This window comes from Streptomonospora sp. PA3 (genome assembly GCF_009728995.1).
In the GTDB taxonomy this organism is placed as follows: domain Bacteria; phylum Actinomycetota; class Actinomycetes; order Streptosporangiales; family Streptosporangiaceae; genus Streptomonospora.
On sequence record NZ_VTZW01000019.1, the window covers coordinates 57,672 to 288,357 of the forward strand.

Below are 230,686 nucleotides of genomic sequence, written 5' to 3' on the forward strand. Positions count from 1 at the left end.
GCCTGGGCGGCGCGGACCAGCCTGCTGTAGAGGCGGCCTTCGAGGGATCGCGGACGCAGCCCCTTGCGCAGCTCGTCCAGCCCGGTCTCGTCGGGTGTCTGGTCCGGTTTGGCCACCGCGTCGGCCAGGGCTTCGGCGAAGTCCCCGGCGACCGCGGGCAGGCGCTCGGTGCGGGCCAGTGAGACGTCGGTGGCGGCCAGGTGGATGTCGGAGACCCAGCGCAGCAGGGCGCGCAGGCGCGCGGCCGCCGGGGTGTCGCGGTAGCCGCGGGTCTGGCTGAGCAGGACGATGCGCCAGGCGTTGGCGACGGCGATCGAGGCCTCGTGCTGCACGTGGTCCAGCCGGGGGGTGCCGATCGCCCGCAGCAGCGCCGCCAGTTGCTTGAACGCCACGGCGACGGCGCGGTGTTCGGGGTGGCGGCCGCGCGCCAGGCCCTCGGTCATCGACACCAGCCAGCCGACGCCGGCGCCCATGGCCGCGATGAGCGCGTGCATCGGCACCGCCGCGGGCCCGCCGGAGGCGATGGTCGCGATGGCGCAGACCAGCACGAAGAACAGCGGGCCCGGCCGGTCCACGCGCAGCGCCTGGCACAGCCACGTCGCGACGGCGGCGACCGCGCCGATGGACACGGCGGCGGCCCAGGGGTTGACCGCGGCCAGCGAGCCGACGGACACGCAGGCCACGAACCCCAGACCGACGAGCGCGAGCGCGAAGGAGCGGTACCGGTAGGGGGTCTCCCGCTCGTAAAGGACCGTCATCGACCCCAAGGCGGCCAGGGTGGCCACCCGCGGGTCGAACAGCAGCGTGGCCAGCGCGAAGGAGGCGGACATGGCGACGGCGGCCTGCACGGCGATGCTCCACGCCCAGCCGCCGGAAGCCAGTCCGAACAGCGCGTTCAGGCTGATGCGCTGGCGCGGGCGCTCGGCCACTCGGGGGCGCACGCGGGCCGGGGGGTTCCAGATGGGTTCGCTCGGCGTCGGGTCCGCTGATCCACCGCCTGACGTCTCCCCCTGATCGTGCACGGACCCCATGGTAAATGGGCCGGGCGGCCGGGCGTCTCGACCGGTACGGCGGGTGGCGGAGTCGCCCCCGGCGCCTCCGCCCGCCGCGGCCGCACCGCTAAGCTCGGGCCATCGGCTCCGCACCGAGTCTCCCCGCCGTCCCCGCACCGGGCTCTGCCCGCTCCGCATCGAAAGAGGACACCAGCCGTGCAGCTGTACGCAGCCGCCAAGACGGTCATCGCGCCGACCACCCGAGGGATCTGGCCGCTGCAGGAGGAGGGCCTGCACCACATCCCCGCGGAGGGCCCGGTGATCCTTGCCTCGAACCACCTGTCCAACATCGACCCGCTGTTCATCGGCGTGGCGGTACCGCGGCAGGTCACCTTCATCGCCAAGCGGGAGCTGTTCGCCGAGGGCAACCTCGCCCAGCGCACCTTCACCCGGGCGCTGCGCGCCATCGGCCAGCTCTCCGTGGACCGGCGCCCCGGCCAGAGCTCCAAGGAGGCGATGGAGCAGAGCCTGAAGATCCTGGGCAACGGAGCGGCCTTCGGGATCTTCCCCGAGGGCACCCGCTCCCCCGACGGGCGCCTCTACCGCGGCCAGACCGGGATCGCCTGGCTCGCGCTGGCCTCGGGCGCGCCGGTGGTACCAGTGGCCCTGGCCGGAACCGACCGCATCCTGCCCCGCGGCCGCCGGGTCCCCGCGCTGCGCCGGATCGGCATCCGCGTGGGGCCGCCGGTCGACCTGGCGCCGTGGCTCGGCGAAGAGGGCAGGGCGCGGTCGCGCAGGGCGGCGACCGACGCCGTCATGGCCGCGATCCAGCGCCTGTCGGGCCAGGAGGCGGTGCCGCGCTTCGCGGCGTCGGTCAAGGCCGAGCCGGACTCCGGCAAGGCCTGAGGCGGCCGCGGCCGCCTGCCCGCTCACCTGCCTGTTTTCGCCGTTCAGCGGGCACGGCGCACGCCGCGGCGCTACGCTCGTCGATCAAGACCGGTCCCCTCGCCTCTGCCGGTTTGCCTCGCGGATCCGCCGCGCCGCGGACTCGCTGACACGGGCGTACGTCGGGAGGTGCAGGCCCGGTGCCATGTCTGAGCCGGTTGCGGGCCCCGGTGCTGCCCCGGGGCGGTTCCTTCCGGGTGCACGGGCTGTGCGCGCACGCGGATGCGGCGGTCTTCGCCGACGGCTCGCTGCTGTCCTGCGGCTATGATCACATCGAACTGAGCACCCTGCAGGGGCGCGTCGACGTCGACGTGACCGTGGAGGAGTGGGACCGCACCCCTCCCCCGTCCGGCGCGGCGGAGTGGGAGGAGACGGCCGCGGCGCTGGTGTACCTGCGCGGCTACGTGGCGATCGGCGGCGACGCCCGGGCCAGGAGCGCGGGGCTGCTGCGCCTGGCCGGCGGGGTCGGCCGCTACCGCGCCGAGGTGCGGGCGCGGATGCGGCACGAGGTGGCGCGCTGCTGCGACCGGCTCCTGCACCGCGACGCCGCCGGAGCGGAGTTCCGCCGGGCCGCGGAGGGGCTGCGCGGGCGCGAGGCGTTTCTGATCCTGCTGTGGCCGGCCGGCGAGGTGGCCTCCGGCCCGGCGTGAGCGAATCCACATCCCCGCCCGGCTTAGCGCGAGCGGGCGCGGTGTTGGCCCTGTGTGGGGCGCCGTACCCCCGCTGACCCGTGCGGACGCCGGTCCGCACAGCCCGAGCCGCGGTGCCCCGCACTGGACGCTGCTTGCCGGGCTTCCGAGTCGGTTTAGTAGGCTTTCTACTCGCAAGCAGCATTAGGTTAGCCTAACCTCGTACAGCGTGCCCGGGTTGCGCACCGCGACCCGAGCTGACGCGACCAATGGAGATGTGCCAATGACGCGACCACTGCGCGTGGGAATCGTGGGGTCCGGCCCCGCGGGTGTTTACGCGGCCGACCTGCTGACCAAGGACGAGACCCTGGCCGCGTGCGGCACACCGGTCAGCATCGACGTCCTCGACCGGCTCCCCACCCCCTACGGCCTGGTCCGCTACGGCGTGGCCCCCGACCACCCGCGCATCAAGCAGATCCAGCAGGCCCTGCACAAGGTCCTCGACAAGCCCGAGGTCCGGTTCCTGGGCAACGTGGACTACGGCCGCGACCTCAAGCTGGAGGATCTGCGCCGCCACTACGACGCCGTGGTGTTCGCCACCGGCTCCGACCGCGACCGCCCGCTGGACATCCCCGGCATCGACCTGCCCGGCTCGCACGGCGCCGCGGACTTCGTCGCCTGGTACGACAGCCACCCCGATGCCGACCCCGCCCGGCACGTCGAGGGCGGCGCCGCCGCGGTGATCGGCGCGGGCAACGTCGCCGTGGACGTCGCCCGCATCCTGGCAAAGGACGCCGCGGACCTCCTCGGCACCGACATCACCGACGACGTCCACCGGTCGCTGGCGGACAAGCGGGTCACCGACGTGCACGTCTTCGCCCGCCGCGGTATCGCCCAGGCCAAGTTCACCCCGATGGAGCTGCGTGAACTGGACAAGCAGCCCGGCGTCGAGGTGCTGGTCGACCCCGAGGACTTCGACCTGTGCGCGGCCAGCATGGCCGCCATCGAGGAGTCCAACCAGGTCAAGACGAACGTCAAGATCCTGCAGAACTGGGCGATCCGCGACCCGCGGGGCGAACCGCGCCGACTGCACCTGCACTTCCTGCACCGCCCCGCAGCGGTGCTGGGCGAGGATCGGGTGAGCGGGCTGCGCACCGAGCGCATGGAGCTGACCGGCGACGGCGGCGTCCGCGGCACCGGCGAGTACGTCGACCACGACGTGCAGGCGGTCTACCGTGCCGTGGGCTACCTCGGCTCCCCGGTGGCCGACCTGCCCTTCGACGCCGAGCGCGGCGTCGTCCCCAACGACGGCGGCCGGGTCCTCGACCTCGACGACAAACCCGTCCCCGGCGTCTACGCCACGGGATGGATCAAGCGCGGCCCGGTGGGCCTCATCGGCCACACCAAGGGCGACGCGCTGGAGACCGTCACCAACCTGGTGGCCGACCGCGCGGCGTTCGCGCCGGCGGCCGAGCCCGAGCCCGAGGCGTTCCTGCGCCTGCTTGAGGAGCGCGGCGTCGCCTACACCACCTGGGAGGGCTGGCAGCGCTTGGAGGCCCACGAGGAGTCGCTGGGCCTCGCCCGGGGCCGCAAGCGGATCAAGGTGCGCTCGCGCGCGGAGATGACCCGCATCGCCCGGGCCGGCGCTCCCGCCTGAGGACGGCGCCGGCACGGGGCGCAAGCCCGCTCCCGCACACGCGGTGTGATGCGGATTACCTCGCCCGACTCCGGCCCTCGCGGAACACATCGGCGCCGTTATGGGTTACAGTCGCCAGTGGCCGGTGTGGTAGCAAGTGTCCCCCGGGCCTCACCTATCGCCTTCGCGGAATACCGCGTGCGGCGCCCGCTCCGGCGGACGACCGTACGGACTTCGGAGCCGCGTTGTGCCATGCGCCGAGAGGCGACCGCCACACCGGCCACTCATCCTCTCTACCCGCCCCGCGTTCCTGCCTGGAAGGCGGGGCGGCGCTGTTTGGAAGGACGACCCCCGTGGAAGACGACCGGCGCCCCTGGGGACCGGGTGAACCCTCCCCCTCTCCCTTTCCGCCGCCCGGCCGGCACGGCGGTGACGAGGACGGCCCCGGCCCCGAGCCCGGCGCCTACGGCCCCGATGCGCCCGCCGGACCGCCGGCCTGGGCCGGTCCCGGCGACCGCGCATTCGGAGGCGCCCAGCCGCCCGGTGGGCAGCCGCCGCAGGCGCCCGCCGCCCCCGGGAGCGGCGGGCCGCAGCCGGCCCAGTGGCAGCCGGCCGCCCCGTCCTCTCCCTACTCCATCCCCAGCCCCTCCCCCGACTCCGCTGCGCAGCCGCCGCGGCCCCAGGGCCCCGACCCCCTCGCGCCGGCCGGCGGATCCGGCCACCCCGAGCCGCAGCCGGCGGCCGCCCCCACCGGGCCCGCGCCCGGCACGGGCTACTCGCCGGGCGCCGGCGACGGGCCGCCCCACGTCCCCGCCGGCGCCGAGGGTGTCCCCGGCCCCGGCGACCGGCCGCGCCGCTCGCGCAAGGGCCTGGTCATCGGCCTGATCAGCGGGCTGGTCGTGCTCGCCCTCGTCGGCGGCGGGGTGTCGTGGTACATCCTGACCCTCCCCCAGCCGGAGGACACCGCCGACGCCTACGCCAAGGCGTGGAACTCCCAGGACTACGCGGCCATGGGCGAGCTGGCCGCCGGCGGCGGCGCCGCCGCGGCCCTGAAGCGGCTGGACGAGAACCTGGGGATCGACACGGTCAGCGTCACCACCGGCCAGGTCGAGGAGGGCGACGACAGTGCCACCGTCCCCTTCGACGCCGCGTTCGGGCTCAGCAACGCGGGCGAGTGGAGCTACTCCGGCGAACTGCCGCTGGTGCAGGCCGACGGGGAGTGGAAGGTCGACTTCAGCCCCGCGGCGCTGCACCCCGACCTCGGTCCGGGCCAGACGCTCGTGCGCACCAACGAGTGGGGCGAGCGCGGGCACGTCCTCGCCGCCGACGGCACCCGGCTGGACGACGGCAGCGCCTCGGGGTCGGTGCAGATGATCGTCGGCGAAATCGGCACCGTCGCCGAGGAGGACCTGGCCGATCTCGGCCCGGCTTACGAGGTCGGCGACCCGGTGGGCGTCAGCGGCGTGCAGAAGACCTACCAGGACCGCCTGGCGGGCAAGGCCGCCACGGCCATCCGCGTCGCGAAGTCGGGAACCCCGCCCCAGGACGTGCCCGAGGACGCCCCGACCCTCGCGACCCTCGGCGGCTCCGACGGCAAGGACGTCACGCTCAGCCTCGACCCGCGCATCCAGGCCGCCGTCTCCCAGGCGATCGTCGACCAGTCCAAGCCGACCGCTATGGTGGCGCTGCGCCCCTCCACCGGCGAGGTGCTGGCCGCCGCCAACGTGCCCGGCGGCTTCAACCGCGCACTGGACGGCCAGTACCCGGCCGGCTCGATCTTCAAGATCATCTCCTACCACGCCCTGCTCAACTCGGGCATGGGGATGGACGCGCAGCTGAACTGCCCCAAGAAGGCGACGGTGGGCGGCCGCCCCTACAAGAACGCCGGCGATGCGGCCTACGGAGCGCAGACGGTCACCGAGGCCTTCGCCACCTCCTGCAACACCGCACTGGTGCAGGAGGTCGCCGACCGGCTCGACGGCGCCTCGCTGCTCAAGAGCGCCGAGCGCTTCGGCTTCAACACCGGGTTCGCCGGCGGCGTGCCGGTGTTCAAGCCCTCTCTTCCCCAGCCCGACAGCGTCAGCCTGCTCACCGCCTCCAGCATCGGGCAGGGCCAGGTGCTGACCTCTCCGCTGCACATGGCCACGCTGCCCGCAGCGGTGGCCGACGGCTCGTGGCGCGCGCCGCTGCTGGTGACCGAGCCCGCACCGGCCGACCGGCCCGAGCCGCGGCCCATCGACCACGCCCAGCACCTGCGCGACATGACCCGAGCGGTGGTCACCCAGGGCACGGCCAAGGACGTCGGCTTCACCGGCGAGGTGCACGGCAAGAGCGGCACCGCCGAGTACGGCACCGCCGAGGAGGGCGAGGAACTGCCGGCCCACGGCTGGTTCGTCGGCTACGAAGGCGACATCGCCTTCGCGGTCGTCGTCGAGGACGGCCAGAGCGGATCGGGCGCCGCCGCGCCGCTGGCCAAGGCGTTCCTCGACGCGCTGTGAGCACACGCCCGCCCGTGCGCCCGCCGGGCCCGGGCGGGCAGACGCCGCCTGCCGCGCCGCCGGCGTCCTGCCGCGGCGCGCGGCTCAGTGCCTCACCCGGCGCCGGCGCCCGCGCCGGGTTCCGCGGCGCCCGCCGGGGACGGCGGAGTGGCGGGTGCCGTGCCCTGCACCGGCGCGCTGAAGTAGAGCCCGGCGAGCATGGCGCACAGCACCAGGACCGCCACCCCCACCAGCAGCCACAGCACCCCCTTGCCGGGCCGGTCGTCGTCCGGGGACAGGGCGTCGCCGCCGAAGCTGCGCAGATGCCCGTCGAGGTCGGGGTCGTCCTTGGACAGTGCGTCCTCGATCTCGGCGAGGATCCGCCGCTCGTTCTCACGCAGTGACATCGCACCCTCCTCGCCGCTCGCGGTGTCGGCCGGTCCGCAGCCACGCGTCGTAGCCGCGCTCGCCTCTTGAGGGGTATCTAACCGCGCGGCCCCCGCCCAGTCATCCGGGCGCCGAATTCGTGGCCGAATACGAGTGGATGGGGGTGAATGAGCGGTTCTGTCCCCCGGCGGGACCGCGCCCATCACAGGTACAGGCCGGGCCGGCGCTCCTCGGGAAGCCCCCGGGCCGTGGCGGGCACGTCGACGGCGGTCAGCTCGCGCAGTTCCGCGGGTTCGGTGCGGCCGCTGCGGGCCAGGCGCGCCGCCTGGTTGGCCGCCGTCTGCTCGAAGACCGCCTCGGCCAGCAGGGCGTTGCCCGCCGCGGGAGTGCGGGGGGTGCGTGCCAGGCAGTCGGCCACCGCCTCCGCCGCGCCGCGCCCCAGGACGAAGCCGGCCTCCTCGGCGCGCTCGGCGACGATGGCGGCCAGCTCCTCGTCGGTGTAGTCGCGGAAATGGAGGCGCCGGGAGACGAGCGCAGCCAGGTCGGGATAGGCGTCCAGCAGGGCGCCGAGCTCCTCGCGCCCTCCGGCCAGCACGACGACCAGGTCGTGGCGGTGCTCGGCCATCCGGCGGGCCAGCGCCTCCACGGTCTCGGCCGCGGGCGCCGCGCCCGGCCGGTGGGCGCCCAGCCGGTGGGCCCCGGGCACGAACAGCACCCCGCCCAGCGCCGCCGCGACCGCCTCCTCGACGGGAGCGCCGCGCTCGACGGAGGGGGCGGTGAGGGTGTGCGGCTCGGCGCGCACCAGGTGGCCCGAGCTGAGCAGTCCGTGCCGGCCGTAGACGGCACCCAGCAGCGCGGCGACCGTGCTCTTGGCGGTGCCCGGGTTTCCGGTGAAGGCCATGTGCCCGGGAGCGGCCGCGGCATGCACGCCGGCGTCGCGGCGCGCCTCCTCGACGCGGGCGCGGGCCTGCAGGGAGCGCACCTCGCTCTTGACGTGCTCGTGGCCGACGAGCTGTGCCAGCTTGGCCATCGGGTCGCCTGGGGGCAGGGTGGCCACGCGCGCACCGGCTGTGACCGGGATGTCGGCGGGATGCAGTTCGCTCAGGCCGCCCGACCGGTCCTCGCCGGCCTCGGTGACGCGGCGGGCCTGCAGCGCGGTGGCGCGCTCCAGCAGGTTGCGCACCAGCCGCGCGTTGCCGAAGGCGCTGTCGCGCGGGGCGGTGCGCAGCACGTGGCGCACCCGGGCGGCGGTGCCGGCGCCCACCGCCAGTCCGGCGTCCTCGGCCATCACCGCGAAGATCTCGGCCAGCTCGTCGTCGGTGTAGTCGGGGAAGCGCAGGTGGCGCGGGAAGCGCGAGGCCACGCCGGGGTTGGAGGCCAGGAACCGGCTCATCTGCTCCTCGTAGCCGGCGACCACCACCACGAGGTCGTCGCGGTGGTCCTCCATCATCTTGAGCAGGGTGGCGACGGCCTCGTGCCCGAAGTCGTTGGCGGAGGCCGACTCGGTGAGAGTGTAGGCCTCGTCGATGAACAGCACCCCGCCGACCGCGGTGCGCACCACCTTCTCCACGCGCGGCGCGGTCTGCCCGATGTACTCGGCGACGAGGTCGGCGCGGCCGACTTCGACGAGGTGGCCCGAGGCCAGCAGGCCCAGTTCGGCGTAGATCGCGCCGAGCAGCCGGGCGACGGTGGTCTTGGCCGTGCCGGGGCTGCCCATGAACACCATGTGGCGGGCGGGCGCCGGCATCGGGGCCCCCGCGGCCTCGCGCAGCCGCTGGGCGCGCGCCTCGGCGGCGTAGAGGGCGATCTCGCGTTTGACGGTGGACAGCCCCACCAGGCGGTCCAGCTCGCGCATCGCCTCTCCGGCCGGCTCGGCGGCTTCGTCCGGGTCCCCGGCGCTGCGGGGCGCGGTCGCCGCGCCGCCGCCGGCGGCCCGCTCCGGGGCCGCTGCGGGGCGGGCGCCGGTCGCGCGGGGCAGGGCCGAGTCGGGGACGTCGCCGGGCAGCAGCGTCCGCAGCGTGTCGGCGCCGGCCTCCTCGCCCAGCGCCGCGACACGGCGGGCCTGCAGCGCGGCGGCCCGGTCGGCCAGCGCGCGGGCGGTGCGGGCGTTGCCGAAGGAGGGCCCGCGGGCGGTGCGGCGCAGCACGCGTTCGGCCTTTTCGCGCACGCCTTCGCCCAGAAGGTAGCCGGCGTCCGTCGCGGCTGCGTTGAAAAGGGCGCCGAGTTCGGCGCCGGTGTAGTCGCCGAACTCCAGCCGCTGCGGAAAACGGGCGGCCAGGCGCGGGTTGGCCGCCAGGAACCGCCCGATGTCGCTGTCGGGTCCGGCCAGCACGACCGCGAACTCCCCGTGGCGGTCGTCCATGTGCTTGAGCAGCGCGGTGATGGCGTCGTGGCCCAGGCCGCGGCCGGAGTCGGACTCGGTGAGGGTGTGCGCGTCGTCGACGAGCAGCACCCCGCCCAGGGCGCTGCGGACGACCTGCTCGACGCGCGCGGGCGTCTGGCTGAGGGACTCGCCGACCAGCTCGGCGCGGCCCACTTCGACCAGGTGCCCGGAGGAGAGCACGCCCAGCTGCGCGTAGAGGGAGCCGAGGATGCGGGCGACGGTGGATTTGGCGGTTCCCGCGTTTCCGGTGAAGACCAGGTGGCGGGCGGGCGGTGCGATGTCGACGCCGGCGGCGGCCCGCAGCCGCTCGGCGCGCGCCTCGGCGGCGCAGGCGCGGATCTCGCGTTTGACCTCCTCCAGCCCGATGAGCGCGTCAAGCTCGGCCAGCGCCCGCTCGGCGCCGTCCTTGGGGGCCGCGTCCCGACCGCCGGCCGGTTCGGCCCCGGCGGCGCCGGTCGGCGCGGCGGGCACGCCGATGGTCCGCCGCGGCGGGCGCCCGTAGCGGCGCAGGTCCTGCTGGAAGCCGACCACGGGCAGCGGAACGGCGGCGGAGGGCTTCTGCAGGAGGCTGTCCTCGCCGGAGCTGAGCGCGGCGGCGCAGCGGCTGCCCATGTCCAGCCAGGCGCGCACGGCGTCGATCTCGCCGGCGAGCACGGCCTGCCACAGCCAGGTGCGGGCCCGGCTGTTCCAGGCGGCCGTGTTGTGCTCGGCGCGCCGGTCGTCGAAGCGCACCGCCTGCTCGCCGTAGGCGTCGGCCCCCAGGACGACGCTGGCGATGGGCGGCAGGCTGGGCAGCCTCAGCCCCAGGCACATGTCGGTGACGACGTCCTCGGCGGAGGGCACGTCGTAGGCGGCGGCGCCGATGCGCTTGTGCGCGGCGGTGAACCCGGAGTAGGCCCACTGCAGGAAGTCGGGCGGCGGCGCGAACTCGGGTACGGCGGCGAGGACGTCGTCGGCGGCGGCCGCCATCCAGGCTTTGCGCAGGTCGCGGGGGCGCTCGGTGAGGTCGGCCGCGTGCGCTTCGGGGTCCTCGGCCCGCGCGCGGTGCATCCGCAGGATGGCCTCGCGGCGGTCCTCCCAGGGGGCGATGCCCTCGACGGCTTCGAGGAGCTCGCGGATGAGCTCCAGGGCCGTCTCGCGCTCCTCGCGGTCGGCGGCCGCCTCGAACAGGTCGTAGGAGGGCGGCAGGCGCAGGTTGTCGAAGATCCACTGGGTGGGGTCGGTGGCGGTGTTGGCGTGCGGCAGGTGCTCGGCGGTCAGGATCGCGGGCAGGCGCGCGTAGTAGCCGGCGTTGACCCGGAGTCCGCCGGAAAGCATGATGACCTGCTGCAGCGCCTCCTGGGCCATGCGGTCGCGCTTGCGGGTGCCCGAGGGGCGGAAGGGGCGCGCCCGGGGGTCCTCCATGAGCTTGGCGATGCGCCGGGTGAGCTCGTCGACGAGTCCGTCGGGCACCCGCCAGGGGCCGTAGGAGTAGACGTCCAGCACCGGTTCGTCGGTGAGGAGCAGCTCCAAGTGCTCGGGCAGGCGGATCGCCGTCAACCTGGCTCCTTCGTTCGGCCGCTGTGGCGGGGCTGTGCGCCGCGGGCGCGGAGGGAGGGCGCGGGGCGCGGGGCGCCGCCGCGGCGGCGGGCGTCCCGCTTTCCAGATTGCCGTCCTGCGGGGCCGGCCGGGGCGGCCGTGCCCTCGGCGACCGGTACCGGCCACGCCGCGCCGCCGGTGCGGCGGCGGGCCCCGCCGCCGCACCGCTTCACGCTACCGCCGGCGGCGCGGCGTGCGCCCCGCCCCGGCGTGCGCCTACCCCGGCGAGACCCGGGCGGCGGGGCCGGGGCCGCTCTCGGCGCGGTAGTCGTCCAGGGCGGTCACGTGGTAGCGGACGGGGCCCTGCGCCGGGTCGGTGTCGGTGAAGGAGGGCCGCTCGGCGCCGGCCCCGGTGACGGCGATGAGGTTGGCGGCGTCGGCCAGGTCGCAGGGATCGCCGCCCTGGCCGGGAACCCGGTAGACGGCGTAGAAGCGGGCCTCCTTCACGGCCTGCCAGTCCAGCCGCACCTTGCCGGGCGAGACCCGCCGGGCGTCGAGTTCGGCGACGGGCTCGGGCGGGCGGTTGCCGCGGGAGTCGGCGGCGGGAGGCAGGGCCGGGCGGCTGTAGTGCTGCTCCTCGACCGCGGCGATGGCCTTCTCGGCGCGCCCGGACAGGTCGGTGATCGAGAAGTACACGTCGCCGTCGACCTCGCTGTGCCGGGCGTTGAGGTCGAGCTGGCGGGTGAGCGCGTCGGCGCCGCGGAAGCCCTCTTCGCCGACCCGGTAGGCGGCCTGGCCGATGTAGAGGTCCACATCGGTCCCGGCGACCTGCTCGGACCACCACGGCACCAGTTCGGCGTAGTCGGCGATGCCGTAGCCGCGCGGCCAGTACAGCTGGGGCACGATGTAGTCGACGGTGCCCTTGCGGATCCAGGCGCGGGTGTCGGCGTACTGGGCGCTGTAGGACTCCAGGCCGCCGGTGTCGGAGCCGGCCGGGTGGCTGTCGGCGTTGCGCCAGATGCCGAAGGGGGAGATCCCGAACCGCACCCAGGGCTCGGTGTCCTGGATGCGCTCGTGGACGTCGGCGACCAGGGCGTTGACATTGTGGCGCCGCCAGTCCGCGCGGCTTTCGAAGCCGTCGCCGTGGCGCTTCCAGCTGCGGTCGTCGTCGAACTCCTGGCCCTCGGCGGGATAGGGGTAGAAGTAGTCGTCGAAGTGCACCCCGTCGACGTCGTAGCGCTCGACCACGTCGAGGACGACGTCGCCGACCCAGTCGCGCACGTCGGGATTGCCCGGGTCCAGCCAGCCCTGGTCGTCGTACTCGATCAGCCAGTCGGGGTGCTCGCGGGCCGGGTGGCCGGGGGCCAGGTTCTCCAGGTCGGGGTCCTTCCAGCCGACCCGGTAGGGGTTGAACCAGGCGTGCAGTTCCATGCCGCGGCGGTGGGCCTCCCGAACGGCGAAGGCGAGCGGGTCGTAGCCGGGGTCGCCGCCCTGCTCGCCGGTGAGGTAGCGCGCCCAGGGCTCCTTGTCGGAGCGGTAGACGGCGTCGGCGGTGGGGCGCACGTGCAGGAAGACGGCGTTGAGGCCGAGTCCGTCGGCGCGGTCGAGCAGGCGGAGCAGCTCCTGCTGCTGCTCCTGCTTGGAGAGACCGGGCTCGGAGGGCCAGTCGATGTTGCGGACGGTGGTGAACCAGGCTCCGCGCAGCTGGCGCTTGGGGTGGGCGGGATCGCCGGTGCAGTCTTCGGGCAGGGGCATTGTGGCCTGCGCTCCGGGCGAGGGGGCGCCCTGGTCGGGGCCGGAGGGGGACCACGGCACGCAGGCGCCCAGCAGCGGCACCGTCGCGGCCATGGCCGCCATGCCGAGCAGCAGCCGTCGCATTTGTCCTTTTACCTCCCGGTCAATCCTTTTTTAAGCATTCCGGACAAGAATAAGGGGCCGCATCAAGCGGTGGGTGCGGTTCGCGCGAACCCGGCCGCGCGCGCCGGAGGGCTCGGCGGCGCGGCGGAGCGGGTTACATGGGGCCGAGGGCGGGTAAAGGGCAGGTCACGGTCGGGAGCGGGGGTTTCGGGCTTTTAGGATGAGCGGTTGTGACCGCCGCCCTGGATGAGCAACCGTCCCTGACCGTACGCACGGTACCGCTGCAGAAGACCCCCGACCTGTTCGCGCACCTCCCGGCGGCCGCGCCGCTGGCCTGGATCCGGCGCGGCGAGGGCCTGGTCGGCTGGGGCGAGGCGGCGCGCGTGGAGCTCGCCCCCGAGTCCGCCCCGCAGGGCACCGGGCGCTTCACCGGCGCCGCCCGGGCGCTGGAACGGCTTGCGGCCCGCGCCCGCGTCAGCGACGCCGTGGGCGCGCCCGGCAGCGGGTTGGCGGCCTTCGGCGGGTTCGCCTTCGACCCGCGCTCCCCCGGTTCGGTGCTCATCGTGCCGCAGGTGGTCGTGGGCCACCGCGGCGGGCGCTCCTGGATCACCACGGCCGCCCCCTCCGGCGAGCGCCCCGCCGAGGCGCCGCCCTCCCCCGGGGCGCCCTCGCCCGTCGGCCCCCTGTCCTGGCACCCCGGGTCGCGCACCGCCGAGGAATGGAGCGCGGCGGTGGGCTCGGCCGTCGAGCGGATCCGCGGCGGCGAACTGGACAAGGTTGTGATGGCCCGCGACGTCGTCGCCGCCGCCCGAAGCGAGATCGACCCCCGGACCCTGCTCGCCCGGCTGGCCCGCGACTACCCCGACTGCTACACGTTCTGCGTGGACGGCATGGTCGGCGCGACCCCGGAGCTGCTGCTGCGCCGCGAGGGCGACGAGGTCGCCTCGCTGGTGCTGGCCGGCACCCGGCCCCGCGGCGCCACCCCCGCCGAGGACGCGCGCCTTGCGGCGGAGCTGCAGGAGTCGGCCAAGGACCAGGAGGAGCACCGCTACGCCATCGAGTCGCTGCGCGCCACACTGGCGCCCCTGTGCGCCTCGGTGCAGGCGCCCGGACAACCCCGCCTGCTGCGGTTGGCCAACGTGCAGCACCTAGCCTCGCCGACCCGGGCGCGCCTGCGCAGCGGCGTCTCGACGCTGGACGTGGTGGCGGCCATGCACCCCACCGCGGCCGTCGGCGGCACGCCCACGGACGCCGCAATGGAGCTCATCCGCGAACTGGAGGGCATGGACCGGGGCCGCTACGCCGGCCCGGTGGGCTGGATCGACGGCGCGGGCAACGGCGAATGGGGCATCGCGCTGCGCTGCGCCCAGTTGGAGGGCCGCCGTGCGCGGCTGTTCGCCGGCTGCGGCATCGTCTCCGGCTCCGACCCCGCCGCCGAGGTGGCCGAGTCGGAGTCCAAACTCCGGGTCATGCGCGAGGCGCTGGCCGACTGAGCCGGCTACGGGAGGCGCACCCATTGCCGCAACCCCGACGGCGGCCGCCCCGGGTGGTACCCGGTCGGTTCCTGGAAAGCGGCAACACCGCCGTTCTTAAACGCGACCTCAGTAGTCGACGGCCTCGAAGTCGGCGAAGTCGAAGCCCGGCGAGACGAAGCAGCTGACCAGCGCCTCCCGGTCGGTCACCGGGCGGGCGGCCTGCCAGGTGCCGGCGGGGACGAGGACCTGCAGGAGGTGGCCGTCCTCGATGTCGGGGCCCAGTGTCAGGCTCGCCTCCCGCGCCGGGCGCTCCGCGCTGCCGCCCAGCGACAGCGCGAGCGGCCCGCCGCGGTTGAAGACCCACATCTCGTCGGAGCGGACCCGGTGCCAGCGCGAGTGCTCGCCGGGGTTGAGCAGGAAGTGGATGCCGGTGGCCGTGGCGCGCGGGCCCGGGTAGTCCTCGGGGCGCACCTGCACCCCGGTGCTCCAGGTCTGGCGGAACCACCCGCCCTCTGGGTGGGGCAGCAGGTCCAGGCGCTCGGCGGTCGCGCCGCGCCGCTCGATGGAGACGTAGGCCCCCTGCGGGTCGCGGCGCAGGTAGCGCACGCCCGCCACCGCTTCGCGCGGCAGCGGCCCGTAGACGTGCGGGAAGAGGGCGTCGGCGGCCACGCCGGGCGGCGGGGCGGGGGCGGCGGCCTCCCACCGCACTTCGGCGTCCAGCCGCTCGGTGTCGATCTCGAGCACGACCTGGGGCTCGGCGGCCTCGGCGTAGACGGCGTTGGCCACGGCCAGCACCGTGGCGTCGTCGGGGGATGCGTGCACGAACCCCTCGGTCCGCAGCGACTCCGGCGCGATCGGCCCGTCGCCGTCGCGCCAGGTGCTCACCCCGGTCATGTGCAGCAGGTACCGCATAGTCGGCAAAGCTAGCAGCAGGGCGCCGCGGAGCCGCGTCCGGGTCGGCCGCACCGCCGGGGGGTGCGCGGGCTCAGTCCTCCAGGGCGGCGTCGACCGCCTGCTGCAGCGTGCGGCGCAGCGCCGCGGAGTCGGCGCGGCCGGTGCAGACCTCCACGACGCGCAGCCCCTCGCCCAGCAGCGCCTTGGGCAGGTCCGAGGCCCACTCCAAGCGGGTGTAGGGCAGGTCGGCCATCTGGGCCACGCGTTCCATCGAAACCCCGTGCGGGGTGCCGAACAGCCGCTCGAAGCCGGGGTGGCCCGCCTGCTCCAGGCCGGAGAAGATCCCGCCCCCGTCGTTGTTGACCACCACCGCTGCCAGGTCGGGGCGGGGTTCGCCGGGGCCCAGAACGAGCCCGTTCTGGTCGTGCAGCATGGCCAGGTCCCCCAGCAGCGCGTAGGCGCCGCCTCCGCCCGCCTGCTGGTGGGCCAGCGCCGCTCCCACGGCCGTTGAGACGGTGCCGTCGATGCCGCTGACCCCGCGGTTGCCGATGATCCGGCCGCCGCAGCGCGCACCCATCGCCGCGTCCAGGTCGCGGATGGGCATGCTGGAGCCGGCGAACAGCAGCGAGCCGTTGGGCGCATGGGCGGCGAGGTCGCGGGCCAGGCGCACCTCGCTCAGCGCCTCTTCGGCGTCGAGGACCTTGTCGATCGCGGCGCGCGCCAGCCGTTCGGCCGCCTGCCAGGAGGCGGCCCAGGCGGTGTCGGGGGCGCCCCCGCTCGGGGCCGCGACGGCCGGGACCACGTCGGTGGCGCTGCGCACCGGGTCGGCGAAGCAGCGCGGAGCGCCGACCACGACGTGCCTCTCGGCGCGCGCCAGGTAGGCGAGCAGTTGGCGGGAGAGGCCCGGACGGCCCACGCTGACCACCAGCTCGGGGTCGTGCTCCGCGGCGAACCGCGGCGACGCCAGCAGGTGGCGGTAGGCGGAGACGGCCTCGCCCCGGCGCGCGTTGGAGGTGGGCTCGGCCAGCAGCGGCCATCCGGTCTGGGCGGCCAGTGCCAGGTAGGGGATCGGGTCGTAGTCGCCGTCGCCGCAGACGACGACGCCGCGCTCGACCGCGGGCAGCTCCACGGGCACCGGCTCGCAGGGCCGGGTCTGCTGTGCGATCCAGGGTCGTCCCGACGCGCGCCCCTCCAGGGTTTCGGGCCACTCGGAATCGCTTTTCAGAGCGTGTGCGGCGCGGTCGGCCGATGCGGGGGCACCCGGGGCGGCCTCCACGTCGGGCACCAGGGGGTCGCGGAAGGCGAGGTTGAGGTGCACCGGGCCGGGCCGGTCGGCACCCGCGGCCGCCCAGGCCCGGCAGGCCAGCGACCGCCAGTAGGCCGCCATGCCCGGCACCGGCGCGGGCGCGCCGACCTCGGTGAACATCCGCACCGCCGAACCGAACAGGCCGATCTGGTCCACGGTCTGGTTGGCTCCGGTTCCGCGCAGCTCCGGGGGCCGGTCGGCGGTCAGCACCAGCAGCGGGACGCCGCTCTCGTCGGCTTCCAGCACGGCTGGATGGAAGTTGGCCGCCGCGGTGCCCGACGTGCACACCAGCGCGGCCGGGCTCCGCTGGGCGCGGGCCAGGCCGAGCGCGAGGAAGGCCGCCGACCGCTCGTCGATGCGGACGTGCAGCCGCACGTCCGGGTGGGCGGCCAGGGCCAGCGCAAGGGGGGTGGAGCGCGACCCCGGCGCGACGACGGCCTCGGCCAGCCCGCACCGGGCCAGTTCGTCGACGAGGACGCGCGCCAGAGCGGTAGACGGGTTCATGCGGTCTCTCTAGTTCGTCAGGATGTGTTCAAGTATCGGCGCGGCCCGCATGGCGGTGCCGCCGCCCCCGGCCCTGGCCGGCAGGGCGGGCCGGGGCCGACCGGTGCACCCGCCCGGCGCGGCCGGAGGCAGGAGGCGGTCCGCGCGGAGGACGCATTCGGGAACCCGGACACTCCCGTCGTGCAACGGATCGCGGCGCTGTGTTCGTCCCCGGGCGCTGGGGAGTCCCCCCGAAGTGTGACCGGAATCGCGGTGCGGATACGGCCGGAACCGGTGCAATCGCCCGGTGCGGACGCCCTCCCCCTTCCCCCGACGGTGCGGTGCGCCCTTACCGGGGACCTACCCGTTCTCACGCGGTCAACCGGGGATAGGGAAAAAGTCGGTCAATCCCCCGACGCCCGCGGGGCGGCGCCGCCGTCGTCCTCCGCCGGCCCGCGGGCGCGCCGCGCGGCCTCGGCGCGGCGCAGCCAGGGCGCCGCGTCGGTCTCGACGGCGGCGAGCCGGCGCTCGTCGACCTCGGGGCGGCGCACCGGCACGCGCCCCTGGTGCGGCAGCAGCGGATCGGCGGTGACGTCGGTCTCCAGCAGATGCATGGTCGCCAGCCCGCAGGCGTAGGGCAGCTCGGGCAGCGCCGCGGCCAGCGCGACGCCCGCGGCCAGCCCGACCGAGGTCTCCACGGCGCTGGAGACGACCACCGGCAGCCCGCACGCCTCGGCGACCCGCAGCGCGGCGCGCACCCCGCCCAGCGGTTGCACCTTGAGCACCACGATGTCGGCGGCGCCGGCGGCGCGCACGCGCAGCGGGTCCTCGGCGCGCCGGATGGACTCGTCGGCGGCCACGGGGACACCGCAGCGGCGGCGCACCTGCGCCAGCTCCTCCAGGGTGGCGCAGGGCTGCTCGGCGTACTCCAGGTCGAAGCGCGACAGCGCGGCCAGCATCCGCACCGCGGTATCGGGGTCCCACGCGCCGTTGGCGTCGATGCGCACCCGGCCGCGCGGGCCGATGGCGTCGCGCACGGCCTCGACGCGCGCGAGGTCGTCGGCGGGGCTCTGCCCGGTCTCGGCGACCTTCACCTTGGCTGTGGCGCACCCGCCCCCGGCCACGATGCGGGCCGCCTGATCGGGGCCGACCGCGGGGACGGTGACGTTGACGGGGACGCTGTCGCGCACGGGCGCGGGCCAGCCCTCTGCGGCGGCCTCGCGGCAGGCCGACCACCAGCGGGCGCACTCGCGCGGCGCATATTCGGGGAAGGGCGAGAACTCGCCCCACCCGGCGGGACCGCGCACCAGCAGCCCTTCGCGCACGGTCTGCCCGCGAAACCGCGTACGCATCGGAACGGCGAACGCGCGCGCCTCGCCGATGCCGCTGTGGCCCAATCCAGCCTCCCGCCGATCCCGCCGAAGATGTGCCGACTGTATTCTGCCGCGGGCGTGCAGGGCGCTCGGACACCCCGCACACCCGCTGCGGCCTCGCTCCGGCGCTCGCCGGTCCAGACGGCGCCGCCCCCGGTGGCCACCGCCCTGGGAGCGGCCTACAGCTTGCCGCCGAGCGGCGGTGCACCTACGCGTCAACGGCCCGCCACGGGTGGTGCGGCTCCACCTGGAAAGAACCGCGTGCGCTCGACGGCAAGCGAGCAGGTGACGCGAAGCGTCTCCGCTGGGGTGGTGGCGGGCTGACGGGCGGGCGGTTCACGCTTCGCGAGACACACCCATTGCCGCAGCCCCGATGGTCACCGCCCCAGGTGGGACCCGGTGGCGCCTCGAAAGCGGCGCCACCGCCGTTCTTCAACACGGCCTAAGGGCGGCGCGGGAAGCGGTCGAACTCCGGGCGGCGCTTCTCCTTGAACGCGTCGCGGCCCTCCTGGGCCTCGTCGCTCATGTAGTAGAGCATCGTGGCGTCGCCGGCGAACTGCTGCATCCCGGCCGCGCCGTCGCTGACCGCGTTGATCGCGCCCTTGACCATGCGCAGGGCTAGCGGGGACTTCTCCAGCATCTCCCGCGCCCAGGCGACGGTCTCCTCCTCCAGGCGCTCCAGCGGCACGACGGTGTTGACCAGCCCCATCTCCCGCGCTTCCTCGGCGGTGTACTGCCGGCACAGGTACCAGATCTCGCGCGCCTTCTTCAGGCCCACCGTCTGGGCGAGCAGCCAGGAGCCGTACCCGCCGTCGAAGGAGCCGACCTTGGGTCCGGTCTGGCCGAACCGGGCGTTGTCGGCGGCGATGGTCAGATCGCAGCAGACGTGCAGCACGTGGCCGCCCCCGATGGCCCACCCGGCGACCATGCAGATCACCGGCTTGGGCAGGCGGCGGATCTGCACCTGCAGGTCGAGCACGTTGAGGCGGCCGATCCCCTGGCGGGCGACCGCGTCGTCGCCCATGTAACCGTCGTCGCCGCGGATCTTCTGGTCGCCGCCGGAGCAGAACGCCTGGTCGCCGGCGCCGGTGAAGATGATCACGCCGACCTCGGAGTCGTCGCGCGCGGCGTTGAAGGCGTCCTGGAGCTCGAAGAGGGTCTGCGGCCGGAACGCGTTGTGGCGCTCGGGCCGATTGATCGTGATCTTGGCGATCCCCTCGGCGGTCTCGTAGATGATGTCGGCGTACTCGCCCGACCGCTGCCAATTCACGCCACTCACGACTGCCGTCATCTCCTTCGCTGCGTCATCCGGCTGGAGCCGGGTCCGGCCGACCGGCGCCGCCCGGCACATGGCCGCGGCCGCGCCCGGACCCGTCGCAGGCCAACCCTAATCCTTCCCGCGGGCGGCGGCGCACCCCGGCCGCCTCGTCGGCGCCCCCTTCCCGCGGGTCCGGCCCGGCCTGCGGAAGACCCGCCGCGCGGTGCGCCCGCAGGCGGCGCTAGCCTTGGCGGACGTGGCGAACCGACCGTTGCAGGCGGTGCTGGGGCTGGAGCCCGCCCACCTGACCGACCTGCTCTCCGACTCCCTCCAGGGCCGCGGCCCGGCGCTGCTCCCGCTCGACCCCGCCACCCCGCGGCCCCGGCTGGACGCCGTCCTGGAGGCGATGCGGCCCGCGTCCCTGCGGACCCCCGAAGGCGTCACGGCGCTGGAGGACTCCCGCGGCGCCGGCGAGGACACCGCGCTGACGATCGCCACCTCCGGCTCCACGGGCGCCCCCAAGGGCGTGGAGCTGCCCGCGCAGGCGCTGCTGGCCTCGGCCCGCGCCTCGCTGCGGCGGATCGGCGCCGGCCCCGGCGACCGGTGGCTGTGCGTGCTGCCCCACGCCCACATATCGGGGCTGCTGGTGCTGGTCCGCGCCCTGGTCGCCGGAACCGAGCCGCTCGTGCAGCCCTTCGACCCCGACTCGGCGCTGCGCATCGCCGCCCGCCACCGTCCGCACGTCTCGCTGGTGCCCACCCAGCTGCGCCGGCTGGTGGCCGCCGGCGCCGACCTGTCCCGCTTCGGCACCATCCTGGTGGGCGGGGCCGCCGCGCAGGAGGGGCTGCTGCGCACCGCCCGCGCCGCCGGCGGCCGGGTGGTCACCACCTACGGCATGAGCGAGACCTGCGGCGGCTGCGTCTATGACGGCCAGCCGCTGGAGGCCGTGCGGGTGCGTGTCGATCCCGGCGGCCGGATCCTGCTCGCCGGCCCTGTCCTCTTCGCCGGCTACCGCCTGGACCCCGGGGCCACGGCCGCCAGCCTGGTCGAGGACGGCGACGGCACCCGGTGGCTGCGCACCGGAGACCTGGGCCGGTTCGACGACGACGGGCGGCTGGTGGTGCGGGGCCGGCTGGACGACGTCATCAACACCGGCGGGCACAAGGTGGTCGCCGGGGAGGTCGCATCCCTGCTGATGCGGATGGACTCCGTGGCCGACGCCGCGGTGGTGGGCCGGCCCGACCCGGAGTGGGGCGAGCGCGTGACCGCGGTGGTGGTCCCCGCCGACCCGGCGGCCCCGCCCGGCCTGGAGGAGGTGCGGGCGTGGGTCGGCGCGCACCTGCCGCGCTACGCGGCGCCGCGCGAGGTGGAGGTCCGCTCGCGCCTGCCCCTGCTGGCCTCGGGCAAACCCGACCTCGCCGCCCTGCGCCGGGGCGGCCCGCAGCGCGATTGACGCGCCCGTGCGGGGGCAGGATGATCGGTGACCGCGATCTCTCGGTAACGGATCCGCCTCTGGGGGAACTTCGCACGCCGGACAGGCGTCTACCAAGGCACCGGATTCAACCCCTCGCGAAGGAGGTCGGCGGTGCGAATCGGCCGGCACCGACCCGGCGGAGGTCTCGGCTCCGCTCGCGGGAAGCGGCGCACCAGTTATCCCTACCCGTTCCTGGGCGCCGTCCACGCCGCATCGGGGTGTGAGCTAGGTCACGTCCCACGAGATCCAATCGAGACCGGGAACATTTGACTCTCTGACACGTTAGACATAGTGGCGTGCGAACACGGCGGGCTCCTTTACCGCCACGCGCCTGACGTCTTGGAAGGGAGGGAGGTGCCTTCATGTCGCGCACTGCCCTAGCCACTTCTCCCACGGTGGCGGAGACCGCAGACGGCAAGGATGTCGCGTCCGCGTCTCTGGACGAGCTGATCACCCGGGGGCGCTCCCAGGGACACCTGTCCCTTGCGGAGCTCCGCGCCGCGTTCACCGCGGCGGGGATCAGCCCGGCCGACGGCCGCTCCATCCTGCGCGAACTCGCCGACGCCGGCGTGCGGCTCGCCAACGGGGGCGGCGACGCCGCGGTGGAGTCCGTCGATGCAGACGCCGAGGACGAAGCGCTCGAGGAGGCGCTCGACACCGCACCCCGCGAGGCCGCCGAGGCCAAGGCCGAGGATACCGAAACCGTGAGCGCACCCGCTCACGAACCGGAGAGCCCCGAGGCCGACCTCGACGACCAGTCCCCGGCGATGGGCGACTCCGTCCACACCTACCTGAAGGCGATCGGCCGGCGCCAGCTCCTGACCGCCGAGGAGGAGGTCGACCTCGCCAAGCGCATCGAGGCCGGGCTCTACGCCGAGTACCGCCTGGGCACCATCGAGGACTCCCCCGGCCCCGAGGAGAACCTCAGCGAGGCCGACCGCGAGGACCTCACCGAGATCGCCGAGGACGGCCGCCGCGCCAAGCAGCACATGCTGGAGGCCAACCTCCGACTGGTCGTCTCGGTCGCCAAGAAGTACAGCGACCGCGGCATGTCCCTGCTGGACGTGGTGCAGGAGGGCAACCTGGGCCTGATCCGGGCGGTCGAGAAGTTCGACTACACCAAGGGCTTCAAGTTCTCCACCTACGCCATGTGGTGGATCCGCCAGGCCATACAGCGCGGTTTCGCCGACTCGGCGCGCACCATCCGGCTTCCCGTGCACGTCCTGGAGCTGCTCAGCAAGGTGAGCCGCCTGGAGCGGGACATGCACCAGAGCCTGGGCCGCGAGCCCACGCCCGAGGAACTGGCCAAGGAGCTGGACAAGTCGCCCTCGCAGATCGAGGAGCTGCTGCGGGTCACCCGCCAGCCCATCAGCCTCGACTCCACCATCGGCGAGGACGGCGAGACCCGCATCGGCGACCTCATCGAGGACATCGACGCCTCCGAGGCCTCCGAGGTGGTCGACCGCCAGCTGATGGCCGACCAGCTCCGCCGGGCGCTGGACGACCTGGAGCCGCGCGAGGCGACCATCATGTCCCTGCGGTTCGGGCTGATGGACGGGCGTCCGCGCACCCTGGACGAGATCGGCAAGCACCTCGGCCTGACCCGCGAGCGCATCCGCCAACTCGAGAAGCAGTCGCTGTCGAAGCTGCGCCACCCCAGCCGGGCCCAGCAGCTGCTCGACTTCGCGAGCTGACTCGGCCGCGGCCCCGTGCCGCGCCGACCGGTCCGCGCGACCCCGACCCCGTGCCCGCCGCCGAGCGGGCACGGGGTCTTTTCGCGCCCGCACCGGCCCGGCGCAGCGGGCGGCGACCGCGGCGGACGCCGGAAGGCGCCTCAGGGGCCCCTGAACCTCCCCCGAGATCTCCGGTCGAGGGCTGTCCGCCGGCAGGCGGTGGGCGAGAATGCGACCATGTCCGACGAAACGCCCCCCGCGCCCTCCCCCGCCCGCACCCCGGGGACCGCATCGCCCGGCTCCGACATCGCGGCCTCGCTGCGCGCCTCGCGCGAGCTGGGACCCGACTACGACGCCGCGATCGCCGACGCCATCGCCGAACGCCTCGACCGCGCGGTCGACGAGCGCGTCCGGTCGCGCCTGGCCGAGGCCGGCCTGGAGGCGAAGCGGCCCGGAGCGCCGGCGGCCCCGGAGAAGCCGGACCGCCAGGGCTGGACGCCGCGGATGACCATGGGCCTGCTGGCCATGTGCTTCGCGGTACCGATGACCGCGATATGCGGCAGCTTCATGGGCCCCGCCGGCATCGTCCTCGCGTGGGCGGGCATCCTGATCTGCTACGTCATCAGCATCGCCGGTACCCGGCGCTGACCCGCACCGGCCCCTCAGCCGCGCAGCGCGGCGCGGACGATGTCCAGCGCCTCGCCGCTGTCCAGGCCCAGCTTGGCGATCACGTCGGCATAGGTGCGGGCCGCCGCGACTGCCTCGGCGCGCTGGGCATCGCCGTCGGCGGCGATGTAGGTGCCCGAGCGGCCGCGCGTCTCGACGACGCCGGCCTGCTCCAGCTCGCGGTAGGCCCGCGCGACCGTGTTCACTGCGACGGAGAGGGTCTCGGCCAGCGCGCGCACGGTCGGCAGCTTGTAGCCCACCGGTAGCTCGCCCTTGGCGGCCTTGTTGGCCACCGCCGCCCGTATCTGCTCATACGGGGGAACCTTCGACGTCGGGTCGATCCGGATCGCGTCCGGCATCCTCGCCCCCCACTCCCTGTAACTGCGGTGCCACTGGCGTGCGCGCAACGCCTGCTCCGATACTCCCATTGCGGAGCAAGCGCCGCACGCCGTCAGACCGCGGCGGGACTGCGCGGCAGGCGCTCGATGCCGTGCAGGCGGTGGGTCTCGCGGGCCGTCAGGAGGCGCTCGGCGGTCTCGGTCGCCCACCGGACGTCAGGTGTGGCCAGCCGCTTGCGGCGGTAGATCCGGTCGGTGTAGCCGCGCGGGCCGATCAGCACCCGCTCGCGGGCGTACGCGGCGCGCATCGCCTCGGTCAGGGCCTCATCCAGCGCGACGCCGCAGTGGTGCAGCTCCTCGATGTCGGCGTCGGAGCGCTGCGCCTCGGCCAGCCGCCGCTCGGCCTCGGCCACCTCCTGGAGCAGCTGCGGAAGCCGCTCGGCCGCACGCTGGTCCTCGGCGTGGCGCTTGCGCGCGGAGTCGTCGACTTTGCGGTTTGCGAGGGCCATGTTCGCTCCCGATATGTGGTTGGGGTCCGCGGGGGATGGGTAGGGCGTGTCGGCGTCCCACTCTAGACGCGTGCAAGATCACCTCGCGAGTGTCGCGGCGCTTCGCAACGCCGCCTTTACGCAGTAATCCTAGGATCGGGGCGTGAGCCGAAACAATGCCGGTCTCAGCACCGACCGCATCATCACCGAAGCCCTGCGCATCATCGACGGCCAAGGGCTGCGCCGGTTGACCATGCGCCGCCTGGGCGACGCCCTGGAGGTGGAGGCCATGGCCATCTACCACCACTTCCCCCTGGGCAAGGAGCAGCTCTTCGACGCGATCGTGGCCTACATCAGCGACGTCTTCCGCCGTCCGGCCGGCGAGGACGAGCAGGAGGACCCGCCCGGCGAAGACGGCGAGGAGGCCGGGGACGCCGAGGAGGCCCCCGACCCGCGCCCCTGGGATGAGCGGCTGCGCACCTGGGCGCTGGACTACCGCCGAGCGCTGCTGGACCACGCCCAGGCGCTGCCGCTGTTCATCCACCGCCGCCCCGACACCGAGGCGGCCCTGCGCACCCGGGAGCTGCACTACGCCGCTTTCACCGAAGCCGGGCTCAGCGGCGCCGACGTCGTCCAGGCCGCCGCCGTCCTGGACTCCTACGTGACCGGCGCCGTCATCCACGAGGTGCGCGCCGACGGCCTCCCGGCCCAGCACCCGGCCGTTCCCGACGGGCGCTTCCCCCACGCGTCGGCGCTGCGCGGCGTCGAACTCGACCCCGAGCACCGGTTCACCCGCGGCCTGGATTCCCTGCTGGACTCACTGCGGCCCTAGATCATTGATGGGAATCGCCTTTGCCCGATACGGGTGCGGTGTCGGGCTTCCTGTCAGGAACCCCCAGGATGTTCAGGGCCCAAGCACCCCCGGGTTGCGGCAGTTGGCTGTGACGCGCGAAGCGCCCGTTGCCGCAACCCCGGTGGTGACGGCTTTCCGAGTGGTTTCGCGGAGGGTGCCTGGTCGCAGGGCCGCTACCGTGTGAGTCCCAGTTCCTGGGCGGCGATGGCGGCCTGCACGCGGCTGCGCAGGTCGAGCTTGGCCAGGATGCGGCTGACGTGGGTCTTGGCGGTGGTCTCGGTGATGCTCAGGCGCCGGGCGAGCTGGCGGTTGGACAGTCCCTCGCCCACGCAGGCCAGCACCTCGCGCTCGCGCGGCGTCAGATCGGCGAGTGCCGCGGCGGGCGGACGGGCGCGCCCGTCCGCCGCGGACGCCGACCCGGCCGCGCCGCCGCCCGAAGCGGCGAACTCCTGGATCAGCCGCCGCGTCACCGCAGGCGCGATCATGCCCTCGCCGCGCGCCACCACCCGCACCGACTCGATCAGGTCGCCGGCCTCGATGTTCTTCAACAGGAACCCGGCGGCGCCGGCGCGCAGTGCGCCGAACACGTACTCGTCGAGGTCGAAGGTCGTCAGGATCAGCACGTCGGAGCCGGTTCCGGCGAGTTCGCGAGTGGCGGTGACGCCGTCCTTGCGCGGCATCCGCACGTCCATCAGGACCACGTCGCAGCGGGTCCGGCGGGCCGCCGCCACGGCCTCCTCGCCGTCGGCGGCCTCGGCCGCCACCTCGATGTCGGGAGCGGAGTCCAAGATCATCACCAGGCCCGACCGCACCGCCCACTGGTCCTCGGCCACCACCACCCGGATCATCGCGCACCGCCCTCCTGCCCGCCGACGCCGCCGACGGCCTGTTCCGCCGCCTGGTCCACCGCGCCGCCGGCAACCCCCCGCTGCGCCTCCGGCTCGGACGCCTCGGATTCCGCGGGCGGCAGCGGGATCTCGGCCCGCACCCGCCACGTCCGCGCTCCGAGAGGGCCGGCGCTGAACCGGCCGCCGAGCAGCAGGACGCGTTCACGCATCCCGGTCAGCCCCGCGCCCGCGCCGTGGCCCTCCAGGACCGCCGCGCCCGGCGGCCCTGCGCCGTCCCGCTCCGCGGCCGCGGGGTTGGTCACCGTCAGCACCAGGTGGTCTCCGTCCACGCTGCCGGCGCGGAACTCGACGGCCACCTCCGCGCGCATCGGGTCGGCGTAGCGCAGGGCGTTGGTCAGCGACTCCTGCAGCACCCGGTAGGCGGCGGCGTCGGTGTGCGGCGGCAGCGGCCGCGCGGGCCCCGACCGGACGACCTCGACCGCCAGCCCGGCCTCGCGGGCGTCGGCGAAGAGCCGGTCGGCGTCGTCGAGCCGGGGCGTCACCGCTTCCAGCTGCGGGCTTTCGTCGGCGCCGCGCAGCACCCGGATCATGGCCCGCATGTCGGTGAGGCCGTGCAGACTGCTGTCGCGGATCACGGTCAGGATGCGGCGCGTCCGCTCGGGATCGGCCTCGCGCATCGACAGCGCCGCGGTCGACTGCACGGCGATGGCGCTGAGGTGGTTGGCGATCACGTCGTGCAGCTCGCGCGCCACCCGGCCGCGTTCCTCGGCCACGGCGTTGCGGCGGTCGAGTTCGGCCATCCGCTCGATCTGGCGGGCCCGCTCGCGCTCCAGCGCGGTCCGCCGGCGGTGCTCGCGCACACTCATCCCGCTGATCACCGGACTGGCGAAGACCAGCACGTAGAGTCCGACCCCCTGGACCACGCTCAGCGGCCCGCCGGGCAGGTATCCCCGCACCAGCGCGATCGCCAGGCCCGCGGTCACGGCCGCGCCGACCACGCAGACCACCGCCAGCACCGTGTTGGCCACCCGGGGCCGGCCCCACACGCAGGCCGCGTACAGTGCGTCGCCGTAGACGATGAGCACGGCCATCGAGGGCCCGATCGCCGCGTCGGCCGCGGCCACCAGCGTGGCCGCCCCCACGGTCGCGGCCGGGGCGGTGCGGCGGAAGACGACCACCGCGCAGACGGCCGCCAGCGTGGCCAGCAGCCACCGCGGGTCCACGCCGTCGCGCTCCACGACGGCGCCCACGGCCCACAGCACCAGACCGAGGGCCAGCAGCGACACCGACCACAGCAGGCTGCCCAGATAGGCGCGGCCGCCCAGTACGGGGCGGTCCAGCAGCTCGCGGCCCGGCAGTCGTGCTCTCACGGACTCCATCTCAGCACGTGCTGCCCGCCGATGCGTACATCCAAGGTCGTAGGGCGATCTCCTCGCCGCCGACGATGCCCGCCGCGCGCCCGCGTCCGATGCTGGGAGCGTCGAATCCGCGGCCGAGAAGGGGGCGCACGGTGATCGTCGGGCTGATCCTGGCGTGCGAGGTCATGTTCTGGGTGCTGCTGCTGGGCGGGCTGGCCGCCCGCTACCTGCTGCGCCGCACCCGGCTGAGCACCGCGCTGCTGGTGTCGGTGCCGGTGCTGGACGCGGTGCTGCTGGCGGTGATCGCCGTGCATCTGGCCTCGGGGGGCACGGCCGACGCCTCCCACGGGCTGGGCGCCCTGTACCTGGGGTTCACCGTCGCCTACGGGCACCCCATCATCAAGTGGACCGATGTGCGCTTCGCCCACCGCTTCGCCGGCGGCCCGCCGCCCGCCAAGCCGCCGAAGCGGGGCATGCCCGCGGTGCGGCGCGAGGCCGCCGCGTGGCTGCGGTGCGTGCTGGCCTGCGCGCTCGGCGCGGGCGTGCTCGGCGGGTTGATCGTGTTCGTGGGCGATCCGGCGCGCACCGCGGCCCTCGCGCAGTCGTTCTCCCCGCTGGGGACCATCCTGGTGGTGCACACGATCGCCTCGGTGTGGATCGTCGCCGAGGCGCTGCTCGGGCGCCGGGACACGGCCGGCGGCGAGGAGGGGGCAGGGGCCCGGCGCGACGCCGCCGCGAACGAAGGCTGAGCGCAGGCGCCGCGGCCCCCGGGCGTCGGGCGCCCGGGGGCCGCTGAACCGCGTGGGAGGCCGGCTGCCGGCCGGTCAGGCCGCCGTGGACTGGCGGCGCAGCTCGGCGCGCTGGGCTCGGTGCTTCTTGGCCTCGACCGGGTCGAGGACCGGCGCGGCGGCCAGCAGCTCGCGGGTGTAGTCGTGCTGGGGAGCCTCGTAGACGGTGTCGCTGTCGTTCAGCTCGACGACCTCGCCCTTGCGCATGACCGCCACCCGGTCGCTGACCTGGCGCACCACCGCCAGGTCGTGGGCGACGAAGATGTAGGTCAGGTCGAAGTCGTCCTGGAGCTCGTCCAGCAGCCGCAGGACCTGGTCCTGGGTCGAGACGTCCAGCGCCGAGACCGGTTCGTCGCAGATGACCAGCTTGGGCCGCAGGATCAGGGCCCGGGCGATCGCGATGCGCTGGCGCTGGCCGCCGGAGAAGGCGTGCGGGAACCGGTTGTAGTGGGAGGCCTCCAGCCCGACGCGCTCCAGCAGCTCCTGGACCTTGCGCTGGATCTCCTTGGTGTTGGACTCCCCCTGCACCCGCAGCCCCGCGCCGATGCTGTCGCCGATCGTCACGCGCGGGTTCAGCGACGAGTAGGGGTTCTGGAAGATCATCTGGATGTCGCGGCGCAGCGGGCGCAGCTTGTACTCGGGCAGCCGCGTGATGTCGCGGCCCTCGAAGACGATCTGGCCGGAGGTGGGCGTCAGCAGCCGGGTGATCATCCGCGACAGGGTGCTCTTGCCGGAGCCGGACTCGCCGACGATCCCCAGCGTCTCGCCCTGGTGCAGGTCGAAGGAGACGTCGTCGACGGCGTAGAAGTCGCTGGCGCGGCCCAGCAGGCCGCCGCGGACCTTGAAGCGCATCCGGGCGTTGCGCACCGACAGCAGCGGCTGCTCGGCGGACTCCGCGCTCTTCTCCGGCTTGGCGGTGGCGCCGGTGCGCTGCTGGGCGGATTCGTCCTCGACCGCGGCGGCCTGCCGGGCGGCCTTGGCCTTGAGCGCCTTCTTGGCCTGGGCGCTGAGCCCGCGGGGAGCGGACTGGGTACGCTCGGCCCGCACCTGGGCGCGCCGCTGCGCGCGGGAGACGTCCACCCGCGGCACGGCGGCCAGCAGCGACTTGGTGTAGGGGTGCTCCGGGGACGACAGGACCCGGCGGACGTCGCCGCGCTCCACGATGTCGCCGTTCTGCATCACCAGCACCTCGTCGACCGAGCCGGCCACCACCGCCAGGTCGTGGCTGACCAGGATCAGCGACATGCCCAGGTCGCTGCGCAGGTCGTCGAGCAGGTCGAGGATCTGGGCCTGGACCGTGACGTCCAGGGCGGTGGTGATCTCGTCGGCCAGCAGCACCGTGGGGTCGCACATCAGGCCCATGGCGATCAGCGCGCGCTGGCGCATGCCGCCGGAGAACTCGTGGGGGTAGGAGTTGATCCGCTTGGCGGCGTTGGGGATGCCCACCCGGTCCAGCGACTCGACGGCCCGCTTGCGGGCGTCGGCGGAGGAGGCTTCGGGCCGGTGCACCTTGTAGGCCTCGATGAGCTGGTTGCCGATGGTGTACTGCGGGTGCAGCGACGACATCGGGTCCTGGAAGACCATGGCGATGTCGTTGCCGCGCATGTTGCGGACCTGGCCGTCGGTGGCGGTGGCGAGGTTCTTGCCGACGACGGTGATGTCGCCGGTGACCTCGGCGTTGGTGCCGCGGTGCAGGCCCATCAGGGCCAGGGAGGTGGCGCTCTTGCCCGAGCCGGACTCCCCGACGATGCCCACGGCTCCGCCGGCGGGCACGTCGAAGGAGATCCCGTTCACAGCGGTGATCCGCCCCTCCAGGGTGGGGAACGTGATCCGCAGATCGCTGACGCTGACGACCGGGTCGGTCATGGCCGCCTCACCTTCGGTCCGGTTGGCCCCTGCGGGCGAGTTTGCAGAACTGGGCGCGGTACTCGACATGGTGGCATCCCCCTCAGGCGCCCACGCGCACGCGCGGGTCGACCCAGGCGTAGAGCACGTCGACGACCAGGTTGGCGATGACCACGAACACCGCGGTGAACATCGTGACGCCCAGGACCACCGGCAGGTCGCTGCCGCGGATCGCGTCGACGGCGAACTTGCCCAGCCCGGGCAGCGAGAACGTGCTCTCGGTCAGCACCGCGCCGCCCAGCATCAGCCCGAAGTCCAGGCCGAAGATGGTGATGATCGGGGTGAGTGCGGCGCGCAGGCCGTGCTTGGTGACCACGGTGCGCTCGGGCAGGCCCTTTGCGCGGGCGGTGCGGATGAAGTCCTCGCCCATGGTGTCGAGCATCCCGGCGCGCGTCAGGCGCGCGTACATCGCGGCGTAGAGGAACGCCAGCGTGACCCAGGGCAGCACCAGCCCGTGCGCCCAGGCCAGCGGGTTCTCGGTGAAGTCGGTGTAGCTGCCGCCCGGCGGGAAGATCGGCCAGTAGTAGCTCAGCAGGGCCAGGGAGACCAGGCCGGTGAAGAAGATCGGCAGCGAGACGCCGGCCAGCGCCGTCATCATGGCGGCGCGGTCCAGCAGCGACCCGCGGCGCAGCGCGGAGAGGACGCCGATCGACACACCCGCGACCAGCCAGATCACCGCCGCGCCGATCGCCAGGGAGCCGGTCACCGGCAATCTCTCCAGCAGCTGCGGCCACACCTCGGTGTTGGTCTTGAAGGAGTAGCCGAAGCACGGGGCGTCGCAGTGGATGATGTCGGTGCCGCTGTCGTACTCCTGGCCCATCACCAGCCCGGAGACGAACTCCCAGTACTGCACGGTGATCGGCTCGTCCAGATTCAGCCGCTCCTTGACCGCGGCGATCGCCTCGGGGCTGGGCGACTTGCCGATGTAGCGGGCCGCCAGCCCGTCGGAGTCGATGCCGGCCAGGCGCGGCACCAGGAAGAAGATCGCGAAGACGACCATGGTGACCACGAGCAGCAGGACGACGCCCGCGGCCAGGCGGCGGAAAATGTATCGGATCACAGCGGGCGGCCGAAGCCTTCACCTGCCTTGCTTCACGAGTGAGGTGTCCGGGTGGTGCGGCCGGCTTGTGGCCGGTCCGCACCGTCTCAGGCCGGGGCCGGCCCCCGCGCGCGGGGGCCGGCCGCGTGTGCCTGCCTACTGCTCCAGCCCGAGGGCGGAGTAGTCGTACATCTTGTATGCCTCGCTGAAGTAGACGTTGCTCAGCTCCTCGGGACGGTAGAGCAGCGCCTTCTGGTTCAGGTAGGGCAGGAAGGTCGCCGACTCCATGGCGAGCTGGTTGACCTCCGCGTAGATCTCCGCGCGGGCGGCGGGGTCCTCGGTCTGGACCGACTCGTCGAGGAGCTTGTTGACCTCCGGGTCGTCCAGCTCGGAGAGGTTGGAGTTGCCGGCCGGCTTGATGGAGTCGCCGTGCATGATCTGCGACAGGAAGCCGTAGCCGGAGGGCCAGTCGGCGCCCCAGCCGTAGGCGATGATGCCCAGCTCCTCGCGGTGGACGAACTCCGGCGAGCCCGCCTGCTCACTGGTGTAGGTGCCGGCCGGGTAGCCCTTGAGGTCGGTCTTGATGCCGTACTGCTGGAGGGCCTGCTGCAGCGCCTCGGCGGTCTTCTTCTCCTTGTCCCGGTCGGAGCGGTAGGAGATGTTGGTCGAGAAGCCGTCGGGCATGCCGCATTCCTTGAGCGCGGCCTCGACCTTCTTCTTGCTGCCCTTCTGGCCCTTGGTGCCGTAGGGGTCGATCGGCTTGTAGCCCTTGATGGAGGGCGGCAGCATGTTGGTGGCGATGTCGCCGGCGATGGTTCCGCCCCAGGCGCCCTGCATCGCGGTCTTGTCGGCGCCGTAGAGGACGGCCTCGCGGCAGGCCTTCTTGTCGAACGGCTCGACGTTGGGGTTGATCGCGAAGTACAGCAGGAAGCCGGTCTGAGGGTTGTCGGCGTTGGCCCGCAGGTCCTCGTTGCGCAGGATGTCCTGGCGGGCCGAGGCCTCGACGCCCAGGCCGGCGACGTCGACGTGCAGGTCGCCGTTGATCAGGCGCTTGTCCCGGTCGTTCTCCTCCTGCTTCCACTGCACCTGGATCTTGTCCGGGCGGTTGCGGGTCAGGGGGTCGGTCGAGGGGTCGTAGTGCTCGTTGCGGACCAGCGTGAGCGTCTGGCCGGGGGTCCACTCGCTCTCGAACTTGTAGGGACCGGTCGAGACGACGTTGGTCTGGTACTGCGTGCCGGTGTCGGCGTCGGCGGGGACCGGCGACGTCTGCGGCATGGCGGCCAGGTAGTCGAACTCGGCGAACGGCTTCTTCAGGTGGAACTTGATGGTCCGGTCGTCGGGGGTGGTGACGCCGGTGAAGTTGTCGAGGTTGTCGTCCTTGTAGGGACCCTTGTAGTCGCCGGCGTCCAGCAGCTGGAAGAAGTAGTTCGGGCCCTTGTTCAGGACCTCGGGGGCGAAGTTGCTGCGCGCGATGGCGTACTTGACGTCCTCGGAGGTGATCTTCGAGCCGTCCTGGAACTTCAGCCCCTTCTTGAGGGTGTAGGTCCAGGTCAGTCCGTCGTCACTGACCTCGCCGAGGTCGGTGGCCAGGTCGGGGATGGGCTCCTGGCCCTTGTCGCCGGGCTTCTGCGGGTAGGTCACCAGGGTGCGGGCGTACAGCCGCGTGAAGTCCCAGTTGGCGGCGTAGTAGGTGTTGCCCGGGTCGAGGGAGTCGAACTGGTCGGAGTGGGCGAGTTTGAGGGTGCCGCCCTGCTCCTTGGACTGGTCGACGATGCTGCTGATGGCGGAGTTGTCGACGGAGTAGTCGCCACCGCCCTCGCCGTTGCCGCCCCCGCCTCCGCAGGCGGACAGGAGCATCGCCACCGATGTGCCGGCGGCGGCGAGGCCCAGCCATTTCTTTCTCACTGGCGTTTGCCTTTCTCTACGCGAACCTTGGCGCGGGCACCGATCGGGTACTCGGGCGCCGGGGTGGATGGGTCCGGGGTGGGGTCAGGATTGGGTACGGGGGTCGAGCGCGTCGCGCAGACCGTCGCCGAAGAGGTTGAACGCCAGCACCGTGAGGAAGATCGCCAGACCGGGGGCCAGCATGAAGTTCGGTGCGGAGTCGTAGTAGTCGACCGCTTCGGAGAGCATGCCGCCCCACGTGGCCGTGGGCGGCTCGACGCCGACGCCGAGGAAGGACAGCGCGGCCTCGAAGAGGATGTTGGTGGGGATCAGCAGCGTGGAGTACACCAGGATCGGGGCCACCAGGTTGGGCAGCAGCTCCTTGCGGAGGATGTAGAAGTTGCTCGCCCCCAGGCTGCGCGAGGCTTCGACGAACTCCCGTTCGCGCAGGCTCAGCGTCTGGCCGCGGATGATGCGGCCGATGTAGGGCCAGTTGAAGAAGCCGATGATGAACACCAGGATCGCGATCCGCAGCGCGTTGTCCTGGAGGCCGAAGGCGGCGTCGGGCAGCACGCCCACCAGCGCCATGGCGAACAGCAGCAGCGGGAACGCCAGGAAGATGTCCATGAGGCGGCTGATCAGGGCGTCGACCCAGCCGCCGAAGTAGCCGGCGATGATGCCCATGAAGGTGCCGATGACCACCGAGACCAGGGTGGCCAGGAACCCGATGAGCATGGAGATGCGGGCGCCGTAGACGATCCGGCTGAAGATGTCGCGGCCGGTGACCGGCTCGACGCCGAAGAGGTGCTCGCCGCTCATGCCGCCCATGGGGCCCATCGGGGTGCCCAGGGCGGGGTCGATCATCTCGCGGTTCCACTGGTTGGGCGGGTGCCCCAGCAGGGAGACGATCAGCGGCGCGAACAGGGCGACCAGCGCCATCAGGACGACGAAGGCGCCGCCGGTCATCGCGACCTTGTCCTTGCGGAGCCGCATCCAGGCGATCTGGCCCAGGGAGCGGCCCCGGTCGCGCGTACCGCCGGTCTGGGCGACCGCCTCGGGTTGGGCCTCCTCGGCCGCCCCCGGTACGTCCAAAGGCGCGGTCATAGCACCACTACTCCCCCACTAGTCCCGCTCTGTGCGGCGGCACCGTCGTCTCCGTTCGAAAGGCGCCGGTGGATGCCCGGCGCTCCCGTGCGGCGGCGCGACCGGTGCGCGCGCACGCCTGGATACCGCGCTGCCACGCGGCGGGGGATTCCCCCTGGTCCGCGTGTGGCGGATGTGGCCGCCGAACCCGTAAACCGTGGACAGATGCACCGTTACCGCCGGTCCAACGCGGCACGGCGATTAATGTACGCCGCGATTAAGCACCGAACGTCCAATATCCGGTGATGTATCCCAATCGTGACGCGAGCACGACAGTTCCGTCACTTGCCGTGACCTGACCATACGCATGCACGGCAGAACCGAGTGTGCACCACATCGAGCACCGGCACCGGGGTGGCACGCCCAGGTCGGGGCCCTGCTACAGCCGGCAACCATAGTAAACGGAAAATAAGGACAAACAGCACGCCAACCGGGTAAATTCGTGCCGCTGGGCCTCAAGGTATGCGCCCGGAAGCGTCCCACCGGCGGCGAAAGCCGGTGGCGCGGGGAATTCCGTCCCCTCCGCGCCGCCGGAGGCCGTGGGAATCCTGGGGCGGAGGGGGCGGTCGCGGCGCGAGCTCGGCCCATGGGGCGTCGGTGCTGGATGCGGCGCCGCGCTCTGCCGGAGGATGCGGGAACGCGCGCGGTGGCACCCGGTGCCGCCGCAGGGGCGCGGACAGGACTCAGCCGCGGCGGACCCCGCGTCCCGCGCGCGCTCCGCCGCAGCGGCGCCGCCGCCTACTCGATCCCGTGCTTGCGCAGCAGGTCCTCGATCTCGCCGAAGTCGTCGTCGCCGCCTGCCTGCTGCTTCGCGCCGCGCCTGCTCTGGCCCTGGGCGCCGGCGGCACCGGCCGCGCCGCCGCTCGCGGAGTCGATGCCCGCCGCGGGGCGGCGGCCCTCCTCGGCGGAGGCGCGCTCACCGCCCTTGCGCACACCGACGCCGCGCGCCCGCATGACGCCCGAGACCACCCACAGCACCACGGCCAGGGCGGCTACGACGACGCCGCCCCACACGACGGGGTTGAAGGCCAGGGAGACGAAGAAGCCGACCAGGTCGGTGACGAGCCGCCAGAGGATCGTCATGAGCCCCAGCAGGCCGGCGGCCAGCGGCAGCAGCGACCACGCCACGCCGCGCAGCCCCGAGGCGGCGCCCCTGCGCCGCCAGACCACCCACGAGACGAGCAGCCCCACGACGGTGAGTGCGGCTCCCAGCATCGGACCTGCGATGGGCAACTGTTCCGGCATGCTTCCAGTCTTGCATCCGCGTCCAGCGCCCCACATCAGGCGAGTCCCCTAGGGATGTCCCGGCACCGCCCCGGGCCGGGCGCCGCGGCATCGGCTAAGCCGCGACGAGGCCCTCGATCCAGGCGAGGTCCACACCCTCCAGCGACTCCAGCACCCGCAGCCGGCCGCCGGGGGTGAAGGCGCCCCGGTCGCCGACGGCCACGGTCGCGCATCCGGCCGCCAGCGCCGAGGCCACGCCGACGGCCGAGTCCTCGAAGGCCGCGCACCGGGCGGGGTCGGCGCCCAGCAGCCTCGCGGCCTTGAGGTAGGGCGCGGGATCGGGCTTGGTCGCCTCCACCTCGTCGCCGGCGACCGAGACGTCGAAGCTGTCGACCCCGATCGCCCCGATCGCCGGCTCCACGAGCGAGCGCCGGGTCGAGGTCACCAGCGCGCAGGCCACGCTCGAGCCCGCCACGCGGGCCACCAGCTCCTTGGCCCCGGGGCGCGGCTCGGCGCCGCCGGCCAGCAGGCGGCCGAACTCCGCCTGCAGCCGGCCGGCGATTTCGTGCGCATCGGCGCGCACACCGGCCCGCTCGATCATGTAGCGGGCCACCGGCACGGCGGCGCACCCGATGTTGCGGCGGTGGTCCTCCTCGGTCCACTCGCCGCCCAGGGAGGCCGCCGCGGCCGACTCGGCCCGCCCCCACAGGTCCCCGCTGTCGATGAGGGTGCCGTCCATGTCGAAGAGGACGGCCTGCAGGGGCGAGCCGGTTGCGGTCATACGTTGAAGTATTTGGCCTCCGGGTGATGAACGACGATCGCGTCGGTGGCCTGCTCGGGAACGAGCTGGAACTCTTCGGACAACGTGACGCCGACGCGCTCGGGCTCCAGCAGCTTCATGATCTTGGCTCGGTCCTCCAGGTCCGGGCAGGCGCCGTAGCCCAGCGAGAAGCGGGCGCCGCGGTAGCCCAGCTTGAAGAACGCCTCCAGGTCGGCCGGGTCCTCGCCGGCGAAGCCCAGCTCCGCGCGGATCCGCGTGTGCCAGTACTCGGCCAGCGCCTCGGTCAACTGCACCGACAGGCCGTGCAGTTCGAGGTAGTCGCGGTAGGCGTTCTTCTCGAACAGCTCCTGGGTGGCGCGGCTGATGGCCGAGCCGACCGTGACGATCTGCAGCGGCAGCACGTCGGTCTCGCCCGACTCCTTGGGCCGGAAGAAGTCGGCCAGGCAGAGGTGCCGGTCGCGGCGCTGGCGCGGGAAGGTGAAGCGGGTCCGCTCGGCCCCGTCCTCGTCCAGCACCACCAGGTCGTCGCCCTCGCTGTAGCAGGGGAAGTAGCCGTAGACCACCGCGGCCTCCAGCAGGCCCTCGGTCTGGATGCGGTCCAGCCAGGCGCGCATGCGCGGCCGGCCCTCGGTCTCGACCAGCTCCTCGTAGCTGGGCCCGCCGCCCTTCTTGGAGCCCTTGAGGCCCCACTGGCCCATGAAGGTGGCCCGCTCGTCCAGGTAGGAGGTGTAGTCGGCCAGCGGGATGCCCTTGCTGATCCGGTCGCCCCAGAACGGCGGCGTGGGCACCGGGTTGTCGGTGGCCACGTCGCTGCGCGCCGGCATGTCCTCGGGCGCGGTGACCTGCAGCTTGGCGCCGCCCTTGACCTTGCGCTTGCGCAGCTCGGGCAGCTCGGCGCCCTCGACGCCGCGCTTGACGGCCATGAAGGCGTCCATCAGGCGCAGCCCCTCGAAGGCGTCGCGGGCGTAGCGCACCTGGCCGTCGAACACCTCGGAGAGGTCCTCCTCGACGAAGGACCGGGTGAGGGCCGCACCGCCCAGCAGCACCGGGTACTGCTCGGAGATCCCGCGGGAGTTCATCTCCTCCAGGTTCTCCTTCATGATCACGGTGGACTTCACGAGGAGGCCGGACATCCCGATGACGTCGGCCTTCTGCTCCTCGGCGGTCTCCAGGATGGCCGAGACCGGCTGCTTGATGCCGAGGTTGACGACGTCGTAGCCGTTGTTGGAGAGGATGATGTCGACGAGGTTCTTGCCGATGTCGTGCACGTCGCCCTTGACGGTGGCGAGCACGATGCGGCCCTTGCCGTCGTCGTCGCTCTTCTCCATGTGCGGTTCGAGGTAGGCCACGGCCGACTTCATCGTCTCGGCGGACTTCAGCACGAACGGCAGCTGCATCTCGCCCGAGCCGAACAGGTCGCCGACGACCTTCATCCCGGCCAGCAGCGTGTCGTTGACGATCTCCAGGGCCGGCTTCTCGGCCAGCGCCGCCTCGAGGTCGTCCTCCATGCCGTTCATCTCGCCGTCGATGATGCGGCGCTCCAGGCGCTCCCACAGCGGCAGCTTGGCCAGCTCGTCGGCGCGCGAGGCCTTCAGGGCCTGGGCGTCGACGCCTTCGAACAGGTCGAGGAACTTCGCCAGCGGGTCGTAGTCCTCGGTGCGCCGGTCGTAGATCATGTCCAGCGCGACCTGGCGCTGCTCCTCGGGGATCCGGTTCATCGGCAGGATCTTGGAGGCGTGCACGATGGCCGAGGTCAGCCCCGCCTCCATGCACTCGTGCAGGAACACCGAGTTCAGCACGATGCGCGCGGCCGGGTTGAGGCCGAAGGAGAGGTTGGACAGGCCCAGGGTGGTCTGCACGCCCGGGTGGCGCCGGTTGATCTCGCGGATGGCCTCGATGGTCTCCAGGCCGTCGCGGCGGGTCTCGTCCTGCCCGGTGCCGATGGGGAAGGTCAGCGCGTCGATGATGATGTCCTCAAGGCGCATCCCCCACTCGTTGGTGAGCTCCTCGATGAGGCGGTCGGCCACGCGCACCTTCCACTCGGCGGTGCGGGCCTGTCCGTCCTCGTCGATGGTCAGCCCGACCACCGCGGCGCCGTGCTCCTTGATGACCGGCATCAGGCGCTTGATCTTGGAGTCGGGGCCGTCGCCGTCCTCGTAGTTGACGGAGTTGATCACCGCGCGGCCGCCCAGCATCTCCAGTCCGGCCTCGATGACCGGGGGCTCGGTGGAGTCGAGCATGATCGGCAGCGTCGAGGCGGTCGCCAGGCGCGAGGCCAGCTCGCGCATGTCGGCGGTGCCGTCGCGGCCGACGTAGTCGACGTTGAGGTCGAGCATGTGGGCGCCGTCGGCGATCTGGTCGCGGGCGATCTCCACGCAGTCGTCGTAGCGGCCCTCGACCATCGCCTCGCGGAACTTCTTGGATCCGTTGGCGTTGGTGCGCTCGCCCACGGCCAGGTAGCTGGTGTCCTGGCGGAAGGGGACGCTCTGGTAGAGGGACGCCGCCGCGGCCTCGGTGACCGGCTTGCGGTTCTTCACGCCGCGGCCGCCGACGCGCTCGACGACGTGGCGCAGGTGCTCGGGCGTGGTGCCGCAGCAGCCGCCGGCGATGTTGAGGCCGAACTCGCCGGTGAAGGAGTCGTGGGCGTCGGCCAGCTCGCTGGGCTGCAGCGGGTAGACGGCGCCGTCCTTGCCCAGCTCGGGCAGCCCGGCGTTGGGCATGCAGGAGATGGGCACCCGCGAGTGCTGGGAGAGGTAGCGCAGGTGCTCGCTCATCTCGGCGGGGCCGGTGGCGCAGTTGATTCCGATGACGTCGATGCCCAGCGGCTCCAAGGAGGTCAGCGCGGCGCCGATCTCCGAGCCCAGCAGCATGGTTCCGGTGGTCTCGATGGTCACCTGGGCGATGATGGGCACGTCGGCGCCCTTCGCGCGCCGCGCCCGCTGGGCGGCGACCACTGCGGCCTTGGTCTGCAGCAGGTCCTGGCAGGTCTCGATGAGGATGGCGTCGGCTCCGCCCTCGATGAGACCGGTGTGGCACTGCTCGTAGTAGTCGCGGATGGTGGCGAAGTCGACGTGGCCGAGGGAGGGGAGCTTGGTCCCGGGCCCGGCCGAGCCCAGGACGTATCGGGGATGGTCGGGGGTGGAGTACTCGTCGGCGACCTCGCGGGCCAGGCGGGCGCCGGCCGCGGCGAGCTCGTAGGTGCGTTCGGGGATGTCGTATTCTCCGAGCGCGGCGTAGTTCGTGCCGAAGGTGTTGGTCTCGACGCAGTCGACGCCGACGTCGAAGAAGGCCGCATGCGTGGATCGGACCACGTCCGGCCGAGTCACATTGAGGATCTCGTTGCAGCCTTCGAGCCCGTTGAAGTCGTCGAGGTCGAGATCATGGGCCTGAAGCATCGTGCCCATCGCGCCGTCAGCGATGATGACACGTTGGGCGAGGGCATCACGGAAGGAGAGTCGAGAACTCATAATCTTCAACTGTAGTGTCGGCCGTCCGCTGCTGCCGGGTGCGGGGGTCCTCCCTTGGCATGCCCGCAGTAAAAGCGCAGGTCAGACGGTACGGTTTTAGCGCCGCAACACCGCGGGGCACGCTGCGGAATGAACGCGGGGCGCTGATCGGTTATGCCCTTCGGGCCCGTGGCCATAGGGTGGTCATGGTCCGACGCGCGAGTCGCGCGGCCGGGCGGCCGGTTGGCTGTCGCCGCCGCGGGGACTCGTGGTAGGGCTGGATTGCGCGTGGGGGTCATGCGCGATCATCCGACGACTGACCCGGATCGCGCACGCGGACCGGGAAACGTGAGGAGGCGGTCAGTGGCCGAGCTCGACAGCGCGCCCGAGCTCGTCGAGCCTGTCATGGTTGCCGCGTTCGAGGGCTGGAACGACGCCGGCGAGGCCGCGAGCGCGGTCATCGAGCACCTGGCCTCGGCCTGGGACGCCGACGAGCTGCTGGCTCTGCAGCCCGACGACTACTACGACTTCCAGGTCTCGCGCCCGCGCGCGACCATCGTCGACGGCGAGCACCGGGGTATCTCCTGGCCGACCACGCGAGTGTCGATCGCCCGCCCCCAGGGCGCGCGCAACGACGTGGTGCTGGTCAGCGGCCCCGAGCCCAACATGCGCTGGCGGGGGTTCGCCGGCGACCTGCTGTCCATCGCCCGCGAACTGGGCGTGCGCCGCATCGTGCTGGTGGGCGCACTGCTGGCCGACTCCCCCCACACCCGCCCGGTCCCGGTGACCGGCACCACCTCCCCCAGTGCGCTGCGCGGCTCGCTGCACCTGGACCCCACCTCCTACGAGGGCCCCACCGGCATCCTCGGCGTGCTGCACGACGTCTTCGACTCCGCCGGGCTGGAGGCCGTGTCGCTGTGGGCGGCCGTGCCGCACTACGTCGCCCAGCCGCCGTGCCCCAAGGGCACCCTGGCGCTGCTGCGCCGCGTCGAGGACGTGCTCGATCTCACCGTGCCCATGGGCGACCTCCCCGAAGAGGCGCGCGCCTGGGAGCGCGGCGTCGACGAACTGGCCTCCGAGGACGACGACATCGCCGGCTACGTCCGCAGCCTGGAGGAGGCCAAGGACGCCGCCGACCTCCCCGAGGCGACCGGCGAGGCCATCGCCCGCGAGTTCGAGCGCTACCTCAAGCGGCGGGGCCGCGGCTGAGGGGTTTTCGAACCCCGGCGCGGCTCGGGCCGCGCCGGCGGCCGGGCCCCGGCCGCTCCCGGCGAGCGTGCGGGAACGCGCTCAGGGCCCAATCCGCCGCCACTCGCCGGTGGCCAGCACCGCGGCCCACGCCGCGGCGATACGGGCCAGGCCGCGGCGGACCTCGTCGACGACCGCGGGCGCCAGCAGCTCCAGCGGGTCCTCGGCGGGTTCCAGCCGCACGGTGACCCGCAATCCGTCGAGGATCCGCTGGCCGCGCGCGATCGCCTCGGTGTCGGGCGCGCTTCCCGCGGCCCGCCGCAGCAGCGCCGCCATGGCGTCGCGCAGCGAGACCGCCTCCTCGAAGTCGGCCATGGTGATGGGGATGCTCCCCTCGGCCACCAGCCGGTGCCGGCGCAGGAAGGCGGCAAGGTCGGCGCGGTCGGCCAGGTCGTCGCCCGTCGCGACGAACGCCTGGATGAGTGCTGCTGCGGAGCTCTGGTCTGTGGGGGTGGTCATGGTCACCATCCCACCACGGGTCATCCGCCGCTTCCGCCCGCGAAGGCGGCCGCGTCCGCATGTGGCCGCGGCCGACCGCGCGGCGCGCCTCAAGCCGGGGCGGCGGCGCATCGACGCGATCGCGGCGCCCTCCGCGAAGGCGCGGGTGGGCCTTCGGCCGCCGGGCGGCGCCCGTCCGCCCCGCCGCCCGGCGGCCGGCGCCGCGGGCGTCAGCCGCCGCGGCGACTCACAGCCGCACGCCCAGCAGGGTGTCGGCGGTGTCGCGCATCAGCGCCGGCGCCGCGGGGTCGTCGCCGCCTCCGGCCAGGGCGGCCCCGGCCCAGTCGTCGAGGGCGGCCACCGCGGCGGCGGTGTCGAGGTCGTCGGCCAGGGCCGCGCGCACGCGCTCCAGGGCGGGCATCGCGTCGGGGCCGGTGAGCAGGTCGGCGGCCGCGCGCCAGCGCCCCAGCCGCCGGAGTCCCTCCTCCAGCACGTCCTCGCTCCACTGCCAGGCGGTGCGGTAGTGGTGGGGCAGCATGGCCAGCCGCACCGCCATCGGGTCCATACCCCGCTTGCGCAGCGTGGACGCGAACACCAGGTTGCCGCGCGACTTCGACATCTTCTCGCCGTCGAGCCCTACCATGCCCACGTGCATGTAGGTGCGCGCGTGGGGACCGCTGCCGGTGGCGCTGCGGGCCTCGGCGGCGCCCATCTCGTGGTGGGGGAAGACCAGGTCGTCGCCGCCGCCGTTGAGGTCGAAGCCCATGCCCAGCTCGTTGAGCGAGATGGCGCTGCACTCGACGTGCCAGCCGGGGCGGCCCCGCCCCATCCGGGTGTCCCAGGCGGGTTCGCCCGGCCGCTCGGCACGCCACAGCAGCCAGTCCAGCGGGTCCTTCTTGCCGGGGCGCTGGGGGTCGCCGCCGCGCTCGGGGAACAGCTCCAGCATCTGCTCCCGGCCCAGGCCGCTGACCTCGCCGAACTTGGCGGCTTCGGCGACGGAGAAGTAGATGTCGCCGTCGAGTTCGTAGGAGGCTCCGGCGGCGCGGACCCGGTCGACGAAGTCGGCGATCAGCTGCACCGACTCCACGACGCCCACATAGGCGCGGGGCGGCAGGATGCGCAGGGCGGCCATGTCCTCGCGGAAGACCTGGATCTCCTGCTCGGCCAGCTCGCGCCAGTCCTGGCCGTTGGCCTGCGCACGCTCCAGGAGGGGGTCGTCCACGTCGGTGACGTTCTGCACGTAGTCGACCCGGTGTCCGGCGTCGCGCAGCGCCCGCACCACCAGGTCGAAGGTCAGGTAGGTGAAGGCGTGTCCGAGGTGGGCGGCGTCGTAGGGCGTGATCCCGCAGACGTACATCCGGGCCGTGGGGCCGGGATCGAGGGGGCGGACGGCGCCCGAGACGGTGTCGTGGACGCGGAGCGGACCGCCGTTGCCGGGCAGGCGGACGAGGTCGGGAGCGGGCCATGAACGCATAGGACGAGGATATCGGCCCGTTTCGGGGCGGAAGGCCCGGACTCACCGAAGTGTCCGGGCCGCGCGCCCGACGCGCTCACACCCGTGCTCACACCCTGCGGTGTGCCGCGGCGATCAGGGCGATGCCGGCCGCCGCCGCCAGGGCGCACAACGCGGCCAGCTCCTCGTTGCCGGCGCGCCAGTGCAGCACGGCGGCGGGCAGGGCCACGATGTACAGCAGCCAGTAGGCGGCCCGCTCCGGCAGGCGGGACCGCCCCGGCCGCCGCCCGGCGGGGCCGGATGCGGCAGGGCTCCGGTCCGCGCCGCTGCGGGGGCGCCGGCTGTCGTCGCCCAACCGCGCGCGTCGCGATATCACGGCGGCATCGTCTTCCCTTCGCCCGTCGGACGGGCTCGCTCGGCAGCTCCTCCGGTGGGGAGGGCGTCGGCGGATCCGTGACGGTCCGGCCCACGGGCCGGTCGGCGCCAGCTCCGACACAGGTCGGACGCCCACCGCGGACGTCTGGTTTACCCGCGAGGCAAGCGCCGGTGCCCAGCTCAACCGCGGAGGGCGGCGCGGCCGGGCCGCCGGCGAACGGACCGGCGCGGTGCAGCGGCGGCGATGGGCGGCAACGCCGCTTCAGCGGACCAGGTACCAGGCCGCGGGGTCGCCCGGGCGGTCGGTGAAGGCATAGCGCAGGGTGTCGCGCCCGCAGGCGATGAGCGTGATGGAGGAGGTCGCCCACACCCGCCCGTCGCCGAGCTCGGAGCGGGCGATGAGCGAGGACGGGTCGTCGGTGCGCTCGCCGAAGCCCGCCGTGCGGGCGTCGCCGTGCGCCGCCTCGTCGAGCAGGGCGGGCCACCGGCCCCAGATCGCCGCCGCGGAGGCGGCTTCGGCGAGCTCATCGGCCGCCGGGTCGGGGCGGGTGCGCGCGAACGCCGGGCCGTGGCGGCGGGCGCGCGGCGCTTGCGCGTCGGAGCCGGAGTTGACCAGGACGGTGACGCCGGCCGCGAGGGGGTGTTCGCTCAGCCCGCTGCCGTCCCAGGAGTGCAGCACCGCCCGATCGGGATCGGCCACCAGCAGGTGGAAGGGGTCGTAGTGCCGCGCTCGGGCGGAGTCGAGATCGAGCTTTCCCCGCTCGGCCGCCGCCAACGGCAGCCGGCCCCGGCTGTATCGGGCGGTGCCGGGCGGCACGGTGGTGTCGGTCAGCGACGCGGTGCGTCCCGATCGCAGGCGGCCGCCGGCCTCGGCGGCACCGGCACCGGGTACGGCCGAGCCCGGCGGGAGGCCGTTGAGTACCGCGGCCACACACGGCGCGCCCGGCGCCCCCGCGCCGCCGCGGCCGGACCGGGTTCGGGGACCGGCGCGGCGCGCGGCCAGCCAGGTGCCGCCCTCGCGGACGTCGCGCCCGCCCAGCAGGTCGGGGCGGTCGGGCCAGTGCGCCGCCGGGGGCAGCCAGGCGCGGTCGAGCATCTCGTCGCGGACAGCGGCCAGCACCAGCGGCGTCGACGCCTCCGGATCGAAGCCGACGATCACCGTGCACATATCGCCTCCACTTCCGCGCGGCGCCCGCACCGGCCGCCCGGGGGATCCGCACACGTGACCAACGCGCCCGCACGGCGCCGTGTTCCGCCACCGGCCCGGCCCGGCGGTGGAACCCGCGGCACCGTCCGCGCATCGAAGCCGTCGTGCACCCACCGATGAGGCTCACGGCGATAACGCTCGACTGCCCCGATCCCGAGGCGCTGGCCGCCTTCTACCAGCAGGCCACCGGGCTCGAACCCGCCGACGGGTCCGGCCCCGACTTCGCCGCGATCACCGGCGGCGGCCTCTTCCTCGGCTTCCAGCGCGTCGAGGACTACCGGCCTCCGCGCTGGCCCGGCCAATCCGTCCCGCAGCAGATCCACCTCGACTTCGCGGTCGGCGACCTCGACGAAGCCGAGCGCCGGCTTCTGGGGCTCGGGGCGCGAAAGCCCGCGGCGCAGCCGGCCGAGCAGAGGTGGCGGGTCCTGACCGATCCGGCCGGCCACCCCTTCTGCCTGACTCGGGAGTGAGGGCGCACAGGGGCGCAGCACAGGGCGCACCTGTGCGAACCTCGGTGCATGGTGCGGACGCGTGTGGAGATCAGGGCCGTCGTCGTCGACTGCCGCTCGCCGGAGCGGTTGGCCGAGTTCTGGTCGCAGGTGCTCGACCGGCCGGTCGGTGCGCGAATCGGCCCCTACGTGCTGCTGGAGCACGGCGCGGGGCCGCAGGTGGTGTTCCAGCGGGTCGAGGCGGTCGGATCGGGCAAGAACCGCGTCCACCTGGACCTGTCCTGCCCCGATCCCGCCGCCGAGCAGCGGCGGATCGAGGCGCTGGGCGGTCGGCGCCTGCCCGAGTACGCCGACGGCGGCTTCCTGGTCATGGCCGACCCCGAAGGCAACGAGTTCTGCCTCCTGCCGGAAGGCCCCTTCGACATCGACGACCAGGGGCGGGCCGATTACCTGCCCGGCTGACGGCCGCCCGGCCGCTGAACCGGTGCCGCCCCGCCCGCGCCCCGACTGTGCGGCTTACACCGGCGGCCAGGGGACGGCCGGCCAGTCGGGGGGCGGGTAGGGATGGACCTTGTGGTGGCGCAGCAGCTCGACGCGCTGCAGCACCGCGTAGGCCTCCGGCTCGGTCAGGTGGCGCCGCAGCTCGGCGGCGACCGGGCTGTCCGGGTCGCGCAACCGCTCCTCCAGCACGCCCAGGCCTGCCAGCGCCTCGTCGGTCAGCGGCTCGCCCTGCCACTGCCACAGCACCGTGCGCAGCTTGTACTCCTCGGCGAAGGAGACGCCGTGGTCGCAGCCGTAGAGGTGGCCGGCGGGGGTGGGCAGCAGGTGCCCGACCTTGCGGTCGGAGTTGTTGATGACGGCGTCGAAGACGGCCATGCGGCGCAGCCCGAGGTGCCTGGTGTCGCGGGCGAGCTCGACGAGGTCGATCGTGGTGTCGCCGTCGATCCACAGCTGCACCATGCCTTCGCCGAAGGGGCCGTCGCGGTAGACCGTCGGCGGAACGATGTCCCACCCCAGGGCGTCGGAGACGGCGAAGGCCGACAGCTCGCGGCCGGCCAGGGTGCCGTCGGGGAAGTCCCACAGAGGGCGCTCGCCGGCGACGGGTTTGTAGACGCAGCCGGCCTCGGCGCCGCCCATGGAGACGGTGCAGTACAGGGTGGCGTTGGACGCCTCGGTCAGCCGCCCGACCGGCCGCAGCTCGCCCGTGCTGAGCAGCTCCAAGGCGTCGGTGGTCGACAGCCCTTCGAACGACGCGGTCATGGCCCCCGTCCTCGTAGCGGTCCCGCTTGCTCCGCAGCTCTCACACTCCGCCGGGCTTGTACCCGTTCTGGCGGGGGCAGATGTGCCCGGCCGGGTCGAGGGGCTGACCGCACAGGGGGCAGTTCGGCCGGCCCGCCGCCACCACCTTCATCGCCCGGCCCGCGAAGGCGCGCGCGGACGCCGCCGTCAGGTGCACCCGCAGTACGTCGCGGCCCTCCGGTGCGTCCTCGGCGAAGACCTCGACGTCCTCCTCGTCCTCGGCCTCGGTCTCCTCGATCTCCTGGGCCTCGATGATCACGCGCGCCGACTCGGCGTCCCAGGCCAGCGCGAGGGTGCCCACCCGGAAATCCTCCTCGATGGGCTGCTCCAGGGGTCCGTCGTCCTGCTCCGCCGCCTCGCCGGACTCCAGCGGCTCGCCGAAACGCTGCCGCACCTCCTCCAGCAGCTCCTCGATGCGCTCGGCCAGTGCGGACACCTGGGCCTTCTCCACCACGGCATTGGTGACCCGGCCGCCGCCGGTGGCCTGCAGGAAGAAGGTGCGGTCCCCCGGTTGCCCCACCGTTCCTGCGACGAAGCGGTCCGGAGGGTCGTATTCGAACACGGACATGCCATGAACCCTAGAGGATCGCGGTCGGGCTCGCGATCCGCCCGCCCGTCACCCGCCACCACCCCCAACGGAGGCGCCCCGCGCCACCCCCCTCACAGCCCGTCACCCGCCACCACCCCTACGTCCTGTTTAAGAAGCCGGACACCACAGCGGTTGCGGCAATGGGGCTGTGATGCGCGAATCCCACCCGTCACCCGCCACCGCCCCTAACGGAGGCGCTGCGCGCCACGTACTTGTTCTGGCCGGCTTGCCGCCGAGCGGCGGTGCACCCTTGTTTCGGAGGCCCGCCACCGGTGGTGCGGCTCCAGCTGGGAAGAACCGCGTGCGCTCGGCGGCCAGGAAACAGGTGACGCGCAGCGTCTCCGCTGGGGCGGCGGCGGGCTGACGGGCGGGCACGTGACGCGCAGCGTCTCCGCTGGGGCGGCGGCGGGCTGACGGGCGGGCCGCGCTACGCGAGACGCACCCATTGCCGCAGCCCCGATGGCGGCCGCCCCCGGCGGTACCCGGTGGGTTCCTCGCAAGCGGCGCCCCCGCCGTTGTTGAACTCGACTTAACGACAGGCGCACCGCGCCGCTCCTAACCGGGGCGCTGGGCGCCGCCCGCTCCGCCGCCGACGGCGGCGTCGCCGGACGCCTGCTCCGGTGACGGCACCAGGCCCTCCACCGAGCCGCCGACGTCGTTGAGCCGCACGACGAAGGGCCGCACGCTGGTGTAGCGCACGGCGGTCAGCGAGCACGGGTCGGCCTGGACGCGCTGGAACTGGTCCAAGTGCAGGCCGAGGGCGTCGGCCGCCAGCGCCTTGATGACGTCGCCGTGGCTGCACACCACGTAGACGGGGTTGGCGGATACCGCGGTCAGCCGCTCGTTCCAGTCGCGTACGGCGGCCACGGCGCGCGCGGACATCGCGCTCAGGCTCTCGCCCCCGGGGAAGCGGGCCGCGCTCGGGTGGGCCTGGACGGTGCGCCACAGCGGTTCGCCGGCGAGGTCGCCGAGCCTGCGGCCGGTCCAGGAGCCGTAGTCGCACTCGGTGAACCGGTCGTCGGTGGTCACCTCGCGCCCGGTCGCCGCGGCGATCTCGGCGGCGGTCTCCTGGCAGCGCTCCAGCGGGCTGGAGACGACGGCGGCCGGTTCCAGTCCCCTCAGCCGCCGGGCCAGGTCGCGGGCCTGGGCCCGGCCGCGCTCGTCCAGGTGCACGCCCGGGCTGCGCCCGGTCAGCGTGCTCCCGGTGGACTCGGTGAGCCCGTGGCGTACCAGGAGCAGGGTCGCGACGGGTTCGGGCGGCTGCTCCCGGCGCGCCTCGGACGCGGTTTGCTGCTGCGAAGGGGTGCCCATCGGGGCAACCATATCCGCCGCCGGGCTACTGCGCCGCGGCCGAGTCGGCCGTGGGGTCGTAGGGCCGCCCGGTGTAGGGGTCGATGGGCAGCCCGGTCTCCGGGTCGATCTGCACGTTCTGACCGGTGTCGGGATCGCGGTACTGCCCGGTCGCCGGGTCCTGGGCCAGACCGGTCTCGGGGTCGATCGGCCAGCCGGTGACCGGGTCGGTGCTGGGCGAGGGCGAGGGAGCGGTGCTGGGCGAGGCCGAAGGGCTCGGCTCCGACGCGCGCTCGGAGCCGTCCTCGGCCTCCTCCTCGCGGCCCTGCTCCTCCTGGGAGACGGCCGGCGTCGGCTCCTGGGGGACCTCGCCGCCGCGCGGGTCCAGCACGCCGAAGCTCACCAGCGCCAGGATCAGCACGCCCAGCGCGCAGCGGTAGTACACGAAGGGCATGAAGCTGTGCGTGGAGATGAACCGCATCAGCCAGGCGATCACGGCGAAGCCGACGAAGAACGCCACGACGGTGCCCACGATCGTGGCCGTCCACCCGGCGTACTCGTTGGGGCCGATGTCGGTGAGCTTGTACAGGCCCGAGGCGAACACCGCGGGCATGGCCAGCAGGAACGCGTACTCCGCGGCATCGGCGCGCTTGAAGCCCAGCAGCATGCCGCCGGTGACGGTGGCGCCCGAGCGCGAGACGCCCGGGATCAGCGCCAGCGTCTGGAAGAGCCCGTAGACCAGGCCGCGGCCCACGCTCAGGTCCACCAGCGTGCGGTGCTTGCGGGTGTAGCGGTCGGCCATGCCCAGGAACACGCCGAAGACGATCAGGGTGAGCGCGATCAGCCGCAGGTCGCGGAAGACGCTGTCGATCTGCTCCTCCAGCGCCAGGCCCAGCACCCCGATGGGGATGGTGCCGATGATGACGTACCAGCCCATCCGCGCGTTCATGTCCGAGCGCAGCTCGGAGACGAACAGCGACCGCGTCCACGTGGACAGGATCGCCCAGATGCGCTTGCGGAAGTAGAGGAGCACCGCCAGCTCGGTGCCGATCTGGCTGACCGCGGTGAAGGCGGCGCCGGGATCGGGCCAGCCGAGGAAGGCGGATACCACCCGCAGGTGGCCGCTGGAGGAGATCGGCAGGAATTCGGTGAGACCTTGGATCAGACCAAGGAAGATGGCCTCGACAATCGACACGGCGGGCTCGGCTCCTGGTGTTCGTTCGGGTGCGTGGGGGCTCCAGTGCCCTGGCGTTCGCGGTCCGCCAGGCGGGTGCCGCCGCCGGCCGTGGGAGCGGGCACGGCCGGGCACCCGCACGCCGGCGCAGGGGGCCGCGCCCATACCGGGCCGGCAGCCGAAGGGTGCTCCGAGCGGCATGCGGGGGGCAGACCACGGCAGCTTACTGGGATCACGGGCGTTACGGCATCCGGGAGGCGCCCGCACCCGCCGCCGGACGGGGCCGGGGCGGCCCGCGGGCGGCGGGCGCGGGCCGCCGGGAGGGCCGCCCGCACCGCATTCACTCAGCGCGACCTCGCGACTCCGCGGTGCGGCCCGAGCCCCGCGACAGCGGTACGCGGTAATCTCCGCGCCATGGAACAGCGACAGGTGGGCGGATCGGGGCTGTGGGTCTCCCGCACGGCCCTGGGCACGATGACCTGGGGAAAAGACACCCAGGAGGAGGAAGCCGCCGATCAGCTCACCGCGTTTGTGGACGCCGGCGGAACGCTGATCGACACAGCCGATATCTACGGCGGCGGGCAGAGCGAGCGCATCGTCGGCCGACTGGTGAGCGGGGTCGTGCGGCGCGACGATGTGATCATCGCCACCAAGTCCGGGCACACGCCGCAGGGCTACCGCCCCCGCGACCTGTCGCGCCGCCACCTGCTCGCGGCGCTGGACTCGTCGCTGCGCCGGCTGCGCACCGACCACGTCGACCTGTGGCAGCTGCACGTGCGCGATCCCGACACGCCGGTCGAGGAGACGCTCTCCGCGCTGGAGGCGGCCCAGCGGGCGGGCAAGGTGCGCTACGCGGGCACGGGCGACTTCACCGCCTGGCAGTTCGCCACCTACGCCGCCTGGCAGCGCGCCTCCACCCGCTTCGCCGGAGCGCCGATCGTCTCGGCCGGCTGCGAGTACTCCCTGCTCAACCGCGCCCCGGAGCGCGATCTGCTGCCCGCCTTGAGCGACCACGGCGCCGGCCTGATCGCCTGGTCGCCGCTGGGCCGCGGGGTCCTCAGCGCCCAGTACCGCAACGGGGTGCCCGGCGACTCCCGCGCCGCCCGGCCGCACATGTCCGCCTACGTCGAGCCCTACCTGGACGAGCGCAGCCGGCGCATCGTCGAGTCGGTCTGCACGGCCGCCGAAGGGCTGGGGGTCTCCCCGCTGGCCGTGGCCCTGAGCTGGGTCCGCGACCGCGCAGGCGTCGCGGCCGCCGCCGTGGGACCGCGGACGGCGGCCCAGCTGGAGGAGATCCTGTCCATGGAGAGCGTGGAGCTTCCGCGGGAGATCCGCGACGCGCTGGACGACGCCTCCTCGGCGCCGACTCCCTGAGCCCGCGCGGCCGCTCCGGTCCGCCGGCAGCGCCGGGACGGACCGGCCGACGCGAGGCCCTTCGCCTGGGCCCCCTGCCCCGAACGGGCGCGCTGTGGAGGGCTGCGACCGGACGTCGGCGGGGATCGCTAAGCTCCAGGGCGTGACGCCGTTGGAGAGGATCGTTCGCCATGTCCGCCACGCCCGGGGCTGAGGTGCCGCCCGTGCCGCCGTCGCAGGCCGCCGCAGGCGGCGACGCCGCAGACAGGGCGCGGGCGGCTCTGGAGCGGATGGGCGCGCCCGCGGCACTGGCCGAGCCGCTGGTGGCCGCCCTCGGCCCGGACGCCGGGGCCGAGGTCTCCGCCGATCCGTGGCGGCTGCTGGCCCTCGGCGGCGTCACCCTGGAGCAGGCCGACTTCTGCGCCCGGCGGGCGCTGGGCGATGACGCCTCCCCCGACGATCCGCGGCGCGGCCGGGCGCTGGCCGGGCACCTGCTGCGCCGTGCTGCGCGCGAGGGGCACACGGCGCTGGAGGAGCCGCGCCTGGCCGCCGCGCTGCGGTCGGCGGGCGTGCGCTCGGTCGAGCCCGCGTTGAACGCGGCGCTGGACGACGGCGACGTCATGCTCTTCGAGATGTTCGACGAGCCCGACGACGACTTCGAAGGCGGCGATCCGGGCGAGATGCCCGATCCCGACCGCTGGTACGCGCTGACGCGTCTGGGCCTGGCCGAGCAGGATCTCGGCGAGGGCCTGGTCCGGCTCGGCGGTACCAGCGAGCCCATCATGGACTCCGCCACCGCCACCGAGACCGCGGAGGCCGCGGCCGAGCGCCTGGGCGCCCGGCTCGACCCGCACACGGCGGCGGCCCTGGTGACCGTCGCGCTGCGCGGGGTCTGCGTGCTCCAGCACGGCGCGGGCGCCGACAGGGCCATCGCCCACACCCTCGCCTGCGCCGCCGCCATCGCCGCCGAGAGCGAGGTCGGCATGGCGCTGGCGGCGCCCACCGCCCAGGCCGCCGCCGAGCTGAACGGCATGCTCGCCGGTCTCGGCGGCGATGCGGGCGCGGCCGCCGTCCCTTTGGCATCCCTGCTGGAGGCCCGCGGGCCGGGCGTGTACGGCCGCAACTCCGAGCGGCCGATCGAGGCCGGACTGGTCGTGGTCGCCGGGGCGATGTGGCTGGATGTGGAGCGCGCCGCCGCGCTGGTCGACGCCTGTGCCGACGGTACCCACCTGGTGCTGATCGCCGACCCGGCGCAGGCGCCTTCGGCCGCGCCGGGCAGCGTCGCGGCCGATCTGGTCGCCTCCCGCACGGTGCACGTCGCCGAACTGCCGCAGGATCCCGACCCCGGGCCGCTCGCCGACACGGCGGCGCAGGCGGCCGGCGGGGTGCTGGAGGAGGGCGGCTCCCCCGGGCGCGAGGTGGTGGTCGTGCCCGCGGAGTCGGCCGCGGCGGCTGCGCACCGGGCCATGCAGCTCATCACCGACTCCATCCCGCGCGCGCTGGAGATCCCGGTCGAGGGCGTGCAGATCGTCACCGCCACGCGGAGAGGCGAGGCCGGCGCCGACGCGCTGAACGCGGCGTGCAAGGAGCGCTTCAACCCGGGTCCGGGCGCCTACGGCGGGCTGGACCCCGGTGACCGGGTGCTGGTCACCGCCGACGGTCCGGGCTATGCCGCCGGGGACGTGGGATACCTGCGCGTGGCCGACGACGGCGGTGGGACCGAGGGCGGCACGGGTGAGGCCGGGACCGCACCGGCGGTGGAGCTGCCCGGCGGGGCGCTGTGCCCGGTGGATCCGGCGCACCTCAGGCACGGCTGGGCCGTCACCGTCGCCGCTGCGCACGGCGGCCGCTGGCCCGCGGTCGTGGCCGTGTTCCCACCCGAGGCGCGTGCGTCGCGCCCTCAGGTCTACACCGCGCTGACGACGGCGCGGCGGCACCTGTCCCTGGTGCAGGCGGCCGGCCCCGCCCTGGGCGAGGCCGTGCGCGAGAACGCCGCCCTGCCCCGCCACACCCGCCTGGCCCAGATCCTGCGCGAGGGCTGAGGACCGCCCGCACCGCCGCCTTCGCGTGGCAGCGGCGCCATGGCGTACCGCCGCACGAGCCCGGTCCCGAACCGCCCCGGCGAGCCGCCACCGGGAACGATGCGGGAGACGCCACCGCGGAAACTGCGGCAATGGGTGCGACCCCGCGCAGCGCCCCTGTACTGGCCAACTCCTCAAATAAGGCGAAGAGGCGCCGCTTCCCAGGAACCCAACCCACCGGGAACACCCCGAAGCGGACACCACCGAGGCTGCGGCAATGGGCGCGCCCCGCGCAGCACCCCTGTACTGGCCAACTCCTCAAATAAGACGAAAAGGCGCCGCTTCCCAGGAACCCAACCCACCGGGAACACCCCGAAGCGGACACCACCGAGGCTGCGGCAATGGGCGCGCCCCGCGCAGCACCCCTGTACTGGCCAACTCCTCAAATAAGACGAAAAGGCGCCGCTTCCCAGGAACCCAACCCACCGGGAACACCCCGAAGCGGACACCACCGAGGCTGCGGCAATGGGCGCGCCCCACGCAGCGCGGTCGCAGCTTGCCGCCGAGCGCACGCTGAGCCTGTCAGGTGGAACCGCACCACCCCTGGCGGGCCGCCAGGGTAAGAGTGCACCGTGCGCTCGGCGGCAAGCTGGCGCACACGCTTCGCGAACAAGCCCCATTGCCGCAACCCACCCCCTCCACGGCTGTGCGCTCGATCGAGCCACCCCTCCACGGCTGGGGGCGCGGAAGTGGGCCGGCCCCTCAGACCCGGTCGAGGAAGCCGCCGTCGACGACGAGGTTGGCGCCGGTGATGAACGACGCCGCCGGACCGGCCAGGAACGCGACGGCGCGGGCGACTTCCTCAGGGCGGCCGAGGCGGCCCACCGGGATGCGCTCGCGGATGCCGGCGTAGAAGTCGGGATCGGAGCCGCGGCGGCGGGCCCAGCCGCCGCCCTCGAACTCGATGGGGCCGGGCGAGACGGTGTTCACCCGGATGCCCTGCGCCGGCAGCGTGCGGCCGAGCGCGGCGGCGTGGTGGTTGAGCGCCGCCTTGACCGCCCCGTAGGCCTTGGGCCCCGAGGGCGCGGTGGTGTGCAGGGCCGAGGTGGTCGAGACCAGCACGATCGACCCGCCGCGCTCGGAGGCCTCCAGGTGCGGCCGGGCGTGCTCGGCCAGGTGCACGAAGGGCCGGATGTCGGTGTCGAAGCCGCGCTGCCACTGGTCGGGGGTGGCGGCGCTGCCGCCGGAGACGTTGGAGACCAGCACGTCGATCCCGCCCAGCCGCTCGGCGGCGAGGTCCAGGAAGCCGCTCAGCGCCTCGGTGTCGGCGACGTCCACCGCCTGCTCGACCACGGTGCGGCCGCTCGCGCGCAGCTGCTCGGCGGCCCGCTGCAGCGGTTCGGCCGTGCGGGCGCAGATCGCCAGGTCCGCTCCCTCCTCGGCGAAGGTCTGGGCGATGGCGCGGCCGATCCCCCGGCTCGCGCCGGTGACGACGACCCGCGCGCCGTGCAGTCCGAGATCCATGGTGGCGGTCCCCTCTCGTTCGTGCGTGGCTGTCGGTCCGGCCGCCCGGCGGGCCGGCCGGACGCGAACGCGGGCGCCCCCGCAGGAAGGGAGGCGCCCGCATCGCGTCGCTCGGTGCGCGGCAGTCTAGGCGCCGGTGGAGTGGAATCCCCCGTCGACGTGCACGGTCTCGCCGGTTGTGGCGGGGAACCAGTCCGACAGCAGCGCGACGACGGCGCGCGCGGCCGGCTCGGGGTCGCCGGTGTCCCAGCCCAGCGGGGCGCGCTGCGGCCAGGAGTCGGCCAGCTCGTCGAAGCCGGGGATGCTGCGGGCGGCCATGGTGCGCAGCGGTCCGGCCGAGACCAGGTTGACCCGGACGCGGTGCTCGCCCAGGTAGCGGGCGAGGTAGCGGGCGGTGGAGGCGAGCCCGGCCTTGGCCACGCCCATCCAGTCGTAGACGGGGTAGGTCACGCTGTTGTCGAAGTCCATGGCCACGATCGACCCGCCGTCCTTCATCAGCGGCAGCAGCGCCGTCGACAGGGACTTCAGGGAGAAGGTGGAGATGTGCATCGCGGTGGCGACGTCCTGCCAGGAGGTGTTGAGGAAGTTGCCGCCCAGGGCCTCCTGCGGGGTGAAGCCGATCGAGTGCACGATGCCGTCGATGCCGTCGACGTGTTCGCGGACCCGGTCGGCCAGGCCGGCCAGCTGCTCCTCGTCGGTGACGTCGAGCTCCAGCACGGGCGGCGCCTCGGGGAGGCGCTGGGCGATGCGCTCGACGAGCGAGAGCCGCCCGTACCCGGTGAGGACGACGGTGGCGCCCTGTTCCTGGCACATGCGGGCGACGTGGTAGGCGATCGAACTGTCGGTGATCACCCCGGTGACGAGGATGCGCTTGCCCTCAAGGATTCCCATGGAAGTCTTGCCGTCCTGTTCTAGGTCGATCGTCGTAGTGGGGGCCGTCCGCGGAGGCGGACCGGCCGGATCTCGGGGGCTCGCCGCGTCCTCAGTGGCCCATGCCCAGGCCGCCGTCGACCGGGATGACGGCTCCGGTGATGTATGCGGCGTCCTCGCCGGCCAGGAACCGCACGGTCTTGGCGATCTCGTCGGCCTGCCCGAAGCGCCCCAGCGGCACGTTCGCCTTGATCTCGGCCTGGCGCTCCTCGGGGAGCCGCCCGGTCATGTCGGTCTCGATGAAGCCGGGGGCGACCACGTTGACGGTGATGCCGCGCGATCCCAGTTCGCGGGCCAGCGAGCGGGCGAACCCGACCAGTCCGGCCTTCGAGGCGGCGTAGTTGGCCTGGCCGCCGGAGCCCAGCAACCCCACCACCGAGGAGATCAGCACGATGCGGCCGCTGCGGCGGCGGATCATGCCGCGCGCGGCCCGCTTGGCGACGCGGAACGCGCCGGTGAGGTTGGTGTCCAGCACCGAGGAGAAGTCGTCCTCGCTCATCATGGCCAGCAACTTGTCCTTGGTGATGCCGGCGTTGGCCACCAGCACCTCGACCGGCCCCTGCTCCTCCTCGACCCGCTTGAACGCGGCGTCGACCTGGGCGGTGTCGGTGATGTCGCAGTGGACGCCCAGCAGCCCCTCCGGGGGTTCGCCGGAGCGGTAGGTCACCGCGACCTGGTCCCCGGCCGCGGACAGCTCGCCGGCGATGGCCAGGCCGATCCCCCGGTTGCCGCCGGTGACCAGTGCCGATCGGGACATTTCGTGCTCCTCTGCGCGCCGGGAGGCGCAATCGCGACCATGGACGGAACGGAAAGCAGAGTACCGACCTACCCGGCGGTAGGGGGAACCGAGGCCGGGGGCGCTCCCCCCGCGACGTGCGCGTCGGCGCCTGGGCGGCGGCGCCGACGCCTGGTGCGGGCGGGCGCGCGCGGGTAGGAGAAGGGGTGCGCGGCGCCGGCGCCGCGCCGACGCGAGATTCGCCACGCCGAGGGAGGCCCCACCGTGGAGACCGCCATCGTCGCCACCCCCGTCGACTTCGACGTCTACGGCGACTACGGGGAGCGGATGACCAAGCCCAAGGGCGAGTCGTTCCAGCGTCCCCCCTACCCCTTCCGGGGGCGCATCGGCAGCGCCGAGTTCCCCGCCGAGGCCGGGCGCTACCACATCTACGCCTCCTACGCCTGCCCCTGGGCCACTCGCAGCCTGATCGTGCGCAAGCTCAAAGGGCTCGAGGAGGCGGTGTCGGTGGGGATCGTCGACCCGGTGCGCGACGGCCGCGGCTGGGCGTTCCGCGAAGGCCCCGGGCACGGCCCCGACACCGTGGGGCGCTTCACCCTGCTGCGCGAGGCCTACGAGGCCACCGAGCCGGGCTATGACGGCCACATCTCGGTGCCGGTGCTGTGGGACACCGCCGGCGGCCGCATCGTCAGCAACCACTTCCCCGACATCACCGTCGACCTCGACGCCTGCTTCGACGACTGGGCCCGCCACGATGTGCGGCTGTGGCCCGACGACGCCGCCGAGGAGATCGAGGCGCTCAACGAGCGGATCTACCCCGCCGTGAACAACGGCGTCTACCGGTGCGGCTTCGCGCCCACGCAGGAGGCCTACGACGCGGCCGCCGCCGAGCTGTTCGCCGCGCTGGACGAGCTGGAGGAGCGGCTGGCCGAGCGGCGCTTCCTCACCGGCGACCACGTCACCGAGGCCGACGTGCGGCTGTGGGTCACCCTGGTCAGGTTCGACCCCGTCTACCACACCCACTTCAAGACCAACGTGCGGCGGCTGACGGACTACCCGAACCTGTGGGGCTACACCCGCGACCTGTACTCGCTGCCGGCCTTCCGCGAGTCCACGGACTTCGACCACATCCGGCGCCACTACTACATCACCCACGGCGCGCTGAACCCCAAGCGCATCGTCCCGGCGGGGCCGGCGCTGGACTTCGGCGCTCCCCACGACCGGGCCCGGCTGAGCAGCGGCGGGCCCCAGGCGCCGGTGCTCAGGTCCCGTTCAGGTACCTGAGCCCGCCGTCGACCAGGCGCGGCACCACCTCGCCGATCCGGTCGAAGTCGCCGCCGACCGTCTGGCCCTGGCTGTGGCGGTAGTGGATGCCCTCCAGGATCACCGCGAGCTTGAAGAACGCCAGGCCCACGTACCAGTCCAGGGCCGAGACGTCGCGGCCGGAGCGCTCGGCGTAGCGGGCGATGATCTCGTCGGCGTCCGGGTAGCCCTCGGCGGTGTGGGCGTTGCTCACGCTGCTGCTGTCGGCCAGGGCCGCGCTGCTGTAGGTGATGATCAGCGCCAGGTCGGTCAGCGGGTCGCCCAGGGTGGACATCTCCCAGTCCAGCACCGCGGTGATCCGGTCGTCGGAGTCCACCAGCAGATTGTCCAGGCGGTAGTCGCCGTGGACGATGGTCGGCTCCGGCGATTGGGGGATCTCGGCGGACAGCCGCCGGTGCAGCTCGTCGATGCCGGGCAGCTCGCGGCTGCGGGAGGCCTCCAGCTGCTTCTTCCAGCGCCGCAGCTGGCGCTCCAGAAACCCCTCGGGCCGCCCGAAGTCGGCCAGCCCCACGCCGGCGGGATCGACGGCGTGCAGGTCGACCAGGGTGTCGATCATGGCTGCGGCGATGCCGGCGGTGCGCGCCGCGCCCAGGGCGTCCAGCGCCTCGGCGCTGCGGTAGGGCACGCCCTCGACGTGCTCCATGACGAAGAAGGGGGCGCCGAGCACCTCGGTGTCCTCGCACAGCAGCACGGTGCGGGGCACGGGGACGGGCGTGTCGGCGAGTGCGCTGATGACGCGGTGCTCGCGGCCCATGTCGTGGGCGGTGGGCAGCACGTGGCCCAGCGGCGGCCGGCGCACCACCCAGCGCCCGCGCCCGTCGGTGACGGTGTAGGTGAGGTTGGAGCGGCCTCCCGCGATGACCTCGCCCTCCAGCGCGCCGCCGAGCATCCCGGGGCGCTGCGCCCGCAGGTACTCCTCAAGCCGCCGCAGGTCCAGTCCCGGTGGATTCGCCACGTCCGTCTCGCCCATGCGCTCTCCCACGCTCTGCTCGCCCGGCCACCGGAGGCGGCGCCTGCCCCCGCGTGTCGCACGAGGGTCATGCGCGCCCGGCCGCCTGCTGTCACCTGATCGGGGATCAACATACCATCTGGTCGGTATCTGCCCGCCGCCGGTCGCCGCGGCGCGGGTGGCCCCGGGCGCCGGCCGGCGCCCGGGGCCACCGGCCCGCTGCGCGGTCAGTAGGTGACCGCCTCGGCCCCCAGCAGCGACTTCAGGTCGCCGGCGAGCTCGGGGCCCACCCGCACCGGGTAGCCGGGGACGTCGTAGACCCGCGACTTGACCGGGTGGTCGACACGGATGGTCAGCGGGGTCTCGCCGCGGTGGGCCTTGAGCACGTGCTTGAGCTCGTCGACCAGATCGGGGGTCAGCCGCTGCTCCTGCACGGTCAGCAGCATGGGCGGCGGCCCCTCCGAGACGTGGCTGATGTCCAGCGGGGTCAGCTCGAAGGCCTGGATGGAGTACTCGCCCTCGCGCTCCTTGACCCGGCCCTTGACCGAGACGGCGGTGTCCTCGGTGAGCACCTCGGAGTAAAGGGTGTAGGCCTCGGCGAAGAACAGCACGTCGATGCTGGCGTCGAGGTCCTCGATGGTGACCTTGGCCCAGGGGTTGCCCGACTGCTTGCTCACCCGGCGCTCCACGCCGGAGATGAGGCCGGCCACCTGCACCTCCGAGCGGTCGCGGCGCTCGCCGTTGTTGATGTCGAGAATGGAGACGTCGCTGGAGCGCGCCAGGATGCGTTCGGCGCCGGCAAGCGGGTGGCTGGAGACGTAGAGCCCCAGCATCTCGCGTTCGAAGGCGAGCTTGGTCTTGCGGTCCCACTCCTTGCCCGACCAGTTGATGTCGAGCCCGATCGGCGCGGACTCGGCCTCGTCGGCGCCGCCGAACAGGTCGAACTGGCCGTGGGCCTCCTGCTTCTTGGCCGAGATCATCGCGTCGACGGCGTGCTCGTGGTGGTTGAACAGGTCCATGCGCGGCTGCCCGAAACCGTCGAAGGCGCCCGCCTTGACCAGGGACTCCACCACGCGCTTGTTGCAGGCGGCCAGCTCGATCTTGGAGACGAAGTCGACGAAGGAGGTGAACTCGCCCTTGGTCTTGCGGGTGTTCATGATCGACTCGACGACGTTGGCGCCCACGTTGCGCACCGCGCCCAGGCCGAAGCGCACGTCGGCCCCGACCGCGGAGAAGCGCAGGCCCGACTCGTTGACGTCGGGCGGCAGCACCCGGATGCCCATCTTGCGGCACTCGGCCAGGTACACCGCCATCTTGTCCTTGTCGCCGCTGACCGAGGTGAGCAGCGCCGCCATGTAGGAGGCGGGGTGGTTGGCCTTGAGGTAGGCCGTGCGGAAGGAGAGGATCGCGTAGCCGGCGGCGTGGGACTTGTTGAAGGCGTAGCCGGAGAAGGGGAGCATGACCTCCCAGAGCGTGTCGATGGCCTTCTGGGAGAACCCGCGCTCCAGCATCCCGGCGTTGAACTTGGTGTACTCCTTCTCCAGCGCCTCCTTCTTCTTCTTGCCCATGGCGCGGCGCATCAGGTCGGCGCCGCCCAGCGAGTAGCCGGCCAGCTGCTGGGCGATGGCCATGATCTGCTCCTGGTAGACCAGCACGTGGTAGGTCTCGGAGAGGATCGGGTCCAGCGCGTCGTAGAGCTCGGGGTGGATGGAGGTGATCTCCTGGCGCCCGTTGGAGCGGTCGGCGTAGTCGTTGTGGGCGTTGGCCGCCATCGGGCCCGGCCGGTACAGGGCGTTGACGGCCACGATGTCGGAGAACTGGGTGGGCTGCATCCGGCGCAGCAGCGCCCGCATGGCCGTGCCGTCGAGCTGGAACACGCCCAGGGTGTCGCCGCGCGCGAGCAGTTCGTAGGTCTTGGGGTCGTCGAAGCCCACCTGGGACCAGTCGATGTCCACGCCCTCGTTGGACTTCACGTTCTGGATCGCGTCGTCGATGATCGTGAGGTTGCGCAGACCCAGGAAGTCCATCTTCAGCAGCCCCATCTCCTCGCACTGCGGGAAGGGGAAGCCGGTGATGATGGCGCCGTCGGTGTCGCGCTTGTGCAGCGGCACCACGTCCAGCAGCGGCTCGGAGGACAGGATCACACCGGCGGCGTGCACGCCGGTGCCGCGGGTCAGGCCCTCGATACCGCGGGCGGTCTCCATGACCTTCTTGACCTGCGGGTCCTTCTCCATCAGGGTGCGCAGCTCGACGGCCTCGGCGTAGCGCTCGGCCGACTCGTCCTCGACCTCGGCCAGCGAGATCTCCTTGCCGCCCACCGGCGGCGGGAACGCCTTGGTGATCTGGTCGCCCAGGGCGTAGGGCAGCCCGTGGATGCGGGTGGAGTCCTTGACGGCGGCCTTGGCCTTGATGGTGCCGAAGGTGAGGATCTGGGCGACGCGCTCCTCGCCGTAGAGCTCGGTGACGTACTCGATCATCTCCCCGCGCCGGCGCTCGTCGAAGTCGAGGTCGATGTCGGGCATGGTGACGCGCTCGGGGTTGAGGAACCGCTCGAACAGCAGCCCGTGCTCCAGCGGGTCGAGGTCGGTGATGCCCAGTACGTAGGCGACCATCGACCCGGCGGCCGACCCGCGGCCCGGGCCCAGCGCGATGCCGTTGCGGCGGGCGTACTGGCAGATGTCGGAGACCACCAGGAAGTAGGCGGGAAAGCCCATCTCGTTGATGATGTCCAGCTCGCGGTCGATGCGCTCGCGCACGGGCCCGCTGACGCCGCCGGGATAGCGGGTGGGGATGAGGCGCTCGATCTCCTTGCGCAGCCACGACGACTGGGTCTCGCCCTCGGGGACGGCGAACTTGGGCATGAGATCGCGGGAGGCGAAGACCTCGTCGTAGGCGCCGTCCTCGACGCTCTCGGCGACCAGGAGGGTGTTGCGGCAGCCCTGCGCCCACTCGTCCAGGCTGACCAGGGCGCGCATCTCCTCGGCCGACTTGACGTAGTAGCCGTCGCCGTTGAACCGGAACCGGGAGGGGTCGTCGAGGTTCTTGCCGACGCCCACCGCCAGCAGGGCGTCGTGGTCCTGGGCCTGGTCCTGGGTGACGTAGTGGGAGTCGTTGGTGACCAGCGGCGGCAGGTTCAGCTCGCGCCCGACCTTGAGCAGGCCGTCGCGGACCTCGCGCTCGATGCTGATGCCGTGGTCCATCAGCTCCAGGAAGACGGCGTCCTTGCCGAAGATGTCCTGCAGCTTGGCGGCGTAGTCGACGGCCTCCTTCTCCTGGCCCAGCCGCAGCCGGGTCTGCACGCCGCCCGAGGGGCAGCCGGTGGAGACCATGATCCCCTCGCTGTAGCGGCTCATCAGCTCCAGGTCCATGCGGGGCTTGCCGTAGTAGCCCTCGATGCTGGCCAGCGAGGACATGCGGAACAGGTTGCGCAGGCCCACCGCGTTGCGCGCCCACATGGTCATGTGCAGGTAGCGGCCGCCGCCGGAGATGTCCTTGCCGCCCTCGGTGTTCTCGTCGGAGTCGCCGCGGCCCCAGCGCACCCGCTTCTTGTGGAACCGCGACTCCGGCGCCACGTAGGCCTCGATGCCGATGATGGGTTTGACCCCCGAGCCCTTGGACTGCTCCCAGAACTCGTAGGCGCCGAACATGTTGCCGTGGTCGGTCATGGCCACGGCGGGCATCTGCAGCCGGGCCGCCTCGGCGAACAGCGGCTTCAGCTTGGCGGCGCCGTCCAGCATCGAGTACTCGGTGTGGACGTGCAGGTGGACGAAGGGGTCAGCCACGGTCGGGAACCTCTTATGCGATGACGGGACCGGCAGGATCGTGTGCCACCTGAGACTAGTCCCGCCACACCCGTGCCACTACTCGCCCGCCCGAACCTGTGGACGAGGCCGGCAATCGGAACCCGCGCGGCGCGCGCCGGCTCCGGGCGCGGCTCAGGCCGACTGCAGGGCGGTCAGCAGCAGGTCGGCGTAGTGATCGCCGATCTGCTGCGGGCTCAGCGCGCCCTCGGGGTGGTACCAGGTGCTGAGGTGGTGCACGCTGCCGAAGTAGAAGTCGACCACGATGTCGGCGGGCACCCGGTCGGTGAAGACGCCCCGCTCCTGGCCCTCGGTGATCAGCGAGCGGAACAGCTCGTGGTAGCGCCGGCGCTCGTCGCGCACTTCGCGCTGCTTGGCCGGGCTGAGCTGGTGCAGCGACCGGAAGGAGATCGTCGCGTCGTCGAGGTTGTCGATGGTGCTGACCACCACGTCGGCGGCGGCGCGCCGCACGCGCTCGGCGACCGGGCCGTCCTGGCGGGCGATCTCGGCCAGGCGGGACATCTGCAGGCGCAGCACCCGCGCGTAGATCTCGGCGAGCAGGTCGTCCTTGGAGTCGAAGTAGTGGTACATCGCCCCCTTGGTGACGTTGGCCGCGTCGACGATCTCCTGCACCGAGGTGCGGTCGAAGCCCTTCTCGGCGAACAGGCGGGTCGCCACGGCCAGCAGGCGCCGCGGAACCGAGGACTCGGCGGATTCGTCGGGGGTCACGGCCGGCATCCCCATGCCCCCGTGGGTGCGAACGGCCACAGCACGACCTCTCTTACGACAGCGGGACGTCCTCCGCCCCCGGATGTCCCCCTGGGCCGCGGGGCGGAATACCACAACACAATAGACGCATCGCCGGGCGGCGGCGCCGGTGAGGCCCGTCACCGCAGGCCGCCGCCCGCGCCGGCGCCGCTTGGCGCGCCCTCACGCCCATCCGGCGTCGTGGGCGAGGATGGCCGCCTGCACCCGGTTGCCCATCCCCAGCTTGGCCAGGATGCTGCTGACGTGGGCCTTGACCGTCGCCTCGCGCATGCCCAGGCTGCGGCCCGCCTCGGCGTTGGACATGCCCCGGGCGACGGCCGTGAGCACGTCGCGTTCGCGGTCGCTGAGCACCTCCAGGCGGCGGGCCGCCTCGGCGGCGGTGCCGCCGGCCGCGACCGTGAAGCGCTCCAGCATGCGCTTGGTGATGCTGGGGGCCAGCATGGCGTTGCCCTCCTCCACGGTGCGCACGGCGCCGATGAGGTCGCGGGGCGGGGTGTCCTTGAGCAGGAACCCCACCGCGCCGGCGCGCAGGGCGCGGTGGACGTACTCGTCCAGGTCGAAGGTCGTCAGCAGCACCACCCGGGGCGGGCGCGGCAGGCCCGCCAGCTGCGCCGCCGCGTTCAGCCCGTCGGTGCCGGGCATGCGGATGTCCAGCAGCACCACGCCGGGCTCCAGGCGCGCCGCCAGCTCCACCGCCTCGGCGCCGTCGCCCGCCTCGCCCACCACCTCGATGTCCTCGGCCGAGTCCAGGATCATCCGCAGCCCCGAGCGCACCAGCCGCTCGTCGTCGACCAGCAGTGTGCGGATCATCGCGCGGCCTCGCGGCGCCCGCCGCGGTCGTAGCCGGCCGTCGGCAGTACGGCGCCGAGGCGCCATCCCCCGTCGGGCAGCGGGCCGGCCCGCAGCTCGCCGCCTGCCAGGGCGAGGCGCTCGCGCAGCCCGGCGAGACCGTAGCCGCCCGAGGGCGGCGCCTGGGCGGGTGCGGCGGGCGGCGGGGCGTTGTCCACGGTGATCTCCAGGGTGTCGGGCCGGTGGCGCAGGTGCACGCGCACCGGCGCGCCGGGGGCGTGCTTGGCGGCGTTGGTCAGCGCCTCCTGGACGGTGCGGTAGGCGGTGCGTTCGACGTGCGCCGGCAGCGGACCGGCTGCGCCCTCGACGGCGCCGGAGACGACCGTCCCGGCGGCGCGCCATTCGTCGAGGAGGCGGGTCAGGTCGGCCAGCACCGGCTGGGGCGCGGTGGGCGCGGCGGCGCCGGCCTCGTCGCGCAGCACGCCCAGGATCCCGCGCAGTTCGGCGAGCGCGTCGCGGCCGGTGCTGCGGATGAGCGCGGCGCTCTGGGCGGTGCGCTCGTCGGGCGCGGAGACCTCCAGGCCGCCGGCGTGCAGCACCATCAGGCTGACGCGGTGGGCCACGACGTCGTGCATCTCGCGGGCGATGCGGGTGCGTTCGGCGGTGATTGCCTGGTCGGCGAGCAGGTGCTGCTCGCGCTCCAGCCGCTCGGCGCGCTCGCGCAGGTTGGCCACCAGGGCGCGGCGGGTGCCGATCCACAGCCCTACCGCCAGCGGCATCCCGTAGGTCATCACGAGCACGCTGGTGGCCTGGGCGCGGGTCATGGTGTCGCCGGCGGCGTAGACGCCGATGAAGGCCACCGACAGCCCGGCGGTCCACAGCACCAGCCGCCGCCGGTCGGTGTACCAGGCCGCGTAGGTGAACAGGGCCAGGGCGGGCAGGCCGAAGTCGCCGTAGAGCAGCAGCGCGGCCGCCGCCGCCCACAGCAGCAGCCGGGGGCGGCTGCGGCGCAGCAGCACGACCACCGAGGCGCCGGCGGCCACCGCCGCCGCCGCGAGCACCCCCAGGAACGAGGTGAGAGCACCCCACTCCAGGCCGGTGAGCACCGCTGCGACCGCGCCGACCCACCCGAGCACCCCGTGCGGGTCGCCGACGATCATCAGTCCGGTCCACGGGAAGAACGCCGCGGCCAGCAGCCAGTCGGCGAGGCGGTGCCGCCGCGCCCACAGGCGGGCCCACAGCGGGCCCGGCGCCGGGGTGCCGGCGCCGGGGGGAGGACTCGACCCTTGCTGCGCCATGGGCCGGAGTCTATGCCGCGCCGACGCGGCACCAGGCGGCCGACCTGCGGCGCGGCCGGACCCCCGACGAAGGTCGGCCGCCGCGGGACCGGGCCGGTCAGCGGGGCGCGGGCCGGCCGCGGCGGTCGCCGGCCCGGCCCCGCGGCCCGGCCGCACCCCCGACGAAAGTCGGTGCCGGTTCCCGCCGAAGTGCGGAGGAGCGCGCGCGAAGGCGGACTTCCGTCATGGCGGATCTGGACCGCGCGGGGGAGGCCGCGCAACCGGGGGCGACCGTAGCGTTGCCGGGTGCGGCGCCGCAGGACCGGCCCCCGGCCGCCCGGCGCCCCGAGCAACCGATCCCGCAGCGAGAACCAGGGAGATCCCACGTGAGCCAGAGCGCGGCCCAGGCCGCCCCCGAACAGTCCGGCACCGGCACCCCGCCGGTCGTCGCCGCCCGCGACCTGGTCAAGGTCTACGGGCGCGCCGACTCGGCCGTACGCGCACTGGACGGCGTCAGCGTCGAGTTCGCCCGCGGCGCCTTCACCGCGATCATGGGCCCCTCGGGGTCGGGCAAGTCCACGCTGATGCACTGCCTGGCCGGCCTGGACACCGTCACCTCCGGAACGGTGCACCTGGGCCGCACCGAGATCACCGGGCTCCGCGACAAGCAGCTCACCCTGCTGCGCCGCGACCGCATCGGGTTCATCTTCCAGTCGTTCAACCTGCTGCCGATGCTCACCGCCGAGCAGAACATCCTGCTGCCCGGCCGCATCGCCAAGCGCAGGCACGACCCCGCCCGCTTCCGCCGCATCGTCGAGGTCGTCGGGCTGGGCGACCGGCTCGGCCACCTGCCGTCGGCGCTGTCGGGCGGCCAGCAGCAGCGCGTCGCGGTGGCGCGGGCGCTGCTGGGCGACCCCGAGGTCGTCTACGCCGACGAGCCCACGGGCAACCTCGACTCCCGCTCGGGCGCGGAGGTGCTGGGCTTCCTGCGCGACTCGGCGCGCGAGCTGGGCCAGACGGTGATCATGGTCACCCACGATCCTGTGGCCGCCTCCTACGCCGACCGGGTGGTGTTCCTGCGCGACGGGCGCCTGGTGGACGAGGTGCACGGGCCCACCGCCGAGACCGTGCTCGACCGCCTGGTGAACCTGGAGTCCTGACCCCCGATGCTGCGCACCACACTCGCCGGCCTGCGCCTGCACAAGGGCCGGCTCGTCACGACCGCACTCGCCATCGCCCTGGGCGTCATGTTCGTCACCGGCACCCTGGTCTTCTCCGACACGCTGCGCGCGAGCTTCGCCGACCAGGTGATGGGCTCGGCGGAGAAGATGGACGTCGTCGTCCTCCCCGAGGACGAGCGGAGGGGTACCGTCCCCCGCGACGTGCTGGCCGAGGTCCGCGACCTGCCCGAGATCGACCGCGCCGCCGGCGTCACCGCGGGCGACGCCCCGCTGCTGGACAAGGACGGGCGCGCGGTCGGCAGCGTGCCCACGCTCGGGGTGTCGGTCGGCGACCTCAGCCGCTACTCGGCCGCCGAGGGCGAACTTCCCGACGCGCCCGGCGAGGCGGCGCTGGCCACCGTCAGCGCAAGCGCCACCGGCTACAAGGTCGGCGACACCGCCACCGTGCTGGGACCCGACGGCGGCAAGCACGAGTTCACCGTCACCGGCCTGATCGACTTCGGCACCGCGGCCGACGTCTCCTTCCGCGGGGCGGTCGCCTTCACGCCGCAGACGGCCGTCGAGATGACCGGCGCCGAGGGCTTCGCCGAGATCGACGCCGTCGCCGCCGAGGGGGTCCCCCGGCAGCAGGCCGTCGACGCGGTCGCCGCGGTCGCGGGCTCGGGCACCGAGGTGCTGACCGGCCGTGAGCTGGGCGAGCGGCTCGCCGACCAGGCGGGCGCGCAGGCCGACGTCCTGGCCGCCGGGCTGCTGCTGTTCGCGCTCGTCTCGGTCCTGGTGGCCGCGATCGTCATCCACAACACCTTCGCCATCCTGGTGGCCCAGCGCCAGCGCGAGATGGCCCTGCTGCGCTGTGTGGGCGCCGTACGGCGCCAGGTGTTCACCTCGGTGGTGGCCGAGGCGCTGGTGGTGGGCTTGGCCGCCTCCGCCTTGGGCGTGCTGGCGGGAATCGGTCTGGGCGCGGCCGGCTTCGCGCTCGGCGCCGACGCCCTGAACACCGGCGCCTCCGGAGCGGCGGTGGTCCTCCAGCCGGGGGCCGTGCTGATCGGGCTGGCCGCGGGCACCGCCACGACCCTGTTCTCGGCCCTGCTGCCGGCGCGGCGGGCGATGTCCGTGCCCCCGCTCGCGGCGCTGCGCACCAGCGCCGTGGCCGCGGGCCTGGACAGGCGCCCGGGCCTGCTGCGCGCCGCAGCCGCATCCGTGCTGCTGCCGGCCTCGGCGGCGGTCGTGTTCCTCTCCCGGGACGCCGGATCGCCGCAGGCCGGCCTGTACCTGGTCGCCGGTGCGGGCATGGTGGCCTTCGTCGGCGTGGTGGTGGCCGGCCCGCTGCTGGTGCGCGCGGCCGTGGCGGCGGTGTCGCCGCTGATGCGGGCGCTGGGCGTCTCCAGCGCCCTCGCGGCCGACAACGCGCGGCGCAGCCCCCGCAGGGCCGCGACCGCCACGATCGCGCTGACGGTGGGAGCCACCCTGATCACCGGCTACGCGGTGATCAACTCCTCGATGATGAGCACCATGAACGACCTGCTCGACGAGCAGTTCCCGGCGGACTACCAGATCACGGGCCAGTTCACCGACGAGAACCCGGCCATCCCGCGGCAGGTCGCCCGCGACCTGCGTGCGGCCCCCGAGACGGCCCAGGTGGTCGCCCAACGCAGCGCGACGGACGGCACGCCGGGCCCGGACGCCACGTGGTACTCCACCCTCGACGGCGCGCCGCTGGAGGAAGCCGCCTCCGCGGTCCGGCAGGAGCGGGCGGGCGACCTGGCCGACGTTCGGCCGGGCAGCGTGGCGGTTCAGGCCGACTACGCGAACGCGGAGGGGCTCGGCGTCGGCGACCCGGTGACGGTGAAGACCCCGGACGGCGAGCGCGGCCTCGAGGTCGCGGCGGTGGTGGAGGCCGCGGCCGTGTGGAGCGTGCTGATGGCGCCCGAGGACTTCGCAGCGGCCTTTCCCGGCAAGGGCGACGAGATCATCAGCGTCGTCGGCGCCGAGGGGGCCGAGGCCGCCAAGCTGCGCGACGCGGTCTACGCGGCGGTGGAGGACCACCCCACCCTCCAGGTCGACTCGGTCGCGCAGATGCGCAAGCAGTTCGAGGACGTACTGGGCACGGCGTTCCTGGCGGTGGTGGCGATGCTCGGCCTGGCGGTGGTGATCGCGGTGTTCGGCATCGCCAACACGCTGGCACTGTCGGTCCTGGAGCGCACCCGCGAGTCGGCGCTGCTGCGGGCGATGGGCCTCAAGCGCGCTCAGCTGCGCCTGATGCTCGTCTGGGAGGCGGTGCTGCTGTGCCTGATCGGGGCGCTGGTGGGTATCGGGCTGGGTGTGTCCTTCGGCTGGGCCGCCGCGGACGCGGCCTTCGAGGACCTGATCTTCTCCGTGCCGATCGCGCAGATCGCCGGGTTCGTCGGGGCAGCGGTGGCGGCGGGGCTGCTGGCCTCGGTGCTGCCCTCGCGCCGGGCGGCGCGTACCTCGATCACCGCGGCGCTGGCGAGCGAGTAAGGGCTCTGCCGACACGCCGCCGGCGGGCGGCCCGGCAGCCCCCGGGCGCCGTAATGTGGCGGCGGGCGGCCCGCGGGCCGCCCGCCGCCTGCGCCGCATGAGGCGCGGCCCGCAGCGGCCGGGACGGAAGCGGGTGAGGAGATGAGCGCGGCGGACTCCCCGGAGGCGTCGGCGGGCGGCGCCGCGTGGGGGACCCCGGCCGCCCGCTGGATGCTGACGGCCACCGTCCTCGCCTCGGGCATGGCCTTCCTCGACGCCACGGTGGTCAACGTGGCGCTGCCGGCCATCGCCGCGGATCTGGACGCCGGCGTGGCGGGACTGCAGTGGACCGCCAACGGCTACATGGTCACCCTTTCGGCGCTGATCCTGCTCAGCGGCTCGCTCAGCGACCGGTTCGGGCGGGTCCGGGTGTTCTCCCTCGGGGTGGCCTGGTTCGCGCTCGCCTCGGCGCTGTGCTCGCTGGCGCCCCGACCTCGGCTGGCTGATCGCCGGCCGGGCGCTGCAGGGGGTGGGCGGCGCCCTGCTGACGCCCGGCAGCCTGGCGATCCTGCAGGCGGGCTTCCGCAAGCGCGACCGGGCGCGGGCCATCGGGGCCTGGTCGGGCCTGACCGGGGTCGCCTCGGCGATCGGCCCGTTCGCGGGCGGCTGGCTGGTCGACGTCGGCTCCTGGCGGCTCATCTTCCTGATCAACCTGCCCCTGGCTGCGGTCGTGCTGCTGATCGCCCGGCTCCGGTTGGCGGAGTCGCGCGATCCGCAGGCGCCCGAGCGGCTGGACTTCGCGGGAGCGCTGCTGGGCATGGCGGGGCTGGCCGGCCTGACCTACGCGCTGATCGAGGCGGGCGAGACCGGCGCGGGCGACTGGCGTGTGGTGGTGACCGCGGCCGCGGGCGTCGCGGCGCTGGCCGCCTTCGCCGCCGTGGAGCACCGCAGCGCCCACCCGATGCTGCCGCTGGACATCTTCGCCTCCAGCCGGTTCACGGTCGCCAACATCGTCACGGTGCTGATGTACGGCGCGCTGGGCCCCCTGCTGTTCCTGCTGGTGATCTACCTGCAGGAGGCGCTGGAGTACTCGGCGCTGGAGGCGGGGGCCGCGTCGCTGCCGATCACGGTGCTGATGCTGGCGCTGTCGGGGCAGTCGGGGCGCCTGGCCGAGCGCATCGGCCCGCGCTGGCAGCTGGGCGTCGGTCCGCTGCTGCTGGCCGCGGGCCTGGTGGTGCTGTCGCGGCTGGAGGCGGGCGACTCCTACCTCTCCGGGGTGCTGCCCGGTGTGCTGCTGGTGGGCCTGGGGCTCTCCACCGCGGTGGCGCCGCTGACCGCCACGGTGCTGGCGTCGGCGGCCGAGCGCCACGCGGGGGTGGCCTCGGGCGTGAACAACACGCTGGCACGCACCGCACAGCTCATCGGGGTCGCCGCGGTACCGGTGCTGGCGGGTGTCAGCGGGGCCGCCGGCATCTCCGGCGGCTTCGGCCCGGCGATGCTGCTCATCGCCGCCGCGGCCGCCCTGGCGGGGGTGCTGGCGCTGGTCCTGCTGCGCCCCCGGGCGCCGGCGCCGGCCCCCGACCGGATGTTCTGCGGCGTCTCGGGGCCGCCGATGGGCTCCTGCCCCGGCTCCTCCGCGGGCGAACCCCTTCGCGGCGGCCCGGAGACGTCCTAGAGTCGGGGCCATGGGACATGCCGCGGCCAAGGACGGCGGCGAGCCGGCCATCGCTTTCGTGGGCGGCGGCGCGGGGGCGGCCCTCGCCGCGATCGCGCTGCTGCGCGCCACCACCTGGCTGCGCCTGGCCTACCGCATTCTGCTGATCGACGAGCACGGGCGGTTCGCGCGGGGGCGGCCCTACAGCGGCGCGGGCGGCGAGTGCCTCCTGGAGATCCCGGTCAAGCACATGTCGGCGCTGCCCGACCGCCCCTGCCACCTGATGGAGTGGGTGCGCGCGGAGCAGGCGTCTCCCCGGCGTGCGGGCGGCGCGGGCGCCCGCGAGGCGGGCGGCACCGCGCTGGCCTCCCCCGCCTGCGGTCCCGAAACGCTGCTGCCGCGGCGCCTCTACGGCGACTACCTGGCCGACACCCTGGCGGCCACGGCCGCCTGGGCCTCCCCCTACGCCTCGCTGCACACCCGCGCCGACCGGGCCGTGGCCGTGGGCGCCGACGGCCGCGGGGCGGCGGTGCGCCTGGCCTCGGGCGAGCGGGTCCCGGTCGCGGCGGCCGTGGTGGCCACCGGCGATCCCGCCGTGACCGCGCCGCCACCGGTCGAGGGCGCGGCGGGCGCTGCGCCCGGAGCCGGGCTGGCCGCCTGCTCCTGCGGCGCCCTGACCACGCCCGCGGGCGAGGCCGCGCACCTGTTCGCCGTGGGCGCGGTCCGCCGCGGCGAGGCCGACGCCACCGTGCCCCGCATCCGCGAGCAGGCCGAGGCGCTGGCCCAGCGCATCACCGACACGGTGCTGCGCACCCCGCCGGGCCGCCGCTGAGCGGCCTCCGCCGAACCGGACCGGAGCACCGGTCGAAGCCGGAACGATCGTGTCCCTGCCGTCACACGTCGCGCCCAACGACCGCAGGTACGCGATCGCCGCAGGCGGGGCCGGCCGTGCGGCGGGCGCGCCGGTCTTACTCCGCCTCCCGGCGGGCGCGGCGCTCGGCGGCCCGCATCCGGAACGGGCGCAGGGCCGACTCCAGCTGCACCGCCAGGTCCATCTTGCTGTCGCCCTCGCGGCGGTCCTCGAAGTGGATGGGGATCTCCACCATCTTCTGGCCGCGGGTGAAGGCCCGGTAGTGCATCTCCACCTGGAAGCTGTAGCCGCTGCTCTGGATGCTCGGCAGGTCCATGGCCTCCAGCGCCTCGCGGCGCCAGATCTTGAACCCCGCGGTGACGTCGCGGATCGGCATGGCCAGGACGGTTTTGACGTAGGTGTTGGCCCAGGCGCTGAGCAGGCGCCGGTGGGGGCGCCATGCCTCGGACAGGCTGCCGCCGGGGACGTAGCGGCTCCCGATCACCACCCCGGCGCCGGTGGAGAGCATGGTGCCCAGCAGCTGGGGCACGTAGCCGGGCGGGTGGCTGAGGTCGGCGTCCATCTGCACGACGAACTCGGCGCCGCCGTCGAGCGCGCGGGTCATCCCGGCCACATACGCCCGCCCCAGGCCCTCCTTGGCGGTGCGGTGCACCACGGCCACGCGCTCGCGCGCGGCCGTGTTGTGCTCGGCGGCGATCTCCTCGGCGACCTTGCCGGTGCCGTCGGGCGAGTTGTCGTCGACCACGACCAGCCGCAACTCGGGCAGCTCCAGGCCCAGGACCCGCCGCGCCAACTCGGGCAGGTTGTCGGCCTCGTTGTAGGTGGGTACGACCACCCCGACCTTGGACCGCGCCCAGGGGTCGGGCAGATTCACCGGGGTCGGCATGGGCGCTCCAATGGGATCCGCGGGTGTGGGGGCACAGCAGGCAGCGTAGGGGGCGGCGGCCCCGGCCACCACCGAAAGGCGCCCGCCCCTCATTCTCCCCGATCGACCTCCAGCACCGCCACGTGCACCAGGGTGCCCATGTCCTCCAGGGTCATCAGGACCTCGGGATCGGCGTGGTTGTCGGTGATCAGGTGGGCGATGTGCTCGGGCGGCACGGTCTGCACCATGGTGTCGGCGCCGATCTTGGTGTGGTCGGCCAGCACCACCACCTCCTGCGCGCAGGCCACCAGCGCGCGGTCGACGCTGGCCACCGCCGGGTTGGGGGTGCTCAGGCCGCGCTCGGCGGTGACCCCGTTGCCCGAGATGAACGCCTGGCGCACGCGCAGCCCCGCCAGCGCCTGCTCGGCGGCGCTGCCCACCAGCGCCCTTATCGGCCCGCGCAGGGTACCGCCGGTCATCACCACCTCGACACCGGGCGCCGCGGCCAGCGCCTCGGCCACCAGCAGCGAGTTGGTGACCACGGTGAGATTCTGGCGGCCCACGAGTTCGCGCGCCAGCGCCTCGGTGGTGCTGCCCGCACCGAGCACGACGGCGTCGTCGTCCTCGATGAGCCGCGCCGCGGCCGCGGCGATCGCGAGCTTCTCGGGAGCGGCCTGGCCGGTCTTCTGCGTGTAGCTCTGCTCGTAGCCCAGGCGCCCGGGCAGCGCCGCGCCGCCGCGGCGGCGGTCGATGAGGCCCTCGGCCTCCAAGGCGCGCACGTCGCGGCGCACCGTGACCTCCGAGGCGCGCACGCGCGAGGCGATCTCGCGCAGGGCCATGGCGCCGTTGGCCCGCACCAGCTCCAGAATCCGCTCGCGGCGCTCGGCCGCGAAGGCCGGCCTGGTCTCGTCTGCCATGGGAACTCCATCTCCGGTGCCGGCTGGGGGGCCGCGCTCCGATGATAGAGGTGCCGGGTCAGCCCAGGTGCACTCCGTGGGTGTGGAAGGACTCGTCGATGGTGTCGTCGTCGGCGGGGGCGTCGTCCTCCAGCGCGGGTCCGCGGACGACGAAGACCACGACGAACAGGGCGATCAGCAGGCCGAGCACGGCCAGAGTCGCGATACCGAACAGCGCCATGACGGACACGGGGGCCTCCCTGGCGAGCGGGCTGACCGGCGACCCCGCGGTTCGCGCCCCGCAGGCCCGCACCGGAGGTCGTCAATGGGATGCCCCGCCGCGGGCGGTTTCATGCCCGCCCGGCGCGCCGGGTTGCCCCAACGCGCCCCGGCCGCTCCGCTGCGGCCGGCGGAGGGCGGCGCCGCCGCGGCCGGATCCGGCCGCCGCAGGGCGTGGCCGCAGCCCTGTTCGTCCCGCGGTGCGGCGCCCGCTCGCTGCCACCGTCCGAGGCGCGGCGTGGCGGGCGGCCGGTGCGGGCCGCCAGAATGAATGCGTGACTGCGCTGACGTGCCGACTGTGGTGGGCCTCCCCCCGCGACGCCTCCCCGGCGCTGCTGGACCTGCTCGACGCCGGCGAACGGGAACGCCACGCGCGCTTGCGCCTGGCGGCCGACCGCGACCGCTACCTGGTCGCCCACGCGCTGGCCCGGCTGGCGCTCGCCCGCGAAGCCGGGTGCGCCCCCGCCGAGGTGGCGTTCACCCTGCACTGCCGCGCCTGCGAACGGCACCCCGAGCCCCGCCCCGACCCGCACGGCAAACCGCTGCCCGCGGGCCCGGCCGCGGGCCTGGAGATCTCCCTCAGCCACTCCGGCGACCGCGTCCTGCTCGCGCTGGCGCACGGCGTGCCCGTGGGCGCCGACGTCGAGCGGATCGCGCCCGACCGCGACACCGCGGGCCTCGCCGACTACTGCCTGCGGCCGCGGGAGCGGCGCGACCTCGACGGCCTGCCTCCCGGGCAGCGGGCCGAGGGCTTCTTCGGCTACTGGGCTCGCAAGGAGGCGCTTCTCAAGGCCACGGGCGAGGGCCTTTCGGGCGGGCTGGGCACGGTGGGGGTCAGCGGCCCCTACGAGCGCGCAGAGGTCGTCGAGTGGGACTCCCCGGCCGCTCCCCGCCACGTCCGGCTCACCGACCTCGACGCCGGCCCCGGCTACCGCGCCGCGCTCGCCGCTCTGTGGCCCGGCCCGATCACCCCGGTGGTCGGCGACACCGCCGAACTGCTGGCGGACCACCGTCCCCAGACGTCCCCGGGCCGCCCGTGATCCGCGCCGCCCGCCCGGCGCGGACGGAGCGCGGGGGACAAACCTGACCTCCGGGCCACACTTGCGTGATCACCGGCCAGGGATGACTACCTTGACCGGCATCGGATGCCTTCTGAACCATGAGGGCGTGCGCAACCGTGGCATTGGCTTGGCTCATGCACCCGTCCCCCGCGGCCCTCGACCCCTCGGCCTCCGGTGAGGATGGCCGCCCCCCACCACGGGATCGCCCGCGAGGACGGCGGGGCGGCGCTGCTGTGCGTCGTCGACACGCTGCACGGCACCCCCGTCGCCGACCCCTACCGCTGGCTGGAGGATCCCGACTCCCCCGCCACCCGGCGGTGGCTGGCCGAGCGGGAGCACGACTTCGCCGCGGCGGCCGCGCGCTGGCCGCTGCGCGAGGCGCTGGCCGAACGCATCCGCCGCCTGGTCGCCGCCGACCTGTGGACCCCGCCGCTGCGCCGCGGCCGCCGGGTCTTCGCCACCCGCCGACCCGCCGGGGGCGACCACCCCGCCGTCGTCGCCTTCGACGACTCCGACGGCGGCGAGCGGGAGCGGGTGGTCTTCGACCCGCACTCCTTCGACCCCAGCGGCGCCACCACCCTCGACTCCTGGGAGCCCTCCCCCGACGGCGGCCGCGTGGCAGTGCAGACCTCCACCGGCGGCACCGAGCGCGGGGCGCTGCGCGTGCTCTCGGTCGAGACCGGCCTACCGGTCGAGGAGCCGATCAAGGGCGTGCGCTACTCCAACGTCGCCTGGATCGGCCCGGACGCCTTCTACTACGTCCGCCGCGACGACGGCGACGGCCGCCGCGGGGTGTGGCTGCACCGCGTCTCCCCGACCGGCCCCGAACCCGACGTGCTGGTGCGCGCGTGCACCGGTCCGCGCACCGTCCCCGGCGTGCGGCTGCTCGGCGGGCGCTGGCTGGTGGTCACCGAGAGCCACGGCACCGGGCACCGCAACGACATCTGGCTCGCCGACCTCGCCGCGCCCTCCGGGGACTCCGCCGATCCGGCCCGGTCCGCGCGCCCGCAGTGGCGCACCGTGCACGCCGGCGAGGAGATCGAGTCCCACCCCGACCTGGGCCCCGACGGCGTGCTCTACCTGCGCACCACGCTGGGCGCCGCCCGGCGCCGTGTCTGCGCCGTTGATCCGCGCACTCCCGGCACCGCCCACTGGCGCGAAGTGGTCGGCGAGGACCCCGAGGCCACCCTGGACGGCTTCGCCGCCGCCGGCACCGCCGAGCACCCCGAACTCCTCCTGGCCCGCACCCGGCTGGGCATCAGCGAAGTGACCGCCCACGACGCCGGCGACGGCCGCCTGCTGCGCCGCATCGACCTGCCGGGCGAGGGCATGGCCACCCGGCTGGAGTCCGACGGCGCGGGCGGGGCCCACCTGTGCTACGCCGACGTCGCCACCCAGCAGTGCGTCCTGGCCCTGGAGCCGGGCACCACCCGACCGCGCGCCTGGCCCGCAGGCGGCGGGCCCCGGCCGCACGCCTCGGTCGTGCGCCGCACGCTGCACTGCCGCTCCGCCGACGGCACGCTCGTGCCAGTCACCCTGTTCTGCGCGGAGGACTCCGGCGGCGAGGGCTCGGCCGCCGACCCCGGCGAGCCGGGGCCGACCATCCTGCACGCCTACGGCGGCTTCGGGCGGCCCCGCCAGTTCGGGTTCAGCGCCACGGTGCTGGCCTGGCTGCTGTCCGGCGGGCGCTACGCCGTCGCCCACGTGCGCGGCGGCGGCGACTTCGGGCGCCGCTGGCACCTGCGCGGGGCCGGCCGGAACAAGCCCCGGTCGGTCGACGACCTGGTCGCCGCGGGCGACGCCCTCGTCGCCGAGGGGGTCTGCACCCGCGACCAGCTGTGCCTGTCGGGCGGTTCGGCGGGCGGCCTGCTGGTCCTGGCCGCCGCCGCGCGCCGCCCCGACCTGTGCGGTGCCGTCATCGCCTCGGCGCCGCTGGCCGACATGGCGCGGTTCGAGCGGATGGGGCTGGGCGCGATGTGGACCCGCGAGTTCGGCACGGCCGCCGACCCGCAGGACTTCGCCGCGCTGATGGCCTACTCGCCCTACCACCGGGTGCTGGCCGACGGCGCCCCGGGGCGCCCCGCGGTGCTGCTGACCGGCTTCCACGGCGACACGCGCACCGACGCCGCCCACCCGCGCAAGATGTGCGCGGCACTGCTGCACGGGGGCGCCGGCGAGCGCCCGGCCCTGCTGCGCTACGAGCGCGACGTCGGCCACGGCCCGCGCGCGGTGACCAAGGCGATCGAGCTCGCGGCCGACGCCCACGCCTTCGCCGCCGCCGAGACCGGTCTGGCGCCGCCGGGGACGCCGGGCGGTGCCTCCCCTGCGCGGCAGGGGGAATCCACGTGAGTCCCGCGCCGCCCCACGACCGCGGCCGCCCCGCCGGCGGCCGCGCCCCTGCGCTGCGCGGCGCGGGGGCCCTGCGCCTCCCCCGCTACGGGGGGTTGGCGGTGCGCCGCCCGGGACGGGGACCTCCCGGCCCGCGGGCGGGCACCGAGTCCGCATCACCGACGCGAACAGGAGACTCCATGGAACCCAACGAGTTCGACATCGAGGTCGAGGAGCTGACCGAGGTCACGTCGCGCGACATCACCGCCGGCGGCGACAACGACGGCACCGACTCCAGCTCCGACTTCATCTGACCGACGCCGTCGGGCTGACCCGACCGTCACCGACCGGTCGCCGGAGCGCGTTGCCCGCCTCCGGCGGCCCGCCGCCGCAACCGCCGCAGTGGAGGCCCCCGACGTGACCGACCGCCTGTTCACCGAGACGCTGCGCGCCGCCGTGGGCGAGGACCTGCTCTCCGCGCGGCTGTCGACCGACGTGGTCTTCGCCGACCTCGGCGCCGAGGCCGTACGCCCGCTGCTGACCTTCGAGGCGCTCAACGACATCCTCGGCCGCTGCGCGCTGGAGCCCCCGCGCCTGCGCCTGCACCGCAAGGGCGCGCCCGTGCCCGCCTCGCGCTACACCGAGAAGGGCCGCACGGCCGGGGCCGAACGGACCGTCATCCGCCCCGACGGCCTCTACCGGGAGCTGCGCGACGGCGCGAGCCTGGTGCTGGACGCCATCGACCGGCTACACCCGCCGATCCGCGAGGCCACCGACGACCTGATGCGCCTGGTGCGCGAGCGCGCGCAGGTGAACCTGTACCTGATCTGGGGCGACTCCCACGGCTTCGACACCCACTGGGACGACCACGACACCTTCATCATCCAGGTCGAGGGCACCAAGTCCTGGCAGGTGCACGGTCCGGGCAGCCGCAGGCACCCGATGAAGGTCGACTCCGACCACTCCCACACCGCCCCCGAGGGCACCGTGTGGGAGGGCGTCCTCTCCCCCGGGCACGTGCTGCACGTGCCGCGCGGCTGGTGGCACACGGTCAAGGGCACCGGCGACGTGAGCATGCATCTGACGTTCGGATTCACCCGGGCGACGGGGATCGACTGGGCGCGCTCGGTCCTGCAGCGCCTTTACGACGTAGATTTCTTCCGTGCCGACCTGCCGCGCTTCAGCTCGGCCGAGGAGCGGCGCAAGCACCAGCACGAGCTGATCCGCCGGCTCACCGACGTGGCCGAGCAGCACGACCTGGACGGATTCCTGGCCGAGCACGACTCCCGCTTCCCGCGCCGCCAGACCTTCGCGCTGCCCTGGGCGGTGGACGGCGCGTCGCCGCAGGCCGACACCCGCGTGGAGTTCGTGCCGATCCTGGCCCCGCCCATGGAGCGCGAAGGCGACCAGGTGGCGGTCACGGTCTCGGGCAAGCGCTACCGGCTGCCGGCCGCGGCCGAACCGGTCCTGACCCAACTCGCCCGCCGGCGCGAGACCACGGCCGGCGAACTGGCCGAGGACTCCGGGACCCCGCTGGAGACCACGTCCGCGATCCTGCGCGCCCTGGTGCGCCACCACCTGGTGCTGCTGGGCTGAGGCGACGGCGGAGGCGGTCGGCAGGAGCACGGGCGACCCGCGTGCCCGGGCGCTCCCCGGCCGACTTCGCTCCGTTCACTGCAAACAGGCTCTTCGCAGTTGAGGGTGTAGTCCGGTCGGCGCGTCGGTGGCCGGGTAGGGGTCGAGGTCTCCCGAGGATGGAGGTGACTATGATCTCGGGCTCGAAGTGCTCGGGCAGCGGTTGGAGCCCGATCGGGCGATTCTCCGGTGCCGGGTTGTCGAGCCCGACGGACGGTGTCGTCGCTGCGGATGCCAGGGCGCGGCCAGGGACACGGTGGTCCGGCGGTTGGCGCACGAGCCGTTCGGGTGGCGGCCCACGGTGTTGGAGGTCAGCCTCCGCCGATACCGGTGTAACGCCGCCTCCGACGACCGGAACACGGACGGACGACGCGCCGCGAGCCGTCAGTCGCCGACGCTGCCGTCGATCATCTCGCGCAGGATGTCCGCGTGGCCCGCGTGCCGGCCGGTCTCCAGGATCACGTGCAGGTACACCCACCGCAACGTCAGCTCCCCGCCCCGCGGTGCGTAGTCGAGGCTGTGCTGGGCGGCGATCTCGCGGGAGCGGTCGCACTCCGCCTGGTAGGCGCCGATGACGTCGTCGAGCTTCTCGTTCGGCTCCAGCCGCAGGTCGGCCTCCGGGTCTGCGTCGGTCCACGGCGGCGTGGGCAGCTCCGCGGCGGGGATCTGCCCGATCTGCTCGGCGAACCCGCCCAGTTCCACCCACCGCAGGTGTTTGATCAGGCCGCCGAGGTTGGTGCCGGTCGGCACCGGGCTGCGCCGGGCGTCCTCCTCCGACACCCCGCGGGCCTTGCGCACGACGGCGTCGCGCAGGTAATCCAGGAACGTCTCGAGCTGCTCGCGCTCGCTGGCGGCGACCACGCTGCCGAGGATCTCACTGGGTCTGGTCATGGCCCGAACGTAGCACGCGGGCCGCCCCTCGCACCGGGGGCCATTTGGGCACTTCGCAGTCGCAGTTGAGGGTGTGGTCCGGTCGGCACGCCGGTGGCCGGGTAGGGGTCGAGGTCTCCCGAGGATGGAGGTGACTATGCCGTCCATCTGGAAGACCTCGACGTGTCTGACGCTACCCCGTCCGTGGGCTTCGCCTGCCCTGACCTGACCACGTGCTGCCGACTCGACGAACTCGGCCTCGAAGCCACCGGACAGCGCCTCGAACCCGACCGCGCAGTGATCGCCTGCCGGGTCGCCGAACCCGACCAGTGGTGCCGCCGCTGCGGCTGCGAGGGAAGCCCGCGCGACACCGTGGTCCGCCGGCTGGCACACGAGCCCTTGGGCTGGCGCCCGACCCTGCTCGAGGTCGTCGTGCGCCGCTACCGGTGCACCGGCTGCGGACACGTGTGGCGCCAGGACACCACCAAGGCCGCCGAGCCCCGAGCCAAGCTCTCGCGCCGCGGGCTGAGGTGGGCACTCGAGGGGCATCGTGGTCCAGCACCTGACCGTCGCCCGGGTCGCCGAAGGGCTCGGGGGCGCTTGGAACACCGCCAACGACGCCGTCCTCGCTGAGGGCAAGCGCGTCCTGATCGATGACGCGACCCGGTTCGACGGGGTGAAGGTCATCGGCGTCGACGAGCACGTGTGGCGCCACACCCGGCGTGGCGACAAGTACGTCACCGTGATCATCGACCTCACCGCGATCCGGGAGGGCACCGGCTCAGCCAGGCTCCTCGACACGATCGAAGGTCGCTCCAAGCAGGCGTTCAAGACCTGGCTCGCCGACCGCGACGAGGCCTGGCGCGACGCGGTTGAGGTCGTGGCGATGGACGGCTTCACCGGCTTCAAGACCGCCGCGGCCGAGGAACTGCCCGACGCGGTCGCGGTCATGGATCCCTTCCACGTAGTCCGTCTGGCCGGCGACGCGCTCGACAGGTGCCGGCGCCGCGTACAGCTCGCGATTCACGGCCACCGCGGCTTCAAGGACGACGCTCTCTACAAGTCGCTTCGGACCCTGCACACCGGCGCCGGCCTCCTCACCGACAAGCAGAAGGCCGGCTCGCAGCCTTGTTCGCCGACGACGCCCACGTCGAGGTCGAGGCCACTTGGGGCATCTACCAGCGGATGATCGACGCCTACCGGCACGAGGACCGGAGCCAGGGCCGGAACCTGATGGTCAAGCTGATCGACTCGATCACCAGCGGCGTGCCGAAGGCGCTCGTCGAGATCACCACGCTGAGACGCACCCTGAAGCGGCCGCGCCCTCAGGCGGTGCCGGCCTGGTGCTCCCGCTCGCGGGCGTAGGACTCCACGCCGTCGAGCAGGCGGCGCAGCCCGAAGGTGATGTCGGCGCCGATCTCGTCGACGAGACCCCAGTCGGCGCCGTCCGGGGCGGCGACCGGGCCGCCGTCCGCCGGCTCCGGGTCGAAGACGCCCTCGGCCACCAGCGCGGCCACGTTCGGGAAGCGCTCGGGGACGGCGAAGCGGCGCAGGGCGGCGGCGTAGGCGGCGCCGGCCGACTCGTCGCTGACACCGCCGGCGCGCCGGGCCTGCTCGATCTGCACGGCGATGCGGGCCAGCTCGCGCACCGCGCCGTTGATGAACAGGGTCACCGCCACCCGCTCGTAGCCGGCCAGTCCGCACTCGGCCAGCGCCTCCAGGTAGGCCTCGAACCAGGCGAGCTGCATCGGCCCCGACGGCGGCCCGACGATCTCCACGCGCAGCAGCCAGGGGCGGCGCCGATTGCACTCGACCAGGGCGCGCGACAGCAGCTCCACGCGGTCTCGCCACCCGGCGGCCTCGCCGATGTCGGGCGGCGGACCCACCGCGGCGTCGGCCATCAGCTCCACGAGCTGTTCCTTGCTCTGCACGTAGCGGTACAGCGACATGGTCGTGTACCCCAGCTCGGCGGCGACGCGCTGCATCGACACCGCGCCCAGGCCGTCGGCGTCGGCCACGCCCACGGCGGCCGACACGATCTCCTCGACGGTCAGGCCCGGCCGCGGCCCCCGCCGGGGGCGCTCGGCCACGCGCCACAGCAGCTCCAGGTGCCGCTCGATCTCCGAGCGCCCGTCGCCGCCGTCTCCCCCGCCTCGCTGTGTGGCCATCGCCTGCCAATCATGCCGTCCTGCCTTGACTCCATCCTAGAACCGTGTATTACTTACACGAAACAGTGTGCGCTATACACGATTAAGAAGGGGCGGGACGATGGACGATCCCGTGATCACCGCAACGGCGCTGCGCAAGCGCAACGGCGCCACCCGGGCCCTGGACGGCTTCGACCTCGCGGTCCCCCGCGGGGCGGTGCTCGCCCTGCTGGGCCCCAACGGGGCGGGCAAGACCACCGCGGTGGAGATCCTGGCGACGCTGCGGCGCGCCGACTCCGGCCGCGCCTGTGTCGCCGGGTTCGACGTCGCCCGCGAGCCCGACCGGGTCCGCGAGCGAATCGGCCTGGCCGGCCAGTACGCCGCCGTCGACGAACTGCTCACCGGCCGGGCCAACCTGGTCATGTTCGGCAGGTTGAACGGACTCGGCGCCGCCGCCGCGCGCCGCCGCGCCGACGAGCTGCTGGAGCGGTTCGCGCTCACCGAGGCCGCCGGGCGCCGGGTCGACGGCTACTCCGGGGGCATGCGCCGGCGGCTCGACCTCGCCGCGAGCCTCACCCGCGATCCGCAGGTGCTGTTCCTGGACGAGCCCACCACCGGGCTGGACCCGCGCAGCCGCAACGGTGTGTGGGAATCGGTGCGCGACCTGGTGGGGGCGGGCACCACCGTCCTGCTGACCACCCAGTACCTGGAGGAGGCCGACCGCCTCGCCGACCGCATCGCCGTGCTCGACTCCGGCGCGGTGATCGCCGAGGGCACCGCCGACGAGCTCAAGTCGCGCATCGGCGGCGACCAGATCGACGTCGTCGCGGCCGGGGCCGGCGACCTCGGCGCGATAGCGGCGGTGGCGGCCCGTATCAGCGGCGCCTCGCCGCAGGTCCGCACCGACGAGCGCCGGGTCAGCGTCGCGGTCTCGGTGTCGGCGCGGATCGGCGTGCTCGGCGGCATCCTGCGGGAGCTGGACGCGGCCGGCCTGGAGGTCGAGGACATCGGCGTGCGCAGGCCCACGCTGGACGACGTGTTCCTCGGGCTGACCGGGCGCGCGGGCGCCGACGCCCCCGCAGGCGCCGAGAGGCACGAGACCGAGGAGGTTTCGGCATGACCGCCACGTTCGACCCCCCTGCGCCGCGGGCGCCCGTCGCCGCCCCGGACCGCCCGGGCCGGCTGAGCCGGGCGGTCGTCCACGGCTGGGTGATGACCCGGCGCAACCTGCTGCACGCCGTGCGCTCCCCCGCCGAGCCGCTGCTGACGCTGTTCATCCCGCTGATGATGGTCCTGGTGTTCGGCTTCGTGTTCGGCGAGGGCATGGCCCACCCCGGAACGGGCGGTGCCGACGGCTTCCGCGCCTTCCTGATGCCCGGCATCTTCGTCATGGCCATGCTGTACTCGGTGTCGGCCACCGCGACCGGCGTCTCCATGGACTCCAGCAGGGCGGTGATCGGCCGGTTCCGCTCCATGCCCATGGCCGCCTCGGCGCTGCTGACCGGGCGCGCCGCCGCCGACATGCTGCGGGCGCTGCTGGAGACCGCGGTGCTGGTCGGCTGCGGGCTGCTGATCGGCTGGCGCTGGGAGGGCACCGCGGTCGAGGCCGTGCAGGCGATCGGGCTGCTGCTGCTCTTCCGCTTCGCGATGACCTGGGTGGGGATCTACCTCGGCCTGGTCACCTCCGATCCCGACGTCGTCGGACTCATCGTCTACCCGCTGGCCTTCCCGCTGGGGGTGGTCTCGACGACCTTCACGCCGCCGGAGCTGATGCCGGGCGTGCTGGGGGCCGTTGCCGAGTGGAACCCCGTCTCCTCGGTGGTCAACGCCATGCGCGAGCTGTTCGGCAACCCGGGCGTGGGCGGCGACTCCTGGGTGGCCGCGCACCCGGTCCTGATGGCGGTGCTGTGGCCGCTGGCGATCCTGGCCGTGTGCGTGCCGCCGGCCCTGGCCAGGTTCCGCAACCTCAGCCGCTGACCGGCCCCGTCTGCGGGCGGAGCCGCGCCCGGGCGCGGCTCCGCCCGCAGACGTAACGGCCCGCCGCCAACGGCGCATCGGGCCCGCGGGGCCGGGACTAGCGCAGCCCGAGCTGCGCCTGGACCTCGTTGTTCTCCCTCAACCAGTGGGAGCACACCCGGTTGAACCCGCTCACGCTGTGTTCCCGTGCCGCCAGAAGGAGTCCGGTAGCCTTCCGAAGCTGCGGCCCCCGGCCTTTGAGCAGCGCTCGCGGGAACGGGTCCGCCCTGCCGAGGTACCTGGCGGCCAAGGTGATCGCACGCCCGCGTTGGAATTTCGTCACAATGGACTCCGGCCCGCGCGCTTCGCGGAGGATGCGGCAGGCATCGAAGCAGTCGTAGGCGCGCCGGGCGTTGTCCGCGGCCTCGATCGCGATGTCGGATCCCGCCTCTGCTCGGGCCCCATTCCGCTTCCAATGGCGATCGAGCATGTCGGTGGCCCGGTCGAGATACAGGTTTCCGAGCCCGTTCAGCAGTTTTGCGCTGGTGAAGTCCGTAAGCACCACTTCACCGAGAAGCTCCGCGGTGGTCTCCCCCAGATCTTCGTCGCGCGCCAATGCGCCTGCGGTTCCGGGATCTCGGGGCGCGCCTCGCGCATCGCCCGGGAGGCTTTCGCGCGGGTTTCGCCGGGCCGAGCCGTCACCGTCACCGCCGGAGTAACCGATCAGCATTTCCCGGAGCCGGTCGCCCTCCGCGGACTCCCCCTTGCTCGTGATGCGCGCCCGCTCGCCGAGGCGATCGCGCCCCCGGTCCTCCCCGTAGTGGCGGCGGTCCAGCAAGCGTCCGACCGTACCCGCGTAATCGCCGCCGACGACGGCCTCGAACGCCGCGTCGATCGGTTCCCAGTCCACGGGCCTGTTCAAGCGGATGGCCACCCGCTCGCGCAGGACCAGAGCGAGCCCGATACGGCTGTCGCTGGCGAGCACGGCGCTCAACTGCTCTTCAGCGTCCATGAGCCGGGAATGCCAATCGCTGCGCTGTTCGGGAGTGGAGTATTCGACGTCGGCAAGCATCGCCTCGGCGGCGTACAGCCGGGCGGCGCGCCGGATCTCACCGTTCGGCGCGGTCCGGGCGAGGTACCCGTAGAGGGAGACGGCTTTATCGTACTCCCAGATGTAGCGGTTGAAGGCGGCCTCGGCGGCGACGAGCCGGGCCTCGCCCGGCCACAGTTCCCGAGCCCGGTGGAAAATCGCGAAGACCGGGGAGTTGTCGACCTGGGGGAACCGTGTCCGGGGGCCGGGACCGCTGCCCCTTTTCTTGTCGCTCTTGGCCACTTTGAAATCGAGGACACCTGTCCAGCGCCGGTGTTCGCGCTCCAATCTCGCTTCCAACGCGCACAGTTCTATCGAGGACCCGTACCTGTAGCTATGGGCATCCAGTTTCTGCCGCCGCTCGCGGTACAGGTCGTGGATGCGGCGCCGCTGTTCGTCGGGCCACAGCCGCAGGAAGTCTTCTCCCGGCCTCTGGGCGGCACCGCGCAGGCTGCCCTCCTCGGCCCAGTCGGACTCCAGGCAGGTAAGGTCCAGCAACGCGTGGGCATGCGAGCGCACGTCCTTGCGCGCCAGCCAACTGCGGACCGCCCTAACGCAGGATCGGCGGTTCTTTTCCGCCTCCTCGCCCGCGGTACCCGCACGGGGCGTCGCCCGCTTGAGGTCGAGGACCTGACGCAGCCACACCGAGTAGGTGAAGGCACTCGGCGCCAGCGCCACAGCGGAGTATGCGTATTCCTCGGCCTTGAGAAGCCGTCCCCTCGCCGGCCCGAATCGCTGGTTCTCGCGCAGGGCCCCGGCGAGGAATCCGTAGGCCTGTGCGAGGGAGCCCCAGACATTGGCGGTGTCCTGGTCATTGAGCGAGGCCATGTCCGCTCCAGGATCGAGAGGGGGCCGGGAGGCCGGTCCGGCCGCCGCGACCGGGTTGCCCGAACTCGCGGCGGGGAGTTGCTCCAACAGCTCCACCGCCTCCTCGGCGCCGCGCTGCTTCACGGTGGCGTCCTCGCATCGCACATGGACTTTCCGCAGGAAGCGTGCGGCGGGGACGCAGACGTTGGGCGGCCACAAGCGCCTCTCGCCGCAGCAGCGCTCCAGCGCCTCCAGGACCAGATCGCGTGTTTCAAGGAGTTCGTCGTCGGTCGAACTCTGCTGGACCAGCAAGACGGCGGCCTCGAACAGGCGCGTGCACCACAGAGACAGCGGTTCGCCCTGCTCGTGGGCGAGTTCCATGCCGGAGACGATGTGTTCGACGGCCTGGATCAGCGCCCGCCGGCTCTGCGCCGCGTCCAGCACTGCACGGCTGCGCACTCGGGCGATCCGGCTGTTCAACTGAAGCCGCGTGTGCAGGCTTCGTACGGTGCCGTCCTGGGGAAGCTCCCCGGACACCAGCCCTTCGGCCTCGTCGGCGAGTTCCGCGGCCTCATCGAGGCGGTCGGCGTCGATCAGCGCATCGGCCGTGTTGAGCAGCCAGGAAACCGCCAGGGTGATGCGCCCCGCCTGCCCGGGGCCGCGCCGACGGGCGCCCCGGAGTACCGGGGAAACGGCGGACAACCGAACGTCGAGCAGGCGCACGGCGAGCCCCAGCCGCCTGCCGGTGATGGCCAGCGAGGCGTCCGCGGAGCGCAGCAGCGTGTGCGGGACCTGCTCGGACGCGCAGGCGGCGAGCGCCACTGAGAACGCCTCGGCGGCGGCGACGAATCGCGCGCCGGTCTCCGCCGCGGCGCCTTCCGACCGCGCCGCAAGGGTCAGTGAGGCCACCGCGTGGTACAGGCGGTACAGATCGGCCAGCGATTCGCCGCCGTCCTCGGCGGGGACGCCGGTACCGCGCTCATCCTCGGCGGACGATTGCGACAGGGCCTGCGCGGAGGTCGGCCCGTAGGGGGCCTCGCCCGAGCGCGCCCACACCAAGGTGCGGATGACATCGTGCAGTCTCGGCAGCCGGTCGCCGCCCTCGCCCTCGTCTTCGATCCACCCGAGCACCGAACGGACCCGCCTCTGGAACACCGTGTCGGCGTTGTCCTCGGTGTCCACCGTCCCAAGAGCGGTGAACAGCTGCTTCGCGGCCAGGGAGAAGCGGTGGTCCAGGTCCTGCGGAGCCAGCTCGGGAGGGAAGAGGGAGTCGAGGATCTCCGGCTTGGCGACAGGCTCCTCCAGCGGGGAGGCCGGGGACTCTTCGCGTGTCAGAGCGGCGATGACGAGCGAACGCAGCGCCTGCTCACTCGCCTGGCCCAGGATGAGGTCCGCCGTGTCGGTGCGGGAGAGGATGCGTGCGTCCTCCAGCAGCGCCAGCATACGGCGGGGGAAGCCGACAGAGGGGTCCTCCAGAACCTGCGGCGGGAGGGGAAGGCGGTCGGCGAGGGCCCAGACCGCGAGGACGGCGAGGGGTTCGGGACGGTCCGGGGGCTCGGCGCCGGATGCGATGCGGCAACCGAATTCCGTCAGGGTCTCGGCCACCTTGGGGATGGCGCCCTCGAGCAGGGCGGTGGCCACCGCGTCCGGGTCGGGGGCGGCCGCTGTGCGGTCGGCACCGCTGATATAGCCGTTGACGCTCGCGTTCAAGGCACCCGGGAGCCGCAGTCTGCGGTCCTGGATCCGGCCCATGACATCGTCGCCGTCGACGGACAGCCGCTCGCGGGCCATCAGCCGGGTGAGGAGATCGGCGGTCTCCCGCAGGTCGAGTTCGTCCAACCGTATCGGGATCTGCAGGTCGAGCTGCTCGTCCTCGTGCAGCGAGACGCGGACACGCGAGATGACGATGTTGGCCGAGTTCCGGAAATAGGGGTGTTCCAGCAACCGGTCGATCTCGCCGCTGATCTGCTCGGAGTCGTACCCCAGGCGGCCGCAGTCGATGACGAGGCAGAGGGTGTGTCCGCGCGCATACTCCCGGAGCCGGTCGATGACGAGCTCGCGGCGGGGATCGCCCTCGGTCCCGCTGTTCTGCTCGACGTCGTGGATGGTGACCTCCAGCCACCAGGCCAGGGCCTCCAGGACGGGGCACTCCGCGCTGCGATTGATCATCGTGATCTCCAGGAGGAGCCAGGGCAGCTCCTCCGGAGGGCTCGCCTGTATCTCGGGCATGGCCAGTAGCCGGCGAACGAAAGCCGATTTGCCGGCGTAGCGGGGTCCGTAGACCGGGAGCACCACCCGCTGCCCGAAGCGCCCCGAAGCGAGTTCCAACTCTTCGGCATGGCCGACGAAATCCTCGTCGGGGACAGGCCAGGGGCGGAAGCAGTCGGGGCGGGACGACCGGAGGTCGGGGATACGGGGAGTGTCCTGCCGGTATTCGTAGGGGACGGGGGGTGGCTGGACGTGCAGGCGGTTGCGCAGCCATGGCCGTTGGGCCCACGTCGCCGAGTTCCGGTGCGGCACCAAGGTCGGCGCGCCCGCGGCCTCGGAGCCGCCCACGAGCTTGCCCACGGTTTCGAAGACCCACTGCGCGGACAGGCTCGGCCGGTTCTCCGCCGCGCCCTCGAAGGACTTGAGGAGCGCCCCGGTGAAGAAGGTGGTATCGCGTCCGGAGTCGGCCGAGGCCGTGTCCTTGGCCGATGTGGCCGCCATGACGAACCACCCCCCGTCGTCTCCGGCGGACACCGCTTCTCCGGGCACCGCCGCGACGGCTCCCCCCGCATAGCAGCAGTCGAGGATGAGCAGCTTCCGGTCCGCCATTTTGTGTTGGCGAGCCACCGCATCGAACACCTCGTCTATCGCAACCATCGACCCTGGGGGATTGGAGATGTTGCCGGTGTCACGTGGCGCCAGGTAGAGCTTTCCCCTATGGGCATGGGCGTGCCCCACGAAATAAAGGACGAACAACCCGCCCCGCTCGGACTCCCGGTAACTCCGTGCGATCAGATCGAGCATCTCGCCCCGCGGCAGGTCGCATTCGGCCCTCACCCGCGAAGAATAGAGCCCCCACAGTTCGTGGTCGGTGAACGCCTCCTTCAGCCGCGCGACGTTCTCCTTCGCGGCGGGGACGGGGGGAAGGCTCGACGAAGGGTATTCGCTCCCGCCGATGAGCAGCACGCTGGAGCGCGAGGGATCGGCCTTCTCCTGGTCCGGGTTCACTTCAGCTCCTTGAGGATCGCGGATACGTCCTTGGCCTCCCCTTCCAGGGTGATTTCGGTGCGTCGCGCCCCGTCGGGCAGTTCGGTGCGGACGAGATAGGCCTTGAGATCGGATCCGTCCGGTTCTTCGAGTCGCTGAGTGACATATTCGTAAATCATCTGCACGAGGACGGGAAGCAGCAGGTTCTCCCCGAAGAACTGGAGGACCTCCAGGCCCCCGAGTGCGCCCTGCTCCACCTCCCTCGCAGTCAGGTCCACCTGGACGCCCTGCTCCTCCAGCTTCTCGCGCACCGCCAACTCGGCTATGTGGAGCTCGTCCGTCCGACCGCCCTCGATCTCCAGCACCACGTCCATGCATCCTCCCGGGGCCGCCGTCCGCCATCTGTCATCTGCCAGAAAAAGAGAACCTCTATTCTAGGAGGCGCACCGGAAGAGGCGCTGCAACAAACGTCGACGAACTCGGGCAATTGCGACACCAAGGCAACTAGTAGCCGAACAGCACCCGCTTGGTCTTACGCACCAAAACGTGAGATCTGCCGGATGCATCTCAGAGTCACCCGGGGAGATCGGCGGCCGAACAAACTCTCCCGCCCTCGCGCCGCCCCGACTCGGGCGCGCTCCCGGCTTGCGCCCGAAGGACCGCACCCGCCGTGGCCCCCGGCCATAGCTGCATACCGCCCTGCCCAGTCCGGACCTGTGGCCGCCCACCTCCTCGGCCGGCGGCGGCCGCGGGCAGGCGAGGTGCGGCCGCCTGCACCGCCCTCGAGTCCCCGACGACGTGACCCGGCCGCCCCGGCGGGATAGTGGGCCGGATACCGGATCGCGCCGGTCCGGGCCGCGCTGCGCCGTCCGTGTGTGGCCCGTGTCGGGTGAGGCGATCATTGCCCCGCCGCGACTAATTAGGGTAGCCTCAACTAAAGAACGGTGATCAACTTCGCCGTTCCGCAGGTTGGGCGGCATTCGGGCGCCGCGTCGTACGCGCCGGAGCCGCACGTTCCCCAAGCGGTGCAGGAAGGTTGGCTGAGGCCGCATGGCCCACGAGCAGGCCCCGCTGCAGGCGGTGATCGACGCCTGTGCGCCGCTGAAGTTCGCGCCGCTGCCGGACGTGCGCACCACCAGCGTCCAGGCCTCGCGGGAGCACCCCGCCACCGAGCACTGGTACCGCACGGACCTCATGGTCGCCGAGGGCGCGGTGGGGCCCCTGTTCAACCAACTCACCGCTCAGCACGGCCCCGACCACAAGCTGCCGGGCGCCACCCACTTCATGCGCTCCCTGCTGCGCGAGCCGATCTTCCTCGTCTCGGCCGGGATCTACCTCACCGGGCGGGCCGCGCTCCTGGACAAGCGGCACCTGTGGTTCCCGTGGCTGCCCAACTCCGCGTTCGGCACGCCCACCATCACCAGCGCGCGCATGGCCGTGCTGCCCGACGACCCGGCGGCCCGCCACCACGACGCGGTGATCGTGCCCGACGAGGCGGCGCTGAACCGCATCGCGGCACGCCACCTGGTGCAGGCGTTCTCGCCGATCATCGACGCCCTCCACGAGCACACGCGCGTGGGTCTGCGCACGCTGTGGGGATGGGTGCTCGACACCCAGCACTTCTACATGCTCAACCCGGCGCGCTTCCTCGGCCGCGACGCCGAGGCGGCCTGGCGCCGCGCCGGCGAACTGGGCGACGCGCTGATCGAGGCGGGCGCCGTCACACGCGCCCGGCCGCGGCTGTTCCCCTTCTACGAGACCCACCCGCGCGGCACCTGGGCGGTGCGCGGCACCTGCTGCTTCGACTACAAGGGCGACCCCGAGCACGGGTTCTGCACCACGTGCCCCCTCAAGTGCGACGACGACCGCCGCGCCGAACTGCAGGAGTGGATCCGCAACCCGGCGCTGGCGCCGTAGCCGGCGCGCCCGTGCCGCCGGCCGGGCCGAGCGCGGACCCGGTGGTCCTCAGACTCGCCGCAGCGGACGGTGCGGCTCCTCGGGGATGCGCACGGCGATCGCGTCGCCCGGGCGCACCTCGCCGGCCGCGCGCACGACGCCCATCACCCCGGCCTTGAGCACCGCGTTGCCGTCGGCGTCGCGGCCGATCGTCTCCGCCAGCAGGCCCTGCTGAAAGTCGTCGATCTGCGGGCAGGGGTTGCGCAGGCCGGTGAGCTCCACGACCGCGCTCGCGCCCAGCTCCAGCAGCGTTCCGCTCGGCAGGACGAGCAGGTCCAGGCCGCGCGTGGTGACGTTCTCCCCGAGGTCGCCGGGCCGCACGCGGAATCCCGCCGCGCACAGCTCGTCGTGGAACTCGCCGGCGATGAGGTGGACCTGGCGCCGGTTGGGCTGCGTGGGGTCGCGGGCCACGCGCGAGCGGTGGCGCACCGTCGCGCCCATGTGCGCGTCGCCGTCGACGCCGAGCCCCGCCAGCAGCCGGATGGACTCCGCCGCCGGTTTGCTGAAGGTGTGCTGCGGACTGAACCCCACCGCCGCCACACGCGCCGCCATCGCACCGCCTCCGCCGTAGCCGATCCGCCGACCGGCATTCTAGAGGCGCACTCCCCGCTTCGCCGCGGCCCCCCGGGCCGCTCCCCTCGGCGCCCGTCACTCCCGCAGGCGCACCACCGCGGGGTCGTCGCCGGGGGCGAAGCCCGTCAGGTGCAGGGCGGCGGGTTCGGTGCCGGGCGGGACGTCGAAGACGAGCCCGCCGTGCACCTGTCGGCCAGGTTTCAGCAGGCCGAACAGCCGGTCGGAGTTCTGCGTCCGCAGGCTCGCGGTGTTGTCGGGCAGGTGGCGGGCGCCGCCGGCGTCGACGAGGCGCTGGTCGGCGTCGGTGAACATGGCGGCCTCCTCCCCGGTGTTGCGCAGGGTGATGCGGGCGACAACGAAGCCACCCCGCGCCTGCTCGCCCTGGACGGCGCCGCCGATGTGCTCCACGCCGGTGCGCACGCCGGTGACGGTGAACTCGAAGGCGCCCGAGGAGACCGGGTCGCCGATCCTGCCCCACGCGCCGTCGGGAGGCGGCTCCTCGCGACGCTGCTCGCCGGCGGACCCGTGGGCGGCGAGCCCGCCGAGCACGTCGGAGCCGCCGATGAGCAGCGCCGCGGCCGTGCCGGCGACGAGGGCCGCGGCGCCGAGAGCGGCCGCGGGTTTCGGCCACCTCCGCCGCCGGGGAACCGGTTCCGCTGCGGAGGGGCCGGGGCCGCTCTCGGCGGGCTCGGTGGCTGCGCTGGGGATCGCGGGGGCGTCCGGTTCGGGGCCGGTGTCCCCGTCCTGAGGCGGCGCGTCCGCGGGGCCGCCGAACGGTTCGCCGGCGCCTGCCGCGACCGCTCCCCCGGCGCCCTGCGCGTCCTCGCCGGCGTCCTGGCGACCGCCGCTGTCGGAGCCGCCCGTCCCCGTGTCCCTTTCCTGATCCACGCCGGCTCCTAACGCGGGGTGCGGAGTCCTGTCACGGACGGTGACGCCCGCTGGGCACGATACTGCCCGGTGCACGCGCAGGCACGCAGGTCGCAGGGTGTTTCGTGATACGAGCGAATACCGCGCGTGCGGCCGCCGTTGCGGCGCGGGCGGCGCTCCCGCGGCGCGGGCGGCGCTCCCGCGACGGCGCTCAGCCGGCGCGGCGGGCGCGCAGTGCGAGGACGAAGACCGGAAGCAGCAGGGCCGCCGCGATGGCGTTGAGCGGGCCGAAACCGAGCGCGACCATGGTGACGCCCGACAGCGCCGACCCTCCGGCACCGAAGGCGTGCATGAGCAGGTCGGCCGTTCCCTGGGCCTGGGGCCGCCGCTCCGGGGGCAGGGATTCGGCCAGCAGCGCCGACGCGGAGACGAGTCCGAAAGACCAGCCCAGCCCGAGCAGGGCCAGCCCCACGGCCACCTGCACGGAACCGTCGCCGGCCGTGCCCGACAGGGCCGCCGCGCAGAACATGACCGACTGCCCGGCCAGCAGCACCGGCACGCGGCCCCACCGGTCCGAGAGCCACCCCACCAGCGGCGAGAACGCGTACATCCCGGCGATGTGCAGGCTGATCGTCAGCCCGATGACGCTGAGTTGCGCACCTTTGGCCTCCATGTGCACCGGCGTCATCGTCATGACGGTGATCATCGCGGCGTGGGAGGCGACCATGCCGGTGACCGCCAGCAGCGCCCGGGGCTCTGCGGCGATGGCCCGCAGCGACGCGGCCACGGAGACGTGCGACCGCTTCCGCCCGTCGGCCGCGCCCGGCTGCGCGTCCCCGTCCGCGGAAGCCGCCGCGGCGGCGCGGGAGAGCAGCAGCGGATCGGGGCGCAGCAGGACGGCGACGACGGCGCCGGCCGCCGCGAAGGAGACCGTGCTGAAAACCAGCGGCCCGGCAAGCGGGTCCAATCCCAGCGCCCCGGCCACCGCCGCCCCGGGGCCGGTGAGGTTGGGCCCGGCCACCGAGCCGATGGTCGTCCCCCACACCACCAGCGACAGGTCGCGGCCGCGGGTGCGCTCGGTGGCCAGGTCGGTGGCACTGTGCCGGGATTGCAGTCCCGTGGCCGCGCCCGCGCCGAAGAGGCCCATGCCCAGCAGGAAGAGGGGCAGGAGGGCCAGTTGCGTACCCGCGATCGCGGCGACGCCGCCGAGCGCGGCCAGGAACCAGCCCAGGCTCAGCCCGATGCGCCGCCCCCGGCGCGCCGCGGCACCGGCCAGCGGCAGCGCCAGGACGGCGGCGCCCAGCGTCACCATGGTCGTGGCCGCTCCGGCCCAGCCCTGCGAGCCGGTGATGTCGCGGGCGATGATGCCGACGACCGAGACCGCCGCGGCCACGCCGACGCCGCCGACGACCTGCGCAGCGGTAAGCACGGCCAGCACCCGCGGACGCGCCCGCGCGGCGCGCAGGGCGGCGGCCGCGGGCGACGGGCCGCCGGCGGCCGCGTCGGTCTGCGGCACAGGCGGCGGCACGGCTCCGCGCGGCGCCGTCATCGCCCCTCCGACCGTGCGGTGGCCATGCTTCCCCCGTCCATCTCGGCAGCCGGCTCTGCTGCCGGACCGAAGTGAGCATAACGTCCGGGTATGACCGGGACGGGATCCTGCCCGGACGCCGGGAGGGAGGTGCCGGCCCTACCGCTCAACCCCGGCCGTAGCGCCAGCGGAGGAAGCCGTGCTCGCGCTCGATGCGGCGCATCTCGGCGTAGAGCGCATCGGGGTCGACGCCCGAGACGACGGCGCCGCCCTGGGGAACCGGCCAGCGGGCGAACGCCCAGTAGCGGCGGGTGTAGGCGCCCCACAGGACCAGCCACATACCCTGCTTCTGCCACTCGATGTGCGCCGCGGTCTCGCGCCGATCGTCGTCTTCGCCGTCGTCCATAGCGAGTGGCTCATACCCGGCGCACCATGCGGCGATCGGGCCGGATGTGGTCACCCCTGGCCTCTGGACAGAAAGGCGACACACGCCCCGGAAACGCGCACGTGCCCCGGCCGAACGGGTCGGGGCACGTGCGTGCGATCTTCCGTTGTGGGATGAAGCGGGAGGAAGGAGGTCAAAGTCAGAGGGTGTGGGCCGCCATGACGAAGGCGCGCCATTCGGCGAGGGGAAAGGCCAGGTGCCCGGCGTCGCGGTGCTGGGTGTCGCGGACGAGGGCGTGCTCGGTGGAGGTGCGGCACTCTAGGCAGTCACCGGAGGGTTGGCTGTAGCTGCTCTTCCGCCAGTCGGTATTCACGTTCTGCCTCCCTGATCATTTCAGTGCTACGGGATGGATCATAGGCAAAAGCAGTAAGAGTCCCCCACAGCACCCCCAAGCGGTGCAACTCGGACGGGTCGTCGATTAGAACGCCTCCGCTCACATGCTCGGCGTAGGCCATGGGCAGCCTGTCTTTGAAGCTGAACAGCCGAAAATGCCCTGCCAGCCCGGCAAGAGTCGGAGTCTCCGCCGGGAGCACTTGAAGCACGATACGTTCCGCTTCGATAAGTTTCACGATGTGGTTGAGCTGCTCGGACATTACCTGTGCGCCACCGACTCGAGTCCTTAGTACATGCTCGGGCACAACGAAGGAGAGCGTCGCCGTGAGAGCCGCCAACCGGCTGCATCGGGCCGAGATCACGCTTTCCATGTCCTCACCCGGCCGCCCGTCGTGAAAGGTCGCCCGCGCATATGCGGCCGTCTGCAGAACCCCGGGCAGCAGCATCGCGTGGAACTGCTTGATGTCAGAGGCTTTCGGCTCGCATTCCGTCGCCTGCCGTGACCACGTGGGATCGTTGCTGCGCGCCTGGGTCCGCGTCCACCTGTCGAGCAGTGCCCCGCTCGTGCCGTAGAGGTCTTCCAATGCGCGGGCGGTCGATCGTTGACACACCCTCTCACCCCGTTCGACCTTGCCCACGAGGGAGGAACTGAGACCGACCGAGGACGCCACCTGGTCAATGGTCAGCCCAGCTTGCAGACGGCAGTCGCGCAGATAACTACCGAATTCCTTCCAGTCGTTCACAGGACAAGACTGACACATCTGCCGCACACGAGTGCACGTTTTCACACAATGGACCCCCGATTCCGTGCAATCGGTATTCGCCTTCACTGGGCAAGGCGAATCTAGAGGCATGGAAGACATCGCTACTGCGGCCGAATGGCCCATCGAAGTCCGTACTCGAATTGCCGACCTCAATCGGGTCAATCCCAGCATGTACCGTGTCTGGGGCTCTTCCCACGAAGACGGGAGTTTCGGGGCGTACTACGCGTCCCTCCACCCGCACCTGCGCCGCGCCGGGAGCAGGTTCGCGCCGACTCTGGGCAGTGAGAGCCACCTGCACCTGGAGCGCATGCTGATGTGTCCACCCGACCGGATCGACGCCTTCAGGTGGCCCGGAAGCGACTGACCTCGCCCGCCGACCCTCGGCCGCACCCGGACGGAACCATGGCCCTTCGAGTCGGGCCGAGGACCATGGTTCCGCTGCGATCGATCATCGGGACGGATCCAGCGCGTACAGCAGCATGTCGGCTTCGTGACGGGCGACGGCGAACTCCCAGCGACCGGCGGCGGTGTCGACCGCGATGATCCGTCTCGCCGCCGACCGCTTCGTGGCCGGGCGCCCGTCGCGCTCCTCCGCGAGCGCCAGCGGCACTGCCAGCGCGACCGCCTTTCCCGGCCCCAGCAGAAGCCGGTGGCGGCGCCACACGATCGGATCGGCGGCCGACAACTCCACGTCGAGCACGCCCCTGCGCAGCCGCCGCCGACCCGGCGCTCGCCCGACGGCGCGGATCCGCACCCACTCCCCCGCACGCAGCGGCGCCCACCGCGACCGCCCCGGCTCCGTTGGCAGCAGCAACTGGGCCACGACGTTATGGAACAGGGCGAAGAACGCCCATCCCAGCGCCGTCGGTACCTCGCCGGTCGACAGGTACCAGGCTGCGCCGGTCAGCGCGGCGGCCAGCGTACCGACGGCTGCCACCACCGCCTGCCTGGCCTTCCTGTTGGCCGGTAGCACGACGGTTCCTCCCGGCTCGCTGGGGGATGCGAGTTCCTGGAGAGGATACGGCGCCGTTTCGACGGGCGGGCGCACGCCCCGGGGTCGGCGACTCCGGGGCCGCGACGCCGACGGCAGCTGCGGCGCTGCTCAGGCTCCGGCCAGGGTGGCGCCCGAGACCAGCTCGGAGCCGGGAACCGGCTCGGCGGGGTCGTCGCCCAGGGACACGATGCGGTTGGTGGTGTCGACGTGGACCACGCGCGGCCGGTGGTGAGGGCGCTCGGACTCCTCCAGCTCCACGTACGACATGATGATGACCAGGTCGCCGGGGTTCACCAGGTGGGCGGCCGCGCCGTTGATTCCGATGACGCCGCTGCCGCGCTCGCCGGCGATGGTGTAGGTGACGAGGCGGTTACCGTTGTCGATGTCGACCACGTGGACCTGCTCGCCCTCGACGATGTCGGCCGCCTCCAGCAGGTCGGCGTCAATGGTGATCGATCCCACGTAGTGCAGGTCGGCCTGGGTGACCGTCGCCCGGTGGATCTTGCCGTGGAACAGGGTGCGACGCACGATGTCCTACCTCGTTTCCCTCACTGCGATATGACTACAGGCCCTGATGAGGGTCCCGTGCACGCTCGTGGCGGCCCGCCGGAGAACCGCGGCGGAGCGGGGTGCCGATAGTCGGAAACGCCCCGTTTGCGGGCCGAATTCCGCGATCGCCACCCGAGGGTAGTGTGCGCCGAGTTGTGCGCGTGAATCGGGGGGCGGACATGCGCGCCGCCGGCGCGGTCGGGCTGCCGCACCGCCGCCCGTTCCCCTGGTGACGGCGGCTCCGACCGGATCGATCATCCTGCCCGGTTCGGCCTCGGCGCTCCTGGCCCCACTGCCGTTTGGTCAGCCCTCCCAGTGGATTCGGCCCCGGCCTGCACGTCTCGCGGATCGGTCCGGGGCAGCGGTGGCGGCGGTGGGCGACGGGGCAGCGAAGCCGACGGGGGTACGGGACGGCGACCACCGACACCGGGGCCGGCGAATGGCCGGTCGCCCGGCGAGGCAGCGAGGGCCGCGCGGCGTGCAGCCCGCGCGGATCGGTCCGGGTGCCCGCCGGTGCCGGTGAGCGACGTGGGCAGCGACGACCTCGGAGGGTCGGGCCCGCACGGATCGGTCCGGGTGCTCGCCGGTTGCGCACGCGACGAGGGCGGCAAGGACGGCGCACGGTCCAACCCGCGCCCACCGCTCCCGGTGCCCGCCGGTGCGGCATCCGACGAGGCGGTAAGGGCGGCGCGGGGTGCAGCCCGCGCGGATCGGTTCGGGTGCCCGCCGGTGCCGGTGAGCGACGTGGGCAGCGAGCACGACAGGGGTCGCGGTACGCCGCATCCATCGGCACATCCGGCCCGAAATGCCGAATGCCCGATTTAGTTTAACTCTCTCCCACCTCGGTCGCGTCGAGGGTGTCGGTGGGGCCACTCTCGGCGTCGAGAGTGGCCCCACCGACACCCTCGACGCGGGAACCCGACACGAAACTCGGACATTCGGAACCTTCGGGGCGGCGGCGAGGCCACGAGAGGCGCCGCGCGATCGCCCGGGCGGGCCCCGGGCCGCGCGGCGGGCGGCCCGCGGCGTCGAATCCTCCCGCGGTGTCCGGTATGCGGGGGCGCCGAGACGGTCCGCACGGCCCGGATCGGCGATGATCATGGCGTTTGGAGCGGAATCGGCGCCCGAAGCGCTCCAAACGCGCACCTCGTGGCACCCCGGCCGCCTCCACCCCCCGCCACAGGCGGGCATTCCGGACAAACCACCCCGGATTCCTTCCGCATCCCGGAAGATCCGGGATGCGACGCGCCGCGCAGCCCCACCGCGCGCCATCGGCGGGCATCGTCGACCCGCGCGAGGCGAAATGCCCGAAAAGTCCCCGCCCGGGCCGTGTCCCAGGACGGCGGGGGCTGCCGTCCAGGAACCCACCGGGAACCACCCGGGGCGGCCACCATCGGGGCTGCGGCAATGGGTGCGCCTCGCGAAGCGCGGTCACAGCTTGCCGCCGAGCGCACGCAGCCCGTCCCAGGTGGAGCCGCACCACCGGTGGCGGGCCTCCGAAACAAGGGTGCGCCGTGCGCTCGGCGGCAAGCTGGCGCACCGCGCTTCGCGCATCACAGCCCCATTGCCGCAACCTCCTGTGGTGACCGACTCCTTGAACACGACGTAGGCGGCCCCCACCAACGCCCTCGCCGCCCCCGTCACCTGCCGCACCGGCGGGCACCGGAACCGGCACGCGCCGCCCCAAGCCATCCGCCGGCCGTCGGTGCCCTCGTCGGATGCGCAACCGGCGAGCACCCGAACCGATCCCCGCGGGCCCGGCCGTCCACCGACCCCCGCCGTCCTCGCCGCATGACCGGTCGGGGAAGGGGACGCGATGGAACGGCGGGGGCGCCGCTTGCGAGGAACCCACCGGGTACCGCCTGGGGCGGTGACCATCGGGGTTGCGGCAATGGGCGCGGTCCGCGTAGCGCGGTCGCAGCTTGCCGCCGAGCGCACGCGGTTCTTCCCAGGCGGAGCCGCACCACCGGTGGCGGGGCTCCGGTGCAAAGGTGCGCCGTGCGCTCGGCGGCAAGCCGACGCACAGCGCTACGCGCAATCCAGCCCCATTGCCGCAGCCGCTGTGACCGGCTCCTTAAAACAGGACGTAGCCCCAGGCCCAGCCCCAGTCCTCCTAGTCCTCGTCCTCGTGGTGGTCGTGGTTGGTGGTGCCGCGCCGCCAGTAGCCGTCGACGTCGAAGGACGTCCCGCGCTCGAAGCCCACCTCCTTGAGATAGCGGCGGATGGGCTTGAGGGTGAGCGCCTCGCCCGCGCACCAGGCGAAGCCGCGGCCCTCGGGCAGTCGGGCGCCGCGGATCGCCCGCTCCAGCAGGTCGGTGGTGCCGGGGGCGGCGCCGTCGCGGTGCAGCCAGGTGACGGTGGCGCCCGCGGGCGCGTCCAGTTCCTGCTCCTCGCCCGCGTCGGCCACCTCCAGGAACGCCAGGACCCGGGCATCGCGCGGCAGCTCCTGTTCGAGCCACCGGGCGGCGGCGGGCAGGGCGGTCTCGTCGGCGCCGATGAGGTAGTAGTCGAAGCCGTAGTCCATGTGGTGGGTGCCGCGCGGACCGAGGACGCCGAGCCGGTCGCCGGGGCGGGCGCGAGCGGCCCAGCGGCCGCCGGGGCCGTGGTCGTGGGCGACGAGGTCGATGGTTAGCTCGCCGGCGCCGGCGTCGTAGCGGCGGACCGTGTAGTCGCGGTAGACCAGCTCGGGCGAGCGCATGTTCCACCGGCCGTCGGCGTCGAACTCGGGCAGGCGCAGCTCGCCGGTGCGCTCGTCGGGGAAGAAGAGCTTCACGTGGTCGGTGAAGTTCTCGCTGCGGAAGCCCTCGATGTCGGAGCCGGTGAGGACGACGCGCACCATGCCCGGGGTGACGCGCTCGACCGTGCGCACTTCGAGGGTCCGGGAGCGCAGGGGGAACAACTCCACCCGCGGGTCGCTGACGGTGGCCATGGGCGCATCACTCCTGTCGGTTCGGGGTGGCCGCGCGGGCGGCCGGGGCCGGACGCGGACCCGGTCCCGCCCGCACTTTAGCTTAGGCTTGGCTAACTTCCTATTCCGGGGGCGTCGGCGCCGTCGTCGGCGGAGGTACCGGCCGCGGGTGCGGCCGGGGGCGGTCCCGGGGCCGCGGCGTCTGCGTTGGCGGCCCGGCGCAGGCCGGGGGCCGCGGCGGCGATCGCCGCGACCAGCACCACGGTCGCGGCACCGCCGGTCACCACGGCGGCGCCGGCGCCGATCAGCGGAGCCAGCGCCCCCAGGGCGAGCGCCCCCAGCGACCCGCCCACGGTGTTCTGCGCACTCCAGACGCTGTTGACGCGTCCGCGCAGCGCATCGGGGGTATGCGACTGCAGCAGCGCGAACCGCAGGATCTCCTCGACGATCTCGGCGAAGCCGAGCACCGCGAGCGCCGCCACGGCCACCGCGAGCTGGCCCGAAGCGCCGAAGGCGGCCGAGGCGGCGCCGCAGCCCGCCACCGCCCCCAGCAGCAGCGCACCGCTGCGCCGCACGGTGCGTGTCCACCCGCTGGAGAGGGAGGCCAGCACGGCGCCGAGCGCGGAGGCGGAGTAGAGCAGCCCGGCGGCGGTCTCCCCGGCGTGCAGCACGGTGTCGGTGAACTCCGGGATGAGCACGTAGGGCGTGGCGAAGAGCAGCTGGACGAATCCGAGCAGCAGCAGCGGTCCGACCGTGCGGTGCCGGGCGGCGAAGCGCATGCCCTCCACCGCATCGGCCGCCATCGACCGCCGGTCCCCGCCTGAGGGCCCGGATCCGGGCGGCAGGGGCGGCAGCCGCAGCACCAGCCCCGTGGTCACCGCGCAGACCGCCGCGGTGATGGCGAAGACGGCGGGAAACCCCCACAGGGCGATGACGGCGCCGCTGAGGGCGGGCGCGGCGATGGAGCCGAGCTGCCCGGTCAGCGCCAGCAGCGCCCCGGCCGCGGGCAGCCTCTCGCGCGGGAGCAGTCCGGGCACCGCGGCCTGCAGTGCGACGGTGCTGAAGGTGCCGACGAAGCCGTTCAGCGCCGCGCACGCGCAGATCACCGCGAAGCCCGCGGCGCCGCCGTGCGCCCACAGCGCGTTCAGCGCCAGTCCGGTGAAGGCGAGCGCGGCCGCGGCGCGCCCCGCCACGATCAGGGTGCGGCGGGGGAACCGGTCGGCCAGCACGCCCCCCACCAGCGTGCCGCCGAAGACCGACACGCCGTTGACCGCGCTGACGACGGCGACCAGGACGGAGGACCCGGTGGCCGAGTAGACCTGCAGCGGCAGCGCGACCAGCGCGAACCCGAGCCCGAAGACGGAGATGAGCCGCGCGGTGAACACCACCCGGAACGCGCGGCTGGCGCGCAGCGGCGTCAGGTCGATGAACGCGTCCCGCGCCTTCATCGCCCTGCCTCACGATGCGGGTCGGCAGCGGTGGCCCTGCTGTGCCGGCGAACGGTCGCAGCCGAGGGCCGGTTCCGCATGTACCGGGTCCGCCGCCGGAAGGCGCCGCGCCCGCCACGGCGGCGGGGGCGGCAGGCGGCCGAAACCGCGGTCGCCGACGCGGATACCCGCCGGCTGGGCGTGCGCCGGGGCGGCGAGGGCGGCGAAAGGACCGGCCCGCACCCACCGATACGGGTACCCGCCCACTGCGTGTGCCGCGGCGGGTCGCCCGCATCGGCGGTGATCGCGCACGTGCGGCCACGCGAACCGCCCCTGGTGTTTCGCGGTTCCCGCCGAGTGGTGCCCGCCCGGGATGTCTGTCCGGGCTTCCCGCCAACCCGGCTCCTGTTCGATCGCCGCCGCAGCCGCGGATGCTCACACGCCGGATAAACGGGTGAGGCTCTCCGGAAAACGCGGACGCCGAACCCGCTCCACGATGACCGCGGGCATGAGGTCGGCGGGCATCGGCGCACCCGCACACCGGTGCGCGGGCCGCGGGCGGAGGTGCTCGCGCCGCCCCGCCTCACGCCTCGCCCATGGCCACGCGCAGACTGCGCGGTCGCAGGTCGGTCCAGTTCTCCTCGACGTAGGCGAGGGCGCTCTCGCGGTCCACCGGGCCGAGCACCTGCCGCCAGCCCTCGGGCACCGCGGCGAACTCCGGCCACAGCGAGTGCTGCTCCTCGTCGTTGACCAGCACCAGGAAGCGGCCCTCGGGGTCGTCGAACGGGTTACTCATACCGCGGATCCTTTCTTTTAGGCAAGGCTTACCTTATCAATCTGGTAGATCGTCGGGAAGGGGCGGTGCGACGCCGCGGGTGGCCAGCAGGCCGGGCGCGGTCAGGGCGATCGCGCCGGCCAGCACCGCCCCCGCCGCCCCGGCCGCCATCAGCGCCGCCGCGGTGCCCAGGACCGCGGCGAGCGCGCCCATCAGCGTCGCGCCCAGCGACCCGCCCGCCGCGGCCTGGGCCAGCCAGGCGCTGTTCACCCGTCCGCGCAGCGCATCGGGGGTGTGGGCCTGGATCAGGGAATAGCGCAGGATCTCCTCGACCGCCTGGCAGCACCCCAGCAGCACCAGCGCCCCCAGCGCCGCCGCCGCGCTGCGCCCGGCGCCCAGCAGCACCACCGACACCCCGCACATCGCCACCGCCGCGGGCACGATCGCGCCGGCGCGGCCGACGCTGCCCGTCCACCCGCTGGTCAGCGACGCCAGCAGCGCGCCGGCGGCCGGTGCGGTGTAGAGCAGCCCGGCGAGGGCGGCGTCGCCGCCGAGCACGCGGTCGGTGAACTCGGGGATCAGCACCATGGGCATGGTGAACAGCACCTGGATGAAGCCGAGCAGCAGCAGCGGGCGCACGACGGGGCTGCCCGCCACGAACGCCAGGCCGTCGGCGACCGCGCGCAGCGCGGGGACCGCGGCGGCGGAGGTGTCGGCCTGCGTGGGCGGGACGAACCACACCGCCGCGGTGGCGGCGGCGGCGATCGCGCAGGTCGCGATGTACCCGGCGCCGACGCCGCCGAGCGAGATCAGCGCCCCGCCCAGCGCCGGGGCCGTCACGGCGCCGAGCTGGGCGGTCAGCGCGAACAGCGCGCCGGCGGCGGCCAGCCGGTGCGGGCCCACCAGCGCCGGCACCATGGACTGCTGGGCGATCAGGCCCATGGTGCCGATGACGCCGTTGACGGCGGCGCACACGTAGACCACCGCCAGCAGGGGGCCGCCCGGCAGGTAGGTGTTGACCGCGAAAACGCCCACGACCAGCGCTTCCACGCCGAGGCTGGCGAGCATGAGCCGGCGCCGGTCCAACCGGTCGGCGAGCAGCCCGCCCAGCACGGTCCCGCCGAAGCTGGCCAGCCCGTTGACGACGGTGACGCTGGCGACCAGCACCGAGGAGCCGGTCATGGCATAGACCTGCATCGGCAGGGCGACCAGCCGGAACCCCCCGCCGAACAGGGAGATGAGCCGCACCGCGAAGACGATCCGGAACCCTCTGCCGCTGCGCAGCGGACTCAGGTCGATGACGAGTCCCCGCAGGACCGGCCTCGCGGCCACGCCGACTCCTTTCCTCGGTACCGGGCGGGACTGGAGGCGGGTTCGCCGGCGCGCCGCCGAGCACAACCCTGCCATCGCGGGATCCGCTCGCTCTCACTCCCGCGCCCGGACGAACAGGGCCGCGCGCTTGTGGGGCAGGTCGGCTTCGGTGATGAAGGCGAGGCCGGCCTTGCGGGCCGCGCGGCAGGCTGCGGCGTTTCCCGCGTCGGGTTCCATGACGATGCGGCGGCAGGCCGGGTCGGCGGCGAAGACCGCGGCGGCGAAGGCGTCGAGGATCTCCGCTCCCACGCCGCGGCCGATCGCGCCGGGGTCGCCGATGGCGATGTGGAACCCGATGTCGTGCGGATCGGCGTCGTAGTGCGGGGCGACGACGTCGCGGGCGGCGCGGTAGAGCTCGACGTAGGCGAGGTCGGCGCCGTCGCGGCTGACGATGAACGGCCGCGAGAAGGTGCCCGCGCGCTGGGCGGCGATCTCCTCGGCCCAGCGCTCCCGGCTCCAGGCCTGATCGAAGAAGGGGGCGACGTGGGGCAGGTGCATCCAGGCGTGCACGGTCTCCAGGTCGGCGCCGTGGGGCCGGGCCGGGCGCGCGGCGTAGGGGGCGGCCGGTTCGGGCTCCGGAGGCGGGCCCGCGGCCAGGACGCGGGCGTCGACGGGGATCTCGCGGCGGCACAGGCCGCCGGCACCGGCCGCCGGCGCGCTGCCGCTCGATTCGGGCACGGACACGTCGTCACCTTTCGGATCTCGCCCCGCCGGGCGGGGGGTGGGCATCGGGGGGTGGGTGGTTGCGGGCGTCGTCGGGTTGCTACGGAGGCCCGCGGAGGACGGTGCGCGTCTCCGGCGGGCGGGGCATCGGAAGGGACCTCCGAGAGCCCCGCGGGGCGGCCACCCTGAGCAGCTGCGGCAACAGGGCTGGGGTGCGCGCAGCGCTGCGCGCCGGCTCGCCGCCGAGCGGCGGTGCACCTTCGCGTCGAAGGCCGGCCACCGCCGGCGCGGCTCCACCTCGAAAGCACAGCACGCGCGACGGCAAGCAAGCGGCGCGTCAGCGCCACCGTTGGGGCGGTGGTGGGCGACGGGCGGGCAGGCAAGCACGTGACAGCCTCTGCAGCCCCTCTCCCCTTTCTCTGCGGTGGCGGGTTGCGGAGGGTTCCCGGGACTCCTCGCCCTCGGGCCGCCGGCGGTCACAACTCCTGCAGCACCCGTTCCTCCAGTTGGTCGAAGAGGGCCAGGCCGGTCGTGTAGCTCATCGCGCCCAGCTGCGGGACGGCATAGACCCGGTCGTTGCGGACCGGCTCCACCTCCTTCCACGGCCCGCTGTCCATCACCTCCTGGACGGGGCCGGTGGGCTCGCCCTGCGCGTCGGCGCGGGTGAGGACCGCGTCGTACTCGTCGAGCCGGTCCAGCCGCTCCAGGGGCAGGGACTCGCTGAAGGCGCCGTCGTCCGACTCCGGGGTGAACCGCAGGCCCGCGTCGGCGGGCACGGTGGTGCCGTGCGCGCCCTGGTGCTCCAGGGTCCAGTTGCCGTCGCCGTAGGCGTCGACGGAGGCGAACAGGGTGTCGGAGAGCACCCCGGAGTACTCCTCCTGCAGTTCGGCGGCGCGGGCGTCGTACTCCTCGATCAGTTCGGAGTGGGCGTCGGCGACCCCGGCGGCGTCGGCGATGCGCCGGTTCATGTCCTTCCACTCCGAGGGCCTGTTCATCGCGGCGACCGCCACGGGGGCGATCCGCTCCAGTTCGGAGTAGTCGAACTCCATGGCCGCGGGCAGCCCGGAGACGATCAGGTCGGGACGGAGCTCGGCGACCTTCTCCACGTTGATCTCCAGGTCGCGGCCCACCTGGGGGAGCTTCTGGGCCTTCTCCAGCTCCTCGGGCGTCATACCGGTGTCCTGGGTACCGCTGGACACGCCCACGAGCCCGGCGTCCTCCACCGAGATCAGGGCGGTGACGGCCCAGCCGATGGCGACGACGCGCCGGGGGTCGCGCGGGATCTGCACGGGCTGCTCGGCGTGGTCGCTGGTGAACTCGCGGGTGGGCGCCGCCTGCTCCTCCTGGCCCTGGCCGGCGGTGCCTCCGGTGCAGGCGCTGAGGGCGAGCACGGCCGCGGCGAGCAGGCCGGCGGCCCAGCGGGGGGACGGGGCGGGGGATCGTCTCATCGGTTCTCCTGGGGTTGGACGGGGTTTGCCGGACGGGGTCGGTGGCGGGTGCGGCGCAGCGGGCGCCGCCGGGCGGGCGCGGTCACGCTCGGGGATCCGGGGCGGCGGCGAGGCGGGCGGCGAGGACGGGGCCGATCACCGCCAGGCCCTCGGCCGTGAGCAGGTCGTCGTGGACGGCGGGGACCTCGTGGTGCTCGATCCGGCCGCCGATGTAGGGCGCCCAGATCTCGGCGGCACCGGCGGGGGCGTCCTTGGCCGTGAAGCACAGCGCGTCGCCGGGGTGGCGGCGCGGTTCCTCGGCGGCGGAGGCGGACAGGATGCGCTCGGCCCAGCGGCGGTTGGTCCCGATCAGGTCGGGGTCGCCGTGTTCGGCGCCGACGGCGGCGGCGAGCGCCGCGGCGTCGGGCTCGCCCCGCTGCTCCTGAGGCCGCGCGGGGGCCGCGTCGGCGCGCCGGGCGTGCCAGGGCGCGGGATAGGCGTCGAGTAGGGCGAGCAGCTCCACCTCGTGCCCCGCATCGGCCAGTTCGGCGGCCACCGCCTGGGCGAGCGTGCCGCCGAAGGACCATCCGGCCAGCCGGTAGGGGCCGTGGGGGCACGCGCGGCGGATGCGCTCGGCGTAGACGGGCGCGAGGCCGGCGAGGGTCGGGGCGCCGGCCGTGTCCGGCGGGGGCGCGTCCACGCCCAGGATCGGCACTTCGGGGCCGAGGTGGCGGCGCAGTCCGACGAAGGCCAGGCTGAGGCCGCCGGCCGGGTGGAGGCAGAACAGCGGTGGCCCGTCCCCGCTGGCGCGCAGCGCCACGACGCCGGGCTCGCCGGAGGCGCCCGGCGCGACGGTGCGGCCGGGGCGCGTGCCCCGCGATGCCAGGTGCGCGGCGAGCGCGGCGGGCGTGGGGTTGGCGAACAGGTCGGCGATCCGCACCGCGGCGCCGGTCTCCGCCTCGATCCGGGAGCGCAGCCGCACCAGCAGCATCGAGTGGCCGCCCAGGTCGAAGAAGTCGTCGTCGGCGCCGGCGAAGGGCGCGCCCAGGACCTCGGCGAAGACCTCGCACAGCACCGCCTCGGCGGCGTCGCGTGGCTCGCGGCCGGGCGGCGGCGCCAGCGCGGCGGGGTCGGGGGCCGGCAGTGCGGCGCGGTCGAGCTTGCCGTGCGCGGTCAGCGGCAGCGACACCAGCGGCACGAAGGCCGCGGGCACCATGTAGTCGGGCAGCCGCTCGGACAGGTGGGCGCGCAGGCCGGCGGCGTCCACCGCGTCGGACGCGGCCCCTGTCCCGCCCGGCTCTCCCGGTCGCGCGTCCGCGCCGGGACACTCCCTCCGATCGGGCTCGGCGATGATGTAGGCGACCAGCCGCCGGTCGCCGGGAGCGGCCTCCCAGGTGTCGACCGCGGCCTGGGCGACGCCGGGGTGCTCGCTCAGCGCCGCGGCGATCTCCCCCGGCTCGACGCGGAACCCGCGCACCTTGACCTGGTCGTCGGCCCGGCCGACGTAGTCCACCGCCCCGTCGGGCATGCGCCGCACCAGGTCGCCGGTGCGGTACATGCGCGCGCCGGAGGCGCCGAAGGGGTCGGCGACGAACCGGTCGGCCGTCAGCCCGCGGCGGTGCAGGTAGCCGCGCGCCAGCCCGGCGCCGCCCAGGTACAGCTCCCCCACCACGCCCGCGGGAACCGGGCGCAGCCGCTCGTCGAGCACGTAGGCGGCGGTGTTGGCGGTGGGCGCGCCCACGACCGGGCGCTCGTGGTCGCCCGACCGAGCAGCGAGCGCGTCCACGGTCGCCTCGGTGGGTCCGTACAGGTTGAAGGCGGCGGTGCCCCGCTGCTCCAGGTCGCGCAGCCGCCTCCACAGCGATGCGGGTACCGCCTCACCGCCCACGCCGAGGGTCACCGGTGTGTGCGTGCCCGCCTCGCCCAGGCCGGCGCGGATGAGCTGCAGCAGGTGGGAGGGGGTCACCTCGATGAAGTCGATCCGCTCGGCGCGGATGCGCTCGACGAGCAGGGCCGGGTCGTGCATGGCGTCCTCGGTGACGATGTGCACCGCGTGGCCGTCCAGCAGCCACAGCTGCGGCTGCCAGGCGGCGTCGAAGGAGAACGACCAGGCGTGGCCGACGCGCAGCCGGTCGCGGCCGGCGCGGCGCCGGGTGGGCCGGTGCAGGGTCTCGCGGTGGCTGCGGAAGAGGTTGGCGACGCTGCGGTGGGCGACCGCCACGCCCTTGGGCCGCCCGGTGGAGCCGGAGGTGTAGACGACGTAGGCGGGGTGGTCGGGGTGCAGCGGCGCGGTGCGGTCGGCGTCGGTCGGGTCGGTCGCGGGCCGCGCGGCCCCGGTCTCGGGTGTCAGCACCAGGCGCCGGCCGGCCCCCAGCGCGGCGGCGCGCTCGTCCTGCTCCGGGGACGCGACGGTGAGCAGCGGGCCGGCGTCGGCGAGCATGTGGGCGATGCGCTCGTCGGGGTAGGCCGGGTCGATCGGCAGGTAGGCGGCGCCCGCTTTGAGCGCGGCCAGGATCGTGACCAGGGTCTGGGCCGAACGCGGCAGCAGCAGCGCCACGACGGCCTCCGGGCCGGCCCCGCGCGCGATCAGCTCGTGGGCGAGCCGGTTGGCGCGCTCGTTCAGTTCCGCGAAGGTGTAGCGCTCGCCCTCGCACACCAGCGCCGGATGTTCGGGGCCGTCGGCGACCGCGGCCTCGAACAGGGCGGGCAGGGTGGCCGGGGCGGGCACGTCCAGGCGAGGGCCGGCGGCGTCCCGGGCGAGCCGGGCGGACTCCTCGCCGGCGAGCAGGTCGAGGCCGCCGATGGGCGCGGCGGGGTCCGCCGCCGCCGACTCCAGCAGCCGCTCCAGCCGCAGCGCGATGTTGCGTACGGTCGGCCCGTCGAACAGGTCGGCGCTGTAGTCGAGGGTGCAGCGCATCGGGCCGCCGTCGGCGCCGTCGGCACCGGGGTCGCGGAACTCCAGGGCCAGGTCGAACTTGCCGCCGGGCGCGGCCACCGGTTCGCGCGTGGTTTCGAGGCCCGCCATCGACAGCCGCGGCCCGGCACCGCTCTGGTAGGCCAGCATCACCTGGAACAGGGGGTGGCGGCTCATCGACCGCGCCGGGTTGGCGATCTCCACCAGGTGCTCGAAGGGGATGTCGGAGTTCTCGTAGGCGGCCAGGTTCGCCTCGCGGACCCGCGCCAGCAGGTCGGCGAAGGAGGGGTCGCCGGAGGTGTCGGTGCGCAGCACCAGAGTGTTGACGAAGAACCCGACGAGGTCGTCCAGCGCGGCGTCGTCGCGCCCGGCCACCGGCGAGCCGATGGGGATGTCGGTGCCCGCCCCCAGCCGGGTCAGCAGCGCGGCCAGCGCCGCCTGCAGCACCATGAACACGGTGGTGTCGTGCTCGCGCGCCAGCGTCCGCAGCCGCGTGCTCAGCTCGGCGGGCAGTTGGAGTTCGACGGCGCCGCCGCGTCCGCTGGATGCGGCCGGGCGCGGCCGGTCGGTGGGCAGCGCCAGCTCCTCGGGCAGTCCGCGCAGCGCCTCGCGCCAGTAGCGGGCCTGGGCCCCCGCGGCGCTGCCGGGGTCGTCCGCGGTGCCGAGCACAGCGCGCTGGTGCAGGCCGTAGTCGGCGTACTGGACGGGCAGCGGCGCCCAGTCGGGGGCGCGGCCGCCGCGGCGGGCGGCGTAGGCGGTGCCGATGTCGCGCAGCAGCGGGCGGGCCGAGGCGCCGTCGGCGGCGATGTGGTGCAGCAGCACCAGCAGCACGTGCTCGTGGGGGCCGGTGCGGAACAGGCGGGCGCGCAGCGGCGGCTCGGCCTCCAGCTCGAAGCCGCGGGCGGCGGCCTCGGCCAGCAGGCCGGGCAGGCGCTCCTCGTCGGTGTCGGTGAGGGGTAGCTCGGGCCGGGCCTGCTCGGGGTCCAGGATGCGCTGGTAGGGGACGCCGTCGTCGTCGGGGAAGACGGTGCGCAGGCTCTCGTGGCGGGCGACGACGTCGGCCAGCGCATCGGCGAGCGCGGTGCGATCCAGCGGGCCGCGCAGCCGTGCGCAGACCGGGATGTTGTAGGTGGGGCGCGGGCCGTCGAGCCGGTAGAGGAACCACATCCGCTGCTGGGCGTGGGAGAGCGGCGGGCGCCGGGGCCGTTCGGCGCGGCGCAGCGGGGGGCGGCCGCCGGCGGGGCGCAGCCGCCGGGCGAGCCCGGCCGGGGTGGGTGCGTCGAAGACGGTGCGCAGCGCGACGTCGCGGCCCAGGACGGCGCGGATGCGGGTGACCAGGCGGGTCGCCAGCAGCGAGTGGCCGCCCAGGGCGAAGAAGTCGTCGTCGATCCCGGCCTCGCCGACCTCCAGGATCTCGCGGTAGAGCCCGCACAGCAGTTCCTCGACCTGGTTGCGCGGCGGGCGGCCGCCGGGGGCGGCGGACAGGTCGGGGGCGGGCAGGCGCGCGCGGTCGGTCTTGCCGTTGGGCAGGGTCGGCATCGCCTCCAGCGGCACCACGGCCGCGGGGAGCATGGCGGTGGGCAGCGTGGCGGCGAGGTGGTCGCGCAGCTCCCGCGGGTCGAGGTCGCCGGCGTCCCCGGAGCGCGGGGTGGCATAGGCGATCAGGGCCGCCCCGCCGGCGCTGTCGCGGTGCAGGGCCGCGGCGGATGCGGCGACGCGGGGGTGGGCGGCCAGCGCGGCCTCGATCTCGCCGAGTTCGACGCGCATGCCGCGGATCTTGACCTGGTCGTCGGTGCGGCCCAGGAACTCCAGCTCGCCCCGGGTGTTCCACAGCACGCGGTCGCCGGTGCGGTACATGCGCGCACCGCGCGCGCCGAAGGGGTCGGCGACGAAGCGGGCGGCACTCAGGCCGGGCATGCCGTGGTAGCCGCGCGCGAGCCCGGCGCCGCCGAGGTAGAGCTCCGCGGGCACGCCCGGGGGCACGGGCCGCAGCATGGAGTCGAGCACGTAGGCGCGCACGCCCGGGTCGGGGCGGCCGATGGGCACCCGGTCGCCCGCCGCCTCGGGCCGGCACTCCTGCAGGGTCGCGTTGACGGTGGTCTCGGTGGGGCCGTAGCAGTTGAACATCGCGCGCCCGTCGGTGGCGAAGCGGCGCACGAGCGCGCCGGGCACCGCCTCGGTTCCGGCGAGCACGGTCATGCCCGGGGGCGGTTCGGCGTCGGCGGGCAGCGCCGACAGCAGGGCGGGCGGCAGGCCCGCGTGGGTGACGCGTCGGTCGCGCAGGTAGTCGGTGAGCGGCGGACCGGGGACCCGGCGCTCGGGAGGCACCACCACAAGCCGGCCGCCGCAGAGCACGCCCATGGTGAACTCCCAGAACGCCACGTCGAAGCTGGGCGAGCCCAGTTGGGCGATCCGGCTGTGCGCGCCGACGCCGAGCCGGTGCACGGCGGTGGAGACGAGCTTGGCCACGCCCGCGTGGCTGACGACGACGCCCTTGGGGGTGCCGGTGGAGCCCGAGGTGTAGACGAGGTAGGCGGCGCCGGCGGGGGTCAGCGGCGCCGGCCGGTCGGCGTCGGTGACGTCGCCGGCGGGCGCTGCGCCGATCTCGGCGGCGGTGGCGGGGTCCTGCGGCACCACGCGGGGCGCGTCGGTGAGCGCGGCGACGCGCCCGGCCAGTTCGGGTGCGGTCAGGACGCAGGCGGGGCGGGCGTCGGCGAGCATGTGGCCGAGCCGGTCGTCGGGGTAGTCCGGATCCAGCGCGAGGTAGGCGGAGCCGGTCTTGAGGACCGCCAGCAGCGCCACGACCAGCTCGGCCGAGCGCGGCAGCGCCAGCGCCACCACCCGCTCGGGTCCGGCCCCGCGCGCCAGCAGCACCCGCGCCAGCCGGTTCGCCCGCGCGTCGGCCTCGGCCGCGGTGAGGACGGTGTCCTCGTCCTCCACCAGCACCGATTCGGGATCGTCGGCCACCCGCCGCCCCAGCAGCTCGGGAAAGGCGGCCTCGTGTCCGGCGTGCACCGCGGCCCGTTCCTCGGTGCCGCTGCGCGGCTCGGCGGTGCGGGTGTCGGGGCCCGGGACGGCGGCGGGGGGCAGCGCAGGGATCCGGGCCACGGGGTGATGCAGGAAGGTCGGGATGGAGGCGAGGACGCTGTGCAGGCTGTCGGCGATCAGCCGCGCCCGGGACCCGCCGAGGACGTCGGGCCGGTAGCCCAGCCGCAGCCGCAGCCGCGGCTCCGGCGCGTCGGGGGGCGGGGGCACCACGGCCAGAGAGAGCGGGTAGTGGGTGGCGTCGGCCGAGTCCAGCACGCGGGCGCGCAGGCCGGGCACGTCGGCGGCCGGGTCGGCGGCCTCCACCGGGTAGTTCTCCACCGCCATGAGCGTGTCGAACAGCTCCGGCACGCCCGCCGCGCGCTGGATCTCGGCGAGGCCGACGTGGCCGTGGTCGAGCAGGGCCGCCTGCTCGTCGCGCAGCCGGGTGAGCAGGTCGGCGGTGTGCTCGGCGGGGTCCAGGCGCACCCGCACGGGGACGGTGTTGACGAACAGCCCCACCATGTCGGTGGCGCCGGGCAGCCCGTGCGGGCGCCCGGAGACGACGGTGCCGAAGACGGCGTCGCGGGTGTCGAGCAGGGTGCTCAGCACGATCGCCCAGGCGGCCTGCAGCACCGTGTTCAGGGTGACGCCCCGCTCGCGGGCGAGGCCGCGGATCGAGGCGGTGGTATCGGGGGGCAGGTCGCGGGTGAGTTCGCGGGGCTCGGCGGCCGCGGCCGGCTCCGGTTCGGAGGCGGCGGCGGGGCCGAACGCCTCGGCGATGCGGGTCGGGCCCTCGATGCCCTCCAGGGCCGCCCGCCAGGAGCCCAGGGCGGCGGCGGTGTCCTGTCGGGCGAGCCAGTCCAGGTAGTCGCGGAACGCGGCGGCGCGCGGCAGCGGCGCCCCGTCGCTCGCATACAGCCGGAACAGGTCGCGCACCAGCAGCGGCAGCGACCAGCCGTCGAGAAGGATGTGGTGGTGGGTGAGCACCAGGACGTGGCTACCGGGGGCCCGGCGCAGCAGCAGGAAGCGGATCAGCGGCGGGTCGGCGGGGTCGAAGCGGGCGCGGCGCTGCGTCTGGCGGATCCGCGCCAGCTCGGCGTCCTGTTCGGCCCCGCTCAGGTGCGACAGGTCGGTCCGGGCCCAGCGGGCGGTGACGCGCTTGCCGACCAGCGCGGCCGGCCGGCCGTTCCTGCGGCGCCGGAACGCGGCCCGGATGTTGGGGTGGCGGGCCAGCAGGGCGTCGGCGGCGGCGTGCAGCCTCTCGGGCCGCAGCTCGCCCTCCAGCTCCAGGGCGATCTGCACGTTGTAGACGTCGGGGCCCTCGGCGTCGAGCTGGCTCTGGAACAGCAGCCCCTCCTGGAGCGGCGTCAGCGGCAGGATGTCCTCCAGGCCGGATGCGTTGCTCACGGGAGCCTCCACTCTGCTTCGAATTCGTCGATCTCGTCCTGGTCGAGGCCGCCCAAGGCCAGGTCGGAGGGGGTGTGTCCACCCGCGTCCGGCGATTGGGCGTGCGCGGCGAGGCCGCTGAGCTGGGCGAACCAGGACTCGGCGAGTTCGCGGACACCGGACTCGGGCAGCAGCCGCTCGGGCCAGGCCCAGGTGGCCGCCAGCACGGGGCCCGCGCCCTCGTCGCGGGTCAGCGCGTTGACCTCCAGCGGGTGGCGCACGGGCGCCTCAGGGTCGGTTCCGGGCGGCAGCGCGCCCGTCTCGGGTGCGAGGGCCCAGGCGGCGTCCTCGCCGGCGACGGCGACACGGCCCAGGTAGTTGAACAGCAGCGGCGGCTCGGGGGCGGCGGCCAGGGCCGGTGCGGTGTCGGGGTTGAGGTGGCGCAGCAGGCCGTAGCCGATCCCGCCGTCGCCGGGCCGGGAGCGCAACTGCTCCTTGACGCGTTTGAGGGCGTCGCCGGCGTCGGGCCCGCCCGCCCGGGCGGCGGCCGGGTCGAGTCCGGTGACGTCGAGCCGCGCGGGGTGGACGGCGGTGAACCAGCCGACGGTGCCCGAGACGTCCGTGCCGGGGAACACGTGCTGCTCGCGGCCGTGCCCCTCCAGGGCCAGCCGCAGCACGCCGTCGGGTCCGGGTGCGGCCCCGCCGCGCTCCTGCCGGTCCGCGCGCCATTGGGCGGCGGCCAGGGCGAGCGCGCTGAGCAGCACCTCGTCGATCCCGGCGTGGAAGGCTTCGGGGACGCGGGTGAGCAGCGCCGCGGTGTCGGCTGCGGGCAGGGTGAGGGTGATCCGGCGCAAGGTGGCGGCGGTGTCGCGCCGCGGGTCGATCCGCCCGAACGGGTGCGGGCCGGGCTCCGGCGGCCGGCCGGGCGCCGGTGCTGCGGTGATCTCCTGCCAGGCGGGCAGCTCGGCGGTGCGGCGCGCGGTGCGCGCCTCGGCGTGCAGGAGGCGGGTCCAGCGGGCGTAGGAGGTGGGCGGCGCCGGCAGCGCGGGCGGGCGGGCGCGGGCGATGTCGTGCCAGGCGGCGGCCAGGCCCGCGCGCAGGATGTGCCAGGAGACGCCGTCCACGGCGAGGTGGTGGACGACCAGGAGCAGCCGTCCGGGCCTGCCGGCTCCGCGGTCCAGCCACACCGCCTGCACCATCACCCCGTCTCGGGGCGCCAGCCGGGCCTGGGCGGCGTCCGCCTCCGCGGCGGCGGCCCGGGCCAGTTCCGCCTCGTCCCATCCGGCGGCGTCGCGGCGGGTGAGTACGTCGGCGGCGGCGACGGCGCCGGGCGGGGCGGCGCGCAGGCGCCAGTCGCCGTCGTCGCCGACGGCCAACCGGGCGCGGAGCATGGCGTGGGCGTCCAGCACCGCCTGGAGGGCGGCGGCCAGGCCGGTCGTGTCGGCGCCGGCGGGGGTGTGCACGACGGCGGCCTGGCTGAACCGGTCGACGGGGCCGCCGCGCTCGCGCAGCCAGTGCATGACGGGGGCCAGGGGCACGTCGCCGGTGCCGTCGTCGCCGGCCTCCTGCCCGGCGGCGGCGCCGGCCGCCTCACCCGCGGCGAGGGCGAGGCGCTCGGGGGTCTGCTCGGTGAACACGTCGGCGGGAGACAGCTCCAGCCCGCGGGCGCGGGCCCGGCCGACGAGCCCGATGGCGAGGATGCTGTCGCCGCCGAGGGCGAAGAAGCCGTCCTCGACGCCGACCCGCTCCAGCCCCAGCAGCTCGGCGAACAGCCCGCACAGCAGCTCCTCCCGCGGCCCCCGGGGGTCCCGGCCGGTGCCGGCGCGCTCGCCGGGGCCGGGTTCGGGCAGGGCGGCGCGGTCCAGCTTGCCGTTGGGCGTGAGCGGGAACGCGTCGAGGACGGTGATCGAGGCGGGGACCATGTGCTCGGGCAGGCGGGCGGCGAGCCTGCGCAGCAACCCGTCGGCGTCCACCTCGGCGGCGCCCGGCGCGGGTGTCGCGTAGGCGGCGAGCCGGGCGGCGCCGGCGGCGGTGCGGCCGGCGGTGACGACCGCGGCCCCCACCTCGGGGCAGGCGGCGAGGGCGTGCTCGATCTCGCCCAGCTCGATGCGCATCCCGCGCACCTTCACCTGGAAGTCCGCGCGGCCGACGAACACCAGCCGGCCCGCCCCGTCCCACCGGACGACGTCGCCGGTGCGATACATCCGCGACCCCGGCGGACCGAACGGGTCGGCCACGAACCGCTCCGCCGACAGCCCCGGACGATTCGCATACCCGCGGGCCAGCTGCACGCCCGAGAGGTACAGCTCGCCCTCCACCCCGGCCGGCACCGGCGACAGCCGCTCGTCGAGCACGTAGACCCCCGTGTTCCACACCGGCCGCCCGATCGGCACGCCGGGCCCCGAGTAGCCCTCCGTGTCCAGGTCGAAGGCGGTCACGTCCACCGCCGCCTCGGTGGGGCCGTAGAGGTTGGCCAGGGCCGCCCGGGGCAGCACCGCGCGGAACCGGCGGGCGGCCTCGGCCGTCAGCTCCTCGCCGGAGGCGAACACCCGGCGCAGGCAGGTGCACCGGGCCGCCGCCGGCTCCTCGGTGAACACCCGCAGCATCGACGGCACGAAGTGGCACACCGACACCCCGGCGTCGCGGATCAGCCCGGCCAGGTAGGCGGGGTCGCGGTGACCGCCCGGTTCGGCCGCCACCAGGCCCGCGCCGGCCGCGAAGGGCCAGAACAGCTCCCACACCGACACGTCGAAGGACACCGGCGTCTTCAGCAGCACCCGGTCCGACGCGGTGAGCCCGTAGGCTCCCTGCATCCACACCAGCCGGTTCACGATCGCCGCATGCGAGACGACGACGCCCTTGGGCCGCCCCGTCGAGCCGGAGGTGTAGAGCATGTAAGCGGCATGCTCGGGCCGCAGCGGCGCCGTGCGGTCGGCGTCGGTCGGCGGGTGGGGGTCGTGGCGCTCCAGTGCCGCGGCGACCGCGGGATCGTCCAGCACGAGCCGGGGCACGGCGGGCTCCGCGGGCAGGTCGGCGGCGTCCGCGGCCCGGCAGACGATCAGAGCCGGGCGCGCGTCTTCGAGCACGAAGGCGACGCGCTCGCGCGGCTGGTCGGCCTCGACCGGCAGATACGCCGCCCCCGCCCAGACCACCGCGTGCAGCGCCACCACGAGGTCGGCCGAGCGCGGCAGCGCCACCGCCACCACCGACTCCGGTCCGACACCCCGCGCCGCGAGCTCGCGGGCCAGCCGGTGCACGCGCCTGTCGAACTCGGCGCGGGAGAGGGCGGTACCGCCGCAGAGCAGCGCGGGGTCCTGGCTCCCGGCAGCGCCCTGCGCCAGCAGCTCGGGCAGCGTCCGCTCCGCCACCGGGTGCGCGGTGGCGTTGCGCTCCCCCAGCAGCGCGGCCCGCTCCCCCGCCTCCAGCAGCGGCAGGTCCGCCACCGGCCGATCGGGTTGCGCGGTGGCCGCGGCGAGCAGCCGCACCAGCCGGTCGGCGAGGTCGCGCGCGGTCTGCGGGTCGAACCGGTCGGCCGAGAACCGGACCGCGGCCTCGATACCGTCCTCGCCGGGGCGCTCGACGAACTCGAACTCCAGGTCGAAGCGGGCGGCGGGGTGCCCCACGGTGTCGTCGACGGCCGCCGCCCGCGCGCCCAGGAAGCCGCCGTCCAGCTCGGGCCGGGCCTGGTGGCTGACCATGACCTGGAACAGCGGGTTGCGCCCGGCCGCGCGCGGCGGGTTGAGCGCCTCGACAACCCGGTCGAAGGGCAGGTCGGCGTTGGCGAAGGCGCCCACCGCGAAGGCGCGGGCGCGCTCGACCACCTCCCCGAAGCCGGGTGTGCCGCTCAGGTCGGTGCGCAGCACCAGGGTGTTCAGGAACATGCCCACGGCGTCGTGCAGCGCCTCGTCGGTGCGGCCGGTGGCGGGCGTGCCCAGCGGGACGTCGGCGCCGGCGCCCATCCGGTGCAGCAGCACCGCCACGGCCGACTGCAGCACGAGGAACGGGGTGGCGCCTCGTTCGCGGCCCAGCCGGGTCAGCGCGTCCACCACGTCGGCGGGGATGCGGAACGCGGCGCTGCCGCCGGCGTCGGTGGGCGCGGCGGGCCGCGGCCGGTCGGCGGGCAGGGGGATCTCCGCGGGCAGGTAGGCCAGGGCCTCCTGCCAGAACGCCCGCTGTCGCGCGGCCCGGCTGCCGGGGTCCTCGGGCGAGCCGAGCAGGTCGCGCTGCCACAGGGCGTAGTCGGCGTACTGCACGGGCGGCGGCGCCCAGTCCGGTGCCGCGCCCGCCGCCCGCGCCCGGTAGGCGGTGTCCAGGTCGCGCAGGAACGGGCCCTGGGACCACTCGTCCACCGCGATGTGGTGGAACAGGTTGAGCAGGACGTACTCGCCGGAGTCGGCGGCGAAGAGGACGGGGCGGTAGGCGGGTTCGTTCTCGAGGTCGAAGGGGCGGCGGGCGGCTTCGGCGACGCGCCGGTCCAGCTCGCGGGCGCCGGTGCGCACCACCCGCAGGGGGTCGAGCGCCTGCGGGGTGTCCAGGACGCGCTGGCGGGGTTCGCCGTCGCGGCGGGGGTAGGCGGTGCGCAGGATCTCGTGGCGGGCGGCGACGTCGGCGACCGCCGCGCCGAGGGCGTCGGCGTCGACGCCGCCGTGCAGCCGCAGCGCCCAGGCGACGTTGTAGGCGGCCTCGGCGCCGGGCACCTGCGCGCTCGCCCACAGTCCCCGCTGGGCCGCGGAGACCGGGGGCTCGGCGCCGTACTCGGCGGCGGCACCGCCGCGGATCGGCGGGCGGGCGCCGCCGCTCGCGGCGAGCCGGGCGGCCAGGGCGGCGGGGGTGGGGGCGTCGAACAGATCGGCCACGGTCAACTCCGCGCCGGTGCGTGCACGCAGGGCGTTGACCAGGCGCGCCCCGGCCAGGGAGGTACCGCCCAGGTCGAAGAAGCCGTCGTCGGGACCCACTCGCTCCAGCCCCAGCAGTTCGGCGAACAGCCCGCAGACCAGCTCCTCGCGCGGGCCGCCGGGTGCGCGGCCGGTGCCGCCGCGCTCGCCGGGGCCGGGTTCGGGCAGGGCGGCACGGTCGAGCTTGCCGTTGGGCGTCAGCGGCAGGGCGTCCAGGACGAGCAGGGCGCCGGGCACCATGTGCTCGGGCAGCCGGGCGGCCACTGCGGCGCGCAGCCGGTCGGGGTCGGCGCTTCGGGACGGGGCCGGCACGACGTAGCCGACGAGGCGCGTGTCGCCGGCCGTGTCGGGGCGCGCGGTGACGACCGCGTCGGCGACCTCGGGGCAGGCGGCGAGCGCGTGCTCGATCTCGCCCGGCTCGATGCGCATCCCGCGCACCTTCACCTGGAAGTCGACCCGGCCCACGAACACCAGCCGGCCCGCCCGGTCCCACCGGACGACGTCGCCGGTGCGATACATCCGCGACCCCGGCGGACCGAACGGGTCGGCCACGAACCGCTCGGCGGTGAGCCCCGCTCGGCCGCGGTAGCCGCGGGCCAGCTGCACGCCCGACAGGTACAGCTCGCCCTCCACCCCGGCCGGCACCGGCGACAGCCGCTCGTCGAGCACGTAGACCCCCGTGTTCCACACCGGCCGCCCGATCGGCACGCCCGGACCGGCGAACTCCTCGGATCCGACGTCGAAGGCGGTCACGTCCACCGCCGCCTCGGTGGGGCCGTAGAGGTTGGCCAGGGCCGCCCGGGGCAGCACCGCGCGGAAGCGCTCCGCCAGGTCGGCGCTGAGCGCCTCGCCGGAGGCGAACACCCGGCGCAGGCCGGTGCACCGCGCCGCCTCGGGCGCGTCGGTGAACACCCGCAGCATCGACGGCACGAAGTGGCAGACCGTGACGCCGCGGGCGGCGGCGGTCTCGGCGAGGTAGGCGGGGTCGCGGTGCGCGCCGGGCGCGGCGACGACCAGACCCGCGCCCGCCGCGAAGGGCCAGAACAGCTCCCACACCGACACGTCGAAGGACACCGGCGTCTTCAGCAGCACCCGGTCGGAGGCGGTGAGCCCGTAGGCTCCCTGCATCCACACCAGCCGGTTCACGATCGCCGCATGCGAGACGACGACGCCCTTGGGCCGCCCCGTCGAGCCGGAGGTGTAGAGCATGTAAGCGGCATGCTCGGGCCGCAGCGGCGCCGTGCGGTCGGCGTCGGTCACGGGTTCGGCCGGCCGTCCGCCGACGCGCGCGGCGGTGTCCGGGTCGTCGAGCGCGAGGACGGCGACGCCCTCGGTGGGCGGCAGGTCGGCGGCGTCCGCACCGCGGCTGAGCAGCAGCGCCGGGCGCGCGTCCTGCAGCAGGAATGCGATGCGCTCGCGCGGCTGGTCGGTCTCCACCGGCAGATACGCCGCCCCCGCGCACACCACCGCATGCAGCGCCACCAGCAGATCCGCCGAGCGCGGCAGCGCCACCGCCACCACCGACTCCGGTCCCACGCCGCGCGCGGTGAGCTCGCGGGCCAGCCGGTGCACCCGCGCGTCGAAGTCCGCGCGGGTGAGGACCGTGCCGTCGGCGTCGATCACGGCCGCATCACCCGGCGCGCCGCCGGCCCCGGCTCCCCGTGCGGTCAGCTCCGGCAGCGTCCGCTCGGCCACCGGGTGCGCGGTGGCGTTCCGCTCCCCCAGCAGTCCGGCGCGCTCTCCCTCCTCCAGCAGCGGCAGGTCCGCCACCGGCCGGTCGGGATCCTCCAGCGCCGCGGCGAGCAGCAGGGTGAACCGCCGGGTGAGGTCGGCGACGGTCGCGCGGTCGAAGCGGTCGGCGGCGTAGCGCACGGCCGCGTCCAGCTCCGCTGCGCCGGGCCGTTCGATGAAGGCGATCTCCAGGTCGAACTTGGCGGCGTCGACGACCTTGTCCTCCAGGCGGGTGCGCAGCCCCAGCAGCCCTTCGGTGTCCGCGGGTCGCGTCTGGTGGCTGACCATGACCTGGAACAGCGGGTTGCGCCCGGCCGCGCGCGGCGGGTTGAGCGCCTCCACCACGTCGTCGAAGGGAAGATCGGCGTTGGCGAAGGCGGCGAGGTCGAAGGCGCGCACCCGCTCCAGCAGGTCGCGGAAACCCGGGGCGCCCGACAGGTCGGTGCGCAGCACCAGGGTGTTGAGGAACATGCCCACGGCGTCGTGCAGCGCCTCGTCGGTGCGGCCGCTGGCGGGCGTGCCCAGCGGGATGTCGGCGCCGGCGCCCATGCGGTGCAGCAGCACGGCCACGGCCGCACGCAGCACCATGAAACGGGTGGTACGGGTCTGCTCGGCGATGCGCGTCACGGCGCCGTTCAGGTGGGCGGGCAGGGTGAACCGCACCAGGCCGCCTTCGGCGCCGCCGGTTTTCGAGCGGGGCCGGTCGGCGGGCAGGGGGATCTCCGCGGGCAGGCCGGCCAGGGCCTCCTGCCAGAACGCCCGTCGGCGCGCGGCCGTGCTGCCGGGGTCCGCCGTGGAGCCGAGTAGCTCGTGCTGCCAGAGCGCGTAGTCGGCGTAGGAGACCGGAAGCGGCGTCCAGTCCGGGGCCGCGCCTGCCACCCGCGCGCGGTAGGCGGTGTCCAGGTCGCGCAGGAACGGGCCCTGGGACCACTCGTCCACCGCGATGTGGTGGAAGACGGCCAGCAGCACGTGCTCCGCGCCGCCGACCGCGGCGAGCACGAAGCGGGCGGGCAGGCCGCCTGCCAGGTCGAAGGGGGCGCGCGCTGCTCGGTCCAGCAGCTCGGCGAGGTCGGCCCCCGCGCTCTCCACCGCCAGCAGCGGCCGGGGCAGATCCTCGACCGGGACGATGCGCTGCTCGGGCTCGCCGTCGGCGCCGCGGGGAAAGCGGGTGCGCAGCGCGGCATGGCGGGCGAGCACGTCGTGCAGCGCCTCCTCCAGGGCGGCGCGGTCCGGTGCGCCGGTGATCCGCAGCGCCCAGGGGACGTTGTAGGCGCCCGCGCCGGCGGCTCCGGCCGACTCCAGCAGCCACAGCCGCCGCTGCTCGGCCGAGAGGGGCACGCGTGCCGGCAGCGTGCGCGCGGCCGGTGCGGGCCGCCGCTCACCGGAGCTGCGGGCCCGTTCGGCGATGCGGGCGGGGGTGGCGCCCTCGAACACGTCGCGCACGCCGACGGCGGTGCCCAGCCGCGCACGCAGCCGGTTGGCCACGCGGGCGGCCGCCAGGGAGTGCCCGCCGAGTGCGAAGAAGTCGTCGTCGGCGCCGACCGCGCCGATCCCGAGCACCTCGCCGAACGCGGCGCAGACCGCCTCCTCCTCCCGGGTGCTCGGCGTCCGCCCGCGCGCATCGGCCGCGCCCGGGCTGCGGGGGGCGGGCAGGGCGGCCCTGTCGATCTTGCCGTTCTGGGTGAGCGGGAACTCCTCCAGCACCGCGATCGCGGAGGGGACCATGTAGTCGGGCAGGCGCTCGGCGGCGCCCGCGCGCAGGGCGGCTTCGTCGAGGGGGTCGGCGCCGGGGAGGGGGCGGACGTAGCCGGTGATCGCCGTACCGTCCCCGTCGCCGGCGCGCACGACCGCGACCGCCTGGGCGACGCCGGGCTGCTCGGCCAGGGTGGTCTCGACCTCCCCCAGCTCGATGCGGAACCCGCGCACCTTCACCTGGAAGTCCGAGCGGCCCACATACGCCAACTCGCCGCCGGCATTCCAGCGCACCACGTCACCCGTGCGGTACATCCGCGAACCGGCCGGACCGAACGGATCGGCCACGAACCGCTCCGCGGTCAACCCTGGACGACCGTGATAGCCCCGTGCCAGCCCCGACCCGGCGATGTAGAGCTCCCCGGCCACTCCCGCCGGCGCCGGCCGCAGCGCCGCGTCCAGCACATACACCCGCGTATTGGCGATCGGCGCGCCGATGGAGACCGGGCGGCCCGGACGCACCGGGGATGCGGTGGACCAGATGGTGGTCTCGGTGGGCCCGTACAGGTTCACCACCGCATCCGCCCGCTCGGCCAGTACCGCCGCCAGCGACTCCGGCAGCGCCTCACCGCCCACCAGCACCCGCAGCCCCGACACCGCCTCGGGCCGCTCCTCGACCAGCGCCCGCCACAGCGTCGGCGTCGCCTGCATCACAGACGCGCCCGAGGAGGCAACCAGCTCCGCCAGCGCCGCCGGGTCCCGCACCGTATCCCGATCGGCCAGCACCACCGACGCCCCCGCCAGCAGCGGCAGATACAGCTCCAGCGCCGAGATGTCGAAGCCCACCGTCGTGACGGCGAGAAGGCGATCGCCTTCCCCCAGCGGGAACCGCTCCCCCATGTCGGCCAGGAAGTTCACCAGCGCACCCTGGGAGACCACCACCCCCTTGGGCCGGCCCGTCGACCCCGACGTGTAGAGCACATAGGCGGCGCTGTCCCGGGCCGGGCCGGTCGCGCCCGCATCGGCGGTGCCGGCGGGCTCGGGCCAGGCCGCCGGGTCGTCCACGAGCAGCCTGCGCGGCCCCTCGGGCAGGGCGGCGCCGGTCTCGTCGTCGGTGACCAGCAGCGCCGCACCGGAGTCGGCCAGCATGTAGGCGATCCGCTCGGCCGGGAATCCCGGATCCACCGGCAGGTAGGCCGCCCCCGCACGCCCCACCGCCAGCAGCGCCACCACCAGCTCCACCGACCGCGGCAGCGCCACCGCCACCACCCGCTCGTGACCCGCCCCCGCCGCGCGCAGCCGGCCGGCGAGCGCGTCGGCCCGTTCCAGCAGCTCCGCATACGTCAGCGACGCCCCGCCCGCGACCACGGCCTCGGCATCGGGCGTGCGGCCGGCCGTGTCCGCGACGAGGTCGGCCACCGCCGCCTGCGGCGGTGCGCCCGCGGGTCCGGCGGCGCCGGCGCCGGCCTCGGGCGCGGCGATGTCCAGGGTGCCCAGCCGGCGGGCGTCCGCCTCCTCCGGCGCGGCGCCCTCGGCGGCCAGCGCGCGCAGCAGCCGGCCGAACTCCTCCAGCAGTGCGCCCAGGTCGGCGGCGGTGTAGCGGGCGGCGTTGCCGTTCAGCTCGAAGCGCAGCCCGCCGCCGGCGGCGTCGCGGTAGACCGACAGCGACACGTCGTCGACGGGGCCCTCCGACAGCGTGCGGGCGGTGCCGGGGACACCGGCGAAGTCCAGGTCGTAGTCGAAGGCCTTGATGTTGATCATCGGCCCGTGCAGCGGGGTGCCGCGCCCGACCAGGTTGAGGTCGCGGCGCACGTCCTCGGCGCGGTAGCGCTGGTGGGCGCGCAGCTCGCGCAGCCGGGCGGCGGTGTGGGCGAGCAGGTCGGCGACGGTGTCGGCGGGGCGCAGCCCCAGCCGCAGCGGCAGGACGTTGACCACCATGGCCGGGGTGCGCAGGGCCGCCGAGCCCAGGCGGCCCATGGCGGGCATGCCCAGGACGACGTCGCGGGCGCCGGTGCGGCGGTGCACGTAGCAGCCGAACGCGGCGATCACCGCCTCGGCCCAGCTCGCGCCGGAGCGCCTGCCCAGCTCGGCCAGCCGGTCGGCGGTCGCGGGGTCCACCGCCGCGGTCGCGGTGACGGCCGCCGGTGAGGGCGCGGGGGGTGCGTCGCCGAGCTGGACGGGGTCGGGCCGGTCGGCCAGCAGGGCGCTCCAGTAGGCGCGGTCCTCGGCGCGGCGGGCGGAGGCGGCGTAGTCGCCCTCCTCGGCGACGACCGCGGCGAGGTCGCCGAACCTGCGCGCGGGCGTCTCGCCGGAGGCGAGCGCGGTGTAGACCTCGGCCACCCGGCGGGTGAAGGTGGTGATGGCGTAGGCGTCGGCCACGATGTGGTGGTAGCGCTGGTACCACAGGTGGCGGTCGGGGCCGATGCGGTAGAGCACGAAGCGGTGCAGCGGCCCTGTTGACAGGTCGACCGGGGCGGCCATGTCGGCGCGCATCAGCGCCATCGCCGCGCCGCGCGGGTCGTCCTCGCCGCGCAGGTCCGCCTCCTCCAGCAGCGGCCGGTCCCAGGGCAGGCCGGGGTGCACGATCTGGCGCGGTTCGGCCTGCTCGCCGTCCCGCCCGTCCTGCCCGGCGCCCACGCCCGCGTCCGCGCCCGCCGCACCGTCGCGGATCAGGGTGCGCAGCGCGTCGGTCTCGGCGACGGCGTGTTCCAGGGCCGCGCGCAGCAGCGCGGGGTCGGCGCCGCCGGCGAGGTCGATGTACTGGCCCACGTTGAAGCGGCCTGCGGCGGCCGCGACGTGGTGGGCGTAGTAGACGCCGCGCTGGGCTCCGGTGAGCGCCAGCGACACGGGGGCGCTGCGATCGGGACGGCTCTGGGTCATGGCGCTGCTTTCGACGACGCTGGGCTGTGGCGGGGGCGGCGGCCCGCGCGCGGGGCGCGGGCCGCGGTCGGGCGGTTCAGGTTTGCGGGGCCGCCGGTTCGGCCCAGCGCCGCCCGTCGGCCGAGGGCACCAGGCCGCCTTCCAGCAGCGGCGCCTCGTCGGTGCCCGGTCCGGTGACCCCGCGGCGCTGGATCCGGTTCATCTCCGACATGACGTCGGCCACCACCGGCGCGCGGAACAGCTCGCTCATCCGCTCCCCGCTCTGTGTGCGGGCGGCGCCGGTGCGCTCCACGGCCCCGGTCAGCTCGGCCGAGGAGGAGCTGAAGCGCTCGGCGAGGGCGTCGGCTCCCACCAGCGCGGTTTCGGCGGAGGATGCTCCGGCGACCAGGGTGGCGAAGGCCTGCATGTCGCCGGCCTGCATGTTGGTGACCTTGCGCGCGGTCCAGAAGTAGGTCTCCTCGCGCTGGCGCATGTCGTAGAAGGCGGCGAGGAACTCGTAGAAGACGGAGTACTCGCGACGGTAGCGCCCCTCGAACTCGCCGAAGGCCCGCTCCTCGCTCAGCTCGCCGGCCAGCACGCTGTTGATGGAGCGCGCGGCCAGCAGCCCGCTGTAGGTGGCCAGGTGCACGCCGGTGGAGAACACCGGGTCGATGAAGCAGGCCGCGTCGCCGACCAGGGTGATCCCCGGCGCCCAGAACCGGGTGTTGGCATAGGAGTAGTCGCGGCGCACCCGGACGCTGCCGTAGGTGCCCTCGGTGACGCGCTCGGCGCCGCCCAGCAGGTCGCGCACGATGGTGCAGCGCCGGATGGAGTCGCGCAGGGCGCCCTCGCGGTCGGCCTGGATGCGCCCGGCCTGGTCGCGGTTGAGGACCGCGCCGACGCTGGTGAGGTCGTCGCGCAGCGGGATGTACCACAGCCAGCCCTCGTCGAAGGCGGCGCAGAGGATGTTGCCGGCGTCGGGTTCGGGGAGCCGGCCGCCGCCGGCGAAGTAGCCGAAGACGGCGAGGTTCTGGAAGAACTCGGAGTAGCGTCGGGTGCCGCCGGCGGCCGCGTGCAGCCGGCCGGTGCTGCCGGAGGCGTCGACGACGTGGGCGGCGGCGATCTCGCGCCGCGCGCCCGCGGGGTCGGTGTAGACGACTCCGGTGACGCGCCCGCCGGTCTCCACCGCCTCCAGGACGGGCGACTCCTCGCGCACGTCGACACCGTGGCGGGCGGCGTTGCGCAGCAGGATGTCGTCGAAGGTCATCCTGTCGACCTGGTAGGCATACGACGTCGGCCCCGACAGCTCCGGCGACAGCGCGAACAGGAAGTTCCACGGCTCGGGGCTGGTGCCCCAGCGGAAGCTGCCGCCCCGCTTGGTGGTGAACCCGGCGCGGCGGATCTCCTCGTCGGCGCCGAGCAGGCGGCACACGCCGTGCACGGTGGCCGGCAGCAGCGACTCGCCGATCTGGTAGCGGGGGAAGCGCTGCTTCTCCAGCAGCACGACCCGGTGCCCCTGGTCGGCGATCAGGGTTGCGGCGGTGGCGCCGGCGGGGCCGCCTCCGACGACGATGGCATCGAATTCCTCTGGCGCGCTCATGTTCGCGGCTCCTGGTCTCGGCGGATTCTGCGGGCGGTGTCAGGCGTCGAGCAGCAGCCGGGTCCAGGCCGCGACGGTGGGCTCCTCGGCCAGGGTGATGAAGTCGGTCTCGACGCCGGTCTTGCGCCAGCTCTCGACCAGGCTCATCAGGCGGATGGAGTCCATGCCGCGGTCGAGCAGGTTGTCGTGTTCGCCCAGCGAGCCGGCGGGCTCGCCCAGCACCTGCTCGACGTCGGCGCGGATCCGCTCGGCGGTCAGCGCGTCGCTCCGCTCGGCGCCCTGGCCGGTGGCGGAGGGGGCGGGGTTCTCGGACACGGCGGTGTTCTCCTCGGGTCGGACGGCGGGCCGGTTTTCGGACCGTCGTGGGGGTTTCGGTCGGCTGCGGGCCGGGCGCGCGGCTAGCGCCCGAACGCGACCGCCTCCTCGGGGCGCACCGCGGGGGCGGTGCGGGCGCTGATCGCGTCGAGGATCTCGCCGACGCGCACGGCGACGTTGGACAGCAGTGACGACGAGATCCCGTGGGTGTGCTCGGTGCCGCCCTGCAGGAAGATGCCGCAGGTGACCTCGTCGGAGGTGGCCAGCCGGTAGTCGCGTTCGACGGCCGGGCGCCCCCGGTCGTCGCAGACCACGTGCTCGGCCACCTCGCCGAGCAGGTCGCGGGGGTCGGCGGAGGTGTAGCCGGTGGCGTAGACGAGGTAGTCGGCCTCCACGGCCGTGTGCTTGCCGCTGGCGAGGTCCTCCACGGTGACGGTCACGCCGCCGGGCCCCTCGTGCACGTCGGCCACGCGCGAGGTGTTGTGCAGGCGCAGCCGCTCGGCGCCCTTGACCTTGTCCTGGTAGGCGGCGTGGTAGAGCGCGTCGATGAGGTCGGGGTCGACCACCGAGTAGTTGGTGTTGCGGTGGTAGCCCATGATCTCGGCCTTGGTCTGGGCCGAGGCGCCGTAGAAGGCGTCGACCGCCTCGGGGTCGAAGATGCGGTTGGCGAAGGGGCTGTCGTCGGAGGGGCTGTAGCCGTAGCGGGAGAAGACGGCGTGCACCCGCGCGCGGGGGAAGCGGCGGTAGAGGTGGTCGACGCACTCGGCGGCGCTCTGCCCGGCGCCCACGACGACGAAGGAGCCGGGGTCGGCCCCGCCTTCCAGGCCCTCCAGCCGCTGCAGCAGGTACTCGTTGTGCCAGACGCGCTCGGTCTGGCGCGCCCCCTCGGGCAGGCGCGGGGTGAGGCCGGGCGCGAAGACGACGTTGCGGCCGCGGCTGCGGTGGCGGGCGCCGTCGGCGGTGCGCGCGACGACGTCGAGCTGGGCGATGCGCCCGCTCTCGTCGCGCACCGGCTCGACGCCCACCACCTCGGCGCCGTAGCGCACCTGGTCGCCGACCCGGTCGGCGCACCAGGCCAGGTAGTCGTGGAACTCCGCGCGCAGCGGGAAGAGCGTCTTGTGGTTGATGAAGTCGTGCAGCCGGCCCACGGCGTGCAGGTAGGACAGGAAGCCGAAGTCGCTGGCGGGGTTGCGGGTGGTCACCAGGTCCTTGAGGAAGGAGACCTGCATGGTCGCGTCGTCGAGCAGCATGCCGCGGTGCCACCCGAACTCGGCCTGGCGCTCAAGGAAGACACCGCTGAGCACGGGGGTGGCGGGGTCGGCGGCGGCGCGCTCGCGCTGCTCGCGCAGGCCGATGGCCAGCGCGACGTTGGAGGGCCCGAACCCGATCCCCACCAGGTCGTGGGAGGGCGGGGGCTGCGGCGTGTCGGTCACGGGGGTCCTTTCACTCACCGGGGTCGTTCTCCTGCCTGGACGCTGGATGTGCCGGGCACCGCTCACACGCGCGAGTCGAGCGCGGGGGCGGGCGCCAGCGCGGTCGCGGCCTCGTGGGCGGTCAGTGCGACGCCGCAGCGCTGGGCGACGTAGCGCAGCGCGAAGCGGTGGTCCTCGGCGCTGAAGTCGGCGGTGGCGTCGGCGATCAGGAAGGGCTGGATGTCGCGCATGAACGCGTCGGCGGCGGTGAGCAGGCAGCCGATGTGGGCGTAGACGCCGGTCACCAGCAGCTGGTCGCGGCCCTGGCGGCGCAGCCGCTCGGCCAGGTCGGTGCCGACGAACGCGCTGTAGCGCGACTTGGTGATCAGCGCCTCGCCCTCGCCCGGCCGCAGCGGCGCGGCGATGTCGGTCTCGGCGGCGTCGGCGCGCATGCCCGGGCCCCAGAAGTCGCCCTCCAGGCCGCGGTGCTCGGGTGTCATGCCGCCGGGCTTGGCGGTGTAGAGCACCGGGACGCCGGCGGCGCGAGCGGCGCTGCGCAGGGCGGCGATGTTGGCCACGGCGCCCTCGATCGGCTGCGCGCCGGGCCGGTAGGCGTGCAGGAAGTAGTGCTGCATGTCGTGGACGAGCAGGACCGCCCGAGCGGGGTCCAGGCGCCAGTCCGCGCGGTTGGCGGGCAGGTCGCGGGGGGCGGGCAGGTCGTAGGGCTCGATGTGCGGCAGCGGCATCGGGGTGTCCATTCGACGGTGGCGGGCGGGGGCGGGCGCGCCGCGGCCGGGGCGCGCCCAGCGGTTCACGGCTGGGGGGCGGGCCTGGCGGGGGGCGGTGCGCCGGGGGCGTGGGCGGCTCGGACGGCTTCGCGCAGCTCGCGCCGGCTGACCTTGCCGACCCCGGTGGCGGGGAAGGCGTCGACGAACTCCACCCGGTCGGGGATCTTGTAGCCGGCCAGTCCGCGTTCGCGCAGGAAGGCCAGCAGCTCGGCGCGGGCGGGCGCGCTCGCGCGGGGGACGACGTAGGCGCAGGCGCGCTCGCCCAGGAACCGGTCGGGCATGGCGACCACGGTGGCGTCGTGCACGGCGGGGTGGGCCAGCAGGTGGTCCTCGACCTCGTCGGGGGCGATCTTCTCGCCGCCGCGGTTGATCTGGTCCTTGGCGCGGCCTTCCACGACGATGTGGCCGGTGGGGGTGAGGCGCACCAGGTCGCCGGTGCGGTAGAAGCCGTCGGGGGTGAAGGCGGCGGCGTTGTGCTCGGGGGCGCGGTAGTAGCCGCGGATGGTGTAGGGGCCGCGGGTCTGGAGCTCGCCGAGCCCGCCGGGGGGCACCTCGGTCCCGTCGCTGTCGACGACGCGGAGCTCGTCGTCGGGCGAGATGGGGCGTCCTTGGGTCGTGGTGACGACCTCCTCGGGGTCGTCGTAGCGGGTGTAGTTGACCAGCCCTTCGGCCATGCCGAAGACCTGCTGGAGGGCGCAGCCCAGAGTGGGGCGCACCCGGCGGGCGGCCTCGGGGTTGAACTTGGCGCCGCCGACCTGCAGGACGCGCAGGGACGACAGGTCGCGGTGGGCGTGGGCGCCGCCCTCGACGGCGTCCAGCCACAGCATGGCCACGGGCGGCACGACCGCGGTGTGGGTGACGGCCTCGGCGTCGATGAGCGCCAGGCAGGTGGCCGGGCTCGGGTCGGGCGCGAGCACGACGGTGCCGCCGACGCTGAAGGTGCCCAGGAACCCGGGCGAGCTCATCGGGAAGTTGTGCACCGCCGGCAGCGCGGCGAGGTAGACGGTCGCGGTGTCCAGCTCGCAGATATCGGCGCTGGCGCGCACGGAGTAGAGGTAGTCGTCGTGGGTGCGCGGGATGAGCTTGGGCAGCCCGGTGGTGCCGCCGGAGAGCTGGAGGAAGGCGACGTCGGCGGGGTCGGGCTCGGCGGTGGCGCCGGGGCCGGCGCCGCCGCCGGCGCGCATCCGCTCCAGAGGGGTGAGGCCGGGCCGGTCCCCGGTTTCACCGGCCACCAGGATGTGCTCGGGGCCGCCGGTCTCGGCGCGGACCTCCTCGGCGAGGGCGCGGTAGTCGAACCCGGCGTCGGTGTCGGCGACGACCAGGGCCGCCGCCTCGGTGAAGGAGCACAGGTAGGAGATCTCGGCGCGGCGGTGGGCCGGCAGCGCGTAGACGGGCAGGGCGCCCAGCCGGAACAGGGCGAACGCGACCTCGAAGACCTCGGGGCGGTTGGGCAGCTGGACCACGACGCGGTCCCCGGCGCCGATGCCGAGCCGGGCCAGGCCGGCGGCCATGCGGTCGGCGCGGGCGTCGAGCTCGGCGTAGCTCCAGCGCTGCCCGGCGCCCACGACCGCGGTGCGCTCGGCGAAGCGGCGGGCGCGGTCGCGCAGGAAGGCGCCGATCGTCTCACCCTGCCAGTAGCCCCGTTCGCGGTACCGGTCGGCGAACTCGGTGGGCCAGGGGGTGCATCCGGCGAGCATGGCGGTGGGCGTTCCCTTCTGCGTTCGGACGGGCGGCGGTGCGCGGTCGGAGGGCGGGCGGGTGTCAGCGCGGCGGCGCGGCGAGCGGCTGGTTGACGCCCAGGGCCAGCAGCAGGGTGCGCAGCTTGGCGGAGGTCTCGGCGAGCTCGGCGTCGGGGTCGGACTCGGGCACGATGCCGCCGCCGGCGAACAGGTCGAGGGTGTCTCCGGCGACGTCGGCACAGCGGATGGAGACCACCCACGCGCCGTCGCCGCGGGCGTCGGTGCACCCGACGGCGCCGGTGTAGAAGCCGCGGTCGAACGGTTCGATACCGGCGATGGCCGCGCGCGCGGCGGCGGTGGGGCTGCCGCACACGGCCGGGGTCGGGTGGAGCGCGGCGGCGAGCACGGGCGAGGGGGTGCCGGGGTCGCGCAGCTCTCCGGTGATGCGGGTGGACAGGTGCCACAGGGTGGCGGTCCGGGCGAGTTCGGGCTCGGGCACGTCGAGGGTGCGGCAGTAGGGCCGCAGCGCCTCGGCGACGGCCTCGACGACGACGGCGTGCTCGTGGCGGTCCTTGGCCGAGCCGAGCAGGTGGACGGCGTTGCGCTGGTCCTTGCTCGGGTCGGCGCTGCGGGGCGCTGAGCCGGCCAGGGGGTTGGAGACGACCCTGCCGTCCCGCTTGGCCACCAGCAGTTCGGGGCTGGCGCCGATGAGGGTGCGGGGCGCGGCGCCGGCGGAGGGCAGGTCGGCGGCGAAGGTGTAGGCGGCCGGGTCGCGCCAGGCGAGGTTGCCCAGCAGCTGGCCGACGTCGACGGGGCCGGGCCCGGTGAGCCGCAGCGAGCGGGCGAGGACGATCTTGGCGGTCGCCTGTGCGCCGGTGCCGTGGGCGAGGTGCTTGAGGGCCTGTTCGACGTTGGCGACGTGGGCGGCGGGATCGGGCAGGGCGCGCATGTCCCAGGGGCCGGGCAGCGGGCGCTGCCTGCGGTCGCCCTGCGGGCTCCGGGACAGGGGCGGCGCGGTGCGCACCAGTGCGGGGACCACCAGGCGGCCGGGAGCGGTGCCGTCGAAGGGGATCGCGCCGATGGCGATCGGGCCCGATTCCGCCTCGGCCGTGCCCTGCGCCAGCAGCCCGCTCACGTCCTCCAGTCGTTCGGCGGTGGCCGCGACGCCTTCGCCGAGGATCACGCCGTCGGGGGATGCCAGGAACGCGGCGCCGGGGCGGTAGGCGTCGAGGAGGTCCCCGGCGGCAGCGGCGGGCGCGGTGCGCTGGTGGAACACCGGTGATGTCTCTTTTCTGGCCGGCACCGGCCCGATCGGCGGCTGTCCACTCCGGTGCGGGTGCCCACTGATCAGGTCGGTGAAGTGCGGAATCGGATCGGACGGGAGGGGGTGCGGTCGGTGCCGCGGGGGTCAGGCGCGCAGGGTCGCGCCCCCGTCGACGTAGAGATCGTGCATGGTGATGTGCCGGGCGGAGGACGAGGCGAGGAAGCAGACGGCGTCGGCGATGTCGGCGGGGTCGGCGATGCGGCCCAGGGGGATCCCCACGCGGAAGTCCTCCGGCGAGCCGGCGATCACCCGGCGCTCGCCGTCGGCGTCCTCCCACATGCCGCGCTGCATGGGGGTGTCGGTGGAGCCGGGCGCGACCACGTTGCACCGGATGCCGCGGGGGGCGAGTTCGAGGCCGAGGGACTTGGTGAACATGGCCGCGGCGGCCTTGGAGGCGGCGTAGGCGGCCATTCCGGCGCGCGGCACCCCGGCGGCGTTGGAGCCGACCGTGGTGATGGTGCCCCGGCCGCGCGGCGCCATGCGCCGGGCGGCGGCGCGGGAGACGTGGAAGACGCCGGCGGCGTTGACGGCGAAGACCCGCTGCCACTCGGCGTCGGCGGTTGCGGCGACCTCGCCGGTGGCCAGCACCCCTGCGGCGCTGACGGCGTGGGCGACGGGCCCGAGGTCGCGTTCGACGGCGTCGAACAGCTCCTCGACGGCCGCGGCGTCGCGCACGTCGGCGGTGTAGGCCCCGGCTTTGCCGCCGTCGGCCTGCAACCGCCCGACCAGCTCGGCCAGGCCCCGGCTGTCGAGGTCGGCGGCGGCGACCACCGCGCCCTCGGCGGCCAGGCGGGCGGCCACAGCCCTTCCGATGCCTCCCGCGGCGCCGGTCACCAGGGCGACGGTGTCCGCGATCCCGTTGTGGGACACGGCCCTCCTTCCGAGCACAAAAAAGGGTAAGCAAACCTCACTAAGGCAATGCTTACCTAAGCGACTGTCCGCAAGTCTTGAACGGCGGAGCGCATCGTGTCAACCCTGCGAATCGCGACAGAAAGTGAGGAAAATCCCCAAAACAGGCGGCTTTCAATGTCCGCAGCATCTCACTCGCGACCCGCCCGCCTGCTGACTTGAGGCGGAACGCACCCCGTGGCGGAGGTAAGACCACTGTGACCCCGGCGCCACCCGTTCCGACCCCGCCGCGAACTGACCCGCTGAGAACGATCGTCCACTTGGAGTGAGTGTGAGCGAACACAAGCGACGGCGGGTACAAAGATCGCCGCCACGGCAGGCGTTCAGCCGCCGCCGACGCCCTCTTCCTCCGGCGGGGGGCCGGACAGGTCGGCGCGGCGCAGGGCCGGCAGTGCCAGGCCCACTCCCGCGACCGCCACCGCGCAGGCCGCGCCCCCGGCCACCACCGCGATCGACGGGCCGAGCGCCTGCGCGAGGCCCCCGGCCAGGGCACCGCCCGCAGCGGGGCCCGCGGTGGCCAGCACCAGCCAGAACGAGCTGACGCGGCCCAGCAGGGCGCCGGGGGTGTAGCGCTGCATCAGGGCGCGCTGCAGGATCTCGGCGGTGATCATGCCCGCGCCCGCGAGCCCGAGCAGCACCAGCGCCGCCGCGAGGTGCCTGCTCGCCCCGAACCCCGCCATCGCCGCGCCCCACACCACACCAGCCGCGATCAGTGCATACCCCGGCCGGGGGATCCGCCCCGCCCAGCCGCTGAACAGCGCGCCGAGGAAGGCGCCCACGGCCGGCGCCGAGTACAGCAGCCCCACCGTGCGGGCATCGCCCATCAGCACGCGCTCGCCCATCGCGGGGAACACCGCATAGGGCAGGGCGAGCAGCCCGCCGCACAGCTCCACCAGCAGCAGTCCGGCGACGATCCGGTGGCGCCGCGCGAACCGCCATGCCTGGGCCAGGGCGCGCAGCGGGCGGGCGGAGCGGTCTTCGGCGGCCGCGGGCAGGCGCGGCAGCAGCAGCATCAGCGCCACCTGCAGGACCGTTGCGGCGCACGTGGCGGCGTAGCAGACCACGACGCCGGGGCCGGCGATGACCAGGCCCGCCGCCGACGGTCCGACCATGGTGGCCAGCTGCGTGGTGATGGCCGTCAGCGCCCCGGCCGCGGCCAACTGGTCGGTGCGCACCAGCTCGGGGGTGACCGCCACGAGGGCGGTCTCACCGACACCGTCGACGATCCCCAGCGCGGCGGCGCAGGCGTAGACGGCCAGCGGGCTCGGCGCGCCGGCGGCCGCGTTCAGCGCCAGCGCCGCGAACACGGCCGCCGCGCCGGCGCGCGCGGCCAGCAGCAGCGCGCGCCGCTCAAGGCGGTCGGCCAGCACGCCGCCGACCAGGGTGCCCGCGACCAGGGTGGTGCCCGCCACGGCGTTGACGGTGCCCACGGCCAGCGACGACCCCGTCAGGTCGTACATCTGCACCGACAGCGCCACCAGGGTGAGACTCACCCCGGCCAGGGCGACCGCCCGCGAGGCGAACAGCACCCGAAACGCCCGGCGGGACCTCAGCGGCGCGAGGTCCAGCAGGAGTCCGGGCATCAGCGCTCCTCCAGGCGGGGAAAGACCACCCGGTTGAGCACCAGCGTCACGGCGGCGCTGACGGGCACCGCGAGCAGCGCACCCACCACGCCCAGCAGCGCGCCGCCCAGCAGCGCCGAGGTGATGATCACGGTCGGCGCCACGTGCACCGAGCGCTGCAGGATGCGCGGCGCGATGACGTAGCTTTCGATCTGCTGGTAGACGAGGAAGAAGGCCAGCGTGACCGCGCCCAGGCGCAGGTCGCCCACGCCCACGGCCAGGGTCACCGCCAGCGCCCCGATCGTCGTGCCCACCAGCGGGATCAGCGCCGTCACGGCGACGATGAGCGAGAGGGTCAGCGCGTAGCCGGAGCCGATCACGGTCAGGTAGGCCAGCGCGACGGCGCCGCCGATCAGCGCGATCACCAGCTGGCCGGCGATGAAGGCGCCGATGCGCTCGATGATCTCGTCGCCGAGCTCGCGCACGACCGCGCGCCGCGAGCGCGGCACCAGCCGGTAGCCGACCTCGGTGATGCCGGGCAGCGAGACCATGAAGAACACGGTCAGCACCAGGGTGATGAACGCGGCGAAGAGCGAGTTGATCACCGCCTGGCCGATTCCGAAGACGCCGCCGAACAGCCGCCGCTGGAACTCCGCGCTCGTCAGGAACCCCTGGAGGCGGTCGAGCACCTCGAACCGGCGGTCGAGGTCGGCGAGGACGGGGTTCTGCTGGGCGAGCACGAAGTAGTCCGGCAGGTCGGCCACGAAGGCGGCGACCTGCCGGGTCAGCGGCGGCACGATCGTCCAGAAGAACCCGGCGGCGAGTGTCACCAGCGCCAGGCACACGGCCGTGATCGCCGCCCAGCGCGGCAGTCCGCGGCGGCGCAGGAACTCCACGACCGGGTTGAGCCCCACGGCCAGGAACAGGGCGACCAGGAAGGTGACGAAGACGTCCTGGGCGAGCGCCAGGGTCTCGACCAGCAGCCAGGCGCTGAGCACGCCCAGCGCGCCGACGAAGCCCACGACGAAGAAGTTGACCTGCTCCAGCGATCCGCCGCGAGTGCGGCGGGCCCCGCGCTCCGCCCGCGCCATCACCCGCGCGGCCCGCTCCAAGCCCCGGGCGGACCGGTCGGCCGGCGCGGACGCCGCAGCGGAATCGGCCTCGTGATCGGCCACTCCGGCCCTCCCCCACGTGGGTTGTGCCTGCTCAACTTAACGAACCGGTCGGCGCGGCGGCGAGCCGGGCGCGCGGTCTCACCCGGCGGGGGCGCATCACGGCGGCGGCGTGCGGATGTCCATGGCCTGCTTCAGGCCGCTGTAGTGGAAGATCCTGTCGATCTTGCCCGGCGGGACGAGGACGGTCAGCGCGCCGCCGCCGCGGGCCAGGCGCCGGTGCAGCCGGGCCAGGGCGCCCAGGCCCACCGAGTCGATGAAGGACAGCCCGGTGAGGTCGACGACCATGCGCGGCCCGTAGACGATCTCGGCGGTGCCGGCCGTCTGCTCGAAGCGGTCGACGCTGGCCAGGTCGAGCTCTCCGCTCAGGCGCATGACGGTATAGCCGTCGCCGTCGCTGATTCCCAAGTCCAACTGGCACATGAGGGCCCGTCCCGCATTGCGCTCGTACCCGCGGGCGCGGCCGCCCGGCGAGTGCTGCCTGCTTCGATCCCGACCCATTTTCCCGGTGCTTGGGACCGAGAGGAACCGCGAACGCCTCCGCGCGCCCCGGCGGGCGCGCTCAAGCCCCCTCCGGCCGCGGGACCGGGGGGCGCAACCGGGCCGAACCGGCGGTGCGGCGCCGGCGCCCGCCGCGCCGCCCGCCGGTCAGCTCCGCCGGCTCCCCGGCCGGTACAGGGGCAGGCGCAGGACGAACACGGCGCCGCCCAGCACGTCGCTGTCGCCGGCGTCCAGCGTCCCGCCGAGGGCGCGGGCGATCTCGCGGGAGATGGCCAGCCCCAGCCCGGTGCCGCCGGGATCGCGGCGGCGGGACTCGTCCAGCCGGGCGAACCGGTCGAAGATCCGCTCGCGGTCCTGCTCGGGCACCCCGTGGCCGTCGTCGTGCACCCGCAGCACCGCCTGCCCGCCCTCCTGCGCGACGCCGACCAGGACCCGCCGTTCGGCGTGGCGCTCGGCGTTGGCCAGCAGGTTGGTGAGCAGCCGGGCGAGCCGGGCGCGGTTGCCGTAGACGTGGGTGCCGCGCTCGACGCTGCTGTCCACGCGCACCCCGGCCGCCCTGCGCTCGGCCTCGGCGGCGGCGAGCTCGCCCAGGTCGACGGGTTCTCCCCCGCTGATCAGGTCGGCGTCCAGGCGGGCCAGCTCCAGCAGGTCGGCGACGATGCGCTCCAGGCGCTGGGTGTCCTTCAGCGCGCCGCGCAGCGCCTCCCGCGGATCGCCGGCTCCGGGGTCGGCCAGCTCGACCTCCAGCCGGGTGCGCAGCCCCGCGATCGGGTTGCGCAGCTCGTGGGAGGCGTCGGAGGCGAACCTGCGCTGGCGGTCCAGGGCGGTCTCCAGCCGGCGCAGCGTCTCGTTGGCGGTGCGGGCCAGCGCCGCGATCTCGTCGTCGGTCTCGGGGACGGGCAGCCGCTTGTCGGGGTCGGAGGCGGTGATCTGCTCCAGGCGGGTGCGCACGTCCTCGACCGGTCGCAGGGTTCGCCCCGACTGCCACCAGGCGATACCGCCGATCGATGCGAGCACCGCCGCGCCCAGACCCACCAGGGAGAACTCCAGCAGCGGCCCGGTGAGCAGCACCGAGCGCGGAACGGCGGCGTAGACGAGCGCGTCGCCGTAGGCGGAGTCGGGCGAGGAGTAGCCGACGACGGTCAGGCAGTCGCCCGGGTCGGGGTCGCACACCACGTCGCCGACCGGCCCGTCGTCCCGACGGGGTTCGGCCGAGGTCAGCGGCCCGGCGCCCGCCAGGGTTCCGGTCGCGGCCAGGACCTCGCCGGACCGGGACACCACCTGGATGCGCACGACGCCCCCGCGAGGGCGGATGGGTCCGTCGAAGCGCTCCTTCTGGATGTCGACGACGACCTCGCGGGCCGCCTCCCCCGCGGCGAAGACCTCCTCGCGCTCGACGACCACCCGGGTCAGCCGGCTGGTCGCCGTTATCGCGACCACCAGGATGAGGGCCGCCACCAGCATGGAACCGACGGTCGCCCGAGCCCGGATCGACCGCAACCGCGCACGCGGGAATCTCGCCATGGGCCTCCAGAGCCACCCGTCGGATCGCCGTCGATCGCGTCCGGGTCCCTTCCCGGTGGCCGCGGCGACAAAATCGGCACTCGGAAAACAAGGGTAAAACCCCAGGTGCGGCGCAGCACGGCGGCGGTCCCGGTGCTCGGCGAAAGGCGGCAGCGCATATCCGCCGGCGCCGGCGATCGCGCCCGGAGCCGGCGGCCCGGAGGCTCTGGCAGGCTGGTCGCATGGACGACACGCGCGACGCCCTGCTCGCCAAGTACGACGCGGCGTGCACCACCACCTGCCACTACTGCCCCTGCCCGCTGCCGCCCGAGACGGTGCGGTGCCGGCTCTGCGGGCGCCTGCAGGAGCGCGGGGCATCGGCCCAGGCACACGGCCGGAGCCAGGGCGCACCCCCTTCGGACTGATCCTCCCCCGCCTCCTGCGCACCGACGCCGAGTCGGCACCGATCGGCGACACTCCGCACCGAATTTTCGGAAAACCGCTTCCGAATACGCTGAGTCGCGATTCAATCTCCGTGTGCAACGAATCGGACGCGGGGCGGCACGGCCCCGCTCAGGAGGCAACATGCGGAATCGACGCACACCGGTGCTTCTCGCGGTGCTGACCGGGCTGCTGGCGCTGTCCCCGGGAGCCCATGCGGCGGCAGGGGCTCCCGCGGCCGCGGCCACGACGGGCGGGCGGGCGGCGCAGGTGCCCGACGCGGTCCTGCGGCTGTCGGTGGCCGCCACCGAGGAGAAGAGGTCCGACAGCACCACTCTGCACTGCCGCCCGGCCGGCGGTTCCCATCCCCGCGCCGAGGACGCCTGCGCGGCGCTGGAGCGCGCCGAGGGCGATTTCTCCGCCCTGGGCGAGCGCTCCCAGCAGACCACGATGTGCACGCTGCAGTACGCGCCGGTGCGGGTGAGCGCCAGCGGAGTGTGGCAGGGCGCGCCGGTGGACTACAGCGAGACGTTCAGCAACCCTTGTGTCGCGCGGGCCGAGACCGCGGGGGTCTTCGACTTCGGCACGGCCGATGCGGGCGGGCCGGATTCGCCGGCCCGCTGAGCCCCGGGCGGCGGCCGAAGCCGGCCGCCGCCCCTGCTTTTCCGCGGGTGTGCGGGGTGCTTGACGCGTCGCGCAGGCCTGCTCGCATACGTCCGGCTCGCGCCCGCGTCCGGCTACTCGTAGGGGTCGGGCGGGTTGTCGACCTCCTCCATGGACTCCACCTCGAACCGGTGGTCGCGGGCGTCCTGCACAGGGCCCTCGGGAGGCTGCCAGGTGCCCTCGACCCGCCACCAGCTGTCCTCGGGCGGCTCGGGCCGGTTGGTGATCAGCACCCGGTTCACGATGGCGTCGGCCGCGCAGCAGGCCATCTGCAGCCGCGCCAGGTACCAGCCCTCTCCGTCGGGGTTGGGTACGGCGAAGCCGGTGAGGCGGATGGTGAGCCCTTCCATGGTCCGCTTCTCGTCGGTCCACGCGCGCACGACGAACTCCTGGACCTTCATCTCGACCGGCCCCGACCCACCGGCGACCTCCTCAAAGTCCGCCCCCTCCCCGCCATCGCGCGGCGGCGCCGCCGTGGCGGCGTTCTCGGCGGTGTAGGAGCCCAGCGCCGGCGGCGCGACGACGAACACCGCCAGCACGGGCAGGAGCAGCAGCCAGGCGACGCGCGGTGCGCCGTGGCCGTGCCCGTCACCGGTGGAGCAGCAGGAGTCGGCCCCGGCTCCGTCGTCGCGCCCCGCCAGCGCCGAGCGCGCCTCTGCGGCGACCACGGCCGCGCCCAGTCCGATCAGCACGGCGCCCGCCGCGATCAGGAACGGGCGGAACCCCGGCTGCACGTAGTTCAGGTACAGGTCGCTGACCACGGTGCTGCTCAGCGCCCCCGCACCCAGCAGCGCCAGCACGATGCCCTGCGCGATCCTGTTCACAGCAGTACGCCTCCGATCACGAAGGTGAAGGCCAGAGCGGCCGCCAGCGTCAGCGGAACGAACCTGCGCACGAAGGACCAGCCGAACGTGCCGCCCTGCAAGGCGATCAGCTTGAGGTCCACCATCGGACCCACGACGAGGAACGCCAGCTTGGCGGTGGGCGAGAACTCGGTGAGGCTGACGGCGACGAACGCGTCGGCCTCGGAGCAGACCGACAGCACGATGGCGAACAGCGCGAGCACCAGCACCGAGACGACGGGCATGTCGGCGACGGCGGCCACCCACTCGCGCGGTACCACCACGTTGACGGTCGCAGCGGCGAGCGCCCCGACGACGAGGAAACCGCCGGCGTGCATCAGGTCGTGCACCATCGAGTCGCGGAACACCTGCCAGCGCGGCGCCTGCGGATCGTGGTGGGCGCCCGGCAGGCGCAGCCAGTCGGTGCGGCCCAGGCGCGCCCACACCCAGCCCACGACGACCGCGGTGCCGAACGAGGCCGCCAGGCGGGCCAGCACCATCTCGGGTTGCCCGGCGAAGGCGACCGCGGTGGCGGCCAGCACCACCGGGTTGATCGCCGGTGCGGCCAGCAGGAAGGTCAGCGCCGCCGCGGGTGCCACTCCCCGCCTGATCAGTCCGCCGGCGACCGGGACCGAGGCGCATTCGCAGCCCGGCAGCACCATGCCCGCCGCTCCGGCGGCGGGAACCGCCGCGAACGGGTTGGCGGGCATGACCCGCCGGTAGAACGACGCGGGCACGAACGCGGTCAGCGCCCCGGAGAGCGCCACGCCGAACACCAGGAACGGCAGCGCCTGCAGGCTGATGGCGGTGAAGACGGTGGCCCAGGCCAGGAACGCCTCGCCGGCCAACCGGTCCGACAGCCAGGCGTTGCCCGCGACCAGCGCGAGGGTGAACAGCGCGAACCCCCACACCGTCGCCAGGCGGCGCGGCCCGCGGGGCCGCCCCCATTCGGGCGGGGGCAGAGCGCCGTCGGGCTCGTCCCAGCCGGTGGCCAGGGAATCGCCCAGGGATGCGTGTGCGGCGGGGGCGGGGCCCGCCGGGCGTTCGGGCACGCTGGTACTCCGTGCGGCTCGCTGGTGGCTCCCGCCGCGGGAGCGGCGGCGGGGGTCGAAGGATCCCGAGCATAGTACCGGTAACGGTTTTCATCCCGCTCGCCGAATCCGCAACCGCCACACGCATGGCCGCCCCGTACCGTGAAAACCGTCCGCGCCGAGGGCCGCCCGGCCCGACCGAGCCGACCGTCAACGAAGGAACCGCGTGCTGACTGCGAAATCGATCCTGCTGTTCGTCCTGGCCGCGCTGTGCGAGATCGGCGGAGCCTGGCTGGTGTGGCAGGGGGTCCGCGAGCACCGCGGCCTGCTGTGGGCCGGAGCCGGCGTGCTGGCGCTGGGCCTCTACGGCTTCGTGGCCACCCTCCAGCCCGACGCCCACTTCGGCCGCGTGCTGGCGGCCTACGGCGGGGTGTTCGTCGCCGGATCACTGGCCTGGGGCATGGCCGTCGACGGCTTCCGCCCCGACCGCTTCGACATCCTCGGCGCCGCGATCTGCCTGGCCGGAGTCGCCGTCATCATGTACGCCCCCCGCGGCGGATGAGGCACCGGCCGCCGGGCCCGGCCGTGCCCGCGCACGACGGCGGGAGCGTCTCGGCCGCACGGGTACGAGAAGGCTCCGGCCGGCTCCGGGCGGTCGCGCACGTGCAGCCGCACGGGTACGAGAAGGCTCCGGCCGGCTCCGGGCGGTCGCGCACGTGCAGCCGCCCGGAGCCGGCCGGAGCCGATCAGGGTGTCTTAGCCCTAGCTCCGCGGGGCGGAGGTGTTCGGGCGGTCGCTTCGGTGGGGCTTGCGGGGGCGGGAGTCGCCGGTGCGGCGGTCGCCGTGCTGCCCGCGGTGGCGCGGGGGTCCGCCGCGCCGCCGGGCGCCCGGGCCGCCGCGGCCCCGCCCGCCGCGCGGGCGCTCGGGCTCGGGCGGCTCGACCCACGGCTCCCACGACGGCTCGCGGGCGCCGGTGACCTCGCTCAGCAGCTCGTCGCCGGGGTTGACCAGGTGCTGCTCGGCCCGGACGCCAGCGGCGCCGAGCAGGCTCCGGGCCATGCGCCGCTGGTTGGGCGCCACCAGCGAGACCACGCGGCCCGACTCCCCGGCGCGGGCGGTGCGGCCGCCGCGGTGCAGGTAGTCCTTGTGCCCGGTGGGCAGATCGACGTTGACGACCAGGTCGATGCCGTCGACGTGGATACCGCGCGCGGCGACGTCGGTGGCGACCAGCGCCTGCACGCGGCCCTCGCGGAACTTGGCCAGGGTCTTGGTGCGCACGCTCTGCGACTTGCCGCCGTGCAGCGCCGCGGCGGGCACTCCGGCGGCCACCAGCTGCTCGCTGATCGAGTCGGCGCGGTGCTTGCTGCGCACGAACAGCAGGGTGCGGCCCTCGCGCGCCGCGATCTGGGTGACGATGCGGTTCTTGTCCCGCGGCAGCACCTTGAGCAGGTGGTGCTCCATCGTGGTGACGTGGGAGACCGGAGGGTCGACCGAGTGGGTGGCGGGGTCGTTCATGTAGCGGCGCACGAGCTTGTCGACGTCGCCGTCGAGCGTGGCCGAGAACAGCAGGGTCTGCCCGCCGGTGGGGACCTGGTCGAGCAGTTCGCTGACCTGCGGCATGAAGCCCATGTCGCACATCTGGTCGGCCTCGTCGAGCACGCTCAGCTCGACGTCGCCGAGGTCGCAGGCGCCCTGCTCGATCAGGTCGGTCAGCCGCCCGGGGGTGGCGACCAGGATCTCCACGCCGCGGCGCAGCTCGTTGATCTGGCGGGTGTAGGAGCTGCCGCCCACGACGTCGCCGATGCGCACGCCCATGGGGCGGCCGTAGGCGAGGAGTGCGTCGCGCACCTGCTGGGCGAGTTCGCGGGTGGGCACGAGCACCAGGCCGCGGGGGCGGCGGGATGCGGCGCGGCGGTCAGCGGAGCGAACGAGCATCGGAAGCCCGTACGCGAGAGTCTTGCCCGATCCCGTGCGGCCGCAGCCGAGCACGTCGCGGCCTGCCAGCGCATCGGGGATGGCGGCGGCCTGGATCGGGAACGGCGTGGTGACGCCGTTCTGCGCGAGCTTGTCGACGACCTTCTCGGGGAGTCCGAGACCGTCGAAGCCCGGGCATGCGGCAATATCCGTCAAGTGACGTAAACCTTCCTCATCGATCGGCTGCGTTTCGAGGAAGGCCCCGCGGCCATGGCGGAGAGATCGCCCAAACGCGCCGGATAACGCGACGCGGGAACCCGTCGAGGTCCCCGGTGCCAGACGGCCCGGCGCGCCGGATGCGCGCAGCACGGAACGACCGCCTTGTGCAGCGTACTAGACCCCGCCTGCAACCCGTGCACCATGCGTGGTGTTCCCGCGGTGATCCCCCTCCCACTCCGCGGGCTCCCGCGCCGCCGGGGGCCGCGTCCCGGCGGCGCGGCCGCTTCAGCCGCGGGCGTCCTGAGCGGCCAGCGCCCTGAGCCGGGCGGCCTGTGCGCGCCGCTCGGCGGCGGACTGCTCCTCCAGGGTGCGGCCGGGCGCGCCCTGCAGCAGCTCCTTGGTGGCGGCGGCCGCCTCGCGGGGAACCGCCAGCAGCGCGGCGACGAGGTCGTCCACGGCGCCCTCCAACTGGCCGCTCTCGACGACCAGCTCGGCCAGGCGCAACTCGCGGGCCTCGGCGGCGGAGACCGTGCGCGCGGTCAGGCACAGTTCCATGGCGCGGTTGGGGCCCACCAGGTCGACCAGCGGCTTGGTGCCGGTCAGGTCGGGCACGAGCCCGAGCGCGGGCTCCTTCATGCACAGCTGCGCGTCGTCGGCGAGGATGCGCAGGTCGCAGGAGAGGGCCAGTTGGAAACCCGCACCGATGGCGTGGCCGCGGACGGCGGCCACCGAGACGACGTCGGGCCGGCGCAGCCAGCGGAACCCCTCCTGGTAGTGGGCGATGAGGGCGTCCAGTTCGGCGTCGTCGGCGCTGCCGTCGGCGATGCGGTCGGTCAGGGAGACCTCGCCCTCGATCCCGCCGGGGCGGAACATGTTCAGATCGATGCCCGAAGAGAACGAGGAGCCTTCACCCGTAACGATGACAATACGGACAGACTCGGGCAGGGTCTGGCCGACATGGGCCAGTGCCTCCCAGGTACGTCCCGTCATCGCGTTGCGACGCTCGGGACGCGCCAGCGTCACCGTGGCGACCTCGCCGGTCACCGACAGCCGCAGTCCCGCCGCCTCCAGGTCGCCGTCGGCGGACCCGCCCGCTCCTGCCATGTGCACCTCCGCAGCTCGTCGCGCCCGTGCGGCGGGCGCCTCCGGTACCGTCCGCCCACCTTAGAGCCGCCGGCGCGACCCGCGGCCGCGAGGGTGGACGCCAGGCGGGCGACGGGCGGGAAGGGGGCGACGCGCAGCGTCGCCGTAGGGCGTGTTCAAGAACGGCGGGGGCGCCGCTTTGCAGGAACCCGCCGGGTATCACCTGGGGCGGCCGCTATCGGGGCTGCGGCAATGGGCGCGCCCCGCGGAGCGCGGTCGCAGCTTGCCGCCGAGCGCACGCGGTTCTTCCCAGGCGGAGCCGCACCATCGGTGGCGGGCCTCCGGCGCGAACGTACACCGTGGGCTCGGCGGCAAGCCGGCGCACAGCGCTACGCGCATCACAGGCCCATTGCCGCAACCACTGTGGTGACCGACCTTCTTAAACAGGACTTAGGGCGGCGGGCGACGGGCCGGAAGAGGGCGACGCGCAGCGTCACCGTTGGGGTGGTGGGGGGTGCTCTCCGCGGACGCCTTGGAAGAAGCCGAGGCATTCCCATGCGGTCCCGCCGGGGCCGGGGCAGGCCCGTTTCGCGATCTGCGGGAACGCGATGTGCGGTGCAAGGCGCCGCGCGGAGAGCTGTACCACTGCGCCGGGGGTTCCGGCCGGTCACAGGCGCGCTTGCCGTCCGAAAGGGGTGTCGGAGGGCAGCGGCGGGCGGCCTCAGCCGCGGCGGGTGGCGCCTCCGCGGCCGCGGAGGGTGACGCCGGCCTCGGTCAGCAGCCGGTGCACGAAGCCGTAGGACCGGCCGGTGGCTGCCGCAAGGGAACGGATGCTCTCTCCTTCGTCGTAGCGTCTTTTGAGTTCGCTCGCCAGTTCCGAACGTTCGGTGCCGGTCACGCGGGTGCCCTTTTTCAGGGTCTCGGCCACAGCTTCCTCCCATTCTCACGGGTGATCAACGCGACATTGAATGCCCATGATCAGCCATGCGGAAGCCGGTGGCTACCCGTCGCCGACGCAGCGGGGTCGCCCCGGCGCGCTGCGCGCCTTTCGGACAGCACCTAACCCAGACCGCAATTCCGGGGACGTCAACCGGCGCAGCCGGAGCGCGTCGCCCTCGCAAGCTCAGCAGGCGGCCCAGCTCAGGCGAGGGTGATCAGATCCGCGAACTCCACGTTCCACAGGTCCTCGACCCCGTCGGGCAGCAGGATCACCCGCTCCGGCGAGAGGGCCTCGACGGCGCCCTCGTCGTGGGTGACCAGGACGATGGCGCCCTTGTAGTTGCGCAGCGCGCTGAGGATCTCCTCGCGGCTGGCGGGGTCGAGGTTGTTGGTGGGCTCGTCGAGCAGCAGCACGTTGGCCGTGGAGACCACCAGCGTGGCCAGCGCCAGCCGCGTCTTCTCGCCGCCGGAGAGCACGCCCGCGGGCTTGTCGACGTCGTCTCCGGTGAACAGGAACGACCCCAGCGTGCGGCGGGCCTCGACCTCGGGCAGGTCGGGGGCCGCGCTCATCATGTTCTCCAGCACCGTGCGCCCGGTGTCGAGGGTCTCGTGCTCCTGGGCGTAGTAGCCCAGGCGCAGCCCGTGCCCGGGGACGACCTCGCCGGTGTCGGGCTCCTCGACCCCCGCCAGCAGCCGCAGCAGGGTGGTCTTGCCCGCGCCGTTGAGGCCCAGGACGACCACGCGGCTGCCGCGGTCGACGGCCAGGTCCACTCCGGAGAAGATCTCCAGCGACCCGTAGGACTTCGACAGCCCCTTGGCCGTCAGCGGGGTGCGCCCGCTGGGCGCGGGGTCGGGGAAGCGCAGCTTGGCCACCTTGTCGGCCTTGCGCTGGCCCTGCACCGAGTTGAGGATGCGCTCGGCCCGGTTCTCCATCTGGTGGGCCGCGCGGGCCTTGGTGGCCTTGGCGCGGAAGCGGTCGGCCTGCTTCTGCAGGGCGCCCGCCTGCTTCTCGGCGTTGGCGATCTCGCGCTTGCGGCGGCGCTCGTCGGCCTCGCGCTGGACCTGGTAGGCGCGCCAGCCCATGTTGTAGACGTCGATGACACACCGGTTGGCGTCGAGGTAGAAGACCTTGTTGACGACGTCCTCGACCAGTTCGACATCGTGGCTGATGACCACGAGTCCGCCCTGGTGGCCCTTGAGGAAGTCGCGCAGCCAGACGATGGAGTCGCCGTCGAGGTGGTTGGTGGGCTCGTCCAGCAGCAGGGTGTCGGCGCCGCTGAAGAGGATCCGGGCGAGCTCGATACGGCGCCGCTGGCCGCCCGAGAGGGTCCCCAGCGGCTGGCCGAGCACGCGGTCGTCCAGCTTGAGGCTGCCGGCGATCGAGGCGGCCTCGGACTCGGCGGCGTAGCCGCCCATCACGTGCAGGTGCTCCTCGGCGCGGGCGTAGGCGCGCGCCGCCTTCTCGCGGGTCTTGGAGTCGGCGCTGGCCATGCGCTCCTCGGCCCGGCGCATACGGCGCACCGCGTCGTCGATGCCGCGGGCCGAGAGGATGCGGTCGCGGGCGAGCTCGTCGGGGTCGGTGGCGCGCGGGTCCTGCGGGAGGTAGCCCACCGACCCGCTGACGGTGACCGCGCCGGATGTGGGGGAGTCCTCGCCGGCGAGCACCTTGGTCAGCGTGGTCTTGCCCGCGCCGTTGCGCCCCACCAGCCCGACGCGGTCGCCGGCGGCGACGCGCAGCGAGGTGGGCTCCAGCAGCAGCCGGGAGCCCACGCGCAGTTCGAGGTCGGAGGCGATCAGCATGGCGGCGGTGAACCTTCTGCGGGCAGGGGGCGCGGACGGGGCGGACGACCAGCGAGGCGCGGCGGGGACCGGCCGGGCGCGGCTCGGCGGAGCCCGCGCGGGATCGGACGCACCCGCCCACACTAGTGCCCGAGCAGAGCAACGTGCGCTGCAGCGGCCTTGTTCCCCCGCCCGCGCCGCCTACCCCTGCGCGGAGCCGCTTTCGCCGGCGCCGGAGTCGGCGCGCGATGTCGGCGATGCGGCACCGGTCCCGCCGGTCTCCCGGTCGGCCGCGCCCGACTGCTGCGATCGGCCCGGCTCGCCCGACGAGGACCGCGCGGCCCTGCCGCCCTGCCCGGCGGAGTCGTCGCCCGAGGCGACCTCGCTGGGCCTGCCGCCGGGGCTCGCGAAGCGCCCGGTCTCGGCCGCCTGGGCGAGCGGGCGGTTGCGCAGCAGCGCCGCCAGTACGGCCACGATCGGGGTGGCCAGGAACATCCCGGCGATGCCGCCGAGGATCCCGCCGACGGTGATGACCAGCAGCACCACCGCCGAAGGCAGCTCCAGCGCCTTGCCGTAGACGCGCGGCGCGAAGACGTGGCTCTCCAGCTGCTGGACCACGATCACCACCGCGACCACCGCCACGGCGATGAGCCAGCCCTGGGTGACCAGGGCGACCATGGCCGCCAGCAGACCGGTCAAAAACGCGCCGATGACCGGCAGGAACGCGCCTACGAAGGTGAGCACGATCAGCGGGATGGCCAGCGCCGGGTCGATCAGGAAGACGAGGAAGAGGCCGATGCCCACCGCGTCGATGAGCCCGACCAGCGCCACGCCGCGCACGTAGCGGCCCATCACGCCGTAGGAGATCTCGGTGGCGGCCTTGATGGAGGGGCGCGTCTGGCGGGGGAACAGCGAGCGCACCCACTCCATGAGCAGGTCGCCGGAGTGCACGAAGTAGACGGTCAGCACGATGATGAGGATGACGCCGAGCAGGATCTCCAGCACGGTGGTGCCGGCCACCCAGGCCTGGCTGACCCACTGCGACCAGTTCTCCTGCATGCGCGAGCGCAGTTCGCGCTCGATCGCCTCGATCGCGGTGGAGGCCAGATCGGGGTTGAGCCCGAAGGTCTGCAGGTAGCTCGGCAGGTCGTCGACCGCCTGCTGCACGCTGTCGACCAGGCCGGAGAAGCCGGAGATGGCGGGCTGGACGATCAGCGTGACGACCCCGGCCAGCAGGATCAGCGCCCCTACGCAGGTGATGGCCGTGGAGGTGCCCCTGCCTAATCCGTTGCGCCGGAGCCAGTTGGCGGGCGGCGCGAGCAGCGCGGTGACGAAGACCGCCAGGATCACCGGGATGGTCACGACCCGGATGTAGACGAGGCCGTAGAGGACGAGGCCCACGACGACGCCGATCAGAAGCAGCCGCCAGGCCACGTTGCCCGCGCGCACCAGCATGCCGTCCGGCTCCGCCGGGGGCTCCTCGGATCCGGTTTCGGGAGCGGCGCCGGCCTGCGGCTCGTCGGACTCGGCGCGCGGCCTGCGCCTCCGGGTGAGCAGCGACCACTCCCACGGCCGTGTCAATCGCACGTCTTCCCCCTACTTCCGCTTCCTTGGCGAGTCGCCTCCCCGACCGCCCCGCGCCTGGGCCCGATCAGCCGAAGCTACCGCATCGGCGGGCGTTTGAACCGTGGTCGTGCGCTGCACTTCGGCATCAGAACCGCCACGGGTCGCGCGGGCCGTCCGAAGGCACGATCTCGTTGCCGAATGGCGCCAGCGCGACGGGGATCATCTTCAGCGACGCCCACGCCAGCGGGATGCCGATGACGGTCACCGCCAGGCCGACGGCGGTGGCGATGTGGCCCAGCGCCAGCCACCACCCGGCGACGATCAGCCAGACGACGTTGAGCAGGGTGCTGGCCCCTCCCGAGCCCGGCCTGCGGGCGAGTTCCCGACCGAAGGGCCACAGCGCGTAGGCGGCCATCCGGAAGGACGCGACGCCGAAGGGGATCGTGATGACCAGGAGGCAGCACACCACGCCGGCCAGGACGTAGCCCAGCGCCAGCCACAACCCGGCCACGACCAGCCAGACGACGTTGAGAAGCAGTCGGAGCAGTTCCACTGCGGTTCGCATCCCTTTCCGATCGCATCGTGCGGCCGCCCGGGCGGCCGGAGGCGGGTGCCCTCTACCCGCATACGACGGTCCTTGCACGGCCCCTGTTCCGCGCCGCCACCCCGAATCCTCCCCTAGGGGCCGCCCGCGGGAGGCCCCGCGCGGGTGTCCGCCGGACGTGCCCGCAGGTGAGCGGGGCGATCGGCGGCGCGCGGGCCGATCGGTTTGGGGTGCGGGCGGGCGGGCGCGTTAGGATCGGCAGCGTGCGTATCACCAAGCTGGGACATGCCTGCGTACGCCTGGAGCACGACGGCGCCGCCCTGGTCATCGACCCGGGGGGCTTCAGTGAGGCCGACGCCGCGGTCGGCGCTGACGCCGTCGCGATCACCCACGAGCACCCCGATCACCTCGATCTCGACCGGCTGCGCGCGGCCGCTTCGGCCAAGCCCGGTCTGGAGGTCTTCACCCATGCGGGGATCGCGGCCCAGCTGGAGGACCAGTTGCCCGAGCTGCGCGAGACGGGCGCCCGGGTGCGCACGGTGGCCCACGGCGACACGGTGAGCGCGGCGGGCTTCGATGTCCACGTCTACGGCGAGCGCCATGCGGTCATCCACCCCGACATCCCGGTCATCTCCAACGTCGGGTTCCGGGTGGCCGACTCCGAGCGCGCGGTGTTCCACCCCGGCGACGCGCTGACCGTTCCCGAGGACCCCGTCGACACCCTCCTGCTCCCGGTGCACGCCCCGTGGTCGAAGATCTCCGAGGTGATCGACTACCTGCGCGCGGTGCGCCCCGCGAAGGCCCTCGCCGTGCACGACGCCCTGCTCAGCCCGACCGGCGCCGGCGTCTACGCCAAGAATCTGGACCAGCTGGTGTCGGATGTGGCCTACACCCGCGTGGAGCCGGGCACGGCCGACGCGGTCTGAGCGCCGCCCCCGCTCGGGCGGCGCTGATCGGCGGCGCGATCGCGGCGATCGAAAGCGCCGCACATGCGGTGTGCGCACCGCTCCGACCGGAATGTGATCGGCTCATCACGCCGCGCCCCTAGGCAGGCGCGGCCTCGGTCAATACGATGATTGATGTCCGGTTGAACGGATCGGATCTCGCGAATCAACACCGAAAACGGACATACGACCAAACATTGGTCAGTGCCGATCGGATTCGGTAACGGTTGAGCGAGTAATTTCCCCACCCCCCGTGCGCGAGCGGGAGTGGGGATGGCATGATTACGTACCGGCTCGAGGGAGGGCGGCACCGCCTCCCGAGCCGTTTCGCGTGAGCGCCCTGCCATATTCGGCGGTTCGGCGCCGTGGTCTGCACCACACCCGGGAACACCGAGGCAACGCATGGCGTTCATGCCGTGCGGGGTTGCTCACGCTGTATGACTGCTTTGTCTAACCCTGTCTTCCCAACAGCTTACTAGTGATTTCAGTAGAGGTGGTTCAACCATGTCTCAGGTACGCCGGCAGGCCACGCTGCGCCCCCGCCCGCACTGGGGGTGGCAGGATGCCGCCGCGTGCCGGGGCGAGGACCTTGTGCTCTTCTTCGGCCCCGACGGCGAGCGCCAGCCGGAGCGGGAGATCCGCGAGCGCAAGGCCAAGGAGATCTGTGCTCAGTGCCCTGTCCGTACCGAGTGCCTCGACTACGCGATTTCGCGACCCGAGAAGTACGGAACGTGGGGCGGCCTGAACGAAGACGAGCGCGCGTCCGAGCGCCGGCGCCGCATGCGTCGCGCCAACGCGGCCTGATCCGATACTTCCGCCCTTCCGGGCTGGACTCGCGGCGGACGACGACCCGAGACAACAGTTCTCTGAAGCGGCCCCCGGCCACGCTTACCCGCGGCGCCCCGACGACTTCTCGTCGAGGGCGCCGCGGGTTTTCACGTCCCGGACGGCCGCCGCCGGGCCGTAGTCACAGGTGGCGGTCGAACCACTCCGCGGCCGCCGCGCCCGCCTCGCGCCAGGCGGTTCCGCTGCCGGTCAGCCGCTCCGCGCCGGAGACCTCGCGGACCTCGCCCGGCCCGCCCAGGCGGCCCACCGCCCACTGGGCCAGCTCCCGCACGAAGGAGTCGGAGCCCTGGACCAGCGCCAGCACCGGTACGCGGACGCGGCCCAGCTCCTCGGCGGCGGCGTCGGGCCGCCCGCCGTTGAGGACCACCGCCGCGATGTCGGCGGGGTGGTCGGCCGCCGCACGCAGCGCGGCGGGCACTCCGGGCCCCGAGCCCAGCACGCCCACGCGCCCGCGGCCGGTGCGGGTGGAGCGCCGCAGCCAGCCCACGGCCGCGGCGAGCCGGTCGGCGGCCTCGGCCGCGCCGACGCCGGCATCGCGCGGGTCGGCCGCCGCCGCAGCGGGCCGCGCCTCGTCGGCGGTCAGCAGGTCCAGCAGCAGGGTGGCGTAGCCCGCGCGGCCCAGCCCGGCGGCCACCGCGCGCTGGGCCGGATCCTCGCGCCCGCGCCCAAGTGCGACCACGACCGTGGCGCGCACGCCCGCGGCGCCGGCCAGTTCGGCGTCGAGGGTGACTTCGCCGGCGCGGATGCGCACGGCGCTGGTGGGTCCGGCCGGGGCCTCGTGCGGCTCGCCGATCAGCGCGGTGACCTCCTCATCGGAGAGCTGGCCGAAGTCGCGGTACCACTCCCCCACCGCGCGGAAGTTGTCGGGGACCGTGAGGGCGACGATGCCGTCGGCGTCGCCGCCCAATGCGTCGAGCGCGGCCTGGGCGGCCACCGGCACCGCCAGCAGCAGCCGCGCCGGGTGGCTGCGGCGCACCATGCGCAGGGCGGCGCGCGCGGTGCCGCCGGTGGCGATGCCGTCGTCGACCACGACGACGTCGCGGCCGCGGAGGTCGGGCGGCGGGCGGCCGCGCCGGTAGGCCTCCAGCCGGCGGCCCAGTTCGACCCGCTCGGCGGCGACGGTGCGCTGCAGGTGCTCCCGTGTCAGCCGCAGCCGCGCCAGCGCGGCGTCGTCGTAGCAGACGTGGCCGTCCTCGGCGATCGCTCCCACGCCCAGCTCCGGATGGCCGGGGACGCCGATCTTGCGCACGACGACGACGTCCAGCGGGATGCGCAGCAGCCGGGCGAGCTCGGCGCCGACCGGGACGCCGCCGCGGGGAAGGGCCAGCACGAGCGGGTCGTCGGCGACGTGCGGGCGCACCCGCTCGGCGAGGCGGCGCCCGGCCTCGGACCGGTCGGTGAAGGGCAGTGATACGGGCAGCGGGTTCATAGGCTCTCCGGCGCTCCACCCAATCGCCGCCGCGTGGCGGGCGCGCCGCTCCTCGTCCAGATCGCGCACCGGGCGCGGCGGAAAGTGCTACGGGCATACCCGCCCGCCTTCGCGCGCCAACCTCGCCGGCGCGCAATTCTGGCCGCGGCCTCGGACCCGCACACGCCCGGGCGCGGGGACCGTGAGCGGGAGGTCAGCCGGCGGCCCGGCGGAAATCGCCTTCCAGGACGCCCATGATGAGGGCGTCGTGGTAGCGGCCGTCCCACAGCAGCGCGTCGCGCAGCCGTCCCTCCACGGTGAATCCGCAGGAGCGGTAGACGGCGATGGCCCGCATGTTGAACGCGTAGACGTGCAGCCAGACCCGGTGCAGGCGCACGCGGTTGAAGGCGTAGTCCAGGATCAGCCGCGTGGCCTCCCTGCCCAGCCCCTGGCCGGTGAACTCGATCGCCGAGAGGGCGATGCGGTAGCCGGCGCTCTCGTTGTCGGCGTCGAGGTCGGCCAGGGCCAGCTCGCCGACGAACCGGCCCCCGGGCTCCTCGATGATCGCCATGTCCAGGCGGTCCAGTTGGTCGGCGCGGGTGGCGCACCACTCGCGGACCTCGTCGTAGTCGGGGCGCCGATGGGTGCCGGTGAGTCTGCGGATCTCCTCGTCGCGGGTCGACTCGAAGAAGTCGTCGGCGTGCTTGGCCGCAAGGGGTACCAGATTGACGCGCTCGCCCGCCAGGACGGGTTTCTCGCGCAACGCGCTCAGGTCGATCATCGGTGCGGACTCCCGAGGTCGTCGGTGGGATGAGCCAATGAGCGGGGAAGCGGGGGGTCGCCGCCGCGGCGGGGGGCCGGTTTCGGCCAGGAGATCATATGTAAAGGCGAGGGCGCGTCCGGCACAACCCCCTGCCGCCGCGGGGTGGCGCGGTCGCATAGCCTGCGCTGGGCGCCTCGGCGCTGATTCGTCCTATCGTAGGGAGGTCCGATGGCGGTAGAGGAGACGGCGCACGGTGCCGACACCCCAGTGCGCCGAGCGCGCCTGGCGGTGGCGGTCCTCTTCCTGGCCAACGGCTTCGCCTTCGCCAACATCGTGCCGTGGCTGCCGGTCATCAAGTCCCAGTTGGAGCTGTCCAACACCCAACTGGGCACGGCGATCGGCGCGATGCCGCTGGGGGCCCTGCTCACAGGGATGCTCGCGGGCCCGCTGATCGCCAGATTCGGCAGCGGCCGCGTCGCGGTGGGTTCGGGGCTGGTCCTGGCGGCGGTGCTGCCGCTGGTGGCCACCGCGCCGGCGTGGTGGGCGCTGGCGCTGGGGCTGTTCTGCGTAGGCTGGATGGACGCGTGGATGGACTCGGCCATGAACGCCCACGGGCTGCGCGTGCAGCGCCGATACGGCAGGTCCATCATCAACACCTTCCACGGTCTGTGGAGCGTCGCGGCCGTGGCCGGCGGCGCGGCCGGCTCGGCGATGGCCGGGTGGGGCGTGCCGATCACGGTCCACATGGCCGCGGTCACCGCGGCGCTGATCGCCGCCGTGCTCGCGATCACGCGCCTGCTCCTGCCCGGCTCCGAGGCCGAGGAGCAGGCGGCCTCGGCCGAACCCGCCCAGCCCGTGGGGACCTCCCAGCCGACCGCACCGCCCGCCGGCGCCGCCGATGCCGCCGGGCGCACCGGGGGGCGGCGCGCGTGGCCGGGGGTGCCCCGGCGCTCGATCGGGCTGCTGCTGGTGGTAAGCGTGCTGCTGATGATGGCGGGGGCCATCGAGGACTCCGCTGCGTCGTGGGGTGCGGTCTACATGCGCGACGAACTCGCGGCTCCGCTGTTCCTGGTGGGGCTGCCGTTCGTCGCCTGCCAGGCGATGATGACGGTGGGCCGGCTGACCGGCGACCGCATCACCGACAGGTTCGGCGCGGTGGCCGTCGCCCGCACCGGGGCCCTGCTGTCGGCAGCGGGCATGGCGCTGGCGCTGGCCACGTCGGCGCCGCTGGGCGCCATCGTCGGATTCGGGCTCATGGGGCTGGGCGTGGCGACGCTGTTCCCGCTGTCGCTGGCGGCCGCCGGGGAGATCCCGGGGCTGGGCGGCGGCCACGGGGTCGCGCTGGCGGCGTGGCTGGCCCGGTTGGGTTTCCTGGGCGTGCCGCCGCTGATCGGTGTGGTCGCCGACGCGGTGTCCCTGACCGCCGGTCTGTGGATGATTCCGGTGGCGGGGCTGGTCGCCGCCGTGCTGACGGTGGGCCTGCGCCCCCAGTGCCGCGCCGGGGCGGGGGGCGCCGCGCCGGCCTGACGGAGCGTTCGGTGTGCCGGGGGCCGTTCCCGGCCCGAGGAGCCCGGGCCGGGAACGGTCGGCGGTGCGGTGCTACTCCGCCCGCGCCGGACGGCGCGTGGCGTAGAGGGTCACCGCTCCGATGCCGGTCGCGATGGCGCCGCCGAGGACGAACCCGGACAGGTCGACACCCGTGGTGGGCAGGTAGCCGCCGGAGTCGCCGGCCGCGGCGTCGACGTCGCCGCCGCCCGCGCCGGAGTCTCCGCCGCTGCCGCCGCCGGAGTCGGACCCGCCGGAGCCGCCGGAGCCGCCGGCCTCGTCGGCCGGCGGGTTGCCGGTGCCGACGCCGCCGCGGTCGCCGCCGTCGTCACCGGTGTCGCCACCGGTGTCGTCGCCGCCGTCACCCGGGTTTCCGGGTCCGGGGTCGGGGGTCTCGTCACCGCCGTCGCCCGGATCGGGGTCACCGCCGGGGTCACCGCCCGGGTCGCCGCCCGGGTCACCGCCGGGGTCACCGCCCGGGTCGCCACCCGGGTCACCGCCGGGGTCACCGCCCGGGTCGCCACCCGGATCGCCGCCCGGGTCCTCACCCGGGCCACCGGGGTCGCCACCCGGGTCACCGCCCGGGTCGCCACCAGGACCACCGGGGCCCGGGTCACCCGGACCGGGGTCGCCGGTACCCGGATCGCCCGGATCGGGGTCGCCGCCCGGAAGGTCCGGGAGATCCGGATCCGGGATCGGGAGATCCGGAAGCGGGTCCGGCTCCGGATCGACGTCCTCGTCGAGGGCTCCGACGGCCTCGCCCAGAGAACCGAGCTGCGGCTCGACGACCGACTGCTCCTCGGACGCCGGCTGCGACTGCTGCTCGGTGTCAACGGCCTGGTCGCCGGCCGCTTCCGCGGTGTCGGCGTAGGCCGGCGCACCGGCGAAGCCTGCGGCCAGCAAGCCGGCCGCGGCCACGCCGACTGCGCGTGGTGTCCAGGACATAGAACTCCTTTCTGCTGCTTGAGGGGGGATCATTCGGGCACGAGGGCGTAGAGGTCGCCGTCGGCGACCACGATCGCGCGTCCGCCGAGCAGGCCCCAGGGCCGGGCGACGTCGCCCTCGAGTTCCATCGGTTCGGCGCCGGCGGTGGTCGCGACGGCGACACCGCCCACCTCACCGAAGACGGTGTCGCCGGAGGCGCTGACGGCGCGGAAGCCCTCCAGGGCGGTCGCGCTGCCAGCCTGCGGATCGGCGACGACGGGGCCGAAGGCGGCCGCGCCGCGGCTGTGCACCAGCGCGGCCTCGTCCAGGCCCTCGACCGGTGCCTCGGTGGCGGCCGCCACCGAGCCGTCGGACCAGTCGTGGAAGGCCACGATGTGGCCGCCGCCGGATGTGGTCCAGGCGGCGAGGACGAACCCTCCGCCGGCGGTGTAGACCTCGTGGAGCGACTCCGCTCCCTCGGGCGCCTTCGGTTCGACGCTCTCGGTGGTGCCGTCGGGCGCGACCCAGATCCAGGGGCCGCGCACCACCGCCGTCAGCACCCGCCGCCCGTCGGAGAGCAGCGCTCCGGTGCCCTCGGGCTTGCGGACGGGGGCGAGTTCGCCGTCGAGGGGGATCGAGGCGCGGCCGCCGGCGATGACCAGCGGGCCGCCGCCGGCGTAGCTGACCTCGGCGCCCTCGGGCAGCGGCACCTCCCGCGGGGTGCCTCCGTCGGGCGGCCACAGCCACAGCGCCCGGCCTCCGGCCACCGCCACGGCCTCGCCGGTGCCCGCACGCACCAGGCGCGGACCGCTGACGACCTCCTCGGCGGCCAGAGGAAGATCGGCGGTCCACTCGGGTTCGCCGTCGGGGCCGATGACGCGCAGCCTGCCGCCGGGGTCGATGTAGGCGGCGCGCTCGCCGCCGGAGGCGACGTCGGGCCGGGTGTCCTCGTGCATCGGCCGGCGCCAGGCGGCCTGCGGGGTGAATCCGGGCGGCGCCTGGCGGGTCTCCATGGTGACGGCCGGCTGCCCGTCGGTCGGCTGCTCGGGCAGCAGCGCGGGGCCGTAGCGCACCGCGGCGACCGCGCCCCCGGCGACGAGGACCAGGGCGAGCACGGCGCCGGCGGCGGCCAGCGCGGCGGTCCGGCCGCGCCCGCGCTTCCTGCGGCCGCTCAGCAGGGCCGCCTCGGTGCCGCCCGCGGCGCGCACGACCCCGGTGGGGCTGACGATCAGCTGCCAGGAGCCGTTGCTGTCGCGCGCGTTGACCAGGACCGGCGTGCCCAGGTGGGCGGCGTAGTCCGCGGCCAGGTCCAGCGCGGCGTTGCGCGTCTCCTTGGGGGTGGCGCCGAAGACGGTGCGGGTGTGGCGCTCGATGGTGACTTCGGCGCTGCGCTCGTCGGCGGAGACGACCAGGATGACGGGACTGGGGTGGGGGGCCGCCGGATCGGTCACGGCCGCCTCCGCGGCCGGGCCGCACCGGAGCGGACCGCGTAGGGCGCTCGTCGCGGTGGAGACGCTGCGGTCATTCGTGCTGAACCTGTTCCGTCAGTGAGGGGATGCTGTCGTTCCGGGCCCCGGGCGAAAGGCGCCGCTTCCGCGGCCGGCCGCGCGCCGCGGCCCGCTGCGGGGAGTCATCACGGGTCAGGGCGATGATACTTCCGGCCTGCCCGGGCCTTCGGACTCGGTCGGCCCCGCGCGGCCGCGGCCGTCGCGCGGACCGCGCCGCGGATTCCGCGGCCTCATGCGCCGCCACCTGCGCCGCGGCCGGTCGGCGTCCCGCCGCCGTGCACACTATCGGCCGCGTTCGGGCCCGAGCTCCGCAGGCGCCGGGCGGCCGAGGTGTTCTGGCCACATCCGGCCGTACACCAGGGCCGACCGGATCGCGTCGCAGCGGGCTACCGGACGACTCCGCCGGGAGACCGGCGCGGCGGGCGGCGCGGCGCGAACGGCGGGGGCGCAGCGGGTCAGCAGGTCCTCAGCATGGCGCCCAGGGCGGCGTGGTCGTCGGGCGGCAGCCAGAGGCCGTACTCGTCGATCACGCCGATGTAGGTGACGGCGTAGGAGCAGCGGAAGGGCGGGTACGGCCGCCACTCCCCCGGGCCCGAATCGCCTTTGCTCTGGTTGGCGGGGCCGTCGGCCGCGATCAGGTTGCCGGGGTCGTTGGCGAAGGCGACGCGGGTGTCGCCGTCCCACTCCCGGGCGCCGGTGCGCCAGGCCAGGGCCAGCGGCACGACGTGGTCGATCTGCACCTCCATGGGGTCCTCGGCGGTGAACTCGATCCGCTCCCCGGTGTAGGGGTCCTCCAGCACACCGCGCAGGACGGTGCAGTCGTCGGCGACGCGGGTCCGGCGCAGGTCGCGGGCGAGGACGTCGTGGCGGGTGGGGCAGCCGTTGCCGTCGGCGTCGATCCAGGAGGAGCCGAACTCCTCGCGCTCGTAGCCCGCCCCGGAGCCCTCCGGGGCGACCTCGGCGGCGCGCAGGAGGGCGCGGGCGCGCTCGACCTCGGCACCGGTGGGCGGGTCGGCGGCGGGCGCGGGCGGCGGCGCGGAGGGGGAGGGCGGTGCCGGGGGACCGTCGGCCTCCGGCCAGGGCAGCGCGTCGCAGCCGGCCAGCACCGCGGCCGCCAGCACCAGTGCGGCGGCGGCGCGGGCCGGGCCGAAGCGGGCGGGACGGGGAGGGACGCGGGGGCGGGATCGGGCGCGGGCCATGGGGATCACCTGGCCGGCGCGGGTGCGGGGGTTCGGGGTGGAACGCGCCGGTTTCTACGAGGATGCCGGAGGGCTCTGCCGGTCCTCGTCGCGGGGGCGCGGCAACGCGCCGGGCGAGGCGCCGCTGCGGCCGGGGGCGCCGTCGGAATCGCCGGGGTCCTGGTCCGCGGGCCGCCGCCCGCCGGGCCGCCGGGCCCCCGGGCGGGCGGATCCGTCCTCCGCGGCCGACCGGGCGCCCTCGGCGGGTGCGGCGGGGCGAGCGGGCCCGGGCTCCCGCGCCGGCGCGGGCGGCTCGGAGGAGCGAGCGGGAGCCGCGTCGTCCGCCCGCGGCCCGGCCGGCGGCTCCGGGCCGGAGTCCCGGCGCGGAGCGTCCTCGGCCGGACCGGCGTCCTGCCGGCGCCGGGGCGGCCCGCCGGCGGCGGCGCCGGTGTCCGGCTCGGCCTCCTCCTGGCTGTGGCGGTCGACGCCCCAGCCCAGCAGGCGCCGCAGGCGCGCGGCGGTCTCCTCCGGCGGCTCGCCCGCGTCCTCGGGCCTGCCGGTGGCCTCCAGGGCCTCCTCGCGCCGCTGCACCATGCGGCGGGCCCGCTCGTGGCGGCGGGCGGCGATCTCGGCGCGGGCGGCGGCCGTGCGGGGGGTCGGCCACATGGCGTCGATCTCCGCGTTGAGCGCCGACCCGATCAGCACCGCCAGGGCCATCAGCCACAGCCACGCCAGGAGCGCGATGGGTGCGCCCAGCGACCCGTATATGGTGACCTGTCCGAAGGAGGCGTCCAGATAGACGCGCAGCAGCACCGATCCCGCCAGCAGCACGAGCATCGCCACCAGCGCGCCGGGCAGGTAGCGCCACAGCGGGGTGCGCACCGGGGTGCTGAGCACGTACAGCGCCGCCACCGCCAGCGTGGACAGGGCGCCCATCAGCGGCCAGTAGAGCAGGTGCAGGTAGCCGACGGTGACCGGCAGCAGATCGTGCACCAGGGCGGGGCCCGCCACCAGGATCGGCAGGACCACCAGCGCGAATATCAGCCCGCCGAGGTAGGCGAGCAGGGCCAGCACGCGCTGCGCCAGGTAGCCGCGCAGTTCGTCGAGGCCGTAGGCGATGGTGATGGCGTCGATGAAGACGTTCATGGCGCGCGAGCCCGACCACAGCGAAACCAGGAACGTCACCGACAGCAGCCCGCCCTGGGCGCCGTTGAGGAACTCGTCGACGAGCGGGGCGACCACGGACTCGACGGTGTCGCTCGTCAGCGCGGTCGAGGCCAGGCCGAGGAGCCAGGCGCGGATCTCCAGCACCGTCGACTGGCCCAGGATGGGCCGCATGTGCCCCAGCGTGCCCACGAGCCCCAGCAGCAGGGCGGGCAGCGACAGCAGGGAGAAGAACGCCGACTCCGCGGCCAGCCCCACCACGCGCGCCCGCGAAAGCGAGCGCGCGGTGCGGCCGGCGAGCACGGCCGGGGCGCTCAGCGCGGGGTGGCGCTCCCGCCAGGCCGCCACGCGCGCTTCGGCGGCTTCCACGATGCGACTCCACAGGCCCCACACACCTACCAACCTAGGCGGCCGGGCCGCTGCCGTCCGGTCGCGGGCACGCTCACCGGCCGATTCGATAGCCGACCGTGATCGCGCCCGCTCGGGAGCACGCGGCCGCCCTTCTGTCAAGTGACGCTCTTCACGGCCGCCGGGGGCGTTGGGCACCTGGACAAGCCCGCAGTCGGCATGGCATTGTCGAAGACATGATCGCTGCCTTGGACCCGATGCTCTGCGTGCGCCGGCACGTGGACTTCCTTCGGGTCCGCAGCGCCATCTGTCGCAACGTCGGCTGACCCCGCCGCTTCGTATTCCTACGCCCGATTCTCCGGGGCGCAAGCGGCGCCGACGTTGATCCACGCCGAACCACCGCGCCCGTGTGCACGATGCCGTGCCGGGCAGCGAGGTCCCGCCGTGGTGCGCGCCGGCCCCTGCGCCCCGCGCAACCGCTTCGGAGGACCCCGCAATGCCTCCCACGTCCGCATCGACCGGCTCCCGGCCGCGACGAGGCGAGGGCCAATGGGCCCTCGGCTATCGGGAACCGCTGAACAAGAACGAAGAGAACAAGAAGAACGATGATGGGCTCAACGTCCAGCAGCGCATCATCGACATCTACTCCAAGGCCGGCTTCGACTCCATCGACCCGGCCGACCTGCGCGGGCGCTTCCGCTGGCTGGGCCTGTACACCCAGCGCGCCCCGGGCATCGACGGCGGCAAGACCGCGGTGCTGGAGCCCGAGGAGCTCGACGACCGCTACTTCATGATGCGGGTGCGCATCGACGGGGGCCAGCTCAGCGTCGCCCAGCTGCGCGCCATCGGCGAGATCTCCACCACCTACGCGCGCGACACCGCCGACGTCACCGACCGCCAGAACGTCCAGCTGCACTGGATCCGCGTCGAGGATGTGCCCGCGATCTGGGAGAAGCTGGAGGCGGTGGGCCTGTCGACCATGGAGGCCTGCGGCGACACCCCCCGCGTGATCATGGGCTGCCCGGTGGCCGGCATCGACGCCGACGAGATCCTCGACGCCACCCCGCAGATCCGCCAGGTCTACGACGACTACATCGGCAGCCCGCTGTTCTCCAACCTGCCGCGCAAGTTCAAGACCTCGATCTCGGGGTGCTCGGCCTTCTGCACCAACCACGAGATCAACGACGTGTCCTTCGCGGGCGTGGTGGGCCCCGACGGCGCGCCGGGCTTCGACCTGCTGGTGGGCGGCGGGCTGTCGACCAACCCGATGTTCGCCCAGCGGTTGGGCGCCTTCGTGCGCCCCGAGCAGGTCAGCGAGGTCTGGGCCGGGGTCACCTCGATCTTCCGCGACTACGGCTACCGGCGGCTTCGCCACCGCGCCCGCATCAAGTTCCTCATCAAGGACTGGGGGCCGGAGCGGTTCCGCGAGGTCCTGGAGAAGGAGTACCTGGGCTACGCGCTGCCCGACGGCCCCGAGGTGGACATGCGCGAGGGGCTGCAGCGCGACCACATCGGCGTGCACCGCCAGCGCGACGGCCGCAACTACGTGGGCTTCGCGCCGCGCGTGGGGCGGGTCTCGGGCACCCTGCTCTCGCGCATCGCCGACATCGCCGAGGAGCACGGCTCCGACCGCATCCGCACCACCGCCGACCAGAAGCTGGTGCTGCTGGACATCGCCGACGACCGGGTCGACTCCGTCACGGCGGCGCTGGAGGCCGAGGACCTGCAGGTGCGGCCCAGCGTCTTCCGCCGCCAGACGATGGCCTGCACCGGCATCGAGTACTGCAAGCTGGCCATCGTCGAGACCAAGGACCGCGGCTCCACGCTGATCGAGGAGCTGGAGCGGCGGCTGCCGGACTTCCCCGAGCCGGTCACCATCAACCTCAACGGCTGCCCCAACTCCTGCGCGCGCATCCAGGTGGCCGACATCGGGCTGAAGGGCCAGCTGGTGACCGACGCCGACGGCGAGCAGGTCGAGGGCTTCCAGGTGCACCTGGGCGGCGGCATGGGGCTCAACCCCGCCTTCGGCCGCAAGGTGCGCGGGCTCAAGACGACTTCGGCGGAGCTGCCCGACTACATCGAGCGGGTGCTGCGGCGCTTCCTGGACCAGCGCGAGGAGGGCGAGCCGTTCGCGGCCTGGGCGGCCCGCGCCGAGGACGGCGATCTGAAGTGAGCGGTACCGGCCGGCGCCCGCGGGGCGCCGGCGTTCGGCCCGAACCGGACGAACGGCCCGAGAGGAGGGGTGGACGGACATGAGCGAACGCGCCGCCCCCCACTACTGCCCCTACTGCGGGGACGAGGACCTGATGCCGCACGAGGGCGACGGCGAATCGGGCTCGGGCTACGCCTGGGCCTGCCTGTCCTGCGCGCGGGTGTTCCGGGTGAAGTTCATCGGGCTGCGGTCGGCCGCCTTCGGCGGTTCCGACGGCGGCCGGAGACCGACGGATGGGAACGCATGAACGTCACATTGGACAGCGGCCAGGATCTGGCGGATCGGGCCGCGGCCGAACTCGAAGACGCAAGCGCCCGGGAGATCATCCGCTGGGCCGCCGAGACCTTCGGCGACCGGCTCTGCATGACCTCCTCCATGGCCGACGCACTCCTGGTCGACCTGGCCTCCCGGGAGGTGCCCGGGATCGACGTCATCTTCCTGGACACCGGCTACCACTTCGCCGAGACGATCGGCACGCGCGACGCGGTGGCGGCCGTCTACCCCATCAACCTCATCAACGTGACGCCGCAGCGCACCGTGGCCGAGCAGGACCGCGACCTGGGCCCGCGCCTGCACGGCCGCAACCCCAACATCTGCTGCCACCTGCGCAAGGTCGAGCCGCTGCAGCGCGCGCTGGAGCCCTACGACGCCTGGCTGACCGGCCTGCGCCGCGACGAGGCCGCCACCCGCCGGCGCACCAAGGTGGTCCAGTGGGACCGCCGCCGCAAGATGGTCAAGGTCAACCCGATCGCCCGCTGGACCCGCGAGGACGTCGACTCCTACATCGAGGAGAACGGCGTCCTGGTCAACCCCCTGCAGTACGACGGCTACCCCTCGATCGGGTGCGCTCCCTGCACCCAGCGGGTCGCCGAGGGCGAGGACCCGCGCAGCGGGCGCTGGGCGGGCCTGAACAAGACCGAGTGCGGCATCCACCTGTGAGCGGATACCAGATGAGCCGAGAGCAGGACGCGGGCGTGCCGCTGGTGGCCGTGGCCCACGGCAGCGCCGACGCGCGTTCGGCGCGGGCGGTGGAGGCGCTGTTCGACCGGGTGCGGGCGCTGCGGCCCGGCCTGGACGTGCGCGTGGCCTACCTGGACCACGTCGCGCCGGAGGCCGAGGCGGCGCTGCGGGCCTTGGCGGCCGAGGGGGCCGGCGAGGCCGTGGTACTGCCGGCGCTGCTGACGGCCGCCTACCACAGCAAGGTCGACCTGCCGGCGGTACTGGACCGCGTGCGGGAGTCGCGCCCGTGGCTGGACGTGCACTACGGCGCGACGCTGGGCCCGCACCCGCTGCTGCTGGACGCGGTCGAGCGGCGGCTGGCCCAGACTCCGGGGGCGCACGGCGCGGGCACGTCGCTGGTGCTGGCGTCGGCGGGCTCCAGCCACGCCGACGCCAACGCGGTGATCGCCCGCACGGCGGCCGAGCTGGAGCGCCGCGGGCCGTGGGAGCGGGTGGTGCCCGCCTTCGCCTCGGCCGCCTCACCCACGCCCGGCGAGGCGGTGGCCGGCCTCTACGCCCGCGGCGCCGCGCGGGTGGCGGTGGCCGGCTACCTGCTGGCGCCGGGGTACTTCGCCGACCGGGTGGCCGAGCAGTCCTTCGCCGAGGGCGCGGTCGCGGTCTCCCCCGCCCTGGGCGACGCGCCCGAGGTCGCCGAGGTGGTCCTGCACCGCTACGACGAGGCCCTGGGCCGCGTTCCGGTGCCGGGTACGGCGGCGCGGTAGGGGCCGGGGACCGGGCCCCGGACGCGGCGCGGCGTGCATGGGATCCGGCCGCGGCAAAGCCTCTTCACCAGGCTGAACAATCAGTCCTGCGGATTTCCCGGACACGGAGAGGGGCTGTTCCCTAACATGGCGGAGTCTCGAAGAGGAGAAGCACCCGTAAAGGGATCCCGGGGCCGAAGCCCCGGGCCTTTCAACCCCTGTGGTTGAGGGCCGCCTTTACCAGCACCAGCCAACACCAGGGGCGGTGACCACGTTGGCTAGCTACACCACCCGCCCCGAACAACACACGAGCGATGCGATTCCCCCCGGGACTGAAGGCCCGGGGTTCCTCGCACGAACACGCTGACACTCCTGACTCCGCTGCACATCCTGCCGCCGGAGCCGCCGTGGGCGGCGGCCCCGGCCCGGTGGCGGCGTGTTCCCCGGATTTCCGCGGCGCGGCGCTAGGCTTGTCCCATCGTGACCGAATCCCGTTCGGGAGTCGTCGAAGGGAAGGCCGCCCCATGCCCCCCACGCACGAGGTGTTCAACCAGCCCGAGCCGCTGGAGGACTACGACGCCGCCGCCGACCCCGCTCTGCTGGACGGCCTGGAGCGCGAGGAGGCCGGCTGGGCGGCCGCGGAGCTGCACGGGCTGGGCCGCCTGGCCGGGACCGCCCGCGCGCACTCCTGGGCCGAGCAGGCCAACGCCAACGAGCCGGTGCTGCGCACCCACGACCGCTACGGACGCCGCGTCGACGAGGTCGACTTCCACCCCGCCTGGCACGTGCTGATGGACACGGCCGTGACCCGCGGCCTGCACGCCGCGCCGTGGGCCGACGACCGCTCCGGCGCCCACGTCGCCCGCGCCGCCAAGTTCTACACCTGGTCCCAAGTGGAGAACGGGCACGGCTGCCCCGTCTCGATGACCTATGCGGCGGTTCCCGCCCTGCGCCACTCCCCCAAGCTGGCCGCGCGCCTGGAGCCGCTGCTGACCGCGTGCAGCTACGACTTCGGGCTGCGCCCGCCGGAGTCCAAGGGCGGCATCCTCGCCGGCATGTCGATGACCGAGAAGCAGGGGGGCTCGGACGTGCGGGCCAACACCACCCGCGCGGTGCCCGCCGACAGCGGCGGCTACCGGCTGACCGGCCACAAGTGGTTCACCTCGGCGCCGATGGGCGACGTGTTCCTCACCCTCGCCCAGGCGCCCGAGGGGCTGAGCTGCTTCCTGGTGCCGCGGGTGCTGGAGGACGGCACCCGCAACACGCTGCTGATCCAGCGGCTCAAGGACAAGCTGGGCAACCGCTCCAACGCCTCGGCGGAGCTGGAGTACGACGGCGCCTTCGCCTGGCCGGTGGGCGAGCCCGGCCGCGGGGTGCCCACCATCATCGAGATGGTCAACGGCACACGGCTGGACTGCGTGATCGGTTCGGCGGCCGGCATGCGGGCCGGGCTGGTGCAGGCGGTCCACCACGCCGAGCAGCGCCGGGCGTTCGGGCGCGCGCTGGTCGAGCAGCCGCTGATGCGCAACGTGCTGGCCGACCTCGCCCTGGAGTCGGAGGCCGCCACCACCCTGATGATGCGCCTGGCCGGCGCCGCCGACAGGGCGGTCCGCGGCGACGAGGGCGAGGCCGCCTTCCGCCGGACCGCCGTGGCGGTGGGCAAGTTCTGGGTGACCAAGCGGCTGGCCGCACACTCCGCCGAAGCGCTGGAATGCCTGGGCGGCAACGGCTATGTTGAAGAGTCGGGCATGCCCCGGCTGTTCCGCGAGTCCCCGCTGAACTCGATCTGGGAGGGCTCGGGCAACGTCGCGGCGCTGGACGTGCTGCGGGCGCTGGCGCGCCATCCCGAGGCGGCCGAGTCGTTCGTCGCCGAACTCCGCCGCGCCGAGGGCGCCGACTCCCGCTTCGACGACGCGCTGAAAGGACTGCTGGACCTGCTGCACGAGACGTCCGACAGGGAGGAAATGGAGTTCCGGGCGCGCCGCATCGTGGAGTCGATGGCGCTGCTGCTGCAGGCCTCGCTGCTGCTCCGCTACAGCCCGGCGCCGGCGGCCGACGCGTTCGTCGGCTCGCGCCTGGGCGGCGACTGGGGGCGCGTCTTCGGCAGCCTGCCGCGCGGCACCGACGCCGCCGCGATCATCGACCGCAACCGGCCGCGGGCCGCGTAGGGGGCGCGGCGGTGCTCGGCGGGCACGACCGCAACGCCGATTGGGGCGCCGCCGAGCTGACCGAAACCGCGGGGCAATGCCGCAAGCGATCCGAAATCGGGCATCGCACGCCGAATGACCTGCAAGATTCGGCAAGCCGAGGAATACTCGCGCGGCCAGGACGGAACAACCATCTCGTCACCTGACGAATGAGAATCGAGATTGCTTGCCATGGTGGAAGTCTGGCCCGGTTCCCCCTATCCCCTCGGCGCGACCTACGACGGCTCGGGGACCAACTTCTCGCTGTTCTCCGAGGCCGCCGAGCGCGTCGAGCTGTGCCTCTTCGGCGAACGCGGCGCCGAGACCAGGGTGGCCCTGACCGAGAACGACGGTTTCGTCTGGCACGGCTATCTGCCCGGCGTCGGCCCGGGGCAGCGCTACGGCTACCGCGTCCACGGCCCCTACGCGCCCGATCAGGGCCACCGGTGCAACCCCAACAAGCTGCTGGTCGATCCCTACACCAAGGCCATCGAAGGCGACGTGTACTGGCACGAGTCGCTGTTCAGCTATCACTTCGACGACCCCAGCCGGCGCAACAACCGCGACAGCGCGCCCTATGTACCCAAATGCGTGGTCGTCAGCCCCTACTTCGACTGGGGCAACTCCGCGCGCCCGCAGATCCCCTACCACCGCACGGTCATCTACGAGACCCACGTGCGCGGGCTGACCATGCGCCACCCCGACATCCCCGAGCACCAGCGCGGCACGTACGCGGGCCTGGCCCACCCGGTGATGATCGACTACCTGACCTCGCTTGGCGTGACCGCGGTGGAGCTGATGCCGGTCCACCACTACGTGCCCGAGCACGCGCTGGTGGCGCGCGGCCTGACCAACTACTGGGGCTACAACACCCTGGCCTACCTCGCCCCGCACAGCGGGTACGCGGCCAACGGCGTGCGCGGCGAGCAGGTCCAGGAGTTCAAGGCCATGGTGAAGTCGCTGCACGAGGCCGGCATCGAGGTGCTGCTCGACGTCGTCTACAACCACACCGTCGAGGGCGACCACATGGGCCCCACCCTGTCGCTGCGCGGCATCGACAACCTCAGCTACTACCGGGTGGCCGACGACGACCTGCGGTACTACCTCGACTACACCGGCTGCGGCAACAGTTTGAACGTGCGCCATCCCCACGCGCTGCAGCTGATCATGGACTCGCTGCGCTACTGGGTGACCGAGATGCACGTCGACGGGTTCCGCTTCGACCTCGCCTCGGCGCTGGCCCGGGAGTTCCACGACGTCGACCGGCTGAGCACCTTCTTCGACATCGTCCAGCAGGATCCGGTGATCTCCCAGGTCAAGCTGATCGCCGAGCCCTGGGACGTGGGCCCGGGCGGTTACCAGGTGGGCAACTTCCCGCCGCTGTGGACCGAGTGGAACGGCAAGTACCGCGACACCGTGCGCGACTTCTGGCGCGGCGAGCCGGTGGTTCCCGAGCTCGCTTCGCGGCTGTCGGGATCCAGCGACCTCTACCAGGACGACGGCCGCCGCCCGGTCGCCTCGATCAACTTCGTCACCTGCCACGACGGCTTCACGCTGGCCGACCTGGTCTCCTATGAGCACAAGCACAACGAGGCCAACGGCGAGGACAACCGCGACGGCACCGACGACAACCGCTCCTGCAACCACGGCGTGGAGGGCCCCACCGAGCGGCCCGAGGTGGTCACCCTGCGCCGCCGCCAGGTGCGCAACTTCCTGGCCACCCTGTTCTGCTCGCAGGGGGTGGCGATGCTCTCGCACGGCGACGAGATCGGCCGCACCCAGGGCGGCAACAACAACGCCTACTGCCAGGACAACGAGATCTCCTGGGTCGACTGGAAGCACGCCGACGAAGAGGCGGACCTGCTGGAGTACGTGCGCGAGCTGGCGCGCCTGCGCCGCGAGCACCCGGTGTTCCGGCGCCGCCGGTTCTTCCAGGGCCGCAAGGCCGGGCAGAGCGGCCTGCCCGACATCGCCTGGCTGCGCACCGACGGCCGCAGCATGGGCGGCGACGACTGGCGCGCGGGCGGCCGCGTGCTGGGGGTGTTCCTCAACGGCGACGCCATCAGCGACCCCGACCCGCGGGGGCGCCCGGTGCGCGACGACTCCTTCCTCCTGCTGCTCAACAGCAGCACCGAAGCGGTGGAGTTCACCCTGCCCGGCGAGGAGTACGGCACCGCCTGGCAGACCACCCTGGACACCGCCGAGCCCGACGTCGCCGACCGCCCGCTGGTGCCGGCCTCGGGCACCGTCCAGGTGATCGACCGGGCGCTGCTGCTGCTCAAGCGCGTCCCCCACTCCGAGCCCGGGCGCGGCTGACCCGCGGCGCACCCCGGCCCCGGCGGGCCGAAGCCGCCCGCGCCGTCTAGTCTCGGGAGGCATGAGTTCCGCTACCACCGGCTCCGCAGGTCAGGGCCCCCACTTCCGCGCGCTGCTGCCCCAGCCGCAGGCCGAGGCCGACCTCGCCGCCGCCTACGCCTACCCCGAGAACCTGACGCGGCCCTGGCTGCGCGCCAACATGGTCGCCAGCGCCGACGGCGGGGCGTGGGGCCCCTCGGGCCGCACCCGCGACCTGTCCTCGCCGCCCGACCGCGCCGTGATGGGCGTGCTGCGCGGGCAGGCCGACGTGGTGCTGGCCGGAGCAGGGACCGCGCGCATCGAGGGCTACCGCCCGGTGCGCCCCCGGGAGGTGTGGGGCGACCTGCGCGAGGGGCGCCCCGCGACCCCTCCCCTGGCGGTGGTCACGCGCACCCTGGACGTCCACCCCGACCTGTTCGAGGCGGCGCCGCCCCATGCGCGCACGATCGTGCTGACCACGGAGTCGGCGCCGGCCGAGCGCCGCAAGGAGGCCGCGCGCTGCGCCGACGTCGTCGTGGCCGGCGAGGAGTCGGTGCGCCCCGAGGCGGTGCTGGAGGCGCTGGCCGAGCGCGGGCTCTACCGCGTGCTGACCGAGGGCGGCCCGCACCTGCTCGCCGAGTTCACCGCGGCGGGTCTGCTGGACGAGCTGTGCCTGACGCTGAGCCCGCGGCTGCTGGGCCCCGAGGCCACCCGAATCGTGGCCGGTGCCGCCCCGTCCCACACTCACGACCTGCGCATGGAGGGCCTGCTGGAGTCGGAGGGCTCCCTGTTCATCCGCTACGTGCGGGGTTAGGGGGCGGCGCCGCCCGCCCGGCCGTGTTTAAGAACAGCGGGGGCGCTGGCTTTTCCAGGAACCCACCGGGCAGCACCTGGGGCGGCCACCATCGAGGTCGCGGCAATGGGTGCGCCTCGCGTAGCGCGATCCGCCCGCCCGTCAGCCCGCCACCACCCCAACGGAGACGCTTCGCGTCACCTGTTTCCTGGCCGCCGAGCGCACGCGATCCTTCCCAGGTGGAGCCGCACCACCGGTGGCGGGCCTCCGAAAACACAGGTGCACCTCCGCTCGGCGGCAAGCCGGCCAGAACAAGTACGTGGCGCGCAGCGCCTCCGTCAGGGGCGGTGGCGGGTGACGGGCACGATGAGCTCGCGGCGCGTCAGCGCCTCCGTCAGGGGCGGTGGCGGGTGACGGGCACGATGAGCTCGCGGCGCGTCAGCGCCTCCGTTAGGGGCGGTGGCGGGTGACGGGCGGGAGTCGCGCAACCCGGCCCCCTTGCCGCAACCTCCTGTGGTGACCGACTTCTCAATCAGGACGTAGGGCGGCGCCGCCCGGCCGGTCCCGGCCGGGGCCGGCCGGGCGGCCGTGACGCATAAACCAGCCGTCAACGGGACATACCCGGAGTGTGGTCCGCTGTCACACACCGCCCGATGCGGGTATGAAATGAGACAATCTGATATTCCCCCCGACCCGAGCCGGCCCCTCTGGCGAACGCGGCGCACCCCCGGTTGAACGCCCGATCGCCGCCACCCCGATCCGCCGTCCCAGTGCATTCCGGGCGAGAGGATGAACGCAGTGCCGACGTCCGAAAACGACTCACCGCCGGTCTACCGCGAGATCGCCGAGGATGTACGCGCGGCCATCGCCTCCGGCCGGCTCTCCGACGGCGACCGCGTTCCCGGCGAGAACGACCTGATGAAGCAGTACGGCGTCGCCCGCGCCACCGCGCGCCAGGCCCTGTCGGTACTGATCAACGAGGGCATCGTCGTGGCGATCCGCGGCTCCGGGGTCTATGTCCGCACCTTCCGGCCGCTGCGCCGGCACGGCCCCCGGCGGCTGTCGCGCGAGCTGTGGGGCGCCGGGCGCGCCATCTGGCAGGCCGACTCCCCCGACCGCTCCTTCCGGACCGACGGCGTCGAGGTTACCGAGATCCCCGCACCGGCTTACGTGGCGCGGGCCCTGGGGCTGGCCGACGAGGCGCCGGTGGTGCGGCGGCATCGGCGCTACTGCCTGGAGGACCGGCCCATGCAGCTGGCCACCTCCTACCTGCCCGCGGCCTTCGCGGCGGGCACGGCCATCGCCGAACCCGAGACCGGCCCCGGCGGCATCTACGCGCGCCTGGCCGAGCAGGGCCGCGCCCCCGCCCACTTCACCGAGGAGATCCGGGTGCGCATGCCCACGCCCGAGGAGGCCGACTCGCTGCGGCTGAGCGCCGGCACGCCGGTGCTGGACGTGCTGCGCACCGCCTTGACCGCCGAGCACACGGCCGTGGAGTTCAACGAGATGACCCTCGACGGCTCGGCCTATGTCCTGCAGTACGACTTCGACGCCTGATCCCTGCGGCCCGGCTCGCCGGCCGCCTCGTGCACAGCAGGGCCTTCGGCTGTTGACGCGGCGGCGCTTTCGTGTCCGTATAGAGGGGACGGGTTCGCTAGAGAACCTGCGGCGCCCGGCTGCGGCCCCGCCGGCGGGCACGGGCCGCCGCGTGTGCTCGGCGGGCCGGGGAGGACGGCCCCGGCCCGCTGGGCGGGCCGGGAACCTGTAACCTACCGCCGCCCCTTCGTCGGGTTCGTCCCGGTGCGGTCTTCGTCCGCCGAGGCGAAGACGATGAACACCAGGAAGAAGAGGGCTGCTCCCACGGCGACCGCCCCGCCCGCGGCGGGCAGGAGGTCGCCGGGACCGCTGGCCACCCACCGGCTGAGGGCATAGCCCAGCACACCGGAGACGGCCAGCGATCCCAGGGCGATCACGGAAACCAGCGCCAGCAGCTTCCCGTCGGTCCACGGGCCCGGACGCATCCGGGCCGCGCGCAGGGCCGCGAGCCCGGCGGTGAGCCGGGCGACCCAGACGACCTCGGATGCGGCTGCGGCGAGTGCGCTCCAGCCCGGCCGGACCCCGTGGCGGAGCCGCACGAGCTGGTGATCTACCCAGAGGCGGTAGTAGCGGGCCCACCCCACACGGAGCGGTTGTCGGTGAATCAATGGCTGTCGGTACGAAACCAGCATTGTCACACTCCCGGCTGCCAATAGCCTCACTACGTTCCGTACCCGAACCCCATTCCGGCGAACTTCTCAGCGGCCACGAAACGCACATTCATCGGGCCATGTGTGGTTGACTGCGCAGTGACCGACCATTGCCCCCTCAACCGGGCGAAGAGGTGCGAATAGCGGTAGCGTCACCGGTATGGATGAGACAACGGGCTCCGTGCACAGGTCCGAGGAGGAATGGCGGGCGGTCCTCGACCCCGAGGCCTTCGCCGTGCTGCGCCAGGGCGCCACCGAGCGCCCCTGGAGCGGGGAGTACGTCTCCACCTCCGCAACCGGCGTCTACCGCTGCCGCGCATGCGGCGCCGAGCTGTTCCGCTCCAGCCAGAAGTTCGAGTCGCACTGCGGCTGGCCGAGCTTCTTCGACCCCGCCCAGAGCGAGGCGGTCACCCTGCACGAGGACCGCTCCCTGGGCATGGTGCGGACCGAGGTGCGCTGCGCCGCCTGCGACTCCCACCTGGGCCACGTCTTCTACGGCGAGGGCTACGACACGCCCACCGACGCGCGCTACTGCATCAACTCCGTGGCCCTCACGCTGGAGGCAGACGACTCAGTGCAATAGCATCCTCCTTCATGGATTCACTCGGCTGGTGATCCCCGTTCCTCCAGCCGTTACGATCGCTGCGCCCGCACATGCGCGCGCAGCAGCGCACGGTGCGGGTCGATCCGGCTCGCCCTCGACGGAAGTTGGCAATGACCGAACACGACCGGCAGACCCCGGCCCCCACCCGCGCTCCCGGACGCCCTCAGGTCGGCCTGGCACGCGGTTCGGCGCCGTGGCTGCTCCCGGCGTTCGCCCTGGTCACCGCCCTGGTCGTGGCGTCCTTCGCCCTGTGGTGGATGGCCCTGCCCGCCGCCGCGGCGGGAGCCCTGGCCCTGGCGATGGTGTGGTTCTTCCGCGACCCCGAGCGCGTCGCCGCCGGCGCCGGGCTCGCCTGCGCGGCCGACGGCGTCGTCCAGTTCATCGACGCCCAGCCCGACGGCCGCACCCGCGTCGCCGTCTTCATGAACCCCTTGAATGTGCACGTCAACCGTGCACCACTGGAAGGGGTGGTGACCCGGATCGAGCACCGGCCCGGCGGTTTCCGACCCGCATTCGACAAGGACAGCGAGCGTAATGAGCGCGTCATCTGGACCTTCCAAACCGAGATCGGTGAGATCGAGGTCGTTCAAATCGCCGGCGCGATGGTCCGGCGTATCGTCCCGTATCTCGCTGAAGGGCAGCAGGTGGAGAAGGGGCAGAGGATCGGCCTCATCCGCTTCGGCTCACGTGTCGACGTCTACCTTCCGGCCGGGATCGCCCCGGCGGTGGAGGTCGGGCAGAAGGTACGAGCCGGAGAAACCCGCCTCGATCGGGACTGAGGCCGCCGACACCCCGGCCGAGGGGATACCCGTGGCGGCCGTGGCCGGCGACGCCGCCGCGGCCGAGGCCCCTCCGCCCCGGCTGCGCCTGGCCGTCGCCGACTACCTGACCCTGGGCAACGCGCTGTGCGGGTTCATGGCGGTCTGGCAGCTGGCCGCGGCCCAGTCGGCCCAACTCGCCGCCGGCGGGTCGGGCCCGATGGACCGCGGCGCCGTCGCGGCGGCCGTGGCGCTGCTGCTGGTGGCGGCGGGCTGCGACCTGTTCGACGGCCGGGTCGCACGCCGGCTCGGCGGCAGCGGTATGGGCGCCGAGCTGGACAACCTGGCCGACGTGATCAGCTTCGGGTTCGCCCCCGCCTTCTTCGTGGTGGCCTGGGGGACGCTCAGCGGAGACGGCGGGGCGGTGCCCGTGGCCGCCGCGGCCGCGGTGCTGCTGGCGGTGGTGGTGCGCCTGGCGCGGTTCTCCTGCCAGAGCCCCGGATGCCACAGCTTCACCGGGCTGCCCAGCCCCTTCGGTGCGATGGCGGTCATCACCATCGTGCTGCTGGACCCGCCCGCGCTGGTGGGCTCGGCGGCGGTGCTGGGGGTGGCCTGGCTGATGGTCAGCCGCATCGAGTACCCCAAGCCGCGCGGCCGGCTGGCCTATGCGGTGCTGGTGTGGATCGTGGGCGGCGTGGCGTGCCTGGCCGCCTGGGCGATGGACGCCCCCTCCGGCAATGCGCTGCTCTACTCGGGTTCCAGCCTGGTGCTGGTGCTGCTGGCGGCCGTACCCGTCTACCTGCTCACCGTGCGCCGCCACGACCGCGCCGCCGCGCGCGCCGCGGTCCCGCCCCGCACCGCGGAGTGATCGGCGCCTGCCCGCGGCGGCGGGTGGCGGGCCGGGGTGCGCCCCGGCCCGCCACCCGATGGCCGGCTCTTCAGGCCAGCGCCTCCACCAGTTCGGCGGGGCTCTTGCGGCGCCCGGTGTAGAAGGGCACCTCCAGGCGGGTGTGGCGGCGCGCCTCGGCGCCGCGCAGGTGGCGCATGAGGTCGACGATGCGGTGCAGCTCGTCGGCCTCGAAGGCCAGCATCCACTCGTAGTCGCTCAGCGCGAAGGTGGAGACCGTGTTGGCCCGCACGTCGGGGTAGGGAGCGGCCATCTTGCCGTGCTCGGCCAGCATCGCGCGGCGCTCGTCGTCGGGCAGCAGGTACCACTCGTAGGAGCGCACGAAGGGGTAGATGCACAGGTGCCGGCCCGGCGCCTCGCCGGCGAGGAAGGCCGGGACGTGGGCGCGGTTGAACTCGGCGGGGCGGTGCAGCCCCACCACCGACCACACCGGCGTGCTCGCCCGGCCCAGCCGGGTGCGGCGGAACTCGGCGTACATCTCCTGCACCGCCTCGGAGGTCTCGCCGATCCACCAGAACATCATGTCGGCGTCGGCGCGGAAGCCCTGCACGTCGTAGCAGCCGCGCGTGGTCACGCCCTTGTCCGCTGCGCCGTCGAACAGGGCGCTCAGCTCCTCGCCGGCGGCCGCGCGGTCGGCCCGGGGCAGGTCCCCGGCCTTGAACACCGACCACATCGTGTAGCGGATGAGCTGGTTGAGGTCCTGCGCGTCGTCCGCGCCCTGGCTGTGCTGCCCCGTGGTCACGGATGGCTCCTTGTCTTGTCGTCTGCCCTCGGCGCCCCGCGGCCGGCGGTGCCGGCCGCGGAGGCCCTGATGTCCTCGGCGGCGCGGGTCGCGCCGGCGATGCAGGCGGGCACGCCCACCCCGTCGTAGGCGGCGCCGCACACGGCGATACCGCCCAGCCCGGCCAACTCGGCGCGGATGCGCTCCACCCGGGCGGCGTGGCCGGTGTCGTACTGCGGAAGCCCGCCGCCCCAGCGGGTGACCCGCTGCTGCGCCGGGCCGCCGGTGGTGCCGCAGACGGCGGCGAGGTCGGCCGCCGCGGCGGCGGCCAGCTCGCCGTCGCCGCGCTGCAGCGCGGCCTCCTCCCCCACCCGTCCGATCGAGCAGCGCACCAGGATCGTCTGCGCGCCCGGGTCGGCCGCCCGGAGCTCACGGGCAAGCCACGGCCACTTGAGGCTGCTGAAGGTGGCGGCCTTGATGCTCAGCCCTTCGCGGGCCGAGACCAGGAACCCGCTGCCGGCGGGCGGGCGCGGGAAGGCGGCGGCCGGGTAGGCCAGCGTCACCACGGCCATACTCGCGTACTCGATGCCTGCCAGGTCGGCCCCGGCATTCGGGGCCACGGGGCGCACCAGCTTGGCGGCGGCCGGAGCGGGGCAGGCCAGCACGACGGCGTCGGCGGCGACCTCGCGGGGGGCCGATGCGGGAGCGTCGGGGGCGGCCGCCCCCACGGTCAGCGTCCAGCCGCCGGCCGGGGTGCGCGCCAGCCCGCGCACCGTGGCCGAGGTCTCGATCCGTGCGGTGCCGCTGCCCGCCAGGGCGTCGACGAGCGTCGCGATCCCTCCGCGCAGCGTGGCGAAGGCCGGCGCACGGGGGCCGGCCTGCTCGCGCTGGCGCGCTGCGGCGCGGCGCGCGGCGCGCGCCAGCGAGCGCTCCTCGCGGGCCAGCGGCGCGAGCTGGGGCAGGGTCGACTCCAGCGACAGCCGTTCGGCGCGCCCGGCGTAGACGCCGCCAAGCATCGGTTCGACCAGCCGGTCGACGACCTCGCGGCCCATGCGCGCGCCCACGTAGGCGCCGACGGACACGTCGCCTTGGGGGACCGTGCGCGGCAGCACGCGGTCCAGGCCGGCGCGCAGCACGCCCGGGGCCGACAGCACGCCGCTGCGGGCGAGCGCGGCCAGGTCGCCGGGCACGCCCATGACCTGGCCCCGCGGGAAGGAGCGCAGCCGGCCGCGGCTGAAGAGGTGCGCGGGCAGGGCGGCGGGGTGCTCGACGCGGTCGCTCAGCCCCAGCTCCGCGATGAGGTCCAGCGCCTCGGGCCGGCGGGCCAGCACCGACTCCGCGCCGGCGTCCACCCAGACTCCGGCCACCGGGGAGGCGTGCAGCTTGCCGCCGACGCGCGGCGCCGCCTCCAGCACGGTCACCTCGGCTCCCGACCGGCCCAGGCGGTAGGCGGCCGTGAGCCCGGCGATCCCGGCGCCCACCACCACGACATGCGGTTTGCGCTGCATGCTCCCAGCTTTCCAGATACGCCGCGCGGGTGCGCCCCGGGGCGCTGTGATCCCGGCGGCTCCGACCGCCGATCGCCGCCCCTGAGACCGCCGACCGGGCTGCGGAGCCGACCGTGACCGAGCCGCAACCCGCATCCGGAAACGCCCCGCCGGGCGGTGCCGTCGGAGGGGTATGCGTGCTTCGCCTTACACCGACAGCCCCCGCCGCCGGCGGCGGCCGCGCTCCGCCGCCGCGGTCCTCCTCCCGATCGCCCTGCTCGCCGCGGCGGCCGGATGCACCGGCTCCCCCTCCGGAGGGGTGAGCGCGGAGGCGCCCGCTGCCGGCCCCGGGGCCGGGGACGCCGCCCAGGAGCGGCCCGAAGGCGCCGCGGCCCCGGAGCAGGCCCCGGGCTCGGACCAGCTCGGCGACGTCCCCCTCGCCGAGCGCGACCTGGTGCACACCGCCGACCTCGCGGTGGAGGTCGAGAACGTGGAGAAGGCGGCCGAGGAGGCCGTCGACTGGACGGAGTCGGCCGGCGGCTACGTCGCCGCGGAGAACGTCCAGACCGCCGAGGGCGGCCCGCCGCACGCGTCGCTGACCCTGCACGTGCCGCAGAAGCGCTACGAGGATGCGCTGCACGAGCTGGCGGCGCTGGGCGACCGCTCCAGCCTGGACCGCCGGGTCGAGGACGTCACCGAGGAGGTCGCCGACGTCGACAGCCGGGTGGAGTCGGCCGAGGCGTCGTTGGACCGGCTGCGCGACCTGCTCTCCGAAGCCGAGACCGTCGAGGACGTCCTGGCCGTGGAGGAGCAGATCAGCACGCGCCAGGAGGACCTGGAGGCGCTGCAGGCCCGCCAGGAGGCGCTCGCCCAGCAGACCTCCTACGGCACCGTGCACCTGGATCTGGCGCCGCCGGAGACCTACGTGCAGGAGCCCGAAGGGGACTCGATCGGCTTCCTCGGCGGCCTGCAGCGGGGCTGGCACGCCCTGGTGGCGGTGGGCAGCGCGGTGGCGGTCGCGGTCGGCTGGCTGCTGCCCTTCCTCGCGGTCGCCGCGCTGATCGCCGTCCCGGCCTGGCTGGCCTGGCGCCGCCGGAGCGCCGCCGGGCAGGCGGCCCGGCAGCCGGTCGCGGCCGGGTCCGGCGCCCCCGCGGAGGGGGCGGAGGGCGCGTCCCCCGCCGACTCCGGCACCGCACGCGGTTCCGGCCCGGAGTCCTCCGCCGCGGCGGCGGAGGACTCGGCCGAGGGCGGGGACGGCTCCACGTCCGGCGGCGGCACCGGCTGAGGCGCTGCCGGGGCGCCGCGGGGCCTGGGCCGTGTCCAAGCGAGCGCAGGGGCATGTACCGCTTGCCAGGCGCCCCGGGGACGCCCCAGGGCCGGCCACCACCGAAGTTGCGGCAATGGGCGCGTTTCGCGTAGCGCAATCGCAGCTTGCCGCCGAGCGCACGCCGAACCTGCCGGCTGGGTCCGCACCACCGGCGGCGGGCCTCAACCACCCCGAAAGGCGCACCGTGCGCTCGGCAGCAGCGCGTGGACGCGCAGCGTCTCCCTTCGGGCGGTGGCGGGCCGACGGGTGGGCGCGCAGCGCTTCGCGCATCACCGGCCCATGGCCGGCTCGCGGTGAGGAGCTAGCGCGCGGTCTCGGTGTGGACGTACTCGGTGAGGCGGGCGAGAACGTCGGGGTCGGTGTTGGGCAGGACGCCGTGGCCCAGGTTGAACACATGGCCCTCGGCGGCGGCACCGGCGGCGATGACGTGGGAGGCGCGGCGGGCGACCACGTCCCAGGGCGCGAACAGCACCGCGGGATCGAGATTGCCCTGCAGCGCCGTGCCGGGCTGCACCCGCTGGGCGGCCTTGTCCAGCGGCACCCGCCAGTCCACGCCGACCACGTCGGCGCCGGCTTCGCTGAGCAGGCTGAGCAGCTCGCCGGTGCCCACGCCGAAGTGGATGCGGGGCATCTCCAAGTCGGCCAGGCGCTCGAAGATCCACGAGGTGTAGGGCAGGACGGACTCGCGGTAGTCCTCGGCGTTGAGTGCGCCCACCCAGGAGTCGAAGAGCTGGACGGCGCCGGCTCCGGCGGCCGCCTGGACCCGCAGGAACTCCACGGTGATGGCGGCCAGCCGCTGCATCAGGTCGTCCCACAGCCGGGGCTCGCCGTACATCAGCGCCTTGGTGCGCTCGTGGTTCTTGGAGGGCCCGCCCTCGATCAGGTAGGAGGCCAGCGTGAAGGGGCCGCCGGCGAAGCCGATCAGCGGGCGGTCGCCGAGCTCGCCCACCAGCTCGCCCACGGCCTCGGTGACGTAGGGGACGTCGCCGGGTTCGAGCGGGCGCAGCCGCTTGACGCCCTCGGCGTCGCGGATCGGATCGGCCACCACCGGGCCCACGCCCGCCTTGATGTCCAGGTCGACGCCGATGGCCTTAAGGGGCACCACGATGTCGCTGAAGTAGATGGCGGCGTCGACGTCGTAGCGGCGCACCGGCTGCATGGTGATCTCGACGATCATGTCGGGCCGTGCGCAGGCGTCGAGCATGGGCACGTCGGCGCGCACCCTGCGGTATTCGGGCAGTGAGCGCCCCGCCTGGCGCATGAACCAGACCGGCGTGTGCGGCACCGGCAGGCGCCGGCAGGCGCGGAGGAATGGAGAGTCGTGCAGCGTCACACCCCGATCGTGCCACGTGTGCGGAGCGGGTGTGCGCGCATCGGCCTGCCGAGCGCCCTCCGCGGCCCGATCCGGCCGACCTTCGCGCGCGGCGACAGTGGGTCGAGCGCCCTGACACGGCGGGTACAAAGGGCAGGGACGGGGCGCGGCCGGCCCGCGGGGCCGCGCCGGTCCCAAGATCATTACAAAAGGCCGACACGCCGGAAAAACTCCGCGTGATGGTCCGTGACTCGTGCCACCGTCATGGGGTACCCGCCGTCACGCGCCGCAATCGCCGGTGCGCTCCGCTTCGGCGGCGGGGCCGCGGACGTGTGCCCCCGGGTTCGGGGTGCTCGGGTCGCGGTCTAACGGTGCTGCCAGTGCCCTGTAAACAAGATTAAGGCTGTCGTTCCCATCATGCCCCCTCTCGGTAGGGTCGATGACGCGCCACAAGCGTTCCGACGAGCGGTCGAGAGTCTGCGAGCGCCCGCGGTCCGACCGGAGATCGCGGTCGAGGACATCCCCGCCCCCAAACGCCTCGCCCCGCACGCCGTGGCGATGTCGGCCACCGTCCGCGCCGACGGCGAGGATGCCGCCTTCGGTCGGCTGATCGTGCTCTACGACCCGGAAGGCACCCGCGACTGGCCCACCCCCTTCCGCGTCGTCGTCTGGGTCAGCGCCGACCTGGAGACCGAGATGGCCTCCGACCCCCTGCTGGGCCAGGTCGCCTGGAGCTGGCTGACCGAGGCGCTGGACGCCCGCCGGACTCCGCACCAGGGCCTGAGCGGCACCGTCACCCGCGCCACCACCGAGGGCTTCGCCGGCAAGGCCGACCAGCCGGCCACCACCGAGCTGGAGCTGCGCGCCTCGTGGTCGCCCGACGGCGAGGACCTGTCCGCCGACATGGAGGTGTGGCTGGACCTGCTCTCGGCCGCAGCGGGACTGCCGCCGGTCGACGTCGCCGACATCACCTCACGGCGCGGATAGCGCCGCTGCGCGGCGGCGGCGCCGGAACCCGCCGCCGCGCCCGCGGATGGGCTCCGCCCGCCGGTCCGCCCCCGGCCGCCGCGTCCGCGCGGGGCCCGGCTCGCGCGCGGACGCGGCGCGGCGAGCGCATACCGTGGAGGGGTGGCGAACGTGCTGAACTCGAAGACAGGTACCCCTGATCCGGAGGACCCCCGCGGACAGGGGAACGGGCCCGAGGAGGCCGAACCCGAGGCGCCGCTGCTGCGCGAGCCGCGCGAGGGGCTGCCACCGGTGGTCGCCGACTCCGCGCACCTGGCCCGCGTCGTCGACTCCTTCGCCGCGGGGACCGGTCCGGTGGCGGTCGACGCCGAGCGGGCCTCGGGCTACCGCTACGGCCAGCGCGCCTACCTGGTCCAGCTGCGCCGCGCCGAGGCGGGGTCGGCGCTGATCGACCCGGTCGCCTGCCCGGACCTGTCGGGCCTGGACGCGGCCCTGTCCGGGGCGGAGATGGTGCTGCACGCCGCCCATCAGGACCTGCCATGCCTCAACGAGGTGGGGCTGCGGCCCGCGCGGCTGTTCGACACCGAGCTGGCCGCTCGGCTGCTGGGCTACCAGCGGGTGGGCCTGGGCTCGATGGTGGAGCGGGTGCTGGGGCTGCGCCTGGCCAAGGAGCACTCGGCGGTGGACTGGTCGGTGCGCCCGCTGCCCGAGAACTGGCTGACGTATGCGGCGTTGGACGTCGAGGTCCTGATCGACCTGCGCGACGCGCTGCACGCCGAGCTGGAGCGGGCCGGGAAGCTGGAGTGGGCCCGCGAGGAGTTCGCCTGGGAGCTGCAGGCCCCGCCCAAGGAGCCGCGCCCCGACCCCTGGCGCCGCACCTCGGGCATCCACCGGGTGCGCAACCAGCGGGGCCTGGGCGTGGTGCGGGAGCTGTGGAACGAGCGCGACCGCATCGCCCGCGAGCGCGATATCTCGCCCGGCCGGGTCCTGCCCGACTCGGCCATCGTCGAGGCGGCGACGGCGATGCCGGCCACCGCGCCGGAGCTCACCGCGATCAAGCCCTTCAGCGTCCGGCTGGCGCGCCGCTACGTGCCCAACTGGCTGAAGGCCGTCAACCGGGTGCGCGGCATGCCCGCGGAGGAGCTGCCCCAGCCCAGCGCCCCCGGCGACGGCCCGCCGGCCACCAACCGGTGGGCCGATCGGGATCCGGCGGCCGCCCGCCGGCTGGAGGCGGTGCGGACCGAGCTGGCGTCCATCGCCGAGGGCATCGGGATGCCGGCCGAGAACCTGCTGCAGCCCGACACCGTGCGCAGGCTGGCGTGGTCGCCGCCGGAGAGCGCCGACGCGTCCTCGATCGCCGAGCAGCTGCGCCGCCACCACGCGCGCAACTGGCAGGTCGAGCTGAGCGCCGAGCGGCTGGCCGAAGCGCTGAAACGCGCGGCCGGCTGAGCGCGCCGCGGAAGCGGGGCTCCGCACACCCGCGGAAATACACGCGGGAGATCCGTTTTACCCTGCTGTGGGGATCCGTGACGTAATTCATGGGAAACAGCACCGCGCCACACGCCCAAGTCAGCTGCGGGGCGGATTATGTTATGGAATCGTGCTGTTCTTGATGCGAAGCGGAGAAGTCCCTTGGAGTGCGACCGGTGTGCGCGGATGGGAGGTGAGGTTCATGGCCTTCTGGCGCTCTCTCCTGCGCAAGTCCGGTTTCGCCCCCGCTGAGCCCGGCACCGCCACCCGCGACGCCGACCGCAAGCACGGGCGCACCCCCGCCCTGCGCGCCGCCGCTCTCGATGAGATCCTGCAGCAGCACATCGCCTCCCTGGGCTCCGACCACCCGCGCACCATCACCGCGCGCAACAACCTGGCGAGCAAGTACGCCCAGATCGGCCGCCGCGAGGCCGCCGTCGCCCAGTTCGAGCAGGCCCTCGCCGACGCCGAGGCCGCCTACGGCCAGGCGCACGAGCAGACCGACGTCATCCGGGAGAACCTCGCCTGGTGCTACGAGGACGCCGGGCGCCACGGCGAGGCGGCCGAGCAGTGGGAGAGCCTGCTCAAGCGCCGCGACGAGCACCTGGGGCCGGTCGCCGCCGACACCGTGGCCGCGCGCAGCCGGCTGGCCATCAACTACCGCAAGAGCGGGCGCTACGAGGCGGCCATCGCCCACTACGAGAAGGCGATCGAGGACGCGGCCGTGCCCGAGGCCCGCGAGGACCTGCGCCTGGGACTGAGCCTGGCCTACGCGTCGGCGGGCCGCGACGACGACGGCATCCAGCAGCTGCGTATGGTGCTGGCCCAGCGGCGCCGCCGCCTGGGCAGCCGCCATATGGACACCCTGCTGGTCCAGCACCGGCTCGGCCGGGCCTACACGCAGGCGGGCCGGCTGGACGATGCGGTCGAAACCCTGCACGGGGCCTACTTCGCCGGCCTCTCGGCCGCCGGCGACCCCGACATCCGGATGCTGACCCTGCGCATGCGCCGGGACCTGGCCGGCGCCCTCAGCGCCCAGGGCCGCCACCGCGAGGCCGCCGCCCTGTTCTGAGCCCCGCTCCCCCGGCCGCACCCGCCGCGGATGCGGCCGCGGGGAGCCCCTGCCGGGCCGTTACGCGCAGGTGAGCTCGACTCCGCCTGCAGCGGGATCCGCGGTCGGTTCGAAGGCCGACCAGGCACCGGTTCCGCCACCCGCGGCATGGAGCGCTGTCCGCACTGTGTTCAGGAAGAATTGAACGCCGTCTTCGGGCGTGTGCGCTTCGATCGTCATGGCGATCGCCATCGAGCGCTCGGTGAGCCGACCCGCCACGTCGGGGTCGTGGACGTTGTCCATCACGGATTCGAGGCTGACAAGCTCCTCGAAGACGCGATCGGTGAAGCGGTCGAAGTTCTCCGGAGTATCGGAGGCATTCGGTCCTCCGGCCGCGGTGAATCCGAGGTCCATCGAGATGTGGTACTTCATGTCAGTCCTCCCAGCAGGTGCTCCGGCGCAGCTGTCGGATCGCGTTCTTCACATAGTTCGGATCCGAGGGCGTCGACGCGATCGTCTTGAAACACCGCCTTGGACACGGACAGTACAGCTTGAAGTGCTTGCCGTCCGCGACTCTCCACCCTTTCCGCTCCGCCTCCCTGAGAAGCTGCTCGAGCTCGGACCTGGGATGCCTGCGACGCCCCAAATGCCCACCCTTCCGGTTCAGTATAAACAGCGCGGCCACCCGGTAGCGGGCGGTATTCGGCGGCCCACCGAGGGTGGTGATTCTCCACGAACACCCCGCGCCCCGTCGGACTTGGCCGGATACGGACATCCTCGTGCGGCATCGCGGCTCCATCGACTTCGCGGCCACGTGCACGCGGCTGCTCGCCGCAGTAGTTACCGGCGAGTAGCATGTTGCCCATACCGGTCACCCGTCCGTTGGAACCAGGAGGGCAAATCGTGCCGCGAACTGCCCGCGATGTCGTCTTCGTCGACGGAGTCAGGACTCCGTTCGGCAAGGCAGGCAAGGGCCTCTACGCCGAGACACGCGCCGACGACCTCGTCGTGCGCGTCATCCGCGAACTACTGCGCCGCAACCCCGGGCTGCCGCCGGAGCGCGTGGACGAGGTGGCCATCGCCGCCACCACCCAGATCGGCGACCAGGGACTGACGATCGGCCGCAGCGCCGCCCTGCTCGCCGGCCTGCCGCGCAGCGTCCCCGGCTACGCCATCGACCGCATGTGCGCCGGGGCCATGACCGCCGTCACCACCAGCGGGGCCGGCATCTCCTTCGGCGCCTACGACGTGGCTATCGCCGGCGGCGTGGAGCACATGGGCCGCCACCCGATGGGCGAGGGCGTCGACCCCAACCCGCGCTTCCTCTCCGAGAAGCTCGTGGACCCCTCGGCGCTGGTCATGGGCAACACCGCGGAGAACCTGCACGACCGCTACCCCTCCATCACCAAGGAGCGGGCCGACGCCTACGCCCTGCGCAGCCAGGAGAAGGTCGCCAAGGCCTACGCCGACGGCAAGATCCAGCCCGACCTGGTCGAGGTGCTGGTGCGCTCGGCCGAGCAGGGCTACGGGCTGGCCACCGCCGACGAGCCGCCGCGGCCCGAGACCACGCTGGAGGGCCTGGCCGGACTCAAGACGCCCTTCCGCGCGCACGGCAACGTGACCCCGGGCAACGCCGCCGGCCTCAACGACGGCGCCACCGGCGCGATCATCGCCGCCGAGGACGTGGCGGCCGACCTGGGCCTGGACGCCCGCATGCGCCTGGTGGACTTCTCCTTCGCCGGAGTGGATCCCGAGGTCATGGGCGAGGGCCCGGTGCCGGCCACCGAGCGCCTGCTCGCCCGCCGGCGGATGAGCATGGACGAGATCGGCCTCATCGAGATCAACGAGGCGTTCGCGGTGCAGGTCCTGGCCTTCCTGGAGCACTTCGGGATCGCCGACGACGACGCCCGCGTCAACCCGTGGGGCGGCGCGATCGCGCTGGGCCACCCGCTGGCCTCCTCGGGTGTGCGGCTGATGATGCAGCTCGCGCGGCTGTTCGCCGAGCGGCCCGACGTCCGCTACGGGCTCACCACCATGTGCGTGGGCATGGGCATGGGCGGAACCGTGCTGTGGGAGAACACCAACTGGGAAGGGAGCGCCAAGTGAGCAGCAGCGACGAACAGGGCGCCGCGGCCGGCGTCCCCGTCTCCCGCGAGGCCCTGCGCGAGGTCTTCGCCGACGAGGTCGTCACCCATGGGCTCTCCCGCGACGTCCAGCTTCCCTACGGCGCCGGCAAGGCGGTGCTGATCACGCTGGACAACGGGCATGACCACACCAAGCCCAACACCTTCGGCCCGGCCGGGCTGCTCAGCCTGGACGACGCGATCGAGGCGGCGCGCGCCCGCACCGACATCGCCGCGGTCGCGATCACCGGCAAGCCGTTCATCTTCGCCGTGGGCGCCGACCTGTCGGGCGTGCCGCAGGTGCAGACCCGCGAGCAGGCCCTGGCGGTGGCCAAGCTGGGCCACGACGTCTTCCGCAAGCTCGGCGAGCTGGACGTGCCCACGTTCGCGTTCGTCAACGGCGCGGCCATGGGCGGGGGCGTCGAGGTGGCGCTGCACTGCCGCTACCGCACCGTCTCCTCGGGCGTGACCGCCTTCGCCCTGCCCGAGGCGTTCCTGGGCCTTGTGCCGGGCTGGGGCGGCACCTACCTGCTGCCCCGGCTCATCGGCGCCGAGCAGGCGCTGAAGATCGTCATCGACAACCCGCTGGCCCAGAACAGGATGATCAAGGGCCCCGACGTCCACTCGATGGGCATCGCCGACGCGATGTTCGAGCCGGCCGACTTCGTCGAGGAGTCGCTGCGCTGGGCGGCCCGGGTGGTCAACGGCGAGGTCGCGGTCGAGCGGCCGGAGGTCGACACCGGCCAGGCCTGGGACCAGGCGGTCGACAACGCCCGGTTCATGCTGGAGGGCAAGCTGCACGGGGCCGCTCCGGCGCCGGTGCGTGCGCTGGAGCTGGTGGCCGCGGCCAAGGACCGCACCCGCGACGAGGGCTTCGCCGCCGAGGACGAGGCGCTGGCCGACCTCATCATGAGCGAGGAGCTCACCGCCGGCCTCTACGCCTTCGACCTCAACCAGAAGCGCGCCCGCCGGCCCGCCGGGGCCCCCGACAAGTCGCTGGCCCGGCCGGTCACCAAGGTCGGCGTGGTCGGCGCGGGCCTGATGGCCGGCCAGCTCGCGCTGCTGTTCGCGCGGCGCCTGGACGTCCCGGTGGTCATGACCGACCTCGACCAGGAGCGGCTGGACCGCGGTGTGGGCTACGTCCACGGCGAGATCGACAAGCTGCTGGCCAAGGGGCGTATCGGCTCCGACAAGGCCAACCGGCTCAAGTCCCAGGTCACCGGCTCGCTGAGCATGGACGCCTTCGCCGACGCCGACTTCGTCATCGAGGCCGTCTTCGAGCGGATGTCGGTCAAGCAGGACGTGTTCGCCCAGGTCGAGGCGGTCGTCTCGCCCGAGGCGATCCTGGCCACCAACACCTCCTCTCTGTCGATCACCGAGATGGCATCGAAGCTGGAGCACCCCGAGCGCGTGGTGGGCTTCCACTTCTTCAACCCGGTGGCGGTGCTGCCGCTGCTGGAGATCATCCGCGGCGAGCGCACCGACGACGCCGCGCTGGCGACCGCGTTCGCCACGGCCAAGCAGCTGAAGAAGACGGCCGTGCTGTGCAAGGACGCGCCCGCCTTCGTCGTCAACCGGCTGCTCACCCTGTTCATGGGCGAGGTGCTGGGCGCCGTCGAGGAGGGCACCGACCCCGAGACCGCCGACCGCTCTGTGGCGCCGCTGGGCCTGCCCATGTCGCCGCTGCTACTGCTCCAGCTGGTCGGCCCGGCGGTGGCGCTGCACGTGTCGGAGACGCTGCACGAGGCGTTCCCGGACCGCTTCGGAGTCTCCGAGCAGCTGCGCAGGGTCGTCGAGGCGGGCAAGACCGAGATCTACGGTCCCGACTTCCAGATCGACCCCGAGGTGCGCGAGATGCTCTCGGGCGGCGGCAACCCCTCCGGCGAGGACGAGATCCGGCAGCGGGCGCTGGAGGCGCTGGCGCGCGAGATCCGGATCATGCTCGACGAGGGCGTCGTGGCCGAGCCCGCCGACATCGACCTGTGCCTGATCACCGGCGCGGGCTGGCCCTTCCACCTGGGCGGCATCACGCCCTACCTGGACCGCTCCGGCATCTCGGAGAAGGTCAACGGCTCGCTGTTCCACCCGAACGGCCCCAAGGCCGTCTGAGGCCCCACCGGCCCCGCGCGGCGCGCGCCGCGCGGGGCCACGCTGCGCATCGGACCCGAGACGCCTGGCGGTATCTGCTTTATGCTGGGTGCATGTCGGGCGCAACAGCACCCTTTGTACTCACCAACCGCTTCCGCGTGACGTGGGAGGGGGCGTGGCTGACGCTCGCGTGCACGGTGTTCACCATCACCGGTCTGGCACTGATGCTGCGCGGCGGAGTCGTCGACATCATCATGGGCCTGCTGGCGGTGGTCGTCTTCGGCGGCGCGGGCATCGCGTCGGTCGCACGCATCCTCTCGCCCCGGCCCGTCCTCGTCATCGACGGCGAGGGGGCGCGCTTCCCGGCCCCCTGGCCGCGCTCCAAGAAGGAGGACATCTTCCTGCCTTGGAGCGACATCGCGCTGCTGCGGGCCTGCACCCAGGTGGTGCCCCACCGCGGCGGCACGGTCAACATGCACTATCTGGACTTCGTGCCCACTGACGAGGCCGACCGCCCCTTCCGCACACCTCCGCCCTGGCGCACCGACCACGCCGTACGCGTGCGCCCCACCTGGGACCACAGCCTCGACGAGATCATCGACGCCGTGCACGCCCACCAACCCGAGCTGCCCTTCGAGGACCGGCGCGAACCGCGCAACAACCGGGTCTGATCCCACCCGCCACCCACCACCACCCCGACCACCCCAACGGAGACGCTTGGCGCCCCCGCTTTCCCGCCGGCGCCGGCTTCGGGCCGCGGAGCGGGGGCTCAGCCCGCTCGGGCGGGCTCCCGATCGCGGACCCCGGGGCCGTCCACGGCCGCACGCTCGCCCTCGGTGATGCCGATTCGGTCGTGCAGGCGGCGCAGCGGCGCCGGCAGCCACCAGTTGGCCCGGCCCAGCAGGCGCATGGTGGCCGGCACCAGCAGGGCCCGCACCAGCGTGGCGTCCACGACCACGGCCATCGCCAGGCCCATGCCCATGATCTTGAGGAAGAGCAGGTCTGAGAGGCCCATCGCGGCCAGGACGACCACCAGCAGCACGGCGGCGCTGGTGATGATGCCGCCGGTGCGCTGCAGGCCGGTGGCCACGGAATGGGCGTTGTCGCCGGTCTCGGCGTACTCCTCGCGGACCCGGCTGAGCAGGAACAGCTCGTAGTCCATGGCCAGCCCGAAGGCCACGATCACGATGAGCACGATGAAGGTCGGATCGATGGTGCCCACGGGGGTGAAGTCCAGCAGCCCCGCGAGGTGGCCCTCCTGGAAACCCCACACCACCACGCCCAGCGAGGCGCCGAGCGAGAGCGCACCCATCACGACCGCCTTGACGGGCAGCACCACCGAACCGAAGGCCAGGAACAGCAGCACCAGCGTCACCGCCACCACGAACACCAGGGTGGCGGGCAGGGCGTCGACGATCGCCGCGACGTTGTCGATCTGCATCGCGGCGGGGCCGCCGACCAGGACCTGCTCGGCGCCTTCGGGCGGCGGGGCGTCGCGCACGGCGCGCACCAGCGCGGAGGTGTCCGGGTCGTCGGCCGAGCCCTCGTAGGCGACGGTGAGGTGGGCGACGTCCTCGCCGGTGCGGGAGACCTCGGCGGACTCGGCGCCCTTGAGCCCGGCCAGCCTGTCGGCGAAGTCGGCCAGCTCCTCCTCGGCGACGCCGCCGGTGACGGCGACGTCGATCCGGCCGATGCCGCCGGCCGGGAAGTCTTCTTCCAGCGACTCCATGGCCTGGCGGCTGGTGGAGTCCTGGGGCAGGTAGCGCTCGTCGGTGGAGCCGAGTTCGGTGTAGGCCAGCGACGAGGCGAACGCGACCAGCACCGCGCCCACGGTCACCAGGTAGAGCACCGGGCGCCGCATGACGCTGTGGGCCAGGCGCGCCCAGCCGCCCAGGCGGTGCCCGGCCTCGGGGGACGCGTGCCGGCCGGCGCGGGCGCGCAGCAGTTCGCGGCGCCGCCGGCGGCGGGCGAACAGGCGCAGGGCGTCGATGCGCCGGCCCGTGACCGACAGCAGCGCGGGCAGCGCCACCAGGGCGGCCAGCACGTCGAAGAGGACGACGGCGATGCCGCCGAATCCGATGGAGCGCAGGATCGGCTGGGGGAAGAACAGCAGGCCGCCGAACGCGATCATCACCGTGACGCCGGAGAAGGCCACGGTGCGCCCGGCGGTGGAGAGCGTGCGCGGCACGGCCTCGCTCACCGGGGCGCCGCGCGCCAGCTCCTCGCGGAAGCGGCTCACCATGAACAGCCCGTAGTCGATGGCCAGCCCCAGGCCGAGGATGGTGGCGACGTTGACCGCGAAGACCGAGACCTCGGTGACGTGGGTGAGCGCGCGCAGCAGGGTCAGCGAGCCCAGGATCGCCAGGCCGCCCACGGCCAGGGGCATCAGCGCCGCGACGACGCCCCCGAAGATCACCACCAGCAGCAACAGCAGCACCGGCAGCGAGATCAGCTCGGCGCGGACCACGTCGCTCTCGGCCTGGGTGGACAGGTCGTGCTGGATGCCGATCATGCCGCCCAGGCGCGTCTCCAGCGGGCCGGCGTCGAGCTCGTCCTTGATGGCCTCGAAGTTGTGCATGCGCTCGGCGTCGGTGTCGCCGGCCAGCGTGATGGGGACGTAGGTGGCGTGGCGGTCCTCGGAGATCAGGATGCCGCGCTCGGTCCGGCTGAGGCCCTCGTCGAGATAGGTCCGCATCGACGCGATGCGGTCGTCGGGCAGGTCCTCGCGCAGCCGGTCGATCTGCGCGGCGAAGGAGGGGTTGTCGATGCGCATCTCGTCGCTGCGGTAGACGGCCACCACATCCACGGCGTCGTGGCCCAGCTCCTGCTCCAGCACCTCGCTCGCGCGTGAGGACTCCGCGTCGGGCGGCTCGAACCCGCCGTCGCTGACCGCGCCGAAGACCCCGGTGCCCCAGACCGCGGAGAACGCGGCGAACAGCGCTGTCGCAAGCAGCACGAGGAACCGCCACCGGTAGGCGAACCGTCCAAGACCTGCGAGCATGCTCCTCGTCCCCCGTCGTCGGCCAGCGTATAGTGAGAGAAAAGTGAACACCGTTAGCTCGCTTACGGCGTTCACTGAAGAACACGGCGTTTACCAGACTATTCTCACACGCGGCCGCCCGGTACGCCCTCCGGGGCCGAGAAGGATGAGGTTTGACCAGAGAGTCGGCATTTCCCCAGGTCGAGAACGCACCCGCGCCCACCCGGCGCGAGCGTGTGCGGCAGGCCACATCGCGTGAGATCAAGGAGATCGCGCGGCGCCACCTGACCGCGCACGGCGCCTCGGGGGTCTCGCTGCGCGCGATCGCCCGCGAGATGGGCATGACCGCGCCGGGACTGTACCGCTACTTCACCGGCCTCGGCGACCTGATGGAGGCCCTGCAGGCCGACCTGTTCGCCGAGCTCGCCGCCGCCGTGGACGCCGCCGAGGCATCGGTGCCCGCCGCCGACACCGACGGCCGGCTGCTGGCCGCGCTGCGCGCCGTGCGCGCCTGGGGACTGGCCAACCGCGCCGAGTTCGCGCTGCTGTTCGGCCCGGCCGCATCCCAGGCGGCCGCAGCCGAGGACAGCCCTGCAGCCGAGGCGGGGCGCCGCTTCGCGGCGACGTTCGTCGCCCTGTTCGACCAGCTCATCGCCGAGGGCCGCTTCACCGTGCCCGCCGAGGCCGAGGCCTCGCCCGCCCTGCGCAGCCAACTGGAGGCCTTCGCCCGGCTGACCGGGTTCAGCGGGGACCGCGCCTCCAGCGGTGCCATCCGCGTCCTGCTGAGCTGCTGGGTGCGCTTCTACGGCATCGTCTGCATGGAGGTCTTCCAGCACCTCGGCTTCGTCGCCGACGACATGGAGGCGCTCTTCGAGGCCGAGCTGCGCGACCTGGCCGCGGGCCTGGGGGTGGCCTACAGGGCGCCCTGAGGCGCTCCCGGCGGCCTCGCACGCCCGCGGGAAAGCCCGAGCGGGTGTGCGGGGCGCGGCGCCGTCTGGACCGACGAACGAGGGAGCGAGGCCGCCCCGCGCACCCGCGGAAAGACAGGACACCCCCCTGCGCTAGCCTCCGCGTGTGCGCCCGATTAGGGTTGTCGGTCACGTTCCGGAGCGGGTTGCGCCGGTCGGTCCCGAGAAGGGGCATCCGCGCGCGGGCCCGCTGCGGGACGCGCGGGCGCCGCGGCTGCGCGCGAAGCCCTCCGATGGCGCAGCAGGGCGCCGGGGCCGCCCTCAGGCACCCGGCATCCCCCGCACAGTCGAATAGAGGCACAACCGAGAAGGGTCACCCCCGTGGAGCCCACCCCCGGCGGCCGGCGGCCGCCCGGCCACCCCCTTGCGCCCGCTCCCCCGCCGGGCGCTCCCGGACACCCGCCACCGGCTCCCCGTCAGCATGCCGCCGCACCGTGGCACGCGGCGCCGCCCCCGCCCGTATGGCCCGGCGCGGGCTGGGCCGCACAGCCCGGCGCCCCGCCCGCACCGCCCCGCCGCGACCGCTCGCCGGAGGTGTGGGTGGGTGCGGGCGCCGCCGCCGCGGTCTCGCTGGCCGCCTTCGCCGTCTGCGCACTGCTGGTGGTGCTGGCTCCGCCCGCCGAGCAGCGGCCCGCGCCGGCGGGCGCCGATCCCGCCCACTACACCAGCCCGGAGTTCGCGGCCCGTCCCGCGGCGGTGGAGCTCGACCTCACCGACCACCCCGCCTACAAGCTGCCCGTGCCCGACCCGGTGGACTGCTCGCTGCCCGAGCTGGACCCCGCTTCGGGCGAATCGTGGAACGGCTTCAACGGCGCGCTCGGGGACTGCCTGAACCGGCTGTGGCGCCCCCGGTTGAAGGAGCTCGGCCTGCGCACCGCCGAGCCGGACTTCCGCGTCAGCCGGAACAACCCCGATCCCGGCGGGTCGCTGGAGAAGGGCATGACGCTCGCCTACTACGAAGGCGGGCCGAACATGACGATCACCGTCGTGCTGCCCAACGTCACCCTGCTCGCGGCCAACCTGCCCGCCGCATGGCAGCAGGAGGTGTGGATCTCGCTGATGGCCCACGAGTACGGCCACCACGTCCAGGAGCTCGCCGGAATCCTGGCCGTGAGCTACTCCTTGGAGCGCGAGGCCGAAACCGAGCAGGAGCGCCTGCAGACGCTGCGCCGCACCGAACTCCAGGCCGAATGCCTGGCCGGGGTGGCGATGCGCGGGCTGGCCAACGTCGGCGACGCCGAGATCGCCACCGTCAACCGCTATCTCGCCGGCGGCGCCGACATCGACACCCACGGCACCGGGGGCAACCGCCGCGCGTGGTTCGACGACGGCGCCGGCCGCGGCACGCTGGCGGCCTGCAACACCTACGCCGCGCCGAAGTCGCGGGTGTCCTGACAAGGCGGCCGCCGGGGGCGCGGGGCGCCCCCGGCGGCCGCCCGCATGCGGCGCGTGCGGCTCAGCGGCCGAGCGCGCCGTACATCTCCTCCCAGCTGCGCAGCTTGACCCGCTCGCCGCGGCCCAGGGAGGCGCCCAGCTCGGCCTCGGCGGCGTCGATGCTCAGCCAGTCGCCGTAGTCGGTGACGCCGGCGCCGCTGCCCGCCAGGACGTCCTCGACGGGCTCCAGCCCGCCCGCCGCCTCCCGCAGCTCGGCGGCGTCGTCGAGCAGGCTGCGCACCGTCGCGGCCGCGTCGGACTTGTTCGTGCCGATGACGCCGGTGGCGCCGCGCTTGATCCACCCCGCCGCGTAGTCGCCCCGGAGTACCCCGCCGTCGGCGTCCAGCACCCGGCCCTCGCTGTTGGGCACGGTGCGGGTGGCCTCGTCGAAGGGCACACCGGGCAGCGGCGTCCCGGCGTAGCCGATGGACCGGAAGACCATGCCCGCGTCGAGGGTCTCGACGGCGCCGGTGCCGCGGACGCGGCCCTCGGCGTCCAGCTCGGTCTCCTCGACCCGCAGACCGGTGGTGCGCTCGTCGCCGAGCACCTCGACCGGCCGCACCCAGAAGCGCAGCTCGATACTGCGCGGGCATTGCCGGGCCGGGCGCTGGGCCCACTCGGTGAAGATCTTGAGGTTGGTGCGGGCCGCCCGCTCGGCTTCGCGCATGGCGGCGCTGTTGGGGTCGATGTCGATCTGCTCGGGGCGCAGCACCACGTCGGCGTTGTCCAACCGGCCCAGGTCGCGCAGCTCCGGAGCGGTGAACTTGGCCTGCAGCGGGCCGCGCCGGGCCAGCAGGTGGATGCGGCGGACCTTGCTGGCGGCCAGCACGTCGAGCATGGGCTGGGGGATGTCGGTGCGCAGCAGCTCGTCGGCGCTCTTGGCCAGGATGCGCACCACGTCCAGGGCGACGTTGCCCGCCCCGACCACGGCGACCTCCTCGGAGTCGAGCAGGAAGGACTCGACCTCGGCGTCGGGGTGGCCGCAGTACCAGTTGACGAAGTCGGTCGCCGCCACGCTGCCGGGCAGGTCCTCGCCGGGGATCCGCATCCGGCGGTCGACGCTGGCGCCGGTGGCGTAGACGACGGCGTGGTAGGAGCGGGCCAGGTCCGCGCGGGTGACGTGGCGGCCGAACTCCACACCGCCGACGAAGCGCACGCCGGGCCGCTCCAGCACCTCGCGCAGCGACCGCGCCACGCCCTTGATCTTCAGGTGGTCGGGGGCCACACCGTAGCGGACCAGGCCGTAGGGGGTCGGCAGCCGGTCGATGATGTCGACGGCCACCTCTTCGCGGCTCTGCCGGGTGAGGGCGTCTGCGGCGTAGATGCCGGCGGGGCCGGAGCCGATCACCGCCACCCGCAGGGGGTCGGGAGAGGTCATAGCCCCATTCTGGCCCATCACCGTCCGCGGGGACATGCGAAGCCGCTCCGGCGCCGCGGCGGGCCGCTCCACCGGGCCCGGCCCGGTCGGTGCGCGGGCCGGAATCAGGGGTGGGCGGCGGGGCGGGCGGCGCCGGGCGCCGCAGTCGAGGGGTGGCTGCGGGCGCCCCGGCGGGCCTCACTTGCTCGCGGGCTCCTCGTCGGCGGCCTGCTGGCGGTCGGCCTGGCGCGAGACGGTCTCGGTGAGTTTGCGGGCCAGGCTCTGGGGGGTCAGGCCCAGCTCGGCGAGGATGTCGTCGCGCTTGGCGTGATGCAGGAACTCCTGCTCGATGCCGAAGGTGCGCACCGGGACGTCCAGGTCGGCGTCGCGCAGCGCGCGGGCCACGGCGTCGCCGACGGCGCCCACGCGGCCGTTGTCCTCGACCACCGCGACCACCCGGTGGCGGCCGGCCGCCTCGATGAGCGCCGGGTCCAGCGGCTTGACCCAGCGGGGGTCGACCACGGTGACGCCGATGCCGTGGTCGGCCATGCGGTCGGCGACCTCGCAGCAGGTCTGGGCCATCGGGCCCACGGCAACCAGCAGCAGGTCAGCGGAGTCGCCGCCGCGAGGGGGCCGGCGCAGCACGTCCATGCTCCCCAGGCGGCCGACGGCCTCGGTCTCGGGCGCCACGGTGCCCGTGGGGTAGCGCACGACGGTGGGCGCGTCGTCGACGGCCACCGCCTCGCGCAGCTGCTCGCGCAGGCGGGGGGCGTCGCGCGGCACGGCCAGCCGCAGCCCGGGCACCACCTGCAGGATGGACAGGTCCCACATGCCGTGGTGGCTGGCGCCGTCGGGCCCGGTCACTCCGGAGCGGTCCAGGCAGAAGGTGACGCCCTGGCGGTGCAGGGCGGCGTCCATCAGGACCTGGTCGAAGCAGCGGTTGAGGAACGTGGCGTAGACGGCCACCACGGGGTGCAGCCCGCCCATCGCCAGACCGGTGGCCGAGGTGGCGGCGTGCTGCTCGGCGATGCCGACGTCGAAGCAGCGGTCGGGGTAGGCCTCGGCGAAGGGCGCCAGTCCCGTGGGGTGCAGCATGGCGGCGGTGATGCCGACGATGTCGGACCGCTCGGCACCCAGGGCGAGCATCTCCTCGCTGAAGACCTTGGTCCACTTCTGCGGCGCGGGCGCGGCCTGCTCCCCCGGCGTGCTCGGCGCCGGCTTGGCCGCGCCGATGGCGTGGAACTGGTCCTCCTCGTGGTTCTCGGCCGGGGCGTGGCCCTTGCCCTTCTGGGTCAGGCAGTGCACGATCACCGGGCCGCCGAAGCCGCGGGCGCGGCGCAGCGCCTTCTCGACGGCCTGCTCGTCGTGGCCGTCGATGGGGCCGAGGTACTTCAGGCCGAGGTCCTCGAACATCATCTGCGGCTGGATGGCGTCCTTGAGGCCCTTCTTCAGCCCGTGCAGGGCCTCATACAGCGGCTGGCCCACCACGGGCGCCCGGTTCAGCGCGGTCTTGGCGAGGTCGAGGGCCTGCTCGTAGCCCTGGGTCATGCGCAGCGAGGCGAGGTGGTCGGCCAGCCCGCCCATGGTCGGCGAGTAGGAGCGGCCGTTGTCGTTGACCACGATCACCACGCGGCGGTCGGGCCCGGCGGCGATGTTGTTCAGCGCCTCCCAGGCCATGCCGCCGGTCAGGGCGCCGTCGCCGACCACGGCGACGACGCTGCGGTCGGAGCGGCGCTGGATCACGTTGGCCTTGGCCAGGCCGTCGGCGTAGGACAGCACCGTGGAGGCGTGGGAGTTCTCGATGAAGTCGTGCGGGGACTCGGCCCGGGAGGGGTAGCCCGACAGCCCGCCCTGGTTGCGCAGCTTGGAGAAGTCCTGGCGGCCGGTGAGGAGCTTGTGCACGTAGGACTGGTGGCCGGTGTCGAAGAGGATCGGGTCGCGCGGGGAGTCGAAGACCCGGTGCAGCGCCAGGGTGAGCTCGACTACGCCGAGATTGGGACCGAGGTGGCCTCCGGTGCGGGTGACCTCGGCGACGAGGAACTCCCGGATCTCCGCGGCCAGCTGCGGCAGCCTCTCAGCCGGGAGCCGCTTGAGGTCCTCCGGATTGCGCAGCGAGTCGAGTAGCGTCAACGTCTCGTCAGTCCCCTCGTCCGGCGTGTCCGGCGCAGAGCTCCTCCTCCGCGGCCCGCACGCCCCATCCTGCTCGGTTGCCCTGAGTCTATGAGCCGCCTGAACCGGCTGTTAACCGGATCCTTCCGGCCCGCCCCGCACGGCGTCGCGCAAGCGGCCCAGTTCGGCGGCGATGCCCTCGGTGCTCCAATGGGCGTTGAGGCCGCTGGGGTTGGGCAGCACCCACACCGGCGTGTCGGCGATGGGCTGCTCGCGCGGGCCGATGCGGGCGGCGGGATCGCCGAACGCCTGGCGGAAGGCGGTCACCCCCAGCACGGCCAGCGCGCGGGGGCGGTAGCTGCGCAGCGCGCGCACCAGAGCGGCGGCGCCCTCGCGCAGTTCGGCGGCGCTCAATTCGTCGGCGCGCGCGGTCGACCTGGCGGCCAGGTTGGTGATCCCCAGGCCCCATTGCGGCAGCAGGTGCTGCTCGGCGGGGCGCAGCCGCCGCGGAGTGAGTCCCGCCAGGTGCAGCGCCGGCCAGAACCGGTTGCCGGGGCGGGCGAAGTGGTGTCCGCTCCAGCCGGAGTAGAGGCCGGGGTTGATGCCGCAGAAGAGGATGTCCAGGCCGGGCGCGAGGACGTCGGGGATGGTGGCGCCGTATGCGGCGGCGAGCTCGTCCTTGCCGGGCCGCCGGACCGGCCGGCGGCCCGATCCGGCGCCGTCGCCGCCGGCGGCGGGTTCCTCGGCTGCCGCGGGTCTGCGTGTGGCGCTCATCGCCCCCGCAGCTTACCCGAGCGCCGCCTGCACCAGCAGGACGGCGCCGGAGACGGTGACCACGGCCAGCAGGGCGGCGCGCATCCGGCCCGCGTCGACGATGCGGCACAGCGGGCGCCCGGCCGCGAACCCGGCCGCCACGAAGGGCAGCAGCCACAGTCCGTGCACGACCTCGGCCGTCTGGAGCTCGCCGCCGGCCGCCAGCAGACCCAGCGACATCACGACGCCGATGAGGAAGTAGGCGGCGAGCGTGCCGCGGATGCGCCCGGCCTCCTCGTGCTGGTAGAGCAGCGCGATGGGCGGGCCGCCGATGGAGGTCGCGGTGCCCGTGACCCCCGAGATCAGCCCGGCGACCAGCAGCGATCCGCGGTGGATGCGCACCCGCACCGCGCGCACGGTCAGCGCGACGGCCAGCAGCACCATCGCGCCCACGGCCCCCGCCAGCACCTCGGGGTCCAGGACTGCGACGACCCACACCCCCGCCAGGGTGCCGGGCAGGCGCCCCGCCAGCGCCCAGACCAGGCCGCGCCAGTCGATGCTGCGCCACTCCACCGCGAGGACGAACACCGGCAGCACGGCGGTGGCGACCAGCATCGTGCCCGGCATCAGCCCCGGATCCAGCAGCGCCACGACCGGGGCCGCGACCAGCCCCAGTCCCAGGCCGACGCTGCTCTGCACCACGGCGCCCAGCAGGACGGCGGTGCCGGCGGCGGCGAGGAACAGGAGTTCGGGCATAGGAGGCCGACGCTATACCCCGGATGCTCCGGTCGGGATCGAGGGGTGGGGTCATCGGGCCCTCCCGTCACCCCCCGCCACCCCAACGGTGGCGCTCCGCGCCGCCCATCCCCTCCCGTCACCCCCCGCCACCCCAACAGTGGCGCTCCGCGCCGCCCATCCCCTCCCGTCACCCCCCGCCACCCCAACAGTGGCGCTCCGCGCCACGTATCCCTTCAGAGCCGGCTTGCCGCCGAGCGGCGGTGCACCTTCGCGTCAACGGCCCGCCACCGGTGGCACGGCTCCGGCCGACGAGTTCTGCGTGCGCTCGGCGGCAAGCTGTGTTCACGCTTCGCGAGGCGCACCCATTGCCGCAGCCTCGATGGTGGCCGCCCCGGGTGGTACCCGGAGGGTTCCTGGCGAGCGGCGCCCCCGCCGTTCTTGAACACGGCCTAACGGCGGCGCTCCGCGCCACGCCCCTTCTCCCCGTCACCCCCCACCGCCCCAACGGCGACCCGGACCTGCCGCGCACAGGAGGGCGCCCCCAGAGGGGAGGGGCTCTGGGGGCGCCGTGGCGGCCGCGCCGCGCCGGGGGTGGGGAGTGGGGCGGGCGGCCGCCCGGGGGCGTGCGCCGGGAGTGTGCGCACGCGGGGTCTGCCGGTCAGCCTCCTCGGGCGTGGACGCGGCGGCTGCGGCGGGACATCGCGTCCAGGGTCACCGCGATCAGCAGCACCAGAGCCGTGATCATGAACCGCACCGGGGTACCCATCTGCAGCAGGTACAGGCCCGAGGTGATGGCGCCCAGGACCAGGCCGCCCAGCAGGGCGGAGTAGGCGTTGCCGCGCCCGCCGAAGAGGCTGGTGCCGCCGATGACCGCGGCGGCGATGGCCATCATCAGCTCCTCGCCGGCGCCGGTGTCCAGGCTGGCCGAGAAGGACCGCGAGACCAGCAGGATGCCGCCCATCGCCGAGAGCATCGACGCCAGCCCGAACACCGAGATCCGGATCAGGTCGACGTTGATGCCGGCGCGGCGGGCCGCCTCGGCGCCGCCGCCGACGGCGAAGACCATCCGCCCGTAGCGCGTCTTGCGCAGCATCAGGTCGAAGGCCACCACGAACCCGACGAAGATCAGGAATGCCAGCGGGACGCCCTTGTACTGGTTGAGCACGTAGACGGAGCCGAAGACGGGCACGGCCAGCGCGAGGCTGCGCACCGCGATCTCCAGCGGCGACATGGCGACGAGCCCGGCCGCGGCCCGGCGCCGCTCGCCGACGAGGGTGAAGGCCACGAACACGCCGACGGCCACGACCGCGATTCCCCAGCCGAAGGAGGGCACGAAGTAGGTGTGGGTGAGCGCGGCGATGGCGCCGGTGTCGCTGATGTTGACTGTGCCGTCGCTGCCCAGCAACTGCAGTTGCACGCCCTGCCAGCCCAGCAGGCCGGCCAGGGTCACCACGAACGCCGGTACGCCGATCTTGGCGAAGATCGTGCCGTGCAGGATGCCGATCACCAGCCCGGCGCCGGCGGCCGCCGCGATCGCCCCCCACTCGGGGATCCCGACCCGCACCGCCAATACGGCGAGCACGGCGGAGGCGGCTCCGGCCACCGAGCCGATGGACAGGTCGATCTCGCCCAGCAGCAGCACCATGATCACGCCGGTGGTCATCAGACCCACGGCGGCGACCTGCACGGTGAGGTTGGAGAGGTTCTGCGGCGAGAGGAACCGCTCGTGCAGCAGTTGGAAGACGACGCAGATGAGGATGAGGCCGACGATCACCGGCAGCGGGCCGAGTTCGCCCCCGCGGATGCGGCGCCGCAGCGTGGCCAGAATCCCCGCCGGAGTGGTTCGGGTGACGATCAGCCGGGGGTCCTGCGCCACGGGCGCGTCATTGGCGGTGTCGTTGGAGACGGGTGTCTGCTGTGCCATCACGCTTCCTCCGTCCGGGTCGCCGGGGTGCGCTCGGACCGCCGGGAGACCGGGTTGTCGGACGCGCCGGTGATGGCCGCCACGATCTGCTCGTAGCTGGTCTCCTCGACGTTGAAGTCGCCGGCGTTGCGCCCCAGGCGCAGGACCGCCGCCCGGTCGGCGACCGCGCGGACGTCGGCCATGTTGTGGCTGATGAGGATCACGCCGAGGCCGCGGTCGCGCAGGCGCTCGATCAGATCGAGCACCTGGGCGGTCTGGGCCACGCCCAGCGCCGCGGTCGGCTCGTCCAGCAGGACCACCTTGGGCTCGCCCAGCAGCGAGCGGGCGATCGCGATGATCTGGCGCTGGCCGCCGGAGAGCGAGGCGACCGGGACCCGCAGGCTGGGCATCTTCACCGAGAGGGAGTCGAGGAGCTTCAGCGCCCGCCGCTCCATCTCCACCTCGTCCAGCGCCCCGAAGGCGGTCTTCTCGACGCCGAGGAACAGGTTCGCCACGATGTCCAGGTTGTCGCAGAGCGCGAGGTCCTGGTAGATCGTGGCGATCCCCAGGCGCTGGGCGTCGGCGGGCCGGTTGATGGAGACCTGCTGCCCCTCGAAGAGGACGTCGCCGCTATCGGCGGGGTTGACGCCGGCGATCACCTTGACGAGCGTCGACTTGCCCGCGCCGTTGTCGCCGAGCAGGGCCACGACCTCGCCGGCGCTGACCGTGAGATCGACCTGGTTGAGCGCCTGTACGGCGCCGAAGTTCTTGGATATCCCGGACAGTTCCAGGACTGGTGTGCTCAATGTCGCGTCCTTTAGGCTGCGCCCATGACGGGAGTGGCGTGCTCTGGGTCGTCCCGTTCGAGGTCGGGCGCCGGTTAGCGGACCGGCGCCCGACCTGTGCGTGCGGGGACCGCGCTACCCCTTGTCGATGTTCTTGCAGAAGTCGGTGTCGGAGTACCGGTCGGTGCAGATCTCCTCGACGCTGTAGAAGCCGTCGGAGATCACGGTGTCCTCGATGTCGTCGACGGTCACCGGCTCCGGCTCGATGAGCACGGACTTGACCTGCTTGCCGTCGCCGTCCTCGACCTTGGTCACGCCGAAGTCGCCGCCCTGGTACTTCTTGCCGGTGGCCGCGGCAACGGCCATCTCCGCGGCGACCTGCGCCTCGTCGCGGATGGCCTTGTAGACGGTCATGTGCTGCTCGCCGGTGATGATGCGGTGGATGCCGGCGATCTCGGCGTCCTGGCCGGTGATGGGCGGCAGGTCGTCGACGCCGGCGCTCTTCAGCGCCGCGACCACACCGGCGGCCATGCCGTCGTTGGCGACGTAGACGCCGTCGATGTTGTCGGCACCGACGGAGGTGATGGCCTGCTCCATCTCCGTCTGCGCCTCCTGGGGGTTCCACTCGGGAGTGTCGTACTCCGCGGCGATCTTGACCTGCCCGTCGAGGACGTCGTGGGCGCCCTGCTTGAACATGGCGGCGTTGGGGTCGGTCGGCGAACCGTTGATCATCACGATCTGGGCGTCCTTGCCGGCGCCCTCCTCGTCGAGCGCCTGCAGCAGCGACTGGGCCTGCACCTCGCCGACGCGGTGGTTGTCGAAGGACACGTAGTAGTCCACGCCGCCCTGGGCCAGCCGGTCGTAGGCGATGACAGGCACGCCCTGGCTCTTGGCGTTCTTGACGATGCCCGCCGCGGCCTCGGCGTCGACGGCGTCGAGCACGAGCACGTCCACGCCGGAGGTCAGCATGGCCTCAGCCTGAGACTGCTGCTTGGAGGTCTCCTGGTCGGCGTTCTGGTAGAGCAGCTCGCACTTCTGGCAGAGCTCCTTCAGCGATTCCGTGAAGTACGGCTTATCGTACTCCTCGTACCGGGCCGTCTTGGTCTCCGGCAGCAGCAGTCCGACCTTGAAGCCCTCTTCGACGCTCGCTGTGCCGCCTTCGTCTGAGGCACCGGTGGTGGTGGCGCCGCATCCGGTAGCGAGCAGGGACAGTGCCGCTGCCGCCCCGACCGCGGCGCGGAACATGAATCCGCTTCGCTTGTTCAACGGGGTTGACCTCCTCTTGCGGTCCCCGAGCATGAGTGCATGGGGGACATCCGACGCGAACCTGTGCGTCGGATCACTCGGTGGACCAATGCGGTGAAGTCAAACTTCTTCGCCCGTTGACGTCAAGCCTTGAACACATAACTGAAATGTCACGAGCTCTTCATTCAATCAGTGAACACAGCAAAACCGCAGGTCAGAGCCAGTATGCCCGTTATGTGAAGCTCTGTGAACCTTCGGAGGCTTTTACCCTTTCGCAGGTCGCCGGACGGCCGATCTCCGCTGGTCACACCCGCTCAGACCTCGCTCGCCGCCGCGGTCGCCGCCAGCAGCAGCGCGCCCCGCAGGGCCGCCTCGTCGCCGAGGCCGCCGCGGACGATCTCCATCTGCCCCAGCGCGCTGCCCAGCGTGCCCAACTCCAAGGAGCGGCGCACCGGCTCCAGCAGCGCCTCGCCGGCCTCGATCAGCTCCCCGCCCAGCACCACCATCTCCGGGTTGAAGGTGTTGGCAAGGATGCCCAGGCCGCGCCCCAGCGCGGTGCCCGCCTCGGCCACCACCCGGCGGCAGCCCGGATCGCCCTCCTCGGCGGCCGCCACCAGCTCCGGCACGCTCGCGGGAGCGCGCTCGCCCTGGTGCGGCAGCATCCCCACCAGGTAGGGGGCGCCGAGCACCGTCTCCAGGCAGCCGCGGTTGCCGCAGCGGCACACCTGGCCGCGCTCGTCCAGGCCGATGTGCCCGATCTCGCCGGCGGTGCCGCCGGCGCCTCGGAACAGGGTGCCGTCCACGACGATCCCGGCCCCCACGCCCTCGCCGATCCGCACGTAGATGACGTGCTCGCGTTCGGCGGCGGCACCGTCGCGGATCTCGGCCAGAGCGCACAGGTTGGCGTCGTTCTCCGCCTGCACCGCCACGCCCAGCCGCGACGTCAGCGCCTGGGCCGGGCGGAAGCCGGCCCAGCGCGGCATGCCGGTGATGGCCCCGATCTCACCGGTACGCAGGTCCACGGGCCCCGGCACGGCGGCGGTGACCGCGGCGATCGTGCCGTGGTCGACGCGCAGGCGCGTCAGCAGGGTCTCGACCAGCCACACCGCGCGCCGGACGGCGCGCTCGGGCTCGGCGGCCACGTCGTAGGCGATGCCCTCGCGCGCCAGCACCGCGCCCTGGCTGTCACCCAGCGCCGCGGTGATGCGGCCGGGGGTGAAGTCCAGGGCCACCACCGCGCCGGGCGGGCGGATCAGCGTGACCGCGCGGGCGCGCCGCCCGTTGGAGGAGGTCTCGCGCACCGAGACCGTGCCCGCGGCGCGCAGATTGCGTACGATGTTGGAGACGCTGGCGGGCGAGAGCCCGGTACCGCGGGCGATCTCCGCCTGTGTCAGCGTTCCGCCGCTGCGCAGGGCGTCGACGACGCGCTGCTGGTTGGCCCGCCGCAGCGCCGCCTGTGAGCCGGGTGTCACCTCGACGTCGGTCACGGGGGTCCCTTTCCTCGGTGCTGAAGGCAGGCGCCGCTGGTGAAAGGGAGCTTACAAGACTTGAATTCAGCGCGGGAGCCCGCCCTCGGCCGCGATCCCGCTCCCCACGGGGCGTCCGCGCCCGCGCTGAGGGCCGGCGGGGGCGACTGGAGCCGGCGGGTGCTCGCGATGCTGCGGGACTCCCCTGCTCGGGCCGGGCGCTGCCGGGTGATGGCCGTGGAGGGCCGCTCCGGCGCGGGCAAGACCCTGCTGGCCGGGCGCATCGCCGCCGCTGCCGGGTGCCCGCTGCTGCACCTCGACGACCTCTATCCCGGCTGGGAAGGGCTGGCGGCGTCGGTGCCGCTGGTGCGCGATTGGGTGCTGGAGCCCCTCGTTCGCGGCGAGGACCCGTGCTGGCGGCGCTACGACTGGCAGCGCGGCGCGCCGGGCGACTGGCAGCGCACGCCCGTGGAGGGGCTGCTGCTGATCGAGGGGTGCGGCTCGGGGGCCGGCGAACTGCGTCCGTACCTGTCGCTGCTGGCGTGGGTGCACGCACCCGAGGACCTGCGGGCCGCGCGGTTGGACGCGCGCGCCGACGCGGCCGACTACGCCCCCTACCGGTCCCTGTGGGCCCGCCAGGAGAAGGCGTTCTACGCCGTCCACCGGCCGGCCGCGCACGCGGACCTGGTCATCGACAACACATGAACCGGGCGCCTCCCGGCGGATGCGGGAGGCGCCCGATCACGGCGCCGGCGGCGGGCTAGTAACCACCGTCGTCCTCCTCTTCGCCGCCGCCGTCCTCGCCGCCGTCTTCGCCGTCCTCCTGCTGCTGAGGGGCCTCTTCCTCGCCGCCCCCGCCGCCTTCCTCGTCGTTGCAGGCGGCCAGCGAGAACGTCGCGGCCAGCGCGATGGCCCCCGCGGCAACCAGGCGGCGCAGCATGCCCAGGGTTGGCTTGTGCATCGGGTCTCCTCCTTCGAAGACGGGGCCCGCGCGCCGACACGGCGATCGCGCAGGGAGGCGCGCGGCGCTACCCCTCGTCCATTGACTCCTGCCCGTCCGTGCTCTCGTCCATGCCGCCGCCCATGGACTCCTCGCCGTCCATGCCCCCGTCCATGGATTCCTCGCCGCCCATGTCGTCTCCCCCGTCCTGCTGCATGTCCTCCTGGCCGCCTTCGTCCTGCATGCCGTCCTGGCCGCCCTCGTCCTGCATCTCGTCCTGGCCGCCCTCGTCCTGCATGTCCTCCTCGCCGCCGCCGTCCTGCGGGCCGCCCTCGCCCCCGTCCTCCTCGGCGGTGACCTCGTCGCCGCTGCCGCCGCCGTCGTCGCCGCAGGCGGCCAGCGTGAGCATCGCGGTAAGGCTGATGGCTCCGGCGGCGACCATGCGGCGCAGGGTGTTCAGCGAAGCTGTGGACATGGGTCTCTCCTTGCGTCTGATCGGTTACTCGGTGCGGCTTCCACCGCACGCGGCGGTGGACCGCGGAACCGCGGCGGTCCCGCGGGGCTCATGGGACGTTCCGAGGCACCCCGGCCTCGGGGATGCGGGTCTTAGGTGACCGTCACCTCGACGGTGTGGTAGCCGGTGGCTCCGTCGGGCGCCGGCCGCGCCTCCTCGGCGGTCTGGGTCGCGCCGGAGCGGTCGGTGGCGCGCACGCTGATGCGGTGTTCGCCCGGTCGGGCCGCCCAATCCAGCACCCACTGCCGCCAGGTGTCGGCGGTGTCCTCCTCGGCCAGGCGCGCGGGCTGCCAGGGTCCGTCGTCGATGCGGACCTCCACCGCCTCGACTCCGACATGCTGCGCCCAGGCCACGCCCGCGATCGGCACCGTCCCCGCGCCGACGGTCGAGCCCGGGCGCGGCGTGTCGATGCGCGACTGGGTCTTGATCGGCGCCCGCTGTGCCCAGCCGCGGGGGATCCAGTAGGCGTCGAAGTCGTCGAAGGTGGTCAGCTCCATCTCCACCACCCACTTGCACGCCGAGACGTAGCCGTAGAGGCCGGGCACCACCACCCGCGCCGGGAACCCGTGGTCGGTCGGCAGCGGCTGCCCGTTCATGCCCAGCGCGAGCATGGCGTCGCGGCCGTCCATCAGTGCGGCCACGGGCGTGCCGATCGTCATGCCGTCCGAGGAGCGCGACACCAACTGGTCGGCCGGGCCGCCCTCGCCGGGCGGGCGGACACCGGCCTCGCGCAGCAGGGCGGCCATCGGCACGCCGATCCAGCGGGCGTTGCCGATGTAGGAGCCGCCCACGGGGTTGGACACGCAGGCCAGCGTGACGTCGCGCTCGATGAGGTCGGAGCGCCGCAGCAGGTCGGCGTAGGTGTACTCGCGCTCGCGCGCGCCGCGGCCGTGGATGCGCAGTCTCCACCGCGTGGCGTCGATGCGCGGCACCGACAGGGCGGTGTCGACGCGGTAGAAGTCGCCGTTGGGGGTGAAGAAGGGGCTCAGCCCCGCGACGTCCAGATCGGCGCCGTCGGGCAGCGGCGGCGCGGGCGAATCGGGGCGCGGCAGCCTGACCGCCTCGCGGCGCCGTTCCACCCCGGCCTGGGCGGTGGCCCACCACCGCCCGCCGGCCCCGGCGCCCGCGGAGGCCACGGCCGCGCTGCCGGCCAGCAGGACGAACCTGCGGCGGTCGAACCCGGATCCCTGCGGGGGCGGGGGTGTGCCGGGGGCTGCCGCCGTGTCGGCGGCGGTGCCGTGCGCGGGTGCGGCTTCCCCGCCGCCGGTACCGCCGGCCGCGCCGGGTTCCCGCCCGCCGTCTTCGTCGGCCGGCGCGGCCGCATCCGCCCGGCCGCGCGGCGGCGCGGTGCGCACCAGCAGGCGCAGCAGCACCACCGCCACGGCCCCGCCCGCAAGGGAGGGCAGGGCGTAGAGCGGGTCCTGTTCGGGCCGGGTGAGCGCGGCGGCGGTGGCGATCGCGGCCAGTACCGCCATGCCCGCGTCGCCGATCCACGGCCGGCGCAGCGCCTCCGCGCCGATTCCGGCGGCGAACAGCGCCAGCAGCACGGCGGTGCCGGCGACGAGCAGCGGCCGGTCGGCCTCGCCCACCGCCGAGATCGCGAACTCCCGCAGCCCTTGCGGCGTCAGGTCGATGACCGCCTGGCCGACCGCGATCAGCGGGGTGGCCTGGGGCCGGATCAGCGCTCCGAGGACCTCGGCCGCGCCCAGGGCCGCGCCGGCGGCGATGAGGCCGCACAGGGCGCCCACGAGCGGGCGGGGGCGCGCCGGCGGCTCCTGTGCGGACGCCGGTCCTGCTGCCGGGGTGTTTCGATGATCGGACACGCCCCTGCTTCGGAGCGGTCGGCGGCGGGGAGACGGCCTGAATGGTAACGAGTACATAACACAGCGGGCCGGAGGAGTGCGCGGGGGTCGCCCCGACCACTCCGCCTCCGAATGCAGTATGGAACGCAGACGAGTGGCGGAGCCGAGGACGGTGGCACAAGTGGAGCAGGCGATACCGGCGCAGCCGCCGCGCCGCGCGCAGGATGCCGGCGGCGCGGCGGACGGCGAGCACCGATTGGTGGCGCTGCTGCAGCGCACCGCCCTGGGCGAGCTGGCCGCCTTCGAGGAGGTCTACCGCGAGCTGTCGGGGCCGGTCTTCGGGCTCGTGCGGCGCGTCATGCTCGATCGGGCCCAGGCCGAGGAGGTCACCCAGGAGGTGTTCACCGAGCTGTGGCGGCTCGCCGCGCGCTTCGACCCCGACCGGGGCGGCGTGCGCGCGTGGGCGCTGACGCTGGCCCACCGCCGCGCCGTGGACCGGGTGCGCTCGGAGCAGTCGGCGAGCGCCCGCATGGAGGTGGCCGGGCGGCTGGCCCCGGAGTCCTCGGCTCCCGACGATGTCGCCGAGCAGGTCGAGCACCGGCTGGAGCGCGAGAAGGTGCGCCGCTGCCTGCGCCGGCTGACCGAGCAGCAGCGCGAGACCGTCCGGCTGACCTACTACACGGGCTACACCCAGCGCGAGGCCGCGGAACTGCTGGGGGTGCCGCTGACCACGGTGAAAGGCCGGCTGCGCGACGGACTCATCCGGCTGCGCGACTGCCTGGGGGTGATGGTGTGAGCCTGCCGGAGCACGACGTGCACGGACTGACCGCCGGCTACGCGGTCGACGCGCTGAGCGGCGAGGAGCGCGAGCGCGCGCGGCGCCACATCGAGGAGTGCGCCGATTGCCGCCGCGACCTCGCCGACTTCCGCGCCACGGCCGTGCGGCTGGCCTACGCCCAGTCCGAGCGCCCGGCCGATGCGGTCTGGGAGCGGCTGCGCGCCACCGTTCCGACGGTGCGCCAACTGCCGCCGGAGACGGCCGACTCGCTGCCCGCGGCCGAGCAGGGCGCCGGGGCACAGGCACCGCCGCGGCCCTCCGGAGAGAGCGGCGGCGGGGGCGCGCAGGTGGTCGGCATGGCCGGCCGCGGCCGGCTGCGGCGCAGGTTGCCGTGGCTGCTGGCGGCGGCCTGTGCCGTGCTGGTGCTGGTGCTGGGCGGAACGGTGCTGGCGATGGCCCAGCGCATGCAGGAGATGAGCGAGCACAGCGCCAAGGTCGAGGCGCTGCTGGCGGCCTCGGACACGAGCATGAGCGAGGAGCCGGTCAGCCACAGCCGTGCGCAGGCGACCGTGTTCGCCTCCGAGCGCAGCGACATGGTGATGGTCGTGGTCAAGGGCCTGCCGCCCACTCCCGAGGGGATGGGTTACCAGTTGTGGTACGTCGACGACTCCGGGATGCGCTCGGCCGGGATGCTCGAGCGCACCGACGAGGGCGTCTACTCGGGCATGGCCGGGGACATGGGTTCGGCCGAGCAGCTGGGCATAAGCATGGAGCCCGCGGGGGGCATGCCCGAGCCCAGCAAGGAGCCGATGAAGGTGGAGCTGTGAAGGGCCGCCGCTGCCGGCGGCCGCGGCCGTGCGCCTCCCGCCCGCGGCACGCCGCCCCTGCGGTGCGCCGCCTCGGGATGTGACACCGGACACAGGTTCGTTCCGCGATTCCGGGGAACGCGGCACCGCGCGGACGCGTCAGAGCCTGGTACAGAGCGCACAACCCCCGCTGTGCGGCGGCTCGGGCCCCTGCCCCGGCCGAGTGTCCGCCGGCGCCGGCACTCTGCACCGCCCGGGCGTCCGGCGGCGTCGGCCTGCCCGGCGGTTTCGCCGAACCATTCACCGACTAGACGGAGACCCCCATGCCTTCGACGACCCTCCGGCCGTACACGCTGCGCATCGCGGCCATGTGCGCCGCCGCGGCCGCCGGTCTGTCCATCTCTGGCTGCGGCGCGCTGGCCGCCCTGCAAGGAGACGACGTGTTCCAGCTCAAGGTCGGCGACTGCCTGGCCGACGAACTGGGCAGCGGGGAGATCTCCGAAGCCGCCACCGTCGAATGCGGACAGGCGCACTTCGGCGAGGTGTTCGCCAGCGTCATGATGGACGACGGCTCCTACCCCGGCGACTCGCAGGTGACCACCCGCGCCGAGGAGGCCTGCACCGGGGAGTTCGAGTCGTTCATCGGCGTGCCCTACGCCGACTCCCAGCTCGACATGCACATGCTCTACCCCACCGAGCAGACGTGGAATGAGCTGAACGACCGCGAGATCCTGTGCATCGTCTACGACCCCGCGGGCGACACCACCGGCAGCCTCTCCGGCGCCGGGCGCTGACCCCGGAGCGTTCCGGGCGCGGCCGCAGCCGGCGGCCGCGCCCGCCGTGTGTGTGGGGGCCGGTGCCGATCCGGCTTCGGCAGCCCAACATTCCGGCATACCAGGGTGAATGCGACGAAGACGACCCCTATCCTCGTCCTGCGGGTCCGCACCGCGCGGCGCCGCTCGACGGCGCGTGCGCGGCCCCCGCTGCCGCATCCCCTGCCACGGAAATCCCCCATGCCCTCGACGACCATCCTCCTGCGAGCCGCCGCGGCGTGCGCCGCCGGCCTCACCCTCACCGGCTGCGGCGTGCTGCCCGCCCCCAACCCCGTCCAGGCCATGGACGTCGGCGACTGCCTGGTCGGGGCCATGTCGCTGCGCAGAGCCGTCCCTGTCGACTGCGACGAGCCGCACCTCGGCGAGGTCCTCGCACACGTCGCGCTGGAGGACGGCGCATACCCCGGTGAGGACGCGCTGCTGGAGAGGGCCATGCGGGAATGCCCCGGACGGTTCGAGGACTACGTCGGACTCGACCACCTGCGGTCGGTGTTCGACCTGCGGATGGCCCTGCCCATCCGGTGGCAGTGGACGCTGCTGAACGACCGCCGGATCACCTGCGTCGCCGTCGACCACGAGGGCGACCTCACCGGCTCGGTCGCCGACGCCCGGATCTGACACCCGCCCCCGCGGGGCCTCAGGGGCCAAGCGCTTCGCGCACGGCGCGCAGCTCGCCGCGCATCCGCTGCACACTTTCCTCCAGGTACAGGGCGTGGTCTCGAAGCTGGTAGAAGCGCGCCTGAGCGGCCTGCACCGCATTGGGGAACCCGTTGCGGGGGCCGCTGAACAGTCCGGCGACCCACCAGACCAGCCGCGACAGCCCCCAGGCGATGAGCAGCCAGATTCCGAGGTCCAGCATGTCGTAGGGCTCCGGGGCATACCCTCCCGAGGCGACGTCGGCGACATAGGCCACCACGGGCAGCGCCGGCAGCAAGTACGGGATGCGCCGACCCCACATCCGCGCGCGAAACAGCCTGGCCTCCCGCTTCCAGCGCTCGGCCGCCGCGTCGCGCTCCCCTTCGGCTTGGGCCAGGGCTGCGCTCCACTCGGCGGAGCGCAGCGCGCTGTCGCGGGCCTCGCCGGCCACGGAGGCCGCGGCGGCGCTCGATCCCACCCGCGCCGCCCCCTGCTCGCGCTCCACGGCCGACCACAGCGCGCCGTACCATTCGGCCACCTCGGGGCGGTCGTCGGCGTCGGGAGCCAGCGACCGGTCCTGCAGCAGCAGCGAGAGGATGAGCGCGGAGTCGACGGCGGCGCGCTGGGCCAAGCGCGGCACGGCGTCCTCCAGTCGGCGGCGGAACCCGCTCGCGGCCTGCTCGGCCGCTGCGAGGTCGTCGGCCAGCCTGCGCAGGTCGGCGGAGTCGGGGGCATCGTGCAGGGCCAGCAGGCGCAGTACATCCGGGCGCGCCAGCAGCACCAGCTCGTTGTCGGGCGGCGCGCCGGTGACGGCCGGGCGGACCCGGCTGAAGCGCTCGCGCAGATCGGCGAGGGCGGCGGGGCGGCCGCGGAAGACCGGCGGCAGGTCCGGGCGCTGCTGGGCGATGAACCAGGCGACCGCGCGGTTGGCGTCGTCGGGGCGGCGGCGGAAGATCGAGCGGTCGGTGGCGGTGTCGCCGACATCGTCGACCATCCACGCCCCCAGCGCGGTGCGCTCCTCCTCGTCGCTGAAGACGCCGACGGCGGCCGTCCAGTCGGCCTGCATGGCGGCGGCCAGCGCGCCCGGATCGGTGCAGCGATGCCCGGCGAACCAGTAGGGCGGCACGCCCTCGGCTGCAGGCCGCCCCAGGTCGACGGTGCCGCCCGTGCGGCCGGGCACCTGCGGCGAAGGGCCGGGGTGCCGATCCCCGGCCGTGGATGCGGGAACCGGGGAGGCGGGCGCCGGGCCCGAGGGCCGAGCCCGTGAAGGATCATCGAGGGCCTGCGGGGTTCCGGCCGGCGCGAGGCCGGTGTAGCGCAGCGTGCCGGAGCCGCTCCGGCCGGCTCCGTGGTCGCCGCCCGGCTCGATCTCGTTCCTGACCGCGTGCGGTGCGGCGGGCGCGGCCCCGGTGCGGGCGGTCTCCACCCGTGTCGCGCCGTCCCGGGCGCCCTCGACGCGCGTGGGGTCATCGCCTTCGACGCGGGTGGCGGCCTCCGCATCCACGCGCGTGGCCTCGGCCGCCACGGCCCTCGCGGTGGCGGCATCCGCAGAGGCCGCCTGCGCACACTCGGCCCCGGGCGCCTGCACCCGCTCCCCCGGTGCGTCGGCCACGTGCGCGCCCAGCAGCATGTCCAGCAGCGTGCGCGCGGTCGGGCGGCGCGCGGGGTCCTTGTCCAGGCAGGCGAGCGCGACGGAGAGCAGCGGGTCCGCCATGTCGCCGGTGTCGGGCTCGCCGGTCAGCACGCGCGTCATCCGGGCCGCCTGAGTGGGGGCGGCGAACGCCTCGCGCCCGGTAGCGGCGTAGACCATGGCCGCGCCCCAGGCGAACACGTCCACTGCCGGGGTGAGCCGGGCCCCTTCGAGCTGTTCGGGGGCCATGTAGCCGATGGTGCCGACGACGCCGCTGGCCGTCATGGACGTGGCCTCGATCGCGCGGGCGATACCGAAGTCGATGACGCGGGGACCGTCGCCCGCGAGCAGGATGTTGCCGGGCTTGAGGTCGCGGTGCACGACGCCCGCACCGTGGATGGCGGCCAGAGCGGTGGCGGTGGCCACGGCCAGCCGGTGCAGGTCCGTGCCCTGGCGCGGACCGTTCCCGTGCACATCGGCTTCCAGCGTCGGCCCGTCGATGTACTCCGTGGCGATCCAGGGCTGCTCGGCGTGCGGGTCGGCGTCCAGGATCGCGGCGACGCAGAAGCCGCTCACCCTGCGCGCCTGCTCCACCTCGGCCGCGAAGCGCCGGCGCATGTCGCCGTCGCCCGCCCAGGTGGCATGCAGCAGCTTGACCGCCGCCCGCGTGCCGTCGGACGCCTCGGCGAGGAAGACCTCCCCGAACCCGCCGCGCCCCAGCGGCTCGATGAGCCGGTACCGACCGGCGAAGCGCTCGCTGCCCCCGGTGCCGCCCTCGCTCATGCCGTCCTTCCCGTCGCCTTCTCCGCGCGTGCGGGGATGACATTATCGGTGCCGCGGGACAGCGCAAGGCCGATATCGGGGATCCGGCCGACCGGGCACCGGACCGCCGCGGAGCGGACCGGCCGCAACAGGCCGGGGGCCGCCGCCCGTCGGCGACGGGCGGCGGCCCCCGGTGTCCGCAAGCGGCCGCACGGGCCGCGGCGCGGATCCGGCCTACTTGCCGATGAGCTGGCGCAGCACGTACTGCAGGATGCCGCCGTTGCGGTAGTAGTCGGCCTCGCCGGGGGTGTCGATGCGCACGTCGGCGTCGAACTCGATCCCGGTGTCGGTGGAGACCTTGACCGTCTGCGGCACCCGGCCCTCGTTCAGCTCGGTGATCCCGGTGATGGAGTAGGCCTCCTCACCGGTCAGCCCCAGCGAGTCGGCCGAGGCGCCCTGGGGGAACTGCAGCGGCAGCACGCCCATGCCGATGAGGTTGGAGCGGTGGATGCGCTCGTAGGACTCGGCGATGACCGCACGCACGCCCAGCAGGCGGGTGCCCTTGGCCGCCCAGTCGCGCGAGGAGCCCGATCCGTACTCCTTGCCGCCCAGCACCACCAGCGGCGTGCCCTGGGCCGCGTAGTTCTGCGCCGCGTCGTAGATGAAGGTCACCGGCGCGTCGGCGGGGTTCTCGGCCTGGGTGAAGTCGCGGGTGAAGCCGCCCTCGGTGCCCGGTGCGATCTGGTTGCGCAGCCGGATGTTGGCGAAGGTCCCGCGGATCATCACCTCGTGGTTGCCGCGCCGCGAACCGTAGGAGTTGAAGTCCTTGCGCGCGACTCCGTGCTCCTTGAGGTACTGCCCCGCGGGGCTGTCGGGCTTGATCGCGCCGGCCGGCGAGATGTGGTCGGTGGTGACCGAGTCGCCCAGCTTGGCCAGCACCCGCGCGCCCGAGATGTCGGAGACCGGCTCGGGCTCGGCGCCCATGCCCTCGAAGTAGGGGGGCTTGCGCACGTAGGTGGAGTCGGAGTCCCACTCGAAGGTGTTTCCGGTGGGCGTGGGCAGCGACCGCCACCGCTCGTCACCGGCGAAGACGTCGGAGTAGGCGCTCTCGTACATGTCCGAGGCGATCGCGGTGCCGATGACGTCCTCGATCTCCTCGGGCGTGGGCCAGATGTCGGCCAGGTAGACGGGCTGACCGTCGGATCCGGTGCCCAGCGGCTCGGTGGTGAGGTCGAGGTCCATGGACCCGGCCAGGGCGTAGGCCACCACCAGCGGCGGCGAGGCCAGGTAGTTCATCTTGACGTCGGGGTTGATGCGGCCCTCGAAGTTGCGGTTGCCCGAGAGCACCGAGGTGACGGCCAGGTCGTGCTCCTGGACTGCCTTGGAGATCTCCTCGGGCAGCGGGCCGGAGTTGCCGATGCAGGTCGTGCAGCCGTAGCCGACCAGGTTGAACCCGAGCTTGTCGAGGTAGGGGGTCAGCCCCGATCGCTCGTAGTAGTCGGTGACGACCTTGGATCCCGGCGCCAGCGAGGTCTTCACCCACGGCTTGCGCGTCAGGCCCTTCTCCACCGCGTTCTTGGCCAGCAGCGCGGCGCCGAGCATGACCGAGGGGTTGGAGGTGTTGGTGCAGGAGGTGATGGCGGCGATCACCACGCTGCCGTGGTCGATCTCGGTCCGGGTGCCGTCGGCGAGGGTCACCTGGACCGGGTTGCTGGGGCGCTGCCCGTTGGCCGGCCGGGCGGGGGCGTCGGAGGCCGGGAAGGACTCGTCGGAGGCCTCGTCGACCGGGCTGATGACGTAGTTCTGCACGTCGTGGCGCCAGGTGGGCTTGGCCGCCGACAGCGCGATGCGGTCCTGGGGCCGCTTGGGGCCGGCGATGGAGGGCACGACGTCGCCGAGGTCGAGCTCCAGGTACTCGGAGTAGACGGGCTCGCGGGCGGGGTCGTGCCAGAGGCCCTGCTCCTTGGCGTAGGCCTCGACCAGGCGCGTCTGCGACTCGGGGCGCCCGGTCAGCTTCATGTAGCGGATGGTCTCCTCGTCGATCGGGAAGATCGCCGCGGTGGACCCGAACTCCGGGCTCATGTTGCCGATGGTGGCGCGGTTGGCCAGCGGCACCGAGGCCACGCCCTCGCCGTAGAACTCCACGAACTTGCCCACCACGCCGTGCTCGCGCAGCATCTCGGTGACGGTGAGCACGAGGTCGGTGGCGGTGGTGCCGGGGCGCAGCGAGCCCGTCAGCTTGAAGCCGACCACCCGCGGGATGAGCATGGAGATGGGCTGGCCGAGCATCGCCGCCTCGGCCTCGATGCCGCCCACGCCCCAGCCCAGGATGCCCAGGCCGTTCTGCATGGTGGTGTGGGAGTCGGTGCCCACACAGGTGTCGGGGTAGACCTGGCCGTTGCGGACCATGGCCACCCGGGCCAGGTGCTCGATGTTGGCCTGGTGCACGATGCCGGTTCCGGGCGGGACGACCTTGAACTCGTCGAAGGCGGTCTGGCCCCAGCGCAGGAACTGGTAGCGCTCGCGGTTGCGCTCGTACTCGATCTCGACGTTGCGCTCGAAGGCGTCGGGACGGCCGAAGACGTCGACCACCACGGAGTGGTCGATGACCAGCTCGGCCGGAGCCAGCGGGTTGATCTTGGCCGGGTCGCCGCCGAGGTCGCCGACGGCCTCGCGCATGGTCGCCAGGTCCACCACGCAGGGCACTCCCGTGAAGTCCTGCATGATCACGCGGGCGGGGGTGAACTGGATCTCCTGGGTGGGCCGGGCCTTAGCGTCCCACCGCCCCAGGGCCCGGATGTGCTCTTCGGTGACGTTCGAGCCGTCCTCGGTGCGCAGCAGGTTCTCCAGCAGCACCTTCAGGCTGTAGGGGAGCCGCTCGGCGCCCTCGACGGCGTCCAAGCGGAAGATCTCATAGGACTCTTCGCCAACGCGGAGCGTGTCACGGCTGCCGAAGCTGTTCGCGGACACGGTGTTTGCCTCCTGATCTCGCCACTTTTCTCCCAGCATCCTGCCGTAGCGCAGGCGCGGGACATCACTGAGGCTGGCCTAATCGAGACGGCCCGGAGTGCGCCGCGGCACCACCCCACGGCACGCCGGTCTCCCCGTTCTACCAGCGATGTCCGCCCGGTCCCCGGCGCCGCGCGCATATCGGGGGCCGGCAGCACGCGGCACGGCTGTGCGCGCGTGGGACGGCCGGTGCGACCCGTCCCCTTCTGCACCTCATTTTATCTCGATATCAAGGTATCCGACGGGTATCTCGACATCAAGTTAACGCAAGCGGGTGCGCGGGACGCGGCGCCGTCCGGACCGACCAGCGAGGGAGCGAGGCCCCGAGCGGGTGGGCGGGGCGCGGCGCCGTCCGGACCGACGGGCGAGGAAGCGAGGCCCTGAGCGGGCCGGAGGGGTGCGGCGCCGTCTGGACTGACGAGCGAGGAAGCGAGGAACGAGCGACCGAGCGAGGAGGGAAGACGGCGCGTCGAAGCACCCCGAAGGCCCGCGGGGAACATAGTGCGACCGAGCGAGGAGGGAAGACGGCGCCTCAAAGCGCCCCGCACACCCGCGGGAAAAGCAGAAAAACACGCGGGGAACCGCGCCCCCGGCGCGGACGTCCTACAGCCGAACACACCCTGCGGCGGAGGCGCGATCCCCGCACCGGCCGCGGCGGGCGCGCCCGCCCCACGACCGAGACCCCCGAGGAGCTCCAAGCGATGCGCTCACTGCGCGACATGCTCATTTTCGTCTTCTGCGGCATTGCGCTCATCGTCTGGGGGGTCATCACCCTGCTTTCTCCCGGGGCGGCCGCGGTGGCCTCCGCGGGATCGCCCTACTGGACGATTCCGCTGGGGATCGCCATGCTCGCCGCCGGGTTCGCGCTGGACGCGGTCTCCCGGCGACGCCGCCGCCGGGCCGCAGCGGCTCAGCCGGGCTCCGAGGCGGACGCGGCGCCCGCCCGGGAGGAGGAGCCGCGCGACTCCGGGGGCGCGGCGCCGCCGGCCGCCTGACGCCGCTACTGCAGCTGGCGGGAGACCTGCGAGGCGATCAGCTCCAGGTGGTCCAGGTCGGACAGGTCGAGCACCTGGAGATACATCCGCTCGGCGCCGATCTCGGTGAACCGGCCGAGCTTGTCGACGATCTGGGCCGGGCTGCCCGCCAGCCCGTTGCGGCGCAGCTCCTCGGGCGCGCGCCCGATCGCCGCCGCCCGCCGCTCCACCTCGGAGTCGTCGCGCCCGCAGCAGACGACCTGGGCCGCGGAGTAGCGCATGGGCTCGCTGCGCCCGGCCGCCTTGACGGCCGCGCGCACCCGGTCGAAGGCCGCCGCGGTGTCCTCGACGGAGGCGAAGGGCACGTTGTACTCGTCGGCGTGCGCCGCCGCCAGCCGAGGGGTGCGCGTGCGCCCCGTGCCGCCGATGAGCACCGGCGGGCGCGGCGCCTGCTGCGGCTTGGGCAGCGCGGGGCCCTCGGAGAAGCGGTAGTGCCGCCCCGCGTAGCGGAAGGTCTCGCCCACCGGCGTCGCCCACAGGCCGGTGATGACGTCCAGCTGCTCCTCGTAGCGGTCGAACCGCTCGCGCGCCGACGCCGGGAAGGGGATGCCGTAGGCGGTGTGCTCGTCCTCGTACCAGCCCGCCCCGAAGCCGAACTCGACGCGGCCGCCGCTCATCCTGTCGACCTGGGCCACCGCGACCGCGAGGGGCCCGGGGTGGCGGAAGGTCGCGGCGGTCATGAGCGTCCCCAGGCGCACGTGGGAGGTCTCGCGCGCCAGCCCGGCCAGGGTGACCCAGGCGTCGGTCGGCCCGGGCAGGCCGTCCACGTCGCCCATCTTCAGGAAGTGGTCGGACCGGAAGAAGCCGTCGAACCCCAGGTCCTCGGTTGCCTTTGCCGCCGCCAGCTGGGTGTCGTAGCTCGCACCCTGCTGCGGTTCGATGAAGATCCTCAAGCGCATGAGGCCATTGTCGTACCGCCGGGCCGCAAAGGCGGAATCGCAACGCACCGGACCCGGCCGCCGCTTCGGCCGCATGCGGCCCCGACCCGCGGCGCGTCGCAGCGGCGACGCTGCGCACGGCCGCGCGCCGATCGCGGCGGGGATCGCGGCCCCCGCCCGACCCGGCGCCGGATACTGCGGCTCAGTCGCGCCGCAGCACCGCCAGGCACTCCACGTGGTGGGTCATCGGGAAGGAGTCGAAGGCGCGCAGCTCGGTCAGCTCGTAGCCCTCCTCCACGAAGGCCGCCAGGTCGCGGGCCAGGGTCGCCGGATCGCAGGAGACGTAGGCCACGCGGCGGTTGCGCAGCTCGGAGAGCTGGCGGGCCACGACCGTGCCGGCGCCGGTGCGCGGCGGATCGAGGACCGCGAAGTCCACGCGCATGTCCACCCACTCCCGCAGCTGCGCGGCGGCGTCGGCGTGCTCGACCCGCGCCCAGGGCAGGTCGCGCAGGTTGTGCCGCGCGTCGCGGACCGCCTCGGCATCGCTCTCGACGCCCAGGACGCGGCCCTGCGAGCCCACCGCCTCGGCCAGCGCCGCGGTGAACAGGCCCGCACCGCAGTAGAGGTCCAGCCCGGTTTCTCCCGGCTCGGGCGCCAGCGCCGCGACGACGGCGTCCGAAAGCACCTGCGCGGCGGACTCGTGCACCTGCCAGAACCCGCCGGCGCTGACGCGGAACTCGCGCCCGCCCACCTGCTCGCGGACGTGGCGCCGGCCGCGCACCTGCTGCAGGCGGCCGTTGCGGAAGCGGCGCAGCAGCGCCGAGGAGGCCTTGGGCTCGGGCAGCGCGGGCACCTTGGCGCCCTCAGGGGTGACCACCAGCGCGGCGTCGCGGGTGGTGCCCGAGGCCACGGCCTCGACCTCGCGCATCCGCGGCCATTCCAACTCGGTCACGCCGAGTTCGTCGACCCGGGGGTGGGCGATCCGGCAGCGGTCGATCGGCTCGATCTCGTGTGAGCGGTGGCGGCGCAGCCCGGCCCGGCCCGAGGAGTCGACGGCGAAACGCACCCTGGTGCGCCAGCCCAGGCCGTCCGGGGAACCGGGAAGCTCCTCCACGTGCACCTCGCGGTCGATCCGGGCGATGCGGCGCAGCTGCTCGGAGACGACCTCGCCCTTGATCCGGCGCTGCGCCTCCAGCGAGGCGTGCTGCCAGTCGCAGCCGCCGCACTTGCCGGGCCCGGCGAAGGGGCAGGGCGCTTCGACCCGGTCGGGCGAGGCCTCCAGCACCTCCACGGCGTCGGCACGCAGGAACCGCGCGGTCTCCTCGGTGACGCGGGCGCGCACCAGTTCCCCGGGCAGGGTGTGCCGCACGAAGACGACGCGCTCGTTGTGGCGCGCCACGCACCAGCCGCCGTGAGCGGCGCCCTCCACGCGCAGTCGCAGCTCCTCGCCGGCCATGCCGGGCGCCGCGGGGGCGTCCGCGGCGGCGTTCGGATTTCGGGCAGGGCTCAACGCAGACGACCTCCGGGATACGGGTGGGTACGGGGCTTTCGACGCAGGTGACCTCCCACGCAGCGCCACCGCCCAGCTCCGGCCACTCTAGCCGAGGGCGCATACCGCACAGGGCCGCCGCCGGCGGCCGTTCGCGGGCGGGCCGTACCCCCCGCGGAGGCCGCGATGGGTATACCGTCGCCCAGGGGCGGGCGGTCGGCCGGACCCGCCTTTTCGAGGAGCTACGGCAGAAGCGAGTGAGCAGTGCACATCGTGATCTTGGGGTGCGGGCGGGTGGGCTCGACGCTCGCCCACACGCTGGAGGACCGGGGGCACACCGTCGCCGTGATCGACCAGGAGCCCGAGGCGTTCCGCAGGCTGCGGCCGGCCACCGCCAAGGCCGCCGTGCGCGGAGCGGGCCAGGACCGCGACGTGCTGGTGGCGGCGGGCATCGAGTCGGCCTCCGCCTTCGCCGCCGTCAGCAGCGGCGACAACTCCAACATCATCACCGCCCGCGTGGCGCGGGAGACCTTCGGCGTGGAGCACGTCGTGGCGCGCATCTACGACCCCCGGCGCGCGGCCGTCTACCAGCGGCTCGGCATCCCCACGGTGGGCACGGTGCACTGGACGGCCGACACCATCCTGCGCCGCCTCGTCCCCGGCTCCCCCGGCCTGGACCTCGGCCCGCTGTGGCGCGACCCCTCCGGCACCCTCGTCATGACCGAGGCCCCGCTGGGCGCGCCCTGGGTGGGCCGGCGGGTCGAGCAGCTGGAGGGCGCGTTCCCGCTGCGGGTGGCCTACCTGGTGCGGGCGGGGCACATCCTGCTGCCCCGCGGCGACGAGACCCTGCAGGCCGGCGACGTCCTGCACGTGCTCACCCGCACCGAGGACATCGACCGGATCCACACCCGCCTCGGCGAGGCGGCCGACGACAGGCAGGGAGACTAGGATGCGCGTCGCCATCGCCGGAGCGGGCAGCGTCGGGCGCTCCATCGCCGCCGAGCTGTGCGACAGCGGGCACGAGGTGCTGCTGATCGACCGCGACTCCCGGTCCATCGGCGTGGACGACCTGCCGCGGGCGGAGTGGCTGCTGGCCGACGCCTGCGAGCTGTCGTCGTTGGAGGACGCGCGGCTCGCCGGGTTCGACGCCGTCGTGGCGGCCAGCGGCGACGACAAGGTCAACCTGGTGGTTTCGCTGCTGGCCAAGACCGAGTTCGGGGTGGGCCGCGTCATCGCCCGCATCAACGACCCGCGCAACGAGTGGCTGTTCACCGAGTCCTGGGGCGTCGACGTGGCCGTCTCCCCGCCGAGGATGATGGCGGCGCTGGTGGAGGAGCCCGAGGAGGAGACCGACGTCCCCGACGCCCTGAGCGCGCTGTCGCTGCCCGAGACCGACCTGCTGGAGTTCACCCTTCCGGCGGACTCTCCGCACGGCGGGCGCCCGCTGGGCGAGATCGCACCGGCGCTGCCGGAGGGCATCGTGCTGGTGGCGCTGGTTCGCGAGGGCCGGGTGCAGGCGCCGGACCCCAAGACGCCGTTGCGGGGCGGCGACGAGCTCGTCTTCCTCAGCAGCGCCGAGTCCGTCGACGAACTGGGCGCGCTGCTGGCGCCGGAGGACTGAGCGGGCACGCACCCGGCCGGCCCCGGTGCCTGCGCGGCGCGTCCGGGCGTGCGCGGCTTACGGCCGAGCCGGGGGGTCGCCGGACTCGGCCGGGCCGTCGTCGGCGTCGGGTCCGAGCGGTTCGGCGGTGCCGACCGGGGTGCGCCCCCGCGCAAGCAGCCACACCATGGCCGCGAACGCGGCGACCTGCAGCGGCCAGCCCATGGCGATCTTGGCGATGCCAAGCAGCGCGAAGGTGTTGGCGACCCCGTAGCTCTCGGCGGCCCACAGCGGCAGCTGCACCGCCACCCGGATCACGCACGGCAGCACCAGCAGCCAGGTCAGCCGGGAGCTGAGCTTGACGACCGCGGGGTTGCGGCGCCAGGCGGTGACGTCGCCGGTGACGGCGCCGATCAGCAGGCCCATGGCGGGCCAGCGGATGAGGATGGTCAGCGTGAGGACGATCGCGTAGACGGCGTTGTAGATGATGCCGGGCAGCGCGAAGTCCTCGGCCTCGCCGCTGCGCAGCGCGAAGACGGCGGCGATGCCCATGCCGAAGAGGCTGTTGACCACGAACTGCACCGAGGAGCGCTGGATGAGCCGCACGACCCCCAGTGCGATCGCCAGCGCGAACCCCAGGCCCAGCGCCGTGCGCAGGTCCTCCAGCGCCAGGTAGGAGAAGGTGAAGCCCAGCGTGGGCACGGCCGTCTCCAGCATGCCGCGCTTGCCGCCCAGGGCCTTGGCCAGCTGCTTGCGGACCACGGCCTCGACGGTCTGCTCGGAGATCTCGCGCGCTCCGTCCGCGTCCGGTGAGCCGTCCGGCTCGCCGGATCCGCCGCTGCCAGGGGGCTTCGAGCCGTCCTGCCCGGGAGTCTCCGCATCCTCGCCGGGACCGAACAGCACGGCGGCGACCTCGTCCTCGGATACGCGGTCCGGCCCCGCCGACCGCGAATCGGGGGCGCCCTCCGAGGCGGTCTCGGATCCGGACCGGCCACCGGCGGATGCGGCGGTGTCGGCGGCGCGCTGGTGGTCGGTCATAACGCTCCAGATTAGGCGTCGGCTTCGCCATCCACCCTAGGGCACCCCATGCGCGCTCTTCAGCGCCGAGCGGCGATACGTTCGCATCCGCCCGGAATGCCGTGCGACGCGTGTCGCCGCGGCACGTCCGGAGGCACACATGAAACGGCCGCCTCCGGCGGGCCGTTCCGTAGGCGGCCTTCACCGCGGTGGTCCGCGGGGGTTCACCCTCCCCCGCGCTTGTCCACGACCACCGCGGCGAGCAGGAGGCAGCCGGCGAGGGCCACCAGTGCCGGGGGCATCGCCCAGGTCACCACCGCGCAGACGCCCAGCGCGACCGCCAGCAGGGCGGTGCCGGTCGGGTCGGCGCCCGCCCGGACGGCGGCGGACCGCAGGGCGCCGCGCCAGGCGCGGCCGGGCCGCCAGGCCGCGGCGGCGCGCACCAGCAGCACGGCGCCGCCCGCACCCGCCGCGGCGCAGCCGGCCAGGGCGGCCGCTCCCCCGGGCGGGTCGAAGGCGGCGACGATGAGGACGTCGGCCGCCAGCACCGCGGCCAGGGCCGGCACGGCCAGGCCCAGGCGCCAGGAACCCGTCCAGGCCGCGCGCAGCCGGCCCGCGAAGTCGGCCAGCGCGGTGCCGCCCTCGCCGTCGGTGTGCGCGCGCACGTGCGCGCACCCGGCCGCCAGCGCCGCCGGCAGGGTGACCAGTGCCAGTCCCGCCGCCAGGGTGAGCGCCCCCACCAGCAGGCACTCGCCGAACAGGGCCGCCCGCGACAGGGCCGGACCGCGCGGCGCGGTCCGGGCGGTGCCGCCGCCTGCCATCGCCCTCACCCCTTCAGTCCGCTGGTGGCCATGCCCTGGACCAGCAGCCGCTGGAAGGCCAGGAAGAACAGCACGACGGGGATCAGCGCGATCACGGACATGGCGATCATGGCGCCGAAGTCGCTGGTGCTGGTCTGGTCGGCGAACATCCGCAGTGCGAGCGGGATCGGGAACCGCTCGGGCGTGTTCAGGTAGATCAGCGGCGCGAACAGGTCGTTCCAGCTCCAGATGAACGCGAAGATCGCGGCCGTGCCGAACGCCGGGCGCGACAGCGGGGCGATCACGTGCCAGAAGATCCCCCAGTAGCCGCACCCGTCGATGCGGGCCGCCTGGTCCAGCTCGCGGGGCAGCTGGCGCATGAACTGCACCATCAGGAAGACGAAGAACGCCTCGGTGGCCAGGAACTTGCCCAGCAGCAGCGGGATGTAGGTGTCGACCAGGCCGAGCTGCTGGAAGATGATGTACTGCGGGATGATGACCGCGTGGAAGGGCATCAGCAGCGTGCCGATCATCAGCACGAACATCGTGTTGCGCCCGCGGAAGCGCAGCCGGGCGAAGGCGTAGGCGGCCAGCGCCGAGGACGCCACCGTGCCCACCACGGTCAGCACCGCCAGCAGCAGCGAGTTGCCCAGGAACCGCCACACCGGGATGCCGGCCATCCCCTCCAGCGCCCGGGCGTAGTTGTCCAGGACGGGCTCGGAGGGCAGCAGCTCGGTGTTGCCGACGACGTCGTTGGTGGGGGTGAACGACGCCCCGGCCACCCACACCAGCGGATACATGATCAGCCCCAGCAGCGCCAGTGCCAGGGCGTGCCAGAGCACGCGCCGGGGCCGGGTAGCGGCGGAGGATCTCATCTGCCCTCGTCTCCGGAGTAGAACACCATCGTCCGCGACATGCGGAACAGCGCCACCACGACCAGCCCGGCGCCCAGGATCAGCATCCAGGCCATCGCCGAGGCGTAGCCCATCTGGTAGTGGGTGAACGCCTGCTGGTACAGGTAGAGCGTGTAGATCAGCGTGGAGCCGGCCGGGCCGCCGGTGCCGCCGCTGATCACGAACGAGGCGGTGAACACCTGGAAGGAGTTGACCGTCTCCAGCAGCAGGTTGAAGAACAGCACGGGCGAGATCATCGGCAGGGTGATCGCCCGGAACCGGCGCCACCAGCCGGCGCCGTCGACCTCCGCCGCCTCGTAGTACTGGCGCGGCACCTGCTTGAGCCCGGCCAGGAAGATCACCATGGGCGCCCCGAACTGCCAGACCGCCAGCAGCACCAGCAGCAGCAGCGCGTAGTCGGGGTTGCCGACCCAGCCGCCCGTCTGCACGCCCACCGAGCGCAGCAGCCGGTCCACCACGGCGCCGTCGGAGAACAGCGCCCGCCACACCAGGGCGACGCTCACGCTGGCGCCCAGCAGGGAGGGCGCATAGAACGCCGAGCGGTACATCCCCTGGCCGCGGTGGGGCGCGGCCAGCAGCATCGCCACGGCCAGGGCCAGGGCGAGCTTCAGCGGCACCGCCAGCAGCACGTAGAGGGCGGTGACCCGGATCGACTGGAGCCACTGGTCGTCGGCGAACAGCCGGCGGTAGTTGTCCAGTCCGACCCAGGAGGGCGCGGTGAACAGGTTGTAGTCGGTGAAGGACAGGTAGAGCGAGGCCAGCATGGGCCCCAGCGTCAGCCCGAGGAAGCCCAGCATCCACGGGGACAGGAAGATGTAGCCGGCGGCGCCTTCGCGGTCGCGGGGGCGCCGGCGTCGGGACGCCCGCCCCGGCGCGGGCGGGGGTGCGGGCGGTGGGGCGGCCACCGCGGCGCGCTGCTCGCGCCGGGTGTCCTGGGCCGTCCGGGGCATCTGCGCGGTCTCCTTCCCCGGAGTCAGGAGCTCAGGGTGCGCTCGGCGAAGGACACGAACTCGGCGGCGGCCTCGTCCGGGCTCATCTGCCCGTGATGCACCTCTTCGGAGAGGCGGATGAACTCGGTCTCCAGGGCTCCGGCGCCCGCCGGGGGCGCGGGCGGCGCCTCCTGCAGGTCGGCCATGCGGGAGTCCTCGTAGTCGACGATGGCCTGGTCGACCCCGGTGTAGTCGATCGCCTCGCGCTGGGTCCGGCTGGCCGGGATTCCGCGGTTCCCGCCGAAGATCTCGGCGACCTCGGGGTCGTTGATCATGAAGTCGATGAACTTCGCGGCGGCGTCGGGATGGCTGGTCTGGGCCGAGGCCGAAAGCAGCATCGAGGGCTTGAGGTACTGCCCCGAATCGCCGGTGTCGGTGGGCAGCGGCGCGAGCTCCAGGTCCAGCTTGGACTCCTCGACGTAGCGGGTGAGCATGTTGTCCCAGGTGAACTCCGAGGCCGAGAGGTTGGCGCCCAGCGGTGCCAGCGGCTGGGCCTGCGCGGCCTTGTCGGCGGGCACCACGGCGCCGTCCTGGCGCAGGTCCTCACCGCTCGCCCAGAACTCGGCGAGCCGCTCCTTGCTGAAGCCGAGCTTGCCGTCGTCGGTGAACAACGCACCGCCCTCCTGGCGCAGTTGGGCCTCCAGCACCCAGATCAGTCCGGTGTAGTCGGAGGCGCCGTAGGGGTCGCCGTCGGTGTGGGCGCTCACCTTGCTCAGCGCCTCGTCGTACTCCTCCCACGTCCAGCCGTCCTCGGGCATGGGCGCGCCCGCCTCCTCGAACACCTCGGGGGCATAGACCAGGGAGAAGGTGTTGCCGCCGATGGGCACGCCGTAGCGCGCGCCGTCGATGACGCCGGCGGTACCGAGGCCCTCCAGCAGCGTTGCGGTGTCGAGGTTGCGGCCCTCCTGGCCGCTGAGGTCCAGCAGCACGCCGCGGTCGCTGTACTCGCGCAGATAGGCGTTGTCCATCTGCAGCACGTCGGGCATGCCGCCACCGGCCACCTGCGTGGAAAGCTTCTCCCAGTAGGTGTTGTACTCCGAGAACGTCGGCGTGACGGAGATGTCGGGGTGCTCCTGCTCGAAGAGCTTGATGGCCTCGCGCATCATCTGCGCGCGTTCGGCGTTGCCCCACCACGAGTAGCGGATCTCGGGCGCGCCGCCGCCCTCTCCGCCTCCGCAGCCGGTCGCCACCAACCCGAGGACCAACGCAGCCGCCGCGGCCGACGTCGTCGCACCGCCCATCCGCTTCACCATGGTGGTGACCGCCCTTCCTGCCTATTAAATCGATTTAAGGAAAGCGCTTCCCGACCACTTGGAGGCTCAGATTAAGCTCCGCGAAACCTCCCGTCAATACTGGTTCGAACATCTTTGCAACGATCGATCGCTGGTCGGCGCACCCCGGCCGCGGCCGACCGGCCCGCCGCCGGCGCCGGACGCTAGCCTTGCCGCAGAGCCGACCGGCGGACGCTTCCGGTGATGCCGGACGATTGGAGTGTGCGATGAGGATGCCCCTGCGTCCCGACCACCTGGACTTCGCCCTTCGACTCGACGCGGCGCTGGCGGAGGCGGGCATGCTCGAACGCGCCTGGTCCCCGCTGTCGCTCGCCGGCGCGCTGGGCCTGGTGGCCGGCGGCGCGCGCGGCGCCACCCGGCGCGAGTTCGAGGACCTGCTCGGCCGCGACGTCGCCGAGCACCTCGCAGCGCTGGACGACGCGGTCGCCGGCGGTCCCGACCTGGCCTTCTCCACCGCGCTGTGGGTCCGCGACGATCTGGCGGTGCTGCCGGAGTTCGAGGCCGCCGTGCGCGCCCGGCCCGCCTCGTCGGTGCGCACCGCCGACTTCGCCGGCGCCGCCGACCGCGTGCGCCAGGAGGCAAACGCCGAGGCCGCCGAGGTCACCCGCGGCCTGATCCGGGAGCTGCTGCGGCCGGGAGACGTGCGCGCCTCCACCCAGGCGCTGCTGCTCAACGCGCTGTGGGCGCGCGTGCGCTGGTCCGAGCCCTTCGACCCCGGCGAGACCGCGCCCGCGACCTTCCACTCCCCTGCGGGCAGGCACCGGGTCCCGATGATGCGCCGCCGCGAGCGCCGGCCCTACGCCCAGGCGGCGGGCTGGCGGATGGTGACGCTGCCCGCCGCCGACGACCTCGCGCTGGACGTGCTGCTGCCCGACGACCCCTCGGCGGCGGGCGCCGCGCCGGCGCCCGAGGCGCTCTCCGCGCTCTACCGCGCCGCCTCCGCTGCCGACGTCGACCTCGCGCTGCCGCGCTTCGAGGTGCGCTCGCGCGCGGCGCTGTCGGGTCCGCTGGCCAACGCCGGGCTCACCACCGCGTTCACCGACCGGGCGGACTTCTCCGCGCTCAGTGAGCGCCCGCTGCGCATCGACGAGGTCGTCCACGAGGCGGTCCTGCGCGTGGACGAGAAGGGCGCGGAGGGGGCGGCCGCCACGGCGGTGGTGATGCGCACGGTCGCCGCCGTGGCCGGCCGCCCCGTCCGCTTCGTCGCCGACCGCCCCTTCACCTTCGTGCTGCGCCGCCGCTCCGCGGTGCTCTTCCTGGGCACGGTCACCGCCCCGCAGGACCCCGGCCCTGCCGGAGACTGACCCGGGCGCGAGCGTGTGCGTCCGCCGGGACGGCGGTCCCGAGGGGCAGGCGAGGACGCGCCGCGCGCTTCACCCGGCGGCGATGCGCGAGTAGACCAGCGCGTCCGCGCGGCGGGTGGGAAAAGCCAGGAACGACCGCAGCCGCCCTTCGTACTCGAACCCGCACCGCGACAGCACGGCCGCCGAGGCCGCGTTGCCCGGTTCGACCCACGCCTCGACTCGGGCAAGCCCGAGTTCCCCGAGCCCCCACTCGGTGAGCAGCGCCGCCGCCCGCGAAGCCAGGCCCCGGCCGCGCGCGCCCGGCTCCATCCAGTACCCCAGGCCGGCAACGCCCGCCTGCGGCCGCAGCAGCAGGACGGCGCATCCCACGGCCCGCCCGCGGGACGTCTCCGTCACCGCCAGAGACCACCCCTGGCCGCGGACGACCCGCAAGTGCTGGCGCCGGATCCAGGCCCTACCCGCCTCTTCGGTGAACACGGCCGGCACGGTGGTGCCTTGCGGGACGACGCCTTCGTCGCTCACGGCCTGCACGCACGCGTGGTCCGCAGGGTCCCAGCGGCGCAGTCGGACCGTGCCGTCGTCAAGGACGGGTTCGGGGACCAGGCTGCCACTGTGCCGATCCACGTCAACCTCCGGGTTCGTGGGCGTCGAGCGTGAACACCGCGGCGGTCCGCCGGCCCGGCCGCGATTCCACGTGCCCGCATGCGGGGCGGATGCCGGCCGCTCGGCGCCTTCGCGCACACGGCAGAGCGGCGAGCACGCCTATGCGCTCAGGCTGTCGAAAGGCGCGGCGTAGCGGAACGCGCCGCGGTGGGCGGGCGTGTGGGCGCTCAGCAGGCGCACCTGGAAGTAGTCCCCCCACGCGGGATCCGGTGCGGCGATCCCGTGCTCGGCGGCCGGGCGGAAGCCGAACCGGCCGTAGAAGGCCGGCTCGCCCAGGAGCGCGACCAGCGGCTCGGACCGGGCTTCGGCCGCCCCGAGCACGGCGTGCATCAGCGCCGTGCCGATCCCGCGCCCCTGGTGGGCGGGCGCGACGCTGATGGGGCCCAGTCCCAGGGCCGCGGCGCCGCCCACGGAACCGCGAGTGCACACCACGTGACCGACGACGGCGCCGTCGGGGGCGGAGCCGGCTGGAGCGGAGCCGGCGGAGTCGGCGGGCGCAGCGGCGGCGGAGCCGGGCGCGGTGACGGCCACCAGCGAGTACTCCGGTGTCCAGCCGGCGTCCTCGCGCAGCCGGTCGAGCAGGGCGACCTCGATCGGCTCGGTGCCGGGCGGGGGGTCGGCGGGCACGTGCGCTGCGAAGGCCGCCGCGGTCACCGCGGCCGTGGCCGCGGCGTCCGCGGCGGTCTCGCGTCGGATCAGCATCGGTCCAGACTCGCGGGGATCGCGGTGGGCCGCAAACCGTTTTCCGGCCGCGCTCGGCACACCCGCGCCCCGGTTCGGGCGTGTGCGGGAACCGTTGGGCCACGGAGCGGCGAGGCCGGTGGCGGTGGGCGATGGGCGATGGGGCGGCGAGGACGGCGGAAGGGCCGGCCTGCTCGGATCGGTACGGGTGAGCGCCGGCTGAGCACCCGGCGAGGGCGGCGGACGGCCGACTGGGCGATCACCGGTTGCTGTCGGCGGATGGCCGATCGCCTGGCGGGGCGGCGAAGGCGGCGCGGCGTGCAGCCCGCGCCCACCGGTCCCGGTGCCCGCCGGTGCGGGTCCGCGACGAGGGCAGCGACGACGGGGGTTCGGGCTGGACGACCACCGGTTGCCGTCGGCGGATGGCCGATCCCCCGACGAGGCGGCGAGGGCGGCACGGGGTGCAACCCGCGCCCACCGGTCCCGGTGCCCGCCGGTCACCCACGCGACGGAGGCGGCGAGGACGACGCGGGGCCCGGCCCGCGCCCACCGGTCCCGGTGCCCGCCGGTGCGGGTCCGCGACGAGGGCAGCGACGACGGGGGTTCGGGCTGGACGACCACCGGTTGCCGTCGGCGGATGGCCGACCGCCCGACGAGGCGGCGAAGGCGGAGCGGCGTGCAGCCCGCGCCCACCGGTCCCGGTGCCCGCCGGTTACCCACGCGACGGAGGCGGCGAGGACGACGCGGGGCCCGGCCCGCGCGGACCGGTCCCGGTGCCCGCCGGTGCGGGTCCGCGACGAGGGCAGCGACGACGGGGGTTCGGGCTGGACGACCACCGGTTGCCGTCGGCGGATGGCCGATCGCCCGACGAGGCGGCGAGGGCGGCACGGGGTACAACCCGCGCCCACCGGTCCCGGTGCCCGCCGGTGGCCCACGAAACGGGCGGCGGCGCGCGAGGGCGGATTCCGATCTGTCTCTCCCACCTCCGCACACCCACCCGAAACCCCGAATGCCCGATTTAATCTAACTCTCTCCCGCGCCCGTTGCGTCGAGGGTGTCCGTGAGGCCACTCTCGGCGTCGAGAGTGGCCTCACGGACACCCTCGACGCGGGAGCCGGACACAGAAACCGGACATAGAGAATCTATGGGGCGGCGATGGAGCGACGACAAGCGCCGCGTGACCGCCGGGGCGGCTTCCGGCTGCGCGGCGGGCGATCCCAGGCATTGAATCGTCCCGCGATGTCCGGTATGCGGGGGCGCCGAGGCGGTCCGCGCAGCCCGGGACGGCGATGATCATGGCGTTTGGAGCGGAATTCGCGCCCGAAGCGCTCCATCCGCGCATCTCGTGGCGCTCCGGCAGAATCCGCCGCCGCCACAGCCGGGCATTTCGGGCGAACCACCCCGGTTTCCTTCCGCATCCCGGAAAATCCGGGGCTCCGGTGTGCCGCGCAGCGACACCGCGCGCCATCGGCGGGCATCGTCGACCCGCCCGAAGGGATATGCCCGAAATGTCCCCGCTCCCCCGCCGCGCCGGGTGATCAGCCACCCGCCGCCGTCGCCGCTCTCGTCGCGGACCCGCACCGGCGGGCACCCGAACCGACGACCGCGGGCTCAACCCAGTGCCATCGTCGCCGCCCCGTCGGGTGATCAGCCACCGGCCGACGGCAACCGGTACCCGCCGCCCCGAACCACCCGCCGCCCCCGTCGCAGGCCCGCACCGGCGGGCACCCGAACCGACGACCGCGGGCTGAGCCACCCGCCGCCCTCGCCGCCCTCGTCGGGCGGGCCACCGGCGAGCATCCTGAACGATGGGCGCCGACCGCGCCACCCGCCGACCTCGCCGCCCCCGTCGCAGGCCCGCACCGGCGGGCACCCGAACCGACGACCGCGGGCTCAATCACCCGCCACCGCGCCGCTATCCGCCGGACCTCACGCCTGGGCCGCGCCTCCGTCTTCGGCGGAGGCGCCGTCGCCCGCGGCGCGCTGGCGCTGGGCGGCGGCCTGGGCCATCTGCTGCTGGATCTCCTGCGGCACCACGATCGGCAGCATCTCGCGCGGCGGAGCCGGGTTGTCCCCGCGTACCACCACGATCTGCTGGAACAGCTCCTCGATCTCGGCCATGGCCTGGGGCTTGGAGGCGCCCTCGCCGCGGATCACGCCGTGCAGCACCCACCGCGGCCCGTCCACGCCGATGAACCGCACGCGTTCGCCGAGCTGGCGGCCCTGGTCGTCCTTCTTGCCGGCCACCGGCACCACGGCCCGCAGCTCGGGGCCGAAGGTGCCGTCGAAGTCCTCGACCTTGCCGCCCTGGGAGGTCACCTGCGAGCGCAGCTCCTCGCGCATCTCGGCCCAGATACCGCTGGACTTGGGCGCGGCGTAGGGCTGCACCTGCAGCGCCGAGCGCTGGGTGCGCAGGGTGACCCCGATGATGCGGTTCTGCTGCGGCGCGACGTTGACCTGGATCTCGATGCCCGCGCGCACGGGGATCCGCACGGAGCCGAGGTCCATCCGCTGCACCTCGGGCGCCTCTTCGCCGGCGTCCCAGGGCCCGTCGGCCCGGTGGCGGTCGGCCTCCTTCTCCGGATCCGGCGGGTCCGCGGGCCGGCCGGCGAAGTCGGTCTCGGCGCCGCTGTGGGTGGCGGCGGTGCCGTCGGCGCCCTCGCCGTCCTTCTTCTTGCGTCGGCGTCCGAACACGCCCTACACCTCTCCCGCTTGGTCGTCCCCGGTGGATGTGGCTCCGGGGGTGGTGGTCGTCGTCAACTGCGCGCCGCGTGGCCGCCCGTGGAACCGAAGCCGCCCGTGCCGCGCACGGACTCCGGAAGCTCCTCGACCTCGCGGAACTCGGCCCGCTCCACGCGCTGGACGACCAACTGGGCGACGCGGTCGCCGCGCGCGAGCTTGACCGGGGTCTCCTGGTCCGTGTTGAGCAGGGTCACCCGCACCTCGCCGCGGTAGCCGGCGTCGACGGTGCCGGGCGCGTTGACGAGGGTGAGCCCGCACCGGGCCGCCAGCCCCGACCTGGGGTGGACGAAGGCGGCGTAGCCCTCGGGCAGCGCGATGGCGATCCCGGTCCCGACCACCGCCCGCTGTCCCGGCCCCACCACCACGTCCTCGGTGGTGACGAGGTCGGCGCCGGCGTCGCCGGGATGCGCGTAGGCGGGCAGGGGCAGGTCGGGGTCGAGGCGGCGGATGAGGATCTCGACCCCACCGGCATTGTGGCTTGCGCTACTCACACTGAGCGAGCTTATCGCGGCCGGGAGCCTCTGTCGGACGCCGCGGGCGCGGCGCGCCAGCGCCCGGCCTGCGTGGGCGCCGGGCGGTTCGCGCCGCCCGGCGCCCACGCCGGATGCCGGCTACTCGGCCGCGGGCAGATCGACCTGGACCTGCAGCTCGGTGTCGTCGGTGGCCTCGAAGTCCAGCCGGGCCGCGCGCCCCGCCGCCGCCAGGTCGTCGCCGGCCAGCCGCACCTGGTTGACGTTCTTGCCGCGCACCGAGACCCGCTCGATCTCGGCCCGCATGGACAGCTTGGCCTCGGACTTGGCCTTACGGACCATGCGCAGCACCTCCGAGGCCGAGCCCAGCACCGCGGGGTCGCCCTCGCGCGCGGCCGCGCCGAGCTCCTCGGCCTCGGGCCAGCGCTCGCCGTGCACCGAGCCCTCGTGCCACCAGCTCCACACCTCGTCGGCGACGAAGGGCAGGAACGGGGCGAACAGCCGCTGCAGCGCCGAGAGGGCGATCAGCAGGGCAGCCCGCGCCGAGAGGGCGGCGGGCGAGGCGCTGTCGTAGGCGCGGGCCTTGACCAGCTCCAGGTAGTCGTCGCAGAACTCCCAGAAGAACCGCTCGACCCGCTCCAGGGCTCGGGTGTGGTCGTAGCCCTGGAAGGCGGACGTGGCGTCGGCGACGACGTCGGCGAGCGTGGCCAGCATCGAGCGGTCCAGCGGCTCGGTGACCGCCGCCGGGTCGGGCGGGGTGTCCTCGCCGGCGACCGACAGGGCGAACTTGCTCGCGTTGAGGATCTTGATGGCCAGCCGCCGCCCCACCTTCATCTGGCCTTCGTCCAGTGCGGTGTCGGCGCCCAGCCGGCCGCTGGCCGCCCAGTAGCGGATGGCGTCGGAGCTGTACTTCTCCAGCAGGTCGATGGGCGTGACGACGTTGCCCTTCGACTTGGACATCTTCTTGCGGTCGGGGTCGAGGATCCACCCGGAGATCGCGGCGCCGCGCCAGGGCAGGCTGGCGTGCTCGAAGTGCGAGCGCACCACCGTGGCGAACAGCCAGGTGCGGATGATGTCCTGGCCCTGGGGCCGCAGGTCCATGGGGAAGACCCGCTCGAAGAGGTCGGGGTCGCGCTCCCAGCCGCCGGCGACCTGCGGGCTCAGCGACGAGGTGGCCCAGGTGTCCATGATGTCGGGGTCTCCGATGAAGCCGCCGGGGCGGCCGCGCTGGTCGGCGGTGTAGCCCTCGGGGGTGTCGGAGCTGGGGTCGACGGGCAGCCGGGACTCCTCGGGCAGCAGCGGGGAGTCGTAGTCGGGGTTGCCGTCGGCGTCGAGCGGATACCAGACGGGGAACGGCACGCCGAAGAAGCGCTGGCGGCTGATGAGCCAGTCGCCGTTGAGCCCCTCGACCCAGTGCTCGTAGCGGGAGCGCATGTGGTCGGGGTGCCAATCCAGCTCGCGCCCGCGCGCCAGCAGGGCCTCGCGGACGTCGGTGTCGCGCCCGCCGTTGCGGATGTACCACTGGCGGGTGGTGACGATCTCCAGCGGCTTGTCGCCCTTTTCGTAGAACTTCACCGGGTGGGTGATGGGGCTGGGCTCGGCGAGGAGGTCGCCGGACTCGCGCAGCAGCTCGACCATGCGCTCGCGGGCGGTGTGCACGGTGGCCCCGGCCAGGCGGGCGTAGGCCTCGCCGCCGCCGGCGGCGGCCACGGCCTGGGGCGGCTCGGAGGCGATGCGGCCGTCCCAGCCGACGACCGGGCGGGTGGGCAGCTGCAGCTCGCGCCACCAGGTGACGTCGGTGGTGTCGCCGAAGGTGCAGATCATCGCGATGCCGGAGCCCTTCTCGGGGTCGGCGAGGCGGTGGGCCTTGACGGGGACCTCGACGCCGAAGACCGGGGTGCGCACGGTCGAGCCGAACAGGTCCTGGTAGCGGGAGTCGTCGGGGTGGGCCACGAGTGCGACGCAGGCCGGCAGGAGCTCGGGGCGGGTGGTCTCGATGACGACCGGCTCGCCGCCGTCGCGGTGGAAGGCGACCTTGTGGTAGGCGCCGGGGCGCTCGCGGTCCTCCAGCTCGGCCTGGGCGACCGCGGTGCGGAAGGTGACGTCCCACAGGGTGGGGGCCTCGGCCATGTAGGCCTCGCCGCGCGCGAGGTTGCGCAGGAAGGCGCGCTGGGAGGCGGCGCGGGAGCCGTCGTCGATGGTGGCGTAGGTGTAGCGCCAGTCGACGCTCAGGCCCAGGCGGCGCCAGATGTGCTCGAAGACCTTCTCGTCCTCGACGGTCAGCCGGTCGCACAGCTCGATGAAGTTCCGCCGCGAGACGGGCACCTGCCGCTTGGGGTCGGGCTTGGCCGGGGGCGTGAAGTCGGGGTCGTAGGCCACGCTGGGGTCGCAGCGCACGCCGTAGTAGTTCTGCACCCGGCGCTCGGTGGGCAGGCCGTTGTCGTCCCAGCCCATCGGGTAGAAGACCGACTTGCCGCGCATGCGCTGGAAGCGCGCGACCGTGTCGGTGTGGGTGTAGGAGAAGACGTGTCCGATGTGCAGCGAGCCCGACACCGTGGGAGGCGGGGTGTCGATCGAGAAGATCTCGGAGCGGGTCTTGGTGCGGTCGAAGTGGTACACGCCCGACTCGTCCCATACGTCGACCCATTTCGCCTCGATACCGTCGAGCGAGGGCTTGTCGGGCACGCGGAAGGAACGAGAGCGGTTGGTCATGGGCCAATGGTATTGGCTCAGCGGCCGTGATCGCCCCGGATTTCCACAGCCCGCACCGGACGGGCCGCAGGCCCGCGGCGGCGGCAGTGCACCGGCGGCGCGAGACGCGCCCCGCGGTGCGGCGGGCGACGCCCGCCCGGCATGAAAGGATTCCGGCAGGCGCATCCGACAGTCGCCGGACGCGGCGGATCCGCACACGGCCCGCCGGAGCGCCGTGCGCGGCCGCGGCCGCCCGCATGCGGGGGCGCGGCCAGGAAGGCTAGAAGGGAAGCGATCCGACAGATGGCTAAGAAGAGGAACGGTGAGTTCGCCGCGCAGGTCGTCGGCGGCGTCACCGCTCTGGCGGCGGCCTACGTCGCCCGCAAGGCGCTGACGTTCGCCTGGACCCAGGCCACCGGCAAGGCGCCGCCCACCGAGCCCGAGTCCCCCGACGTCAGCCTGAGCGAGGCGCTGGGCTGGGCCGTGGTGACCGGAATCGGCATGGAGGTCACCCGCGTGCTCGCGGTGCGTGCGGCCTACCGCCGGTTCTTCGACGCGGGCCACCAGAGCGGTGTCGTGGGCATCGACGTCGATTGAGCTCGGCGGCCGAGCGCGTGTCCGCCGGCGGCGTCCCGGCTCCGGCCGGACCGCCGGCGGATCGGCCGGTCAGCGCCCTTCGCCCAGCTCCCCCGCCGCCCGGGCCCCGATGCCGCTTCGCCCCGAGGCGCCGTGAGCGGAGCGGCGGCGCAGGTCCGCGCGCACCGAGGCGGCCAGCGACCTGGTGGCGGTGCGGTTGAGCGTGCCCCCGGCCACGGCGCCCGTCAGATAGGGACCCAGCGTCGACAGGTGGCGCCCCATCATCCGCATCAGCCGGCGCTGCAGCGCGGCGCGGGCGGCGGCCCCGAGCGTGGCCGACAGCGACTCCCCCGCCCGCAGCGGGTCGATGCCGCGCTTGCGCGCCCAGGCCGCCAGGTAGCCCGTGGTGCGCTGCAGGCCCGAGCCGGGCGCGGGCTCCTCGTAGACCTCGTGCAGTTCGGCGATGAGCTTGACCTCGACCGCGGCGAC

At 74.0% G+C, this 230,686-nt stretch carries 178 protein-coding genes and 3 pseudogenes (2 of these 181 only partly in view); 66 read left to right on the forward strand and 115 right to left on the reverse strand.

Features of this window, described 5'->3' with window-relative positions; all coding sequences use genetic code 11:
* Positions 1-1,031 carry the beginning of an FUSC family protein gene (locus FZ103_RS19715; protein ID WP_156003215.1) on the reverse strand. Its footprint begins 1,093 nt before the window's first position, so the window shows 1,031 of its 2,124 coding nt (coding positions 1-1,031); the start codon lies at positions 1,029-1,031; its stop codon lies off the left edge, out of view.
* Between the two features lie 177 nt (positions 1,032-1,208).
* Here FZ103_RS19715 and FZ103_RS19720 point away from each other — a divergent pair, with 177 nt between their 5' ends.
* From FZ103_RS19720 to FZ103_RS19735, 4 genes are all read left to right on the forward strand, one after another.
* Positions 1,209-1,898 carry a lysophospholipid acyltransferase family protein gene (locus FZ103_RS19720; RefSeq protein ID WP_186356559.1) on the forward strand — a complete coding sequence of 230 codons (690 nt, stop codon included), beginning with the start codon at positions 1,209-1,211 and terminating at the stop codon, positions 1,896-1,898.
* A gap of 179 nt (positions 1,899-2,077) precedes the next feature.
* Positions 2,078-2,587 (forward strand): hypothetical protein, encoded by a 510-nt coding sequence (locus tag FZ103_RS19725; RefSeq protein ID WP_156003218.1) that lies wholly within the window; start codon positions 2,078-2,080, stop codon positions 2,585-2,587.
* Positions 2,588-2,867: 280 nt separating this feature from the next.
* Complete coding sequence (locus FZ103_RS19730; protein ID WP_186356681.1) at positions 2,868-4,223, forward strand: FAD-dependent oxidoreductase; 1,356 nt, start codon at positions 2,868-2,870, stop codon at positions 4,221-4,223.
* 332 nt (positions 4,224-4,555) lie between these two features.
* The gene (locus FZ103_RS19735; protein ID WP_343233612.1) at positions 4,556-6,700 is read left to right on the forward strand and encodes a penicillin-binding transpeptidase domain-containing protein; all 2,145 of its coding nucleotides are present in this window, start codon (positions 4,556-4,558) and stop codon (positions 6,698-6,700) included.
* 92 nt (positions 6,701-6,792) lie between these two features.
* Here FZ103_RS19735 and FZ103_RS24955 read toward each other — a convergent pair whose 3' ends face one another.
* The 3 genes from FZ103_RS24955 to FZ103_RS19750 all read right to left on the reverse strand — a co-directional run bounded on the left by FZ103_RS24955 (position 6,793) and on the right by FZ103_RS19750 (position 12,845).
* Positions 6,793-7,086 (reverse strand): DUF3040 domain-containing protein, encoded by a 294-nt coding sequence (locus FZ103_RS24955; protein ID WP_186356560.1) that lies wholly within the window; start codon positions 7,084-7,086, stop codon positions 6,793-6,795.
* Between the two features lie 182 nt (positions 7,087-7,268).
* A complete protein-coding gene (locus FZ103_RS19745) occupies positions 7,269-10,988 on the reverse strand; it encodes an AAA family ATPase (protein WP_156003227.1) in 3,720 nt (1,239 codons plus the stop codon).
* Between the two features lie 255 nt (positions 10,989-11,243).
* Complete coding sequence (locus FZ103_RS19750) at positions 11,244-12,845, reverse strand: glycoside hydrolase family 10 protein (protein ID WP_156003230.1); 1,602 nt, start codon at positions 12,843-12,845, stop codon at positions 11,244-11,246.
* A gap of 209 nt (positions 12,846-13,054) precedes the next feature.
* On the opposite strand from FZ103_RS19750, the gene FZ103_RS19755 reads away from it, so the two are divergent.
* Positions 13,055-14,317 carry an isochorismate synthase gene (locus tag FZ103_RS19755; RefSeq protein WP_186356561.1) on the forward strand — a complete coding sequence of 421 codons (1,263 nt, stop codon included), beginning with the start codon at positions 13,055-13,057 and terminating at the stop codon, positions 14,315-14,317.
* A gap of 108 nt (positions 14,318-14,425) precedes the next feature.
* On the opposite strand, the gene FZ103_RS19760 is transcribed toward FZ103_RS19755, so the two are convergent.
* The 4 genes from FZ103_RS19760 to menB form a co-directional block, all read right to left on the reverse strand.
* Complete coding sequence (locus tag FZ103_RS19760) at positions 14,426-15,211, reverse strand: cupin domain-containing protein (protein ID WP_156003233.1); 786 nt, start codon at positions 15,209-15,211, stop codon at positions 14,426-14,428.
* 73 nt (positions 15,212-15,284) lie between these two features.
* The gene (menD, locus tag FZ103_RS19765; protein WP_156003236.1) at positions 15,285-17,003 is read right to left on the reverse strand and encodes a 2-succinyl-5-enolpyruvyl-6-hydroxy-3-cyclohexene-1-carboxylic-acid synthase; all 1,719 of its coding nucleotides are present in this window, start codon (positions 17,001-17,003) and stop codon (positions 15,285-15,287) included.
* 383 nt (positions 17,004-17,386) lie between these two features.
* Positions 17,387-18,379, reverse strand: a complete 993-nt coding sequence (locus FZ103_RS19770; protein WP_255430167.1) for an o-succinylbenzoate synthase — start codon at positions 18,377-18,379, stop codon at positions 17,387-17,389.
* A 418-nt stretch (positions 18,380-18,797) separates the two neighbouring features.
* On the reverse strand, positions 18,798-19,646 hold the full coding sequence (gene menB / locus FZ103_RS19775; protein WP_156003239.1) for a 1,4-dihydroxy-2-naphthoyl-CoA synthase: 849 nt from the start codon (positions 19,644-19,646) through the stop codon (positions 18,798-18,800).
* Between the two features lie 223 nt (positions 19,647-19,869).
* On the opposite strand from menB, the gene FZ103_RS19780 reads away from it, so the two are divergent.
* The 3 genes from FZ103_RS19780 to FZ103_RS19790 all read left to right on the forward strand — a co-directional run bounded on the left by FZ103_RS19780 (position 19,870) and on the right by FZ103_RS19790 (position 23,408).
* Positions 19,870-21,066 carry an AMP-binding protein gene (locus FZ103_RS19780; protein ID WP_186356562.1) on the forward strand — a complete coding sequence of 399 codons (1,197 nt, stop codon included), beginning with the start codon at positions 19,870-19,872 and terminating at the stop codon, positions 21,064-21,066.
* Positions 21,067-21,449: 383 nt separating this feature from the next.
* A complete protein-coding gene (locus tag FZ103_RS19785) occupies positions 21,450-22,781 on the forward strand; it encodes an RNA polymerase sigma factor (RefSeq protein WP_156003242.1) in 1,332 nt (443 codons plus the stop codon).
* Between the two features lie 216 nt (positions 22,782-22,997).
* Positions 22,998-23,408, forward strand: coding sequence for a hypothetical protein (locus FZ103_RS19790; protein ID WP_222936806.1), 411 nt, complete (start codon positions 22,998-23,000; stop codon positions 23,406-23,408).
* A 14-nt stretch (positions 23,409-23,422) separates the two neighbouring features.
* On the opposite strand, the gene FZ103_RS19795 is transcribed toward FZ103_RS19790, so the two are convergent.
* Together FZ103_RS19795 and FZ103_RS19800 are read right to left on the reverse strand one after the other, a co-directional pair.
* A complete protein-coding gene (locus FZ103_RS19795) occupies positions 23,423-23,785 on the reverse strand; it encodes a GntR family transcriptional regulator (RefSeq protein WP_156003245.1) in 363 nt (120 codons plus the stop codon).
* Between the two features lie 92 nt (positions 23,786-23,877).
* Positions 23,878-24,273 (reverse strand): hypothetical protein, encoded by a 396-nt coding sequence (locus FZ103_RS19800; protein WP_156003248.1) that lies wholly within the window; start codon positions 24,271-24,273, stop codon positions 23,878-23,880.
* A 142-nt stretch (positions 24,274-24,415) separates the two neighbouring features.
* Here FZ103_RS19800 and FZ103_RS19805 point away from each other — a divergent pair, with 142 nt between their 5' ends.
* Positions 24,416-25,084, forward strand: a complete 669-nt coding sequence (locus FZ103_RS19805) for a TetR/AcrR family transcriptional regulator C-terminal domain-containing protein (protein ID WP_186356563.1) — start codon at positions 24,416-24,418, stop codon at positions 25,082-25,084.
* A gap of 194 nt (positions 25,085-25,278) precedes the next feature.
* On the opposite strand, the gene FZ103_RS19810 is transcribed toward FZ103_RS19805, so the two are convergent.
* Together FZ103_RS19810 and FZ103_RS19815 are read right to left on the reverse strand one after the other, a co-directional pair.
* Positions 25,279-25,953 (reverse strand): response regulator transcription factor, encoded by a 675-nt coding sequence (locus tag FZ103_RS19810; RefSeq protein ID WP_156003251.1) that lies wholly within the window; start codon positions 25,951-25,953, stop codon positions 25,279-25,281.
* Positions 25,950-27,332, reverse strand: coding sequence for a histidine kinase (locus tag FZ103_RS19815; RefSeq protein WP_156003254.1), 1,383 nt, complete (start codon positions 27,330-27,332; stop codon positions 25,950-25,952). The genes FZ103_RS19810 and FZ103_RS19815 overlap by 4 nt, the downstream gene beginning before the upstream one ends.
* A 131-nt stretch (positions 27,333-27,463) precedes the next feature.
* Here FZ103_RS19815 and FZ103_RS19820 point away from each other — a divergent pair, with 131 nt between their 5' ends.
* On the forward strand, positions 27,464-28,060 hold the full coding sequence (locus tag FZ103_RS19820; protein ID WP_186356564.1) for a hypothetical protein: 597 nt from the start codon (positions 27,464-27,466) through the stop codon (positions 28,058-28,060).
* A gap of 75 nt (positions 28,061-28,135) precedes the next feature.
* Here the strand turns inward: FZ103_RS19820 and FZ103_RS19825 are convergent, their stop codons facing one another.
* From FZ103_RS19825 to metH, 7 genes are all read right to left on the reverse strand, one after another.
* Positions 28,136-29,965 (reverse strand): ABC transporter ATP-binding protein, encoded by a 1,830-nt coding sequence (locus tag FZ103_RS19825; RefSeq protein ID WP_222936807.1) that lies wholly within the window; start codon positions 29,963-29,965, stop codon positions 28,136-28,138.
* Positions 29,966-30,047: 82 nt separating this feature from the next.
* Positions 30,048-31,064 (reverse strand): ABC transporter permease, encoded by a 1,017-nt coding sequence (locus FZ103_RS19830; RefSeq protein WP_186356565.1) that lies wholly within the window; start codon positions 31,062-31,064, stop codon positions 30,048-30,050.
* Between the two features lie 135 nt (positions 31,065-31,199).
* The gene (locus FZ103_RS19835; RefSeq protein WP_343233614.1) at positions 31,200-32,948 is read right to left on the reverse strand and encodes an ABC transporter substrate-binding protein; all 1,749 of its coding nucleotides are present in this window, start codon (positions 32,946-32,948) and stop codon (positions 31,200-31,202) included.
* Between the two features lie 84 nt (positions 32,949-33,032).
* Positions 33,033-34,031 carry an ABC transporter permease gene (locus FZ103_RS19840; protein ID WP_156003263.1) on the reverse strand — a complete coding sequence of 333 codons (999 nt, stop codon included), beginning with the start codon at positions 34,029-34,031 and terminating at the stop codon, positions 33,033-33,035.
* A 777-nt stretch (positions 34,032-34,808) separates the two neighbouring features.
* A complete protein-coding gene (locus FZ103_RS19845; protein WP_156003266.1) occupies positions 34,809-35,315 on the reverse strand; it encodes a cellulose synthase in 507 nt (168 codons plus the stop codon).
* Between the two features lie 94 nt (positions 35,316-35,409).
* Positions 35,410-36,075, reverse strand: a complete 666-nt coding sequence (locus FZ103_RS19850) for an HAD family phosphatase (RefSeq protein ID WP_156003269.1) — start codon at positions 36,073-36,075, stop codon at positions 35,410-35,412.
* Positions 36,072-39,542: a methionine synthase gene (gene metH / locus FZ103_RS19855; RefSeq protein ID WP_156003272.1), complete on the reverse strand. Its 3,471-nt coding sequence runs from the start codon at positions 39,540-39,542 to the stop codon at positions 36,072-36,074. The genes FZ103_RS19850 and metH overlap by 4 nt, the downstream gene beginning before the upstream one ends.
* Positions 39,543-39,884: 342 nt before the next feature.
* On the opposite strand from metH, the gene FZ103_RS19860 reads away from it, so the two are divergent.
* On the forward strand, positions 39,885-40,730 hold the full coding sequence (locus FZ103_RS19860) for a PAC2 family protein (RefSeq protein ID WP_186356566.1): 846 nt from the start codon (positions 39,885-39,887) through the stop codon (positions 40,728-40,730).
* Positions 40,731-40,811: 81 nt separating this feature from the next.
* On the opposite strand, the gene FZ103_RS19865 is transcribed toward FZ103_RS19860, so the two are convergent.
* From FZ103_RS19865 to FZ103_RS19880, 4 genes are all read right to left on the reverse strand, one after another.
* Positions 40,812-41,228: an ABATE domain-containing protein gene (locus tag FZ103_RS19865; protein ID WP_156003278.1), complete on the reverse strand. Its 417-nt coding sequence runs from the start codon at positions 41,226-41,228 to the stop codon at positions 40,812-40,814.
* A gap of 226 nt (positions 41,229-41,454) precedes the next feature.
* On the reverse strand, positions 41,455-42,681 hold the full coding sequence (gene mshC / locus FZ103_RS19870; protein WP_156003281.1) for a cysteine--1-D-myo-inosityl 2-amino-2-deoxy-alpha-D-glucopyranoside ligase: 1,227 nt from the start codon (positions 42,679-42,681) through the stop codon (positions 41,455-41,457).
* An 88-nt stretch (positions 42,682-42,769) separates the two neighbouring features.
* Positions 42,770-43,036: a hypothetical protein gene (locus FZ103_RS19875; RefSeq protein ID WP_156003284.1), complete on the reverse strand. Its 267-nt coding sequence runs from the start codon at positions 43,034-43,036 to the stop codon at positions 42,770-42,772.
* Positions 43,037-43,297: 261 nt separating this feature from the next.
* Positions 43,298-44,203, reverse strand: coding sequence for an NRDE family protein (locus FZ103_RS19880; protein ID WP_156003289.1), 906 nt, complete (start codon positions 44,201-44,203; stop codon positions 43,298-43,300).
* 143 nt (positions 44,204-44,346) lie between these two features.
* On the opposite strand from FZ103_RS19880, the gene FZ103_RS19885 reads away from it, so the two are divergent.
* Together FZ103_RS19885 and FZ103_RS19890 are read left to right on the forward strand one after the other, a co-directional pair.
* Positions 44,347-44,712 carry a VOC family protein gene (locus tag FZ103_RS19885; RefSeq protein WP_343233615.1) on the forward strand — a complete coding sequence of 122 codons (366 nt, stop codon included), beginning with the start codon at positions 44,347-44,349 and terminating at the stop codon, positions 44,710-44,712.
* 48 nt (positions 44,713-44,760) lie between these two features.
* Complete coding sequence (locus FZ103_RS19890; RefSeq protein ID WP_156003291.1) at positions 44,761-45,153, forward strand: VOC family protein; 393 nt, start codon at positions 44,761-44,763, stop codon at positions 45,151-45,153.
* Between the two features lie 54 nt (positions 45,154-45,207).
* Here FZ103_RS19890 and FZ103_RS19895 read toward each other — a convergent pair whose 3' ends face one another.
* The 4 genes from FZ103_RS19895 to FZ103_RS19910 all read right to left on the reverse strand — a co-directional run bounded on the left by FZ103_RS19895 (position 45,208) and on the right by FZ103_RS19910 (position 49,064).
* Positions 45,208-45,951: an SCO1664 family protein gene (locus FZ103_RS19895; RefSeq protein WP_156003293.1), complete on the reverse strand. Its 744-nt coding sequence runs from the start codon at positions 45,949-45,951 to the stop codon at positions 45,208-45,210.
* 40 nt (positions 45,952-45,991) lie between these two features.
* Complete coding sequence (locus FZ103_RS19900) at positions 45,992-46,558, reverse strand: DUF3090 domain-containing protein (RefSeq protein WP_156003296.1); 567 nt, start codon at positions 46,556-46,558, stop codon at positions 45,992-45,994.
* A 576-nt stretch (positions 46,559-47,134) separates the two neighbouring features.
* Positions 47,135-47,890 carry an MSMEG_4193 family putative phosphomutase gene (locus FZ103_RS19905; protein ID WP_156003299.1) on the reverse strand — a complete coding sequence of 252 codons (756 nt, stop codon included), beginning with the start codon at positions 47,888-47,890 and terminating at the stop codon, positions 47,135-47,137.
* A gap of 25 nt (positions 47,891-47,915) precedes the next feature.
* Positions 47,916-49,064, reverse strand: a complete 1,149-nt coding sequence (locus tag FZ103_RS19910) for an undecaprenyl-diphosphate phosphatase (protein WP_186356567.1) — start codon at positions 49,062-49,064, stop codon at positions 47,916-47,918.
* A gap of 393 nt (positions 49,065-49,457) precedes the next feature.
* Here FZ103_RS19910 and FZ103_RS19915 point away from each other — a divergent pair, with 393 nt between their 5' ends.
* Positions 49,458-50,417, forward strand: a complete 960-nt coding sequence (locus tag FZ103_RS19915; protein ID WP_186356568.1) for an aldo/keto reductase — start codon at positions 49,458-49,460, stop codon at positions 50,415-50,417.
* A 170-nt stretch (positions 50,418-50,587) separates the two neighbouring features.
* Entirely contained in the window at positions 50,588-52,438 is a 1,851-nt protein-coding gene (locus FZ103_RS19920; RefSeq protein WP_156003302.1) for a helix-hairpin-helix domain-containing protein, read from the forward strand.
* Between the two features lie 741 nt (positions 52,439-53,179).
* On the opposite strand, the gene FZ103_RS19925 is transcribed toward FZ103_RS19920, so the two are convergent.
* From FZ103_RS19925 to fabG, 3 genes are all read right to left on the reverse strand, one after another.
* The gene (locus tag FZ103_RS19925; protein WP_156003305.1) at positions 53,180-53,941 is read right to left on the reverse strand and encodes an SDR family NAD(P)-dependent oxidoreductase; all 762 of its coding nucleotides are present in this window, start codon (positions 53,939-53,941) and stop codon (positions 53,180-53,182) included.
* 126 nt (positions 53,942-54,067) lie between these two features.
* Positions 54,068-54,832 (reverse strand): enoyl-ACP reductase FabI, encoded by a 765-nt coding sequence (gene fabI / locus FZ103_RS19930; RefSeq protein ID WP_156003308.1) that lies wholly within the window; start codon positions 54,830-54,832, stop codon positions 54,068-54,070.
* Positions 54,833-54,923: 91 nt separating this feature from the next.
* Entirely contained in the window at positions 54,924-55,628 is a 705-nt protein-coding gene (gene fabG / locus FZ103_RS19935; RefSeq protein ID WP_156003312.1) for a 3-oxoacyl-[acyl-carrier-protein] reductase, read from the reverse strand.
* Between the two features lie 243 nt (positions 55,629-55,871).
* On the opposite strand from fabG, the gene FZ103_RS19940 reads away from it, so the two are divergent.
* Positions 55,872-56,891, forward strand: a complete 1,020-nt coding sequence (locus tag FZ103_RS19940) for a glutathione S-transferase C-terminal domain-containing protein (protein WP_343233616.1) — start codon at positions 55,872-55,874, stop codon at positions 56,889-56,891.
* Here the strand turns inward: FZ103_RS19940 and FZ103_RS19945 are convergent.
* The 5 genes from FZ103_RS19945 to FZ103_RS19965 all read right to left on the reverse strand — a co-directional run bounded on the left by FZ103_RS19945 (position 56,869) and on the right by FZ103_RS19965 (position 64,534).
* Complete coding sequence (locus FZ103_RS19945) at positions 56,869-57,900, reverse strand: phosphotransferase family protein (protein ID WP_156003315.1); 1,032 nt, start codon at positions 57,898-57,900, stop codon at positions 56,869-56,871. The two genes, FZ103_RS19940 and FZ103_RS19945, sit on opposite strands and share 23 nt — an antisense overlap.
* A gap of 206 nt (positions 57,901-58,106) precedes the next feature.
* Positions 58,107-61,661 carry a DNA polymerase III subunit alpha gene (gene dnaE / locus FZ103_RS19950; protein ID WP_186356569.1) on the reverse strand — a complete coding sequence of 1,185 codons (3,555 nt, stop codon included), beginning with the start codon at positions 61,659-61,661 and terminating at the stop codon, positions 58,107-58,109.
* 153 nt (positions 61,662-61,814) lie between these two features.
* Entirely contained in the window at positions 61,815-62,417 is a 603-nt protein-coding gene (locus FZ103_RS19955) for a TetR/AcrR family transcriptional regulator (protein ID WP_255430197.1), read from the reverse strand.
* Between the two features lie 192 nt (positions 62,418-62,609).
* Positions 62,610-63,257, reverse strand: a complete 648-nt coding sequence (locus FZ103_RS19960) for a response regulator transcription factor (protein WP_156003319.1) — start codon at positions 63,255-63,257, stop codon at positions 62,610-62,612.
* Positions 63,254-64,534: a sensor histidine kinase gene (locus FZ103_RS19965; protein WP_156003321.1), complete on the reverse strand. Its 1,281-nt coding sequence runs from the start codon at positions 64,532-64,534 to the stop codon at positions 63,254-63,256. The genes FZ103_RS19960 and FZ103_RS19965 overlap by 4 nt, the downstream gene beginning before the upstream one ends.
* A gap of 365 nt (positions 64,535-64,899) precedes the next feature.
* Between FZ103_RS19965 and FZ103_RS19970 the strand changes: the two genes are divergently transcribed.
* The 5 genes and pseudogenes from FZ103_RS19970 (at position 64,900) to FZ103_RS19985 (ending at position 70,658) form a co-directional block, all read left to right on the forward strand.
* On the forward strand, positions 64,900-65,673 hold the full coding sequence (locus FZ103_RS19970; RefSeq protein WP_186356570.1) for an ABC transporter ATP-binding protein: 774 nt from the start codon (positions 64,900-64,902) through the stop codon (positions 65,671-65,673).
* A gap of 6 nt (positions 65,674-65,679) precedes the next feature.
* On the forward strand, positions 65,680-68,193 hold the full coding sequence (locus FZ103_RS19975) for an ABC transporter permease (protein WP_156003327.1): 2,514 nt from the start codon (positions 65,680-65,682) through the stop codon (positions 68,191-68,193).
* Positions 68,194-68,433: 240 nt separating this feature from the next.
* A pseudogene (locus FZ103_RS25675) lies at positions 68,434-68,595 on the forward strand (MFS transporter); the annotation flags it as partial.
* 106 nt (positions 68,596-68,701) lie between these two features.
* A complete protein-coding gene (locus FZ103_RS19980; RefSeq protein ID WP_343233617.1) occupies positions 68,702-69,847 on the forward strand; it encodes an MFS transporter in 1,146 nt (381 codons plus the stop codon).
* A gap of 10 nt (positions 69,848-69,857) precedes the next feature.
* Positions 69,858-70,658: an FAD/NAD(P)-binding protein gene (locus FZ103_RS19985; RefSeq protein WP_156003329.1), complete on the forward strand. Its 801-nt coding sequence runs from the start codon at positions 69,858-69,860 to the stop codon at positions 70,656-70,658.
* Positions 70,659-70,794: 136 nt separating this feature from the next.
* Here the strand turns inward: FZ103_RS19985 and FZ103_RS19990 are convergent, their stop codons facing one another.
* The 3 genes from FZ103_RS19990 to FZ103_RS20000 form a co-directional block, all read right to left on the reverse strand.
* Positions 70,795-71,583: a polyprenol monophosphomannose synthase gene (locus FZ103_RS19990; protein WP_156003332.1), complete on the reverse strand. Its 789-nt coding sequence runs from the start codon at positions 71,581-71,583 to the stop codon at positions 70,795-70,797.
* Between the two features lie 89 nt (positions 71,584-71,672).
* Positions 71,673-72,479: a DeoR/GlpR family DNA-binding transcription regulator gene (locus tag FZ103_RS19995; protein ID WP_156003335.1), complete on the reverse strand. Its 807-nt coding sequence runs from the start codon at positions 72,477-72,479 to the stop codon at positions 71,673-71,675.
* A 58-nt stretch (positions 72,480-72,537) separates the two neighbouring features.
* Positions 72,538-72,708 carry a hypothetical protein gene (locus tag FZ103_RS20000; RefSeq protein WP_156003337.1) on the reverse strand — a complete coding sequence of 57 codons (171 nt, stop codon included), beginning with the start codon at positions 72,706-72,708 and terminating at the stop codon, positions 72,538-72,540.
* 304 nt (positions 72,709-73,012) lie between these two features.
* On the opposite strand from FZ103_RS20000, the gene FZ103_RS20005 reads away from it, so the two are divergent.
* The 4 genes and pseudogenes from FZ103_RS20005 to FZ103_RS20020 form a co-directional block, all read left to right on the forward strand.
* Positions 73,013-73,777 (forward strand): 4'-phosphopantetheinyl transferase superfamily protein, encoded by a 765-nt coding sequence (locus FZ103_RS20005; protein ID WP_343233618.1) that lies wholly within the window; start codon positions 73,013-73,015, stop codon positions 73,775-73,777.
* 201 nt (positions 73,778-73,978) lie between these two features.
* Positions 73,979-76,147, forward strand: a complete 2,169-nt coding sequence (locus tag FZ103_RS20010; protein WP_156003340.1) for a prolyl oligopeptidase family serine peptidase — start codon at positions 73,979-73,981, stop codon at positions 76,145-76,147.
* A 396-nt stretch (positions 76,148-76,543) separates the two neighbouring features.
* On the forward strand, positions 76,544-77,722 hold the full coding sequence (locus FZ103_RS20015; protein WP_186356571.1) for a JmjC domain-containing protein: 1,179 nt from the start codon (positions 76,544-76,546) through the stop codon (positions 77,720-77,722).
* 172 nt (positions 77,723-77,894) lie between these two features.
* A pseudogene (locus FZ103_RS20020) lies at positions 77,895-78,095 on the forward strand (ISL3 family transposase); the annotation flags it as partial.
* Between the two features lie 50 nt (positions 78,096-78,145).
* On the opposite strand, the gene FZ103_RS20025 reads toward FZ103_RS20020, so the two are convergent.
* On the reverse strand, positions 78,146-78,652 hold the full coding sequence (locus FZ103_RS20025) for a DinB family protein (RefSeq protein ID WP_156003343.1): 507 nt from the start codon (positions 78,650-78,652) through the stop codon (positions 78,146-78,148).
* A gap of 162 nt (positions 78,653-78,814) precedes the next feature.
* On the opposite strand from FZ103_RS20025, the pseudogene FZ103_RS20030 reads away from it, so the two are divergent.
* A pseudogene (locus tag FZ103_RS20030) lies at positions 78,815-79,948 on the forward strand (ISL3 family transposase); the annotation flags it as partial.
* Between the two features lie 8 nt (positions 79,949-79,956).
* On the opposite strand, the gene FZ103_RS20035 reads toward FZ103_RS20030, so the two are convergent.
* Positions 79,957-80,799, reverse strand: a complete 843-nt coding sequence (locus FZ103_RS20035) for a TetR/AcrR family transcriptional regulator (RefSeq protein WP_156003346.1) — start codon at positions 80,797-80,799, stop codon at positions 79,957-79,959.
* Positions 80,800-80,899: 100 nt separating this feature from the next.
* Between FZ103_RS20035 and FZ103_RS20040 the strand changes: the two genes are divergently transcribed.
* Positions 80,900-81,898, forward strand: a complete 999-nt coding sequence (locus tag FZ103_RS20040; protein WP_156003349.1) for an ATP-binding cassette domain-containing protein — start codon at positions 80,900-80,902, stop codon at positions 81,896-81,898.
* A complete protein-coding gene (locus FZ103_RS20045; protein WP_222936808.1) occupies positions 81,895-82,755 on the forward strand; it encodes an ABC transporter permease in 861 nt (286 codons plus the stop codon). Before FZ103_RS20040 ends, FZ103_RS20045 begins: the two co-directional genes overlap by 4 nt.
* A 97-nt stretch (positions 82,756-82,852) precedes the next feature.
* On the opposite strand, the gene FZ103_RS20050 is transcribed toward FZ103_RS20045, so the two are convergent.
* Complete coding sequence (locus FZ103_RS20050; RefSeq protein WP_186356572.1) at positions 82,853-87,847, reverse strand: caspase family protein; 4,995 nt, start codon at positions 87,845-87,847, stop codon at positions 82,853-82,855.
* On the reverse strand, positions 87,844-88,200 hold the full coding sequence (locus tag FZ103_RS24960) for a hypothetical protein (RefSeq protein WP_186356573.1): 357 nt from the start codon (positions 88,198-88,200) through the stop codon (positions 87,844-87,846). The genes FZ103_RS20050 and FZ103_RS24960 overlap by 4 nt, the downstream gene beginning before the upstream one ends.
* 676 nt (positions 88,201-88,876) lie before the next feature.
* Between FZ103_RS24960 and FZ103_RS20055 the strand changes: the two genes are divergently transcribed.
* Positions 88,877-89,743: a (2Fe-2S)-binding protein gene (locus FZ103_RS20055; protein ID WP_156003354.1), complete on the forward strand. Its 867-nt coding sequence runs from the start codon at positions 88,877-88,879 to the stop codon at positions 89,741-89,743.
* Between the two features lie 48 nt (positions 89,744-89,791).
* Here the strand turns inward: FZ103_RS20055 and FZ103_RS20060 are convergent, their stop codons facing one another.
* From FZ103_RS20060 to FZ103_RS20085, 6 genes are all read right to left on the reverse strand, one after another.
* Complete coding sequence (locus tag FZ103_RS20060; protein ID WP_156003359.1) at positions 89,792-90,334, reverse strand: MOSC domain-containing protein; 543 nt, start codon at positions 90,332-90,334, stop codon at positions 89,792-89,794.
* Between the two features lie 96 nt (positions 90,335-90,430).
* Complete coding sequence (locus FZ103_RS26100; RefSeq protein ID WP_156003362.1) at positions 90,431-91,243, reverse strand: DUF4352 domain-containing protein; 813 nt, start codon at positions 91,241-91,243, stop codon at positions 90,431-90,433.
* A gap of 190 nt (positions 91,244-91,433) precedes the next feature.
* Positions 91,434-92,771: an MFS transporter gene (locus FZ103_RS20070; RefSeq protein WP_156003365.1), complete on the reverse strand. Its 1,338-nt coding sequence runs from the start codon at positions 92,769-92,771 to the stop codon at positions 91,434-91,436.
* Between the two features lie 145 nt (positions 92,772-92,916).
* The gene (locus FZ103_RS20075; RefSeq protein ID WP_156003368.1) at positions 92,917-93,156 is read right to left on the reverse strand and encodes a hypothetical protein; all 240 of its coding nucleotides are present in this window, start codon (positions 93,154-93,156) and stop codon (positions 92,917-92,919) included.
* A 178-nt stretch (positions 93,157-93,334) separates the two neighbouring features.
* Positions 93,335-93,508 (reverse strand): DUF397 domain-containing protein, encoded by a 174-nt coding sequence (locus FZ103_RS20080; RefSeq protein ID WP_186356574.1) that lies wholly within the window; start codon positions 93,506-93,508, stop codon positions 93,335-93,337.
* A complete protein-coding gene (locus tag FZ103_RS20085) occupies positions 93,462-94,271 on the reverse strand; it encodes a helix-turn-helix transcriptional regulator (protein ID WP_186356575.1) in 810 nt (269 codons plus the stop codon). Before FZ103_RS20085 ends, FZ103_RS20080 begins: the two co-directional genes overlap by 47 nt.
* Before the next feature lie 190 nt (positions 94,272-94,461).
* Between FZ103_RS20085 and FZ103_RS20090 the strand changes: the two genes are divergently transcribed.
* Entirely contained in the window at positions 94,462-94,656 is a 195-nt protein-coding gene (locus FZ103_RS20090) for a hypothetical protein (RefSeq protein ID WP_156003373.1), read from the forward strand.
* 84 nt (positions 94,657-94,740) lie between these two features.
* On the opposite strand, the gene FZ103_RS20095 is transcribed toward FZ103_RS20090, so the two are convergent.
* The 21 genes from FZ103_RS20095 to FZ103_RS20195 form a co-directional block, all read right to left on the reverse strand.
* On the reverse strand, positions 94,741-95,229 hold the full coding sequence (locus FZ103_RS20095; RefSeq protein ID WP_186356576.1) for a hypothetical protein: 489 nt from the start codon (positions 95,227-95,229) through the stop codon (positions 94,741-94,743).
* A 165-nt stretch (positions 95,230-95,394) separates the two neighbouring features.
* On the reverse strand, positions 95,395-95,814 hold the full coding sequence (panD, locus tag FZ103_RS20100) for an aspartate 1-decarboxylase (protein WP_186356577.1): 420 nt from the start codon (positions 95,812-95,814) through the stop codon (positions 95,395-95,397).
* Between the two features lie 2,134 nt (positions 95,815-97,948).
* The gene (locus FZ103_RS20105) at positions 97,949-98,764 is read right to left on the reverse strand and encodes a siderophore-interacting protein (protein WP_156003379.1); all 816 of its coding nucleotides are present in this window, start codon (positions 98,762-98,764) and stop codon (positions 97,949-97,951) included.
* A gap of 92 nt (positions 98,765-98,856) precedes the next feature.
* Positions 98,857-100,191 carry an enterobactin transporter EntS gene (gene entS / locus FZ103_RS20110; protein ID WP_156003382.1) on the reverse strand — a complete coding sequence of 445 codons (1,335 nt, stop codon included), beginning with the start codon at positions 100,189-100,191 and terminating at the stop codon, positions 98,857-98,859.
* Between the two features lie 562 nt (positions 100,192-100,753).
* On the reverse strand, positions 100,754-100,966 hold the full coding sequence (locus tag FZ103_RS20115; RefSeq protein WP_156003385.1) for an MbtH family protein: 213 nt from the start codon (positions 100,964-100,966) through the stop codon (positions 100,754-100,756).
* Between the two features lie 36 nt (positions 100,967-101,002).
* Entirely contained in the window at positions 101,003-102,277 is a 1,275-nt protein-coding gene (entS, locus tag FZ103_RS20120; RefSeq protein WP_343233619.1) for an enterobactin transporter EntS, read from the reverse strand.
* A 93-nt stretch (positions 102,278-102,370) separates the two neighbouring features.
* Positions 102,371-102,994 carry a GNAT family N-acetyltransferase gene (locus FZ103_RS20125; RefSeq protein ID WP_343233620.1) on the reverse strand — a complete coding sequence of 208 codons (624 nt, stop codon included), beginning with the start codon at positions 102,992-102,994 and terminating at the stop codon, positions 102,371-102,373.
* A gap of 461 nt (positions 102,995-103,455) precedes the next feature.
* The gene (locus FZ103_RS20130) at positions 103,456-104,427 is read right to left on the reverse strand and encodes an ABC transporter substrate-binding protein (protein WP_156003393.1); all 972 of its coding nucleotides are present in this window, start codon (positions 104,425-104,427) and stop codon (positions 103,456-103,458) included.
* A gap of 82 nt (positions 104,428-104,509) precedes the next feature.
* Complete coding sequence (locus FZ103_RS20135) at positions 104,510-111,754, reverse strand: non-ribosomal peptide synthetase (protein ID WP_186356578.1); 7,245 nt, start codon at positions 111,752-111,754, stop codon at positions 104,510-104,512.
* Entirely contained in the window at positions 111,751-122,931 is an 11,181-nt protein-coding gene (locus tag FZ103_RS20140) for a non-ribosomal peptide synthetase (protein WP_156003395.1), read from the reverse strand. Before FZ103_RS20140 ends, FZ103_RS20135 begins: the two co-directional genes overlap by 4 nt.
* Positions 122,932-123,007: 76 nt before the next feature.
* Positions 123,008-124,510 carry a tryptophan 7-halogenase gene (locus FZ103_RS20145; RefSeq protein WP_156003397.1) on the reverse strand — a complete coding sequence of 501 codons (1,503 nt, stop codon included), beginning with the start codon at positions 124,508-124,510 and terminating at the stop codon, positions 123,008-123,010.
* Between the two features lie 39 nt (positions 124,511-124,549).
* On the reverse strand, positions 124,550-124,825 hold the full coding sequence (locus FZ103_RS20150) for a phosphopantetheine-binding protein (RefSeq protein ID WP_186356579.1): 276 nt from the start codon (positions 124,823-124,825) through the stop codon (positions 124,550-124,552).
* Positions 124,826-124,908: 83 nt separating this feature from the next.
* The gene (locus FZ103_RS20155; RefSeq protein ID WP_186356580.1) at positions 124,909-126,258 is read right to left on the reverse strand and encodes a lysine N(6)-hydroxylase/L-ornithine N(5)-oxygenase family protein; all 1,350 of its coding nucleotides are present in this window, start codon (positions 126,256-126,258) and stop codon (positions 124,909-124,911) included.
* Positions 126,259-126,320: 62 nt separating this feature from the next.
* Positions 126,321-126,983 (reverse strand): isochorismatase family protein, encoded by a 663-nt coding sequence (locus tag FZ103_RS20160; RefSeq protein ID WP_156003786.1) that lies wholly within the window; start codon positions 126,981-126,983, stop codon positions 126,321-126,323.
* Positions 126,984-127,048: 65 nt separating this feature from the next.
* On the reverse strand, positions 127,049-128,722 hold the full coding sequence (locus FZ103_RS20165; protein ID WP_156003399.1) for a (2,3-dihydroxybenzoyl)adenylate synthase: 1,674 nt from the start codon (positions 128,720-128,722) through the stop codon (positions 127,049-127,051).
* 64 nt (positions 128,723-128,786) lie between these two features.
* Entirely contained in the window at positions 128,787-129,980 is a 1,194-nt protein-coding gene (locus FZ103_RS20170) for an isochorismate synthase (protein WP_186356581.1), read from the reverse strand.
* A gap of 132 nt (positions 129,981-130,112) precedes the next feature.
* The gene (locus FZ103_RS20175; RefSeq protein ID WP_186356582.1) at positions 130,113-130,898 is read right to left on the reverse strand and encodes a 2,3-dihydro-2,3-dihydroxybenzoate dehydrogenase; all 786 of its coding nucleotides are present in this window, start codon (positions 130,896-130,898) and stop codon (positions 130,113-130,115) included.
* A gap of 362 nt (positions 130,899-131,260) precedes the next feature.
* Positions 131,261-132,520, reverse strand: coding sequence for an enterobactin transporter EntS (gene entS, locus FZ103_RS20180; RefSeq protein ID WP_156003403.1), 1,260 nt, complete (start codon positions 132,518-132,520; stop codon positions 131,261-131,263).
* Complete coding sequence (locus FZ103_RS20185) at positions 132,520-133,674, reverse strand: AI-2E family transporter (RefSeq protein ID WP_394350123.1); 1,155 nt, start codon at positions 133,672-133,674, stop codon at positions 132,520-132,522. The genes entS (FZ103_RS20180) and FZ103_RS20185 overlap by 1 nt, the downstream gene beginning before the upstream one ends.
* 96 nt (positions 133,675-133,770) lie before the next feature.
* Complete coding sequence (locus FZ103_RS20190) at positions 133,771-134,094, reverse strand: STAS domain-containing protein (protein ID WP_186356583.1); 324 nt, start codon at positions 134,092-134,094, stop codon at positions 133,771-133,773.
* Positions 134,095-134,319: 225 nt separating this feature from the next.
* Positions 134,320-135,636, reverse strand: a complete 1,317-nt coding sequence (locus FZ103_RS20195; RefSeq protein WP_255430169.1) for a cell wall metabolism sensor histidine kinase WalK — start codon at positions 135,634-135,636, stop codon at positions 134,320-134,322.
* 281 nt (positions 135,637-135,917) lie between these two features.
* Between FZ103_RS20195 and FZ103_RS20200 the strand changes: the two genes are divergently transcribed.
* Entirely contained in the window at positions 135,918-136,100 is a 183-nt protein-coding gene (locus FZ103_RS20200; protein WP_156003409.1) for a hypothetical protein, read from the forward strand.
* 160 nt (positions 136,101-136,260) lie between these two features.
* Positions 136,261-136,740 (forward strand): SSI family serine proteinase inhibitor, encoded by a 480-nt coding sequence (locus tag FZ103_RS20205; protein ID WP_156003411.1) that lies wholly within the window; start codon positions 136,261-136,263, stop codon positions 136,738-136,740.
* 113 nt (positions 136,741-136,853) lie between these two features.
* Here the strand turns inward: FZ103_RS20205 and FZ103_RS20210 are convergent, their stop codons facing one another.
* Both FZ103_RS20210 and FZ103_RS20215 read right to left on the reverse strand, forming a co-directional pair.
* Positions 136,854-137,603, reverse strand: a complete 750-nt coding sequence (locus tag FZ103_RS20210; RefSeq protein WP_186356584.1) for a TIGR03943 family putative permease subunit — start codon at positions 137,601-137,603, stop codon at positions 136,854-136,856.
* Positions 137,600-138,673, reverse strand: coding sequence for a permease (locus FZ103_RS20215; RefSeq protein WP_186356585.1), 1,074 nt, complete (start codon positions 138,671-138,673; stop codon positions 137,600-137,602). The genes FZ103_RS20210 and FZ103_RS20215 overlap by 4 nt, the downstream gene beginning before the upstream one ends.
* A 205-nt stretch (positions 138,674-138,878) precedes the next feature.
* On the opposite strand from FZ103_RS20215, the gene FZ103_RS20220 reads away from it, so the two are divergent.
* Positions 138,879-139,214 carry a YnfA family protein gene (locus FZ103_RS20220; RefSeq protein ID WP_186356586.1) on the forward strand — a complete coding sequence of 112 codons (336 nt, stop codon included), beginning with the start codon at positions 138,879-138,881 and terminating at the stop codon, positions 139,212-139,214.
* Between the two features lie 200 nt (positions 139,215-139,414).
* On the opposite strand, the gene FZ103_RS20225 is transcribed toward FZ103_RS20220, so the two are convergent.
* The 6 genes from FZ103_RS20225 to FZ103_RS20250 form a co-directional block, all read right to left on the reverse strand.
* Positions 139,415-140,782, reverse strand: coding sequence for a DEAD/DEAH box helicase (locus FZ103_RS20225; RefSeq protein WP_156003413.1), 1,368 nt, complete (start codon positions 140,780-140,782; stop codon positions 139,415-139,417).
* Between the two features lie 288 nt (positions 140,783-141,070).
* Positions 141,071-141,889, reverse strand: a complete 819-nt coding sequence (locus tag FZ103_RS20230) for an enoyl-CoA hydratase/isomerase family protein (RefSeq protein ID WP_156003415.1) — start codon at positions 141,887-141,889, stop codon at positions 141,071-141,073.
* A 700-nt stretch (positions 141,890-142,589) separates the two neighbouring features.
* The gene (locus FZ103_RS20235) at positions 142,590-142,796 is read right to left on the reverse strand and encodes a helix-turn-helix domain-containing protein (RefSeq protein ID WP_186356587.1); all 207 of its coding nucleotides are present in this window, start codon (positions 142,794-142,796) and stop codon (positions 142,590-142,592) included.
* A gap of 212 nt (positions 142,797-143,008) precedes the next feature.
* Positions 143,009-144,607: an ABC-F family ATP-binding cassette domain-containing protein gene (locus FZ103_RS20240; RefSeq protein WP_156003417.1), complete on the reverse strand. Its 1,599-nt coding sequence runs from the start codon at positions 144,605-144,607 to the stop codon at positions 143,009-143,011.
* Between the two features lie 180 nt (positions 144,608-144,787).
* Complete coding sequence (locus FZ103_RS20245; RefSeq protein ID WP_343233621.1) at positions 144,788-146,173, reverse strand: AI-2E family transporter; 1,386 nt, start codon at positions 146,171-146,173, stop codon at positions 144,788-144,790.
* A gap of 124 nt (positions 146,174-146,297) precedes the next feature.
* Entirely contained in the window at positions 146,298-146,705 is a 408-nt protein-coding gene (locus FZ103_RS20250) for a YccF domain-containing protein (RefSeq protein ID WP_186356588.1), read from the reverse strand.
* 254 nt (positions 146,706-146,959) lie between these two features.
* Between FZ103_RS20250 and FZ103_RS20255 the strand changes: the two genes are divergently transcribed.
* Both FZ103_RS20255 and FZ103_RS20260 read left to right on the forward strand, forming a co-directional pair.
* Entirely contained in the window at positions 146,960-147,622 is a 663-nt protein-coding gene (locus FZ103_RS20255) for an MBL fold metallo-hydrolase (protein ID WP_186356589.1), read from the forward strand.
* A 522-nt stretch (positions 147,623-148,144) separates the two neighbouring features.
* The gene (locus tag FZ103_RS20260) at positions 148,145-148,444 is read left to right on the forward strand and encodes a WhiB family transcriptional regulator (protein WP_255430170.1); all 300 of its coding nucleotides are present in this window, start codon (positions 148,145-148,147) and stop codon (positions 148,442-148,444) included.
* Positions 148,445-148,607: 163 nt separating this feature from the next.
* On the opposite strand, the gene FZ103_RS20265 is transcribed toward FZ103_RS20260, so the two are convergent.
* Positions 148,608-149,915: a phosphoribosyltransferase gene (locus tag FZ103_RS20265; protein WP_156003421.1), complete on the reverse strand. Its 1,308-nt coding sequence runs from the start codon at positions 149,913-149,915 to the stop codon at positions 148,608-148,610.
* A gap of 193 nt (positions 149,916-150,108) precedes the next feature.
* Complete coding sequence (locus FZ103_RS20270; protein WP_156003423.1) at positions 150,109-150,675, reverse strand: GNAT family N-acetyltransferase; 567 nt, start codon at positions 150,673-150,675, stop codon at positions 150,109-150,111.
* 210 nt (positions 150,676-150,885) lie between these two features.
* Here FZ103_RS20270 and FZ103_RS20275 point away from each other — a divergent pair, with 210 nt between their 5' ends.
* Positions 150,886-152,184, forward strand: a complete 1,299-nt coding sequence (locus tag FZ103_RS20275; protein ID WP_156003425.1) for an MFS transporter — start codon at positions 150,886-150,888, stop codon at positions 152,182-152,184.
* A 72-nt stretch (positions 152,185-152,256) separates the two neighbouring features.
* Here FZ103_RS20275 and FZ103_RS25900 read toward each other — a convergent pair whose 3' ends face one another.
* The 4 genes from FZ103_RS25900 to FZ103_RS26235 all read right to left on the reverse strand — a co-directional run bounded on the left by FZ103_RS25900 (position 152,257) and on the right by FZ103_RS26235 (position 157,345).
* Positions 152,257-153,147, reverse strand: a complete 891-nt coding sequence (locus FZ103_RS25900) for a hypothetical protein (RefSeq protein ID WP_156003427.1) — start codon at positions 153,145-153,147, stop codon at positions 152,257-152,259.
* Positions 153,148-153,176: 29 nt separating this feature from the next.
* On the reverse strand, positions 153,177-154,577 hold the full coding sequence (locus FZ103_RS20285) for a hypothetical protein (protein ID WP_156003429.1): 1,401 nt from the start codon (positions 154,575-154,577) through the stop codon (positions 153,177-153,179).
* 512 nt (positions 154,578-155,089) lie between these two features.
* On the reverse strand, positions 155,090-155,833 hold the full coding sequence (locus FZ103_RS20290) for an HNH endonuclease family protein (protein WP_156003431.1): 744 nt from the start codon (positions 155,831-155,833) through the stop codon (positions 155,090-155,092).
* A gap of 54 nt (positions 155,834-155,887) precedes the next feature.
* On the reverse strand, positions 155,888-157,345 hold the full coding sequence (locus FZ103_RS26235; RefSeq protein WP_394350124.1) for a YhjD/YihY/BrkB family envelope integrity protein: 1,458 nt from the start codon (positions 157,343-157,345) through the stop codon (positions 155,888-155,890).
* 475 nt (positions 157,346-157,820) lie between these two features.
* Here FZ103_RS26235 and FZ103_RS20300 point away from each other — a divergent pair, with 475 nt between their 5' ends.
* The 8 genes from FZ103_RS20300 (at position 157,821) to FZ103_RS20335 (ending at position 168,106) form a co-directional block, all read left to right on the forward strand.
* Positions 157,821-159,497 (forward strand): nitrite/sulfite reductase, encoded by a 1,677-nt coding sequence (locus tag FZ103_RS20300; protein WP_156003433.1) that lies wholly within the window; start codon positions 157,821-157,823, stop codon positions 159,495-159,497.
* A gap of 79 nt (positions 159,498-159,576) precedes the next feature.
* Complete coding sequence (locus tag FZ103_RS20305; protein WP_156003435.1) at positions 159,577-159,783, forward strand: hypothetical protein; 207 nt, start codon at positions 159,577-159,579, stop codon at positions 159,781-159,783.
* On the forward strand, positions 159,780-160,475 hold the full coding sequence (locus FZ103_RS20310; protein WP_156003437.1) for a phosphoadenylyl-sulfate reductase: 696 nt from the start codon (positions 159,780-159,782) through the stop codon (positions 160,473-160,475). Before FZ103_RS20305 ends, FZ103_RS20310 begins: the two co-directional genes overlap by 4 nt.
* An 11-nt stretch (positions 160,476-160,486) precedes the next feature.
* Positions 160,487-161,257, forward strand: a complete 771-nt coding sequence (locus FZ103_RS20315; RefSeq protein ID WP_156003439.1) for a sirohydrochlorin chelatase — start codon at positions 160,487-160,489, stop codon at positions 161,255-161,257.
* 503 nt (positions 161,258-161,760) lie between these two features.
* Positions 161,761-163,404: an acyl-CoA dehydrogenase family protein gene (locus tag FZ103_RS20320; protein ID WP_156003441.1), complete on the forward strand. Its 1,644-nt coding sequence runs from the start codon at positions 161,761-161,763 to the stop codon at positions 163,402-163,404.
* A gap of 210 nt (positions 163,405-163,614) precedes the next feature.
* Complete coding sequence (glgX, locus tag FZ103_RS20325) at positions 163,615-165,738, forward strand: glycogen debranching protein GlgX (RefSeq protein ID WP_156003443.1); 2,124 nt, start codon at positions 163,615-163,617, stop codon at positions 165,736-165,738.
* 61 nt (positions 165,739-165,799) lie between these two features.
* Positions 165,800-166,570 carry a pyrimidine reductase family protein gene (locus tag FZ103_RS20330; protein WP_156003445.1) on the forward strand — a complete coding sequence of 257 codons (771 nt, stop codon included), beginning with the start codon at positions 165,800-165,802 and terminating at the stop codon, positions 166,568-166,570.
* A 777-nt stretch (positions 166,571-167,347) separates the two neighbouring features.
* Positions 167,348-168,106: a GntR family transcriptional regulator gene (locus tag FZ103_RS20335; protein ID WP_186356590.1), complete on the forward strand. Its 759-nt coding sequence runs from the start codon at positions 167,348-167,350 to the stop codon at positions 168,104-168,106.
* 212 nt (positions 168,107-168,318) lie between these two features.
* On the opposite strand, the gene FZ103_RS20340 is transcribed toward FZ103_RS20335, so the two are convergent.
* Positions 168,319-168,753 carry a hypothetical protein gene (locus FZ103_RS20340; protein ID WP_222936809.1) on the reverse strand — a complete coding sequence of 145 codons (435 nt, stop codon included), beginning with the start codon at positions 168,751-168,753 and terminating at the stop codon, positions 168,319-168,321.
* 202 nt (positions 168,754-168,955) lie between these two features.
* Here FZ103_RS20340 and msrB point away from each other — a divergent pair, with 202 nt between their 5' ends.
* The 3 genes from msrB (at position 168,956) to FZ103_RS20355 (ending at position 171,025) form a co-directional block, all read left to right on the forward strand.
* The gene (msrB, locus tag FZ103_RS20345) at positions 168,956-169,378 is read left to right on the forward strand and encodes a peptide-methionine (R)-S-oxide reductase MsrB (protein WP_156003451.1); all 423 of its coding nucleotides are present in this window, start codon (positions 168,956-168,958) and stop codon (positions 169,376-169,378) included.
* Between the two features lie 131 nt (positions 169,379-169,509).
* Positions 169,510-170,178, forward strand: a complete 669-nt coding sequence (locus FZ103_RS20350) for a phosphatidylserine decarboxylase (protein ID WP_156003453.1) — start codon at positions 169,510-169,512, stop codon at positions 170,176-170,178.
* A 40-nt stretch (positions 170,179-170,218) separates the two neighbouring features.
* Complete coding sequence (locus tag FZ103_RS20355; RefSeq protein WP_186356686.1) at positions 170,219-171,025, forward strand: CDP-alcohol phosphatidyltransferase family protein; 807 nt, start codon at positions 170,219-170,221, stop codon at positions 171,023-171,025.
* Positions 171,026-171,095: 70 nt separating this feature from the next.
* Here FZ103_RS20355 and hemQ read toward each other — a convergent pair whose 3' ends face one another.
* Both hemQ and hemG read right to left on the reverse strand, forming a co-directional pair.
* Entirely contained in the window at positions 171,096-171,806 is a 711-nt protein-coding gene (gene hemQ, locus FZ103_RS20360) for a hydrogen peroxide-dependent heme synthase (protein WP_186356591.1), read from the reverse strand.
* The gene (hemG, locus tag FZ103_RS20365; protein WP_156003455.1) at positions 171,803-173,293 is read right to left on the reverse strand and encodes a protoporphyrinogen oxidase; all 1,491 of its coding nucleotides are present in this window, start codon (positions 173,291-173,293) and stop codon (positions 171,803-171,805) included. Before hemG ends, hemQ begins: the two co-directional genes overlap by 4 nt.
* Before the next feature lie 172 nt (positions 173,294-173,465).
* Here hemG and FZ103_RS20370 point away from each other — a divergent pair, with 172 nt between their 5' ends.
* Complete coding sequence (locus FZ103_RS20370) at positions 173,466-174,557, forward strand: DUF4349 domain-containing protein (protein WP_156003457.1); 1,092 nt, start codon at positions 173,466-173,468, stop codon at positions 174,555-174,557.
* A gap of 343 nt (positions 174,558-174,900) precedes the next feature.
* On the opposite strand, the gene hemE is transcribed toward FZ103_RS20370, so the two are convergent.
* Positions 174,901-175,926, reverse strand: a complete 1,026-nt coding sequence (hemE, locus tag FZ103_RS20375) for a uroporphyrinogen decarboxylase (protein ID WP_156003798.1) — start codon at positions 175,924-175,926, stop codon at positions 174,901-174,903.
* Between the two features lie 402 nt (positions 175,927-176,328).
* On the opposite strand from hemE, the gene FZ103_RS20380 reads away from it, so the two are divergent.
* The 3 genes from FZ103_RS20380 (at position 176,329) to FZ103_RS20390 (ending at position 179,419) form a co-directional block, all read left to right on the forward strand.
* Positions 176,329-176,898, forward strand: a complete 570-nt coding sequence (locus FZ103_RS20380) for a DUF3000 domain-containing protein (RefSeq protein WP_156003459.1) — start codon at positions 176,329-176,331, stop codon at positions 176,896-176,898.
* 141 nt (positions 176,899-177,039) lie between these two features.
* Entirely contained in the window at positions 177,040-178,326 is a 1,287-nt protein-coding gene (locus tag FZ103_RS20385) for an HRDC domain-containing protein (protein WP_186356593.1), read from the forward strand.
* Positions 178,327-178,549: 223 nt separating this feature from the next.
* Positions 178,550-179,419 carry a tetratricopeptide repeat protein gene (locus FZ103_RS20390; protein WP_156003461.1) on the forward strand — a complete coding sequence of 290 codons (870 nt, stop codon included), beginning with the start codon at positions 178,550-178,552 and terminating at the stop codon, positions 179,417-179,419.
* A 60-nt stretch (positions 179,420-179,479) separates the two neighbouring features.
* Here FZ103_RS20390 and FZ103_RS20395 read toward each other — a convergent pair whose 3' ends face one another.
* Entirely contained in the window at positions 179,480-179,830 is a 351-nt protein-coding gene (locus FZ103_RS20395; RefSeq protein ID WP_156003463.1) for a hypothetical protein, read from the reverse strand.
* A 471-nt stretch (positions 179,831-180,301) separates the two neighbouring features.
* On the opposite strand from FZ103_RS20395, the gene FZ103_RS20400 reads away from it, so the two are divergent.
* From FZ103_RS20400 to FZ103_RS20410, 3 genes are all read left to right on the forward strand, one after another.
* Positions 180,302-181,504, forward strand: a complete 1,203-nt coding sequence (locus tag FZ103_RS20400) for an acetyl-CoA C-acyltransferase (protein ID WP_186356594.1) — start codon at positions 180,302-180,304, stop codon at positions 181,502-181,504.
* A complete protein-coding gene (locus FZ103_RS20405; protein ID WP_343233622.1) occupies positions 181,501-183,630 on the forward strand; it encodes a 3-hydroxyacyl-CoA dehydrogenase NAD-binding domain-containing protein in 2,130 nt (709 codons plus the stop codon). Before FZ103_RS20400 ends, FZ103_RS20405 begins: the two co-directional genes overlap by 4 nt.
* Positions 183,631-183,722: 92 nt before the next feature.
* Positions 183,723-184,280 carry a hypothetical protein gene (locus FZ103_RS20410; protein WP_156003468.1) on the forward strand — a complete coding sequence of 186 codons (558 nt, stop codon included), beginning with the start codon at positions 183,723-183,725 and terminating at the stop codon, positions 184,278-184,280.
* Between the two features lie 98 nt (positions 184,281-184,378).
* On the opposite strand, the gene FZ103_RS20415 is transcribed toward FZ103_RS20410, so the two are convergent.
* Positions 184,379-186,610 (reverse strand): MMPL family transporter, encoded by a 2,232-nt coding sequence (locus FZ103_RS20415; protein WP_156003470.1) that lies wholly within the window; start codon positions 186,608-186,610, stop codon positions 184,379-184,381.
* A gap of 152 nt (positions 186,611-186,762) precedes the next feature.
* Between FZ103_RS20415 and FZ103_RS20420 the strand changes: the two genes are divergently transcribed.
* Positions 186,763-187,518, forward strand: coding sequence for a TetR/AcrR family transcriptional regulator (locus FZ103_RS20420; RefSeq protein ID WP_156003472.1), 756 nt, complete (start codon positions 186,763-186,765; stop codon positions 187,516-187,518).
* A gap of 579 nt (positions 187,519-188,097) precedes the next feature.
* On the forward strand, positions 188,098-188,952 hold the full coding sequence (locus FZ103_RS20425; protein ID WP_186356595.1) for a neutral zinc metallopeptidase: 855 nt from the start codon (positions 188,098-188,100) through the stop codon (positions 188,950-188,952).
* Between the two features lie 61 nt (positions 188,953-189,013).
* Here FZ103_RS20425 and FZ103_RS20430 read toward each other — a convergent pair whose 3' ends face one another.
* The 8 genes from FZ103_RS20430 to FZ103_RS20465 form a co-directional block, all read right to left on the reverse strand.
* Entirely contained in the window at positions 189,014-190,369 is a 1,356-nt protein-coding gene (locus FZ103_RS20430; RefSeq protein ID WP_156003474.1) for an FAD-dependent oxidoreductase, read from the reverse strand.
* Positions 190,370-190,546: 177 nt separating this feature from the next.
* Positions 190,547-192,478, reverse strand: coding sequence for a 1-deoxy-D-xylulose-5-phosphate synthase (gene dxs / locus FZ103_RS20435; protein WP_156003476.1), 1,932 nt, complete (start codon positions 192,476-192,478; stop codon positions 190,547-190,549).
* 111 nt (positions 192,479-192,589) lie between these two features.
* A complete protein-coding gene (gene mug / locus FZ103_RS20440) occupies positions 192,590-193,231 on the reverse strand; it encodes a G/U mismatch-specific DNA glycosylase (RefSeq protein ID WP_156003478.1) in 642 nt (213 codons plus the stop codon).
* 12 nt (positions 193,232-193,243) lie between these two features.
* Entirely contained in the window at positions 193,244-193,966 is a 723-nt protein-coding gene (locus FZ103_RS20445) for a sulfite exporter TauE/SafE family protein (protein WP_156003480.1), read from the reverse strand.
* Positions 193,967-194,606: 640 nt separating this feature from the next.
* Complete coding sequence (locus tag FZ103_RS20450; protein WP_156003482.1) at positions 194,607-195,872, reverse strand: sugar ABC transporter permease; 1,266 nt, start codon at positions 195,870-195,872, stop codon at positions 194,607-194,609.
* Entirely contained in the window at positions 195,872-196,657 is a 786-nt protein-coding gene (locus FZ103_RS20455) for an ATP-binding cassette domain-containing protein (RefSeq protein ID WP_156003484.1), read from the reverse strand. Before FZ103_RS20455 ends, FZ103_RS20450 begins: the two co-directional genes overlap by 1 nt.
* Positions 196,658-196,771: 114 nt before the next feature.
* Complete coding sequence (locus tag FZ103_RS20460) at positions 196,772-197,881, reverse strand: sugar ABC transporter substrate-binding protein (RefSeq protein ID WP_156003802.1); 1,110 nt, start codon at positions 197,879-197,881, stop codon at positions 196,772-196,774.
* A 314-nt stretch (positions 197,882-198,195) separates the two neighbouring features.
* Positions 198,196-199,368 carry an ROK family transcriptional regulator gene (locus tag FZ103_RS20465; RefSeq protein WP_186356596.1) on the reverse strand — a complete coding sequence of 391 codons (1,173 nt, stop codon included), beginning with the start codon at positions 199,366-199,368 and terminating at the stop codon, positions 198,196-198,198.
* A gap of 60 nt (positions 199,369-199,428) precedes the next feature.
* Between FZ103_RS20465 and FZ103_RS20470 the strand changes: the two genes are divergently transcribed.
* Positions 199,429-200,052 carry a hypothetical protein gene (locus tag FZ103_RS20470; RefSeq protein ID WP_255430171.1) on the forward strand — a complete coding sequence of 208 codons (624 nt, stop codon included), beginning with the start codon at positions 199,429-199,431 and terminating at the stop codon, positions 200,050-200,052.
* 55 nt (positions 200,053-200,107) lie between these two features.
* Here the strand turns inward: FZ103_RS20470 and FZ103_RS20475 are convergent, their stop codons facing one another.
* The 3 genes from FZ103_RS20475 to FZ103_RS20485 form a co-directional block, all read right to left on the reverse strand.
* Entirely contained in the window at positions 200,108-200,308 is a 201-nt protein-coding gene (locus tag FZ103_RS20475; protein ID WP_156003488.1) for a hypothetical protein, read from the reverse strand.
* 67 nt (positions 200,309-200,375) lie between these two features.
* Positions 200,376-200,762 (reverse strand): hypothetical protein, encoded by a 387-nt coding sequence (locus tag FZ103_RS20480; protein ID WP_186356597.1) that lies wholly within the window; start codon positions 200,760-200,762, stop codon positions 200,376-200,378.
* Positions 200,763-200,893: 131 nt separating this feature from the next.
* Positions 200,894-202,528, reverse strand: a complete 1,635-nt coding sequence (locus tag FZ103_RS20485; RefSeq protein WP_394350129.1) for a molybdopterin-dependent oxidoreductase — start codon at positions 202,526-202,528, stop codon at positions 200,894-200,896.
* A 247-nt stretch (positions 202,529-202,775) separates the two neighbouring features.
* Here FZ103_RS20485 and sigK point away from each other — a divergent pair, with 247 nt between their 5' ends.
* The 4 genes from sigK (at position 202,776) to FZ103_RS20505 (ending at position 205,638) form a co-directional block, all read left to right on the forward strand.
* The gene (gene sigK, locus FZ103_RS20490) at positions 202,776-203,399 is read left to right on the forward strand and encodes an ECF RNA polymerase sigma factor SigK (RefSeq protein ID WP_394350125.1); all 624 of its coding nucleotides are present in this window, start codon (positions 202,776-202,778) and stop codon (positions 203,397-203,399) included.
* The gene (locus FZ103_RS20495; protein WP_186356598.1) at positions 203,396-204,208 is read left to right on the forward strand and encodes an anti-sigma factor; all 813 of its coding nucleotides are present in this window, start codon (positions 203,396-203,398) and stop codon (positions 204,206-204,208) included. Before sigK ends, FZ103_RS20495 begins: the two co-directional genes overlap by 4 nt.
* A 302-nt stretch (positions 204,209-204,510) precedes the next feature.
* A complete protein-coding gene (locus tag FZ103_RS20500) occupies positions 204,511-204,981 on the forward strand; it encodes a septum formation family protein (protein WP_156003494.1) in 471 nt (156 codons plus the stop codon).
* 219 nt (positions 204,982-205,200) lie between these two features.
* The gene (locus FZ103_RS20505; RefSeq protein ID WP_156003496.1) at positions 205,201-205,638 is read left to right on the forward strand and encodes a septum formation family protein; all 438 of its coding nucleotides are present in this window, start codon (positions 205,201-205,203) and stop codon (positions 205,636-205,638) included.
* Between the two features lie 19 nt (positions 205,639-205,657).
* On the opposite strand, the gene FZ103_RS25205 is transcribed toward FZ103_RS20505, so the two are convergent.
* Positions 205,658-208,069 (reverse strand): serine/threonine-protein kinase, encoded by a 2,412-nt coding sequence (locus FZ103_RS25205; RefSeq protein ID WP_156003497.1) that lies wholly within the window; start codon positions 208,067-208,069, stop codon positions 205,658-205,660.
* A 213-nt stretch (positions 208,070-208,282) separates the two neighbouring features.
* On the reverse strand, positions 208,283-211,018 hold the full coding sequence (gene acnA, locus FZ103_RS20515; protein ID WP_343233624.1) for an aconitate hydratase AcnA: 2,736 nt from the start codon (positions 211,016-211,018) through the stop codon (positions 208,283-208,285).
* Positions 211,019-211,758: 740 nt separating this feature from the next.
* On the opposite strand from acnA, the gene FZ103_RS20520 reads away from it, so the two are divergent.
* Complete coding sequence (locus FZ103_RS20520; RefSeq protein ID WP_156003499.1) at positions 211,759-212,052, forward strand: hypothetical protein; 294 nt, start codon at positions 211,759-211,761, stop codon at positions 212,050-212,052.
* A 5-nt stretch (positions 212,053-212,057) separates the two neighbouring features.
* On the opposite strand, the gene FZ103_RS20525 is transcribed toward FZ103_RS20520, so the two are convergent.
* Together FZ103_RS20525 and FZ103_RS20530 are read right to left on the reverse strand one after the other, a co-directional pair.
* Complete coding sequence (locus tag FZ103_RS20525; protein ID WP_156003500.1) at positions 212,058-212,990, reverse strand: LLM class F420-dependent oxidoreductase; 933 nt, start codon at positions 212,988-212,990, stop codon at positions 212,058-212,060.
* 181 nt (positions 212,991-213,171) lie between these two features.
* Entirely contained in the window at positions 213,172-214,425 is a 1,254-nt protein-coding gene (locus FZ103_RS20530) for a class I SAM-dependent RNA methyltransferase (RefSeq protein WP_156003805.1), read from the reverse strand.
* Between the two features lie 297 nt (positions 214,426-214,722).
* Here FZ103_RS20530 and FZ103_RS20535 point away from each other — a divergent pair, with 297 nt between their 5' ends.
* Both FZ103_RS20535 and FZ103_RS20540 read left to right on the forward strand, forming a co-directional pair.
* Positions 214,723-215,406, forward strand: a complete 684-nt coding sequence (locus FZ103_RS20535; RefSeq protein WP_186356599.1) for a TrkA family potassium uptake protein — start codon at positions 214,723-214,725, stop codon at positions 215,404-215,406.
* 1 nt (position 215,407) lies between these two features.
* Positions 215,408-216,079 carry a TrkA family potassium uptake protein gene (locus FZ103_RS20540; protein WP_156003501.1) on the forward strand — a complete coding sequence of 224 codons (672 nt, stop codon included), beginning with the start codon at positions 215,408-215,410 and terminating at the stop codon, positions 216,077-216,079.
* A gap of 57 nt (positions 216,080-216,136) precedes the next feature.
* On the opposite strand, the gene FZ103_RS20545 is transcribed toward FZ103_RS20540, so the two are convergent.
* From FZ103_RS20545 to FZ103_RS20565, 5 genes are all read right to left on the reverse strand, one after another.
* Positions 216,137-217,096 (reverse strand): DUF3159 domain-containing protein, encoded by a 960-nt coding sequence (locus tag FZ103_RS20545; RefSeq protein ID WP_156003502.1) that lies wholly within the window; start codon positions 217,094-217,096, stop codon positions 216,137-216,139.
* Between the two features lie 203 nt (positions 217,097-217,299).
* Entirely contained in the window at positions 217,300-217,896 is a 597-nt protein-coding gene (locus FZ103_RS20550; protein WP_156003503.1) for a Poxvirus protein I5, read from the reverse strand.
* 5 nt (positions 217,897-217,901) lie between these two features.
* The gene (locus FZ103_RS20555; protein WP_156003504.1) at positions 217,902-218,750 is read right to left on the reverse strand and encodes a carbohydrate ABC transporter permease; all 849 of its coding nucleotides are present in this window, start codon (positions 218,748-218,750) and stop codon (positions 217,902-217,904) included.
* Positions 218,747-219,739, reverse strand: a complete 993-nt coding sequence (locus FZ103_RS20560) for a carbohydrate ABC transporter permease (RefSeq protein ID WP_156003505.1) — start codon at positions 219,737-219,739, stop codon at positions 218,747-218,749. The genes FZ103_RS20555 and FZ103_RS20560 overlap by 4 nt, the downstream gene beginning before the upstream one ends.
* Positions 219,740-219,762: 23 nt before the next feature.
* Positions 219,763-220,968, reverse strand: a complete 1,206-nt coding sequence (locus tag FZ103_RS20565) for a sugar ABC transporter substrate-binding protein (protein ID WP_186356600.1) — start codon at positions 220,966-220,968, stop codon at positions 219,763-219,765.
* A 314-nt stretch (positions 220,969-221,282) separates the two neighbouring features.
* Here FZ103_RS20565 and FZ103_RS20570 point away from each other — a divergent pair, with 314 nt between their 5' ends.
* Complete coding sequence (locus FZ103_RS20570) at positions 221,283-222,374, forward strand: serpin family protein (protein WP_156003807.1); 1,092 nt, start codon at positions 221,283-221,285, stop codon at positions 222,372-222,374.
* A gap of 69 nt (positions 222,375-222,443) precedes the next feature.
* On the opposite strand, the gene FZ103_RS20575 is transcribed toward FZ103_RS20570, so the two are convergent.
* From FZ103_RS20575 to valS, 5 genes are all read right to left on the reverse strand, one after another.
* Positions 222,444-222,998: a GNAT family N-acetyltransferase gene (locus FZ103_RS20575; RefSeq protein WP_186356601.1), complete on the reverse strand. Its 555-nt coding sequence runs from the start codon at positions 222,996-222,998 to the stop codon at positions 222,444-222,446.
* 138 nt (positions 222,999-223,136) lie between these two features.
* Positions 223,137-223,739, reverse strand: a complete 603-nt coding sequence (locus FZ103_RS20580) for a GNAT family N-acetyltransferase (protein ID WP_156003507.1) — start codon at positions 223,737-223,739, stop codon at positions 223,137-223,139.
* A 1,908-nt stretch (positions 223,740-225,647) separates the two neighbouring features.
* Entirely contained in the window at positions 225,648-226,412 is a 765-nt protein-coding gene (locus tag FZ103_RS20585) for a DUF3710 domain-containing protein (RefSeq protein ID WP_186356602.1), read from the reverse strand.
* 62 nt (positions 226,413-226,474) lie between these two features.
* Positions 226,475-226,951: a dUTP diphosphatase gene (gene dut, locus FZ103_RS20590; protein ID WP_186356603.1), complete on the reverse strand. Its 477-nt coding sequence runs from the start codon at positions 226,949-226,951 to the stop codon at positions 226,475-226,477.
* Between the two features lie 120 nt (positions 226,952-227,071).
* The gene (gene valS, locus FZ103_RS20595; RefSeq protein ID WP_156003508.1) at positions 227,072-229,642 is read right to left on the reverse strand and encodes a valine--tRNA ligase; all 2,571 of its coding nucleotides are present in this window, start codon (positions 229,640-229,642) and stop codon (positions 227,072-227,074) included.
* A gap of 282 nt (positions 229,643-229,924) precedes the next feature.
* Between valS and FZ103_RS20600 the strand changes: the two genes are divergently transcribed.
* Positions 229,925-230,218, forward strand: a complete 294-nt coding sequence (locus tag FZ103_RS20600; protein WP_156003509.1) for a DUF4235 domain-containing protein — start codon at positions 229,925-229,927, stop codon at positions 230,216-230,218.
* Between the two features lie 69 nt (positions 230,219-230,287).
* Here FZ103_RS20600 and FZ103_RS20605 read toward each other — a convergent pair whose 3' ends face one another.
* Positions 230,288-230,686: the 3' end of a hypothetical protein gene (locus FZ103_RS20605; protein ID WP_394350126.1), read on the reverse strand. Its footprint extends 516 nt past the window's final position; the window shows 399 of its 915 coding nt (coding positions 517-915); its start codon lies beyond the right edge, outside the window; the stop codon is at positions 230,288-230,290.

What these genes read in the sequence shown, in the direction of transcription:
- FZ103_RS24955 (WP_186356560.1), bottom strand. Translation starts at nt 7,086, where the DNA reads ATGTCACTGCGTGAGAACGAGCGGCGGATCCTCGCCGAGATCGAGGAC.
- FZ103_RS19750 (WP_156003230.1), bottom strand. Translation starts at nt 12,845, where the DNA reads ATGCGACGGCTGCTGCTCGGCATGGCGGCCATGGCCGCGACGGTGCCG.
- FZ103_RS19760 (WP_156003233.1), bottom strand. Translation starts at nt 15,211, where the DNA reads ATGCGGTACCTGCTGCACATGACCGGGGTGAGCACCTGGCGCGACGGC.
- menD (WP_156003236.1), bottom strand. Translation starts at nt 17,003, where the DNA reads ATGAACCCGTCTACCGCTCTGGCGCGCGTCCTCGTCGACGAACTGGCC.
- menB (WP_156003239.1), bottom strand. Translation starts at nt 19,646, where the DNA reads ATGACGGCAGTCGTGAGTGGCGTGAATTGGCAGCGGTCGGGCGAGTAC.
- FZ103_RS19785 (WP_156003242.1), top strand. Translation starts at nt 21,450, where the DNA reads ATGTCGCGCACTGCCCTAGCCACTTCTCCCACGGTGGCGGAGACCGCA.
- FZ103_RS19790 (WP_222936806.1), top strand. Translation starts at nt 22,998, where the DNA reads ATGTCCGACGAAACGCCCCCCGCGCCCTCCCCCGCCCGCACCCCGGGG.
- FZ103_RS19795 (WP_156003245.1), bottom strand. Translation starts at nt 23,785, where the DNA reads ATGCCGGACGCGATCCGGATCGACCCGACGTCGAAGGTTCCCCCGTAT.
- FZ103_RS19800 (WP_156003248.1), bottom strand. Translation starts at nt 24,273, where the DNA reads ATGGCCCTCGCAAACCGCAAAGTCGACGACTCCGCGCGCAAGCGCCAC.
- FZ103_RS19810 (WP_156003251.1), bottom strand. Translation starts at nt 25,953, where the DNA reads ATGATCCGGGTGGTGGTGGCCGAGGACCAGTGGGCGGTGCGGTCGGGC.
- FZ103_RS19815 (WP_156003254.1), bottom strand. Translation starts at nt 27,332, where the DNA reads ATGGAGTCCGTGAGAGCACGACTGCCGGGCCGCGAGCTGCTGGACCGC.
- FZ103_RS19825 (WP_222936807.1), bottom strand. Translation starts at nt 29,965, where the DNA reads ATGACCGACCCGGTCGTCAGCGTCAGCGATCTGCGGATCACGTTCCCC.
- FZ103_RS19840 (WP_156003263.1), bottom strand. Translation starts at nt 34,031, where the DNA reads ATGACCGCGCCTTTGGACGTACCGGGGGCGGCCGAGGAGGCCCAACCC.
- FZ103_RS19845 (WP_156003266.1), bottom strand. Translation starts at nt 35,315, where the DNA reads ATGCCGGAACAGTTGCCCATCGCAGGTCCGATGCTGGGAGCCGCACTC.
- FZ103_RS19850 (WP_156003269.1), bottom strand. Translation starts at nt 36,075, where the DNA reads ATGACCGCAACCGGCTCGCCCCTGCAGGCCGTCCTCTTCGACATGGAC.
- metH (WP_156003272.1), bottom strand. Translation starts at nt 39,542, where the DNA reads ATGAGTTCTCGACTCTCCTTCCGTGATGCCCTCGCCCAACGTGTCATC.
- FZ103_RS19865 (WP_156003278.1), bottom strand. Translation starts at nt 41,228, where the DNA reads ATGACCACCCCCACAGACCAGAGCTCCGCAGCAGCACTCATCCAGGCG.
- mshC (WP_156003281.1), bottom strand. Translation starts at nt 42,681, where the DNA reads ATGCGTTCATGGCCCGCTCCCGACCTCGTCCGCCTGCCCGGCAACGGC.
- FZ103_RS19880 (WP_156003289.1), bottom strand. Translation starts at nt 44,203, where the DNA reads ATGTGCACGGTGATCGTCGGCTTCGATCCGGAGGCGTCGACGCCGCTG.
- FZ103_RS19890 (WP_156003291.1), top strand. Translation starts at nt 44,761, where the DNA reads ATGGTGCGGACGCGTGTGGAGATCAGGGCCGTCGTCGTCGACTGCCGC.
- FZ103_RS19895 (WP_156003293.1), bottom strand. Translation starts at nt 45,951, where the DNA reads ATGACCGCGTCGTTCGAAGGGCTGTCGACCACCGACGCCTTGGAGCTG.
- FZ103_RS19900 (WP_156003296.1), bottom strand. Translation starts at nt 46,558, where the DNA reads ATGTCCGTGTTCGAATACGACCCTCCGGACCGCTTCGTCGCAGGAACG.
- FZ103_RS19905 (WP_156003299.1), bottom strand. Translation starts at nt 47,890, where the DNA reads ATGGGCACCCCTTCGCAGCAGCAAACCGCGTCCGAGGCGCGCCGGGAG.
- FZ103_RS19915 (WP_186356568.1), top strand. Translation starts at nt 49,458, where the DNA reads ATGGAACAGCGACAGGTGGGCGGATCGGGGCTGTGGGTCTCCCGCACG.
- FZ103_RS19920 (WP_156003302.1), top strand. Translation starts at nt 50,588, where the DNA reads ATGTCCGCCACGCCCGGGGCTGAGGTGCCGCCCGTGCCGCCGTCGCAG.
- FZ103_RS19925 (WP_156003305.1), bottom strand. Translation starts at nt 53,941, where the DNA reads ATGGATCTCGGACTGCACGGCGCGCGGGTCGTCGTCACCGGCGCGAGC.
- fabI (WP_156003308.1), bottom strand. Translation starts at nt 54,832, where the DNA reads ATGGGAATCCTTGAGGGCAAGCGCATCCTCGTCACCGGGGTGATCACC.
- fabG (WP_156003312.1), bottom strand. Translation starts at nt 55,628, where the DNA reads ATGTCCCGATCGGCACTGGTCACCGGCGGCAACCGGGGGATCGGCCTG.
- FZ103_RS19945 (WP_156003315.1), bottom strand. Translation starts at nt 57,900, where the DNA reads ATGGGCGAGACGGACGTGGCGAATCCACCGGGACTGGACCTGCGGCGG.
- FZ103_RS19955 (WP_255430197.1), bottom strand. Translation starts at nt 62,417, where the DNA reads ATGCCGGCCGTGACCCCCGACGAATCCGCCGAGTCCTCGGTTCCGCGG.
- FZ103_RS19960 (WP_156003319.1), bottom strand. Translation starts at nt 63,257, where the DNA reads ATGATCCGCACACTGCTGGTCGACGACGAGCGGCTGGTGCGCTCGGGG.
- FZ103_RS19965 (WP_156003321.1), bottom strand. Translation starts at nt 64,534, where the DNA reads ATGGCGCAGCAAGGGTCGAGTCCTCCCCCCGGCGCCGGCACCCCGGCG.
- FZ103_RS19975 (WP_156003327.1), top strand. Translation starts at nt 65,680, where the DNA reads ATGCTGCGCACCACACTCGCCGGCCTGCGCCTGCACAAGGGCCGGCTC.
- FZ103_RS19985 (WP_156003329.1), top strand. Translation starts at nt 69,858, where the DNA reads ATGGGACATGCCGCGGCCAAGGACGGCGGCGAGCCGGCCATCGCTTTC.
- FZ103_RS19990 (WP_156003332.1), bottom strand. Translation starts at nt 71,583, where the DNA reads ATGCCGACCCCGGTGAATCTGCCCGACCCCTGGGCGCGGTCCAAGGTC.
- FZ103_RS19995 (WP_156003335.1), bottom strand. Translation starts at nt 72,479, where the DNA reads ATGGCAGACGAGACCAGGCCGGCCTTCGCGGCCGAGCGCCGCGAGCGG.
- FZ103_RS20010 (WP_156003340.1), top strand. Translation starts at nt 73,979, where the DNA reads ATGGCCGCCCCCCACCACGGGATCGCCCGCGAGGACGGCGGGGCGGCG.
- FZ103_RS20025 (WP_156003343.1), bottom strand. Translation starts at nt 78,652, where the DNA reads ATGACCAGACCCAGTGAGATCCTCGGCAGCGTGGTCGCCGCCAGCGAG.
- FZ103_RS20035 (WP_156003346.1), bottom strand. Translation starts at nt 80,799, where the DNA reads ATGGCCACACAGCGAGGCGGGGGAGACGGCGGCGACGGGCGCTCGGAG.
- FZ103_RS20040 (WP_156003349.1), top strand. Translation starts at nt 80,900, where the DNA reads ATGGACGATCCCGTGATCACCGCAACGGCGCTGCGCAAGCGCAACGGC.
- FZ103_RS20045 (WP_222936808.1), top strand. Translation starts at nt 81,895, where the DNA reads ATGACCGCCACGTTCGACCCCCCTGCGCCGCGGGCGCCCGTCGCCGCC.
- FZ103_RS24960 (WP_186356573.1), bottom strand. Translation starts at nt 88,200, where the DNA reads ATGGACGTGGTGCTGGAGATCGAGGGCGGTCGGACGGACGAGCTCCAC.
- FZ103_RS20055 (WP_156003354.1), top strand. Translation starts at nt 88,877, where the DNA reads ATGGCCCACGAGCAGGCCCCGCTGCAGGCGGTGATCGACGCCTGTGCG.
- FZ103_RS20060 (WP_156003359.1), bottom strand. Translation starts at nt 90,334, where the DNA reads ATGGCGGCGCGTGTGGCGGCGGTGGGGTTCAGTCCGCAGCACACCTTC.
- FZ103_RS20070 (WP_156003365.1), bottom strand. Translation starts at nt 92,771, where the DNA reads ATGACGGCGCCGCGCGGAGCCGTGCCGCCGCCTGTGCCGCAGACCGAC.
- FZ103_RS20075 (WP_156003368.1), bottom strand. Translation starts at nt 93,156, where the DNA reads ATGGACGACGGCGAAGACGACGATCGGCGCGAGACCGCGGCGCACATC.
- FZ103_RS20090 (WP_156003373.1), top strand. Translation starts at nt 94,462, where the DNA reads ATGTACCGTGTCTGGGGCTCTTCCCACGAAGACGGGAGTTTCGGGGCG.
- FZ103_RS20105 (WP_156003379.1), bottom strand. Translation starts at nt 98,764, where the DNA reads ATGGCCACCGTCAGCGACCCGCGGGTGGAGTTGTTCCCCCTGCGCTCC.
- entS (WP_156003382.1), bottom strand. Translation starts at nt 100,191, where the DNA reads ATGAAGGCGCGGGACGCGTTCATCGACCTGACGCCGCTGCGCGCCAGC.
- FZ103_RS20115 (WP_156003385.1), bottom strand. Translation starts at nt 100,966, where the DNA reads ATGAGTAACCCGTTCGACGACCCCGAGGGCCGCTTCCTGGTGCTGGTC.
- FZ103_RS20130 (WP_156003393.1), bottom strand. Translation starts at nt 104,427, where the DNA reads ATGAGACGATCCCCCGCCCCGTCCCCCCGCTGGGCCGCCGGCCTGCTC.
- FZ103_RS20140 (WP_156003395.1), bottom strand. Translation starts at nt 122,931, where the DNA reads ATGACCCAGAGCCGTCCCGATCGCAGCGCCCCCGTGTCGCTGGCGCTC.
- FZ103_RS20145 (WP_156003397.1), bottom strand. Translation starts at nt 124,510, where the DNA reads ATGAGCGCGCCAGAGGAATTCGATGCCATCGTCGTCGGAGGCGGCCCC.
- FZ103_RS20160 (WP_156003786.1), bottom strand. Translation starts at nt 126,983, where the DNA reads ATGCCGCTGCCGCACATCGAGCCCTACGACCTGCCCGCCCCCCGCGAC.
- FZ103_RS20165 (WP_156003399.1), bottom strand. Translation starts at nt 128,722, where the DNA reads ATGCTCGCCGGATGCACCCCCTGGCCCACCGAGTTCGCCGACCGGTAC.
- entS (WP_156003403.1), bottom strand. Translation starts at nt 132,520, where the DNA reads ATGCCCGGACTCCTGCTGGACCTCGCGCCGCTGAGGTCCCGCCGGGCG.
- FZ103_RS20190 (WP_186356583.1), bottom strand. Translation starts at nt 134,094, where the DNA reads ATGTGCCAGTTGGACTTGGGAATCAGCGACGGCGACGGCTATACCGTC.
- FZ103_RS20195 (WP_255430169.1), bottom strand. Translation starts at nt 135,636, where the DNA reads ATGCTGGTGGCGGCCCTCATCCTGGTGGTCGCGATAACGGCGACCAGC.
- FZ103_RS20200 (WP_156003409.1), top strand. Translation starts at nt 135,918, where the DNA reads ATGGACGACACGCGCGACGCCCTGCTCGCCAAGTACGACGCGGCGTGC.
- FZ103_RS20205 (WP_156003411.1), top strand. Translation starts at nt 136,261, where the DNA reads ATGCGGAATCGACGCACACCGGTGCTTCTCGCGGTGCTGACCGGGCTG.
- FZ103_RS20230 (WP_156003415.1), bottom strand. Translation starts at nt 141,889, where the DNA reads ATGGCAGGAGCGGGCGGGTCCGCCGACGGCGACCTGGAGGCGGCGGGA.
- FZ103_RS20240 (WP_156003417.1), bottom strand. Translation starts at nt 144,607, where the DNA reads ATGCTGATCGCCTCCGACCTCGAACTGCGCGTGGGCTCCCGGCTGCTG.
- FZ103_RS20260 (WP_255430170.1), top strand. Translation starts at nt 148,145, where the DNA reads ATGTCTCAGGTACGCCGGCAGGCCACGCTGCGCCCCCGCCCGCACTGG.
- FZ103_RS20265 (WP_156003421.1), bottom strand. Translation starts at nt 149,915, where the DNA reads ATGAACCCGCTGCCCGTATCACTGCCCTTCACCGACCGGTCCGAGGCC.
- FZ103_RS20270 (WP_156003423.1), bottom strand. Translation starts at nt 150,675, where the DNA reads ATGATCGACCTGAGCGCGTTGCGCGAGAAACCCGTCCTGGCGGGCGAG.
- FZ103_RS20275 (WP_156003425.1), top strand. Translation starts at nt 150,886, where the DNA reads ATGGCGGTAGAGGAGACGGCGCACGGTGCCGACACCCCAGTGCGCCGA.
- FZ103_RS25900 (WP_156003427.1), bottom strand. Translation starts at nt 153,147, where the DNA reads ATGTCCTGGACACCACGCGCAGTCGGCGTGGCCGCGGCCGGCTTGCTG.
- FZ103_RS20290 (WP_156003431.1), bottom strand. Translation starts at nt 155,833, where the DNA reads ATGGCCCGCGCCCGATCCCGCCCCCGCGTCCCTCCCCGTCCCGCCCGC.
- FZ103_RS20300 (WP_156003433.1), top strand. Translation starts at nt 157,821, where the DNA reads ATGCCTCCCACGTCCGCATCGACCGGCTCCCGGCCGCGACGAGGCGAG.
- FZ103_RS20305 (WP_156003435.1), top strand. Translation starts at nt 159,577, where the DNA reads ATGAGCGAACGCGCCGCCCCCCACTACTGCCCCTACTGCGGGGACGAG.
- FZ103_RS20310 (WP_156003437.1), top strand. Translation starts at nt 159,780, where the DNA reads ATGAACGTCACATTGGACAGCGGCCAGGATCTGGCGGATCGGGCCGCG.
- FZ103_RS20315 (WP_156003439.1), top strand. Translation starts at nt 160,487, where the DNA reads ATGAGCCGAGAGCAGGACGCGGGCGTGCCGCTGGTGGCCGTGGCCCAC.
- FZ103_RS20320 (WP_156003441.1), top strand. Translation starts at nt 161,761, where the DNA reads ATGCCCCCCACGCACGAGGTGTTCAACCAGCCCGAGCCGCTGGAGGAC.
- glgX (WP_156003443.1), top strand. Translation starts at nt 163,615, where the DNA reads ATGGTGGAAGTCTGGCCCGGTTCCCCCTATCCCCTCGGCGCGACCTAC.
- FZ103_RS20330 (WP_156003445.1), top strand. Translation starts at nt 165,800, where the DNA reads ATGAGTTCCGCTACCACCGGCTCCGCAGGTCAGGGCCCCCACTTCCGC.
- msrB (WP_156003451.1), top strand. Translation starts at nt 168,956, where the DNA reads ATGGATGAGACAACGGGCTCCGTGCACAGGTCCGAGGAGGAATGGCGG.
- FZ103_RS20350 (WP_156003453.1), top strand. Translation starts at nt 169,510, where the DNA reads ATGACCGAACACGACCGGCAGACCCCGGCCCCCACCCGCGCTCCCGGA.
- hemG (WP_156003455.1), bottom strand. Translation starts at nt 173,293, where the DNA reads ATGCAGCGCAAACCGCATGTCGTGGTGGTGGGCGCCGGGATCGCCGGG.
- FZ103_RS20370 (WP_156003457.1), top strand. Translation starts at nt 173,466, where the DNA reads ATGCGTGCTTCGCCTTACACCGACAGCCCCCGCCGCCGGCGGCGGCCG.
- FZ103_RS20380 (WP_156003459.1), top strand. Translation starts at nt 176,329, where the DNA reads ATGCCCCCTCTCGGTAGGGTCGATGACGCGCCACAAGCGTTCCGACGA.
- FZ103_RS20390 (WP_156003461.1), top strand. Translation starts at nt 178,550, where the DNA reads ATGGCCTTCTGGCGCTCTCTCCTGCGCAAGTCCGGTTTCGCCCCCGCT.
- FZ103_RS20395 (WP_156003463.1), bottom strand. Translation starts at nt 179,830, where the DNA reads ATGAAGTACCACATCTCGATGGACCTCGGATTCACCGCGGCCGGAGGA.
- FZ103_RS20410 (WP_156003468.1), top strand. Translation starts at nt 183,723, where the DNA reads ATGTCGGGCGCAACAGCACCCTTTGTACTCACCAACCGCTTCCGCGTG.
- FZ103_RS20415 (WP_156003470.1), bottom strand. Translation starts at nt 186,610, where the DNA reads ATGCTCGCAGGTCTTGGACGGTTCGCCTACCGGTGGCGGTTCCTCGTG.
- FZ103_RS20430 (WP_156003474.1), bottom strand. Translation starts at nt 190,369, where the DNA reads ATGACCTCTCCCGACCCCCTGCGGGTGGCGGTGATCGGCTCCGGCCCC.
- mug (WP_156003478.1), bottom strand. Translation starts at nt 193,231, where the DNA reads ATGAGCGCCACACGCAGACCCGCGGCAGCCGAGGAACCCGCCGCCGGC.
- FZ103_RS20445 (WP_156003480.1), bottom strand. Translation starts at nt 193,966, where the DNA reads ATGCCCGAACTCCTGTTCCTCGCCGCCGCCGGCACCGCCGTCCTGCTG.
- FZ103_RS20450 (WP_156003482.1), bottom strand. Translation starts at nt 195,872, where the DNA reads ATGGCACAGCAGACACCCGTCTCCAACGACACCGCCAATGACGCGCCC.
- FZ103_RS20460 (WP_156003802.1), bottom strand. Translation starts at nt 197,881, where the DNA reads ATGTTCCGCGCCGCGGTCGGGGCGGCAGCGGCACTGTCCCTGCTCGCT.
- FZ103_RS20475 (WP_156003488.1), bottom strand. Translation starts at nt 200,308, where the DNA reads ATGCACAAGCCAACCCTGGGCATGCTGCGCCGCCTGGTTGCCGCGGGG.
- FZ103_RS20480 (WP_186356597.1), bottom strand. Translation starts at nt 200,762, where the DNA reads ATGTCCACAGCTTCGCTGAACACCCTGCGCCGCATGGTCGCCGCCGGA.
- FZ103_RS20500 (WP_156003494.1), top strand. Translation starts at nt 204,511, where the DNA reads ATGCCTTCGACGACCCTCCGGCCGTACACGCTGCGCATCGCGGCCATG.
- FZ103_RS20505 (WP_156003496.1), top strand. Translation starts at nt 205,201, where the DNA reads ATGCCCTCGACGACCATCCTCCTGCGAGCCGCCGCGGCGTGCGCCGCC.
- FZ103_RS25205 (WP_156003497.1), bottom strand. Translation starts at nt 208,069, where the DNA reads ATGAGCGAGGGCGGCACCGGGGGCAGCGAGCGCTTCGCCGGTCGGTAC.
- FZ103_RS20520 (WP_156003499.1), top strand. Translation starts at nt 211,759, where the DNA reads ATGCGCTCACTGCGCGACATGCTCATTTTCGTCTTCTGCGGCATTGCG.
- FZ103_RS20525 (WP_156003500.1), bottom strand. Translation starts at nt 212,990, where the DNA reads ATGCGCTTGAGGATCTTCATCGAACCGCAGCAGGGTGCGAGCTACGAC.
- FZ103_RS20530 (WP_156003805.1), bottom strand. Translation starts at nt 214,425, where the DNA reads ATGGCCGGCGAGGAGCTGCGACTGCGCGTGGAGGGCGCCGCTCACGGC.
- FZ103_RS20540 (WP_156003501.1), top strand. Translation starts at nt 215,408, where the DNA reads ATGCGCGTCGCCATCGCCGGAGCGGGCAGCGTCGGGCGCTCCATCGCC.
- FZ103_RS20545 (WP_156003502.1), bottom strand. Translation starts at nt 217,096, where the DNA reads ATGACCGACCACCAGCGCGCCGCCGACACCGCCGCATCCGCCGGTGGC.
- FZ103_RS20550 (WP_156003503.1), bottom strand. Translation starts at nt 217,896, where the DNA reads ATGGCAGGCGGCGGCACCGCCCGGACCGCGCCGCGCGGTCCGGCCCTG.
- FZ103_RS20555 (WP_156003504.1), bottom strand. Translation starts at nt 218,750, where the DNA reads ATGAGATCCTCCGCCGCTACCCGGCCCCGGCGCGTGCTCTGGCACGCC.
- FZ103_RS20560 (WP_156003505.1), bottom strand. Translation starts at nt 219,739, where the DNA reads ATGCCCCGGACGGCCCAGGACACCCGGCGCGAGCAGCGCGCCGCGGTG.
- FZ103_RS20570 (WP_156003807.1), top strand. Translation starts at nt 221,283, where the DNA reads ATGCCCCTGCGTCCCGACCACCTGGACTTCGCCCTTCGACTCGACGCG.
- FZ103_RS20580 (WP_156003507.1), bottom strand. Translation starts at nt 223,739, where the DNA reads ATGCTGATCCGACGCGAGACCGCCGCGGACGCCGCGGCCACGGCCGCG.
- valS (WP_156003508.1), bottom strand. Translation starts at nt 229,642, where the DNA reads ATGACCAACCGCTCTCGTTCCTTCCGCGTGCCCGACAAGCCCTCGCTC.
- FZ103_RS20600 (WP_156003509.1), top strand. Translation starts at nt 229,925, where the DNA reads ATGGCTAAGAAGAGGAACGGTGAGTTCGCCGCGCAGGTCGTCGGCGGC.